The sequence below is a fragment of the Synechococcus sp. PCC 7336 genome (assembly GCF_000332275.1).
Classification (GTDB): Bacteria; Cyanobacteriota; Cyanobacteriia; order Thermostichales; family PCC-7336; genus PCC-7336.
In genome coordinates this window covers 860,855-1,085,910 of sequence record NZ_CM001776.1, presented here as the reverse complement: position 1 = coordinate 1,085,910, position 225,056 = coordinate 860,855, and the positions used below count along the sequence as shown (strand labels likewise).

Below are 225,056 nucleotides of genomic sequence, written 5' to 3'. Positions count from 1 at the left end.
ATTTTTCCCTGCTCCATGACGTAGGAAGACACTTTGCGATCGCCCGTTTCCAGCCCTCTATAAGCCGTATTGACAAACCCAAAGCCTGTCGAATAATAGAGCGCCGCCTGTCGGGCATTCCCCACATAAAATTCGAGATGGTCAAATCCGAGCATGGGGCAAAAGTCGTGCATGGAAAACCTCCTCTCCCTCAGCTTTGCGAGCTGTCAGGACGTGTTGCGGAGCGTTCCGAGTTCGTCAAAAACACTTCGCACGCAAGAATACTGTAGGACTCCGAGCCTTAAGGGGAAAATGGCGATCGCAAACTAATAAGCCCTTTATCCGATTCTAAATTTTCTGTCATGCATCGACAAGCATTGAAGCTTAACCGATAAGCTTGGTATAGAATCATTAATTAACTCGCACACTTAACAAATTGCTACCGAGTCGTGCCCTTAGGGAGGCGAGGTGCCCGAGAACGCTGTTCAACTTTCACCGACGCTGAGAAACTCAGAGTTCCTCAGGCAGCTAGACCGTAAGGACCGACAGATCCTTCATTTGCTGCAGGAGAGCGGTCGGCTGAGTCGTGCTGAATTGGCTCGTCAGGTCAATCTTTCCGCTCCTGGCTTGCAGAAACGCTTGAACAAGCTAGAGGGCAATGGTTGCATCGATCGCTACGTTGCCCTCGTCAATCGCGAGGCGTTGGGGCTGGATGTGTTGTGTTTTGCCCAGGTGACTCTGGCTCGCCACCAACCGCAATGCGTAGCTCAGTTTTGCGATCGCGTTCGGGAGCTGCCTGAAGTTTTAGAGTGCCACCACCTCAGCGGCGAATTCGATTACCTGTTGAAAGTGGTGGTGGCCAATCACCGGCATCTGGCCCAATTCTTGTCTGTACAGATCGCCCAAATTCCAGGCGTGGACCGAATTCGCACCAGCATCGTCCTCGACGAAATCAAAGTATCCACCTCTTTGCCATTGGACTCGATCTGAGGAGTGACCAGGCGCATTTGGGAGGCAAGAGCGCCAATGCTTGCATCCGTCAAGACACTGCTATCGTCTGTTGTGGACTATGCCGGACTGTTTCCACCCGCTCAGCTCGACCTGCAGCAGGCAATGGACAACTACGCTCGATATCGCAGATCGGAGCATTGCTGGATGTTGGGTCGGTTTGTGTTGCCAATCTCTCGGTTGCAGGACTTTGAAGACCGTTTGTCTGCCTTGGGGAAAATCGGTCCGATCGCGCTCAGTGGAATTGTCTCTAAAGATTGGGAGCTAGACCTAGAACGAATTCAGTCGGGCGATCGCCGCGATCGATGGGGCCTCGCCGCGCTAGAGTTTCCTCCCCTGCTCAAACCCGCAGACATACAAAGTATGCTGCCTCGCTTGCCGAAGGGCATTGAGGCATTCTTCGAAATTCCCTGCAGCGATAACCTAGATGCCTACATATCTGTATTGCAAGGGTCTGTATTGCAAGGGACCGGTGCGGCAGCCAAACTGCGGCTGGGGGGGGTGAACCGCGAAGCATTTCCAAGTGCGAAACAGGTCTGTCAGGTTGTGCTCGCCTGCGCCGCAGCCGGAGTGCCGTTCAAGGCTACTGCCGGACTCCACCATCCCTTGCCAGCCCAGCATGCTTTGCCCGACGGCAGTTTGGTCGCCATGCACGGCTTCCTCAATCTTGCCATCTCGGCAGCACTGGCTTGCGGGCACGAGGTCACCGCAGCAGAAGCGCGAGCCATCTTGCACGAAGTCTCCATCGATCGCTTCCACTTCTCGAACGAGTGGCTGAGCTGGGGCGATCGCCCTCTCGCCCTCTCGCAAGTGGGAGAGGCCCGCCAGCGATTGTTCCGGTCCTTCGGCTCCTGCTCGTTTGAAGAACCAGTTGAAGACCTTAAGGAGCTGAAACTATTATGAACCGTCCGCTCGATCGCACCCACGATCCAAACCTGCGCAGTTGGGTGACCTCGGCCAATCAGCCCGACACCAATTTCCCCATTCAGAACTTGCCGTTTGGGGTTTTTCACAGGCGTAGGAGCGCTGAACCCTCGCGGATTGGGGTGGCGATCGGCGACTCCATTCTGGACTTGGCTGCTTGTGGGAAGGTGGGGCTGCTTGAGGGGTTGCCCGAGCCATTGCAGGCTGCTTGTGTCGCACCGACGTTGAATCCTTTGATGGCGTTGGGGAGTTGGGCCTCGTCAGCTTTGCGCGATCGACTGAGCGAGCTGCTGCGCTGGGACGAACGGCAGTCTCCTCCAGAAGCGAACATTCTCGTGGCGATCGCTGAAGCGGAACTGTTACTGCCCGCCCACATCGGCGACTACACAGACTTCTACGCCTCCATTTTCCACGCCACAAACGTTGGCAAACTCTTCCGCCCCGACAATCCACTCCTGCCCAATTACAAACACATGCCGATCGCCTATCACGGGCGAGCCTCCTCCATTGTCCCCAGCGGCAGACCCGTCAAGCGCCCCCAGGGCCAGCGGAAACCTCCCGACGATCCCGCGCCTAGTTTCGCACCGTCTCAACTGTTGGACTTCGAGATAGAAGTGGGATGTTTCATTGGGGCTGGCAACGAATTGGGAGAGGCGATCGCGATTGAGGAGGCCGAGCGACATCTCTTCGGCCTTTGCCTGCTCAATGACTGGTCGGCACGAGATATCCAAGCCTGGGAATATCGCCCCCTCGGTCCCTTTCTCGCCAAAAGCTTTGCAACGACAATCTCCCCTTGGGTGGTGACTTTAGAAGCACTGGCTCCCTTCCGCTGTCCGGCCTTTTCTCGCCCCGAGACAGATCCGCAGCCACTGCCCTACCTCTGCTCGGAAGAGAATGCCAGTTGGGGAGGGATCGAGCTCGCCGTTGAGGTGCTGCTCCGTTCGACCCAGATGCGAGCCGCAGGAATCGAAACCATACCATTGAGCCGCGCCTCATTTGCCCAGATGTATTGGACCGTCGCCCAGATGCTGACCCACCACACCAGCAACGGCTGCAATCTGCGCTCGGGGGACCTGCTCGCCAGCGGTACCATTTCCGGCGAGGCTGAAGGGACGCAAGGGTCGCTGCTGGAGATGACTCGACGGGGCGATCGGGCGATCGCGCTGCCTTCAGGCGAGCAGCGCACCTTTCTCGAAGATGGCGACGAGGTCATTTTGCGCGGATATTGCGAGAAAGAAGGCTATGCCCGCATAGGGTTTGGAGACTGCCGGGGTACGGTTGTTTAAACCTCTTATATCTACCTGAAGAATCGAAAGCAGGAATAAGACGACCTGAAGCTAAGCAGAGGTTATGTCACCTAATTACCTTGTAAGGAGGGTAGGTGAAGCGAGTCCACCTAATTAATCGGTAGGCTTTGGCCCAGGTTTCTGCCGAAGTTGAGATTAAATTGCTTGCAAAAACAATTTTCTGTGGCGATCGCAATTTATTTTCAGTTGTCTAGGCTACAGATATGCGTCATGCATAGCCACTATCGTCGGGCTCAATGGTTCGGGCAACATATCTGTCGAGCCGATCGGGATATCAACGAGGAATGTCCATGAAACGCAGGTCTTTAATTCGCACAGGAGTATTGACCGCAGGGACCGCAGCCGCACTCGCTGCCTGTGGGAGCCAGTCCACCAGTACCAGTTCTGGGCCAGCAATACAGACGGACACTGCTCCAAATATCAAGTGGCGTATGGCCTCTAGCTATACCCCGAGTTTAGACACGGTCTACGGCGGCAGTGAATTTTTTATAGAGCGGGTCAAACAGCTAACAGACGGTCGCTTTGAAATGACGTTATATGCAGCCGGAGAGATTGTGCCCGGTCTGGAGGTTTTAGATGCCGTGCAGCAAGGAACCGTCCATGCCGGACATACCAATTCCTATTACTATCGCGGCAAGAATGCAGCACTAGCCTTCGATACAGCCGTTCCATTCGGGTTTAGCTATCGCCAGCAAAATGCTTGGCTCTATGAAGGGGGCGGATTAGAACTCGTGAACGAATTACTGTCTGATTTCAACATCATTAGTTTTCCCGGTGGCAATACCGGTACCCAAATGGGGGGATGGTGGAATAAAGAAGTCAATAGTGCTGCCGACCTGCAAGGAATCAACATGCGCATCCCCGGACTGGGGGGGGTTGTGATGGAACGCCTCGGCGTGAACGTCCAAAACTTGGCGGGTGGAGAGATTTTTCAGGCTTTACAGTTGGGCACCATTGATGCGGCTGAATTTGTGGGGCCTTATGACGATGAAAAGCTAGGGTTAGACAAAGCTGCTCGCATTTATTACTATCCCGGCTGGTGGGAGCCTGCTTCTCAATATTCCTTCTACTTCAACATCGATGAATGGAATAAGTTGCCAGATACGTACCAGTACGCTCTAGAGAGTGCAGCTGCAGAAACCCACGCCAACATCATGGCTCGTTACGATGCGAGAAATCCCGGCGCGATCGCGAGCTTGCTCGATCGAGGTGTAGAGTTAAAGCGGTTCTCGAATAATCTGATGGCGGCTAGCCGTAGGGCAGCCTTTGAAGTCTATGAAGAGCTGGCTGCTGATGATGCCACTTACAACAAGGTTTATAGCGCTTGGAAGGAGTTTCGAGAAAATTCGAACCGTTGGTTTGCTGCCTCCGAGCTGGGCTACACCGACTTTGCCTTTAGCGAAGACAGCTAAACGCGATCGCGGAGCGGCCAATCAACTAGAACAATCCAAAACTATCGCTTTGGGTTGGGAGGATGAATGCAGTTTTTGCTAAAGCTATCTCGCTGGATCGATCGATTGAGCGAGGCGATGGGATGGCTCACCTTAGGACTCACGCTAGTCATGGTATTGGTTGGCTCCTATAACGCTATTGCCCGCTATCTGGGCCGATTTCTCCAAGTCAACTTGAGTTCCAACTTGTATATTGAAGCGCAGTGGTACTTGTTTAGCCTGATTTTTTTGCTGGGTGCTAGTTACGTACTCGAGCAAAATGCCCACGTACGGGTGGATATTCTCTACAATCGTTTATCTCCAAAGGGTAAAGTCTGGGTGAATTTAATAGGGTCAATCTTTCTGTTACTGCCACTTTGTTTTGTCATTCTGGGCTACTCACTGCCATCGGTGATTAATTCCTGGCAGATTTGGGAGCAATCTTCCGACCCAAGCGGGTTACCCCGCTATCCAATTAAGTCAGTCATTATTGTGGCTTTTGTGTTTTTGGCCTTGCAGGGTTGCTCGGAAATCATCAAAAACATTGCCATCCTCCTCGGCACAGAAACCCAAGAATCCGAGGTATCTCAGTGAGCGAGTGGTTGGGGATACTAATGTTTGGGGGAGCTCTGCTGCTGATTTTTTCAGGCTATCCAGTGGCCTTTTCGCTCGGAGGAGCAGGATTAATCTTCGCTTTAATTGGCGGGTTGTTGGGGGAGTTCGATTGGATTTTGCTCTCCGCACTACCCCAGCGATTGTTTGGCATCATGGGGAATTTTGTCCTGTTGGCCATTCCGTATTTCATCCTGATGGGCACTCTGCTCCAGTGCTCGGGCTTGGCTGAAGATCTGCTAGAAACCTTTGGTATTTTGTTTGGCCGTTTGCGGGGCGGGCTAGCCATTGGGGTGATTTTGGTGGGTACGTTGCTGGCGGCTGCGACTGGAGTGGTTGGGGCGACGGTAGTGGCAATGGGGATGATTTCTTTGCCGATCATGCTGCGCTACGGTTACAGTCCGTCATTGGCCTCAGGTGTCGTGGCGGCCTCGGGGACTTTAGGACAGGTGATTCCTCCCAGCGTGGTACTGATTGTGTTGGGAGATCAGCTCGGGGTTTCGGTGGGCGATCTGTTTTTAGGTTCGCTGTTGCCTGGGTTGGCGATGGCTGGGCTGTATCTGTTGTATGTGGTCGGGGTGGCAATTTTTCAGCCCCGCCAAGTGCCAGCATTGCCCCCAGAGGTGACTGATATGTCTAAGGCCCAGCTTGCTAAACGGGTCGTGTTAGTGATGCTGCCCCCCCTGCTGTTAATTGCGATCGTTCTGGGCAGCATTTTTGCCGGTTTGGCTACCCCTACCGAAGCGGGTTCTCTGGGCGTTCTGGGTGCTTTGGTCTTGGCTGCTCTGAATCGACGGCTGACCATTAAAGCGCTGTTGCAGTCCCTGCGCTCGACGGTTGTGTTAACCACGATGGTGATGGTGCTGCTGGTGGGGGCGACTCTTTTCAGTTTGGTGTTTCGAGGTCTTGGGGGAGATGTCCTAGTAGAAAGCGCTTTTGCCAACATTCCGGGTGGGGCGCTGAGTTTTTTGATCTCTGTCAATCTACTGGTGTTTATTCTGGGGTTTTTCCTGGACTACTTTGAGATTGTTTTTATCTTGGTACCTCTGGTGCTGCCGGTGGTGCAAAGTTTTGGCGGCACTGACCTGATGCCCCTAACTGGTACGGAGCTGCTGGTGTGGTTCGGAGTCATGATGGGAGCCAATCTGCAAACCTCTTTTTTGACACCTCCTTTCGGATTTTCGCTGTTTTATTTGCGAGGGGTAGCACCGGATAGCATTCAGACAACACAGATTTATACAGGGGTTATTCCTTTTATTGCGATTCAACTGGTTGCGCTGCTTTTGTTGATTCGTTTTCCTACTTTGGTCACCTGGGCGATGAATATCTAGGCAGGCATGGCTCAACTGCAGTCGCTGTTAGCGCACTCCCAGCCATTTGTGGGTTTGCAAGCTCAACCGCCATTCTGGATGTGCCAATACATAGGCGATCGCCAGTGCCTCACTCTCGGGGGTTTGCCACTCTGGCTGCAGATATTTCACCACGCGGTCAGACACTTGACTTGCTTGCCGTTCGGCCCAGTCTAAGTCAGCAGACTCAGCCACCACCAGCTTGAGTTCCTGCGCCCGTTCGTAAACCGATGGGTGGGGGGGAGCATTGGGTTTGGGCGAGAGGGTTACCCAGTCGAATTGGCCGCTGATGGGGCGAGCGCCGCTGGTTTCGAGGTGGACGCGAATGTGGTGAGATCGCAGAGCTCGGGTGAGGGGGGCCAGATCGTGGAGGGTGGGTTCTCCCCCCGTCACGATCGCGATCGCGGGATGGGCCGCCACGGTGGCTTCCACTAATTCAGCAACGGTGTAGCGGGGATGCTTGGCAGCATTCCAAGAGTCTTTTGTATCGCAGAACCAGCAGCCCACATCGCAGCCAGCCAAGCGAATAAAAAATGCACTCGTGCCCGTCCAGGCGCCTTCCCCCTGAATGGAGGAAAACGTTTCGACCACCGGATAGGCGATCGCCTTTTCCGCCTGAAGATCCCCTAGCGAGTCTTGCCCGAATGCACTAGCTGCAATTGCAGCGTTCTCAATGGTTTTCATATCTCTATCGTAAATTCTTCTGCGATCGCAATGGCCATTCGACAGGCATCGTTCGTTTGCCCCCCTAACATTGTGACTTGACTGTGCTGCGCGGACAGCCGTTGGGGAGGGTTTGCGACGGCAGATCGGATTGAGTCGGGATTGCAATTGGGGGGGGCGGCTGAGGGGGACGCTCGATTTCAGGCGCGGTTTGGCTGGGTCGGTCGATGGGGGGCTCGATGTCGGGGGGAGGGTTGTCGGGACGGCTAAATTCGGGAATCTCGAGGGTGGGGGGCTCGTCAAAAATGGCAATTTGCTGGCGATCGCAAGCCCCTTGGCTCATGAGAATCTCTCGCTCCATCTGCAAGGTCTCTCGGGCGGCGGGCGATTCTGCCGCTAGCAGGTTGTCGTGACTGAGGTGCAAGCCCGTCAGCAGAGGGCCGTTTTCTACCGCACTGCAGCGATCGAAGCGAGCGATCGCCAACACCTGCCCGTCAGATACGAGGGCCACTTCGCCCGGTTGAAGAGTGCCGATTGCGTTGCGATCGCGATCGAGCAGTTGAGCCACACTGGTGAAATTCAGAAAGAGGGTGCTCGCGACGCCATCCACTTCCCGCGAGTTGGCCATGACCAAACTGCCCTGCACTCCGGCGATCGCCGATGGCGTGACAATCTCTGCCCCGCCCGCTCCCGGCGGCGTAATCATCACCATCACCCCCTTATCCAAGACGAACTGTCGCTCGCTCGGCATAAACTGAAACCGAGAATTCTGCCCGACGCGCACCAGCGAAGCATCGTCAAAGATCATTTGAGCCAGCGATGTTTGTCCGGTGTAGAGCAAGTCGTCGGGGATAAGGACATCAGCCACGGCAGCGGCTTTGGCAGGGTTTTGCTGCAGTTCCACCATGACGGAATTCACGACGCGATCGACGGTGGCTTCCTTCAACGGGTTGGCTGCGCGTGCAATGCTCGCCCACGCCAGCAGGAACATCGCCGCTAGACCGAACCGCGATTTGAGGGCGCAGCGGGGAAATGTAGCAAACGTCACGGGATAGATCCTCCGCAAGACCGTACCGGTCGAACGCAACCGATATTCCTACTGTATTCGTTTTACCAGCTCGGTCTGTGACGGCGATCGCTGTGGCAACGGGGTCAGCTAGCCTGTGCATTTGACATCGAACCAGCCCCTCACCCCCGGCCCCTCTCCCCTCGCGAAGCGTGGCGTCAGCCGTAAGTTTGGGAGAGGGGAGAAGCAGGTCTACTCCTTCACAGTCTCTATCTCGCTCGCCTCTGTCTCGCTCGCCTCCAGCTTATTCGGAATCGAGCCACACCCCCCGGGGACCGTCCTCCGCGTCCTCTCTCCCCCCCAAGCACAGACGTAATAATGGATTTCCTCCGATAAGGTTGCCCCCGTAAAATTGGCCCCCTTCACAAGCGCCCCCGTACACTCCCCCGTCTTAAAATTGCGTTTCTCCCCCCGCCGGTAAGGGCTTGCCGTCTTAGCATTGCGCACGAACAAATTGGCTTCGCCCACATCCGCCCCCGTCAAATTGACCCGCATCAAATTCGTCATGACCAAATTGGCATAGGACAAATCGCTGCCGCGCAAATCCGCATCGCTGAGATTGATATCGCTCAGGTCGATGCCCCGCAAGTCTGTGTAGGACAGATCCGTTCCCGCCAAGATAGCTCCTAAATCCACTACGCGAACGCCTTTGACGCGATCGCGCAAATACCAACCCTTGCCATCCAAAATCGGCCGTCCCAAATGCCCATCCCGCTTGAGCGGGCTCAACAAATTTGAAACCGAGAGAAAGCGCAGCACCCGCGCCTTATTCGCCGGGTCTGCCCCTCGCAAAATCGCCGCCGTCCGCCCCGCCGCGATCGCCCGCTCCAGCGGCCAATCCTCCAACAGCCCCTCATCGTTCAGCACCAGATCCGAAATCCCTTGGAAATAGGCATCAATGGTCTGTTGCTGCGTAATCCGGTTCTGCTGGCTAGTCAGTTGCACCGACGTACGCACCTGCTGCCACGCCACCCACAAGGCCACAACCGCGATCGCAATTTGGCCCACCGCTCCGAGAGCACTCCAATTCACCTCCTCCGACCAGCGATTGATTCTCCCCAACACCCCCGCAAACTGCAACAGCGCCCCTACCCCCACAAACAGCAGCAGCCAACAGAACAGCAACTCGATGCGCTGTCCAAAAATCGAACTCAGAAACGCCCGCCTCAGCGGCGGAAAAATAATCGGCACCGACAGCACAATCAGAGCGATCGCCCCCATCAGCCCCAACCAGGCCCACTCCAGTGCCCCTCCTAGCAACAGCACGGCCAGAGCCACGAGTAACCCCCCCTGCCAGCGGCGATCGTTCACCAGAGACGCCGATGGATCGCGATCGCGGCGAGATCGACGGGACCGAGTTTCCGCCGCCAATGCATCGGCAGTCAGGCCAGTTGGATCGAAAGGCAATTGCGAACGGTCGGAATCAGGCAGCATTGCCGTGCAACAGTGGGTTTTCTCTACCCTACTTCTGCCGTGTGGCAGATGGCAGGGAAAATTGGCTCGAAAGATCGGCAATTACTTGCCAGTCTTCCCCAGACAAGCTCAGGGGTTGCCAGCGAACCCCCAAACAATCGCTAGCCGCATGGGTCAGAGTCGCGATCGCGCGGTCTATCTCTACTGGATTGGACAACACCTCATTCACCCCCACCACCCCCTGACTGGAACCGGGCAACACCCGCTCCCACAATTCGCGATCGGGCTGTAACAAAATCGTGCCGTGCTGCAACACCACCTGTCGCCGCCACACCTGCGCACTTCCCACCAGCTTGCGACCCCGCCAACACAAATCTGCCGCCGTCGCCGTCCGAAAGCAACTCGCCTCCCCCACATACCCCCGTCCCCCCTCGCCAAAGCTCACCTCCACCCCCAAATCCAGCAACCCCCGCCGCAAAAACTGACAGAGCCGCTCGTAAGCTCGACGCCGATGAGTCCCCAACCCATCGGCCACAATGCCATAAGTCAAATCCCCCAACTCCCCCGTCGCCTGATGCAACACCGCCCGCCCCCCCGTAGGCCGCCGCACCACATCCAGTTCCCCGACCCCTTTCGGCAGCGAACTCAACTTCTGATGAAACCCCAGGGACAGCGTCGGAGCCGCCCACTGATAAAACCGCAAAACCGGCCCCTCCATTTCCCCCATCTCAACCCGATCGAGCAACCAGCGGTCAATCGCCATCTGCACCGCCCCCGATCGCCGACAAAAGGGAAGCAACCACCCCAATTTCACAAAAACTACCTATTGCTCAAAAAACAGCCCAAAAGCTTACAACGCAGACTGCTTTAGTTCGATACCTGCATGGCCCTCACCCCCGGCCCCTCTCCCCAGGGAGAGGGGAGCAACAGCCGGACGGACAATCGCAGCGCAACTGCGGCAACATCTCAAAGCAGCACACAGGGGCGAGAAGAACCCTCAAATCAAGCCAACAGTCTCCCAGCCTCTCGCCCCGCCAACCCCAACCCCACCCCCCATCGGAGGGGTCCAGGGGAAGCGGGCCGTCCCCTGGTCGGGGGGGTGTGGGGGGAGTCGACACTCCCCCCACGACCTAGGGCTTTTAGCCAAGATCTCCCAACAACGACTAAGCCCCATACTCCGCAATCAAAACCTCGTCATAATAATCCGCCATCGTCGCCACAATCGTAATCACCCGAGCAACCTCCCCCACCGAAGTATCCTCCAACGATCGCGTCGCACAAACCACCACCCGATCGTCCCAAACCGCAAACTGAGCCTCCGAAGTCTCCAACCAATTCTTCCGCAACAAATCCATCGCTAGTGCCGCATCATCCTTACTGGGCAGAGCTAACACAGGCGACCAGACCGTAAACGTATCGGTCTCTGTCTCCCCCGTCAGATGCACAAAAACATTCACCGTCCCATACTTAAACGTCCAAAAATGCCCCTCATCCTCGCGACGTTCGTAAGCAGCCTCCCCCTCATCCTTCAAAGCCGAAATCGCAGTCGCGATCGTATCCTCGTAAGATATTGCACCAGTACCAGCAGACTCCAACTGGTCACCAGACTCAACAGCAATCGACTCGGTATCAGCCATGAGATCCCCTCACCTCTAAACTCACCTTCACTATACCGCCCGCCTTAAACCCCCAAGCAGACCGTCAATGCAGCTCCGCAGACAACTCCCATCCCCCTGCAGCAATCGGAATCCCGCGATCGGAGACAAAATCCAGAAACGCCCGACTCACATCACTGGCAAACAGAGGCTCGTTATAGGTAGAAGCCACATAAGCTTTTGCCGTCAACTGAATCGAATCGGAATTTTGCGAGAGATAGATTTGCATCGGTTTGGAAGGATCGAAATAGGCCGAAGACTGAATCGCATCCCAAACAGCATCCTCAGCCTGTTGCCGTTGCTCGGCAGTCACAAAGGGCGCCAAATAGAACTCTATGACACACAACGAAGAGCGCTTGCCAGCATTCGCAGAACTCAACACCTCACTCCATAACGAGAGAGTGGGAATACTAATTAGATCGTCATTGAGGGTTTGTAAGGTCACAAAAAACGTGCCTAAATCGAGCACCTTACCTTCAAACCCAGCCAGAGAAACCCGATCGCCAAGCGTAAACGGCTGCTTGAACGCCACCAACGTTTTAAACGCCAATCCCCCCAAAAATGCCTTCATGAGATCGGTACCCGTAAAGGCCAACCACAGAATTAACGAAATAAAGATAACGGCCAAGCCCACTCGCCCCCCCTCTCCAGATGAGTTGAGGGGATCGAAGTAGTACAAGATAAACGGGACAATAACAACTGTAATTAGCAAAATAGAGCTTTGCACAACTGCACTAACTCGGCGATCGATCAGCCGTTGAAAGCGCAGCGCCAGCGTCCCCTCAGACAACTTTCGATCGCGACGTTTTTGGGCGATCGCGCGATGCCGCCAAAACGTCACCAACGGATAAATCATTTGCCCGACAATGACAATTGTTAAATAGAGAATGACATAAGGATTTAAGACAGCCTCAACCATATCTTCCATTGAATCTAATCCTCACTGGGCAATACATCTTCAAGAAGAGCCAGTAGATCTAGTCCTACCGTTTCTCGTACGCAATAGATCGCGATCGGCAAGGATGCCTCATCAATTTTGAACGTCGCCTCAGACGGCCTAGTCCCATAAACATCTTGACAGGCCACCACAACCCCAGAGTTGAGAAACCCCGCCAGCGTTCTCGGCCCCAAATCGTAATTCAACCCCAGATCGGCAGAAATCTGCGAAAGCATCGAAGGTCCACTGACCAATAAAGACGCCAAAACGCGACGCTCGTCCCGGGATGACGGACGAATAACGATGTCCCTAACCCATCGGTACCGCTCTAAATCGGCCCCACTCTCGCGACCAAAATTGCCAAACAGCTCGAACTGCTCGATCGCCCGCAAGCTTTTCAACCAGCCCGCCCGCGCGCGCACAAACTCCCGATTATTTGCCGAACAATCGAGCAACAGATCGAAGTTCTTAGCGCCCTTCAAAAACGCATAGGCAAACACATCGATCTGGCAGTTGAGTTCGGTGGGATAGTTAGGCAGATCGAGGGGAGACAGCAGCCCCCCCACAAACCGTTTGATGGGCTCAATGCCTGCAGTACTTTTCCGAAACAATCGATCTAAAGCCAAAATCTCTATATCGGCATCTGCCCGATCGCCCTTTTTCTCCAGCAAAATCTCTTGCAAATGGCGATCGTAAGTCCCATTCCGAGCAGCTCTCTCCACAGCCATTTGGTGCAAGTGGGTAGAAAGGATTTTGCAGGGGGACCCTGCCAATTCGCGCTTGGCTGTTGCAGAAACGTGCTGGGGTTGGTAATCCTCCCAGCCCGAAACGAGCTTCGTTTTTAGCCTCATAGCCCACCTGGTTCACCTACCGGATTAGCCCTGTCGAGCTGCAAAACTTCGACTACCGAGCCCGATCGCCTCAGTATCGGACACAGTCGGCCAAATCTGGGGCGATCGCAATTGTTCTTGCCAAGGCTTAGCGCTTCTCATTAGAACTACGATCGCCGTCACACTTTCTCAACCTGGCTGAGGGACTGTCCGCAACGGCGACAAAACAGGGCATCGGCCTCGTGAAAGGCCAGACCGCAGTGGGTGCAGGCCGCCTCAACCGGAGCGCGAGATTTAGCCAGACGCTGAATTAAATCTCCGATCTGCCAGGGAATCAGCGCAATGCCCGTCAAAATCATCAACACCGTGAACAGACGCCCGCCCCCCGAAACTGGAGTCATATCTCCAAACCCCACTGTGGTCATGGTAACCACCGAGAAATAAAACGCATCTAAAAACGTGCGAAATACAGTCGGGTTAGCGGCATGTTCCATCTCGTAGATCGAGCCGGAATAGACAAAGACGATCGCAAACAAGGTGAAAATAATCCGGCCAATAATGAGCTTGTCAGTGCGGCGATCGCCCCCCGGCCAAGGATTGCTATCCACAAATCGGACCAGCCGCAAAATCCGAAATCCCTCCACCAACCGCACAAACCGAACAAATCGCACATCCAACAGACCGAGCCACAAAGGGGCGATCGCTAACAAGTCGATAACCGAATAGAAGCTACACAGATAGCGAACCTTCGACTTTGCCGCCAAAAATCGCAGCCCGTATTCCACTGTAAACACCGCCAAAATGGCCGTATCGGCCAAATCTAGCCCCTGCTGCACAGCCTCGGGCAGAGGATAAGTTTCTGCCACAAATAGAGCCGAGAATGCCAGCACAAATAGGGCCATCATTCCATTGATGACTTTGCCCGTCTGGGATTCGAGTGGGTCGAGGGCGATCGCCAGCCGTTGCTGCCAATTCATGGAATGCGAGCGAACCTGGAGGCGCAATAAATTGACAAGGTAAAGTATACTTTTTGTCGAAGCCACTCAGATTCTACCAAGAGCATCTCTCGATTCAACGGAGTAGTCCATTAAGTGAGGGGCTCAAGCGTTCGTAGAGTTGTTGAGGGCTTCCTCTTCCGGGTCTAATGTTAGGGCTTGGGGATCGAGCCCAGAAATATCGAGAGCTTCCTCTCGTGAAAAGCCCCTCTGCAGTAACTTCTCGAAAACTGCACGAGCATTGTCCTGCTTGCCTTCAGCAAAGACTTCCTTGTAAACCCGAGTATCTTCAAGCTTGGCAAAGCCCAACATTTGTGCAACCTCCTGCTTGGAAAGTGAGGGAAACCGTTCAATCGCCATTTCTTCAATTAACTTGATTATCTCCTCTTGAAGGTTGGAATCGTCAATTTCCTGACGAACCGAGCGAACCACCTGAGCAAACCGTTCCTCCGCTTCCCGGGACGGCTCGATCGCCAGTCGAGCGATGGCAGCTCCCAAGGGTAAATTATCCAGAGCCAACTCATCTAAGTAGATGGGTTGAATTCTGCCGCTATCGAAGAGCTCTTGAAATGGGAGGGTGTCACTGTTAGCTAATTGCCGATTGGGCCAAATGACTGCGGCTTTCCAATCGCTGACTTCTGGATGGAGATAAAGGTAGAGCGAGATTTCGCTGAATAGGCGACGATGCAGGAGATCGTCCTTTTGAAATTGAACTTCCGTTACAATCGTCGGTAGCCTCGAGCTGGGATCGCGCGGTCGAAAAATACCATCGATGCGGAAAGCCTTGTTTTTAATCTCGACTTGAAACCGCTCTTTGACCTCAACCGAATCAAATACATAGTCCGCTGCACACTCGGGTTGACCGAGCAACTGCAAGAAACTGTCGGGATATTTGGCAAACAGTTTATAGAAAAATGAATCACTCTTCAAAATATAGGTATGTTAGCTCTAGCGAAACTTTTGCTGCTATTGTGGCGCGAATCGGTCGGGGCACAGCACCAAGCCTCCTCTCTAGAACGAATCTATCGCCGCCGCAAGCGCTGCAGGCGCGACGTGGCATCAGACACGGCCAAGCGCAGTTTTGCATCGGTTTGAGCTCTGTGCGCAATTTGCTGGAATAGCTCGGGGGACAAGTCGTAGGAAGCCAAAATGGGTGCAGCACCGGCCTCGAATGTCGCTTCGATCTGGCGGCGCTCTTCAGAGGTCTGGGCTGTCTCTAGAGCAGCATCTGCAGTTGCCCTCAAGGATTGAAACTCTAGTAAAACCGTCGCAAAGCGAGTAATCTCCCCGGGGCTAAACTCGTCCTCGGCAACAGCCGCTGTCTCAGCAGCGGACGCATTATCGTCGGACCGAGCTGCACTGGCAGACTGAGTTTCAGAGAGACGTGCTGGCCTGGAGGCCGGAGTCGTTTTCGCAGGCGCGGACTCGGCATTTGGGGAGGGTTCTGCGGTGGCACTTCTAGCTTCGGAGGTGCGGCGAAGCATAAAGGCAAAGCCGTTGCCCAGAGCGAGGGCAGTGGTGGCTAAGGCCACGATCGCCAAGGCCACTAAAACCGACCACTGCCAGTTCCAACCGCCGCGAGGATGGAGCCGATGCCGCCGGGGACCGGGAACCGAGTGCGCCACCTGGGGATATTCTGCGGCAAAGCGCTCGGCCAATTGGCGATCGTAGGTGGCGCGGGCTTTGGCGTTGCTCAGCACCAGATAGGCTTCCCGCAGGAGTCCGTACTCCCGTCGGGCGAGTTCTTGCAGAGCAAAAGGTAAATTGTCGGGTAGTTTATCGGGATGTAGCTCGCGAGCCAACCGCCGATAGGCCGTTTTGATCTCGTCGAGGTTAGCGTTGAGTGGCACCCCTAAGCGTTCGTAATGCGTGTCGGCAGGCATACCCGCGCCTCTCTTCGATCCAGCACTCCTCCTAGGATAGGCGCTGCATCCAGAAGTGGGCGATCGCGATGACAATCAGTTACAAGCGATCGCGATTCGCAGTCCCGGGATCGGCGTCTGCTTCGCAGGCTTGTTCGCAAAGTGTCTCCAGAGTAGAAAGGGGATGCTGGTGTCCTCGATCGCGTAAGCAACAGAACTATTACCCTTTTGAGGGGACGAGCGATCGCATCGTCACTCCCCACCTCTTTCTCCGGCTGGCTTCGTACTGTAGCCTAGATAAGCTACCGCGCCCGCTCGGACAGCACCGATCGCACTCTCTCCCCGAACCCTTATGTTGCCAATTCCCGCCCCCGCCAACCCCCTGCAATATCGCGCGCTCGGCTTTGTCAAAGGCCAGCTCGTACCCGCCCAAGGTTACGCTCAGGCCACCCTAGTTACCGAAGACGGTAGCGAACATCCCGCCACCCCCGCACGGGTAGAGCTACTGGAAAAATTCAATCATTGCGTCGAAACCGAGCGTTCCTACTGGTTTTACGTCCATCCCCAACCCCGTGGCGATGTGATGGGCTTCGGCATCGTCAAAATTGCCACCGATCCGGCACAAGAACCAGAAGACGGTTTTTTACCTGCCCCCGAAGAGGCCGAGGCGGGCTTCAACCTGCGCGGCAATGTTAGCGCCCAAGGAGACAAGTTAGTAGTCTCCATCCACCGCAAACCCAGCGGCCCCCGCACATTTCCGCCCCTGAAGATCCCGATCGAGGGCTTTTTAGCCGGTGTTGAAGAGGAGCAGTTTTGGGATTTGTGGGCCGAGCCAGAAGGGCAATCCCTCGTACTGGTGGACGGCCAGAAGGTGAGTTAGGGCTGCTCTGGGGCCGGGGGTGAGGGCAATGCAGAGCCATCGAACTCAGGTTGTGCTGGTCACCGGACCGTCCCGTTCGGGCAAAAGTGCCTTTGCCGAACGTCTGGCAGTAGAAACCAATCGCCCCGTCACCTACATCGCAACCGCCCGCACGAATCCCGACGATCGCGAATGGCAAGCGCGCATCGAGCAACATCGCCAAACTCGCCCTCAAACCTGGACAACCCTCGAAATTCCGCTGCAGTTACCGCAGGCGATCGCCACGGCCCCGGCAGGGGCCACATACTTGGTGGATTCCCTCGGCTCTTGGGCAGCAAACTGGATTGAATGCGAACCGGATCTTTGGGATCGCCAAGTGGAGCAGCTCTCGGACGCTCTGCAGCACTGTAGAGCAGATGTAATTTTGGTGGCCGAGGAAGTGGGCTGGGGGGTAGTGCCCGCCTACGAATTGGGGCGGCGGTTTCGCGATCGCCTCGGTTTACTCTGCCAGCGGGTGGGGGCACTGTCAGATGCGGTGTATTTGGTGGCAGCGGGATACGCGATCGATCTAGTGCAGATGGGTCGGTCGGCGAGCGGCGATCCAGTGGGGGACAAGACAGAGCCCCAGAGTTTCTAACGGGCAGAGATTGTTAAATCTAGGGAGAATCGATCGCGTTTCTGGAGAGGAGTGATAGAATCTGGCCCGCAGACTCGATCTGTGCTTCAGAATACTTTTATAACGCGCTCGATATGAAACGCCGACATCTATTAGGGGCAACCGCCATAGGGGCAGCCAGCACTGCCGCACTTGCCGCCTGCTCTTCTCAACCCACGACCTCCAGTTCCGTTGCTGCCGATAGCAGCCTGCCCAGAGTGCGCTGGCGCATGGCCACCAGTTGGCCGAAGTCGTTAGACACGATTTACGGCGGGGCCACGACGGTTTGCGATCGCGTTGCCGCCATGACCGGCGATCGGTTTACGATTACGCCATTTGCTGCGGGTGAAATTGTGCCGGGACTGCAGGTGCTCGACGCGGTCCAGGAGGGCACGATCGAATGCGGCCATACGGCTGACTACTATTACGTGGGCAAAAACCCGGCCTTTGCCTTCGGCACGGCAGTGCCCTTCGGGCTGACGGCCCAGCAGCAGAACGCTTGGCTCTACCGCGGCGGCGGCTTGGAAGCCATGCAGAAAATTTATTCTGACTTCAATATCGCCGCTTTCCCGGCGGGGAACACGGGCACTCAGATGGGGGGCTGGTTCAAGCGGGAAATTAATACTGCAGAAGATTTGCAGGGGCTGAAGATGCGCATTCCCGGTATTGGCGGGGAGGTGATGAGGCGGTTGGGGGTTTTGGTTCAAGTGTTGCCGGGGGGAGAGATTTTCTTGTCGCTGGAGCGGGGGGCAATCGATGCGGCTGAATGGGTGGGGCCTTATGACGATGAAAAGTTGGGGCTCAACGATGCGGCTCCCTTCTATTACTTTCCCGGCTGGTGGGAGGCCGGTCCCACATTAGATGTGATGGTGAATTTAGATGCCTGGAATGGGTTGCCGCAGATCTATCGAGAGATCTTTAAGACGGCTGCCTTCGAGGCCAATATGGATATGTTGGCCAAGTATGACGCCCTCAACGGGGCAGCCCTGAAGCGTTTGGTGGCAGGAGGCACTCAACTGCGCACCTACAGCCCGGAGATTATGACCACTGCCCGACAGGCAGCAACCGACTTTTTGGAGGAGAAAGCTACTGAAGATGCGGGTTTTAGAGAGATTTACGAGCAGTGGAAAGCGTTTCGCGAGCAGATCTATGGCTGGCATCGCACCAACGAATTGAGCTTTTCTAGCTTTGCGTTTGGCTCTTGAGGACTGGGGCGATCGCCTGTCACTCCAGCCTATTTTTCTGTCTGGACGGCGACTCGGTAGAGTAGAGGGGGAAAGAAAAGCAGGCGAGGCGATCGCGTCTAGTCTCTAGATGAGGAAAGTCCGGGCTCCCAGAAGAACGCACCGCTGGAGAAACTTCCAGTGCGGGCGACCGCGAGGATAGTGCCACAGAAACATACCGCCGATGGCGATCGATCGCTCTTGGAGTGGGCGATCGCACAGGTAAGGGTGCAAAGGTGGGGCGCGAGCTTAATGTAAGAGCCCACCAGCAATGTCGAGAGGCATTGGCTCGGTAAACCCCGGTGGGGAGCAAGGCCGCAGCAGCAGGAATACGGCTGTTCTTCGCCCCTGTCTGTTGGATCGTGGGTTTCGAGAGAACTCGACGGTTGAAGCGAGCCGCAAGAGGTGGTCAGCAATGGCCATCCCAGATAGATGATTGCCGCTGCAGCAGGTCTGCAGTAACAGAACCCGGCTTATGTCCGGCTTTTCTTTCCCTCGCCGATCTGGCGATCGCCAGATCCTCCCCGAGATCGGTAGTCCTGAAGCGTTCTAACGGGTGCATGAGTTCGACAACACTTCCGATAACCCTCGGTATTATTGGGGGCGGACAATTGGGCCGCATGATGGCGATCGCCGCCCAGCAAATGGGGATCGGCGTTTCTGTCTTGCACCCCAGTGCCGATTGTTCTGCCGCTCCGGTGAGCGATGTCTGTGTGGGGGATTGGACGAAACGGGAGGATTTGCTGGGCTGGGCTGAGGCGGTCGATGTGATTACGCTCGAACACGAGTTTGTGGCGGCGGCAGATTTGGACGAGTTGGTGCGGCGGGGGACGCCGGTTTGGCCGCAAGGGCGAAGCTTGGAGTGCGTTCAGGATAAGTGGTTGCAGCGATCGCACTTGCAGGCGGCGGGGTTGCCGGTGCCGCAGTTTAGAGCGGTGGATAGCTGGGCCGATGTGCAACTGGCGGTGGCGGAGTTAGGACTGCCGCTGGTGCTGAAGACGCGGCGAATGGGGTATGACGGGCACGGAACGGCGATCGCTCGGTCGCACCAGGAGCTCGAATCCATTTGGGCTCGGTTTTGTCCGCCAGATATGGAGCCTTTAGGGCAACTGTTGGCGGAAGAGTTTGTGCCATTCGAACAGGAATTGGCGGTGATGGCGATCCGGCGGCGGAATGGCGATTGCCGCAGCTATCCGGTGGCGACGACGGTGCAGAAGAATTATGTTTGCGATTATACGATTGCCCCTGCGGCGATTCCCCGAGCAGTGGGTGAGAAGGCGCAAGAGATAGCGATCGCTGCTGTCAGGGCGATCGAGTCTGTCGGCGCGATCGGTGTCGAGCTATTTCTGACAAAATCGGGCGATGTTTTAGTCAACGAATTGGCCCCTCGTCCCCACAATTCCGGCCATTACACGTTGAATGGCTGTGCCACCAATCAATTCGAGCAACACGTTCGGGCAGTGTTGGATTTACCGTTAGGTTCGACGGAATTGTTGGTGCCTGCTGTTGCGATGGCGAATATTTTTGGGACTCGGCAGGGGGCTAATGTCAGCCTGCCACTGGATGCTGCTTTAGTGCCTGCAGGGGTCTATTTGCATTGGTACGGCAAATCAGCCGAGCGCCCCGGTCGGAAGATGGGGCATTTGAATGCGATCGCCTCTTCCATTGACCGCGCGCGCGATGCTGCGATCGAGGCTCGCGACGCGCTGTCGAGGTGGCGATCCAGAGATAACGAGAACGCGGGGGATGCTTAACTGCGGCTCGCAGCCACTGTCCTTTGCTGCTGTGGAGTCCCTTTGCGGGCGTAAGCCTGCCAAGATAAATCGAGCAGGCCATCTAGTATTGCTGCCGCAACCATCGAGCCTCCTTTTCCATCCGTGGTGCAGATGTGGGGAACTCCCAATTCTGCCAGTGTCTGCCGCGAGGCGTTGGTATCGCCAAAACAGGGAGGAGCCGCCACGACCAAAGCTGGATCGACTTCCTTTTCGACGATCAGTTCCACCAGCCCCACCTGTGCTGAGGCTGACTGACCGATGACGTAGATTGCTTCTGGATAGCGACGGGCAAGCGTTTCCAATCCCCAGGCAGTGTCAGATTTACTGCGCTGGGGACGAGTGATGGCGTCGGTACCGCAATAGACGGGATTGGCAAAGGTGTTCTGAATGGTACGGATAATCCCCACTTGCACCATGGGGCAATCCACCACGAGCGTCGTGCGGGCAGCTAAGGCTGCCGCGCCCGAGGCAAGGGCGTTGTCGGAAAAATGAATGGAATGCAGATAGTCAAAATCAGCCGTGGCGTAGATGGCACGGCGAACCACTTCGTATTCGGCAGGGGCAAGATCGTGCTGCCCGACCTGCCGATCGATTTCAGCCAAGTTTTCTGCGTCGCTAGTGTGCCACTCCATCTGTCATGGCCCCTTTTTGCCATAAACTGCCGATTCGAGCGATCGCCTGCTCTGAGGAAGCAGGTAATTGTCGGTCTAGCTGCCAGCTTTCCCACAAGAGGGTGAGAAGTTCCGCTATGGGAAAAAAGTCGAGCGAGCGAGCCACTGCGAGAACTTTTGCAAGCGCCTTCAGATCGGTTGCGACAGTAAGACGGGAACCGGTTCCCCTGCCGCAATGCAGGTTTGACCGATGGCCAAGATCGCCAGTGCGTTGGTGCCTGCCAAGTTAACTAGGTTGCCAGAGCCATGCTCGTTGGCTGGGGCAAACCGCAACTGGCCGTCCTCCACCCGAACATTACCCCAAAGATAAGTCTCTCGCTTGCCCCCAGCTCGCAACTCTGCTGTGGCGATCGCCCTTGGGAAACTGGGAGACCACGGCGGCAATTCTCCCTGTAGCTTGCGCAATAAGGGCTTTACGAATCGCCAGAAACACACCATCGCCGATACGGGATTTCCGGGCAGCCCGCAATAGAGCACCTGCGGGCCGGGGGGAAAGGCTGACTCGAAGGTGGCAAAAGTAAATGGCTTACCCGGTTTAATCGCCACTTTGCGGATGTGGATGGTAGCCCCCAACTCTGCCAGAACCTCCTCAACCAGGTCGTAATCCCCCACCGATACGCCTCCGCTAGACAAAATCAGATCGGTGCAGGTGAGGGCTTGGGCGATGGTCCGCTTCAGCTTGGCTTTACCGCCAGAGATTTGGCCTGCTGTTGTATCTCGCACAATCCCCAAACATTGAGGCAGCCCCCCCGCCGCCTGAACTAACGCCTCCAATCCCGGTTGATTGGAGTCCACAATTTGACCGGGACCGGGTTTTTGGTCGGCCCGCACCAGTTCGTCTCCGGTGGAAAAAAGGGTCACCCGAGGACGTCGGTAGACTCTGACATTCAGTTGCCGCACGGCAGCCAACAGTGCCACTTCTGGAGCTGCCAACCGTTGCCCTTTACGCACCAGCACATCCCCCACTCGGCAAAACTGTCCGGCGGAACGCACAAATTTGCCCAGCGAGTAGGGCTCCAGGATACGAACGGAGCACTCGTCGAGACGTTCGGTATCCTCTTGCATCACAACGGTGTCCGCCCCTGGAGGCAGTTGCGATCCGGTGAATATGCGTACCGCCCGACCGGGCTGTAGCGGTTCGGTGGTGACGGTACCGGCAGGTAGGGTGGCGGAAACTGCCAATTGGCAGGGGATGGTGGCAATGTCTGCGTGGCGGACGGCATAGCCATCCATGCTAGAGGTATTGGCGGCTGGGAAGTCTTGCGGGCTGAGTAAGTCGCGGGCCAAGATGCGATCGCGAGCAGCGGCTAAAGGCACCCATTCGGGGCCGAGGGGTTGGGCGCAATCCAGCACCAATTGTGCGGCGGTGAGGACGGGCATCAGCTCGGGAGTAGAGGCGTTCACAACACTATTTTTGAGGGGGTGATAGCAGCGTAGCAGCAAGGCTCGCGGCACCACCAATGCACCGTTTAGCGCGGCACAGTCGAGTGTCAATACAGGGCGTGGTTCCAACGTAGATATATTCGCTTAATTCTCTTGCGCGAACGCCAAGAATAGATGTCTGGTGGTTTTCAGCGGTCTCTTTTAGGATGGGGTCGTGTGTTTTGGGATGGGGATCGAAGTGCTGTGTTTCAACTTGGCAGACTAATTGCGACTGGAGTTGGGCTGGGACTGGCTTTGGCGCTACAACCCATAGCGATCGCCTCTCCCAACTCCAGCCTCCTACAAGCGAGCACTGGCGATCGCTGGGTGGCACAGGTTCCCAACTCATCCCCCGACTCAAACTCTTCTCAGGCCCTACAGGCTGAAATTCGCGCCATCCGTCAGGAAATTATCCAGCTCCTAACCCGGTTGGAAGCCCTCGAAACACAGGTGGCAGAAACGGGAACATCTGCTGCCGCTAATGCTTCTGGAGGCGATGTTCCCACAACGGCAGCCCCGCCGCCAGCAGACAGCGATCTAGACTCGTTCTCCCCCGTCAACTCATTTAACGACCCCACTGCACCGCAAATCCGCTTGGGAACTCAAACCATTAGCTTGCCGGGAGACGTTCTATTTGACTTCAACCAATCTGCCATCAAGCCCGAGGCGGCGAGCCTGCTCGAACAGGTGGTGGGTATTCTGGCTGCCATGCCCTTTGCCCACATCCAGGTGGCAGGGCATACCGATAATATTGGCGACCCCGACTACAACCTCGTTCTATCCGTCGAGCGGGCGACTTCGGTGCAGGAATTTCTCAAACAGCGTCTGCCCGATGCAGGACAGGGCTACCGCTGGACAACCACCGGCCACGGTGCTGCATCGCCCGTGGCAGACAACGGGACAGAAACCGGACGGCAGCGCAATCGTCGGGTTGACTTAATTGTCTCGCCGCAATAGCAACAGCCTATCCAGTTGCGATCGCCCCCAACGCGGCGCAGCAATCCAATAGGTATGATGATTGGAGTTTTGCCGTCTTCGTCAGAGGACGCCGTGAGGTGGTGCCATGTGTGGAATCGTTGGCTATGTCGGTCGTCAAGCAGCAGCCAATATCTTGGTTGAAGGGCTGCGCAAACTGGAATATCGCGGTTACGATTCAGCCGGAATTGCCCTGATTGAAGACTCCACCCTCTTCCGCGTGCGGGCAAAAGGCAAGCTCTGCAATATGGAGGCCAAGCTCCTCCAGCCAGACATGCCCGCCGCCATCTGCACCGCTTCGCTCGGCTTGGGCCACACCCGCTGGGCCACCCACGGCAAACCCGAAGAATACAACGCCCATCCCCACACCAGCCAATCGGGCCGCATTGCCGCCATCCAAAACGGCATTGTGGAAAACTATCGCAGCTTGCGCCAGCAGCTCGGGGCAAGGGGACACAACTTTGTCACAGAGACAGACACGGAGGTGGTGCCTCACCTAGTGGAGGAAATGCTCGCCCAGGGGGTCTCCCTGCTGGAAGCCACCCGCATGGCGGTGCAGCAGCTGGAAGGCTCTTACGCGATCGCGATCGCCAGTGCCGACCATCCCGACGAACTGATCGTAGCGCGCCAACAATGCCCGCTGGTGCTAGGGTATGGCGAAGGGGAATCCTTCTTTGCCTCCGATACCCCCGCGTTGATTCAATACACCAACCGCGCGATCGCCCTCGAAAATGGCGAGCTCGCCAAACTCACCCCCAACGGCATCGAGATCTATTCTTTTAGCGGCGAAGCTCGTCCTCGCAAACCACAAGTCCTGGCTTGGAATCCCGTCATGGTGGAAAAACAAGGCTTCCGCCACTACATGCTCAAAGAAATCCACGAGCAGCCCGCCACCCTCCGCGCTGGCCTGCAGGATCGCCTCACCGAGCATCCCGAGCAACCGATCGACCTCAACCTACCGCCCAGCCTTTTCCAAGACACCCAGCGGGTGGAAATTGTGGCCTGCGGCACCAGTTGGCACGCGGCCCTGGTGGGCAAATATTTGCTGGAACAGTTGGCCGGTCTGCCGACCAATGTGCAATACGCCTCCGAATATCGTTATTCGCCGCCCCCCCTGCAGCCCAATACCCTCACCATCGGCGTTACCCAGTCCGGCGAAACGGCAGATACCCTGTCTGCCTTGACTTTGGCGGCTGAGCGATCGCAGTCAGACCCCAGCCAACATCTCTTGGGCATTACCAACCGTGCCGATAGTTCGTTGGGTCGGCTAGTGCCCAACATTTTAGAGCTGCAGGCGGGAATTGAGATTGGCGTAGCCGCGACGAAAACCTTTACGGCACAGTTGCTGGCCTTCTACCTATTGGCCCTCGAATTTACTAGCGATCGGAGATTGATGAAACCCGCAGCGATCGCCGAGATTGTCGCACAGTTGCGGGAGTTGCCCGCCCATTTGGAAAGTGTTCTCACCACTCAGGCGGAGGCGATCGAGGCGCTGGCCCATCGGTTTATCGAAACTCAAGATTTTATCTACATCGGTCGGGGGATTAACTACCCGATCGCCTTGGAAGGAGCCCTGAAGCTGAAGGAGATTAGTTACATCCACGCCGAGGGTTATCCGGCGGGAGAAATGAAGCACGGGCCGATCGCCTTGCTCGATCCGAAGGTACCCGTAGTGGCGATCGCCATGCCCGGTCCGCTGTACGAAAAAGTGATTTCCAATGCGCAAGAGGCGAAAGCCCGCGATGCGCTTTTGATTGGCGTGGTCAGCCAAGGGGATGAAGTGGCGGCAGAAACCTTCGATGTGACGCTGCCCGTTCCCCATGTGCCGGAATTGCTGTCGCCGTTAGTGTCCAACATTCCGCTCCAACTTTTGGCCTACTACATAGCAGCTCTGCGCGGGTTGGATGTGGATCAGCCCCGCAATCTGGCTAAGTCGGTGACAGTGGAGTAGCGACCTCTCATGTTTAGAGAAGATCGAGCCCTTAGAGTCACTTATGCTCAAAGACATCACTGCAGTCAACCCTAAAAAAGGTTATCAACTATACCTAAAGTTCGAGGATGGCCGTGAAGGGATCGTTGACATCAGTCAACTCATCCAATTCACTGGGATTTTTGCCCCTCTCAAAGATCCAGCCTATTTCCAAACCGTTCGACTCCATCCAGAATGGGGGACTATTTATTGGGACAATGACGCGGATCTAGATCCCGATGTGCTCTATTCCGCAACTAGCCGGAGAACCGATTCCTAAATACCAGACTGTCGAAAATCTCACGTAGCGATCGCACGACTATCTAACAATCGCAAGATTAAGAGACCACCTGCAGTCTCCCTTACAACCTGAGTTCGATAGCTCTGCATGGCCCTCACCCCCAGCCCCTCTCCCCAGGGAGAGGGGAGAAACAGCCGCCAAGCTTGGCTAGATTTTATTCCTCTGGCCCAAAGTTATGGTTGATGCCACGCTTAGCGGTAGCGTAGGGGTAAGGGACAGACTCTGGTCGAACTGACGTCTTACAAAGGTGACAAAATGGGTACATGCCTATTCGACAAATGGCAAGCTGTTATTGAAGCTGTAGAATGAAGCCAAGAGACTCTCACAAGTCCCCCACTGGTGGGGGATTTAGGGGGCCGAGTGCAACACCTAGAACTCTCTAGATCTCAATGTGGATGTGGCTGAGATCGAACATAGCCTATTATGAAAAGCACCGCTCCTAGCAATCGAGTCAGGCTCGAAAAAGTTGTTTCTGAAACCCAGCCTGTTGCAATGTTAAGGCAAGAGCCTGCCGAATTATCAGAACGCCTGCCTCTCGATTTTCAAGCCGGATATGACGATTTAGATCGCTTGGTTTTTGCTGTGTTGCCCGTGGGCGATCGCCAAGTTGTGCTGGTTCGTCACAACAATGCTCCCGAACCTGGAACTCTCATTTGTGTTGCTCCGGATGAGGCTGAGGTTGAAACAATATTATTGGAGTCCGCTCAGACACTGAAGCTTAGTTACCCTGACAGCTTTACATGGGTTCACCCTAACTTTGAGAGGCTCGTAAGACAGGGGGTGTCAGTACGGAAATGATGCTTGCGATCGCCGAACCAACGGAGCACTAAGCCCTAGATGTGACATTTTGAGAAACTGTTCTTAAAATCGGTTTCACTCGACTCAAGTGCATGTTCACTTTCATCGCCTGACTATCTTTACCCTCCGGGAAAAGAGAGGAGCTGAACTCTTCAATATATTTCTCTAAATCCTCAATAGTGCAGGATTTGTGAGTGCCTCCCATCCATTTATGAAAATCTAGATGGATATCACCAGCGATCGCAATCATGTTCTCTTCCATCTCAGCCAACTGTGGATAAGTTTTCTGACTGTAAATGTGATGTACTTCTAAATCAAATTTTTCAATGTTCTGTCTGCGCCCAGTGAGCTGACACTGCTTTCTTGCTCTACTTCGCACTCGCTCCATGGCTTTTTGGATCCTAATTTTCCCTTCTAACTCATATTTTTCTATTGAAACTAAAGCCTTAGGAGCATACTCTGAAACAACCTTTGCCCACTCTCTACGATGCTTTTGAGAAAGCCTAGCCCCAAGCTGCTTACCAACTGAGGCGATACCAGATCGACTTAAATATTTCTTTGCTCGTTCATTTTCAAAAAAGTCAATGTCTACCTGTAGAGGCTCAATCTCTGTGTTTTCAGAACGCTGAATTTCAACAAAGGTTCTGTTTAGAATATCCTGCCGTCTACCTAAACCTAAAATTTCTCGACAAGCTCTCGGCCCGAGAAAAGCTTTGTTATTGATAAAGACGAGTTGTCCGTCTAAACTTCCAACGGATTGTACCCGTTTCTGAACCATCAATCCTTTTAGGCGGCGATCGCGCCTTAGAAGCCAGCGCTTAAAACGTTGCAGTAAGGGCCGCTCTTCTTGAGCCTGTTCGAGATATTGACAGATTTCTACAGCTCCTTCAGGGCTAAACCTCCTCGCTCCGAAAGCTCCCCACTCAAAATGCTCTCCTTCGACAAGCTCCCAATTGTCACTAGGATCTGAATCGAAAAAGTTACAAATATCATCTAATTTTTCTGGACTAATTTCTAAGGCGATTGATAGTTCTTTTTGGGAAATATTACATTTAGTCATGGCAAATAAACTCTATTTATATGCAACTAATAGGCAGCTAACAGGCTGTCTCGCATCACCTTCAACTTTTGAAATACCTCTGAATTCCCACCAACATCAGGATGATATTGTTTGGCTAGCCTATTGAAGGCAGCCTTAACATCATCGGCAATAGCTGTTTTGGGGTCTAGCTGAAAAACTTTCCAAGGCAAAAAGTTTCGCAGTACATCAACACCATTGATTGATGTACTGCCAATTGCATCGCGCTCACTTTCCGGCAATCCCACAAATCTTCGATAAACCTCAAGCCAAGCTTTCTTCGTATTCATTTTAAGGTTTCGATCTTGTACGAATAACTGGAAGTTGCCATCTTTCTTGAGCTGTTGATAAGAAGTGCAATCGAATGCAGCAATCACCGCCTCCTTCAGCTCTCCCATACTTGGCTCGACAACCGGAAATACTCCGCCATTCACAAACTCAGCGAAGCCTAGCAAGACTTCTTCACTATAATCGTGCTCTTTTGTCAGTTCGCGAATCTGTGCTCGAACTTGATTGATATTAGGTCTTTTTTTGCGCTTCGTTCCAGTCTTCTTACCAGACTTAGATCTATTTGCCATATCCTTACTCAAAATGACGCACAGGCTTTGACTTAATTCTATAACTCTGTATGCTCCAATTTAAGTCAAGACATAAAAAATCTGTCTTCTAGCCTAGCCGCTTGTAAAATTATCGGGATGACAGGATTCGAACCTGCGACCCTCTGCTCCCAAAGCAGATGCGCTACCAAGCTGCGCTACATCCCGCGACGCCCTCTTATACTACCCCGATCGCCCCCCTAACGACGAGCGATCGCCATTCGCCAGCCCGTCCCAAACGCCCGATCCGTCACCCGCAACCCCGGCGCAGCCTGAGACCGCTTAAACTCCGCCCGCTTCACCAAGCCCAACACCCGCTCCACCACCTGCGCCTCAAACCCCTGCCCGACAATCTCCTCCGCCCCCCAATGCAACTCCACATGCAGCCTTAAAATCTCATCCAACACCTCATAGGGCGGCAAACTATCAGAATCCTGCTGATCGGGCTTCAGCTCCGCCGACGGCGGCTTCTCAATCGTCGCCACCGGAATCACCTCCCCCTGCCGATTCATCCAGCGAGCCAACTCGTACACCTGCGTCTTCGGCACATCCGAAATCACCGCCAATCCCCCCGACATATCCCCATAAATCGTGCAATACCCCACCGCCAACTCCGACTTATTCCCCGTCGTCAGCAACAGGCGGCCAAACTTATTCGACAGCGCCATCAACAAATTGCCCCGAATGCGCGACTGCAGGTTCTCCTCAGCCACCCCCGGCTCCATGCCCGCAAACACCCCCGCCAGCGATCGCTCGAAAGCCGCCATCATCGGCTCAATCGGAATCGTCTGCGTCTCAATCCCCAAATTCTTTTCCAGCGCCTCGGCATCCTCAATACTGCCGCGACTGCTATAGGGGGAGGGCATCAACACCCCCAAAACATTGTCCGCACCGAGAGCGGCAACAGCGATCGCCGCCGTCACCGCCGAATCAATCCCCCCCGATAGCCCCAGCAGAACCCGCTCGAACCCACACTTGCGCACATAATCCCGCGTTCCCAACACCAACGCCCCATACAGCTCCTCCGCCCGCTCCGAGGGCCAAACCGCGATCGGTTCCGACATCTGTGCTAAATCTGCCAGCACCACATCCGGTTTAAATGCCGCCCCGCTGGCAAAGAGCGTGCCATCGCGATCGAACGCACAACTCGCCCCGTCAAACACCAAATCGTCATTCCCCCCCACCTGATTCACATACAACAGCGGCAGACGGTGCTTGCGCGCCATCGACCCCATCATCTTCACCCGCACATCCTGCTTGCCCGCACTAAACGGAGACGCTGACAGATTAATCAACACATCAGTCTCCGCCTGCGCCATCTCCGCCACCGGATCGATCGCATAACGGCGGTGCTGCCAAAAATCGCGATCGTTCCAAATGTCCTCGCAAATAGTCAGCCCGATTTTCAGTCCCCGGTATTCGATCGCATTGAGCTGCTGGGTCGGCTCGAAATACCGATCTTCGTCAAACACGTCATAAGTGGGTAGCAGACGCTTGTGAAACACCTGCTTCACCTGCCCCCCCTCCAACCAAGCCGCACTGTTATACAGCGGACGCCCCTCAGGCTTGGGATTGCGCTCCACCGTCCCCACAATCGCCGGACAACGGTCGACAAGCGATCGCGCTAACTCCTCTAAAGCCACAGCAGCCCGCCGCACAAACCCCTCCTGCAACAACAAATCTCGCGGCGGATAGCCCAGCAAGGCCAACTCTGAAGTGACCGCCAACTCCGCCCCCATCTGTGTAGCCCGCGCTACCCCCATGCGAATCAGTTCGGCATTTCCCGCCAAATCCCCCACGATGGGATTGAGTTGAAGCAACGCGATTTTCATGGCACAGTCAGGCAGTGCGACAGTCAGACCGCTTTTACCTTAACGAATTGCGACCCACAGGACACCAGCCCATTGACCTCCCATACCTACCTGTTTCCCCCCACCCTGAAGGGAATTTTGCGCAAGCGCTACAAACGCTTTTTGGCCGATATCGAACTGGAGTCAGGGGATATTGTCACTGCCCACTGCCCCAACACTGGCCCCATGACCGGAGTGTGCGATATTGGCGCACCCGTTCTGCTGTCCCAGAGCGACAACCCCAAGCGCAAACTCAAATACACCTGGGAGGCTATTGCGATCGGCAACACTTGGGTGGGGGTGAATACCGCTGCTCCCAATCGGATTGTGCAGCAAGGCTTAGAAGAAAGCTGGTTTTCCCAGTTGAATGGGTTTGCAAAGCTGCGTCGAGAGGCCCCCTACGGCAGCCAAAAGAGCAAAATTGATTTTCTCCTTACCTATCCCGATGACTCCCTCGCCTATGTGGAAGTGAAAAACACCACTTGGTGTCGAGGCAAGCGGGCGCTCTTTCCCGATACCGTGACGACGCGCGGTCAAAAACACCTACAAGAGCTGATGGAAATGGTGGAGCGAGGGCATCGGGCCGCGATGCTGTATTTCATTCATCGGGGCGATTGCGACGAGTTTGCACCGGGGGATGATAAAGATCCCGAGTACGGACAACTGCTGCGTCAGGCGGTTAAAGCAGGAGTCGAGATCCTGCCCTATCGCTTCGCAGTTTCTCCCGAGGGGGTGCAGTGTGTGGGGCAAGCGCAATGGATTTTGTAATGTGAAGTATTTGGGTAATGTGAAGTGTCTGGAGTGGGTTGAGCGTTGCGATCGATCCATCGAATATGATGACTGATGTCGTAAAGGAATTTGCTTCCATCGCGACCGCAACTGCAGCGACGGGCGATCGCCGATCGGCTCTCTCGCCAGTGCAGGGGTTCGAATAACGGAGTGGCCGAACTGATGGGGAAATTAACGGGCCGAATTATCGGAATTTTGCTGGTAGTAGCCGCTGCAGCTTATGTGGTGTTCGAGCGGCCGATTCAACTGGGATTGGACTTGAAGGGGGGCACGCAACTGACCTTGCAGGCAACTCCTACCGAGCAGGTGAGCGAGATTACACCGGATGTGATGGTGGGTCTCGAAAGCGTTCTGGAGCAACGCATTAATGGCTTGGGGGTGGCTGAAGCGGTGTTACAAATTAGCGGTGAAGATCGCTTGTTCGTGCAATTGCCCGGTGTGGAAGATCCCGATCGCGCCATCGACATTTTGGGCGACACCGCTCAACTGGAATTCCGCCGCCAGCTCGTCGGCACTACGATTCCCTTCGACCCCCAGACAGGCGAGCCCCTAGAACGGCTGGAAAATCCCGACGAGGTGTTCGAGCGCACAGAGCTCACGGGAGCTCAGTTAACCAATGCGATCGCCACCCCCACCAGCAACCGAGCCAATCCCTCTTGGCAAGTGGAGCTAGAATTCGATACGGAAGGGGCGACATTATTTGCCGAGCTCACTCAAGAGTTGGCGGGAACGGGACGATCCCTCGGCATCTTTCTCGACGAAACCTTAATTAGTGCCCCTTCCGTCGGTCCCGAATTTGCCCAGACGGGCATTATTGGCGGGCGGGCGGTGATTTCCAGCAGTCGTTTCGATGTCGATCGTGCCACCGACTTGGCTACCAAACTGCGGGCGGGTGCTCTGCCCGTACCCGTCAACGTGATTGAAAACCGCACGGTGGGGGCCACTTTGGGAGCTGCCAGCGTACGGCGCAGCCTCATTGCCGGTTTGGGTGGTTTGGCCCTCACCTTTGGCTATATGTTGGTCTACTATCAACTGCCGGGATTGATGGCCAGCTTGGCGCTGTTGATTTATGCCCTGATTACCTTTGCCACCTTTCAGCTTTTGGGGGTGACTCTGACGCTGCCGGGAATTGCAGGATTTATCCTCAGTATCGGCATCGCCGTAGATGCCAACGTGCTGATCTTCGAGCGCACCCGCGAAGAATTGCGCAATGGCAAGTCAGTCTACAAGTCGGTGGAAGAAGGATTTAGCCGAGCCTTAGCCAGCATTCTCGATAGTAATGTGACCACCTTGATTGCTTGCCTCGTGCTCTTTTGGCTGGGGGTGGGGCTCGTGAAAGGCTTTGCCCTAACGCTGGCGATCGGGATTCTGGTCAGCTTCTTTACGGCTCTCACCTGCACCCGCACGCTGTTGCTAGTCCTCCTGTCCCAGAGCAGCTTGCGCAAACCAGAAATATTTGGTATTGAGCCGGAGATCGCGAAATGATTGATGTTGTCGGACGCAGTAAAACTTGGTTTAGCCTATCGGCACTTGTCATTCTGGCAGGGTTTGCGGCAATGGCGGTAAGTTGGACTCAGCTGGGAACGCCGCTGCGGTTGGGATTGGACTTTACGGGCGGTACGCTGCTGCAATTGGAATTCGAGCAGCCAGTCTCCACGCAGGCGATTCGGGAGGTGCTCGCCCGAGACGATCTGGGCAGCAGCATTATTCAGTTGGATCGCGACACGTCCCGCACGGCGGTGATTCGGACGCCACCCCTAGAGGAAGCGGTGCGTTTGGCGGTGGAAGCACAGATGTCGGCAGAGGTGGGACCCTTCCGCCGCGATCGGGTGGAAACGATTGGCCCGACGATCGGCAAGACGCTGCTGCGCACGGGGCTATTGGCCATTGTGGTGGCATTTGCGGCGATTGTGGTTTACGTCAGCTTTCGCTTCCAGTTTGATTATGCGGTGTTTGCGATCGCCGCTCTGATGCACGATGTCCTCATCGTTGCCGGCATCTTTGCCATGCTCGGCTTAACCTTGGGGGTAGAAGTAGACCAGCTATTTGTGGTGTCGATTCTCACTATTATTGGCTTTTCCGTCAACGACACCGTCGTGATTTACGATCGCATTCGCGAAAACAGCCGCCGCCTGCTCAGTCGCAAAACCCGCTTCCCCGACGTGGTGAATATCTCCGTCAATCAAACCTTTGCCCGTTCCATCAACACCTCCCTCACCTCCATGCTGGCGCTGCTCGCCATCTTCCTGTTCGGCGGCCCCACCCTGCGATATTTCTCCCTAGCCCTGCTAATCGGCTTTGCTTGGGGAACTTACTCCAGTATTTTCGTTGCCAGCACGCTGTTAGCTTGGTGGCGCGAGCGCAATCCCGGCAGTGGTACGCCGAAGGTCCGCGAGGAACTGCCGGAGTCCGGGATAGTTTAGGCGGTAGCATCGATCGGGGTACGCGCTTTCAGGGCATACTTGCCTCGCGTCTATTTCTGAAAATTGTACCTATTGCTACATTTGAGGGAAAGCTAGCGCTACTGAAGAGACCTTCGATGGCTGGAGGGAAAGAGGCAAGTGTTATCGTCTGAGGCTAAACAACTCTTTCGGCTAGTGGAGCGGGTGCGTTGGGCGATTGTAGGCTTGTTTTGGCTGGCGATCGGCCTACCCTCCCTGTGGAGCCTGCGGGTGGAGGTTGGCCGGTTGTTGGAGTTTTTTACCTGGGGAGGGTTGAAGTACTCTCTGATTTTTCGGCCTTGGCCTGCGTTTGGGCTGGTGATCTGCATTGGCATTACCCTCTCGACGCTGCTGTGGCAGAGTTATTACGAGCTGTTTGGCTTGTCGTCTCGCACCCGTCGAGAGTTAGAGCAGCAGGTGGCGGTGGTGCGTCAAGAGGGGCCGAGTCACTTTCTCTGGCGCTGGATTTTTGAGCCCTCGGGCAAGATGGGCCGCGATTGACTGAGATGTCTGAAGAAGTTTAAGTTGAGGAAATTAAAGCTAGCTGACTCTGTCTATGACGACTATTGGGATGAAGTCTTGGGCTTGGCTGCGATGAAATAACTGCTACTCAGTTTAGGGTATCCACGAGCCAGCGGATGAGGGTGCTGTCGTCTTCGATCTGCGATCGCTCCAAAGCCTCTTCCACTAACGTCATGGTTAATCCTGGCAGAACTCCAGACACTTGAATCTGTCCACTGCGGCCTGCGGCGATCGCGAACGCAACCACCTGCTTGTCCGCCACATTCACGACCCAATATTCCGAAACGCCCAAACGTTCGTAGAGCAGTCGCTTTGCACCTAAATCATCCTGAAAGGAACTCGCTCCAAGCTCAATCGCTAGAGTGGGTGGCCCAAACAGGTCTACATCAATGGGCGAATTATTTTGAGGGGGCAGTTTGAAGTCAGCCCCAACGTAGATGGCAACATCGGGCTGGCAACCGCGCACCCCTGTTTTATAGAAGCTGCAATTGATGAATTTAGCGATGCGAATATTGCGAAAGGTGGCAAATAAGCCAACGACATCTATCGCTACTGAGTTTTGTCGCCCGTGCCCAGCACCCAAAGGAGCCATCTCAATTCTCATATAGCCATTGTCAAAATATCCTCTACCTTCTTCGTACCGAGGCTCATCCATCGTGACGATAAACTCTTCCCAGGTAGCCTTAACCCAGGTGTCCGTCTGTATTCTGCGGGTCGTAGAACGCGCCATATCGGCAAATGCCAGCGGAGTGGGGTGAAGCGGTTGTCTCGAGCTTGATTCTAGTTTAATCAGAGGGGTTGCCATCGACCTAAAATGGGTGCGTCAACGCACTGACCCTTATCCCCCACATGCCCGATCCCGCTGACTATCCTCAATTGCCCGACGATTTTGCTGGTGCTCTCGCACAAGCCGTGGCAGGCTCAAAAGCAGCTCTAGCGGCTGGCTACAAGCGCCTGCAAGTGGACATTCTCGCCCCCGACCTCAAACCGGACTCATTAGCCTATCCCTTCCACACCCTGTTCGAACAACCCTTTGCCTTTGTGTTTGCCGATGCAGGGGCTGCGGCTTTAGCCCGACACCAATGGCAACAGCCCGACTGGATTGCATGCGATGTTAACAGTGCGATGCAGCTCGATCGCGATGTGGCCCTGATTTTTTCAATGCCATCTTTGGTGGAGATCGAGGCGGTGGAGCAGTTGTGCAACGATCGCAATAGCGCCATCAGCACGAACAAAGCCAAAGATGTCCCGACAATCGCCATCAATCCGCAGTTGCAGGATACCGGCACAGCTGGGGTGGGACTATCGGGACGGCGGTTGCGCACTCGCTTTCTCAACACCCTCGAACCTTGCTACTACCTGCAATCTTTCGGACAGGGGGCTCTGTTACGGGTTTATCCCCATCCTTGGACGGTGTGGCAACTGACGGATGGCGAGAGTTACGAGTTGCTGGAGGTAGTCAGTTCCAAGCCTTCTGGCGAGCAGTTGGCGCAGATATTTGCGGCCGATAAGGCAGAGAGTTTGTGGGGCGGAATCAGACGATTTATGCGAGCATTGCAGAATTGATCGCCCCACTCCCCTCCGAAACACACTGCAATATTCCCCCAACCGATAAGGCCAGCAACGACAATGAAGAGGCGATCGCCTCTTCCAACCCCCTATGCCCCCCTTCAGCAACGTCTTCTACGAAATCGCTGCCGTTCTGAGCGTCGCGACTGGTGCAGGCGCATTGGCCCTGTGGCTGCGCCAGCCCCTCCCGATCGCCTTCATCGCGGTCGGCTTTGCGCTCGGTCCCGCCGGTATGGGGTGGATTGGCGATAGCGAGCAGGTGGAGTTTTTCGCCGAACTGGGGGTTACTCTCCTGCTCTTCGTAGTCGGCCTCAAGCTCGATCCCCACGAAATTCGTGCCGTCGGCCCCGTGGCGATCGCGGTTGGCATCGGGCAGATTGTCCTCACCGGCAGTCTCAGTTTCTGGATTGGTTTGGGGTTTGGGTTCTCGGCAGTCAAAGCCTTTTACGTGGCGATCGCCCTCACCTTTTCCAGCACCATCATCACCGTCAAATTGCTCTCCGACAAACGCGAGATCGATGCATTGCACGGGCGGATTGCCTTGGGCGTCCTGATTGTGCAGGATATTGCCGTTGTGCTGGTGATGATTGGTCTGACCGCCCTCAGTGGTGAAGACGGTTCCGCAAGCTTTGGCCTCGCCCTGTTGGTCGTGGCTTTAAAGGGTCTCGGTTTTTTGGGTGTCCTCGCCGCGATCGCCCGCTATCTCTTGCCTTCCCTGCTCCACAGCGTCGCGAGATCGCCCGAACTCTTGGCCCTCTGCGGCATTTCGGCGGCAATCGCCTTAGCTGCAGAAGCAGATGCTTTGGGGTTCAGCAAAGAAGTGGGAGCATTTTTAGCCGGGGTGGCGATCGCCTCTACCCCCTATCGAGTTCCCATGTCCTCTCGCCTGGTCAACCTGCGCGACTTTCTATTACTCTTCTTTTTCCTCAACCTCGGCCTCCACATTCACTTGGAATCCCTCGGCGCAGAGCTATTGCCAGCCTTAGTGTTTTCGGGTTTCGTGCTGTTGGGCAAACCCTTGATGGTGTTAGTGCTGATGGGGTTGATGAAGTATCGCAAATATACCAGTGCCCTGACCGGTTTATCCCTCAGCCAAATCAGCGAATTTTCCCTTATCCTGGCAGCATTGGGGGTGAGTTTGGGTCACATCGACAACGAGACGTTGGGGTTGCTCACGCTGGTGGCACTGATTACCATGACCCTCTCGACTTACCTGATTCTCTACTCCCACGAGCTGTATCCGCGCATTTCCCACTGGCTGGACCTGTTCGAACGACAAATTGCCCATCACGAGCAGCACGATCGCAATAGCTCCGATGCTGCGGTGGCGGATGTGGATGCGATTGTGTTTGGACTGGGGCGATATGGGGGCAGTGTCGTGGAGAATTTGCGCTCCGAGGGCTTCACCGTCTTGGGGGTAGATTTCGATCCAGAGGTGGTGACGTTCTGGCGCAGCCAGGGGTTGTGGACATTGTATGGGGATGCAGACGATCCCGAGTTGGCGGCGCTGATGCCGCTGAAAGAGGCGAAATGGGTGGTGAGCACCGTCCCCAATTGCAATGTGGGGCTGGCGTTGTTGCACACCCTCCAACACCAGCGCTATCGGGGGCAGGTGGTGCTGACCAGCCACACGCGACGGGACGAAGAAATTTTGTTGGGGGCGGGGGCCGATCGGGTTTTATTGCCCTTTCGAGATGCAGCAAAAGAGGCTGCCCGCAGGATAGTCGCCGATCGCTCGCTTGAGGTGCGAGATAGTCCTGTCAATTAGCACTGTCCTTGATGCTTAGTATGGTAGAGATAGACCTTGCTAGCCAAGATTCATTCCCACTTCGCATGACTTCCCCAACTCCAATCGCTCCACCTTCCTGCTCGGAAACTGCTTCACCCAACTGGCAAATAGAGTTGCTTTACGACGGCGAGTGTCCGCTATGCCTGCGGGAGGTGCATTTCTTGCGCCAGAAAGATGCAGGGCGGGGCATCGTGTCGTTTGTGGATATTGCCGATTTGGCTTACGACCCCGAGCAGCATGGCGGTATTGATTTCGAGACAGCCATGGGCCGCATTCACGCGCTGCTGCCCGATGGCTCGGTGATTCGGGATGTGGAAGTGTTTCGACGGGTGTATGCAGCGTTGGGGATGGGATGGGTGTATGCCGCGACGAAGTGGCCGCTTGTCGGGCCTTTGGTGGATAGGATATACGACATTTGGGCGCACAAGCGATTGGCGATCGCGGGGCGACCGGATTTGGAGACAGTTGTGGCCGATCGCCAGCGGCGTCTGGAGGACTGTGGAAACGGCGATCGCTGCAAAGTTCCTTCAACCTAAACCTCTTCAGCGGTTGCCAGTCTTGTCAAAATCTGCTTTTCTTCCATCTCGCGTCACAGCAACATCACAAAACGAGATCTGCGGCACCTCGCAGGAAACAAGGTGCAGCGGAGGAGTCTCTGCCTCCTACCGCTCCGCAATAATAGGAGAGCATGCAGATCTCTCTGGGGCACAATAGCGCCGGAGTGCGGGTCTCCGATGAGGACAACGAACTAAATGACACGACCGGAACCCAAATCGGTCAAGGCTGTATCGGGGATCGCCCCTGAAGGCGAGGACCCGCAAGAGACCGAAACCAGTCCAGCAGCCCCACAAAACACTGTGGCGATCGTGCCCGTACTGAACGAAAGCGCCACCATTGGCCGCGTGGTGGAAGACTTGCGATCGCAGGGAATTCAACACATTCGCGTTATCGATAATGGCAGTAGCGACGATAGCGCCCAGAAAGCAGCGGCTGCAGGGGCAGAGGTGCTATTCGAGCCGATCGCCGGATACGGGCGTGCCTGTTGGCGGGGATTGCAAGATCTCGGAGCCGAGATCGAGTGGGTATTGTTTTGCGATGGGGATGGCAGTGACGATTTGAGCCAGCTTCCCCTGCTCTTCGCACAAGGCGATCGCGCCGACTTCATTTTGGGCAATCGTCAGGCAACGGCAGCGGGTAGAGCCACCCTGACTCCAGTACAAACCTTTGGTAACGGCTTGGCCACCACCCTAATCCGCTGGGGCTGGGGATTTCAATATCGCGATTTAGGACCGCTGCGATTGCTGCGGCGAGCGGCATTGGAGCGTCTGCAACTGAACGATCGCGGCTTTGGCTGGACCTTAGAAATGCAGGTGCGCGCCGTTGAGGAAAACCTGCGCATTTGCGAGTTGCCGGTCAACTATCGACCTCGCCAAGGGGGAAAGTCCAAAATCTCTGGCTCGCTGCGAGGGGCTTTTCGAGCGGGATCGGCCATTTTAGGAAACTTGGGGCGGCTGTATTGGAGCCGCTCCGAACGCAATCCCCGTGAAAATTCGAATGCGTTCCCAGCGCACCTGCGGTTGTGGTTGGCGGCGCTCTTGTTGGTAGTGGGTGCCGTGGCGATCGCCCCTCACGGCAATTTGCTGGAACCTGGTGTGGGAGTGGTGCCTCAATTTTGGTGGGGGGTAGGGCTGATGGGGGTGGGATTCGGACTGTCCTGGACGATTCCCAAACTGGATTGGCGCTGGTTTTGGGGCGTGACGATCGCCACTCGTTTGATTTTGCTGGGGATGGCTCCCGGTGACGACGTCTGGCGCTATCTATGGGAAGGATTTATTCAAACGCAGGGATTTAATCCCTATCAATATGCCCCCAACGCGATCGAGCTGGAAGCACTGAGATTTGATTGGTGGCCCTGGATCAATCATCCCCACGTCTCAGCCTTGTATCCGCCTGTCGTGCAATGGGGATTTCACGCCCTAGCTGCCATTCAGCCATCTGTATTGCTGTTCAAACTGGGATTTGTGGCCGCCGATCTGATCGTGTGTGGCTTGCTCTATCGCTGGTTTAGCGGTCTCAATGCAGTTCTCTATGCCTGGAATCCGCTGGTTATTTACTCGTTTGCGGGGGGAGCCCATTACGATAGCTGGTTTATCCTGCCCCTCGTGCTGGCTTGGGGAATTGCCGATCGCGGCAGTGGCCTCAACCGCTGGCTGGGCAGTGCTTTGTGTGTCGGCATCGCGATCGCGGTTAAATGGGTTTCCCTACCGCTGTTGGGCTTTTTGGCTTGGCGAGCTGGACGCGATCGCCATTTACCCTTTGGAATTCTAGTTGGGGCAATCGGTCTATTGCCGCTGGCGATCGCCTCTCTCTCCTACTGTCTCGACGGCACCTGTCCGATTAGCCCTGCAGATTCTGATTTTTTGACCTACGGACGCAGTGCCGAGGCGGTACCCTATCTGGTGTGGGCGATCTGGCCGTTCCAGTGGAAAACCAATTGGCTGCTGGTCGCCCCCCTGGCTGCCATCATCGCGATCTCGATTGTGCGATCGCGCCACCTGCTCGGCTTTGCCGAGCGCTATTTCATCGCGCTGCTCTTTCTGTCCCCCATCATTCACGCTTGGTACTTTACCTGGCTGCTACCCTTTGCTGCCGCCACCCGCAACTGGGGAGCCCGCTTGGTGAGCATCTCGGCCTTCATCTACTTCGTGCTGCCCCACCGGCAAGCCCTAGGCGACACCGATTGGTGGATGACCGAAACAGAGCGTTTGCTGTTGTGGCTGCCGTTTGCGGCGGGGTGTTTGTGGAGTGGCTGGGTTGGCCGAAGGCGATCGCCAATCTGAACGAAACTTTCTAGAGCTCTCAAACAAATCTCAGGCTCTAAAAGTTTTATTCTCAGACTTTAAAGGTTCTATAAGGAGTGTGAAGTTTGTGCCGATGAGCCCCACCCATCATGATTCACCTCCGAAACCACTGGCCACTTGCTGCTGCTGCAGCCCTCCTTCTCGCTAGCTGTGGCGGCTTGAACGCCCAAACAGATCGCTCTACGCCGACAGAGGTCGCTGTCTCTAGCAGCAGCGCCGGTCGCATTCGCACTGAAGTCTATGCAGATGTCTTATCTGACTACGTCCACCCAGAGAGTACATTCGTGGACTACGAGGCGTTGCAGGCTAACCGCGCGCAGCTCGATACTTATATTGACGACCTAGCCGCCCTCGATGAAGCGACCTATGAATCGTGGAGTGAAGCAGAACAGATTGCCTACTGGGTTAATGCCTACAATGCCATCACGCTAAAATCCATCATCGATCAAACCCCCATCAAACCCAGCATCAAAGACATCATTGGCGTCTGGCGCATTCGCCGCCACGCGATCTTTGGCGGTAACAAAACCCTGAATAATATCGAGCACGACGTCCTGCGGGTAGACTTCGACGAGCCTCGTATCCACGCTGCTTTGGTGTGTGCGGCAGTGAGCTGCCCCCCCTTGCGTACCGAACCCTTTACAGGTGAAAACCTCGACGCTCAGCTCGACGATCAAGTGGAGCAATGGTTGGCGAAGGAGGACGGCCTGCGGATCGATCGCGAAGAAGGTGTGGTCTATCTCTCCAAAATCTTTGACTGGTTTACCGTTGACTGGGTGCCCAGCTACGGCTTAGACGAGGGTGACAATCGCTTTACCGGTAATGACAAGGAACGAGCTGTGCTCAACTTCGTTGCCGGTTACGTGAACGAGAGCGATCGCGAGTTTCTCGAAGCAGGCGATTACCGCATCCAATACTTCGACTACGATTGGTCCCTTAACATCCAGTCCTAAATGCTATTTCTAGCGGGTTTAGCCCTCAAATAAGCGTTCCACAACTCCTGCTGGCTGAGTGAAGTCGAAACTAGACTTCCCAGCCAGCATCCCCTTTCGCCCTCGGCGATACTTTGCGAACGGCTCTGCTGGTATTTGATGGGTATTTCCACAAGCTAGAGCGTATCGGGATCGATTCCCTTTTGCCGGAGTTTGTCCAGCAGTTGTTCGCGTAACTGTCGTTCCTGCTCGGCGCGCTGGCTCTCCTGCTCGGCGACCTCTGCAGGTGACGTCAGTCGATTCCCCTCTCGGTCGTACCAATACAGCCACTCTCTGGTGCAATTTCGGTAAGTGCCCAACTCTCTGCCCAAGCCCAAGCCAATCTCGGGCAACCAAACAGGGTCCCCCTCCAGCAAGACGTAGCGATCGCCTTCGAGTCGGTAAATCTCTAGGGGCTGACGCCGTTTGCGAGAACAGTAAACGGGATTGTAGATCGCGTAGTACAACACTCCGATACTGGCGTAGTCTGCCATCTTGGAGCCGTACTCTTGCCCGTAGCTGCGAGAGACGTATTCCACCACCAGAATGGGGAGTGCGCCTTCATGCCAGACCACATAGCTCTGTCTGCCGTCCGAGCGATCGAACTGTTCCACCCCCAGACTCAAGAAGCCATCCGGGACAATAGCAGGTGTATTGAGCTTGTAATAGACGGCTAAGTTGATGCCCCAGAACCAATCGCTGCGATCGCGCCAGTGCCAAGCGAGGAGATCGCCCAAGAGGCTGGCGACGAGCGTTTGCAATTCGCTATCCACAGGGGCAAAGTCAGTTTCGGGCAGTTCGTCTTGGGTGGGGAGGTGTTGGCGGGGTTTGAACTGGACCATCAGTTCTGCTCCAATTGAGCTCACTCTATCGTAGCGTTGGCTGCAGTGTCGCTAATGGCGACTTGGACCGACCGACCAGCCCCAGCAGCTTCACGACAGCCACTTGCCTCGAACCTGAGTTCATATTGGTCGCAAAGTTTCCAATCAGATGATTTCCCAATAGTTGGGAAGCAGGCGACATCTCTAAGTTTTGTCGTAGACGCTTCATAAAACTTTAAGGCACAATAGGTATGTCTGTGTATTGCACCTTCCCCTATGATTGCCGTCAACCCTGTCGCGACTCCCGCCTACACCACTGAAAATTGGCGCAAGGGCTACGCTTCTCTCAAACAAGAACGGGACTATTGGATTGATGACATTGATGGCAGCTTGCCGACAGAACTGGTTGGCACTCTATTTCGCAACGGGCCGGGGGGCTTAGATATCAGCGGACAGGACTACGGTCATCCGTTTGATGGAGACGGCGCGATCTGTGCCATTACTTTCTGCGGCGACAAAGCCCACTTTCGCAATCGCTACGTCAGAACCCCCGAATTTTTAGCTGAGCAACAGGCGGGGCGCATCCTCTACCGCAGCGTCTTCGGCACCCAACGCGCTGGTGGCTTTTGGAATAACTGGTTCGATTTCAACTTCAAAAATCCCGCCAACACCAATGTCGTTTATCAAGGGGGCAAACTCCTGGCTCTGTGGGAAGCGGATGTTCCCTACCGCCTCGATCCCGCCACGCTAGAAACCCTCGGCAAAGAAGATTTCAACGGCGTGCTCTCAAAAGGGCAAGCTTTTACCGCGCATCCTCGCATCGATCCCGAGACAGGCGATCTGATTGCGTTTGGTGTCGATCCCGGCCCCACCTCAACGCTATATTTCTATCGGGTCGATCCAGACGGCAAGCTAGCCGAAGTCACCTCCCACAAAATCCCCGGCTTCTGTTTTTTGCACGACTTTGCCCTCACCCCCAACTACCGCATCTTCTTCCAAAACCCCGTCTCTTTTAACCCCATCCCCGTGGCTCTGGGCCTGCGCCCCCCCGCTGCCTGTATCGAGTTAGATCCCAAAGCCAACACCCGTATTATTGCGTTCGATCGCCAAGGCAAGCCCCGCACCTTCACCACCGATCCGGGCTTTATCTTCCATCACGCCAATGCCTATGAAGAGGGCGATCGCATTATTGTCGATTCCCTTTGCTACGACGATTACATGTCCCTCGAACCGGGCAGCGACTATCGCGAGGTGGTGTTTGAGGAGATTCCCTACGCTCGCTTGGTGCGTTACGAGCTGGACTTGCAAGCTGGCACCGCCAGCCACGAGGCGATCGTCGATCGCCCCTGCGAGTTTCCCGCCCTCAACCCCGCTTGCGTGGGTCGCAAGCAGCGCTACACTTACGTCGGCACCACCCACGCGGCGGGGCCCAACGCTCCGTTGCAGGCGGTGATGAAGGTGGATATGGAGACGCGATCGCAACAGATCCACAGCTTTGCTCCGCGCGGATATTTGGGGGGCGATCCGGTGTTTGTGCCGCGTCTGGGGGGAGAGACGGAAGATGATGGGTGGATTGTGGTGCTAGTGTTCGATGCGGTGAAGGAGCGATCGGATGTGGTCATTCTGGATGCCCGCAATCTCGAGGGAAAACCGGTTGCGGTGCTACACCTAAAGCATCACATTCCCTATGGTTTGCACGGCAACTTCACCCCTGAAGTGTTTGTGCGCTAATTCAATTTTGGGGCGTTTGGGCAACACTGGAGGGGGCGAGATTGCGATCGTGCCTTCGCTGGTTTGTCTAGATCTGCCATGCGCAAGATTATTCACATCGATTTGGAGCTACAGTTTTGATAGCGATCTAGGATTGCCTCCATCCTCTGCTTCAGCGATATGAGTTCAAACCGCCAAGATTTCGATAACCCTTGGAAGGTTATTTTAGAGGTCTATTTTGACAAGTGTTTGGCCTTTTTCTTTCCCGAGATTCACGCCGAGATTGATTGGAGTCGAGGTTACGAATGTCTGAATACCGAACTCCAGCAAATCGACCGCACCTCAGAATTGGGCAAGCGCTGGGCGGACAAGCTAGCTAAAGTCTGGCGCAAAGAGGGTAGCGAAGCCTTTGTCATCATTCATGCTGAGGTGCAAGGTCAGCCAGAGACCGTTTTTGGGGCACGCATGTATACCTACTACTATCGCTTGGGGGACAAATTCAAGGCCCCAATCGTCAGTGTGGCAATTTTGAGTGATGAGCGGCCCAGTTGGCGACCCAATGGATTTGAAACAGGTCTGTGGGGCTGCGAGATGAGTTTTCGGTTTCCAATGGTGAAGCTGTTAGACTACGAGCAACGCTGGGAGGAACTGGAAGCCAGTCAGAATGTATTTGCCACGGTCGTGATGGCGCATCTGAAGGCGCAGGCAACGCGGGGTCAGCCAAGCGAGCGCAAGGTTTGGAAATGGAGTTTGACGCGGCGGTTGTACGAGCGAGGTTACAAGCGTGAAGAAATCATCAATCTCTATCGATTTATCGATTGGGTAATGCAATTGCCCGAGGAATTGGAGCTAGAATTCCAGACAGAGTTGGAGCAATGGGAGCAGGAGGGTCGGATGCCTTATCTCAGCACGATTGAACGAATGGCACGTCAGGCAGGACGCGAAGAGGGACGCGAAGAGGGCGAACGAGCGCTGATTTTGCGCCAGCTCGCACGGCGATTCGGGGCAATGTCTGTGCAGCGCCAAATTCGTATAGAAGCACTGGCACTGCCTCAATTGGAAGAGCTGGGGGAAGTGCTATTGGATTTCCAGAGTGGGGAAGAGCTGGATCGTTGGTTGGATGAATGCGGTGTGTGAAGGCGATCGCCTCTGGGCTTGTGTCTGATGCATTGAGAGGCGAGATCGCTTTTTGATGATGTTGAGTTGAATTATAAAGATTTTTGTTTTTGTCGATCTGAGTACTGCGAAAATGTTGCACTCAGCCCCCTACATCCCCCACTAGTGGGGGGCTTTTGAGAGATTTTCTGTTTCGTTCTATCGTCTCAGTAACAGCGATCTCGTGCCTCATTTTCAACTTCAGCTAGCTCTATGGCCAAGTCCCCCAGAATGGGAGATTTAGGGGCTTCTGTTTGGGTCCCATTCATGCGATCGCTAGACAATAGAGATCGGGCGGGCCATCCTAGGGGCAAGGCGATCGGCGTTATTTCTGTCTGTACGAGCAAACTGCGGAGGAACTCATAGCAAGTGTTTCCCTCAAAGCTGTCGTTGACGCAATAGATCTCCCCAGTAACGAGTGGGTCTCCTACCTGAATCCCGCTACTGCCGAGATTGTCACCATCACCGATGAAGATCGGAACCTGCTCGACCATAGCGACGATTTGGAAGATCTGCAGGATTGGGAGCGCGAGCTCTTGCCAAAACTGCGGGAGGTCGCTGAATCCGAGAACTATCTAGTGTTGCCGGATCGGTTTGAGCTCCACGAGTGAGCCATGATGGAGCGCTTCTGCTATGAGGTTGAAGATCCCGAGCGTAGAGTAGAACTGCTCGATGTCATTCAAGGTAGAGGCGCGTTTAATCGCTTTCGACGGACAACTCAACGGTTCGAGCTCCAAGCAGCTTGGTATCGCTTTCGCGATCGAGCACTCGAACAGATTGCGAAGGAGTGGCTAGAACTCCACCAGATTCCCTACCAGTAGGATATCCGGCCCCCACTTTGCAAGTGAATGGCGTGCTGGCAAGTGTAAGTTTTCTTGAAATCGATGCTTTATATTTTGTCAAGATTCGACGTTTGGATAGCTGCTGCAAAGCCTTATAAATGGAAGGATACTCTATATTCAACGCACTCCATCTCGGGAGATTGCCATGTATTCTCGCCAGTCTCTGCAGGCGAAAGAATTCTCTCAGTCAGCAGCGATCCCGGCACAGAACCCCTTAGCGTCGAGACCCTTTGCTCCTCAGCCCCAGCCCGAACCGATCGCCGAACCGACGCAAACTCTAGAAAAAATACAGGTGCAGTTAGAGCGAGCTGAGCACTCGATGCATAGCGCAGCCAACATGAAGAGCGCTCCCAGCAAGGCTGTCTCCCCTCAACCGCTGCAGATGAAGCTGGCGATCGGCTTACCTGGGAACCCATACGAACAGGCAGCAGACCGGACTGCCCGACAGGTCGTGAGGCTACACGCGCCCGAACCCCTGTCAATAAGGATAGGAGAGCCGGTGCAGCGGGCAGAGAGGCCGGAAGACAATGATGAGTTGAGGAGGAAACCAGAAATCAGCTTGATTCAACGGGTGGATCTGCCGGAAGACGATGATGAGTTGAGGAGGAAACCTCTGATTCAGCGAAAAATTGGGCTGGGGAGCATGGCTGCTACACCCGATCTGGAGCGATCGATTCACCGCGAGCGAGGCCGAGGGGAGCTCCTCTCGGACACCATTCGACAGCCAATGGAGCAGGCGTTTGGGGCTGATTTTAGTGGGGTGAGGATTCATGCAGATGGGCGATCGGACCAATTGAATCAATCGATGCAGGCAAGGGCTTTTACAACGGGGCAGGATGTCTTCTTTCGGCAGGGAGACTATCAGCCCGAGAATAGAGGTGGACAGGAGTTGATTGCACACGAGCTGACTCATGTGGTACAGCAAAATAGAAATCTTGGTGAGAAACGTAATTCAAATAACATATCTAAATCGACTTACGCTCGAGCAACGGACTTCCATTATTCAGGCCAACACTTGCAGCGTAAAATTGAATTAGATTTTAGCAAGATACCCAAAGAAAGTCTGTCTACTGTAAAGGAAATTGTGAGAACTGCCTATCAATATATTATGAGTACAAAAACAGGAAAAACAGTTTGGGAAGACATCAAAAAATCTCCACATACCATTCAGGTCCAAGTAAGGGCAGACGATTTTGCTCCCACTACCTTCTCTGTATTTGACCTGTTCGGACCCGACAAAGGCGAAGAGGAAATTAAAGAATTTCTGGGCGTCACAAGCAATCTGTTTGTCCGCTGGAATGTAATGGACTTGCTTGTGCTGGACCCAGAGGAAAAAACGAATCTAATACCGAAATCAGGTCCTGCCAATCAATCTGTGGCAAATGCTCTCGTTCACGAACTCGGACATGCAAGACAACTCCTGCACCCAGAAATGGTTGGCCACGCTATGAAGTGGAGAAAGGGCGAACGCGATGCCTTAAAAGAGGATAATCGCGAACTGGCAAACAAATACAACCTTCTGATAGAACTCCACAACCTGCTCAATCATGAAATTCCTTTTTCGATCGAGACGGGAGAACCCGTTCGTGTGAAATACCAAGGGGGAGGCAAGCAACTAACCTTGTCTGAGGCATTAGAGGACGCGAAAGCGCGACTGAAACCCATCAAAAAACAAAGCAACTTACCGTGGGAAAATGCCTTTGATTATGTGGAAAAACGAATTTCTGAATTAGAAATGGAAGTCATTAAAATCGAATTAGACTCTCAAGACTATACCATTCCAGAACATATAGACCTGGAAGAACTAGAAAAAGAATTTGAATCTCTGGCTGAGGAACTACTGGAAATGAAAGATGAAGCACCCTCCTATCTGGAAACAATCGCAAAACCTTATAGGGTAGAGTAGCCGATCTGATAGATAACGATCCCATTCTTCCCGGCTTCACCTCCCCTGTTTGCAGAGTTGTAGAGGAAAAATCCCCCTCGGACAGCCAGATGTTTTGCGATCGCCATTTCTTGGACTACAGTGAATGTAACAGAACGTTAACGATTGGCGGCAGGGTGAATTTGACAGCTCCATCCCCCCCATCATCGATCTTCCAGCCCTCCATCCAGAGCGACTGGCTGCAGGTCGAGCCTGTTTGGCAGGCCAACACCCTCGATTTGCAACATAAAAAGTTCATCCCCCCCCTCTCCCCCAGTTGGCGGCTCCTGCTGCTCAACGACGGCTATACCACCCGTAACCTCAGCCTCCTGACAGGCAGCGACATCGCCGCCGAACTCATCGATACCCGCACCATCGACCCCGATCGCGATCGTGCCCCCGCAGCCATCGCCCTGCTCGATCGCCCCTCCATCCGCCGCCAAGTGTGGCTCACCTCTGCCAGCGGCGATCGCCTTGTCTACGGCGTCTCTTGGTGGAATCCCCACCACCTGCGCGACTATCTCCACCATCCCGACCAGCCGATCGGACGCAACCTCAGTCATCGCCGCATCGAACTCTTCCGCGAACTGCACGGTCTCTACCTCGGTCACTCCGAAACCCTGACCCAAGCCTTCCGAACCGAAGGCCCTTTTTGGGGCCGCCACTACATTCTCTGGCACCAGCAACAGCCCATCACCCTCATCGCTGAAGTCTTTTCCAACAGCCTCACCCGCCAGCTCGGCCCCAGCCAAGCCGCCGCCAACCCAACCGAACATCCCTGCCAAGCAGATGGCGGTATCGATCGAATCGCCACTTAAGATAGGGGCTGGAGCTCGGGGGTAGAGGTGATGAATCAACGGAATCCGGCGATCGCGGTGGCCACTCTGGCGGCGGGCAAAGGCACTCGAATGCGATCGCAGCTGCCGAAGGTGCTGCACAAGTTGGGGGCGCTCACCTTGGTGGAGCGGACCCTCGATACCGCCCAACACCTCTCCCCCGATCGCTGCTTTGCGATTGTGGGGTATGCCCGCGAGCGGGTGCGCGAAACCCTCGCCGATCGCGAGATTGAGTTTGTCGAACAGACGGAGCAACTGGGGACGGGTCACGCCGTGCAGCAGTTGTTGCCCTATCTAGAGGGATTTCAAGGGGATTTGCTGGTTTTAAATGCCGACGTTCCCCTGCTGCGCGAATCCACTCTGCAAACGCTGGTTCGAGCGCACCGCACCAAACAAGCCGCCGCCACGTTACTGACCGCTCAAGTCACCGATCCGAGCGGCTACGGGCGAGTCATCTGCGGTGTCGATGCTGCGGTCAAAGAAATTGTCGAAGATCGCGACTGCACCCCCGCCCAACTGAGTCACAAACGCATCAATGGCGGCATCTACTGCTTCCATTGGCCCGATCTAGCCAAAGTCCTGCCCCAACTCAGCTCCAACAATTCACAGCAGGAATATTATCTGACCGATGCCATTGCCATGCTGCCCTCCGCATACGCCGTTGACGTGCCGGATGCACAAGAGTTGCAGGGCATTAACGATCGCCTGCAATTGGCCCAAGCCTACACAGCCTTACAGCAGCGCATCAAAGAAGACTGGATGCGGGCGGGGGTCACCTTTGTCGATCCCAATAGCACCACCGTGGCCGATACGGTCCAGTTGGAGCCCGATTGCATTATCGAGCCTCAAACCCACCTGCGCGGCAGCACGATCGTGCGCACGGGCTGCCAGATCGGTCCCAATTGCCTGATTGAAAACAGCAGCATCGGTGCCAACAGCCGCGTGCTGTACTCGGCGATCGCCGATTCCCAGATTGGCGAAGGCGTCACCATCGGACCGTTTGCCCACTTGCGGGACAATGTCGTGGTGGGCGATCGCTGTCGCATTGGCAACTTTGTCGAGGTCAAACAGACCGCCATCGGTCCCGATAGCAACGCGGCCCACTTGAGTTATCTGGGGGATGCCAGCCTCGGTCGTCAGGTCAATATCGGAGCGGGCACCATCACGGCCAACTTTGATGGCAAAGAGAAACATCCCACCATTATTGGCGATCGCAGCAAAACCGGCTCTAATTCCGTCCTCGTCGCCCCCATCGAAATCGGCGCAGATGTCACGATTGCGGCAGGGTCCACCCTGACAGAGTCGGTCCCGGATGATTGCTTGGCGATCGCGCGATCGCGTCAAACCGTCAAACAGGATTGGCGTCCCCGCTCCAAAGAGACATGAGTTCAAGTCCTGGGCAAGGGGGGACTCAAAAGCTTATATTTGATAGCCACATTTAGATCGCCCTAACCTCTTCCCCAACCTTTAGGGAAGAGGCACGAAACTCCTTCCTACTCAACTCTTACTCCCCTCTCCCTAGGGAGAGGGGCTGGGGGTGAGGGCCAGATCTACAACAATATTCATGAGAATTCGTCTTAAGCATTTTTTCCATCAGAATTGACCGTTCGGAGAACCTCCAAGTATTCGGCCAGTTGTTTGAGTGAGGCAGCGGTTAGAGCTGTATCGAGTAACTCCTCTAGCTGCACTACGGTCAGCTCCTGAAGTTGAGTCTGAAATGGATGCGGAATCGGGCCAAACCGACGTTCCATTAAACGCAGTAGCATACGGAGCGCTTCTTGTTGTCGCCCCTGTTCGAGCCCCTGTTCGAGCCCCTGTTCGAGCCCTTGTTCGAGCCCTTGTTCGAGCCCTTGTTCGAGCCCTTGTTCGAGCCCTTGTTCGAGCCCTTGTTCGAGCCCTCGTTCGAGCCCCTGTTCGAGCCCTTGTTCGAGCCCTTTGGCCAGACCGATTCTTTCCACACTGCTGATGTAAGGCATCCTCTGCTCCCGCTCGTAAGCTTGAATCTCCTCCCAAACCTCTTGCTCCAACTCCTCCGGCAATGCCATCACCCAATCGATGAAGTGAAAGAGCTGGATGATATCCTCGCGCTCGTAGCCCCGTTCGTACAGCCGCCGAATCAACCGCAGTTTCCACTGCAGGCGATCGCGCTCGTCCCCACGAGTGGCCTGCGCCTGCAGGTGAGCCATCGCAATGGTTGCAAACGGATTGCTGCTGGCCTCCAATTCGGCCCAGCGCTGCTTGTAGCCTAGCAACTTTGCTGTGAGAAAGCGGAATTCCAGGCGACAGCCCAAGACCTCGCGCACAAACTCGCTGGGCTGCCAGTTGGGACTGGTGTCGCAGAGGATGGCTAAACTCGCCACGGGGCGACCGTAGCGCTCGGCAATGCGGGTGTTGTAGATATACATGCGCTCGGGGAAAGAGTCATCTCTCTGGCCCTGCACTTCCACATGAATGAGAATCCACAGGTCCCGTCCGTCGAGCAGCCAAACCCGCACCAGTTTGTCCGCATAACGACGGCCCAATTCGGCATCGCGGGCGATCTGCTGGAGCTCTTTGTCGAGAAACTCGTAGGGACGCGACCAGTCGATTTGGGCCTGAGCGGCGGGGAAGAAGAGCCGGAGACAGGGCTCAAAATAGAGCTCCAGCATCTCCTTCCAGGGGGTATCGAAGTCTGCTCGGGGTGAGGTCATGTCTCGGGCGAACCACAACGTCTGACTCACTCTAGAGTACCGCTAGGGTAAGGTCGAGGCTGCTGATGGGCTCTCGCAATCTGCCAGCGGCGATCGCGAACTGCACTGACAGAGCTCGATCGCCCGGTAACTTCTGAGCTGGAAATTGCCTTAGCTCGCCACTATCTCTACTTGATTGCGCAGAAACTCGGTATTGACGCCAGACTCGCGAATCGTGGCCACCATCCCCGTCCGAGCCATCTCGCGAATGCCATACCCCGACAACATCTTGCCAATCGCCACCATCTTGCCGGGATCGCCCGTCACCTCCAACGTCAGCGACTCTTCCGACACATCCACAATCCGGGCGCGGAACATTTCGGCCAAATCCATAATCTCTCGCCGCGTCGCGGCAGTAGAGTTCACCTTGACCAACATCAATTCCCGCTGCACGCAGGGAATATGGGTCATGTCCTGCACCTTCAGCACATCAATCAGCTTATAGAGCTGCTTCGTAAATTGCTCCACATCGTTTTCCGTACCGGAGACCACCATAATGATGCGAGAAATCCCTGGCTTTTCAGTCTCCCCCACTGTCAAGTTGTGAATGTTGAACCCCCGTCGGGCAAACATGCCTGCGATGCGGCTCAAAACGCCCGGTTGGTCTTGCACGAGGGCAGAAAGAGTATGCTGGATAATCTGCATGGCAACCGGCACCGAAATATGGCAGGACAGAGGGAGATGTGACAGGAAAGTGGGAGCGAATCGAGGTCAGTCAGCTCGATGCATCCCTTTAAAAACTCGCCTCCGAATGATACACTTAGGGGCTGTTGTTCTCAAGTTTGAAACGCCCCATGCCCCAGATCAAGTCTGCCATCAAGCGAGTTCAGATCGCCGAACGCAATCGGCTGTACAACAAATCCTACAAGTCTGCCATTCATACCCTGACCAAAAAAGTCTTTGCAGCGGCTGACGCTTTGGCAGCGGGTGAAGCATCGGTAGAGCAGTTGGATACGGCCATGTCTGCCGCAGTCAGCAAAATTGATAAAGCAGCTTGTAAGGGGGTGCTGCACCGGAATACGGCAAACCGCCGCAAAGCCCGCCTGTCTCGGGTTTATAAGGCAGCCACCGGTCAAACCGCACCGGCTAACTAGACCCACTCCTCCGATATCCTTAGCTGTTCGAGAGCTCTCTTGACGTTCACTGCACCCAACCCCTCCCACTCAGCCACCGAGCGCGAACCAGAGGTAGCGGCGATCGATTTAGTCGATAGTCACGTTCACCTCAACTTCGATCGGTTTGAAGCGGATTTAGCTGAAGTCGCGCGCCGCTGGCGCGCCGCTGGCGTGCGTCAGTTGGTGCATTCCTGCTGCAGCCCAGCCGAATTCCCGCAGTTGCAGGCGGTGGCCGATACCTACCCAGAAGTGTTTCTGGCGGTTGGCCTCCACCCTTTAGATGTGGGCGGCTGGCAACCCGAGTTAGCTGCGCAAATCCGCTCCCTGGCCACCTCCGACCCTCGGGTTGTGGCGATCGGCGAGACCGGCTTAGATTTCTATAAAGCAGATAACATCGAGATTCAAATGGCGGCGTTTCGAGCGCAGATTGCGATCGCCCAACAGCTCGATCTGCCCCTCATCATCCACTGTCGCGATGCCGCCGCTGCCGCGCGAGACCTCTTGAGGCAAACGCAAGGCACCCTGCGGGGGGTCATGCACTGCTGGGGGGGCAGCCCCACAGAAACCCAGTGGTTTGTGGATCTTGGCATGTACATTAGCTTCAGTGGTATCCTGACATTTAAGAACGCTCGTACAGTACGCGATTCAGCCGCAATCGTTCCCCGCGATCGCCTGCTAATCGAAACGGACTGTCCGTTCCTCGCTCCCGTTCCCTATCGCGGCAAGCGCAACGAACCCGCCTATGTGGCCAGCGTGGCTAGCACACTCGCCGATATTCAAGCCCTGCCCTTGCCGCAGTTGGCCAGCCAAACTTCGGCCAATGCCCGCCGTTTGTTTCGGTTGCCCAACCCCACCCAGCTCCAACAACCCGAGCGGGGTTTTGCCACTGTCTAGCCGCTTCACGAGACGCTGGGCAGGGTTTTTTATGTTTGATTGACATTGGTACCGCCAATTTCTACAATTGGAGGTCTGATGTCGGCGCGACCTTTCTGAGAGACGCATGAATAGTTTGACAGCTGCGACTTCCGCTAATACCCTGCCAGACCTGGTGGAGATTCAGCGGAAGAGTTTTTTATGGTTTTTGGGCGAAGGATTTGAAGAAGAACTACTCAGCTTTTCCCCAATTATCGACTATACCGGCAAACTAGAACTACATTTTTTGCCCGAATACAAACCGGGCGATCCCTCCAAGGGCTACAAGATTCATCCTCCCCGCTACGATGCCGAAGAAGCCAAGCGCAGGGATGCCACCTATCAAGCTCAAATCCGCGTCCCCACTCGCCTGATCAATAAAGAAACGGGCGAGATCAAAGATATGGATGTCTTCATCGGGGATCTGCCCCTAATGACCGATCGCGGTACGTTTATCATCAATGGTGCCGAACGGGTGATCGTCAACCAAATTGTCCGCAGCCCGGGTGTCTATTACAAAGAAGAAGTCGATAAAAACGGTCGCCGTACCTATAATGCCAGCCTGATCCCCAACCGGGGTGCTTGGCTGAAATTCGAGACTGACAAGAACGACTTAGTCTGGGTGCGGATCGACAAAACCCGCAAGTTGTCCGCTGCCGTTTTGCTCAAGGCCCTGGGTCTGAGTGACGCCGAAATTAACGACGGGTTGCGCCACCCCGAATACATTCAAAAAACAGTTGAAAAAGAAGGGCAATTTAGCGAAGAAGAAGCCCTGATGGAGCTATATCGCAAGCTCCGTCCCGGCGAGCCGCCGACGGTAGCAGGCGGTCAGCAACTGCTAGAATCTCGTTTCTTCGATCCCCGCCGCTACGATCTCGGTCGCGTCGGTCGCTACAAACTCAATCGCAAGCTCAACCTCAGCACTCCAGAAAATATTCGGGTGTTGACCACCACCGATATTCTGTCGGCGATCGACTACTTGATTAACCTAGAATTCGACATCGGCCAAACCGACGATATCGACCACTTGGGCAATCGCCGCATCCGTTCGGTGGGAGAGCTGCTGCAGAACCAAGTGCGTGTGGGCCTCAATCGCCTAGAACGGATTATTCGCGAGCGCATGACGGTCTCCGAGTCCGAGAGCTTGACGCCAGCGTCGCTGGTCAACCCCAAACCATTGGTGGCTGCCATTAAAGAGTTCTTCGGCTCCAGTCAGCTCTCTCAGTTCATGGACCAGACCAACCCACTGGCCGAGTTGACCCACAAGCGCCGCCTGTCGGCCCTCGGCCCCGGCGGTCTCAGCCGCGAGCGGGCGGGTTTCGCGGTGCGCGACATCCACCCCAGCCACTACGGTCGCATCTGCCCGATTGAAACCCCCGAAGGCCCTAACGCTGGCTTGATTGGTTCGCTGGCCACCCACGCCCGCATTAACCAATACGGCTTTATCGAGAGCCCCTACTGGCCGGTGGAAGGTGGCGTGGTGCAGAAGGAGCAGCGGCCGATTTATCTCACTGCTGATGAAGAAGACGAATATCGGGTTGCTCCTGGAGATATTCCTCTGGATGAAGACAACCGCATTCTGGGCGAACTGGTGCCCGTCCGCTACCGTCAGGAATTCGGCACTGCCCACCCCGACGAAGTTCACTACGTTCAGGTTTCGCCAGTCCAGGTGATTTCGGTCGGGACCTCTCTGATTCCCTTCCTGGAGCACGACGACGCCAACCGCGCCCTCATGGGGGCAAACATGCAGCGTCAGGCGGTGCCCCTGCTCAAGCCCGAGCGACCGTTGGTGGGTACTGGCGTCGAAGCCCAAGCCGCCCGCGACTCCGGCATGGTGGTGGTCTGCCGTTCCAATGGCGTGGTCACCCGCGTCACCTCCCAGGAGGTGATCGTGCAAGCCGATGCGGGCAACGGTCCCGTTGAATATACGCTGCAGAAATACCAGCGCTCCAACCAGGACACTTGCTTGAACCAGCGACCGATTGTGGAAGTGGGCGATCGCGTCGTGGCCGGTCAAGTGCTGGCTGACGGTTCCGCCACCGAAGGGGGCGAGCTCGCCCTCGGTCAAAACATCCTCGTCGCCTACATGCCTTGGGAAGGCTACAACTACGAAGACGCCATCTTGCTCAGCGAGCGCTTGGTTTTCGACGACGTGTTTACCTCCGTTCACGTCGAGAAATTTGAAATTGAAGCGCGCCAAACTAAACTCGGCCCCGAGGAAATCACCCGCGAAATTCCCAATGTCGGTGAAGACTCCCTGCGCAACCTCGACGAACAAGGGATTGTGCGGGTCGGTGCTTGGGTCACGTCCGGCGACATTTTGGTGGGTAAAGTCACCCCCAAAGGGGAATCCGATCAGCCCCCTGAAGAAAAATTGCTGCGGGCTATCTTTGGGGAAAAGGCTCGGGACGTGCGAGATAACTCTTTGCGGGTTCCCAACGGCGAGAAAGGGCGTGTGGTGGACGTGCGCGTGTTCACCCGCGAGCAAGGGGACGAACTACCCCCCGGCGCCAATATGGTGGTGCGGGTTTTCATTGCCCTGAAGCGCAAGATTCAGGTGGGAGATAAAATTGCCGGTCGCCACGGCAATAAGGGCATCATCTCCCGCATTCTGCCCTGCGAAGACATGCCTTACTTACCCGACGGAACCCCAGTCGACATCGTTCTCAATCCGCTGGGGGTGCCCTCCCGCATGAATGTGGGCCAAGTGTTCGAATGCTTGCTCGGTTGGGCGGCTGACAACCTCGGCGTCCGGTTCAAGCTGATGCCGTTTGACGAGATGCACGGCGAGGAAGCCTCGCGGGCAACGGTGCGGGCCAAGTTGGAGGAAGCGCGAGAGAAAACCAACAAAGACTGGATCTATACCGATAGCGGCCCCCATGCCGGAAAAATGACCGTATATGACGGTCGCACGGGCGAGTTGTTCGATCAGCCAGTGACAGTTGGTCGGGCCTACATTCTCAAGCTAGTACACCTAGTAGACGAGAAAATCCACGCTCGCTCCACGGGTCCGTACTCGCTCGTGACCCAGCAGCCCTTGGGGGGCAAGGCACAGCAGGGCGGTCAGCGGTTTGGCGAGATGGAGGTGTGGGCCTTAGAAGCCTTTGGCGCGGCCTATACCTTGCAAGAGCTGCTGACGGTCAAGTCGGACGATATGATTGGCCGCAACGAGGCGTTAAATGCGATCGTCAAAGGCCAGCCGATTCCGCGTCCCGGAACGCCCGAATCGTTCAAGGTGTTGATGCGAGAGCTGCAGTCTCTGGGGTTGGATGTGTCTGTTTATAAGGTGAATACCGAATTGGATGGTACCTCCACTCATACGGAAGTGGATCTGATGGCAGATTCCAGCCAGCGACGGACGCCATCGCGTCCCACCTACGAGTCAGTCACGACTGAAGACTTACAGGTTGGACCGGAGGCTCAAAAAGGAGAGACTCCCGCTGCGGCAGCTCGGCTACCCGTTGAGGCTGCTGTCAGCGAGGAGAACCCCCCTGAAGCAGTCGAAGCACCTTTGCCTGCTGAAGTAGCAGTCGCTGTCGCTGAAGACCCAGAATAACCGATACCTCCGCTGGCTGACGGCGCGATCGCCCCGAGGCGAGACCTACGAGCCAGCGGTTCAACAGACACGCCGTCCCGCGACCTTTCGAGAAACCACCATGACCAAACTCGAGCAGCGCTTTGATTACGTCAAGATCGGTCTAGCATCGCCCGATCGGATTATGGAATGGGGTCAGCGCACTCTGCCCAACGGTACCATTGTCGGCGAAGTCACCAAGCCCGAAACGATTAACTACCGTACCCTCAAGCCCGAAATGGATGGCTTGTTTTGCGAGCGCATCTTCGGTCCGGCCAAAGACTGGGAATGTCACTGCGGCAAATACAAGCGGGTGCGACATCGCGGTATTGTTTGCGAGCGCTGCGGCGTTGAAGTAACCGAATCCCGGGTGCGGCGCCACCGCATGGGGTACATCGATCTCGCCGCCCCTGTCACCCACGTTTGGTACCTCAAAGGGATTCCCAGCCACATTGCCACCCTCTTAGATATGCCCCTGCGGGATGTGGAACAGGTAGTTTATTTCAATGCCTATGTGGTGATCGATCCCGGTAACGCCGAGAACCTCACCTACAAGCAACTGCTCAGCGAAGATCAATTCATCGAAATTGAAGATCAGCTGTACGAGGAGGGATCGGAGCTGCAGTTGCCCCCCGACTGGGCTGCGATCGGGGCCGAAGCCATCCAGAGACTGCTGATGGATATTGAGATGGAGGATGAGGCGGAAAGTTTGCGGGAAGGCATTGCCACCTCTCGGGGCCAAAAGCGGGCTCGCCTGATCAAGCGGCTGCGGGTGCTGGACAATTTTATTGCCACCGAATCTCGTCCCGAGTGGATGATTTTAGAAGCCATTCCCGTGATTCCCCCCGACCTGCGCCCGATGGTGCAGTTGGATGGCGGTCGCTTTGCCACCTCCGACCTGAACGATCTCTACCGGCGCGTGATCAATCGCAATAACCGCTTGGCTCGCCTGCAAGAAATCATGGCTCCTGAAATCATCGTGCGCAACGAAAAGCGGATGCTGCAGGAGGCCGTGGACGCTCTGATTGATAACGGTCGTCGCGGTCGCACGGTGGTGGGAGCCAATAACCGTCCATTGAAGTCCCTCTCGGACATCATTGAAGGGAAGCAGGGTCGCTTCCGCCAAAACCTGTTGGGCAAACGGGTGGACTACTCCGGTCGTTCCGTGATTGTGGTGGGGCCGAAGCTGAAGATGCACCAGTGCGGTTTGCCCAAAGAAATGGCGATCGAGCTGTTCCAGCCGTTTGTGATTCACAAATTGATCAAGCGCGGCGTCGTGAACAATATCAAAGCCGCCAAAAAAATGATTGTCACCAACGACTCAGCCATTTGGGATGTGCTGGAAGAGGTGATTGACGGTCACCCGGTTCTGCTCAACCGCGCTCCTACGCTCCACCGTTTGGGGATTCAAGCATTTGAACCTATCTTGGTAGAAGGTCGAGCGATTCAACTGCACCCCCTCGTCTGTCCGGCCTTTAATGCTGACTTTGACGGCGACCAAATGGCCGTTCACGTCCCCCTCTCCCTAGAGGCTCAGGCGGAAGCGCGGCTGCTGATGCTGGCCTCCAATAATATTCTCTCTCCCGCTACAGGCACCCCCATTATCACCCCCAGTCAGGATATGGTTCTGGGGTGTTACTACCTGACTGCTGATAACCCCAAACGGCAGAAGGGGAAAGACAAGTACTTTTCTGACATTGAAGATGTGTTGGTGGCCTACGAGCAAGGCATTGTGGATTTGCACACCTATATTTGGGTGCGTTACGACGGCCCCGTAGAGGGCAGCAGTAATGGCAACCCTAAGGTAACCGAAGCGGAGGACGGCTCGGTATTGAAGGAATATGCCGATCTCCGCGTGCGCGAGAGTGCGGCTGGCGAATTGCTCTCCCAATACCTCCACACCACTCCCGGACGCATCATCTTCAATAAAGTGATTCAAGAGTCGCTCGCCTGAGCGATCGTCCATTCCAGTTCTCAATTCCCGTTCAGCTCTGACGATTGTCGAGTAATTGCCCGTGAGGCCCTGCTTCCATGACCGAACCCCTGCAATCCAACTCTGCCAAAAACCCCAAGCCCGCCTTCCGCAACCATAAAATCGATAAGCGCGGCCTCAAAAAATTGATTTCTTGGGCCTTTTCTGAGTACGGCACTGCCCGGACTGCCGAAATGGCCGATAAACTCAAGGCCCTCGGCTTCCGCTATGCCACTAAAGCAGGCGTCTCGATCAGTGTTGAAGACCTGCAGATTCCCCCCAAGAAAAAAGAGCTGCTGGCCCAAGCGGAAGCAGAAATTGAAAGCGCTCAAGAGCGCTACACCCGTGGCGAAATCACCGAGATCGAACGCTATCAAAAAGTCATCGATACCTGGAACCAGACGAACGATGACATCAAAAACGAGATGGTCGCGAACTTCGAGACCAACAATCCGCTCAACTCCGTTTACATGATGTCGAACTCGGGGGCGCGCGGTAACATCTCGCAGGTGCGCCAGTTGGTGGGCATGCGCGGCTTGATGGCGAATCCGCGCGGAGAGATTATTGACTTGCCGATCAAGACCAACTTCCGCGAAGGCTTAACGGTGACGGAATACATTATTTCGTCCTATGGCGCGCGCAAGGGTTTGGTGGATACTGCCCTGCGGACAGCGGACTCCGGCTATCTCACCCGCCGTCTGGTGGACGTGTCCCAAGATGTGATCGTGCGCGAGCAAGATTGCGGCACCGATCGGGGCATTGTGATGGAGTCCCTCTGGGACGCAGATAAGGCAGTGATTGAGCTGAAAGATCGGCTGGTGGGACGCACCCTAGCCCAAGATGTGGTCGATCCCCAAACGGGGGAGACGATCGCCCGACGCAACGACCCGATCGACCAAGAGCTGACGGATATCATTGTGGCGTCTGGGGTGGAACAGGTGATGGTGCGATCGCCCTTGACCTGCGAAGCCAATCGCTCCGTCTGCCGCACCTGTTACGGCTGGAGTTTAGCCCATTCCCGTCCGGTGGATATTGGCGAAGCAGTGGGCATCATTGCCGCCCAATCGATTGGGGAACCCGGTACGCAGCTCACCATGCGCACCTTCCACACGGGGGGCGTGTTTACTGGGGAAATTGCCCGTCAGATTAAGGCACCATTTGACGGCAAGGTTTCGTTTCCCAAAAACTTCCGCAGCCGCCCGCTGCGCACCCGCCACGGCGACGATGCCTTGCAGGTTGAAGTGGCCAACACTTTTACCTTGACTGGAGACGAGGGTCAGATAGAGACTATTGAAGCTACTCCAGGCTCGACAGTATTGGTGAAGGAGGGCGAGCGGGTACAGGAGGGGCAGATGATTGCCGAAGTGGCTGCTGCCGGTAAGACTGCCCGCAAGAGCACCGAAAAGGCCCAAAAAGACGTAGCCGCAGACCTGGCTGGGGAAATTCGCTTTGAAAGCTTGCCATTTGAAGAGAAAACAGACCGGCAGGGCAACACCACCTTCATGGTGCAGCGGCAAGGCATTATCTGGGTCATGTCCGGACAAGTCTATAACCTGCCCCCGGGTGCCGAGCCTGTGGTGGAGAATGGCGATCGCATTGAAGCAGGTGCCGTCATTGCCGCAACCTCTTTAATGACCGAGCATGGCGGTGTCGTGCGCTTGCCCGATCAACTGGACGGCAAGGGGGGACGCGAAGTAGAAATCATCACCGCATCGGTGGTATTAGACCAAGCTAAGGTGAGGGCCGAATCCCATCAAGGGCGCGAGCAATTTATGTTGGACACCGCCGCCGGTCAGTCCTTTTTGCTCAAGACCACCCCCGGCACCAAAGTGGGGAACAACGAAGTGGTGGCGGAACTGCAGGAAAGCGAGTACCGCACCCAGACGGGGGGATTGGTCAAGTTTGCCGGTTTGGAAGTGGCCAAGCGGGGCAAAGCCAAGCAGGGCTACGAAATCACCAAGGGAGGTACCCTGCTGTGGATTCCAGAGGAATCTCACGAAGTCAACAAAGATATCTCGCTGCTGAATGTCGAAGACGGCCAGTACGTCGAGGCAGGCACGGAAGTGGTCAAAGATATCTTCTGCCAAACCAGTGGGGTGGTGGAAGTGACCCAGAAAAACGACATTCTGCGGGAAATTACCATCAAGCCCGGTAGTTTGCACTTGATTGACAATCAGGCCGATTTGGAAATCCAGAGCGGTACGTTGGTGCAGCCGGGGCAGGAGGCAATTTCGGGAGTGGTGGCCGAGTCTTTAGCCTATCTAGAACAGCTCGAAACCACTGAAGGACCGGCAGTGTTACTGCGTCCGGTCGAAGAATTCGAGATCCCCGACGAGCCGTCCGTTCCCAGTCAGGAGTCTGTCAGCGAGGCCGGACGGGCCATCCGCTTACTGGCGGTGCAGCGAGTTCCCTTCAAAGATGGCGAGCGGATTAAGTCGATTGGCGGCGTGGAGCTATTAAAAACCCAGCTCTTGCTGGAAATCGATACCGAAGCTCCCCATCTCAAAGCGGACATCGAACTGGTGGCAGACGAAAGCGATCCCGAGCTGATGCGCCTGCAATTGGTGATTTTGGAAACTCTATTAGTGCGCCGCGATATTGATGCGGATCTGACTCAAGGTAGAACCCAAACTGGCCTGTTAGTGCAAGAGGGAGATACCATCGAGCCCGGTTCTGTGGTGGCCCGAACTGAAATTCAAGCCAAGCAGGCCGGCATTACTCGCGGTTTGAAGGGGGATGGAGAACCGGTCCGCCGCCTATTGACGATTACCGACCACGATTTCGTGCAGGTGCCGCTCTCCGAACAAACCTCCCTCACAAGCGGAGATATCGTGCGGGTGGGAGATACGATTGCCCCCGGTACGATCGCCCCTGAGTCCGGTCAGGTGATGGCGATTTCCAAAGACACTCTGACACTGAGAATTGGGCGACCCTATCTGGTGTCGGCTGGAGCCATTTTGCAGGTGGGGGATGGCGATTTGGTACAGCGGGGGGACAATTTAGCCCTACTGGTCTACGAGCGGGCTAAGACGGGAGATATCATCCAGGGTTTACCTCGAATTGAGGAGTTGTTAGAGGCTCGCAAACCGAAGGAAATGTGCGTGCTGTGTAAGAATTCTGGCGTGGTGCAACTGACGCGAGATGACGACCAGATGGATGTGAAGATTCTGGAGGAAGACGGCACCATTGCTGACTATCCGCTATTGCCCGGTCAGAATCCGATTGTGGTGGACGGTCAGCAAGTACAGGCGGGAGAGCCTCTGACCGACGGTCCGGCCAATCCCCACGATCTGTTGGATGCCTTTTTCGAGTACCACAAGAACGAATTGGGCATCGATCGGGCGGCGATGTTAGCGATTCGGGAGGTGCAGCGCTTCTTTGTGAACGAGGTGCAAAACGTCTATCGCTCTCAAGGGGTAGATATTGCCGACAAGCACATCGAAGTGGTGGTGCGCCAGATGACCTCGAAGGTGCGGGTCGATGATGGCGGCGACACCATTCTGTTGCCGGGAGAGTTGGTGGATCTGTACCAAATTCAGCAGACGAATGCCACGATGGCGATCGCCGGTATGGCTCCCGCCCAATACACACCCGTACTGTTGGGGATCACCAAAGCTAGCTTGAATACCGACAGCTTTATTTCGGCAGCCAGTTTCCAAGAAACCACGCGCGTTTTGACAGAAGCGGCAATCGAAGGGAAATCCGATTGGCTGCGGGGGCTGAAGGAGAATGTGATTATCGGTCGCCTGATTCCTGCCGGGACGGGCTTCAATACCTACACCGAAGAAACGGACGAACCCGATATTCTGCCAGATGATGCGGAGCGTCCCTATCCGTCCCCTTCCGTCGGCAATCCCATTCTGTCCGATGAGGAATTGGTGGATGATTTTACTGCGAAGGAAGCCATTTTAAAGGAACAAAAGAAGCAGGCAGAGGCTGACCTCTAGAGGACTGAACGGTTCTGCATGGCGTGAATTTGGCAACCGAATCGCCCTCACCCCCGGCCCCTCTCCCATTGGGAGAGGGGAGAAACTGCCGGAGACTCTGAATGCCGATCGCCCTAGAACCGCTAGCTGTTTTGACCGACCCATCGATGCTTCCACAAATAGCTCGAGAGCAAGTTCGCGACTGAGTGAGAGACGATCGGCACGAGTAAATTGCCCGTCAACAGTAAACTTGTCCCGAACAGAGCGCCAATAACCATCGCCCAAATACCGTAGGGCCACTGTTTCAGATCCATCAGGTGGAGGCTGCCGAAGGCGATGCTAGTGAGCGCGATCGCTAGGGGAGTCAAGCCGAAGGCTCCCAAGGCCACACCGCGAAACAATAGTTCTTCACTCACACTGGGCAGCAACCCCAGCCAAATCAAATCTGGCCAAGCCAGGGGCTGCACAATGGTGGTCATATACTGTTCGGCACAGGTGCGATAGCGGGGCCACAGCCAATAGAGCAGCCGACTCAAGCCCACGATCGCCAAACCCAAGCCCACCCCTGCCAGCAGTTCTAAAGGGTGCCAAGTTGCCGGCATCAGCTGAACTCGGCCCAACCATATCCACAGTTTGGCGATCGCCCCCAATAGCAGGGCAGTTGCACCCATTGCCACCAGCACTTGCTGGCGACTCAGAGGGGGTGTTTCAGTCTCGTTCATGGATTCGGGAGGGGCGAAGTCGCAGTAGAGTTGTAGAAATTGTAACAACCGAATGGCGATCGGTTTTCCGAGCTTGCAAGCAGCTTCAGCCCTCAGCCTTCCTCCTGAAATCGCAATTGCTGGCGTTCTACAAACGTTAGGTCTAACTCCGTGGTGTCGGGCAACTGCTGGCGCAGTAGCTCGATCGCCTGTTCCGGTCGCAGCATGGTGCCGTCATTGCGACAGCAACCGCGATAGTCGATCGTGGCCGAGTGCGGTTCGGCAGAGGCGATCGACAGTTCGTAAAGTAATTCCCGTCCGTTCACCCGATAGGGCTTGCCCGATTTAGATACTTTATCCAACCAAATCTCAGCTCGGGCGAGGATCTGCTCCACCAGAGCCTCCCAATCGACCGGTTCGCGACTGTTGACATGCAACGTGTAGTCGGCAGCAATCAATGCTTTCGTGGCCGATGGCGCTGCCAGAGGAATTTCAGCCACTTCCAATACCTCCATCTCGGAGGGCAACTGCGCTGCCAGGGCGTTACGGAATTTCTCGAGATCCCAGGTTTGGGTGAGTTCAATATCCAAGACTTCGCCGCGACTGACGTGACCGAGGGCAAGGGCACTGGCAGTGGAGATGCGAGGGGAGGGATGAAAGCCGCCGGTAAAAGCAAGCGGGAAGTTGGCGCGGCGACAGGCTCGCTCCCACAAGCGCAGCAGATCGAGGTGGCCGACAAAGCGCATGCTGCCTTGTTTGGAGAAGGTGACGCGAAAGCGCTGAACGGGTTTGGGGCGATCTTTGCCTTGCGGTTTCGGCGCAATTTCGGGGATGGGTCGTGCTGGAATAACGATATTGTGGCCGAAGTCAACGCCGCAGATGCCGCAGTGGGAGCAGCCTTCAAACGAGCAGTCGGGCACGGTGGCAGCCTCGAGGGCTCTGGCCCAATCCTGTTGGAGCCAAGCCTTATCGATGCCCGTGTCGACGTGGTCCCACGGCAGCGGATCGTCGAGGTCGTAGTGGACGGTGGGGAGTTGAGGGTGCCCTGCTTCGCCCGCCAGGATGGCGTCAGGAACTGTCTCGCGATAGGCGCGCACCCAAGCTGCATAGGCGTCGTCAATTGCTTCCCACCAACTATCCATGCCTGCCCCCTGCTGCCACGCTCGCTCGATTGTGCGGCTGAGACGGCGATCGCCTTTACCGATAAAGTCCTCCAACATGGAGAAGCGAATATCGGTGAAGTTCCCCTTCACCCCTTTCATGCGGCGAAATTGGTCTTTGAGCAATCGCTGTTTGCGTTCGATCTCGGCAGGGTCTACCCGATGCCACTGGAAGGGGGTGTGGGGTTTGGGGGTGAAGTTGGAGATAGTCACGTTCACCTTTAAGCGGCGACCGCTGGCGGGGCGACATTCCCGCTGCAACATGGCGATAGTTTCGGCAATCCCCACCACATCGATATCGGTTTCCCCAGGCAGGCCGATCATGAAATAGAGTTTGACTTTATCCCAGCCCTGCTCTGCAGCGGTTTTCACCCCCCGGACGAGATCGGCATTGGTCAGCCCTTTGTTAATCACGTCCCGCATCCGTTGGCTGCCTGCTTCGGGGGCGAAGGTGAGGGTGGGGCGACGGGTCCCTCCCATGACAGCAGCAATATGCTCGTCGAAGCGGTCGACCCGCTGGCTGGGCAGAGAGAGGTTGACGTGGGTGCGATCGAGGCGGTTGTGCAGTTCTGCTCCAACGGCGGGCAGCGAGAGGTAATCGGAGCAACTGAGGGAGGAGAGAGAAAATTCGTCGTAGCCGGAACGCTGCATGCCGGTGGCGATCGCCTCCACCACATCGTCGGGCGCGACATCGCGGGCAGGACGGGTCAACATGCCCGGTTGGCAGAAGCGGCAGCCCCGCGTACAGCCGCGTCGCACTTCTAAGCTAAGGCGATCGTGAACGGTTTCGACGTAGGGGATGGGGCCGATCGCGTAGTGGGGCATGGGGTTGGCGACGCGGCGGACAATGCGGGCCGGTACGCCATCCACGACAGGTTGGAGGGGCATGCCGTCATAAAACTGCGGCACGTAGACGCCAGGAACTTGGGCCAGATCGAGCAGTAAGTCTCGCCGACTGAGGCCGTCCCGCAGGCCCTCTTCCACCACCAAACCAATTTCGGGCAAGACCTCTTCACCGTCTCCCAGGACGAAAAAGTCAAAAAACTCGGCAAAGGGTTCGGGGTTGGAGGTGGCGGTGGGTCCGCCTGCGAAGATTAACGGGTAGGTGGCGACCGCGAATGGATTGCGCTCTTGCCAGGTTTTGGGAATCCCTGCCAGATCGAGCATTTCGAGGATATTAGTACCGCCGAGTTCGTAGGCGAGACTGAACCCGACGATATCGAATTCTTTCATATCGCGGCGGGATTCGACTGCGAATAGGGGCAGGTGGCGATCGCGCAGGCGAGCGATCAAGTCGGTACCGGGCAGGTAAGTGCGATCGCACAGTTGTCGGGGTTGGGCATTGAGGATGTTGTAGAGAATGATGTGCCCGGAGTTGGAGGCCCCCACTTCGTACAGTTCGGGATAGGTCAGGACCCACCGCACCGCAGCGCTGTCCCAATCGCGATGCGCAGCCCCAAATTCATTCCCTAAATAGCGAGCGGGGCGCAAGATCTCGGAGGTAATCAGGCGATCCAGATCGATGACTGGCATAGCGGACAAAATGGCAGGGCAACAGCAGTAGTCACTAGCCTAGCCTGTTGAGGAGTTTCGCGCTGCGGCGCGGGAGCAAAGAAATTCAGTGGAAGCCGCCCTCCGCTATGCAATCGGGCGGACGAGCTGAGAAGATAGGATTGAGAATTACAAGCTGGTAAGGGTTTCAATCGTGTGGATGAAGCGTTGTTGGGTTGTGCTAGTCGTCCTCTGTCTGTGGCTGGCAGGCGGTCCATTGCATGCTAAAGACCTCGCCAGACAGACGGCGATCTCCAAGTCTGTGGAGTTAGGCTCGCTCGAAAACTCCTTGCACTTCTTTCCCGACACCCTACATTTCAAGGCAGGCAAGCTCTACAAGCTCACCCTCAGCAACCCTAGCCCCGTCAAACATTACTTCACGTCCAAAGACTTTGCCGATGCAATCTGGACGCGCAAAGTGGATGTGTCTGGTGTCGAAGTGAAAGGCAAAATTAGCGAGTTAGAACTCAAGCCCGAGGCAGCGGCAGATTGGGTTTTTGTGCCGCTGAAAGCGGGCGCATACGATCTCAAATGCACTGTGCCCGGTCACGCGCTGGCCGGTATGACGGGCAAGCTCTTTGTTGACGAGTAGCAGTGACACCAAGGTTGACAGCGGCTGAATGGCTGCAGGCGGTGAAGCGCGATCGCATCATCGCTGTCGTCCGTGCGGATGACTTGGCACTTTCGCTCGAAATGGCCGAAGCAGCGATCGCCGCTGGACTCAAGCAAGTGGAAATCACCAGCACCTCGGCTGACTTTGTACGGGCGATCGCCTCTCTGCGAGAGCGTTATCCAGAACAAATCATTGGTACTGGAACGGTAGTGGATGCCGCTGTGGGGCGAGAGGCGATCGCTGCGGGAGCCCAATTTATCTTTAGCCCCTATTGCACCGCAGAGGTGTTAGACCTAGCACTCCAAGCAGATGTGGCGATGGTGCCGGGAGCCCTAACCCCGACTGAAATTGGCAACGCTTGGCGCGCGGGAGCGACTGCGATCAAAGTATTCCCCATTCGGGCTGTGGGGGGGGCAGAATACCTCCAGGCGCTACGGGGACCGATGGGGGAGATCCCACTGATTCCAACGGGCGGGATCTCGCGGGCAAATGCTGCATCGTTTTTGCAGTCGGGGGCGATCGCCGTTGGTTTAGCTACGGACTTATTTCCCACCTCTCTCATTCGTGCCGAGCAATGGACTGAGTTGAGCGATCGCATTCGCCGTTGGGTCGAAACGATTGTGTGACGTACTCCCGACGCCGACCGCTTAGGCGGTACGGCGCGGGCTTCTCCGCCCAGACCTTTTCGATCTGGGTTTCGCGTTTTTGAGTGAGGCGACGCCCAGCCCCACTTGCTTGATAAGCACCCCAGAATTTATATCTCGCGGCATGGATGCCCCACAGTGGGGACACTCGTGCCAGCGAATTGAGGTTGGCCTGGTCTAGCGATTGAACTCAAACGTTTTCATCGCTCGCCTCCAATCGCGCCACCCGCTCATCCATTCGGCCCAAGACAGCTTCAACGCGGTCGAATCCCGCTCGCATCTCAGTGCGTAGTTCCCCCATCTCAGTGCGCATCTCAGCGCGCAGACCCCCCATCTCGGCACGCAGTTCCGTACGCAAGCGATCGCGCTGCTCGTTTCCTGCCCTCAGTTCGGTCAGGATACTGGTCAAGATGCCGGTCGCATCAAGTTGCGTTTGCTGGCGGCCTTCTATCTCAGAGACTTTGAGTTCTAATGTTGTTACTCGGTCCTCGATGCTCATCGCTCTAATCCTGTTGTTGGCCGTGTTTGTTTCACCCTATCCTTCTCATATCGTAAGCTCGCGAATTATCCGTTCCTTCAGCTTCGACACGATCGGGAGATTTTGTCTCTGGTGCGATCGCCCACGAGAAGAGCGCGCCAGCAGACATTAGGCCAAAGGCTGCCTGCTGCTCTTTCCAATTGATTCTAGACATACCGCTCACGTCGCCCAGATTCCCATTGCCCGAAATCACATGGCCCGAAATACTGCACCGCGTGCTCGATGTCTGGCAGTGGCGTGCAGGCAAATTGGTGCTGCATTTGATTGCTGGGGGCGTAGAGCGCCAGTGGCGTCCACCCGGCGCATCCGAGCATTCTGCGAATGAAGCTCTCTTTGTAATAAGCCATGAGTAGGGGCTTATCAGGCACAGAATCGAGAAAGTCGGACTCCATGTCGTTGTCGATGAAGCAGGTGAAAAATAGACGAGCATCGCTGGCAGAGTGTCGCCTCAGCACATGCAGCAGGGCAACAAAATCCTGTGGGTTGAAGTGTGTGAAGACCGACTGCATGACAATTAGATCGTAGGGTTCGTCGCCACCAGGTAGCGTCGCATCAGCAGTCAGTGGTACGCCAGTGGGGTTGTACATGGCATTGGCGAAAGGGACGGCGAAGTATTTGAACTCGGGCCGCGAGACATTGTCGTTGAGGTACTGGATTGTCTTCGGGGGGATGTCCATACCCACATATGCTTTCACTGCAACATCGAACTGCACGAGTGCGGGTCTTGTCCGCTTTTGGTGATGCAGAGAAGGTATAGGAGAATACCAGGTGCAAACCCTCACTCTGCCAAGCCCGTGGAACTTTTACAGCATCTCCTGCCCAGCCAAACGGATGTGAGCTTGAACAGTTGGAGTATCGATCCGGCCAACCAACAGCTCGTTGTTAACCTCTGCTCGACTCAAACGGTGGCCTGTTGCCCGCTGTGTCATCGCTCCACCGATCGCATCCATAGCCACTATGAGAGAACGTTGAGGGATCTGCCATTAGTTCAATTCACGCTGACGATATTGCTCCAAGTCTGTAAGTTCTTCTGCCTCAACGAGCGTTGCCCTCGGCGTATCTTTACGGAGCGTCTGCCCGAGGTTGTCGCGCCTTGGGCCAGACGCACGACTCGCTACACGGCTCAACTGGAAGCGATGGGCTTAGCCCTCGGTGGTTCGGCAGCAGCCCGCTTGAGCCATCAGCTCGGATACGGATACAGCCGCAACACCATCTTGCGAGCCATCTCCAAATTGCCCCTACCAGTCATGGCCACGCCAAAGATATTGGGGGTGGATGATTTCGCGTTTCGCACGGGTCATCATTACGGAACGATCTTGGTCGACTTGGAGACCAACCAACCGATCGCACTACTCCCCGACCGGGCGGCTGGGACCTTAGCAGCCTGGTTGAAAGAGCATCCTGGCGTGAAGATTCTCTCGAGAGATCGCTCCAAAGCCTACAGGCGAGGCATGAGCGATGGAGCACCCGATGCCATCCAGGTAGCCGATCGCTTTCATCTGTTGCAGAATCTCGAAGAGGCTTTAGAGAAAGTCTTTAAGGGACAAACCCAGTCGCTCGAACAGGTTGAGCAGCAACAGATTCAAGCCCAACAGCCAACCGAAGCACCGACCCCCGAAGCTGCTCCGGATAGATATCGAACCCAAAGGGAAGTCAATCGGGCCATACGACTGGAGAAGTGGGAACAAACCCATGCTCTACGCAAGCAAGGCTATGCCATTAAAGACATTGCCCATCACCTCGGCATTGGCGAGCGAACGGTGTATACCTACCTGGCCGCGTCAACGTTTCCGGAATGGCAATATCCTGTGGGGCGGCGGAGAAACCCCAGTTGTTTGGATCCATACAAGGCTTACCTGTCAGAGCAATGGCAGCAAGGGCGCCAACAAACTAAACAGTTGTTTGGCGAGATCCAACAGCAAGGGTACCCGGGCAGCTATATGACCGTCGCCCGTTACACTCGGCAGTTGCGTTGCTCTCTGCCCTCCATCAAGCCCAGCCGAGAATCCCTCAATGACTTACCGGGTCGGGGACCAGCGCCATCACCCGCCACACCAGTGTCAGAGCCTTTGAGTGCCAAGCGGGCGGCTTGGCTGCTGTTGACACGGCCTGAAAACCTTACGCCTGAGGAGAAAACCCTGCTGGAAAAACTGGGCCAGCAGCCAAAGTTATCGGGGGCGATCGCTCTGGCTCAGGGGTTCATCAAACTGGTGCGCGAGCGACTGCCTGGGGAATTCGACGATTGGCTGGAGACAGCTGTGAGCAGCTCAATCAAGGCATTACGGAGTTTTGCCAAGGGTCTTCAAGAAGATTACGATGCGGTGAAAGCAGCTCTCACACTCGAGGTGAGCAATGGGCCAGTGGAGGGTCAAAACAACCGACTAAAAATGCTGAAACGGCAGATGTTTGGAAGGGCTGGGCTCGAGCTATTGGCCAAGCGCCTCATCCTAATCAGTTGATTCTTATACGAAATAAGCGCCTCATTTAGGACAGATTTAACGATCACCAAAAGCGGACAAGACCCACGAGTGCTTGAGTGAACTTCACGCCGCAGCCGTAGTCGAGCACACGCAGATTCGTCCAGTCGGGGCGATCCGTCTTTTCTGAGATCGCCCTCAGATTGTTGATCGCCGACTCAATGCTTGCTCGCTCGCCCCCCCTTAAATGCCCTCGCCGAAAGTAAGGGGGGACGTGTAGCCGGGTCTCTTGCTCGCGGAATCCTTCTACGCTGATGTCCGAAATTTTCATCGCACCCTCTCTACCCTTTGATTGCACTGAATTCTATACCGGACAACTAATGTCGTTGGTTGCGATCGCATTTCTTAAAGCCCCTCGCAGCAGGACTAATGGCCATCTCTTCAGGCTGGCATTGGGGACGGGTTGGAGGGCGATCGGCTTGGGAGGGCTCAGTATGAGCAATCCGCTATGTTTTAGGGGCCTCAGGCCTTGAGGGAAACACCATACTCTTACCAAGGCTTTCGTTCTATTGGCCTGAACCTATAGTCCGAGCCATCCCAATAGAGGGTTGTGTATGGGTGCCGGTCCGTCGGAATCGTGGGATTGCGGACTGAATCCTCGAACCGCTCCATGAAAACCTCTTTTGCGATCGCATACTTCTCTTCATACGTTGGACTTTGGACAACTCTATAAAGAGCGGTAGCTACCAGAAAAGGCAATAGGCGATAAAGAGCAGATCGGACAGAGCTCAACCTATTGCCTATGAATATCCAAGATCGTATCAATCAGCTCCAGCAATTGCGCAAGCAGGTGTACGAGAGCCTGAGGCACCGGAAAGATAGCCTGATGGATTTGTTAGATGCCCTGTGTGGGAATCAGGGTGCCAACTCGGTGGTTGAATTAAGTCTCAACCCATTATTTCGGCGGGAGTGCGCTGTATGCAGCCATCGGTGCATTGGGACAGGTGGGAGACGCACCTCCAGCGTCAGTGGAGGTGGATAAGGATACGGAGAGACCTCAAGATAGTCTCCCCAGTGCCTGGATTGAGGCAATTGCTGGAGTCGTGCCTGCCCCCGAACACCGTAACTATTGTTTATTCGGTCTAGATGTGACACCAGTGAGTCGTTGTCATGCCGTCACGATGAAAGAGCGCGAGTCAGTCTATCAGACGACGACGGTATCCGGACAGAAACCAATTACCTTGAGGCACAATTATTCGCTGCTCGCAGCTATCCCCGCATCAAAGCGAGCCGGTGCTCTGACTTGGATTGTGCCAGCGAGCGCGGTTTGCCCTTAAAGACGAAACCACCTGGCATCCCCCAGAGCGGCAAGAGAGATTCAGCATCACCACCGCTAAAGGCAAGATTCGAACCGTGACTTTGAAACTCTGGCATAACCTACTGATGAGAGGGTCGAGGGCGCAGCCGATGCATCGTCATCCCTTTGACTGGATTGCAAGTTCAGCTGAGCGATCCCACCGGAAAGCGCCTCTTCAAACCCCAATGGTTGATTGTTTTTGGTCCAGCTCGCCGACAACTTTCCCCCCAAGATTCCTATCTATCCTATGGGGAGCGCTTCAAGCTCGAACATGGCATTCGCTTTAGCAAGCAACATCTGTTGATGAACCAACTCCAAACACCGGACGTCCAACAGGAGGAAAACTGGGTTCAATTCTCCTGGCTAGCCTATGTCCAATTGTGGGTGGCCCATTGACTCGCCCACTTGCTGCCAAGGATGTGGCAGCAATACTGACCGGCCTTCAAGCAAGGACAAATCACCCCATCGGCGTTCCAGCGGGACTTCACTCGCATAATTCAGCAGATTGGCACCCCTGCGGCTGATGTCAAACTCCGAGGTAAATCCTCTGGACGTCCAGGCACAACTTTCGTCCCTCGTCCTCGACGACCGACCATCAAACGGAGTCGGGCTAGACGCAAAAAAATCAAGAAAGCCGCCTAAATAGTTTCGGTTCTGTCTCTTTGGGCATTTGCTGAAGAGCAAACGCTAGGTCGGCCTGCGGACTCTTTATTGTCCAAAGTCCAATTAGGGTTACGGATACCTGCTTCGACTCAATGACAGCATCGTATAGCAGAAGCTCTAGACGATCTCCTCCCGCCAAAGCCGCAAGCTTGGCTTCTACTTCTTTCTCAAAGAACAGATTGAGGGGGAGCCATCCTAACCCACCCAGAAGCAGGGAAAGAATCCCCACATCTAAAAACCTCACTGCCCGGAGGACGGGGGCATAGGTCGCAAGCAAAAATAACCAGCTCCGACCTAGAGCCAGATCGAGGATGGTGTTGACAGCAATTGCGCAGGCAAGCAGTAGGACACCAATCGATGCTGCGTTGAGAAGCAAACGATATCCCGAGTAACGGGCAAAGCGATATCAGGTTTTCTCGAAGTACGCTAAAAAGACAAATCCCCCCAAAAGCGGGAGGAGAAGAAGATTGTAAGGCATGGCTGACTATGCCTTTTTGGCTGCTTTGATAAACTTTTCGGTCAGTCGAATCTGCTCCCTCGCGGCTTGGCTTCCCAACAAGTCCCTGACTCGAACGTAGACAGCGCCTCTAGGGGAGACATAGATTTTGGGTTTACCGTGGCCTTCTTTCTGATGCATGGGGGTGACAAGGCTAAGTATTCTTAGCTTACCCTAAAGACCCTTGTTCCCACATTCTGCGCACTGCGTCCTCGATCGCACATAAGCAAAGTCGAAGCTCCAGCGCCTGGTGGGATGGAACCGGACGTGCAAGTGCAAGTCAATCTCGGGGTAATGCGCCTCCCATAGTTGGGCAAAGTCCCGCTCTGTCGGTGAGTCGAAAATGTTAGTCACCGCCCCCTCCACCGTTCCAACATCGGCAAGGTAGGTATCGATGCAACGGGTGCGGCACAACCATTTGGTAAATCGTTTGTAGGGGTTTAGCGATCGCCATTCATCCTGCTGTGTCAATTGCGGATCGAGCCCGCTCTTTTCACGCCATCGATCGAGTGTTTGACGTGAATCTTGACTAATGGTGGACTGAACTCAAATGTTTCAATCGCCCTGCTCCAGTCGCGCCACCCGTTCATCCATTCGACCCAGCACAGCTTCAACGCGGTCGAATCCCGCTCGCATCTCGGTGCGCAGTTCCCCCATCTCCGATTGCAGTTGCACCTGTAGGCGATCGCGCTGCTCGTTGGCTGCCCTCAGTTCGGTCAGGATACTGGTCAAGATGCCGGTCGCGTCAAGTTGCGTCTGTTGGCGGCCCTCCATCTCGGAGACTTTTCGCTCTAATGTCGTTACCCGGTCTTCAATGCTGTTGGCCATGTTTCAATTCCCCATCCTTCTCATATCGTAAGCTCGCACACAAGCCTCCCACTCTGGGTTAATCATCCTCACCCACCTCCACTTCTTCAAAAAGATCGGGGGGCACACAATCAAGCGCCTCACATAACTTCGCCAGCTTCACGAAAGACTGAACCCCACCACGATCGCGCTCCCAATTACGGATCGTCGATGGGTCAACTCCCACTAGGTCAGCTAGCTGGCGTTGGGTTAGCCCACGGGCTTCCCGCAACTCAGCGACTTTAGATACGTAAATTTCTCCCATGAATCACTTCATACAACAATCCTAGCGTCAAGTTCTCAATATTTATATTTTCGCGCTAATTATTTAGCGGCGCTAGAAATCTAGCGCTAACATGTTTTCAGTCGAGGGGCAGAGCACTACAGAGCCTCCACCAAAACAAAGGATTGGACCATGACTTATCGCGAACTCCAGCAACACCTTAGAGATGCCCGCAATGAGGGACGCACGACTATTAAGCTCAATGCTTCCACCGCAGAGCTGCAGGCCGAATACGATCGCCTGGTGCAAGAGAACGATGCCCATGTTGACGAGTTGTTGGAGGGTCGGGGAAAAGTGCCGATTCATGCCAAGCCCACTGTTTGCGATTGGCCAGTAATAGTGAACGCCCCCAAGAGCGTCAACGATACTTTCGGTCTCGCGGCCTGCTATTTAGCGATCGCCATTGTGGGGGTAGTGCTGCTGTTTGGTGTGGAGGTGCCCCTGTACGCCCGTCGGTTGTGGCGGTGGGGCGCGATGGGCTGCGGTGGGGGGCAATCTGGTCCAGTGCTGTCATGGCTGCCCCCAGCTTTTAGGACAGCTTGGAGAGGCTGGGGCTTCAGATATTATGCTGGTGGCGATCGCTACTCCGTCAGTTGCGATCGCTCAATGCCTGAATCGCACGAGCATTGCTCTCAGTGATTGTCTTAATTTCTTCGACTACCACTGTCAAACTGGCGATCGCTTCAGCGTTCTGTAAGCCAACCTGCAGGGCCATCCTCGCCATCTCGCGCATCTCGTCTAATTCTTCACGGATTTCGGGAGTCATGTCGGGCGTACTCAGTTGCTTAGAGCTTAGCTGATGGGGGCGATCGCCTGCTCTCGGGTGCGGGGGAGAAGGTAGGTATCCAGTAAAAGCGATCGCTCAAAGGTCCAACGGCGATCGCATAACGACTCGACAATCTCACGAATGGTCATTGTCCCCATGCCTCCCAGATTGCCTGTAGGGGCTGCAGCCCCTTCGAGTTGAGCGCTCGCAGGGTGAGCGTGGCAGTGGAGCACCGAACGGGCAATTTTGGCCCGGATAGGGAAAGCCCCTTCCAACTCATCCAACAACGGTTGCAACTCTGACTCTTTGGCGATCGCCGCTTCGCTTGCCCATTGCTTCAACTGAAAGCTTTATATCGTAGGTATCGGGATGACAGGATTCGAACCTGCGACCCCCTCGTCCCGAACGAGGTGCGCTACCAAGCTGCGCTACATCCCGGCTGCTGAGTCTAGCAAACCCTCGCCACCGCCATTCAATCCTACACCGCCCCCCGTCAGCGAGAAAGCGATCGCCACTCAGAGGAGTTTAAAGGCAAGCCAGCAGATCGGCATAAACAGCATTTGCAAATCTTAACAAGAGTATGTTACATTTATTTACAAAGAAAGAGATTCTCCTCAAGGAGCCCACATGGTAGTTATTGCATTGCTGTTTCTCGCCGGTTTTGTCGCGGCAATCACCCTCGGTACGCAAGCTTACTTCCGTGGCGAGCAAACCAAACCCATCCACTGGCGCAACTGGAAATCTGAAGAGTTCCACCGCTTGGCCGAATCCTTGACCGGCGTTCGGGTCAACTACGAAGATCGCGCCTCTACCCCCTACGTCCAAGCGGCTCTGAACGAAATCTTGGTTGACTAGACCAGATAACCTCTCTCCACTGGCTCGGAAGTACAACAACAGCCTTCACATTCGTCAACGTCAGTTCGGCCCCCATCCCCTAGCCCCTTCCCCCCCCTCGCGAAGCGTGGCGTCAGCCGTAATTCTGGGGGAAGGGGAACCGAACGGTAGATTGAGGGTTTCAGGCTGTTTCTCCCCTCTCCCAAACTTGGGAGAGGGGCCGGGGGTGAGGGCCATGCAGAGTCATCGAACTCAGGTTTCGTCAAATGCAGCGATGCCCCAACTGAAAACAGTTGGGGCATTTTTTTATGGCGATCGCTCTTTCGAGAGCAGGATGAATAGTTCAGAACGGAGAGGGAGGGATTCGAACCCTCGATGAAGCTTACACCCCATAACTCCTTAGCAGGGAGCCGCTTTCAACCGCTCAGCCACCTCTCCAAGGGATGCGCTCGTGGCATCGCGTGTCCAATCATAAGATATTGGGCCAGTTGCAGCAAGCTATTCGCGCATCCTGAATGAGTTCCGACGATCGTTGGACGTTAGGCTCCGGCAGCCTCTTTGGCCGCGTACATGACCTCTAGCGTGATGGCGTCAAAACCGCTATTGCGGGCAAATTTTTCGGTGTTGCGCTTCACCTTGCCCCGCACGAACCCAGGCACCCGCTTGAGTTCCTTCATAGCTGCGGCATCCCAGTCTATGCCCGAATCGGTGGTGATGGATTTGGTGATCGCATCTTTGGTGTCGTGGCCGCCAAAGATTTCTAATAGATGGTCTTCCATCCCCAACGTGAAGGAGTTGTAGATTAGATCCACAATTTGATTGGCCCCCTCATAGCCTAAGAACGGGCGATATCCCACCGGGAAGTTTTGTACGTGGATGGGGGCGGAGATAACGCCACAGGGAATGTTGAGGCGTTTGCCGACGTGGCGCTCCATTTGGGTGCCGAAGATGGCTGCGGGTTCGATGCGGGCGATCGCATCTCCCACCTTGGCATGGTCTTCTGTCATCAAAATTTCATCGCAATATTCCCCCACCTCTGCCCGGAACCAGTCTTTGTCGTAGGCGCAGTAGCTGCCCGCCAAGACGACGTGAATACCCATCTCGCGGGCGAGCACTTTCGTGATGGCGGCGGCGTGGGTGGAGTCGCCGAAGACCACGACTTTCTTGCCGGTCAGGTTCTGGCAGTCAATCGAGCGGGAGAACCAGGCGGCTTGGGAAACGTGCAGGGTTTGTTCGTCAATAAAGTCTTCGTAATTGACGTCCACACCACCGTCGTTGAGGATGGCCTGAACTTGGCGGATAAATCGGGCCGTTTCGACAACGCCGAGGGGGGTGATGTCGATGAAGGGGGTGCCAAATTCTGACTGGAGATAGGTGGCGGCTTGGGGGCCGAGTTCGCGATAGGGGACGACGTTAAACCAGGCTTGGCCCAGGTTTTTGAGATGGTGGACTGACGCGGCGTCGGGGATGACTAGGTTGACGCTGACCCCCAGATCGCCGAGGAGTTTCTTCAGTTCGGTCAGATCGTGATTGTTGTGGAAGGCCAGTTTGGAGATACCGAGGATGTTGCAGGAGGGGGTTGCGGTTTTGCCAGTGGGTAACTCGTCGTTCTTCTTGGCTTTGGCGATATAGAACTGGACGATTTGGGCCAGGGTTCGGTCGGCGGCTTGTAATTCGTTGACGCGATAGTGGTTGACGTCGGCCAGCAGGACATCGCCGTTGCAGTTCAACTGGGCGCGGGCGACAAAGTTATTTAGGTCTTCTTGCAGGATGCTGGAGGTGCAGGTGGGGGTGAGGACGATCAGGTCGGGGGCTTCTTCGCTGTCTTTGCGGGTGATGTTATTGATGACTTTATCGCCCGAACCGCGTGCTAGGACGTGGCGATCGACCACGCTGGCAGTAACGGGGGTGAAGTCCCGGTTGCGCTCCAACATGGAGCTCATGACGTTGAAGTAGTCATCTCCCAAGGGCGCGTGCATGATGCTGTGGACGTTTTTAAACGAGCTAGCCACTCGCAGCGTGCCGATATGAGCGGGGCCAGCATACATCCAATAGGCGAGTTTCATACAAGGGTTCCTTCAGATTTTTCTGAACTTCTTAGTCGGGAAATTAAGTATTTTTGCTCTCAAAATACTTATAAAAGAGAGATCGCACCGAGTAATTCTAGTCCGATTGGCCTGTTATTGCGGTGACAGGTCAACGGAGCGTAAGGCTTTGTAATGCTTGTGCCGAGTTGTGTTGAGAGATCTTAATAGGGTTGCTTTCTCTTAAGGTTTCCTCTAGATCGATCGCATTGATGGCGGGGATTCTGTCAAGCCTGAAAATGTTGGAATGTCGCTGCGCGATCGAGGGGGCCATAACCTGTCAAGATAATGCCGCGATCGCCCCTCACCTCCCCGACAATCGCCGCCGTTCTCGCCTGTTCCAGAAACCATTTCGCCGCCACTGGCGGCATTGCCAACAGCAGTTCGAAGTCTTCGCCACCATAGAGGGCAAAGTCCAACCCGCGCTCGCCAAATCCGGCTTGCAACCAAGGAGCGATCGGCAGCGCCTCGGGATCGATCGCGGCTCCTACACCACTGAGCTGACACACCTGCACGATCGCATCGGCCAAGCCATCGCTCGTATCCATTCCGGCCACGCGATCGCCTTTTGCCCAAAGCGGGGGAAAGAGTGGCAGCAAGTCCAAGCGCGGTTGGGGATATTGATGGGCGGCGATCGCCTGCTCTCGTTCCGCCTCGGCAAGATTGGGGGCGCAGTCGGGATTCAGCAAAAGCTCCAGCCCCGCCCGAGAACTGCCGTGGGGGCCTGTGGCGACGAGGAGATCGCCGGGACGGGCTGCCGCTCTGCGGACAATGCGGTTGGGCTGGACCTCACCGATGGCGGTAATAGAGAAGAAACGTTGCTGCGCTCGGCTTAAATCGCCACCCACGAGACCCGCGTTCCAGGGTTTGCAACAAGCGGTAATGCCTTCGTAGACCTGCGTCACCCATGCGGCTGGGGTTTCGGGGGGCAAGCCCACAGCGATGACGAGGCTGAGGGGAGAGGCCCCCATTGCCGCGAGATCGGACAAGTTGGCGGCGGCGGCGCGCCAACCAACGGCATGGGGAGGGGTGGTGCGATCGCTGAAATGGACGGATTCGACGAGAACGTCTGTTGTGACGACGAGTTTGCCTCGGGGGGCGGATTGAATGGCGGCATCGTCGCCGACGGTATTGGGCAGACAATAGGACTGGACGATATCGAGCAAGCCCCGTTCGCCTAATTCGCCGACCGTTTTAGCTGCGATCGCCATAGGTTGCATTACAGAAAAGGGCTAAGTTCCCGACGAGGTGCTCAACTCGTGTAATGTTCGTCCAAACGCAATGAGAGCCACCGTGAGGGGAAACGAAATCCCCACAAACCCGACAATGCTCAGAATTCGAGCCCCCCAGAATCGTATCAGTCGTTTGGTAGGGCTGCTCAAGTTTTGAGCCTCCACCACTGCTCCTGTCGAGATTGCAATGATAACCGCGCCGAGCAAGCCAAAAATAATGCTTGGAATAAACCAAAATCCAATTGTTTCGAATGTGTAAATCCGTATGAGGGGCATCACTCCAAAGCATAAAATCTCGAGAACTATCCAGGTACTCAAGCACAATTTGATATCCTTTCGTAGTGCTTGGCTGGGATCTTTCATGGGGCCAAAAGGGGCTTCGAGCCTAGTTTATCCTTCAACCTCGATTTCAGCTCGCGGAGGCGATCGCATGCCTCGCTGAGTCTGGGGAAAACCGATCGCTAGCTTACCCTACGTCAGTTCGATAGGCGTCTGGTCCCCATTCCCTAGCCCCTTCCCCCCTCGCGAAGCGTGGCGTCAGCCGTAATTCTGGGGGAAGGGGAACCGAACGGTAGATTGAGGGTTTGAGGCTATTTCTCCCCTCTCCCAAGTTTGGGAGAGGGGCTGGGGGTGAGGGCAATGCAGAGCTATCGAACTCAGGTTACCCTGAAGTATTTCTAGCCTTGCAGTGCAACTGTTGCTCTCGTGAAGCCGCGATGCGTCAACGTCCCCCGACCGGAGCCGCTCGGCCAGCAGGGGTCGCGAGACGGTTACCGCAATTCAATAATAGGTTGATTTTTCTGGAGAATCTGTGCGGTCAGCAGATCTTCAACCGTGACGCAGAGGCGACGCTGTTCGTCCACTTGAAATTGGAGCAGGAGACGATCGCTCCCCGGTTGCCCCAAGGGGTTCAGTTGAGCGATCGTGCGCTTTTCGGGCTCGTCGTTTAAAGCTTGAATGGTTTTCTCATGAGTTTGAAGGCGATCGTTCGATCGCTGTCGGGCGAGTAATTGTCCGTCCGCAAAATACACCTCCACAGTTTCATTCGATTCGCCTAATTCTCCAATCACGAGTTCCACGCTAGGTTGGTCTCTCACAGATGCGCCGAGGACCAGTTCGACGGGGTCGGGTAAGGGGTAGGGGAGTCCGGCTTGAATGAGGGGATGCCAGTCGTGGCTGTTGGTCTGATGGTTCCAATAGCGAATGCCGTAGCTGTGGTAGAGGAAATCGCGCACCTCGATGCCCCTGCCGAGCTGTAAGGCCCCTTTGGCGATCGCCTCTAGAGGCTCTCGGTCAAACACCTTCTCCGAGCCAAATTGTTCGTCCAGCCAAGCGCGAATGGCTGGAATTTTGCAGGTGCCGCCGACGGCCACAACGGCAGAGATATCTGCGCGGCTGATGCCCCGCTGTCGGGCTTGTAGCAACACCCGATCGAGGGCGGTTTCGAGGCGCTCGAACAGTTTGTTGTGGCGCAGTAAGCTATCGAGCTGCGATCGCTGGGCACTCAGTTCCACAGAACGAAAGGTCTCGTCATCGAAAAAGACCTCAGTCGCTTCTGTGTCCGTGGAAAGGGACATTTTGACTCGTTCGGCCAAGCGGGTAATGAGGCGATTGTTTTGCAGGTTATGCATTTGGCACCAAGCCTCGGCCAGCCAGCGATCGATATCAGCCCCTCCCAAGGTCTGGGCGGCCTTGGCCAGCACTTTGGCGGTGGTGGCTTGTTTTTGGTCTGTTTTGAGCAGCGAGCTGCCCCATTTGACGATCGTGCCCCAGGCCCGTCCCCCCGTCGATTTGGCGGGTTGAACTAGAGCTAGGTCTAGAGTGCCGCCGCCAAAATCGACGATCAGGAGTTTGCGGCTATCCAGCAGACTGTATTCGAGCGCGGCGGCGGTGGGTTCGTCCAATAGCTGCAGTTGTTCGATCCCCAAGCTGGAAACAGTGTGGCTGAGCCATTGGCGATAGGCTTCGAAGCTATCGACGGGAACTGTGAAGACCCAGCTGTCAGTCTCGTCCGGGCCTAGTTTGGCCTGTACAGCTCGGACAATCGCTTGCAGAAACCAGGTGCCCACTTGCTCGGGGGTAACTTCGACGCCATCCAGTTCGGGGATAAAGCCGCGCACGTCCACGCCGATGCCCCGTTTGAAATTGCGAAAGTAGCGAGGATCGCTTTTGACGTCTAAACCGCGATCGCTCGCCGCTTGCCCGACAACAACTTGTCCAGCTTTAGCGTCCTCGACATAGAGTTGGCTGGGCACGATCGGGGGATTGTTGGGGTCTTGGCGACTGAGACCGGGCAGGCTGAGGATGCGAGAGCGATCGCCATCCCAATGGGCGACAACAGTATTGCTCGTTCCGAAATCAATCGCCAGCATAGTGCTCTGTCTGAACGTTAGGGTGAGAGGCGATCGTCAGAGTGGGGAGCGATCGCGCTTTTCGCTGTAGCATCAAATCTGCCGGGAAGTCAAATTTGCCGGGAAGCCAAATTCTGCCGATCGGCGAATGGGACTTAGAAATCACTGGCACCCGCTGGCGACGAAGGGTCCAAATTGGGTAGAATCACTGTTAATAAATGTATCGACATCGAGAGGACTGCCTCTGGCAGATTTCTTCAATAAAGCTGAAGGGAACTTTCGTGCTAAAGACAGATGTTGCCGCTGCGATACTCCCAAAGCTCAGATGCATGTCGTTCCTCTGCGAGGGGCAAATTGCCCATGATCGTTCAAGTTGCTTCGCGGGCTACCATCGCACAACTCCAAACCGTTTGGCAGGAGGTCGGTCCCGACAGTTGCCCCCTGCATTACAACTTCCACATGCACACCTCCTACTCGGACGGGCAGCTCGACCCCAGTCAGATCGTGCAACAAACCCTCGATTTGGGGCTGCAAGGATTTGCCATCACCGATCACCATACTGTAGAGGGCTATCGCCAAGCTCTGCACCTCCTGCCCTCCAATGGCCCTACCCTCTGGTCGGGGATGGAAATTAACGCGGGGTTACTGGACTGCGAAGTCCACATTCTTGCCTATGGCTTCGAGCCCGACCATCCGGCGATGGTAGTTTACCAGCAAAAAGCGACCGTTACTGATGCTGCCGATTACGATGCTGCCGCCGCGATCGCTGCTATCCACAAGGCTGGCGGCTTTGCCGTGTTGGCCCATCCCTTTCGCTATCGCCGCAACGGCCAAGACTTAATTTTGGCGGCAGTGGCAAGTAGCATCGACGGTGTGGAATCCTATTACAGTTATGCCAACCCCGTTCCGTGGGTGCCCTCGCCGCGAGAAACCCAACAGTCCCTCGCGCTCGCTGCCCGCTTCGGCCTTTACTCCACCTGCGGTACCGATACCCACGGCCGCAGCCTACTAAAGCGGGTTTGAAGCTTGCCGCGCTCGAATTGTATGGGAGGTAAATCATGAATCGACCCAAATGGGTGGCTGTCCTCAGTGGCGTGCTTGCCCTGATCGTCAGTATCGGCTATCTGCTACTGGTTCAACTCTTAGATTTTCGCGGCGAATTTAAACCCGCCCCCATCGGCACCATTGCGAACGGGACTGTTGCGGTTGTTAATAGCGAATTTCGGCCCTCCGGCTGGGTAACCTGAACCTACCTTGCCGAATCCCCTCGCCATCCCCCATAGCGCCTTCGCCGCAAATGACAGCTTATGGTTCAGGTTCCCTCCGATGCTGCTGTATCTGCAGATATGCCACTCGTAGCCCTAGAAGAGGTGCTGCGGCAAATGCGCGATGTCAAGGAGGCGGACAAACTAGTACAACTGGCGGTGGGCTATCTAGTCGATACCTTCGATGCTCCGCTGGTATGGATTGCCTTTTACGATCCCCCCCAACACCAATTGCTCGGACAGGGGGGGGCAACTCTCCTCCCCGACTATCCTCTGCTCGATCGGGCAATTCCGCTCGAACCCGGCCAAGTTTTGGAGCAGGTGGTCATCGAGCAGCGGCCCGTTGTCGTCCCGGACCTGCGTCAGGAAACCCGCATGGGGGTATGGCAGCAGCAGGCTGCGCAGCTCAGTATTATCGGCTGTCTGCTCTATCCCATTCGCTACGACAAGCGCTGCCTCGGCGTCTTGATGATGGGTTCCCAACTGTGGGGGGGCGTTGCCAGTGACACGGAAAAAGCACTCCTAGGCATTCTCACCGGTCAAATTGCTTCATCGCTGCAGGCGATCGAGGAGAAATGGCGACACCGCCAGCAGAAACACGCGGATATTCCCTTGTTGGCGCTGAGCACGGCGATGCGGACGTTCGATTCCATGGACGAGCGCGTCCGGGCGGCGATCGCGCAGGTGCAGGCCTTTGTGGAAGTCAACCGGGTGTCGGTGTATTGGTACGATCGCGACGATCGCAACGAATTTATCGTCCGTTGGTCGCCCAAGATCGACGCCCCTCGCCGCAAAGGTAAAGTCCAAACTTCTGCCCAACCTTCTTTTTCCGCCCGAGATTTGGGACCCACTTATGCAGCTTTGCTAGAAGGGCAACTGGTGGTGGTGGGGGAATCGGGGCTCTCCGGTCGAGTGGCCCTCAGCGCTCAAGTGTTGAAGCAATTGCGCTGTCGCTCCCTCCTGCTCGCCCCCATTTTGTTCCAAGGGGAACTGTTGGGATTTTTATCGGTGGAATCGGATGCTGCCCGCTCTTGGGAGGAAGCCGAGAAATCGCTGGTGGTGGGGACCGCTCAGTTGATTGCGCTGGTGGCTCCGTTAGAAACGTTGGAAAAGACGATCGAGCGGATTCGCAGCGATAGTGCCCTCACCGCTCAGGTGGCTCAGTCAATTTATATCCAATCCAATTGGGAACTCGCGCTGCAGCAGACGGCAAGCCAGTTGTGCGATCGCCTGCAGGCACAAGCCTGTTTTGCGCTTCAGCTCGACCCAGCAAGCAACGGTCGGTATCGCCTGCGCCCGCTCCACAATCCCAACAATCTTTCGCTGCCGTCAGAGTTAGGAGGATTGGAGGAGCGCGATGTTGAAGATTTAGGAAAATCGGACGAGGCGATCGCAGCAGAAACTTATCCAGAAGATCTGCGCTTGCTGAGTTGGCAAGAGGAGCTGACCACCGCTGGGGTACGCTCCGTCATTGCTACCAGTACCGATAGCCTTTCGCCCTCTAGCGGGCAGACCAGCATTCCCAACGGAATTTTGGTGCTGGTACATCCCCAGCCGCGAGCTTGGAAGCGGGCAGATCGCCGCCTCGTAGAGCTCGTCGCTAAGCAAATCGGAGTGGTCCTGCAGCAGTGGCAGCTCAAAGACCGAGGCGAGGCTTTAGATAAGCTCTTCCGACAGTTACCCGCAGCTCTTCAAGCCATTGCCACCGCCGCAACTCCAGAAGAACTCTACAATGTCACCGTGCAGCAGATGGCACACCTGCTGCAGGTTCCCCTCGCCGGACTGCTGACGTGGCAGTTCTCCCAGCAGGAACAGAATCCCCAGCCGCCGAAAGCCCGCATCCAAGCGTCAGTCTCCCGAGGGGAGGACTTTACCTTAGCCGCGCGCGATCGCCCCATTGCCGTCGAACGAGATGCCTTACTGCAGTGGTGCTTGCAGTCTCCCGATCCCCTCGCCCTGAGTGTCGCTGACTTGCCTGAATCCACGCTCGAATGGCTGCAGACACCCCAGTTAGGCCAACTATTGGCGATCGCTGTCGACACGTCTGCCACCCCCTACTTGCCCAGCGCGCTGCTGTTTGTCGGGGCAAGGGCAACCCGAGGCTGGCAGGAACCCGAACGGGCCGCATTTGAATTGGTGCGATCGACCTTTGCCGATACCCTCTTCCGCTCCATCAGCTACACCTTACTGATGGAGCGGCTGTGCGATCTCACCCAGCTCAATTGGTACAAACATCGCCACCTCAATCTCTTGCAGCTCAACCTCATTAGCATGCTGCACCGCCTGCAGAAGTATCTGCCCCCCCCCGAGCAGCGCACCGATCCCAACTGGAAAAAAATCGCCGATCTAGCGCGGGGCTTTCAAGAACTGGTCGCCGATCTCAAACCGCTCAAACAGGAATATTGGAGTCCCAAACAAAAGACAGAAGAGATTTCCAGTGTTACGTTGATGCGCCGAGTGTTGCGTCGCGTCGATGTCATCGTCAAACGACAAAAATTGTGGCCCCGCGTCCACGGCGATGCTTCGATCGCCCTCAACGCCCATGCAGGCCGCTTGGAACTGGTGTTGGTGGAGGCGATCGCTTCTATTGCCACCCGCAATCGCTCGGACGGACGGTTGGATATTTGGGTGCAGGCCGAGGAGAGTTGGTTTGCTCTCTCTTTAGTGGACTCTGGCAAAGCGCTTCCCCAGGAACTGATCGACTCTTTGGATGCTGCCCGGGCTGGAGGAAGCTCGCTGGCTTGGTTGTCTCCTCTCTACGAAAATCCCTTACTACAGCAATCGCCGGGTCGAGAGCTGTATCTGTGCCAAGCAATCCTCGCCCAGATGGGGGGTAGCTTTGAAGTGTATTGTTCGGGGGATGGGCGCACCGTCACGCAAATTCGCTTGCCGGTGGCAGACAGTGGCGATACGGGCCTCAAGACGATTTCCTCTCCGTAAGCGAGATATCCCGGCTAGCTCTCCCTCGGGGAGATCGGGAGCGAGCGTAGATCCTATTCCATGTCAGTTCGACAAGTGCTTGTCCTCCATCCCCAAGCTCCATCGTAAAGCGTGGCATCAGCCGTAACTTGAGGCTCGGGGAACAGACCCAGCCAGAATTTGCGGCTGTTTCTCCCCTCTCCCTAGGGAGCTATCCATTAGGCAAAAGTAGCTGAACCATAGACAGGCACTAGCTTTGAGAAGCCAGTTGAGCCCCTTCAAGCAAATGGTGGAGTTTGGTCAGCCCTCGCCAAAGCGTCTTCAATCCAGGGTTGCCATCGCCCTTGCGAGCCAAGAAGCCTCCCAATCGAGCAATCCACAGCATTGCCTGTTGCAGAGTGGGTGGCTTTTGAGAGCGACTTTTCGGCACAAACTTGCGTCGTAACAGCCGCCATTCAGCAGGCTGTAAAACGAGCTCACAGGAGGCTTGCGGGGTGAGTCGAGCGCGGTAGGTCAGCCACATCAATCGCCAAGCTACAACGTTGTAGGTTGCCAGAGCCTTGAGCAAGCGCTCATAGCTTTGCAGTTGGAGCTGTTCGATGCCACAGCCACTTTTGAGGGTGAAGTGAAACCGCTCAATCAGCCAGCGGTAGCTATACCAGCGGATGCACTGACAGACCTGCTCGAAGCTCTCAACTGGCAAGCTGGTCAGCAGAAACCAGCGAATCGGCTGAGCGCCATCATCAGGGGGGACGGTTTCTTCCACGAAGATGGCATTGAGGCGCACGGGCTCTAAGCTCGCGGCTTTGAGGTGATGCGATGGCACCTCCAGCGTCACCGCCATCGCCCGCACCTGCAACTGGGCAATGCGGGCCGCTCGCTTGGGATTACGCTGCACTTGCAGGCTCATCGCTCCCAAGACTGGGGCTTGTTCGAGGGTGGGGATGAACTTGCCCAGCTCGTGGCTAAGTTTGCGATTGTGCCTTGCGCGGATGAGTAACTCCCTGTTGTCCGCACGGGGATGGGCAAACAGTTCGAAGATGTCTGCTTCTCGATCGCCAATATGAACCACTTGCTCTTGGCCCGCGAGCTCTCGCTCTACGGCTGCGAGAGTTGCTATCCAGCGATAGCTTTCCTTTTGCTCGATGGGAGTCACTGAGCGTTTTTCTTTCTTCCCGCGCCGCTGTTTGCGATTCCAGATGAATTGACTCAACAGACCTAAGGGTTCTCCCTCGCCGCTCACCGCAAAACAACTGTGGACTTTGATTCCCTGTTGATGGCTTTGATTGATGAAGCCCAGCCCTTCGGTCTGGGGGTGAGTGGTGAAGTCGAAATCCGTTGTGTCTTGAATGGCCAGCACCGTCTTGCCCGTGAGGGCCCGCCTGACCACTCCATCACGATGACTGTCCAGAATGCTGCTCGTGCTCACCTTCGGGTTGGCCCAAAATCGATAGGTTCCTTGGGCCACTGAGGCATTCCCACTCGCCTGAGGCACGCTCGCTGTGGGCTGCTCACTCAAGTCTGTGACGATCTGCCCCAACCGCTTTGCATGTCGCAAATCGGCGAAGTGGATCGGGTTGATTTCTTGGCTGACCCAATCTTGCATGGTTTCTCTCCCTCCGGCTACAACTGCTTCAGTCTCTACTGCAGTTTATAATCCAGTCACAGTAAGCTCTCCATCGACTTGTGCCTAATGGATAGCCCTAGGGAGAGGGGCTGGGGGTGAGGACAATGCAGGGCTATCGAACTCAGGTTACTCTGCCAGTTCTCCAGCCAAGAAGTCACTCACCTGTAATGCTGTGGGTTGTGCAGCCATCGCCCCTGCACTCGTTACAGTCAACGCCCCCACGGCACTGGCATAAGTCACAACCTGCTGCCAATCTCTGGAGCCATCTTGGGGCGATCGCGCCAGTGCCGCCACCAGTGCCGCCAAAAATCCATCCCCCGCACCTGTGGCATCCACAGTCGGTACCGCAAAGGCGGGCACAAATCCCCGCTGGGCTTCGCAACAGTAGCGGCAGCCGCGATCGCCATCCGTGACGCACACCCCGAGCGCGGGCTGCAACTGCCGCACAATTTCGCTGGGGTCATCGGAGTGGCACAGCCAGTGCCCTTCTTCAGCAGTCAGTTTGACCAGATCTGCGCAGTTGAGCAATGGGAGTATCGCAGCTTTGGCGGCATTGGGATCGGGCCAAAACGTCGGTCTCCAGTTGAGATCGACCACCACTGTCAGAGAATGCTGTTGCGCCCAAGCGATCGCCCGCGCCACTGCCGCTTTTGTCGGCGAGTAAGCCAAGCCCAAGGTTCCCAATACGAGATAGCGAGCCTGCGCAAATAGCGATGCGGGCAATGGGTCGGGCTCGAGATAGGTGTCGGCAAACTGGCGGTTGGGGCGATCGAATCCGGCAAACTGGCGATCGCCCTCTGCCGTGCGCGTGACATAAACCTGGCGGGTTGGGGCCGTGGGATGCTGCTGTAGGCCCTCCAGATTGACCCCCGACTCCGTCAAGATCTGGACAAGCTGACTGCCCAGGCGATCGCTGCCCACACAACCGACGAACCCGCTAGCCACTCCCAATTTCGCCAATGCCGTCGCCACGTTTGCCGGAGCGCCGCCAGGGTAACGAGTCCAGCCCGAAACTTGTTGCCGCGATCGCCCCACCTCATCCGCCAAGCAGTCCCACAACACCTCCCCCAAGCACAAAACAACAGGGGCGATCTCGGTGACACTCATGCCAGTTTTTCCTCCTCTCTATCCAGACTGGCTTAACGTTCGCACTGGCCATCGCCAGTCAGCCCGTGCGCGACACTCTCGAGATAGCGATGATTTTAGATTCGACTCGCAACCGATCTTTCTGGAACTAATCTGGGGCAGGCTAATCTCCAAGGAGCGGATTAAAGCTTCTCTCCGCAATGCTCGATTTCCATCTAACGTGGAGAGTAACTCAATCTGAAAGGTTTGCACACTATATGTGGTACCTATACTGACTAATACTGTCCCTCGTCGGACCTGTTTTATGGATCGCAACTTACAACAACACTTGCTGGAATTGGAACTCGATATCCTAGCCTTGGAGATCGACTTATCGTTACAATTGGTGAAATCGATTCCCCCAGCTCCGTCTCCAACTCTTGCGATCGCCCCCTCTCATCTTTGGCTCATGCAAGCTTTGCCCACTGTGTTGTTAGACGAAGCGGCTATAGAGACTCCGTCTGCCCTCTGGCCGCCACGATCTCGCTCGCAGACACTGTAACTTACCGCTGCGCGGGCTTCTCTGCCGCTCAGCTAAGTTCCACTACTTCCCAAACGCGATCGCCTCTCACCCATTACAAATCATCTATGCCCCTTGAAAACATTTCAGTCCAGCTCTTCTAGTCTCTGTTCAATGACCCGCAATGAGTACGACATCAACCTGCGCAGTCTAGTCGGAGATTACAGCCAGGACTTTCTTCAATGGCTGCTGGGCGACGCGGTTCGGGTGGAGGAGATCGTCAATCCAGTATTGACTTCTCGCGAGCGGCGAGCGGATTTTGTCGTGCGCTATTCTTCCCCCAATGGCAAGCTGGGCATTGCACATATAGAATTTCAGCGTCAGCCTCTCACGGTGATGCCGCTGCGCATGGCTGAATATTCGCTGTTTATCTTGCTCGACTATGGCAAAGCACCAACTCAGATCTTGATATTGCTGGAGGACAGCAAAGCGGCTCGGGAGATGCCCGATGTCTATGAATGCGGCGGGATTCGAGTGCAATTTCGAATCCTCAGGCTCTGGGAGCAAGATCCAGCGACGATTTTAGCCAGCGATCGCCCCGGCCTGCTGCCCTTGATACCTCTGATGGGACCGCCGAACAATCTGAAGCAGCGGCTTGAGGCTTGTGAAGCAGCCATTTCCGAGCGAGTAGAATTAAAGTCGAGGCAACAGGATTTGCTCGCGGTGGCGGTGCTGTTGAGTTCGCTCCAGCCGACGGGGCGGGATGTTATCGAAGAATTCCTCAGGAGCAGAAAAATGTTGGATTTGATGGAGTCTCCCCTATTGAAGGATTGGTTGAGCGAAGCTGAGGCTAGAGGCGAAGCTAAAGGCGAAGCTAAAGGCGAAGCTAGAGGCGAAGCTAGAGGTAAGGCAGAAGAGGGGAAGCGGATGCTTGTCCGCCTCCTATCCCATCAGTTTGGACCGCTCCCTCAAGCTGTCTCGACATCGCTACAGGCGATCGCCAATCCAGAGCGACTCGAGGAACTTCTAGATATTGCTTTAGAAGCAGAGAGCCTAGAAGATTTCCAGAAAAATCTCTGAGACTATAATTATACGTCAAATAGAATGCTCATCGGGAGAAGAATCTCCAGAGTATGGCAAGAGGGATCGCAATTACAAGTTGCTATGTTCTCGACTGCAATATCTATGCCCCTACTGAATTGAGTTGTTCGTGATTTATCTCTTGGCTGATTTCCTGACTTTCACTTGAACATTAGGCAGAACGTTCAAATCCTGACGGGCAATTACCATGCCCCTTTGCCGAAGAGGACGGCGAGGACGGTCTGCCAGAGCACCTGTAAATCGTAGATCGGCGTCCATTTCGCCTGATAGGCCAAGTCGAGATCGAGAATATCTTCAAAGTTATCGACTGAGGAGCGGCCACAGACCTGCCATTCTCCCGTCAAGCCAGGTTTGACATTCAAACGCTGCCAATGGCGATCGCCGTATTGCAGAATCTCGTCTTCCGTCGGCGGGCGAGTTCCCACCAGACTCATTTCCCCCATCAAAATATTCCAAAACTGAGGCAATTCGTCCAGACTTTTGGAGCGTAGGAAGCGGCCGACGCGAGTCACTCTAGGATCGTTGCGGTTTTTAAAAATCGGTCCGTTGGCTTCATTCTCAACCTCGCACTTGCAAGCATCTGCCCCATCTACCATCGAGCGGAACTTCAAAACTTGAAAAGGCTGTCCGTGCAAACCGTACCGCTTTTGCCTAAAGATAATAGGACCCGGACTATCTAAGCCGATCGCCACAGCGATCGGCACAAAGAGCAGCAACAAAACAATCAAGCCGACTGAAGCCCCGACAAGATCGACCATTCGCTTGAATGCCGACTTCACGGAAGCATGAGCTATATCGCCAGATAGCGATATGGCAACAGCATAGGAGTAACTTCGGGATTGATTTGAAATTGGCCCCATCGCGCTTATCCACCTTCAAATGCAATAGAAAGGAACTTTTAAGGCAACACATGCCCATCTAAGCCACGGTCCAGAGCCCGTATATCTCTCGTCAGTCACCCAATTATTTAGAACACACCCAATTATTTAGAACAATGCTTGCCAGCAGAGCGATCGCCCACCCAAGCTGGCGTTAGTTCTATACGTTTAGAAATCGATCTGCAGATCGATTTCTAAACGTATTTCGCGACGAACAGGTCAGAGTAAAACATCAATGATTTATTTCTCCAAAATTTTAGTACGAACACTAATGCTTGTAAAGCGTTTCTGGGTAAATTGGCCGACCTTAGCACATCGAACTAGGTGATTTTCGTGAGCTTTTTGGATTTGCCGACCTGTATAAGGTTAATATATTAGCCTTTTGATGCGCTGCGGAGTTCATTCCCTCAAGGTCAGTCTTGCCTCTGCTAGGGCTACCGAGTGAGGGTATTGGGGAGGATTGTCTGGAGGTTTGCCACCATCACAACCCTCCCACGCCAATGCGAACACTCCACCCCAGCTCCCGTTTGATATCCGCCTGATTGGCGACTCGAACGCTGGCAATGTCAGTTCGACAAGTGTCTGGCCCCATCCCCTAGCCCCTTCCCCCAATTCTGATGCTGCTGGCGAAATTCATATTCCGAAACATTGGCCATTTGTCTAGATGCCTGTGGCCCCCTTCCCCTAACCCCTACCCCCAACTTTGGGGACAGGGGAACAAGACCCCGTAAGGATTTTCGGCTGTTTCTCCCCTCTCCCAAGTTTGGGAGAGGGGCCGGGGGTGAGGGCCATGCAGAGTCATCGAACTCAGGTCTGGCAATGTCCCTGAAAGGAATGCGGCGCGTCCAGATTGGAAACACAATGGCTACGTCTTAACTGGATACCGCTTAACTGGATACCGCTTAACTGGATACCGCAAATCCAGAGGGCCGACACCCTATCCAGACGGCTCCATACAGACTGAAGAGGAACAGAAACAAGAGTCCGCTAGGCCACGATCGAGCCGCGATCGCATACCCTCCAAACCCAAGCGGCAACAGCCACAGCAAGACTGTGAGCCCTCGAATTAAAGGAGACATCGGTGCGAGTGAAAAGCGCGCATCCATGCTCCAATCTCTCTAGGAGCGGGACAAGCGGCGAATGTCAGAATTGAGCGAAGCAGTGCTGAAGCCGCCCTGTTGCTTGCAGACTGCCGAGCGCAAGCGCAGATTCTCGCTGGCAAACCAAATCCGTTCTTGCAATGAGGTCTCTTTGTCGATTGTAATCAGGGTAAGCGCTTCGTCGCTGCCGAGAGAGTAAGTGCCCCGTACAGAAGATTGTCGATCGCCATTCAATTGGTATACCAGCTTGCCCTGTCTGGGATTATCGCGATCGGGCAGGAGGATGAGAAGGTTGCGTTCGGTGCGTTCGACAGTTTCTTGCCCCAGGCGCCCCCTCCAGGTAGTGCTGAGACCGCCCAAGGCAATCGCAGGATTGAGGCCGTGCTGCTCGCAGGCAGCAATCGCCTCGGGAGCATCGGCCCTCACCCATTCGATCTCGAGGGTGGATTGACCACTTTCGTAGCGACGAAAGGCCACTTGATGGCTCGTCTGTTGCGACATCCATTCACCAACACTCTGGTGCAAAAATGCTTCAATATCGAGCGATTGCAGAATTCCCATCTTATCTCGACACCCGATCTCCCATCCCAATAGCCTATAGATTTTAACTCAGCTTCGACCTCCTTCTCAGCGAGCCCGATCGTGGATACCCCTGCCATTTTGACCAGCACCCGCAACCCTTGGATAAGGCAGTTGCGCCAACTCCACTGGGCCAAAGGGCGACGGGAACAGGCTGTCTTTTTGGCGGAGGGGACCCATTTATTGCAAGAGGCGATCGCCACCCAATGGCCGATCGACGCCGTCTGTTTTACGCCCCAGTGGTCGGAGCGCCACCCTCATTTGAAGGCACAAATCCCGGCGGGAGTCAGGCAGCAGTTGGTGGGAGACGCGGTGTTGGCGGCGATCGCCACCACCCAAACCCCCGATGGCGTCGTCGCCCTTTGCCAACATCGCGCCATCGCCAAGCCTGCGATCCCGAGCTTGGGGTTGGCCCTCGCCAGCCTGCAAGATCCCGGCAATTTGGGGATGTCGATCCGAACGGCAGTGGCGGCAGGTGCGGATGGTCTTTGGCTGAGTTCGGATAGTGTCGATCCAGAGCATCCCAAGGTATTGAGGGCATCTGCCGGTCAGTGGTTTCGCCAGCCCCCCGAGATTGTCCACTTGCCCAGTTGGCTGAATACCTGTCAGGGAGAGGGAGTACAGTTGTTGGCGGCGGCAGCAGAGACGGCCACTCGCACGGCTGTCTCGTTTTGGCAATTAGATTTGACGCAACCGACGCTGTTTTTATTGGGGAATGAAGGGGCTGGGTTGTCGGACGAGCTGTTGGCGATCGCAGATGCGGCGGTTGACATTCCGATGGCGGCCGGAGTGGAGTCTCTCAATGTGGGGGTGGCTGGGGCGCTGTTGCTGTACGAGGCCAAACGGCAGAGAATGTCTCGGGACCGCTCAATACATCGATCGAATAGCCCCGCTCGGGAGTGACGCGGGGGCTGTCAGTGAAGTATGCGTTATATTCAGTTACATGAATATAAGTTAAGCAGTATTGCCTTCTCGCAGCCATGCAAGTCGTTCCCAACTTTGCCGATCTAGCCTCTCATTCATTCGAAGAAAACGCTTACAAAGCCATCCAGTGGAGTAAGAACTACTTCGGAGTCTTGCACAAGTTAACCTCCTCGCGCGCCAGCCGCTTCCTCGCAGACGTCACCGAGTTACCGCAGCAATTTTTAGGCGGACAAGCCTCTTCCTCTCCACAGAAGGCTGCCGCAAAGGTGAGTGACTCCACACTCCAGTTGGTACGGCAGCGTTACGAACAACTTTTAGCGGTAGACTATCGAGATGCAGAGGCGGGCTATTATCCCAAATCGCTGCTGTTCGATCTCCCTTGGCTCGACTTTGCCCGCACTTACCCCCTAGTCTGGCTCGATCTCCTCTCTATCCGCGATCGCATCAGCCGCAAGCAACACCAAGAGTTCTCTCCCGACATCGATACTGAAGGTTACCCTCAGTACTACCTGCAAAACTTCCACCACCAAACCGACGGGTATCTCAGCGATCGCTCGGCAGAGCTATACGATCTGCAAGTGGAATTACTCTTCGGCGGCAGTGCCGACGCCATGCGTCGCCGCATCATTCGTCCCATTGTCGAAATCGCAGGCACGAAACCTGACAAATTTACCCGCATCCTCGATCTGGCCTGCGGCACCGGTCGCACCCTGCGCATGTTGCGTGCTGCCTTCCCCTCTGCTCAACTGTTCGGCACCGACCTCTCTCCGGCCTACTTGCGCAAAGCCAATCAGCTCTTGAGCGAACGTCCCGGCGAATTGCCCCAACTGCTGCAAGCGAACGCAGAAGCCTTGCCCTACGCCGACGCCACTTTCGATCTCGTCACCAGTGTCTTTCTATTCCACGAACTTCCCGGCAATGCTCGCCAAAACGCTCTTAACGAAACCAGTCGCGTCCTCAAACCGGGGGGTACGATCGCTATCTGTGACTCTATCCAACTGGGAGACTCCCCCGAACTGCTGGAATCGATGGAAAACTTTGCCAGCACCTTCCACGAGCCCTACTATCGCGACTATATTCGCGACGATTTAGGCGATCGCCTGCAGGCGGCTAACTGCGAGGTGTTAAATGTTAGCACCCACTTTGTGAGTCGTTATACCCTAGCTCGCAAGTTAGCCTAGAGGTCCGAAAACTATTTTCCACATGATTGAATCCGAGCCGATCGCCCTCTACAGCAGCAGCAATGCCCTTTGTTTGGCTGGTCCTCAAGACACCAACCTCAAGCTAATCGGTCGCCGCACGGGGGCACAACTGGCTCTACGCGGAGATGCCTTGTGGGTGACTGCCACTGCAGTGCAGCGCGATCGAGTCCGGGCCTTGGTGGAGCTGCTCAAACCTCTGTGGGAACAGGGTAGTGCGGTGACTGAGGTGGATGTCGAAACGGCTCTAACAGCTCTCAATACCCACCAAGAAGATCGCTATCGCGATTCCCAAAACCAAGTCTTGGCGGTCAATCGAAAAGGGGAATCGATCCGCCCCAAGACCCCTCGCCAGCAAAAGTATGTACGGGCGATCGCCTCCCACGATCTCACCTTCGGCCTCGGTCCGGCAGGGACGGGGAAGACTTACTTGGCCGCGGTCATGGCCATTCAGGCATTGAAGGATCGCCAATACGATCGCCTGATTTTGACCCGACCGGCACTCGAAGCTGGCGAAAAGCTCGGCTTTTTGCCGGGGGATTTGCAAGCCAAAATCAACCCTTACCTGCGCCCCCTCTACGACGCGCTTTACGAGTTCATCGAGCCCGAAAAAGTTGCTCAATTCATGGAGCAGGGCACCATCGAAATTGCCCCGTTGGCCTACATGCGCGGGCGCACCCTCAGCAACGCTTTCATCATCCTGGACGAAGCCCAAAACACCACCCCCGCACAAATGAAAATGGTGCTCACCCGCATCGGCTTTCAATCTCGCATGGTGGTAACGGGGGATCTCTCTCAAACGGACCTAGGAGCCCATCAACTGTCGGGGCTCTCGGTCACAACCCGGATTTTGCAGGGGGTAGAGGGAATTGCCACCTGCACGTTCGATCGGCAGGATGTGGTTAGACATCCACTCGTGCGTCGGATCGTGTCAGCTTACGAACAATACGAAGCGGCCGCCAAAGTTCCGCCCCAGCGCAAGGGGGTTGGTGCTCGGGCCTGACCCATCAGTGCTACTCAGGATCGGATGAGGCGCGGCCATTTGCTTGCTGGGGCCAAAAATGCTGCGCGATGACGTTTAACTTCGAGCAGTGCCAATAATCGATGTGGGATTGAATTAAACCGCGCTCGTTCACCTCTAGCTCGCTCCAACCGGCGATCGCAATACGCGGCTTCCAGGGCAACGGCGTCGTCCAGCTCAGTATCCAGCGAGTCACAATCCGATCGCTTGCAGCCTCGATCGCCTGTAAATCCAATTGCGGCTGCTGAAACCACCGTTCGATAAAGGCAATATTGCGCCGATAGGGCTCTAGCCCCCGAAATTCATTCAGGGGGTCTTTGAAGTAGACATCCTCGGCATAAATATCGAACGTTTGCTCCTGCGGGAAACGCCGATAATCCTGTTCGAGAATATCGATCAGTGATGCTGTATCCATTGCTAAAATTGGCTCCACACTATTATTCGAGAGAAGTCTTACGATCGGCAAGCAGGGTCTTCAGTTCTTCTAGCAGTAAAGTCAGCGAGATCGCATCGATCGCCCGATCGCCCTCCCCGCAATCCAGCTTGTCGTCCAAGCACTTTGAAAATTAAACCCACCCGTCACGCCATCGATATCCAACACTTCGCCAGCAAAATACAAGCCCGCACAACAGCGACTTTCCATCGTTTTAAAATCCACCCGATCGAGCTCCACACCGCCGCAGGTGACAAATTCTTCCTTAAAGTTGCTCTTCCCCCGAATCTCAAATTGACTCTGGGTAAGCGCCTGGGCCAGTCGATTGAGCATCTTGTTCGATAGATCTGCCCAGCGGCGATCGGCTGGAATTCCTGCCGCGATCGCGATCGCCTGCCACAACCGCTTCGGCAAGCCAAAACAGGGACGGGAGGCGATCGCCCGTTTGGCAGCCTCTAGCTTCAGCGCTCGCAACTGCTGCCGCACTTCCTCCCCATTCCATTGGGGCAGCCAATGAATCGAGAGCTGCGCTCGATAGTGACTGTCGTGCAGTGCCCGCGCCCCCCAAGCGGACAACTTCAGCACTGCCGGTCCACTCACCCCCCAATGGGTCACGAGTAACGGCCCCGACTGCTCCAGCTTGGTTTTGTTAGCCATTTGGAGCTTGAGGTTAACCTCGGGAACAGACACACCCGCCAACCCCTGCAGGCGATCGTCCCGGATATTGAAGGTAAACAGCGACGGCACGGGCGGCACAATGCGATGGCCCAAGCTGCGGGCTATTCTATGGCCTTGAGGACTGCTGCCGGTGGCTAACAACAGGCGATCGCACTCCAACACCTCCCCCGATTGCAAGTGAACGTCAAATAGTGGCGTATCTGTACCTCGGCGAGCCACCTTCACCACAGGCGACCCCGTCCGCATTTCCACACCTGCGCGACGAGCCGATTGCACGAGACAATCCACGATGGTGCCAGAATCATCCGTCACCGGAAACATGCGTCCGTCTGCTTCAGTTTTGAGTTGCACCCCCCGCTGTTGAAACCAAGCCACCGTATCGCGCGGCTGGAATTGATTGAGGGGACCGAGCAGAGCCTTGTGGCCGCGCGGGTAATGTTTGACCAGTCGGGCCGGATCGAAGCAAGCGTGAGTGACATTGCAGCGTCCGCCACCGGAAATGCGCACTTTGGCCAGCACTTGACGACCCGCTTCCAGCAGCGTGACCCGGGTGTGGGGACGGGCAGCGGCGATCGCGCCAAAAAAGCCTGCGGCCCCTCCGCCAATGGCGATCGCTCTGAGGGGTTTAGGTACAGTCATGCAGGTGGCGAGAACGGGAGGTTAAGACGCAACACTGTAAGCGGGAACGGTGGGGTCGCAGCTGAGGCAGCCATCTACGAGTGTGCCATCGAATGGGCGGCCAGATTCCGCCAGAAGAGCGCAGGCCTCCTCGACATGCAAGGGGCGGGCAAAGTAATAGCCTTGCGCGAGATCGCACTGAAAGGCTTGCAGTCGATCGCGCTGCTCGACCGTTTCCACCCCTTCTGCCAATACTTCCATCCCCAAACTATGGGCGAGGGTCACGATCGCTTGCACGATCGCGTTATCGCCATGCCGCTCGCCCATTTGGCGGACAAAAGATTTGTCAATCTTGAGGGTGTCGATCGGAAAAGCATGCAAGCACTGTAGGGATGACTGCCCAATGCCAAAATCATCGATATGCAAGCCGACCCCTAAAGATTTTAATTGACCGAGTACCGCTGCGGCCTTGTCTAAATTTTCGGCAATGGCAGTTTCGGTAATTTCTAAATTTAAGCAGTGAGCCGGCAATCCCGTTTGAATGAGGATGCTCGCCACTCGCTCGGTGAGGTCGGGGCTGGACAACTGCCTGCGCGACACATTAACGCTGATAGCCAATCCTTCAAAAGCGGGAGATTGCTGTTGCCAAGCCCGCAGTTGTCGGCAGGCTTCGCGCAGGACCCAATCGCCAATCGGAAAAATCAGCCCGGTTTCTTCAGCGAATGAAATGAACTCCAGGGGAGCAATCGAATCGCGCGTGGGGTGCTGCCAGCGGATCAGCGCTTCGAACCCGATGACGTAGTTCCCGCTCAGGTTCAAGATTGGCTGATAGAGCAGATAAAACTGGTTGCAGGCGATCGCCTGTTGCAGGTCAGTTTCGAGCTGAAGCTGATGTTGTGCCTCCAGGTGCATCTCGCGATCGAAGGCGACAAACTGTGCTTTGCCCAGTGCTTTAGCTCGGTACATGGCCGTATCGGCATTGCGGAGCAGGCTCTCGACATCCTGAGAGTCGGGCGAATTCAAGGCAATGCCAATACTGCAGTTGATGTAAATCGGATGTCGATCGATATAAAACGGTTGCTTCAGCACCTGATTGATGCGGTTGGCAAGGGTTGTGGCGGCGATCGGAGTCCGGTCGATATTTTCTAGCAGAATGGCATATTCGTCCCCACCCATGCGGGCCAAGATATCCCCCGGACGCAGCAACGCTTCTAGCCTTTGGCTAATGGCGACCAGCAGTTGGTCTCCCACCCAATGGCCCAAACTATCGTTGACCAGTTTGAATCGATCGAAATCTAGAAATAAGAGGGCAAGGCGGTAGTCGGGGTTCTGCCGAGTTCTGTCTAGAGCCCGATCGAGCTGATCGAGGAACAACCGTCGGTTGGGCAACCCGGTCAAGTCATCGTACAGAATGCGGTGCCGACTCAGATCGGTGAGCGAACCCGCGATTCGATAGGCTTTGCCCTCGGCATCCCGCACTGCCAATCCCCGGCTCAGGCACCAAGTATAGGTTCCCGATTGGTGTCGGATGCGGTACTCAATTTGCAACGAAGGGGTTTGGCCGCGCAGGTGGGCCTCAAAGGCGGTCTGAAACCGGTCGCAGTCTTCTGGATGGATGTGATTGAACCAGGCTTCAGGACTGTCGGGCAATTCCGTCTCGCCATATCCCAGAATCGATTTCCAGCGGGGCGAATAATATATGGTTTGCGCTTGCAAGTCCCAATCCCAGAGACCGTCGTGGGAGCCTTGCGCCGCTAGAGCGTATCGTTCTTCGCTGCGTTTCAAGGCCGATGAGGTGCGCGCCCGATCGACCGCATAGCGAATCGAGCGTTCCAACTGGGCCGTGTCGATGGTCCCCTTGACGAGATAGTCGGCAGCACCGACTTGCATCGCCATTAAGTCTGTCTGGCGATCGTTCTGGCCGGTCAGCAAAATCGCGGGCATCCGATCGCCCTGGGAGACGATGTCCCGCAAGAGCTCGATACCGCTGTTGGGACCGATGTGATAGTCCAACAGACAGAGATCGTAGGTGCGATGCTGCAAAACTGACCGAGCTTCTGCTGTCGAACTGACCCAATCCAGTTGAAAATCTGTATCCTGGATATCCTCCAGCAAGTCGCGCACTAGCACGAAATCATCTTCATCATCTTCCACCAGCAGAACGGTTAGTGATTCCTTTACGGTCATTGCAAATCTTATCCTTCCGTTCGATCGAGCTGGGCGGGGATGGCAGGGGCGAGTGGGGGCTGTGCGAACAGAAGAACGGTCACGAGAAGGGATCGCTCAACGGCTGTCGCATGGGCAGGGTAAGGGTGAAGGTCGCGCCTCGATTGGGCTGGCTGCGGGCGGAGATCGTACCGCTGTGGCGTTCGACAATTTTGCGGCAGACCGCCAGACCGATTCCAGTCCCGGGATAGTGACTGCGACCGTGCAGGCGCTGAAACATCTCGAATATGCGTTCTCGATACTGTTCGTCAAAGCCAATACCGTTGTCCTCCACCCAGATGCGGCAGATGTCTCTACCGGCCTCTTCCCCTTGAGATTCGACCGCTACGATTTCGCTTTTGACTGCGATCTCGGGGGGCTGCCCCGGCTGGCTAAATTTCAGGGCATTGCCAATCAGGTTTTGAAACAGTTGGCGCATCTGGAAGGGCTCGGCCTCAATGTCGGGCAATGGGCCGACTTCGACGGTTGCGTCGGTTTGTTGAATGCACTCTTCTAGGTTGGAGAGCACTGCCTTGACAATGTCTTCCAGGCTGACGAGGGCGAACGGTTGAGCGTTGGTGGTGACCTGAGAACAGGCGAGTAGGTCTTGAATCAAAGTTTGCATGCGTTGGGAGGCTTCCTGCATGCGGTTCAGATAATCTCGACCGCGCTCGCCCAACTCAGAGCTGAACTTCCTGTGGAGGCGATCGCCGAACGCCTGAATTTTGCGCAGCGGTTCCTGCAGATCGTGGGACGCCACCGAGGCAAACTGCTCCAATTCCTGGTTGGAACGCTTTAATTCACTCGCTTGGCGGGCTAAGAGATCTGCTACGAGTTTGCGATCGGTAATGTCCGTCAGCGAGCCTGCCATCCGCTCGGGCTCACCCGACTCGGCCCGGACCGCCACCCCTCGGCAGAGCACCCACCGGTAGCTGCCATGTTTGTGCCGAATCCGATATTCGCTTTCAAATTGGTCGGTTTGCCCCTCTTGGTGCGCGGCGATCGCCGACTTGACCCGCTCGATGTCTTGAGGGTGAACCCGCTGGAACCACTCCTCGGGCCGATCGCCAATTTCGTCATCCCCATAGCCCAGAAGCGATTTTCCGCGAGGAGACAAATAGAGTTCTCCAGATCGTAAATTCCAGTCCCAGACGCCGTCATTGGCACCGCGCACAGACAGTGCGTAACGTTCTTCACTCTCTTGCAAAGCCCGCTGGGAGTGTTCCAGTCGATCCAGGCTCTGGTTAATGGTTCCCGCCAGACTAGCCAGTTCGTCGCGGCCCGACAGCAACAGCCGCTGGTCTAACCTCGCTGTGGTGCCAATTTCGCTCACCCCTTGGCTGAGACAGGTCAGTCGGGCCAAAACCAATTTTTCGAGCAGCAGTAGGGCCACGCCGCAAAGCACTAGACCGATACATAGGGTCGACCAAAAGTAATAGGTCAAGCTCGCCCGCCCTCGTTCGTAAATGCGACGGGGGGTTTGGGCACTCAACATCAGGGCCGGTTGCCCACTCAAATCTCGCATCGAGGCATAGCTGGCAATGGTACTCCCGTCGAGAATCTGGACGGCAACACCCTCATTCTCTGCATCCATTGCAGCAGCGATCGCCTGGGGATTGGGTGCCAGCCCAGGGGTGTAGTACCGATGTAGGCTGACCGGCAGTTCTGTCATCTCACTCACCTCCGAGACGGCTGCACTGTCGAGCCAGCGACCCACAATGAAGGCCCCGCGAACGGGACCGTCGTAATTGCTCGTCAGTACCGGTTGAGACGCCACCAGCATGAGTCCCTCCGAGAGGGGGAGGATGCCCACGTGGCTGCTGTTGGCATCGGGGTGAACGAATAGAGGATGGCCAACTGCGGCCAGTTGAATCAGCTCTGGCGGTGGCGGGACACGGGTTTCAGCCTCTAGGTCGAAGCCTGCGGCGATCGGTAACTCACCCGAACGGTTGGCAACTATCAGGACATTCAGTTCGCCGTCGATAAAGGTAGAATCGACCACATTCGACTGCATGTAGGCGGGGTTGCCAGATTCGACAAAGTCATAGGTGTCATCCCAAGCCGCATAGTCTCGACTGAACCCGTCCAATTGTGCGAGTTTGGTATCGAGCGCATTTTGTATCCGCGCGGCATCTACCCGAGCTTTATCAACCTCAAGCTGAACGTAGCTATCGAGTAGGATAAAGCGAGCAATGGCAAATTGACCGAGAAAGATGATGCCAAAAGCTGTGCCGACAATCGACAGCACCTTAACCCTCAAACCCAGCGACGGCCGTTGTTGGGCTACTGGTATTTGCTCATGCTTGTTCGAGCTGTCTTCACGGGTGAAGCTTTTATTATTTCTGGAAAATAATAGCTGCATGAATGTTGGTGTGATGGAGGCGGCCACGATCTAGCTCATCCCACTGGCTCTGTCAAACACCGCATTTGTTCCCGCAAATCCGCCAGCGGGGAACTTGTGAGAGGTCTGGCGGGGTCGAGTCAATTACGAGTTGATATCGCACTCAAGTGAGTTATCGAGAATGTCGCAGATGCCATCGAAAGCAGCGTTTCACCACTCAGACTGATGGATGGGGAACTTTAGATCTATGCCATTAGGATACCCAACCACTGTAAAGATGGATCGAGTTTTAAATCAAGTTCTTGTGAAGTTAAACTCTGCTGTAAAGATTTGGCTGAGTACAATGCGATTGCATCTCCTTGCTGGAATATGACTGGTAAGAGTCAAGCATTCGATTGCAAGGTCTATAGCATTCAATAGAGATGAGATGGCATTTTACGCCCAGCCATCTTGGTTTCAAAACTGATTTAAAGATGAAAAAAAGAAGTCGTTTCAAATTCATTTAAACGACCGCGAATTCTATAATCTGCGCATAAAATTCGAGCTACCCCCCCACGAGCGGCCTTGTGAGAGGACGCTCGCGAGCAACCGACAAATTCCGAGTGGGCAGTTGGTTAAATGGCAATCGGTGCAAAAATGGCGAGTACCAACAGAACTGCCAATAGAGCGATCGCCCATTGAATTGCTACATAGGCCGAACGATCGGCTGTTGGAAATGTCCTCATGGCGATATCCTCCCAGTCATCGCGCTTCCCCCACTTTTATTATCGTTGGAGGCTTAGAGAGCGAGCGAGACGTTCTGTAAAGTCTCGCGATCGCCGCAATACGGCAGAATCCTAATGGTGTGTCTGGTGCCTCGCAATGTTCGCCTCCGATCGCTCCTATCTGCTGAACCAGATTCGCATCGTCGATCCGGCGGGCGTTGGCGATCGCCTTGGCGATGTCTGGATTGCCGGGGGAGTGCTGCGCGCCATTGAAGATTCGCTCCAGGTTCCCGAGGGCACAGACATCGTGGACGGGAGAGATTGGGCGATCGGGCCGGGACTGGTGGATCTCTATGCCCAGTCGGGGGAACCGGGATTCGAGCAGCGAGAAACAGTGGAGTCGTTGGGCAAAGCGGCGATCGCCGGAGGATTTACGCAAGTGGCCCTCTTGCCGACAACCCATCCCGTGGCGGACGATCCCGCTCAATTAGAGGCAATTCGACAACAGGCGCGCCCCGGTCACACTCCCCACTGGCATCCTTTGGCCGCAATCACCCGAGCAGCCCGAGGGGAAACCATGACCGAGCTGGCAGAATTGGCAGCCAGTGGGGCGGCTGGATTTTGTGACGGTCGGCCAATTGACTCGGTGCCGCTGCTGCGAAGGCTGTTGGAATACGTGCAGCCCTTAGGCAAACCACTGTTGTTGTGGCCGCAGGAGCGATCGCTGGCGGGCGGAGCCATGTTAGAGGGGGAATGGTCGGTGCGATTGGGGTTAAAAGGGATTCCGTCAGTGGCAGAATCGATCGCGGTGGCCACCGCGATCGAATTGGTGCGCTACACCCACACCCCCATTCATCTAATGCGTCTCACCCAGGCGCGCAGTCTGGAACTGGTCGAATCCGCCCGCGCCGCTGGCTTGCCCGTCACCGCCAGCACCTCCTGGATGCACCTACTGCTGTGCGATCGCGATGTCGAATTGTTCCACTACCATCCTGCCTTGCACCTGCACGCCCCTTTGGGCACCGCTACCGATCGCCAAGCCCTCATCGATGCTGTCAGAGCGGGGACGCTGAGCGCGATCGCCACCGACCACACCCCCTATACCTTTGAGGAAAAAACCGTCTCGTTTGCAGAGTCTCCTCCAGGCGCGATCGGCTTGGAATTGGCCTTGCCGATGTTGTGGCAGCAGTTGGTGGAGACCGATCGTCTCTCGGCGACGGAGCTGTGGTCGGCGCTCTCTGTGGGTCCGGCAAAAGTCTTACAAGCGATCGCGCCCAAACTCGATCTGGGACAGCCCGCCAACTGTACGATTTTGGCTCCCTACAAAACTTGGACCTGCGATCGCCAGTCGATGCACACGCTCTCAGCCGCCACCCCCTGGTGGGGCCAAACTGTAACGGGCAAGGTCTTGGGGTGTTGGCTCGACGGTCGGTGGCAAAGCAGCGATCGCCTCTGAGGTTTCTCGGGATCGAGCGTTGGGGGGCAGCGATTCCAGTAAGGGGAAAATCCACGGTGCGGGCACAATGTTTGAGGCGCGATCGAGCAGATTGGCGGTGGGATCGATGAGAAATTGCGGGGGGCGACCGTTAAGGGAAACCTGCACGCGGGCGTAAATCTCCACTTCGGGAACCCCCGCCTCTGCCAGCAGATCGCCCAGATGGCGGGCAAATTGAGCGATCGCATAGGGCCGCTGCAGCATCCTGACATACTGCCAGGGGCGCAGGATCTCGCGCGGATCGATCTCGTTCCCCACTTGTGTGGCGGGATTGAAGGCATAAAACACCGCCGAGCCGCGCTTGTCCCGCAACTTCATGCGCCAAGCAAATCGCTGACCTTCCTCCGTCCAATTAGCATCGCCGGGAATGAAGTAGTGTCTCAGGGGCAGCCATAGCTGCACGAGTACCCACAGCGGCAGCAGTGCGATAACCCATTGACGGGTCGGCGTCCATGTCCATTGCAAGAGAGGATCGGGTTGTGAAGCATTGACTGGCAAGGCCAAGTCCTCCCGATCGCCTGCAAAACCCAACTGTTCTGCCAATGCCAGAGTCGCGAGACCGGTACCGATCGCCCCCACTGCAACGAGCACGATATCCTGCTTTCCACTCCACCCCAGCACGGCCCCCATCCCCAACAGGGCTCCAACGGCAAATGCAAACCGGCTGAGGGCCGATCCTCGCAAGTGAGTCCATAAGACCTTGGGCCAATCGGGGGGAAAGAATAGGGTGGTCGCGGCGATCGCCAGCCAGGGAAAGACGCCAATGTCAAACAGGCGCGCATTGGTGAAATGAAACATCAGCAGCGCCAAAAACATCAGCGGGCGGGTTTTTCGATACAGCAGTAACGGCACTGCAGCGAGGTCGATCGCCAGTCCGCTATAGCTGAGTAGGTCCGCCAGCCAAGAGCGATCGAACCATTGCCCCACGAGGGGGAAATCTTGACGTTCGGACAGCCACAACTGCATCGGTTGTCCCTGCAGCCAGTCGCTGTTGAGTTTGGCGATGCCTCCGAAGCAATAGGGCAAGCCCACCTGAAAGCGCAGCAGCCACAGACACCATGCGGGGATGCTGGAGCTGGCAATTTTGGGGGTCAGAGTGCGATCGATGGCCCAACTGCGATGGGCCGGAATAAAGATCAGCAGGCAGCTCAGCAAGGCAATCAAATAAAAGTGGTTTTGGTAATAGACAGCTTCCGACAGGAAGACAAAGGTAAAGCCCAGACAAAAGAGAATGCTGCTCCAGCGGTAGAACAAACCCGCAGCCAAGCAAAGGGCAAGAGCCGCTAAGGCATAGAAGTGGAAGAGCATGCCGATCCCCGTCCAAGGGGCCAGCCAGCCCAGCCACTCATAGGAAAAGTGAAAGCTCGGCTCAATCCACAGCTCGCGGACCCAACCGAGGCGGAGATAGCGCAGTGTCTCCCAGGCCATCAAACCGCCAAAGGCCACTCGGAAGGCAACAATGCTAGCAATATCGACGGGTTGAAACAGGAAGCCCCAGATCGCCCCAGGCCAACGCACAATCTCTGGCCCGAATGAAGCATTAATACATATAAATTTATAAAACTTCACAATTCTGTTACCATAAGTAGAAATAGCTATAGCCCGTAAGCTGCCGTGATGTGATTCCGCGTTCGCGGTTTTCGCTGTCCGCGAAATCTGGAGGAGTGGAATGTTTAACCGACTCGCTCAGCAACACCGTCAATTCAATCGCGATCTGATTATGAGCTTGCAGGCTTTGGCGATCGTGTTGGAGCGGCGCGGCTATATGGCTTCCTGCTACACAAGCGGCGATGATTGCGAGAGCGCATCGTTTATGGTGAGTGAGCAAGAGGGCCATCTGGTTCGGGTTTTAGTCTCCGAATGCGCCACCACTTGGACGGAGATGCAGGGCGATCGCGAGATCGTGAAGCTAGAAGGCGGTGCGGCGATCGAGCAGTTGCAGGAACTGGTTGACCTACTTAAAGAGCTGACTATTGCTGCCAAACCAGAAATCGTGGAAGTTTAGTCGTGCCCTAACGCAGATTTACACTTTCAGTCAAGCCTCAAATCCTCAAACCCACAAACCTTTAGCAATGGAGCTTTTGTGAGAGCTGCCCTCTAGAGCATTTTCCAGGTTGGTGGTATACCTTCTGTACCGAAGGAGATTGGAGATTCTAGGTTTGAAAATTAGAGCGTACGTTGTCCACCTGAAAATTGCTCTATTGGAGTCGGTTGACGGAACTCGCAGTGGGAACTTGCCGAAACAAATCTGGCGATCGCCAGCGGTCACGTTAAGATGTATTAAGTAAATGTCTAAAGGGTTGGTATGGCTGCCGCACCTGTCGAACTCTCTCCAGGCCGTCTGTCAGACCGCCGTCACCTGAGGTTATTACCCCCCTCAAACCCCACCGATATTGAGGAGTGGTTAGACGCTCCCCCCGATGTTCCCTACAATCCCGACACGATCGCAGATCGCTATCGCGGGCAGTACTGGAAAATAGCCCGCCGCATTGTTTCAGTCGTGCTGCCGTTCTTGTGGCTGTGGATTCAGTCCCGCTGCGATCGCTTGCTCGGACGCGAACCAGAACGCCGCTCCCACTATGCCATCCGCCTGCGAGAAATTCTGACCGAGCTCGGCCCTGCATATATCAAAATTGGCCAAGCCCTGTCCACCCGACCCGATTTAGTCTCTCCGGTTTTTTTAGAAGAGCTCACGAAACTGCAAGACCAGTTGCCCCCCTTTTCTAATGCGGTAGCCTACCAACTGATTGAAGAACAACTGGGCGCTAAACCCGACGAGATTTTTCAACGCCTCTCCTCCAATCCCATTGCTGCAGCCAGCTTGGGACAGGTCTACAAGGCCTATCTCAGAAGTAACGGCGCAGCGGTTGCCATCAAAGTGCAGCGACCCGACCTCGTCGATCGCATCTCCATCGATCTTTATATTGTCCGCATCTTGGCCCGCTGGGCCCGGGATAATATCGCGCGCATCAAAAGCGACCTAGTCGCGATCGTGGACGAGTTTGCCTCCAAACTCTACGAAGAGATGGATTACCAGAAAGAAGGGCGCAACGCTGAAAAATTCCGCCGCCTCTACTCCCATCCCTCCATCTACGTTCCTAAAATCCACTGGGTTTATACCCGACGTAAAGTCATGACGATGGAGTGGATTGACGGGATCAAGTTGACCGAGCTCGACAAGATTGCCAAGCAAGGATTAGACAGTCGTCAGTTGATCGAAACGGGGGTGAACTGCTCGTTGCGTCAGTTGCTAGAGAACGGCTTTTTCCATGCCGATCCCCATCCCGGCAATCTCTTGGCAATGGCGGATGGCCGTTTGGCCTATCTCGACTTCGGCATGATGAGCAACGTCCAGCCCCATCAGCGCTACGGCTTGATCAATGCGATCGTGCATCTGGTCAATCGTGACTTTGAAGGGTTAGCCCACGACTATGTGGAATTGGGCTTTCTCACCCCTGACACCGATCTATCCCCCATCATTCCGGCTCTATCAGAGGTGTTTGCCAGTGCAATGGGGGCCAGTGTGAGCGAGCTCAACTTCAAGAGCATCACCGACCAACTGTCTTCCGTAATGTACGAATACCCGTTTCGGGTGCCAGCTTATTACGCCCTGATTATCCGATCGCTGCTCACCTTGGAAGGCATCGCCATCGGCATCGACCCCGACTTTAAAGTCCTCAATGTAGCCTATCCTTACATTGCCAATCGTCTCTTGGCAGACGACGCCCCAGCCCTGCGCGAGTCGCTGCAAAATATCCTCTTCAGCGATGGCGAATTTCGCTGGAACCGTCTAGAGAATTTGCTTCGCAATGCCAGCAGCAGCGAAGACTACGATTTTGAGGATGCCGCCACTCGGGCACTCGACTTTCTCTTTTCCGAGCGGGGGGAATTCATTCGAGACCAAATTACCGAAGTGGTATTTTCAGCCCACAACAACGGCAGTCACAGCCTGGAGCGATTGCAGCGACTGTGGGATATCTTGCAGCAAGATGAGAGTTTCGAGCCCCTCAAATTCTTACCCGTTGTCGGTCGAGCCGCTCTGCGCCCCGAGGCCCGAGAGTTGGGCGGACAACTGGTGTCCCGTTGGGTACAGCGATCGGCAGCTCGTACCATTCGCGCCTGGTTGTTGCCGGATGCCGAGCCCGTTCGTTCCACTTGGCGACCTGCTTCGACAGCGAGCGGGAGTCGAGCGCATCGCTAAGGTTAGTTACAGGATTTAACGTTTGGGATTCGGATAAATCTGCCGTGATATGTTGTCAGGAGTGTCTGTCTTTTTAGGATGCCTTCATGACCGCAGCATATCTTCAACCCTATATGGTGATGGCAATTGGTTTGGTTCTGCCTGCTATTTCCATCGTGGCCCTGTTTTTGTGGATTGAGAACGAGCCCGCTTGAGCGCGGCTTCCAGTTGAATCTCATGCCCCTATAAATTTCAAAGCCGCTCATTTTACTCTGAGCGGCTTTAAGCTAGGTGACTGCGATCTACTGAGAACAGTGCCCGGCGATCGCTGGCGGAACTAACTTGCGGGTGTCGATCGAGCTAGCGGTATCAGAGACCGGAACCAACGCCGACATAAGCGCCGTAGAAGAACAAACCGAGAACGGCAATAGCGCCCATCCCAGCAATGGTTCCAACAATCCAAATTGGGATGCGAGGTTGACCTGTCATGATTGTCTCTCCGTAAAACGCGAACATAAAGTTTTTTAATTCAAAAAGTAGCTGGAAAACAGCAGTGCGGTGGTGAACACCAACAGCAGCCCTAAGTATAAGGACGTGCGGTTGAGTTCTACGGGTTGAGAATTGGGGTTCTTATCTGGTTGAGTGCCGTCAGCCATTTAGACCTACCTTTGAATAAACTGCATTGAAGCGATCGCACCGACGAAAAACACGGTGGGAATCGCCAAAGTGTGAATGGCCAGCCAGCGCACCGTAAATACGGGATAATAGACTGGCTCGTCAATGTTGGAAGAATTCATCAAACAACCCTGAACGACAATTACAAGCTTGCAAACTGGATGGCCTTACTTCTGGTATTCGGGAATTTGCTCGACAGCATTGTAGCGATCCTGCAGGATCGGCAATTCCTGGCGGGCAGACGTGAAGTACTCGTCCGGGCGAGGGGTGCCAAACACATCGTAAGCTAGACCAGTGCTGACAAACAGCCAACCCGCAATAAACAAAACGGGGATAGTTAGGGTATGAATCACCCAATAACGAACGCTAGTCACAATTTCGCCGAAAGGCCGTTCGCCTGTAGTACCTGCCATCGCAACTCTCCTTTTTGACGCCAGCAGCTCAAATTATTAATCCTATGATAAGGATTATGACACGCTTGCTACAACTTTTATCGGCAGCTCCTCTGACTTAGCTGGCGAGTTGCACGGCGTATCCTCATATCGAGCAGGCAATGGAGGCGATCGCGCGCGCGGCACGTCCCCTATCGTCAGGCTTAGCGTAAGTTAACAATTTTGACCTCAACTCTAAAGATTTACAAACCTTCCAGCCCCGAGTGCTGTTTTAGGTAGGGCTTGTCAAATGAAATTTTTTTTCACGTTGGCTGTCTGTCGTGCAGGGAGCTATTCGGGGTGCTAAAATTTCGATCTGGAGGTAGGGACTGACCCCCCTCAGTTTCTGCCTCCTCCCTTCTGCCTCCTCTCAAGGTTTGTACCCCTGCCAAAACTGTCATCCCAGTGAGGCTCCATTCTGCGCTGCTCCCACTCAGTTGTTCGGTAATCGGTCAATTGTCATCAAGTTGAGCTGAGGTGGCCGCTTTGAGTGGGGCTTTTTAGCGATAAATTCCCCCTTCAAGGTTCGGTTAACCCTCTTTAAAGCTCTGTTAAATTTAAAGATCTGTTAAAAGATCTGTTAGCCTGAAGTGGCGATCGCACTCGAGCGGGGCATGATAATTCAATCCTGGGGCTCAGATAGGCGGGTGTGGTATATGGGTTGTGCCCTAGCCTTCCAAGCTAGAGAACCGGGTTCGAGTCCCGGCACCCGCTTCGCAAAATCAGGTTGCCACCTTGCAAAACGAGTACTGCTCGATTGTTTGAATTGAATTGAGCGACTGCGATCGCCGCAATTTCCTCCACCTCCAGCCCTTGTCAGAAGCCTTCCCTCGCTAAGCGCTGCTCGAATTGATGCCAGAGAATGCTGCGTTCGAGGTATTGGGGCGATCGGGGAGTATAGGGTGCGCGCAGGCGAGAAATCGCCTCAATCGTTGTTCCTTCAGGCAATACGGGGATATCTAGATCGGCAGCAGTCGGTCGCATTAACGAGCTGGAATATCCCTTATAAACCAACACTTCATCTCGCTCGGCCTCGATTGTAGCTTCCACCAGCAAGACTTCCTGAGGGTGGGCGAGACTGTATAGTTCCAAGCGAGCGATCGGTAAAGAGGTCACAATATCTCCTTCCACTTGCCAAACGATGAATAAACGATTGGTGAAAATTATCGGTCGCAAAAGCCTCTGCCAGGGTTCCTCAACAACGCCAATAAAGCACCTACAACTGCCCCCTCGCCACACCCCAAAAACTTCAGAATCCAGCGGCTTCCCAGCTCCCATTGCAGGTTAGATACGCAATCGACATTCTCATATTTTCCGTAGATCCATTAGGATTCATTTATATTTGCATCAAGATCTTTACATCTTTCAGCATTATTATCCGTGCATCCATAGGTTTATGGGATAAACTTTACTCATGAAGTCGCGATTGTCACTGCTTCGTCGATTTGTTATAGATATTGCCCGCTCGATGCTCCTATCAAAGGATGAATACTTCACCCTTGGAACAGAACATTGATGTGGTTCGGATATCTGTCTCAGAAGGCAGCTCCGTGCGTTTTTTGTACGATCCCGCCGATTGATACTGTGCCTTAGGGTTCATTCATGGCGACAAACTCAGTTCGACTTCGACTTGCAGGTACATCCAGATTCGACCCATCGGTAAATAGTGAGGCTTGAAAAGCACTCCAGCAATTGCACGGTGGATTTACGGATTTTACCTGTATATACTGATATAAGTTCACAAAGTCGAGATGGCATTGTGAAGATAGTGCGGAGAGGATGGCGCGAAAGTGTAAAGTTTTCATGAAAAGCTGGACTCTATCGCACATTTATCTTCACCTTAATGACGAAAGAGGTTGGCACTGCAGGCTATTTTAAGGCTCTGCTAAAGCCGTCTCTCACACGCGATGCGAGGTTGGATTATGAGTATTGTTTCAATTCGGCAAGCGCCAGAATGGCGAGAGGTCTGTCAGTGGGCGGAAGAGCGCTTCCACTCCCGTACCTTCGCTAAAGACGAGCGCATTCCCACTCGACCCGGTTTAGTCTACCTAGTTCAGCAGGGGATGGTGCGCGTGGTAAGTATTACCCCCGAACGGCGGGAAGTGTTTGTGGGCTTTCACTTCGGGGGCTCTCCCTTTGAAGTGATCTCCACAGAGCAGTTTCAGATCCAGGCATTTAGCCATACCGATTTCACCACGGTCATGTGGTTCTACTGGGAGGACCTGCAAGAGTGGCCCCGCTTGTACCAAAGCGTTCAAGCTGCATTCCGCCAGCAGTTACAGCGCAAGTTGTTGTGGTTGGGAAACTTGGGTCAACGTCGCGCGATCGATCGTCTCAAAGGTTTCCTCACCCTCTTATTGGAAGAGTACGGCGAGCCTTCTCCCCACGGTCTGGTGCTGCCTTGGACCTTAACGCACTCCCAAATTGGGGATGCAATTGGAGCAACTCGAGTCACGGTCACTCGCTCTTTGGGCACCTTACGGACTCGCGGCTTTGTGAAAGTACTGGATCAAAATCAATTGTGCTTGCCAAACACCAGTGTGGCAGTCCAGCAGGAAGGATTTGACGGTCCGTCTGGGTACGAACTCGCACAACCCGGACATAATTAAGTTCGAGCAAAGCGAAGTGTTGACCCACTTCTTCACCACGATGGCGCGTAAAGCCCTTATTTGCGCGTCATTTTTGATTGCGCGTCGCCGAATTCAAGCCGTACAGGGGTTGCGGCAGATTTAATTGATGGGTCGGCAAGTGCTGAAAAGGGTGTCTGCTAGCTAGTAGGGTTGACCGTAAAGGTAAAATCTTCACAAAATATAACCAACTGTTATCGATGTATTAACAATGCCGAATAATATCTCCTCAAGAGCCATTTCTATTGCTATAAAAGACTTAGCGTTACTTCAAACTTATGTTGCAGGACTACAGACTCATTCGCCATTATCAGTCCATCACTGATTCCATGGTGGATCTGTGGCAGCGCGGCTATCGCATGGATGACTTGCGGCTCGTGATGGACGGCTATTTGATGGCTTTGCGAACGCTGGCGGTGTTTGAGGGGTTCGAGATGCGTCGATTGGAAGAGGAAGTGATTCGCTTCTTGCACGATCCGGCAAGTTTCGAGTTACCTCTGCCAGAAACTGAAGTCATGCCCCGTTATTAGCCTCGCTATCAGGATTTGCTTGCCCCGCCTTACCCTGTGAGAGAGTGGTAGGGATAGTGCATGCGTCTACCTACAGTAGTTTGGGCGGTGTTGTTAGAGAAGGGTTCCAGCGATCATCCCTGCCAATAGTACGAAGCCGATCGCGACATTTTGCCGAAACACTTGCGGAAATAGAGATTTAGGGGGCTGGCGTTGGTGCAGCCTTTTTGTTTGCCAGCCCCAAGCGGCAACACACAGTCCTAGTGCCGCGTAAAAGCTGGCGTGTAGCTGCATCGTCAAGCCCACGCAGACTAAAAAGATCGCCGTGCCCAAAAAGAAGAATCCGACTGCGGTGGGGGTCAGCGGGCCGAAAAAGCGGGCACTGGAGAGAATGCCAACGCGCTCGTCGTCGCTGCGATCGGACATGGCGTAGACTGTATCGAATCCGAGTGTCCACAGCACAGTAGCTCCCCAGAGGAAGAGCGTGGCAGGCTCCCAAATGGGGCAATCGGGCAATTGTCCGGCAACAGCGGTCCAGCTAATCAGAACGGCAAATCCCCAGGCGATCGCCAACACCAGCTGCGGGACTGGAAAGATGCGCTTCGCCCCCGGATATAAGGCGATCGCCGGTACGGCAGCAACGCACAAGGCAAAGGTGACGGGATTGAGAAACGTTGCCAGAACGAAGGCACAGATTAGAGAGATAGTTCCGACTACTGCTGCAACTCCGAGGGACAGTTTTTGGGAAGCGAGCGGACGGTCTTTGGTGCGGTCTACTAACGGATCGAGATTGCGATCCCAGATATCGTTGATGACACAGCCTGCTGCACTGGTCGCGAGGGTTCCCACCACCACCACTGCAATCAGTAAGGGGGGAGGGGTTCCTCGACCCGCTAGAAAGGCTCCCCACAGGGCTGGCACCATGAGAATCAGGCGTCCTGCGGGCTTATCCCAGCGCAAGAGCTGCACGATCGCAAGCAAGGAGTTCATGGCAGTCCCGTTGAATTTTGGCAGTTTTGGCGGTTTGGGGTAGGGGGCAACGTGAGTTCGACAAGGGACTGGCCCCCATCCCCTAACCCCTTCCCCCAAAATTGGGGTAAGGGGAATAGAACGGTAGATTGCGGGTTTGAGGCTGCTGCTCCCCTCTCCCAAGCTTGGGAGAGGGGCCGGGGGTGAGGGCAATGCAGAGTCATCGAACTCAGGTGACGCACGATAAATTTTGCCGAACTTAGTCTAACTGAGCGGCGGAGATAGAAAAGCTGGTTAAAAAACCCAGGATAGTGGCGAGTGAAACCATACCGCCTCCCAATTCATAAGCTTCTGGCATCATGGTGCTGGCCAGCATGGCAAGGACGGCACCGCCCGAGAAAGATTGAATCAGAGCGACGGTTGCATCGGGGGTATAGGCTTGCAGCAGACTGCCGCCTAGGGCACACAGCCCCGATAAGAGGATCTGACTGCCCCACAGAGTTAGTACTCGCCGCACGCTATAGCCAGACTGACGCATGCTAATGGAACTGGTCAGAGACTCGGGCAAGTTGGAGATAAAAACGGCGAGCAAAAAGGCAGTGCCCACCTCCGGCGAATGGGCGGTCATGCCGATCGCGACGGCTTCGGGAATGTTATCTAGCATCGTGCCCACAAAAATCGCCAGCGGTGCAGAAGCGGCGGACAGGGAGGCGGCTAGACTTTGTTCTTCGGCCGGGGACAGGTCCAACTCGATACTGTCGATCGCCTGACGCCGCCAAGCGGCCAAATTTTCTTCGGCTCGGACGCGGGAGGTATTGGTCGATCGCAACCGCTGAGCCAAAACGCGACTGAGGGAACTGGCCAGATGGGGGGATTTGGCCAGCAACTCGTCAAAGTGGCTGCGGTCCAGCCGGTAGACCGTCATGTCGGAGCAGGCGACCAAACTGGCGGAGCGCGGCTCTCCAGTCAGTAGGGCCATTTCCCCAAACACTTCGCCGGGGCCTAAATGGGCGATCGATCGCTGGTTCACCCGCACATCGGCCTCCCCATCCACAATCATCCCCAACCAATCCCCTTCATCTCCTTCGTTAAATAAAACCTCGTCGGCATCGAGCTGCAGCTGCTCCACGGCCCCGACAATGGCTTGAGCCTCGGCGGGGGGAATGCCCCTGAGAGCCTTGATTTTGGAGAGGTCTAAGAGAACCGATTCGGCCTCCTGCTGGCGGCGGCGGAAGAGAAAGCGGCGGCGGTTGGCGGGATGGCGCAGAAAGCCCCCCAATTTGTCGATGTATTGAGTTGCAGCAGTAAACAAGCCGCCGCCACAAAAAAAACCGAAAAAGAGCGGCCAGAGGCCGTGGCTTTGGTAAGCAGGCAGGGCAATTTCAAAGGCGATCGCCGAAATCAAGGTGCCGCTGCCAAAGGCCATAATGGCTGCCGATACGGCGCGGCGAGGTTGCCACACCAGGCCCAACAGCGATCCGACCAACAAGCTGGAAGCAGCTAACAATCCCTGCAGGAGGGCGATCGCGGGCATAGTAGGCTCGACCATCTCGGCACAATGCAGTTTATCTTACCTTTAGCCTGCTCCCGCTGCGCTCTATGCGGGCAGAGCCCGCTATGCTATTACCGTTCGCCCTAGAAGTCTGTCGCACCAAAACCCAAGCCCTCACAAGGCATGATGTCAGAGCTTCTTACCGACAAACCACGACTGGTATGAGCAAACCATCTCCCCCCACCTGCTGGATCGTCGCAGGCCCCAACGGAGCAGGCAAAACCACCTTCGCACTTCAATATCTACCCACTGTCGCTAACTGCCGCAACTTCGTCAACGCCGACCTCATAGCCGCCGGACTTTCCCCCCTAACCCCCGAAACCGAACTACTCGCTGCAAGCCGACTATTCATCAAAGAAATTCAACACCGCATCCGAGCCCGACAAGACTTCGCCTTTGAAACCACCCTCTCGGGCCGCACCCACCTCAAAACAATTGCCCGTCTGCACGCAGGCGGCTGGCAAGTAGAACTCATCTACTTGGCACTCCCTAACGTAGAAATGTCAAAATTGCGAGTAGTGGAACGGGTTGCCCACGGCGGACACAATGTCCCATTGTCAGACATAGAACGTCGATTTCCCCGCAGCCTACGCAACCTGCTCGTTGAGTTTAGCGTTGCTGCCGACCGCACCCGATGCTTCATGAATGAAGGCAATTCTCCCCGGCTAGTCTTCGACCAGCAAGGTCAGACCCGCGAAATCGTAAATCCAGAACTGTTTAGCCACCTCGCGCAACAGGTCAACCCATGACAACTATTCGCCCCGAGACTCAGCAAATGTTGGACTGCCTGCAAAAAGTTGCCGCAGAAACCCTCGAGCGAAAACGACGGCTAGGGCATTACGCTATTATCTGGCGCGATGGCAAAGCTGTAGCAATTGGCGAAGATGCCCCCGATAACCTAAAAGCTTAAGGAAGGCGAGCGCGGCCACGACAGACTCGATCGTTTATCCTTTAGCCCGCTCCCGCTGCGATCTATGCGATCTATAGGGGCAGAGCCCCACCAGTCGGTATGCTATAACCGTTCGCCTTCAAACGAAATTCATGACTGCTGCAGCCTCTCCCTCCGCCACCGGTCTGCCGCCCATTCGCTTTGGCACGGATGGCTGGCGGGCCGAGATCGCCGACGCCTTTACGTATCCGCAAGTGAAACGGGTGGCGCAAGCGAGTGCTCGAATTTTGACCCAGACCTATGCGGGTAACGGCATTGCGGTGGGCTACGACAATCGCTTTTTATCCGAACACTTTGCCCGAGCGGCTGCCGAAGCGATCGCCGCCATCGGCATTCCAGTGAAGCTATCCTCCCAAGCAACTCCAACCCCCGCATTGAGTTGGACTGTCCATCAGTTGGGTTTGCAGGGTGCTTTGGTCGTTACGGCTAGTCATAACCCGCCCGAATATTCTGGAATCAAGCTCAAAGGGGCGTTTGGTGGCTCGGTCTCGGCGGATATCACTCGCCAGGTGGAGGAGTTGCTCGCCGATTTGCCAGTGGCGGTGGAATCCACTGCTCCCGTTGCAATTGAGGATTTCGATCCTTGGCCGATGTATCTAGGGCAGTTGAGTCAGCAGGTGGACTTAGACGCGATCCGTCAGTCCTCGGTCAAAATCTGGATCGATGCGATGCATGGCTCGGCGGCGGGAGGAATGACTCGCTTGTTGGGCGATCGCGTACGAGAAATACGCGGCGATCGCGATCCCCTATTTGGCGGCATGTCCCCCGAGCCGCTGCCGCCGCAGTTGGCAACAACGATGGAGGCGATCGCGGCCGATCCCGCCCCGCTCAAAGTGGGACTGGTGTTTGACGGAGATGGCGATCGCATTGCGGCGATAGACGGCAAGGGGAAATTTCTCAGTCCTCAAATTGCAATCCCCATTCTGATCCAGCATCTTGCCGAGCGGCGCGGTTACAGCGGGGAGTTGGTCAAAACCGTGAGCGGCTCGGAGCTCTTTGCCAAAGTGGCCGCCCTCTACGATATTCCCGTCACCGAAACGCCGATTGGATTTAAGTACTTGGCCGATCGAATGTTAGCCACAGATGTGCTGCTGGGCGGGGAAGAGTCTGGGGGCATTGGCTTTACGGGCCACATTCCCGAGCGGGATGGCATGCTGTCAGCCCTGTATCTACTGGAGGCGATCGCCGCCACCGAAAGGGATCTGAGCGATCTCTACCGCGATCTGCAGGAACGCACCGGCTATACCTCCTATTACAATCGCCGCGATCTGCACCTGCCAGACAAGTCAAAGCAAGAGAAGTTAATGCGATCGCTGGATGAAACTCCTCCCCAGGCGATCGAAGGTAGGCAGGTGCAAGCCCATTTAACCCAAGACGGGCACAAATTTGTCTTGGAAGATGGCAGTTGGTTGATGATTCGGGCCAGCGGCACCGAGCCTGTTTTGCGCTTGTACTGCGAAGCATTGAGCCCCGAAGCTGTGGAAGCCTTACTGGATTGGGCGGAGAATTGGGCCAATCGGGCATAGGGCTCTAGAACAGTTGCAGGGATGATGGGGGCGATCGATCTAAATCTGCCAGCAAACCTTGCATTACATTGAAAATAAACTCACTCACTGAAGCTGCAATGACCGCCACAACCCTCAGCCCCGAAGCAATTCTCGATGTCTTGCGCCCAGTTTGCGATCCCGAGCTGCGCAAGAGCTTGGTGGAGCTGAACATGATTCGCAACGTGACGGTAGAGGGGCAGAATGTCGCCTTTACCCTCGTGCTGACGACACCAGCTTGCCCCCTGCGGGAATTCATCGTGGACGAGTGCAAAGATGCCATTCGCACTCTGGGGCCGGTGGACGCAATTGATGTGGAGGTGACGGCAGAGACGCCGCAATCGGTGGGGCTGCCCGATCGCCAGGGGATAGACGGCGTACGCAATATTATTGCTGTGGCCAGCGGCAAAGGGGGGGTGGGCAAGAGTACGGTATCTGCCAATTTGGCAGTGGCGCTGGCTCAAACGGGGGCGCGAGTGGGCATTCTCGATGCCGACATTTACGGTCCCAATATGCCGCTGATGTTGGGGGTGCAGGGACAGCCAGTGGAGGTGGAGAAAACCCCTCAAGGGCAAGAGCGCTTGCATCCAGTTGAGGCCCACGGGGTCAAGCTCGTGTCCATGAGCTTTTTAATCGATCGCGATCAGCCGGTGATTTGGCGCGGCCCCATGCTGAACGGCATCATTCGTCGCTTTTTGTACGACGCGGTCTGGGGGGAATTAGATTATCTAATTGTGGATATGCCGCCGGGCACGGGAGATGCTCAACTGACCTTAGCCCAAGCGGTTCCGATTGCCGGTGCCGTCATCGTGACCACCCCCCAAACCGTTGCCCTGCACGATGCCCGCAAGGGCCTCAAAATGTTCGAGCAATTGGGGGTGCCCATCATCGGCATCGTGGAAAATATGAGCTACTTTATCCCCCCCGATCGACCGGATGTGCGCTACGACCTGTTTGGTTCGGGGGGCGGCGAGAAAACGGCTGGCGAACTGAATGTGCCGCTGCTGGGGACCGTTCCGCTGGAGATAGCCCTGCGGGAACAGAGCGATCGCGGTCTACCGATCGCCGTCTCCAATCCCGATTCCGCTTCCGCCTTGGCCCTGACCCAAATTGCCAAAACAGTGGCGGGCAAGGTATCCGTCCTCGCCCTGCAGCCTCAGCCGATGACGTAGAGAATGGGCTGACGCTAGGCGATCGCCACCAACAGAACCGTTGCAAAGGCGTAGTCGCGATCGTGGGTAAAGCTCACCTGCCAAGCCACCTGCTCGGCCTGGAAGCCAAACTGGTGCAACACCTCCATTCCCCGCCCGTGCAATTGGATGGAGGGCGCCCCCGATTGAGCCCGACAGATTTCCACATCGGTATAGCCCACACCTCTCCAGCCCGTTCCCATTGCTTTGACAGCAGCTTCCTTCGCCGCCCACCGCCCAGCCAGACGGTGGAGGGTGTGGGCATCCGAGCGCAAGCAGTAATCCCGTTCTGCCGAAGTATAGACTTTTGCTAAAAAGCGATCGCCAAATCGCTCCCATGCTTGTTGGATTCGAGGCACATAGACAATATCGGTTCCAAGCCGCATAAAGGGGAGAGACTTGGCTGCGAGTTCCATCAATTCACCCAAACAATTACGACGCGATCTGACTGAATCGTTCGGCTCAAAAATAAAGGCGATTGAAGGTATTACTGCCGAGACTTTGCCTTATCTAACCTTAGCGGACGGCCCATAAAATCGGTCCCATTTGCTGTTTCAATCGCTTCGTCTTCTTGAGCGGAGCTGGCGAGATTGACAAAGGCTATACCCCGTCCCCTTCCAGTCTCGCGATCGATGGGAATACTGACAGATGTAACTTCCCATTTCTGACTAAAAAACCCAGTTAGGTCTTCGGCTGTGGCAGTATAATTCAAGTTACCCACAAATATGGTCATAAACTGTCTAGAGACATGTCTAGTGCGAGTTGCATAAATGGCAATAAAGAGCTACGTAAATACAAATATCGGTATATTGAATTTCTTACTTTTATCATGGCGGCTGCGCCTTCCTGAGGAACGTAACGGGATATGAAGGGGTTTGTGCCCTTATGTTTACACTGCTTAAACAGCCTTCAAATCCTTTAGGTAAGGTTCTCAATCGCGGCAAAATTTTGACAAATTTCTGATTTTAGACCAGTCTCTTCCCGAGGAAAAGAGGCTTCTTTCCTAGCTCGTATGGCTGCGCGATCTGCCGCTAGAATCCGATTGAGATTGACTCGTTGCTCGTTGAAGCGTGGGAGGTGGCAGTGCAGCTATCAGAGATTGCAAGGCGTCTGGGGTGTGATTGCGAAGGCTCGGGGGAGATCGAGATTCGAGGTGTTGCAGCTCTAGAGGCAGCCCGAGCGGGGGATCTCAGCTTTGTCAGTGAAGCCAAGTATTTGCCCTTACTCAAACAAACTCGGGCCAGTGCTGTCCTTGTGGCCCTCGATAGCCCCGTGCCTGCAGAGCTGGCGGTGGTGCGATCGCCCAATCCTCGCCTGGACTTTGCCCGCGCGATCGAGTGGTTTTACCGCCCCTACCAGGCTGCGGCAGGCGTTCACCCCAGTGCTGTTGTTGCCCCCGATGTGGAGTTAGGGGCCGAGGTAGCCATTGGGGCCAATGCGGCGATCATGTCCGGCGTTAAGCTAGGCGATCGCACCCAGATCCATGCCAATGTCACCCTTTATCCCGGTGTAGAGATTGGCAGCGACTGCGTCTTGCTGGCCAACTGCGTCTTGCACGAGCGCACCCAATTGGGCGATCGCTGTATCATCCACAGCGGCGCCAGTATTGGCGACGATGGGTTTGGCTACGTGCCCCAAGCGGATGGCAGTTGGTACCGGATGCTACAAGCGGGACGGGTGGTCTTGGAAGACGGCGTGGAAGTGGGTGCAAACGCGGCGATCGACCGTCCGGCAGTGGGGGAAACTCGCATTGGTGCAGGCACTAAAATTGACAATCTGGTGCAGTTGGGGCATGGCGTGACGATTGGAGCCCATACCTTGCTGTGCGCTCAAGTGGGCATTGCGGGCGGAACGAGGTTGGGTCGAAATGTCTTGCTAGCCGGACAGGTGGGACTGGCGGACCATATCGAATTGGGCGATCGCGTCATCGCTGCCGCCCAAACTGGCATTTCCACCGACGTGCCCTCGGATACAGTTGTGGGTGGCTATCCCCACCAAGCAGCGCGCGATTGGAAACGCACAGTAGCCGTACAGCGGAAACTGCCGGATTTGGCTGCATCCGTTCGCAAACTTCAGAAGCGCTTGCAGGCGATCGAGGATAAACTCGGTGCGACAAAATTATCTTCAGATTAGAGTAGCGATCGCGATTGGTTGCGCAGCAACGGAAGACAATTGACGCCGGACGCAACCCCCTGCCATTCAGCAACGATGGGGGATGTCCAGTCAATTCAGATATGGGTCGGGCAATTCGGGGTGGTGAGGCAGATATGCGCTGGATATGGATAGGAACGGTTGGCGTTGGCTTGGCCGCAGTTGCAGGACTACTGGGGTGGGGGGCATCGCCAACGCCGTGGGTGCGATCGGCAGAGTTCCCACCGGCAGAGCAACCGACGGTAGAGCGACTGGTGTCTCCGCCAAGTGTCTCGGCAGAGGACTTGCCCCCCGTCTCGCCAGCATATCGAGCTGCGGTCAATCGGTTTCTCGATCGCCTGCAGGCTCGCGGTTTCGATCGCACCTGGCAGGGGGTGCTGTTTGTGGATGCTCGCGGGCGCGAACTGGCGGTTCATCAACCGACTCTGATGTTGCCTGCCGCTTCAGTGACCAAATTGGCCACCTCCCTAGCGGCACTGGAGACGTGGGAGCCCAACCATCGGTTTACGACCAAAATTTATGCCACCGGGGAGCTGCGAGAGGATGTTTTGTACGGCGACCTGATTGTGGCGGGGGATGGCGATCCCTATTTTGTTTGGGAAGACAGCTTTGAGCTGGGATCGCAAATTGGCGCGTTGGGCATTCGCCACATCGCGGGCGATTTTCAGGTGGTGACCCCCTTCTACATGAACTTTTATCCCAATCTGTCCACCTCCGCCGAGCTCTTGCGCTGGGGCATGCACGAGTCGCTCTGGCCCCTGGAAGCGCGCCATCAGTTTCAGCAATGGGCCAGCGATCGCGCCAATGTTCGCGCTCCTGCAGTCAGCTTCTCTGGGGGAATTCAGACGCTTGCGGCCCTGCCCCCAGAAGCCCAGCCGCTATTCGAGCATCCCTCGCGATCGCTGACGGAAATTCTCAAAGCCCTCAACACCTACAGCAATAACGTTATGGCCGATATGTTAGCCAATCGTTTGGGGGGCATCTCGGTGCTATCGGACAAAGTGAGCCCCTACCTGCCCGCCCGCGAAATGCAGGTGGTGACTGCCTCCGGCTTGGGACGGGACAATCGCTTTTCTGCCAGAGCTGTTGTGGCCATCTTGCAGGCCCTGGACGAGAGAGCGGCAGCGGGTGGCTTAAGCCTGCACGATTGGCTGCCGGTCTCCGGGATCGATCCCGGTACCCTCTCCAACCGCAATGTTCCCCACGGTATTGCTGCGAAAACCGGCACCCTCAACAGCGTCACCACATTGGCGGGGACGCTGCCAGACGGCACCTATTTTGTCCTGCTCAACCAGGGCTGGGATATCTACGCAGTGCGCCAACTGCAGAGCCAGTTGTTGCGGGAAATGTTACAAGTGTCTGTAGATTTGAATTCCCCACAGGCCCATGCAAGCCCTTAAGCAGGCGATCGATCGCATTCTCAGTTTCGCTATTTTTGCCGCGTTAGCCAGCTTTGCCTGGTTTGCCGTTGCTGTCGCTGGGGCGTTTGCAGGGATGTCGTTGGGATACGACCTGTGGATGCAGTTGTGGCAACCTCTGTTTCAGCCCATCCTCGGGCTGATTATGGCGGGGGCCTTAGCTAGCGGTGCTTGGAGCTGGATGCGGAAACAACGCGATCGGTTTTCGCAATAGCGATCTATTGATGACACTAAAAGCTCTCGGGGTGCGGATATTCGCACCCTAGGCTTAGCCTCGATCCGGTTGAACTGGCTAGCGGGGGTGAGCTACCATTAGCACTCGGAGCAGGAGAGTGCTAATCGGGACGATCTGTGTCGTCACCAGTACTGTCCAGCCCGGTAAACCAGAACTGAAACCCAAGAGGAACACCTGCTAGTATGGCTAGTCTGAGTTTGTCTGCCTCCACCCTCAAACCCCTCGGCGATCGCGTTTTACTCAAAGTCGCCCCCCAAGAGGAAAAGACGGCTGGAGGCATCCTGCTGCCCGATGCGGCGAAAGAGAAGCCCCAAGTGGGTGAAGTTGTCGCTGTCGGCCCCGGCAGCTTCAACGATAAAGGCGATCGCGTTCCCCCAGAAGTCGCCGTGGGCAGCAAAGTGCTCTATAGCAAATATGCTGGAACCGAACTCAAGTTGGCAGATACCGAGCACATTCTGCTGGCGGCAAAAGATATTTTGGCAGTTGTGGAATAAATCCCTACCCCATTCAAACCGCGATTCTTCGGCCGAATGGCTGTCTCTGCTGACAGCTCGACATTCCCCATCGATACCACAGGACATTACTCATGCCTAAACAAGTAGTTTTTGACGAATCCGCACGCAGAGCACTGGAAAAAGGCGTCAATCAACTGGCCGATGTCGTCCGCATTACCCTCGGACCCAAAGGCCGCAATGTCGTGCTCGAAAAGCAATTCGGTGCGCCTCAAATCGTCAATGATGGCGTCACCATCGCCAAAGAGATCGAGCTGGAAAACGCACTGGAAAACACTGGCGCTCAGCTCATCCGCGAAGTTGCCTCTAAAACCAACGACGTTGCCGGTGACGGCACCACCACCGCCACTGTCTTGGCCCAAGCCATGATCCGCGAAGGTCTGAAAAATGTTGCAGCGGGAGCCAATCCGGTGAGCCTGCGTCGGGGCATTGACAAAACCGTCACGGCTATGGTCGAGGGCATTCGCACTCTGGCCAAGCCCGTCGAAGAATCGAAAACCATTGCCGAAGTCGCTACCGTTTCTGCCGGTAACGATGAAGAAATTGGCCAGATGATTGCCAAAGCGATGGATGCCGTCGGTCGCGATGGGGTGATTACGGTTGAAGAGTCCAAATCCCTCGATACCGAACTGGAAGTGGTGGAAGGGATGCAGTTCGATCGCGGCTATATCTCCCCTTACTTCATCACCGATTCCGAGCGCATGGTGACTGAGTTTGAGGATGCCCTGCTGCTGATCGCCGATAAAAAAATCTCCAATATCCAAGAGCTCGTGCCAGTGTTGGAGAAAGTAGCTCGTGCTGGCAAGCCTCTGCTGGTGATTGCGGAAGATCTTGAAGGGGAAGCACTGGCGACTCTCGTCGTCAATCGCTTGCGGGGCGTGCTCAATATTGCAGCGGTCAAGGCTCCTGGTTTTGGCGATCGCCGCAAAGCCATGCTGCAGGATATCGCGGTCCTGACCGGCGGCCAGCTCATTTCTGAAGAAATTGGCCTCAAGCTGGAAAGTACCGATCTCGACATGCTCGGTTCCGCCCGCAAAATCAGCATTAGCAAAGACACCACCACCATTGTGGCTGGCGGAGATACTTCGGCTGATGTCGAGAAGCGCGTCGCTCAACTGCGCCAGCAGTTGGAAGAAACCGATTCCGATTACGACAAAGAAAAGCTGCAGGAGCGGATCGCCCGCCTGTCAGGCGGTGTAGCCGTAATTAAGGTGGGGGCAGCCACCGAAACCGAGCTCAAGGATCGCAAGCTGCGCATCGAAGATGCTCTCAATGCCACCAAAGCTGCGGTTGAAGAAGGCATTGTTCCCGGCGGCGGAACCACGCTGCTGCACCTGAGCAAGCAAGTGGACGAAGTGAAAGGCTCTTTGAGTGAAGAAGAGCAAATCGGTGCCGATATCGTCGGTCGGGCGATCGAAGCCCCCGTGCGCCAAATCGCCGAAAATGCCGGTTTGGAAGGCTCTGTGATCGCTCAGAAAGTGCGGGAGCAGGCCGCCAGCATTGGCTATGACGTGGTGCAATCCGCCTATGTCGATATGATTGCTAACGGCATTGTCGATCCCGCTAAAGTAGTCCGCTCGGCTTTGCAAAACGCAGCCTCGATCGCGGGCATGGTGCTCACCACCGAGGCTTTGGTGGTGGATAAGCCCGAGCCCAAATCTGCGGGTGCTGACGCTGCCGCCGGTATGGGCGGCATGGGCGGTATGGGCGGCATGGGCGGCATGGGCGGTATGGGCATGATGTAAATCGGCCTGACGGGTACGAGCTGCGCACGAGCCGTTCTCCTCGGTCTTGCCGGTTGAGCGGCTGCCCGCCAGATGGTACATAACCGCCGAAATCGCTAGCGATTTCGGCGGTTGTCTCGTGCCGCTGACACACCCGCGCGATCGCAGCAGCCCGGAATGAAACTGGATGATAGGATACGGATTGCTAGAGAAGGCCGATGCCCGAGCGATGGCGATCGCGTCCCCCTCCCAAAAGTTTTTGTTGAAGCGTTCACATAACGGTTGGAGTTTCGTATGCGTTTGCTAGAGTCCTGTCGCGAGGCAGCCAATAGATCCCGTTCTCACTTGTCAGTCACTCCCCTTCGCCACATGGCGATCGCGATCGCCGCTGCCACTGTCAGTTTGGGCTGGAGCACGTCGGCAGCGCAGGTACTGGCAGATGTCGAACCCCCTTCCGCCTCGCCAGTCTTATTCGCTCAAGCGGAAGAAATTCCCGATCCCCAACAATTTCGTGCCCTCGAACAAGCTGGCAGTAACCTCAGTTTCCGACGGGCGGAGCTGTTGTTAGAGCAGGCCAACACCGCCACAGACGCGCAGAATTTTGCTAGAGCAGCAGAGCTGCTAGAGGAGACATTTAACGCCTTTAATACCCGCTCCAACTACTACCAAGAGCTGTCCCGCAGCTTTGCCGGTATCGACAATCGCATTTCCGATTCTCTCAGGGGCTTAGCTCGCGAGGCAGCCCAGTCGCGGGATGAAGTGGCATTTGAATTGGCCATTGTTTATCGTGCCGATAACAAAGCCGAAGAAGCCGTGGCCCAGCTCGTACAAGTCATCTCCAGTCAAGGCCCCACCCGCGACTTGGGGGTACGGGCCTACAATCAATTATTCGAACTGGGCTTTGTGGATACCCCCTACGACAATCCCTTTAGCAGCCCCAACTAAGCTGTCGAGCCCTGCCAATTCATAAGGCTTCACACCGTTGGTGAAAGCCCGAATGGTAATCTCCAATGTGCTGCGCCCACTCCTCCGTGCAGCACATTTTGTCTACCCCATTTCAATCCCCATGGTCAATCCCGCCCCCCCAGACTCTGCCGATCGCGTCACCGCCCGAGTGCAACAACTTTACGATCGCTTTCCCTTCCCCGGCGAGCCGATTGCGGGGGGCGAACCTCCAGGCTTTAACTGGCGCTGGAGTTGGCCCCAAGCCTATTCCTTTTGCACGGGGGGCTATCCCTATCCAAAAAAACCGCGCATTCTGGATGCGGGCTGCGGCTCTGGCTGCGGCACCGAATACATCGCTCACCAGAATCCCGAGGCCGAAAAATGGGCCATTGACCTGAGTGCCAATGCCCTAGCGATCGCCCGAGAGCGCTGCCACAAGTCCGGGTCTCCCCCGGTCGAATTCCGCCACCTCAGTCTCTACGATGTAGAGCAAATTCCCGGCAGCTTTGATTTCATTAACTGTGTCGGCGTCCTGCACCACTTGCCCGACCCCACTGCTGGTCTCAAAGCACTGGCAGACAAGTTGGCGACCGGCGGCATTATGCACGTCTTTGTCTACGGCGAGCTGGGCCGCTGGGAAATTCGCCTGATGCAGCAAGCCCTGCGACTGTTGGTGGCAGGGGATGAGTCCGCCAACATGGAGACGGTGGAGCAACTGCAAGCCGGCTTGCAGGCCGGACGCCAACTCTTCGAGATCCTGCCCGAGAACAACCGCATCGTCTCTCAAGAGAAAGCACGCTGGGCGGGCGAGAATCGAGCGGATGAAAACTTTGCCGACATGTACCTCCACCCTCAAGAGGTGGACTATAACTGCAATAGTCTGTTTGCCTGGATCGAAACCTCCGGTTTGGAGTTCGTCCGCTTTTCTAATCCCCAATTTTGGAATCTCGATCGCCTGCTGGGCGATCGCCCCGAATTACTCGCCCGAGCCCAACAGCTCGATCGCCAGCAGCAATACCGCTTAGTGGAACTGCTGGATCCCGTCAATGCCCATTATGAGTTTTATCTCGCCAAGCCCCCCCTACCGAAGTTCGACTGGACGGCAGAGAACTCGAAAGCGGCGATCGCCCACCGCAGTCCCTGTCTCTGGTATTGGCCCGGTACGACACTGCTCAACTACAATTTCGAATCGGTCCAACTTTCCGAGTCAGCCTACGCTTTTCTGCAAGCGGCAGACGGCCAGCGCACTGTAGCCGAGCTCCGTGCCGCACTCGACGAACCTCCCACGGCAGAAGAGTTAATGCAACTGTGGCGATCGCAAGTGCTGCTGCTTGAAGCTATTTGAAGCAAACGCTAAGATGACAGTCTTTTTTGACACGAAACTTTACTCAATGTGTAGTTTAGGAATTCTTTTGATTCGGACGTAGACCGCTCCCGCTTGATGATAAACTCCTATTGAAGCGTTAACGCCAATCTCGCGCTACTAGGCCACACAAGGGATTGAGCCGATTGCTCATCTGGTTTCAGCGATGAAAATCGGAGATTGCGATCGTTTGAGGCATCATCGCTCGACATTTGCAGTAAGCATAAATACTTATTGTGATATGTTAAGTAGCGGTCGCCGTGCTCTTCTGGCACGAGTTGACCGTTGCATCGCAACGGGGTCGGCTGCTCTAGAGTCATTTGTTTTCTCTCGGGCAAATCCGAAATCTCATCTCCGAAATCTCATCAAAGTAGGTCTGAGTGGATATATGAGTCACTCTGAATCTATCGAGGCTGAGCCCGAACTGATATCTGCGGATGCCAGTTCGACCGAGTCTCCTTCCGAAACGGCACCGCCACTCGATCGGATGCAAGCGGGGGGAGAATACAGCCAACTTACCCAGCAACTGCTAGTCACGACGTTGGCTTGCAGTATTGTTATCGCCCTATCCATTGCTTGGATTTACCCATTCAATATAGTCGCGAATTACGGGCTGGGTGCTGTCTTTGGCTTAGTTTATTTTCGGATGTTGGCTAAAGGCGTGGCTCGGTTGGGGCCGTCAAATCGAAGGTTGGGGGGTCCCAATCGCCTCGTATTGTTCGCTGCCCTAATTGTTGTTGCCACTCGCGTAGAATCCCTTGAGGTTTTACCCATCTTCTTTGGGTTCATGACCTACAAAGCGGCCTTATTTGTGTATGCAATTCAAACGCTGGTCCCGTCTCGGAAGTCCGATATTCCATGATTGACTTTGTCCTCCAATCCCAGCTCTTGCCCTTTGCCGAACTCGAAGTGGGCTACCATCTCTACTGGCAACTGGGAAGCTATACGATCCACGGTCAGGTCTTGATCGGCAGTTGGATTGCGATCGCTATCATCCTCGGCTTAGTGTTCTGGGGTACCCGCAGCATCGAGCGCGTTCCGACCGGACCGCAAAACTTTTTGGAATACACCCTAGAGTTCGTTCAAGGGTTAGCGAAATCCCAAATTGGGGAAAAAGAATATCGGGCTTGGGTGCCCTATGTCGGCACGCTCTTCCTGTTCATCTTTGTCTCCAACTGGATGGGTAACCTCTTCCCCTGGAAGTTTATTACTCTGCCGGAAGGCGAACTTGCTTCCCCCACCAACGACATCAACACCACATTGGGTTTGGCCTTGTTGACGAGCGTGACCTACTTTTACGCCGGAATTCGTAAAAAAGGCTTCGGATATTTCAAAAAGTATATCGAACCCACCCCAATTCTGCTGCCCATTAACATCCTGGAAGATCTGACCAAGCCCCTTTCCCTCAGCTTCCGCCTGTTCGGAAATATTCTGGCTGAGGAATTGGTTATCGCTGTGATTGTTTTGCTGGTACCTCTCTTCATTCCGGTACCTCTGATGATTCTCTTCCTGTTTACGGGGGCCATTCAAGCTTTGATTTTTGCGACCCTGAGTGCCAACTATATCGGGGAAGCTTTGGAGGGACACGGTGGAGAACACCACGACTAGATGAGACTGTCGCGATCGACTTGGCGTTCTCTCATCCATTCCCCCGACAAGTTTGTTAGTGCTCTCTGCTAACAATTCCGACCACGTTACATTAACCTATCAGCGCTCGCGCGCAATTGAAGGTAAGGAGACCATTAATGGATTCACTGACTGCTGCTGCTTCCGTTCTCGCTGCTGCTCTCGCAATTGGTATTGGTGCTATTGGCCCCGGTATCGGTCAAGGTACTGCAGCCGGCAGTGCTGTAGAAGGGATTGCTCGCCAACCTGAAGCAGAGGACAAGATTCGCGGCACCCTGCTGATCAGCTTGGCTTTTATGGAAGCACTGACCATTTACGGCTTGGTTGTGGCTCTGGTTCTATTGTTTGCCAACCCCTTTGCTTAGATTTCGCCCTATCCGGTACCCAGAGGCTGGGCCTCGGCCGATCGTCTCTGGGTGCCCTTTCCCTAGCAACTTTAGTGCCCTCGAAAAACATGATTCACTGGTCTTTAATCGTTGCAACTGAAGCGGTCGAACAGGAAGCCAGTCTGTTTGGATTCGACGCCACACTCCCGATTATTGTGGCCGAGTTCTTACTGCTGATGGCGGTTTTGAAAGTAACCTTCTTCGGCCCTCTGACAGACGCAATCGACGAACGCAACGATTACGTGCGCGACACGGCAGCGGATGCGAAAGTAAAGCTGGCGGAATCTCAGTCTTTGGCCGAGAAATACAAACAGGAAGCTGCCCGAGCTCGATTGGCAGCCCAATCCCTGATCTCGGATGCAGAAGCCGAAGCGACTGCACTGCGCAATCAACAAGTGCTTGCCGCCCAGCAAGAAGCCCAAGCCAGAGTGCAAGAAGCTCGGCAGGCGATTGAAGCCGAGAAGAATGCTGCACTAGAAGTCTTAGAAGCTCAGGTGACTGACTTGAGCAGTCAGGTGACTGAAAAGTTGTTAGGTGCCGCATAAGTAAATAGGAGACTTGAGGATGCTGCTTGCGTCATCTACTGGATTTGGGTTGGAATTCGATATTCTCGACAGCAATATCATTAATATTGCTATTATCTTGGGCCTGCTAATTTATCTGGGTCGAACCACGATCTCAAATATTTTGACCGAGCGCAGGTCTGCCGTTGTCAAGGCGATTGAAGAGTCAGAGCAGGCCAAAAAGCAAGCACTGGCAGAGCTCAATCAACAAAAGCAAAATCTTGCCATGGCTCAGCAAAAGGGAGAAACCATCCTGGAGCAAGCGAAAGAAACGGCTGCTGCCTTGCGTGCCGAGATTCTCGGCAAGGTGGATGGCGACATCGAAAAGCTCAGGGCTGCTGCCGATAAAGAAATTGCTGCCGAACGCGATCGCGTCATTGCCCAACTGCGCCGCCAAGTGGTGAAACAAGCCCTCGAAGAGGTCGAGCGCGAATTACCGAGCCGCTTGACCGACGACGCTCAGTCCCGCTTGATCGACAGCAGTATTCAGTTATTGGGAGGACAGTAAGATGTCTGGCAATATTGCCCAACAAATTGCCGCGCCCTATTCCGAAGCCATGCTCTCCATCGCTAAGGAACAAAACCTCGTGAACGAGTTTGGCGAAGACGCTCGCGGCATCCTCTCTGTGCTCGATGCCAGTTCCGAGCTAGAAGCGTTCTTGGGAAATCCTCTGGTTCCGACTGACAACAAGAAATCCCTGTTACAACAAGCATTCGAAGGTAAGGTGCAGCCATTCGTGCTGAATATCCTCAACCTGTTGGCCGATCGCCGCCGCATTTTCTTTCTGCGCCAGGTCTGCGATGGCTATCTAGCGCTGCAGCGCAAGCTACAGAAAATCGCCTTGGCTGAAGTGACCTCTGCAACCGAGCTGAGTGATGCTCAAAAACAGTCCGTCATCGAGCGCGTCAGGCAGATTTCCCAAGCGGAAGGCGTAGAGCTGCAGGCAAAGGTGGACCCCGAACTGATTGGGGGCGTCATTATCCGCGTTGGCTCTCAGGTGATTGATGCCAGTTTGCGCGGTCAGTTGCGCCGCTTGGCCTACCAGCTTTCTTAACTATATTTCTCACACATTTCTAACTGTGTTGACCCCTAACTATGTTGACCCCTAGCTCTTGAAGAGGACATTATGGCTACGATTCGCCCCGACGAGATCAGCAGCATTATTAAGCAGCAGATCGAGCAGTACAACCAAGAAGTTCAAGTCTCCAATGTCGGTACCGTGCTGCAAGTCGGCGACGGCATCGCCCGCATCTACGGCCTCGACAAAGCTATGGCCAGCGAATTGCTGGAATTTGAAGACGGCACCGTCGGCATCGCCCTCAACCTAGAAGAGGATAATGTGGGCGCAGTACTGATGGGAGCTGGTCGCAGCATCCAAGAAGGGAGTTCCGTTAAGTCTACGGGCAAGATTGCTCAGATTCCGGTCGGTCCCGAATTGATTGGCCGCGTGGTCGATCCCCTCTGCCGCGTCATTGATGGCAAGCCCGAGCCCAACTGTTCTGCCAGCCGCCTCCTGGAATCTCCTGCCCCCGGCATCATTGCGCGGAAATCGGTCTGCGAGCCCCTGCAAACGGGAATTACCGCAATCGACTCCATGATTCCCATCGGTCGCGGCCAGCGGGAGTTGATTATTGGCGATCGCCAGACGGGCAAGACCACCGTGGCGGTGGATACTATCCTCAATCAGGCTGGCGAAGACGTGATTTGCGTCTACGTGGCGATCGGCCAGAAGGCCTCTACGGTTGCGCAGGTGGTGGGCATTCTGGAAGATAAGGGCGCGATGGACTACACCATTGTGGTGGACGCTAATGCCAATGCCCCTGCAGCACTGCAGTTCTTGGCTCCTTACACGGGTGCGGCGATCGCCGAACACTTCATGTACGAAGGCAAGCACACCCTGGTGATTTACGACGACCTGTCCAAACAGGCTGTGGCCTACCGTCAAATGTCTTTGCTACTGCGCCGTCCCCCCGGTCGCGAAGCCTACCCCGGCGACGTTTTCTACATCCATTCCCGTCTGTTGGAGCGTGCCGCTAAGTTGAGCGACGAATTGGGTGCCGGTTCGATGACGGCTCTGCCGATCATCGAAACCCAAGCGGGTGACGTGTCCGCTTACATTCCCACCAACGTAATTTCGATTACCGACGGCCAAATCTTTTTGGAAGCCGACCTATTCAACGCCGGACTGCGTCCCGCGATCGACGCCGGTATTTCGGTCAGTCGGGTAGGCTCTTCCGCTCAAACCAAAGCGATGAAGAAGGTGGCTGGCAAGATTCGCTTGGAGTTGGCTCAATTCCGCGAATTGGAAGCCTTCTCTCAATTTGCCTCCGATCTAGATGCCGCTACCCAAGCTCAGTTGGCTCGCGGTCAGCGACTGCGGGAAATTCTCAAGCAGCCCCAGTACTCTCCGCTGTCTGTGTCCGAGCAAGTTGCCGTCATCTATGCCGGTACCAATGGCTATCTGGACGATATTGAATTGAGCGATGTGGTCGACTTCAAACAGGGGTTGATTTCATATCTGTCCACCAGTCAGCCCAAGTTTGGCGAAGTCATTGCTTCAGAGAAGAAGCTGACTGACGAAGCAAAGGAACTGCTCGAACAGGCCATTACCGATTACAAGCAGGCTTTCTCTGCCGAAAAGGCTGCTTAACCCTCCAATCATTCAACCGCCTAATTTGTTACCTATCAGGAAGACCTGTCATGTCGAATCTGAAGGCTATTCGCGATCGCATTAAGTCTGTCAAAAACACTCGCAAGATCACCGAAGCAATGCGGTTGGTGGCTGCGGCTAAGGTGAGGCGGGCACAAGAGCAGGTGAATGCATCTCGTCCGTTTGCCGATCGATTGGCACAGGTCTTCTTCCGCTTGCAGACGCGCTTGGAAATGGAGGATGTGGAGCTGCCCCTGCTGGAGCAGCGCCCTGTCAAGAAGGTGGGTCTGTTGGTGGTGTCGGGCGATCGCGGTTTGTGCGGTGCCTACAACATCAACGTCCTCAAGAAAACCGAGCAGCGGGCTGCGGAGTTGGCGGATGAGGGGATTGAGTGCGAGTACTTTTTAGTCGGTCGCAAGGCCGTGCAGTATTTCAAGCGTCGCGGTGTTACTCCGGCTAAAACCTTCATCGGCCTAGAGCAGATCCCGATCGCTTCTGAAGCGGGTGACATTGCCGATTCGCTGATGGCGGCATTTGTTGCGGGCAAGATCGATCGAGTCGAGTTGATTTACACTCGCTTTGTCTCGCTCATTAGCTCTCGCCCTGTCTTACAGACGCTATTGCCGATGTCTGTCGAGGTGTTGCAAAACCAGCAGGATGAAGTGTTCAGGATGTTGGTTCGTCAGGGGAAATTTACCGTCGAGCGCGATATTGTTGATGTTGACCTGTCCCCCGCCCCTCAGGACACGATCTTCGAACAGGCTCCGACACAGATTTTGGATGCTCTCTTGCCTCTTTACACCGAAAGCCAGCTTTTGCGGGCGTTGCAGGAGTCGGCAGCGAGTGAATTGGCCTGTCGGATGACGGCCATGAACAATGCCAGCGATAATGCTAAAGAGCTCATTTCAACGCTTAATTTGAGCTATAACAAGGCTCGTCAAGCGAGTATTACCCAGGAGATTCTGGAGGTTGTGGGCGGCGCGAATATGTAATTTGTGCTTGCTCCGATCTGCTCGGGAGTTCGAGTTCTCTCCAGACAGCGTTTGGATCTCTGCCGGTGGGATGTCGGCAAGAAGCCCGATCCGATCGACAGACATTCCGAGCTGAATTGACATCAGCACGGAAATAGATTCTGCTGGGGGCTGTGGTGCCGATCGCTGGTCGAGCCAAGTTTGAGCTGTGGGGGCTACTCGGACTCGGATCCCGAAGGGCGATCGATTGATATCTCGATCGCATTACAATCATCATATTAAGCATCAGTTTAGGCAGCGATTATGGCACAGATGTCTTCATCCGAGACAACTAGAACAACTCTATCGCTACCCTCAGAGTTAATAGAAGCAACTGACAGAGCTATCCGCGCAGGCAAAGCGCGCAGCCGTAATGAGCTCGTTGCTCGAGCCCTACGGCACGAGTTGGCTATTCTCAAACAAGAGCAGATTGATGCTGAATTTGCCGCGATGGCAGAAGATTTGGACTATCGAGAAGAATGTCTGGAAATGTGCGAAGAGTTTGCAGTGGCTGACTGGGAAGCCTTCAAGTTGAATGAACGGTCGTGAAACGAGGCGAAGTCTTCAACGCGCGACTCGACCCTACAGAAGGCTCGGAACAGGCTGGAACCCGGCCCATTATTATCGTGAGTCGAGATGCAATTTCTAATGAGGTAATACGACAACTCAACCGAGCACTAGCAATTGCTTTGGACTTGCTCGAGTAGAGCTGTTCTTCATTTTGGTTTTAGAGATTGGACTCCATCAGATACAGATCTCCGGCTGCGCTAGGGTTGATGGAGTTTGTTTCGGGGCGGCGATGCCGATCGCTGGCTGAGCCAAGTTTGAGCTGCGTGGGCTACTTGTTTTTCTAGGCAGCGATGCCCCATTGGAGGCGATACCGCCGTTACCCACAAGAACAGCGGCAGATTTGACTTGTTCGATTGCGTTTTCCAGGGCGTCTTGCCAGGGCGGCCGGGAATGGGTTCTCGCTGGGCACCGGCAACGAGCCTTGCCTGTCATGGCGAGACTTGGGAAAACTACAGACATCTCTCGCAAATTCCGCCACAATTTCTCGCTCGCCCATGACTCAGCCCACCCTCTCAAACATCTCAGCGGCGATCGCCCCCACCTCCCCCGTCTTCATCGTCGGAGCCCCCCGCAGCGGCAGTAGCCTGCTCTACCGCATCCTGCAACGCCATTCCCACTTCCACCTACAAAACCACCTCGACAAAGCCGGCATCGAACTCACCGAAACCAAAATCTTCGACTCCCCCTATCAGTCCTACGCCGCCGACCCCGGCAGCACGAGCCAATTCATGCTCGACAACGACAACTGCTACCGCGCCTTTCGCACCGCCACCGCCCCCATCCAGAAGTTTCATGCCAGTATTCCCGCCAAACAGCTCTACCAAAAGATCGCCCGCCGCACCCACTTCCATCGCGGCGCAGTCTGGAAAGCGCTCAAAAACGATCGCCTCGTGCATGCCTACTTTTACTACGCCCAACAAGCTCGGAGAGCCGATCGCTTAGTGGAAAAAACCCCCACCCACATCTATCGCCTACCCGAAATGCGCGCCAGCTTTCCCAGGGCCAAATATCTGTTCATCCACCGCCACCCCATCGACGTTTTCACCTCCTATCGCCGTCGCCTCAAAAACTCCCTCGACTTAGGCATTGAAAGCGATCGCCTCAGTTGGCTGCAAATTTCCCCCAGCCGCTTCTCCCGCAACTACGCCTCCTACATGCGGCTAGCCCTCAAAGCCCAGCAGACCGATCCCCAAAACTTCAAGATGGTGCGCTACGACGACCTAGTGGCCGATCCCCCCGGCACCCTGACCGGCGTGTTTGACTTTATCGGCGAAGACTTCGAGCCGCAATGCATACCCGATGACGACACCCGCAACGATGCCAGCGCTAAAGTCAACCCGCTGCGCAAAACCTTGCTCAGCAAAATTGAGGCCACAACCAAACAGTGGCAAGACTACATTTCGGACCGGGAAGTGGCGGCGATCGAGCGCCAGCTAGCCCGCACGATGGCCTCCACCCATTACCACAGCTATTTACCTGCTACATAACCCCTCACTGAAACCCAACCGCCTGCGATCGCCATGATTATCAGCCACCAACACCGCTACGTTTTCATCGCCCTGCCCCACACCGCCTCCACCAGCATCAGCCAAGAGCTCAAAGAGCACTACGACGGCGAAAACATTCTGTTCAAACATTCCACCTACCGAGACTTTTTAAAGCTGGCCAGTGCCGACCAACGGCAATACTTTGCCTTCTCCAGCATCCGCAACCCCATCGACGAAGTCACCACCCGCTATTTCAAATACAAAACCAACCACGGCGGCCAATTCACCAACCCATCCCAGTTCAAACCAAACGGCGGCTGGATGACCCGCACCCACCGATCGCAATTCGCCTTCGTACAGGCGGGCGCAGATTTTTCCACCTTCTTCCAACGCTACTACCGCCTGCCCTACGACAATTGGAGCAGCCTCAACCACCGACAGCTCGATAGCGTCATTCGCTACGAGTCGCTACAAGAGGACTTCTCGGCAGTACTCGATCGCCTCGGACTCCAACAGGTGCGCCCCATTCCAGTGGGCAATAAAACGCGAGAAAAGCAAAGCAATCCCTTTATCTACTTCTCGCCCGAGGCGCGATCGCGCGCTAAGTGGGTGTTCGGTCCCTTCATGCAGCGATGGGGCTACGAGTTCCCAGCAGATTGGCAGGATATTCCGGTGCCTCCCGCCAGCGAAGTCGCCTATCGAGTCGCCAGCATCCCCCGGCAGTTGTATTGGCGCTATTGGAAACGCCAGCGGGGACAGGGGCCGCGCTGGCTCGCCAAACCGGCCCAACCAGCAGCCGTCAAAGAGGAGGTGCGGGGGTGACGGTCCGAGTCAGTATCTGCATTGCCACCTATCGGCGTCCCAGCCAATTGGCCTTGCTGTTGCAAGCGCTGAATCAGCTTCAGTTTGAGGCGATCGCCCCCCCCGAGCTCGACATTATCGTGGTGGATAACGATGCTGCAGGCTCGGCCCGATCGGTTTGCGAGCCCCTCCAAGCCACATCGAGCTGGCCCCTGCACTACGCGCTCGAACCCCAGCGCGGGATTTCCTACGCCCGCAATCGAGCCATCGCTCAGGTGGCTGCCGAGACCGACTTTTTAGCCTTTATCGATGACGACGAAGTCCCCGATCCGGTCTGGCTAGAAGCACTGCTGACCGCGCAAAGCCGTCACGACGCAGATGTTGTCTGGGGGCCTGTCATCCCGATCTTGAACGATCCTGCAACGCCGCACTGGGCGATCGCGGGGAATTTTTTCCAACCGCGCTCGTTTGCCAATGGCGCTCGCCTAGAGTTTGCCTCCACCAACAATATCCTCATCCGGGCGGCGATCGTACGAGAAATGGGTCCAGCCCCCTTCGATCGCCGCTTTGCCCTCACGGGCGGAGAAGATACTCACTTTTTTATGCGCATCCATCGAGCCGGTCACGCGATTGTCTGGGCCTCAGAGGCGATCGTGCGCGAGTCGGTTCCCGCCAGCCGCACCACGGTGAAATGGATTCTGCAGCGGGGCTTTCGCTCTTGGGGCTCCCACAGCTTGTGCGAACGGGAACTCAAGCCCGGATGGGGCGTGCAGCCGATCCGGTTTGCCAAGGGGCTGGGCCTGATCGGCATGGGGGTGGCGCTGCTGCCGACGGCGATCGCGGGTAAACCCGCCTTAGTGCGATCGCTCTTGCAGATTGCTCGCGGGCTCGGCACCCTCTCCGGTTTAGTCGGTTACTCGTTTGCAGAATATGGCGATCGGCAGGGCCAGCCGTGACGAGCCGTTCAAACGCACCTGTGGAACAGCACCACTCGCTTCGACAAATTGTAAAGCTAAACAAACTCGTGTAGAAAAATAAACTAAAATATCTCGTAAAAATCCCCTTGTCGAGGTGTGGGTAGTATGGATAGTCCCACCGATCGCAATCAGTTGCTCGCACAATACAAAGCCGGACAGCGAGACTTTAGCCGCATTGCCCTCAGTCAAGTCGATCTCAGCCACATTGATGTGAGCGAAGCCGACTTCAGCGGCTCTGACTTAACCCATGCCAACTTCACCGCTGCCATTCTGAACAACGTTAGCTTGCGGGGTGCTTGTCTAGACCGCGCCCTGCTAGACGAGGCGAGTCTGCCCGAGGCCGATCTGCAGGGGGCCGAGTTGGCATGCACCCAGCTTGAAGGGGCCGATCTGGCCGGTGCCAACTTGAGTAGAACGAATGCGAGCGGGGCCAATCTCGCGGCCAGCAGCCTGTGCGGGGCCAATCTGGGACAAGTGTCTTTGGTCGAGGCCAACCTGACCGACGCCGATCTGGCCCGCGCCAACCTAGAGCAAGCCAATCTCGCGCAGGCCAACCTCAGTGGGGCCAATTTAGTCGGGGTCAAGCTGGACCAGTCCTGCCTGGAGGGGGCACTCTATAGCGAAGCCACCCGCTTCCCCGAACACTTCGATCCGGTGGCAGCGGGAATGCAACCCATTGACCAACGTTCGGAATTGGCCGATCGGGCGATCGAGCAATACCGATTGGGTCAGCGAGATTTTAACCGCATCGACCTCAGTCGGGCTCAACTGCGGGGGGTTGACTTGAGCGAAGCAGATTTGAGCGGTGCCGATCTGACAAAGACGAACCTTACTTCTGCCAACCTCAGTCAAGTCCTGTTCAGAGGGGCCAGCCTCAACGATGCCATTCTCACAGAGGCAAATTTGACTCGAGCGGATCTGCGGGGGGCAGAGTTAGAAAATGCCCAGCTCGCGAACGCCAACCTTGCAGGCGTCAACTTGGCTAGAGCAGAATTAAGTGCCGCCAATCTAGCGGGTGCCCAATTGCAGAGGGCAAATCTAGAGCAAGCCTGCTTGGCGGGGGCCGATTTTGCGGGGGCCGATCTCAGCGATGCCAATCTCGCCCAAACCAACCTGAACCGAGTCAATTTCGAACGAGCCAATTTGTGCGGTGCCGATCTGCAGGGTACGAACCTCATTCTTGCCCGACTCGCAGGGGCTATTTACAGCCCAGACACGCGCTTTCCCCTGTTGTTCGAACCGTCAGTCAGAGGGATGCAAGTCTCGGGCGATCGCCGTTTGTCCGAAACCATTCCGGTCGAGGCGAATGGATCTCAGTCCGTACAAGCGCGATCGCAGAGTTCTCGATCGCAGCACACTGCTGCCCTCGCACCGACCCTCAACGGCGGCAGCGCGCACTTACTCGCCAAAGTCAATCCCTCCAATATTTCCAGGCGGGAGCATCAAACGGTTTCCATCCCGATCGCCGAACCTGTCCCGTCGATGTTGAACTTGGCCTTTAGTATTGATACCTCGACGTTAATGGCTCTACTGGCTGGAGAATCTTGGGAAGAGGCCAGTACCGAGACTGTCAAGTTGTTACTGGCCTGTTGCCGACAGGAACGCAGCAAATTGGACGAGCGGGCGATCGCCACCATCCCCGAGGAAGCCATTCAAACGATCGATCGCTTGTGGAGCAAGATGTCGCGGGGCAAATTTGGGTTCGCAGCTCAACTGGCAGTGCTGGACGAGTTAAGGGCTCGAAACCCCTTTGACGGATTTGAAACCCTCTGCAATCTATTTTTGGCACGAGTTCGCTGGAAACTGGTGAGCTATAGAACTTCGTATGTGGCTAAAGTCGAACGTGGCGACGGCTGGGTCAAGGGTCAATTCCCCGTCTACTTCAAACACTTCGTCACTAAAAAGTCGTTTGGGTTTGCTTATGCGATCGACTACGAGGCGCTCAACCGGTTTTGGGCGCGTCTCAAACACTGTCTATCCGAGACAGAGCCGTAGGTAGCGCTCGGATTTGACCGATAGAAGCATCCAGTGATGCAGGCACAATCCCCCCAGCTCGACCCTTTGCCCCGGATGGCGATCGATGTTTCACACCCTCCCTGCTGAAGAATTACTGGAGCAATACCGTCTGGGAAAACGCGACTTTAGCCGCATCGACCTCAGTCGATCTCAATTGAAACAGGTCGATCTGAGCGAAGCCAATTTTAGTGGTGCAAATCTAACCCATACCAAGTTTGAAGGGGTGAAGCTGAGTCGAGCGATTTTCCGAGGTGCACATCTCGGGCGGGCAACCTTTACGGCGGCGGATCTCGCCAGTGCAGATTTGCGCGGGGCCGATTTAGAACAGATGCAACTGCAGGCTAGCTGTCTGACTGACGCCAATTTGGTTCGGGCAAATCTGAACCAAGCCGATCTCTCCTCCAGCAGCCTGTGCGGCACCAATTTAAAGCAAGCGTTTTTAAGCAGAGCCGATCTGACCGATGCAAATTTGCAACAGACTAATCTGACGCTAGCCAACTTGAGCCTCGCCAACCTGGTGGGGGCAGATCTGAGTGCAGCGAAGCTCGAACAAACGATTTTTAGCGATGCTCTCTACAGTGACGCCACCCGCTTTCCCGATCGCTTCGATCCGGTGAGAGCAGGCATGAAACAGGCTAAACCCCAGGCCAATGAAGGCGATCGCCTGCTGGAGAGCTATCGCTTGGGGGAACGTAACTTTAAACGAATTTGCTTGAAAAGAGTCTTTCTCGGCCCAGTCGATTTAAGCGGGGCTGACTTGAGTGGAGCCGAACTGACTAAAGTGGATTGCCGGGGGGCTAACCTCACCCGCGCCATTCTCAAAGGGGCTAATTTGGGCTATGCCACCCTGCTGGGAAGCAACCTGACTAAAGTGGATTTACGAGGTGCGAACTTAAGTCACATTCAACTCAAGCGGGCTCGACTCGCGGGTGCCAACTTGGGTCGAGCGAACTTTAGAGGAGCCAACCTGGCCCATGCAATATTGTGCGGTGCCCAGTTAGAGCAGACCTCTCTGATTGGCGTCAATCTCTCCCATGCCGACCTGCAAAATGCCCAGCTAACGCAGGCCAACCTGACGCAAGCCAACCTGACGCAGGCCAATCTCAACGGTGCAGATCTGAGTACCGCCAACCTGGAGGGAGCGCTGCTCGATCGCGCCCTCTACAATACAGCCACCCGCTTGCCAGCGCGGTTCGATCCGGTTGGTGCGGGCATGAAAGCGAGCGACACTGCCGTCAGGCAGGCTGTCACTCCGCCTGTTGGCTCATCTGTTGTGCCTCCTCCGCTCAAATCCCCTCAGGTCGAGCGAGATCGGGCCACCCATGCCAGATCGAAGCAGCCTGCGATCGCCAGCTCGCCCTTCCTACTTGCCTCGATCGCACTTGCCTCAACCGTGCTGGCGGGGGGAAGCTATGCCGCCTATCAAATCTACCGACAGACTTCGGCACCCTCCAGCGAGCGGGGGCCTGCGATCGCCTCAACTGGCTCATCCGTCAACACTCTTAACGAGCTGACCTCCACCATCGCCACTTTCCCCAGCAGTCAATCCTCCGATCCGCGCTTTGTCCGCGCTGCAGAACACTACCGGACGGGCGAGCTGGATGAGGCGATCGCGCTCTTGGCCTCGATTCCAGACAGCAGTGGCGACGCCGATCTAGCCCGCAGCACCATCGAGATCTGGCAGTGGAAATGGGACTCCGATCGCAACTACGTTCGCGCCGCGCAACAGGAACTCGACAGCCAAAACTGGCAGGCGGCGATCGTGGCAGTAGAGATTATTTCCAACGAGTTCTGGAAGGCGCAGGCGTTACCCATTGTGGATGAAGCCCACTATCAAATAGCCCTCGCCGCGCTCGAGGGCGGCGATCTGCAAACAGCGACGTTAAGCGCCACTAAGATTGCCGATGCCACCCGACAGCAGGAACTCTTGACCGAGATTGCCAACCGTCAGGCGGGTCGGCAACAGAACGCGTTACTCTAGCAAAATGGCGCGCAATCTCTACCCGGCGATCGAGCCCTATAACGCTGGCAAACTGCAGGTATCTGACATGCACCGCATTTACTTTGAAGAATGCGGCAATCCCAACGGCAAGCCCGCAGTCTTTTTGCACGGCGGTCCCGGTGGGGGCAGTCTGCCCAAATATCGTCAGTACTTCAATCCCGAACTGTGGCGAATTGTGTTGTTCGATCAGCGGGGCTGCGGCAAAAGTACCCCCCATGCCGAACTGACCGACAACACCACTTGGGACTTGGTGGCGGATATCGAAACCCTGCGCCAGCATCTCGGCATCGAACAATGGACGGTGTTTGGAGGCAGTTGGGGCAGTACGTTGGCACTCACCTATGCGGAGAGTCATCCCGATCGCTGTTGCGGCCTGATTTTGCGGGGCATTTTTATGCTGCGGCAACAGGAAATCCGCTGGTTTTATCAGGAGGGCACCAACCATATTTTTCCAGAGGCGTGGGAGGACTATCTCAAACCGATTCCGCTGGAGGAGCGGGAGGATTTGGTAGCAGCCTATTACAAACGACTGACGAGTGTCGATCCCGAGGTGCGGCAGGAGGCCGCGCGGGCTTGGTCGATTTGGGAGGGCAGCACCAGCAAGCTGTATCCCGATGCCAATGTGGCAGCTCAGTTTGGGCGCGATGGCTTTGCGGATGCGTTTGCGCGGATTGAGTGCCACTATTTTGTCAACCAGGGCTTTTTCGATCGCGAGGATTGGTTGTTCCAGAACATCGATCGAATTCGCCAGATTCCGGGGGTTATCGTGCAGGGTCGGTACGATGTGGTCTGCCCGACGATAACGGCTTGGGAACTGCACAAGGCTTGGCCGGAAGCAGAGTTTATTGTGGTGCCGGATGCGGGGCATTCGGTGTCGGAACCGGGGATTTTGTCTGCTTTAGTGGAGGCGACAGATCGGTTTGCCGGATTGCCCTTCACCCCTTAAAACTCACCGCCATCGTCCTGCAGCCCGGGGGGTTGCCCAAACCGATCGCCCTCAAAGCTGCGATGGCCTCCTCCCCGCCGCCGATCTCTGCCCCGATGCTGGGAAAGGCGATCGCTCAGCAGAGTGCGCTGTTCGGGGGTGAGCAGTTCGCGAATCGCCAAGAGATTTTCGAAATAGAGCGTCGCCATTTCCTGGCGAAGGGTTTGAACGCGATCGAATTGGGGGCGGATATCTTCCACGGGAGCCGTGCCCGCAAGCAGCCCTTGCAACGTTTCTCGCTCGGCCTGCAGTTCCGCTCGGCGATCGAGAAAATCAGCACGGGCATCCTGCCAAATTGCTCGGATTTGTTGCCGTTGCTCGGGGGCGAGATCGAGTTCTTCCAACAGCGGCATGCGGGCACCGTCGAACTGGGGTTGGGCGCGCACTGACGCTGGACTGACTGCGAACGGGAGGGCAGTGGCACTCAGAAGGACGGCGATCGCCGCCCGACGACGCCATCGAGGTTTGGAGGAATGGGGAAGTCTTTGCATCGTTCCAGACAAAATTACAGTTCGTTCAAAATTACAGATCGTTGAAGAAAGCGGAATCATCCTCTTGCAGCCAGTCATCGAAGGGATCGGCTTCGATGGTGGTACTGGCGCTCCAACTGGAGATGAGATAGTTCTCGAGCTCCTCCAGTTCGGCGGTGGTGAGGGAGGGACGAGGCCACAGCCAACCGGCCAAAATGGCAGCAGCGACTACAGGCGGAATCGCCCATCGCCAGCGCCGCCAGCGGCTGCGAGGCGAATGGGGATGCAGCACCGCCCGTGCCAAGATCTCGTCCCTGAGGGCGGGATCGGCAGGGGGAGGATCGGGGCAATATTGCCGCAGAAAGTTAACTAGCTTTTGCTCCTCGTCAGGCGGAACTGTCATAGTTCAACTCCTTGCTGCTCTAGGTAGCGCTTCATGGCGGTACGGGCGTGGTGCAGGCGAGATTTGACGGTACCGACCGGAATGCCCAAAATGTCCGCCACCTCTTTTTGAGGCACATCCTCTAAGTCGTGCAGCACCAACACGCTGCGATGCTCCAGACTCAGTTGAGCCAATCCCTTCTGAACGACATCTCGATAGTGCAGGCGATCGATCCCTCGCTCGCGGGTAGCGGCTTGCCCGAAGGTTGCCACATCGCGGAGCGCAGATTGCTCTCGCGATCGCGTGCGAGCCAATTGCTTGCGGCGATCGGAGGCCACATTCCAGGCAATGCGGTACAGCCAAGTGGAGAATTTGGCATTGTGCCGAAACTTAGGCAGTCCTTTCCAGGCCCGCAGAAACACCTCCTGCACCAAGTCGTCAAGCTGCGTTGCACCGCACAGTTGAAACAGGGTGGAGCGAACTGGCTGCTGAAAGCGATCGTAGAGAATCGCAAAGCTTTGGGGATTTCCTTGCAAGCAGGCTTGTACCAGTTGGCGTTCTGAGTCGGACGCTGCGCTCAAAGTGGCTGCTCCTCACCTACACGCTACTTTCGACTGCAAGTCACTCGAAAAGGTTCGCGAGTTGATTCGAAGTGACTATTGACATAGATGCTAGAAGCCTGCTCTGCCCCATCGCTCGCCTAACCCACAGGCAATGCGTTTGCACTCGAGATGAGGCGTTGGGTTGGAATCATAAGACCATCCCTCCCGAGGGAACTGATGATTTGGCTCTATGGCTTTTAACAAATTTCATTTCCCCTTTGAAGTCTCCATCAAATTCAACACCTACTGGAATCCAGTCGAGATGGCGATAGAAGCCGTAAGCTCTCAAGTTGGGATCGTTGCCCGTAACCAACCAAATCTCTTCAATACCCTTCGATCTCAACCAGTTTTCAGCTGCTTCCATTAGGGCACGTCCAGCTCCTCGGCCTTCAAAAGCAGGAAGGACAAATATACCAAATATCGTTTTTTCTGTAGCATTGGCAATTGAGAAACCAATCGATCGCTCTCCAATCTCAGCAATCCACGCACAACAGTCTGTTGCTAGCATTTCGGCAACTGACTCTGGTGTAATACCGAGTTCAGCAATCTCTTCGCGAGATTGATAATTTTCTACAACGCTAGTTCTGATTTCAAAGAGAGTATCGATATCGGCCCATTCCGCTACTCGAACATTCATGCCGTTACCCGTCACTCCACAAACTATCTCTAAATCATAACCGATCGACCTTCGGTGGTTGGCGTGTATGGGTATTATTATGCAGCGCTCGATCTCTGGTTTTTATCATAGCGATACGATTGCACTTTACTAAGGTCAATCTGCGTAGATGCTACCAATCACCCATCATCATTTACCACAATATCGAAGTGCAATACATCTTCTCGCACGCCAAGTTTAGTGTATAGCTCAATAGCAGGCTCATCACCGATATCGGCCTGAACGAAAATGACATAGACCCCTCGTTATGTGCCAATACTTTTAAGCTCCTGAATGAGCGCTGTCGCTATACCTTCACGACGGTGTGCAGCCGAAACGGCCAAATCGTAGATATAGATTTCACTGCGTTCTTGCTCGAATTTTTGTAGTTCGTACGCCGCGAGACCGCCCACCACCTCGCCGTGCTTTAACGCAGCAAGGGCAATAACGGCCTTGAGCCTAGCGGTGCTAGATAACCTCTCAACGAAGAGCAATAGTTTAGCCAAGCATCCGTTGCAGCGAGTGGTGTACGCCCGGCATGGGCGTGAACTCATGGGGTGAAAGTCCCCTGTCGGAGAACCAGAGTCCAAATGCTCGAAAGTCATGGGAGCCGAGAGACAACAACGACTAGCTTAAGGCAAGGGTGTTTCCGCGAGGAAATGTCTGAAGGAAGCCAGCAGCAAAACTGCGAGCCGACGAACAGAAACGTCATAGAAGGCCGAGATTCTTGGGGCGAGTTGGCACCACACAACGAAGCCCTCTGGTTCAAAGGACACGGTAAATGGCGCGGTTGTGCAGGGACAGTTCACGTTCTTATCCGGGCAGGTCTGTCCGAGGGCAGTCAGGGAATCTATGGGAGTCGGACTGAGGTCCATCGCGAAAGAGATGGGGAAACCACCGGACCCTACGGAGACTCAGACAGCACGACTGTTGGCAACAGCAGCCGCATTGGGCAGAAGTCAGCAGAGGTCATAGTAGCTGCTGTCGCAGTGAAGGACCGAACAGTGTCGCATAAGGAGGAGCCATGACGAACTCAGGCGTGTCAATGAACCCGAGCGGGGGAGATACGGACTGGCGTTACGGCATACAGCCAGCCTTAGGCTTGAACCTGATGGGTCGAGTTGTGGAGAGCGCCAATGTCCGACAGGCATGGCAGCGTGTGAAGTCCAACCAAGGCGCACCCGGCAGTGACGGGATGAGCTTAGAGGACTTCCCCGCCTACGCCCGAAAGCATTGGCCCACAATCAGCCAATCCCTATTGGAGGGCACGTATCAACCTGCTCCCGTGCGCCGGGTGGTCATCCCCAAGCCGGGAGGCAGAGGAGACAGATTGCTAGGGGTGCCTTGTGTTCTAGACCGGTTCATCCAGCAAGCTGTCTTGCAAGTGCTAACGCCGATGTTCGACCCTGAGTTTTCGGAATCGAGCTTCGGCAGCCGACCCAAGCGCTCTGCCCACGGAGCCATTGCACAGGTAAAAGACCACAGGAAAGCGGGACATCGTATCGCGGTTGACCTGGATTTGGAGAAATTCTTCGCTACAGTGCAGCACGATGTATTGATGGCTCGCGTATCGCGGCAGGTGCATGACAAAGTGCTCCTGCGGCTGCTCGGTCGATACCTGCGGGCAGGCGTCATGGTGGACGGCCTCGTCCAGGCAACGGCATTGGGGACGCCGCAAGGGTCTCCGTTATCGCCTTTGCTCGCCAACATCCTGTTGGACGATCTCGAGCGAGAACTGGAGAAACGAGGTCACCGCTTTGTCCGCTATATGGACGACCTGGTCATTCTGGTCAAAAGTATCCGGGCAGGTCAGCGAGTGATGGCAAGTATCAGCCGATATCTGACCCAAACGTTAAAGCTGCGGGTCAATCGGCAGAAATCTCAGGTGGTCAGTGTCCAAGCATTGGAGGAGCTCGGATTCAGCTTCCGAGGGATGCGGGTGTATTGGTCGCAGAAAGCCTTTGATGACTTCAAACATCGACTGCGTGGACTCACCTCCCGCAGTTGGGGTCTCAATGGAAGAACGCCTGACTCGGTTAAACCAGTACTTGCGAGGATGGATGGGCTACTTTGGCATCTCGCAATACTACCAACCGATTCCAGAGTTAGACGGATGGTTGAGGAGGCGGGTTCGGATGTGCTACTGGAAACAGTGGCGACGAGCGCGCACTCGCATTCGTAATCTTCTGGAGTTGGGTACGTCTAAGCGTCAGGCAATTTTGACCGGCCTTAGCCGTAAAGGTTATTGGCGCTTGTCAAGAACGCTGGCGACGCACAGTGGGATGACTAATGAGTGGCTAAAAGAGCAGGGATTGCTATCAATTCGCGACCTTTGGATGAAAGCCCAAGGGTATGCGAAATAGCCTCAATTCATGTTTGCTCCGCGATATTGAACCGCCCTGTGCGGACCCGCTTGCAGGGCGGTGTGGGAGGGGGGAGTTAAACACTTCTCCCTATCCCGATTTTGCTGCGCTCTTTTCACCTCCCTGTTTCATGTACTCACGCGATACACGGTGTACGAGGCTTGAAGAAACATAGAACAACGTGAAGCCAATGAGAGGATGCAGCACCTCTAAGTGAAGCGAAGTTTTCAGATGGATACTGCAAAACTGAAGTCCCAGCAGCACCGGTAGACTGACAGCAAGCGATCGAACTCTGTTTGAGAATGGAGCCATTAATGCTCCTGCCAACAATATCAGCGATAGTCCGCCATACCCTCGCACGAGCCACACATGAATAGTCCACCAGGCAGGATCGCTAAAGTAGGCAACGCCAACCGTTAATACCTGAGCAATTAAGCAAACGTTAAAAACGATGGAAATCACATAGAAACTAATCTTTACCCGATTTGAAACGGTGATATCGCGATCTTTCTCCAAAGCTGTAATCATGATTAGCTTGCTGTTTTTGCGAGTTTTAAGCTGGACAGTTTCTGCATGTATAACATTGCTTTATTAACGATTTCAGGGCCTGCTTTTTCGGGAGAACCTGTATCAAAGGGTGGGGCGGGATCGTACTCCAGTAATAATTGAACGATCTTGGCGGTTTCCTCATCGTAAAGGATGCTCGCGATCGTCAAACCAAAATCAATCCCTGCTGTCACACCGCCACCCGTGATACGATTGCGATCGACCACGACACGCTCAGTCCCCACCTCAACGCCTGGATGTGTCATGAGTTGTTGGCGCATTCCCCAGTGGGTCGCTGCTCGGTACCCCTTGAGCAGACCCGCTTTCGCCAGAAACTCCGATCCGCCACACACAGAAGTGACAAACTTTGCCGTGCTGCCCTGTTTGCGGAAAAACTCCAGCACTTCTGGATCGTCTCCCACGGCTTGTTGTTCTAAACCGCCGCCGACACAAATCACGTCCAGGGGTGGGCAATCTGTAAAGGTGGTATCCGGCACAATCGACAATCCGTCATCGCAGACAATGGGGTCTAGCGCTTTCCAGATGCGATGTAGTGTGACATTGGGGAGGGCGCTAAAAACTTGATGGGGGCCGACTATATCCAGTGAGGTCATGCCAGGATAAAAAACCAAGCCAATAACGTATTTTTGTGGGTCGGTCATGAATTAATTTCCTTTGGGTGACTGCATTGAATCTCCTCTTATACTAGAAGCGGCGATCAGCCCGGCATAGTCCTCGATCGGGTACTCTTTTCACCATGACTATTTCCTTGAGCCCATTATTTGAAGAAATCCACCGGGCAACGGATGAAGATAACTTGCGATCGCGCCTTGCGCCCAAGCTTGGGGAATACTTTGCTGCCAAGCGATCGGGAATATTTTTCTTCGACCAACTTTTGGAAGATCTAAGGTTTCAACCCGTTCTCAACCTTGCCCTGTCTCTGGAGCATAATCCAGTAGCGCGTTACGTCGCAGAACGCCACACTCCCGTCCATGAGAGATTGGTGACGGTACCCAAGGCTTGGAAGTTAATCTGTCCTCGTCCGGATCATTGGCATGTGATGGCAGGACCGATCGTCAGTCGTGGTCAATTAATTGGGACTGTAGGTTTCACTCGCGAACAGTCAATGCCTGCCTTCAATACACAAAATCTAGCCGATTTGAGCGCTGTCTGTTTACACTTGTCTGATTGGGTTTCAACAGTGCGTTCACGAAGTGTTTCCGAAGGAAAATCTCAACACCCATCATTCAAGGCAGATTGCTTGACGCCTCGTGAATTACAAATTGCTGAATTAGTCGCCTTGGGACGAACCAATGCAGAAATTGGGACTGAACTTTGGATTACCGAGAATTCTGTGAAGCAAGCTCTGAAGCGAATGTTCCGTAAGCTTGAGGTTTCGTCTCGTGCCGAAATGGTTGCGCAACTTTCAGCAACAAAATACCATGTGCTAAGTTTGAAATTGCCAAACCCCGATCGTTAGCTTTTCGCTTACACTCTCACCGATCAATCAGCGGCATAACGGTTGCATCACCGGCGGGAAGAAGATGTAAACGAAGCGAAACATTCTTAGTCCGTCCGGTGCATGCAAGAGTTAGGCGATTGATTTAGTGGAAAAAAAGACGGGACAATTATGAATCAGCTTCGCTCACTCATTACTGCGTTCATTCGATAGTTTAGAGGTGCCGTCATCCTGATTCAAAATATCTAGGTACTCTGTATAGATATACACTTTATTCCTGGGTTTACCTGTTGCCTCGGTCACGATACCAAGTTTTTGAAGATCGTCGATAGCACGTTTAACAGTTGGCTTCGTTGTTCCACAGGCTTCTGCAGTTTCAGGAATCCGGATTGCGATCCTTTTCTTTAAGTAATCGTAGACTGTCAAGTTTGACTGCACTGCAACTGACTGGTAAATCGAGCCTTTCCGCGACTGCTCTACTACTTTCCGATCTCGCTCAAAGAGGGCCATTAGAGCACGGATCTTATCTGTAGCTTGATTGGCAGTGACGGTAACACCTTCAAGGAAAAATACAAGCCACTCTTCCCAATTTCCTTGGGTTCTTACGTCTTGAAGAAGACTATAATACTTGTCACGGTGCTTTTTAAAATGAAGGCTCACATAAAGCCACGGCCTTTCCAATACTCCTTCTGCAACAAGCATAAGTGCTATGAGCATACGACCTACTCGACCATTGCCGTCAAGAAAGGGGTGAATTGTCTCAAATTGCGCGTGTGCAAGCCCTACCTTGAGCAAAACAGGATACTCCGTAGAATGGAGAAATTTTTCGAACGCACTGAGTATGTCTGGTAACTCATGGGGGGGAGGTGGCACAAACATGGCATCACTGGGTTTACTTCCCCCAATCCAGTTCTGGGAACGTCTGAACTCTCCAGGTGCCTTTCGATCGCCACGAGTGCCACGGACAAGTCGTTCATGAGACTCGCGAATCAGGCGTAAGCTGAGCGGCAGCGTCGAAAGGCGATCAATGCCATAGCCCAATGCACCGATGTAATTGGAAACCTCTTGAACATCTTCCAATACAACTCCCGGCATTGACTGATTCTCATGCAGAAGCAAATCAGCAATGGATGACTGAGTTCCCTCAATCTGGCTTGACAGCACAGCTTCCTTCCGGATGTAACTGTATAGAAGTTCTTCTGGCCCTGGTAGTAGTCGCCCAATCCCATCAAGTCGCCCTAAGGCCAACCCGGCAGCTTCAAGCTGTCGCTGAAGCGCTGAGTCTACCGTAATTGCTGGAACAGGTGGTAAAGGCGCAGGAATAAAGGCCTCATAAGAAGTTTCACCACTGCCCTGCCACACCCACTGCCCTGCCCGTTCTGCTTTCTTAGTAAAGGATGGCATACTTACAGAATTCTTAGTAAAGCAAACTAGGCTTTACTTTACTAGAGATCGTTAAAACAAGTAAAGCCAAAATGCAAAAAATATTTGAATCGAGGGTGCTGTTTGCAGAAGCATTTCACACAAAAGTCAGCCTAACGTCCTTGAGCTCAGCGGTGCTAGATAATCTCTCAACAAAGAGCGACAGTTTTGCTAAGCATCCGTTGCAGCGAATGGTTAGGTTTGATGGCCAACTTGCAATAGCTAGACCAATTAGGGCGATCGCAGGTTAGCACCTCCCAATTTCACCCACAAAATTTAAGCTCAGCAGAAACCTAACGGTGGTGCTCAGAGGCGCGAAAGACAATCTAAAATTCAAGCAGGCAACGTATGAATTGAGCATCCCTTGTAGTACAGGGTTAAGCATTAGCCTGATGTGAGCTATTATGTTGGCTAACGGTTTGCTCCCACTTGGCTGTGAATTCCTCGGCCTGTTGAGAAAATAGCTGCATCTTAGCTTCCGCAGCTTCGGCTAATGAAACGACTTCCTCTAGCTTAGATTGACCAACAGTGCTTTGTTCTACTTGTGTCATGATAGCTTGCTCAAGCGACGAACAGAATTCTCTACCAACATTTTAGCCTCTAATGTCACTCCAAGTAAGGCTGCTAACTCCTCACCAGCGTCTTGAAGTCGTTCTGCTTCTAGGTTTGCTTCGGAAATTGTTTTTACCGTTGTCTGAATTCGCCCTCTATAGTTTTCTGCAAAAAACGAGACATTGTTGAAAATTGCAAATAATCGAGTGAGTTCGGTACTATCTGGAGTTGCTCGAAGTTTTTCCCAGGTGATTTTCAGACCATGTTGGGCAATCTGCTGAACTTGGTCAAGTTCCTGAGTAAGCTGGGCAATCAGGGCATCAAGTGCTTCTGGAGTAGACATTGAAAGAGAGTTGCTGGTTAGATCTTGCCCAGAATCTTATCAGCCCATGTCCCAATTCCCAGCCGAGATGCAAAACTTGTAAGGCTGGAAGTCACTTTGGCATCCCTAGGGCTAACGGCCTTGAGCTCGGCGGTGATAGATCGACTCTTAAAAGAGAATCGATAGTTTTGACAAGAATCTGCTGCAGGAGTGCTTAGAGTTGATGGCCGACTTAAAACAGATAATCCAATTATGGTGCGATCGCAGCCTAGCACCTCCCCATTTCACCCAAAAATCTTAAGGTCAAGTGAATGGTTAGGTTTGATGGCCGACTTGCAACAGCCAAGCCCATTATGGCGATCGCAGGCTAGCACCTCCCAGTTTTACCCACAAAATTTAAGGACAGTAGAAACCTAACGTTCCGGTTGAGCGGCTGTTAGGAAACTTTGCAACATCACCAAGATCTCTCGGCAGTCCGTTCCAACCGGGTTGTTATGCCGCGACTCATTGCAAGATGTGTAGTCCGTGAACTACACCACCTTCTGAATCAAATCTAGGTTCAATGATAGGGAAAAATCTATTATCCCCCTTTTCAAAATGCCTAAAAACAGCGTATGCAATCAAGTCAGCAAGTTGAATCAGTCTTGATGCTTTTGAATCTAAAAAGAGAGGTACTTCTGAAAAGTTCCTTATCACACCCCAGGTGTATCCAATCGTCCTAAAATCAGTTGCCAAGGATTGAATTGTTGTCTCATAAGTGGATTTATCAAAGATGATGATTCCTCTGTGCGTGTTGCCGTTCCTATGCAATCTCATTAAATACTTATCAAATCTACTGGCTAACTGCTCAAATGCAGCCTCAACGGGGTCTTTTGGATATACCGCAGATTTCTTGATCACGCTTGCAAACAATCGATTGCTGGGATGAGATTGTAGAAAAACTTTTAGGGCATCTTCAATCGCTTGATGCCGATCTTCTTTAGGATGACTCCTCCATCGCCCTCTTCCTCCGAATATTGGGCTACCATGTAACTCAACTGCTGCTGGATCAGCAGGATCAAACCTAGCTGCAATTTGGTCAAGCTGGTTAGCAATCCAATATCCTTGTCGCTCAAATACACAAAACCCAGCTAGCACGAAATACTGTTGATTTGGGTCGTGGGTTGTACCAGACTCATCTACGTACAGTAGATACATGCTGCTTCATATCCCTTTAAAAGCAAAATCAGTCAAGGGAAGACCATGCTCCCACGATCCGAAAAGGTCAGATCTCTTGACTGTGCCCGTAATTATATCACTTGCTCCACACATTGCCTACTTCATCTGAGGCTCCTCCTAAGATACCGTTTAGGTGACAATCCTACAAATGACTCAGCGGCATAATGGCCTTGAGTCTAGCGGTGCTAGATTAACTATCAACACAAGATCGACAGTTTAGCCAAGCATCCGCTGCGGCGAGTGGTTAGGTTTGATGGCCAACTTGCGGTAGCTAAACTCATTAGGGCGATCGCAGGCTAGCACCTCCCAACTTTACCAACAAAACTTAAGGACAGCAGAAACCTAACGGCCTTGAGGTTAGCGGTGCTAGATAACCTCTCAACGAAGAGCAATAGTTTTGCCAAGCATCCGCTGCGGCGAATGGTTAGGTTTGATGGCCCACTTGCGGTAGCTAAACCCATTAGGGCGATCGCAGGTTAGCACCTCCCAATTTCACCCACAAAATTTAAGCTAAGCAGAAACCTAACGTCCTTGAGGTCAGCGGTGCTAGAGAGACTCTCAACGAAGAGCGACAGTTTAGCCAAGCATCCGTTGCAGCGAGTAGTTAGGTTTGATGGCCAACTTGCGGTAGCTAAACCCATTAGGGCGATCGCAGGTTAGCACCTCCTAATTTCACCCACAAAACTTAAGGAAAACAGAAACCTAACGTTCCTGGTCAGCGGTTGTCGAGATCTTTACATCCTATCCAAGCAACCTTAGTCAATCCGCTGCACCAGGGTTGTTAGGCGACATCAGTACAGCGTATTCTGAACCATGTTTTCCCACATTTTATCTCGTTGAAGCTCCTGGCCGTGAAGAATTACGATTCCAAAGGTATCGTCAACAACTCGTCGGCCCCTATCGTAAACATGGGCATGAATTCCTTTTTATTGAGGACGGTTTGCTGTCCATAGGACAGCTGGCGTAGATGCCCATAATTCAAACTTTAAACCAGTGTATTCATCAAGATTAACAGCTCTGTCAGGAATGATGTAAGTATTGCTGTTACTGAACTGATCATGCAGGGGTTTTAGGGGGGTAGAGACAATTGGCTCAGGACTCCAAATGCTGTCGTTACCACAATTACCGCAGAAATGCTTTTTGTGCGGTTTTCTAGCAAAATCGCCTAAGTCTAAATGTGGGTAACCACATTTCTTACAAGTAACACATGACATTTCCCGTTCCTCCTCCAGTGAACGGACAAACTCGAATGCTGCAGGCGGTGTAACTTGTATCTTTGTAATTTCTGGATTAGCAAAGAGTCCCATATTTTCGTTGTAGGAGCACACGATTGCATCAAAGTCTCTGTCTATAAGCTTGTTCGACTCTTCTTGGAATCGCTTATGGACATGAATTTTAGGAGCTCTTTTCTCGATATCTTCGGTGGAAAGTGCTGGGGGAAGTGAACACCAAATACCAATTTCCTCAAAATTCTTGAACTCGATCTCTAGAGGGTTAACGACATAGCTCATCTTTGTAAGATGATTACTGCAAAAGACTTCTCCTGACTCGGATGTAGCCGCGTAGTCAGCCTTAACCCCCCAATGTATCTGATGGGTCTTGCAATACCAGCGCTTCGCCCCATTTCGAAATTTGCCTGCGGGGATAATTTGACAAGGGAGTACAGCATCATCACCTGATTTTCCCTCAAACATGCCGAAGGCTTCTTCAGAACTAACCGCAATATTGCCGATTGTCCTACCTGGTGCCCAACAAACGGCATCGGCCGCGCTGTAGCCGTCGTGAGAAAAAGCTATATCTTCTTCGTCACCAATTTTTCGCAGAAATTCCTTCTTCGCCATGCCAGTACCCTTGTTTGACCACTCGCATTCCCAGACTTCGACTTTCTGCGTTTCTTTATTAATCCTTCTAGAGTAAAACATTACAGATTCCGATACTGATTTTGTCCGCGAACTGTCCAACGTAATAGTAGGAAAAGCGATATTTACACTAATAACTTTATCTTATCTTCTACACTAGAAGTCTTAGAATATTGGAAGGCCACTCAAATAATTCCCTCAATCACTTTCTTTTTCTCTTAGATTTATTTGAATTGCCTTTCCGAGCTTTTTCTAAATATCCTTCGATGTTCATGACTTTATCAATAAACTCTTGAACGGCAAAATCTGAATAATAGTGAATAACAGGATCTTTGTTTTTATAATGATATTTATTATTGCTATTTTTCCATTTAAGTTTGGCAGCAACAGAACGGAAGCAGTGACTGTTAATTTCAGGCTTTGTAGTTATCTTATTACGGGCAACCAGTTTATCTGCTAGGACATTGATTGAATAATGTTCATAAAGTCTCCTGTTGATTTCGTTTATTGCGGCGCTTTCTTTGAAGGGATGTGTTTTGTCACGGTCTGTTGGTTTTTCAAGGATAATTGCCTTTTTTAGTCCTTCAATTCCCTCTTCCGCTCTTGCCAGAGTGATCATATTACCTTGCTCATCGTTTCGAGCAAAAACAAGTCTTACATTGAGGGGTATAGCGAACTGAATGTCATCCGTATTTGTAGCTTCTTCCGTTAAGTCAGCAATTAAGCTAGAAACTTCATTTCCAATTTCTTGACCGTAATTACTATGCAATGCGGCAATGGAGGGCTGTCTTAAATCTCCAACAAGCGAAAGCATCCCCGAATGTGTAGATGAAATAAAAGGGAGTTCAGTAAATTCTTGAAATCTAGTCGAATAGTTCAAAACACCAGACTGAAAAACCCTGGACATTATGCCTTGCACTTCAGGCATTAGAAGATGAACAGCTTGATCTCGATAAAATGCAACTCGTTCAATATTCTTTCTAACCAGATTGTCTGTTTTGTAGAGTTTATCTAGGCAATCTCGGAGTGAAATAGTTTCTCGAATTCCTTTAGTATTTCGACTTTTTCTAAAAACTGCTTCTTCGCCTTTTTCTTCTATCAAGATAGCTTTCAAGAGTTGTTCCCAAGCGGTACAGAAACAAAGGACAAAGCCATCCATTCTATTTTCCAGAGAAGGCCTATTATAAAGCTCTAGGGCTAACAGCATATTATCTCTGGATTTCTTGAGTAATGCTTTTGCCAACCTTGACTTACAATTGTGTCCTAAGCCTCTTCTGTGCTTACTTTGTGAAAGCAGTTGTGTAAATGTTTGAACAGAAAGGTCTATAGAATTAGAGGCTTCAAAATATCCATCCTTAACTTCACTCAGAAAATCTGAAAGTTGACCTTTATTCCAATATGTTAAGAAAGTTGACTTTTGCCATCCAGTCGTTTCAAGAATTTCTTCCTCAGAGATGGTATCACCACCTAGCTCCTTCTTTTGTAGGAGTTCCAGCAGATTTTCGTGGGAGCGAGCCACTTTCATGAAAGCCTTAGAAAGTAGTTAGTTTAAACGGTTCTAATCTACAGCAACTTCAAATGGCAACCCTAATGAGCATGGCATTTTCTAGAAGTAGACTTTCAGATGATTCCAGCCCGTTAGCTCAGAGTCGCCTAACGTCCTTGAGGTTAGCGGTGCTAGATCAACTCTCAACGAAGAGCAATAGTTTAGCCAAGCATCCGCTGCGGCGAATTATGGGGAGACGAGCCACGCAGGGGTCAGATAGACTCGATGTCAGGCTCGGAGGGAGAGGGTGACGACTGTGCGGTGACTGGCAGTAAGATGCCTATAACCATAGCGATCGCACTCTCTCCTTAATCCCTTACTTTCTACTAACGAATCCTCAGGGCAAGGATACACTGAATCCTTCCATAATCTTTTCGCCAGAGGCAAGGGTTCCGAGCTGGCTCTATTGTGACATCAACAAGGAAAGATGGACATGGATATCATCAATTCTTTGCAAAATGCTTCGCCAGCAGGCCCCACAGAAGCAGCCTACATTGGTATTGACTGGTCTGACCGTAAACACGACATCTGCTTATATGATGTCGAACAACAAACTCACGAATTCTGTATTATTGAGCATCGGCCAGAAACGATTAACGAATGGGTAGAGGGATTACGAAAACGTTATGGTGGTAGTCGCATCGCAATCTGTACAGAACAAAAGTGCGGTCCTCTCATCTATGCCTTATGTAAATATGACTTTCTAGTGCTCTATCCTGTCAATCCCAGAACCGTCGCTAAGTACCGACAAGCCTTTAAGCCCAGTCGTGCCAAAGACGATCCAACAGATGCAGCCCTGCTGGTAGAACTACTGAGCAAACATCGCGAACATCTCCATGTTTGGGAACCCCAGAGTACTGAGTTAAGAAAGCTAACCCAACTTGTGGAAAGTCGCCGCAAGCTAGTGGGTGACAAAGTCAGATTGAGCAATCGAATCATTGCGACATTAAAGAATTATTATCCTCAAGTGTTGGAGTGGTTTGAAGATAAGGACACCCAGGTCTTTTGTGAATTCTTGTTAGAGCACCCAACCCTCAAAGCCGCACAGGCAGCTAGTTCAGAGGAATTAATCAAATTCTTTCATATGCACAATGTCGTTCGTAAGGCAGCAATCAATCGACGCTTGGAGCAAATCAAAGATAGTACACCGCTTACAGAGGATAAGAGTGTGATTGAGACAATGGAGTTACTGATGAGAACATGGGTGCAACAGTTAAAAATGTTACTGCTGAGTATTCAGTCATTCGATCGAGAAATTGAGAAGATATTCACTACTCACCCTGATTCCGATCTATTTTCATCCTTCCCAGGTGCTGGTCCCCACTTAGCTCCCCGCCTATTAGTTGCCTTTGGAGAAGATCGTAGCCGCTACACATCAGCTCAGGAGATATTATGTTATTCTGGCATTTCTCCAGTCAAGGAAAAGAGTGGCAAGAAGGAATGGATTCATTGGCGCTGGAGTTGCCCAACCTTTTTGAGACAGACGTTTGTTGAATGGGCAAATCATTCTCGGCATTATTCATTTTGGGCGAGTGAGTTTTACGATCGCCAAAAGCAGATTGGAAAAACACATCAGATGGCTATTCGTGCCTTGGCATTTAAATGGATTCGTATCGTATATCGATGCTGGCAAGATCGTCAGCCTTATGACGAAGCCAAATACTTGATGGTTCTCAAAAGGAAAGGCTCTCCATTAGTAAAAAATATTGCGACTGAGGCAGCTTAAGTTATAGTCAACCATTTCACTTAAGCTGTCTACAGACTATCGAGAAAAAGTAATTAAATCCAAAAAATGTCGCAATAATCGGCAAAAAGTCGAGTACGAAAAATAGTTGATAGAATCTAGAGACAAGCCAAAGTCTGAGCCAATTAGACAATATCTTTTAGTCGTATCTTGACTTCGTACGCCTCAGGGCCTATGGTTAGGTTTGATGGCCAACTTGCGGTAGCTAAACCCATTAGGGCGATCGCAGGTTAGCACCTCCCAATTGTACCCACAAAACTTAAGGACAGCAGAAACCTAACTATACTTAGGGCTCTACTTGCAGACTAAGCCGCAGACCTTTTTTGAACCTTAAGTCATTACAGTCCTCGCCTAGACAGCACACTAGAAGAGTAGCACTCAGATAATTAAGTGACAACACTGGGCAAAATGCAAATACAGAAACCAGTATAAAAGTAGCTGTAGTCTTTGCCAGACAAGCATCCCAGCCACTTTGCTACTTTAAATTGGGCAGTACTTAGGCTGCATATGCACTTGTACACACTGAAAATGGAATCTTATGCGGCCCACCATAGATGAATCAACCAAGCCCAGAAAACTGCTCGATCGCGTGCGAGATGCACTGCGCACCAAGCACTATGCCTATCGCACGGAAGAAAGTTACGTTCAATGGATCCGCCGCTTTATTCTCTTCCACAATAAACGTCATCCCAATGAGATGGGAGAAGCTGAGGTAGAAGCCTTCCTCACCCACTTGGCAGTACAAGGCAATGTGGCAGCCTCTACCCCAACATCAAGCCCTCAGTGCCTTACTCTTCCTCTATCGATATGTCCTGAAGCAGCCCCTTGCAGAATCCATTGAAGCAGTCAGAGCAAAGCAATCCAAGCATTTGCCGACGGTTTTGACAGTAGACGAAGTTCAACGCTTGTTGCAATTTTTGGAGGGCACTCATCAGCTACTGGCCAAGCTGCTATACGGCTCGGGAATTCGAGGTAAAGAGGGACTACGCCTGCGGGTCAAAGATATCGATTTTGGCCAATCTCAAATTATTGTGCGGGATGCCAAGGGGAATCGCGATCGCATCACTATACTTCCCCAAAGCATCACCGCACTCTTGCAAGCCCATTTGGTCCAAGTCAAGCAATTACACCAGGACGATCTCGCCCAGGGTTATGGGACTGTATACCTACCCTATGCTCTAGCCCGCAAATACCCCAAAGCCGAAAGGGCATGGATTTGGCAATATGTTTTCCCTGCAAAACGGCGGAGTGCCAATCCTCGCAGTGGCAACATAAGGCGGCATCATTTAGATGACGGCTTCCTGCAGCGATCGCTCAAAAAAGCAGCTCAACAAGCCCAAATCTCAAAGAAGGTAAGCTGCCATACCCTACGCCATAGCTTTGCAACCCATCTGCTGCAAAACGGCTATGACATTCGGAGTATTCAGGAATTACTGGGACACAAAGACGTAAAAACAACCATGATTTATACTCATGTCCTCAACCGTGGCGCTATGGGAATCCGTAGCCCCTTGGATTTATAAAACTCCAAAACAATCAATGGCGAGTGTGCCTTGAAATGGATTGCGATTTAGATGTGACAGAAGATGCAGTCGGAGAACAACTCAACGAGGAAGTGGCTGTTTTGGTCAATCAAGCCGACGAAGAGAAATAGATGTATGAGTCCCTCTCGCGCATGGCTGTATTAAGACTGTGCCGGGGGTGGCGGACTGGCGATCGATCGCTCCTCTGCCACTTCGGCCTCTTCCAGTGTCTCGTTCTCCTCTACCGCAGCAGGAGCGACAATTTCGATCTGAACCCGATCGAGTCGCGGGCCATCTACCCCCACAACGGTAAAAATCAGATTGTTGTACACAAACGTTTCGCCAATTTTGGGGATTTTCTGCATGTGATAAATTAAAAAGCCTCCCAGAGTTTGGTAATCGTCCTGCAGGGGCAATTCGAGGGATAACTCCTCATTCACTTCATCCAGATCCACCTGGGCTTGCACTAAGATGCGGCTGTCGCTCACGCGCTGAAACTCGGGTTCTTGCTGACCGTCTCCATCATCGGAGATGCGTCCCACAATTTCTTCCACCAAATCCCGCACGGTAATTAAACCGGCAGTGCCGCCAAACTCGTCCACCACCATGACCAGCGGCAGCCGTTGCTCCTGCATTTCTGACAGGAGTTCTCCCACCCGCTTGTTTTCGTGCTCGAAGTGGGCGCTTTTAACAAAGGGGGCGATCGCGCTGTCGAGGCTGCATTCTTCCCGGCCTAAGGCCCCCACCACATCTTTCACCTGGACAGTGCCTTGAATGGTATCGAGGGATTCTTCCATGACGGGATAGCGGGAGTGGTTGGACTCGGCCACCTCTGCCAGTAAGTCCCGCACTGTAGCGCCCTGGGCGATCGCATCGATACTGGTGCGCGGGGTCATCACTTCACTGGCCACCGTGTCTCCAAACTCGAACACGTTCGCCAATAGCTCCCGTTCTTCTTCTTCCAAGCTACCGGATTCGCCTGACGAGGCAATCAATAGCTGTAACTCTTCGGAGGTCACGGCATCGTAGAGGGTGGCGGAGTCAGGAACTGGAATGCGGCACAGTTTGAGCAGCAAGTCAGAGGACCAGTCCAGCAGGCTGATGAGGGGCAGTAACAGCAACTTAGTCCAACTGCTGAGTTTAATCAGTTGCAGGGCGGTGGGTTCGGAATAAATAATGGCGAGGGTTTTAGGAATTAACTCGCCAAGCAGCACTTGCAGATAGGTGAGGAGCGAAAAGGTGAGCAGTACAGCGATCGCACCAGCGTTGACTGAGGGGCGCTCGAGCCAGCCGCCAAGCCCGGGAATGGCTAGGATGCCTATCTGCATTAGGGGCGCCACCTGCATTGCCCCAATCCAGCCCAAAGCCAAGCTAGAGATGGTGATACACAGTTGCGTCGTGGAGAGAAACTGACGGAGCTGTTCTTGTTCTTGCTGAATTAACAGAGCGTTGGCATCTCCTTGACTCGCTAACTGAGCGATGCGGGAGCGGCGAACGGAGACAATGGAAAACTCGGCAGCCACAAAAAATGCGTTCACCAGCAGTAGGAGTACCACCCACAAGAGACGAATCAGAATGTCGGCCTCGCTGGTTGTACTGGCGGTTTCGGCAGCAACTGCTGCCAGCCATGATGGAGGTTCACCCATCGGGGGGATTGTGGAAAAAACGATTGAGTATTGAGATGCATTCTAACCCAGCGGCTGCTGAGTGCTATGGGGAAAGTGACGGCTCGGACGATCGGCGATCGCCTCAAAGCACCGCCAAACTGATGCCCAACTGCTGCAAGCCAGTCGCGATCGCCCAGGCATCGGTCAAGAGTAGCAATAGGGTACATCCCAACAGTGCGATATACATCCACGGCTGCGCCAATGCCCGCACAGTCGAGGTATCGATTTCTGTGTTTTCCCGCACGCTTGCGAGGAATTGCTGAAAGCCCACAATTCGCATCGGCAGCAGATAGGCTCGGCCAGACTTGCTGACAAAATAGTAGATGAGACCCCCTTGGCCCGTCGTGCGAAAAGACAGATCGCGAATGTCAGACCAGGGTAGCGACCAGCCCTTGCGCAGCCACCGAATCCAGACGGGATAGGTCACGCCAACCTCGCGATCGCTGCTTTCCACCCGTTCGCTCAATACTCCAACCAGAACCACTAATCCGATCGCGATACCGACGGCCAAGCCCAGCGGCGGCACGGGCGCTCCCGTTACTTCAGCCAAGATCGGTAGAGGAATCGTCAGGGCTAAATACAGCGCGAGTAGTGTGAATCGAATCAGCGGCGAAATCTGAAAAACCCTCGCGGTCGATATTGGGGTCGAGGTGGCTGGCATTGCAAGATCCAAAATGAGCGGACTTATACCCTCAGGATAAAATCTCTGGGGCCAGACACTCCACCGCGATCGCTCGGTCGGTGCGGGGATGGTTAAACGATAGGCGACAGGCGTGCAGGTGATAGCCACCATCCCCCGGCAGGGGAACTTTATCCGTCGAGGTGGGGGGGATGGGTTTTGGGACACCCCCGATCGCATATAGCGGATCGCCCAAAAGCGGATAGCCGACTGAAGCCAGATGAATGCGGATTTGGTGGGGGCGGCCCGTCAAGATCGCCACCTCTACCAGGGTGGCATCGGAACGCCGCTCTAGCACTTGACAATCACTGCGGGCAAATTTACCGGTTTCAGTCGCAGCGTAAAGATATCCCAGCAAGGGATGGCGAACTTTACCGATTGTCGTTTCGATCGCACAGCGATCGGGCAGATCGCCAGGACCGATTAAGGCTCGATAGAGCTTATGGATTTGGCGATCGCGCATTTGGCGACTCAAATCGGCTTTAGCCAGAGGCGATCGCGCCAACAAGACTAACCCCGAAGTGCCGCGACCCAATCGATGCACGGGGACAGGCGGGGCTTGCGGATATCGAACTTCGAGCTGCTTCAGCAGCGTATGGTCTAGAAATCCTCCTCCCGGCAGTACGGGCAGTCCTGCAGGCTTTGCCACCACCAATAAATCGGGGTCTTCGTAGCGTATGTCAAACCCGAGGGGAACTTCGGGCTCTTGCCAGGGGGGGCGGCGATAGGCCAGATGTTGGCCGACTCGAAGGAGGGTAGCGGCGGTGGCGGGGCGATTGTCGAGCCAGATCTGACCTGCCTCAATCCGGGCGAGCCATTCTGTCTGGCTGGAATGTCGATGCTGTTGGGTGTAGTAGGCCAAGACGGTTTGACCGGCAGCACAGCGATCGACCTGTTCTCGATAAATCCAGCCCCGATTCATGACTGAATCGGCCAATGCATCCCAACCCCCAATCCTTCGAGCTGTCTACTCTGGCAAGCTTAAGGCTTCACCCAAACTCCATGCTATGACATCCATGGGAGATCGGGACCAATTGGCCGAACAGCTCCAATCGCCCTCCACGGACCTCGCCCCTCAAGCTAGGCAAGCAAAGCAAAACTATGGCGACTATTGACAACTGCCTGTGTTATTCTCAGATGAGAATACTTCTTAATAAGAAGCCGTTGGTTTAGCTGCCAACATTTGGGGTCAATGTCTTTACGAGAAAAACTATGAATGCATTTAGCCAGGAGACCCAGTCATGTTGCACAGAGCAAAGGTTTGGCTCGCCGCTGGAGCGCTAGCGTTAGCGGGTTTTGGTACGCTCGCCCCTTCTACGGCCTCGTCAGTTGCTGTTGCAGACAATGAAGTCGCTACCTCTACGATCCGCGATTTTCGCCCTGCTATGGGTGGGTCAGAATTGACTCCGATCTCAGTTGAACGTGGCGGTAGCGCCATAGAAGGATCTTCCCAGCCGATCGAGATCGAGAGCAGGCTCGCGGGTTACTCGGCGGGCTGGCAATTCGTGTCGGGCATTGCCTTTTTTGCTCTAGCGGTCAATGCCTCGTTGATGAGTGTGTATTTCTTGCGAGAAGAATAAGGGTTCGGAGGCGATCGCAAGCAATACAGCGATCGCCCTTTGTTGCGCCTGCCGAAATGATTGACTAATGGTGGTTGAAGATATTGCCATATCCCAGAATGTCTAAATCGACGCGGGTGGGAATGTGTTCGAAGCAGCGTTGGGCTACGTCCCAGCGTTCTTCTCGTTCGAGCATGCGGATCAGGCGATCGCGAGCGGGAATGAGGTAGCGAACGTCGTTGGCGGCGTACTGGAGTTGCGCTTCGGTGAGTTCGTAGACGGCTCCCCAATCGGAGGATTGCGAGGTTTTGTCGAGTTCGGCGCCTAACAGCTCTTTCACTAAATCTTTGAGGCCGTGGCGATCGGTGTAGGTGCGAGCGAGTTTGCTGGCAATTTTAGTGCAGAAGAGGGGTTGGGTTTGGATGCCGAGATGGTATTTCAGGGCAGTGACGTCGAAGCGGGCAAAGTGGAAGATCTTTTCCACCGACTCGGCTTCCATTAACATTTTTAAATTGGGGGCGGAGGACGTGCCTCGCTCGAGGCGAACGACGACGATGTGCTCGCTGCTGTCGCAAAGTTGCACGGTACAGAGGCGATCGCGTTGAGGTAACAATCCCATTGTTTCGGTGTCTATGGCTAAGACAGGCTCGGTCGAGTAGGACTCCAGAATGTCTGTCGAAATATCGTTATCGCAAATTTGAAAGTCTGGCAAACCCACGACGGCAGCTCCAAAGGTTCCCTCTTACTATTCCATACCTGCAGGGCAGTGGGGTGGATATCTTGCCGCGATCGCCTTCGAGCAATTCGGGTGTTCGAGCTAACATTTCAGACATTCTCAACCGTTACATCAATACTCGCATCCGCTCCTGAAGGACTGGGATCGTCCAACTGAGAGGTGTGCAGCTCTGCAGGAGATTGCCGTTGCTCGCGATAGTTAGCAAAGTCTGTTTGCACGCGATCGTACAGGTCTCGGCTCCCTCCTTTGAGGCAAATCACTTCATACAGTTCTGTCTCGGAGCTGCGCCCCCGCAGTTGGTGGCGACCGCGCGATCGCACCTCGATCGCCTCCTTCACCAGCTCGTAAACTGATTCAGTTACGAGTAAATCGGTCCCGAGGGTTTTGGTCAGGGACTCCACTCGGCTGGCCACATTCACGGCATCTCCAATCGCCGTATATTCCAGCCGCTGCGGCGAACCAATATTGCCTGCCACCACCTCGCCAAAGTTAATCCCAATGCCGTTAAACATGAGCGGCTTGCCTTGCTGCTGCCACTCCTGACGCAATTGCTCCAATGCTTTGCGCATGGCGAGGGCAGCTTTGATGGCATTGAGGGCATCCTGCTGGGGGCCAACGCTGATGGGGAAGCCAAATTCGGCCATGACGGCATCGCCGATAAATTTATCGACGCAACCCTGTTGCTGGGTGATGGCCTCCACCATCGTGCCCAAATAGCGATTCAGTTGCGGAACCAATAGGTCGGGCGGCAGTTGGTTGGAGATGGTGGTAAACCCGCGAATATCGGAAAACAGGACCGCAACATTGAGGTTGCGGCCTTTGAGCATCTGCTGAAAGTCGTCCTTTTGGCTGACGATCTCGGCGGCGATCGGGGCAGATACATAGCGTTCGAGGGTGCGGCGCAGGCGCAGGCGGTTGGTGCGCTCGGCGATCGCGCAATTCACACCATCGAATAGGCCAATGCCCGACACGATTGCCCCCGCCCAGACCGTCACGGGCACCACCCACCCCGCTAGAAAGAGGAGGTAAGCGATCCCTCCCCAAAGCGTTACCACCCCTGCCGTCGACAGCACAATCTTGGTGGTAGTGGTCCAGCGGGTCACCAACCAACCGCCCCCACACCCAAGCCCAATCAACACAAGAAATTGCCATGACTTGGGCAGGACTCGCAAACCCCGATCTTCGAGCAAAGTAGCCAGATTATTGGCTTGAATTTCGGGACCGGACATGGAGTCCCAGGGGGTGAGGTGATGGTCTTGCAAAATGTCGGCAGTTGCCCCTACAATGACGATTTTGTCGCGAAAGATGGCACCGTCTTGCAAATTTTTCCGACGCACTTCGGGGACGAGCAGATCTAGATAGGAATAGATCGGAAAGGTATTGGGCTGGCCGTAATAATAAATCCACTCTCCTCGGTTGGGGATAGCGTCCAAACCACTCGCGATCGCTGCTGCTTCGGAGAGAGAGGGGAGTCGAGAGGAGCGACCGAGCAAAGGACAGTTGTAGGGATGAATTCTAGCCAGTTCGTAAACAGCGGTGTCCGATTCTTTCTTCACGTTGATAAATCCGACGGCAAGATCGGGATTGTCTTGCCAGAAATGGGGCATCACAGTTTGTTGCAGCAGCAGTTGTCCCCTGTCCAAGCGATTTTCACATTGAGCTGACAGAACGACGCGATCGCTGTACTTAGATAAGGCTCGGGCAAAAGCAAGATCGGCTTCTGTATCGGTACTGGGGAGACTAAATAAGATGTCGAACACAACCACTCTTGCACCCGCCTCCATCAGTAACTCCAACGCTTGAGCGTGGACGCTGCGGGGCCAGGGCCAGACTCCGATCTCTGCCAGTAGAGGATTTTCTGCAATATCCTCCTCAAAAATGACTGGTTCCATCGAAGCGTTATCAATACTGAGGATGACGATGGAGTTAGGGGGAGGGGTGTACCCCCGCATGCGGGTGAAGAGGGTTTGTACCCCCAGTTCCATGTTGGGCAGCGGATTGGCAGAGCGAAACGATCGGACTGCTCTGGCAACGGCAGGAGACACGCGCAACCGCAGGAGGCCCTCGTCTCCCAACTGCTGAATCAACCAGACTCCCGCAATGCCGAAGGTTAACCCGCCGATGATAGCGAGCTGCCGGCGCAGGCGCGTGGGCGGCAAGAGTCTAAAAATGTTGAGGCGGGCAAAGGGGGGGAGCAGTCTGTGCATGAGATCGTTTGCTATCTATCCCTGTTTTATCCGGTTACGATCGCCTTCACCTCTACTTCGGGCCGCCCGAACGGATAATTTCCACCAAGAGCCAAACGCCTAAAACACTGGCCGCAATAAACAGAGCATTGCCAACCCAAAACAGGTGACTGGTGGGGTCGGGGGTCGCGATCGTAGCAGCTCCAATAATCAGAGCTCCCACCACAATACTGAAGGACAGGCGGTTGGCCGAGTCATCGAGACTTTTGCGCAGGGGATCGAGCTCCCTCAAGCTGAGATTCCACTGCAATGTGTCATTGGCGAATCGTTCTAAGATTAATCCGAACTGATAAGGAGATTGCAGCGAGAGCGCGCGAATATCTAGCAGTGCCCTCAGCGCAGTTGTCAGAGGGCGATTGCCCAGCACTTGTTCTTGCAGCAGATCGGTGGCCAGCGGTCGAATTTCTGCCACCACATCAAACTCTGGGTCTAGCGATCGACCCACCCCTTCTAGATTGGCGAGGGCCTTCGCACAGAGTCCCAAATTCCCCGGTACGCGAATCTGATTTTTGCGCGCCGCTTCCAGCACTTCGTAAAAGAGCTGCCCGAAATTGAGCTGTGCCAGACTGACGCCAGCATAGCGGCGGAGCAGGCGCGTCAAGTCGTTTTGCAAAGACACCAACCGAATCGGGGTCTCGGGAGGGGAAAGTTTGAGAATGAGTCGGGCACAGCGTTGGGAATCGAGGGTGGAGATGGCCAGCAGCAGTTCCACCAAAATGTCTTGGGTGCGGGGATCGAGGTTGCCCACCATGCCGCAATCGAGTAGGGCGATCTGTCCCCCCTGCAGATAAAACAGATTGCCGGGATGGGGATCGGCATGGAAGAAACCATCCAGGCAAATTTGCTGAAAGAAGGCCCGCAGCAGCAAACGGGCGATCGCTTTCCGCTCTTTTTGTACTGCTTCTGGTTTGCCAGACATCTCGGCTGACAGCAGCGACGTTCCCTCCAGCCATTCCAACACCAACACTTTGTCGGTGGTGACCTCCCAAATCACTTCGGGAATCGCCAGTCTTTCCCCCTCAAACCAGCGACTGTCGGCCAAGTTTTGACGCAGTCGATCGGTGTGTTTTGCCTCTTGTGTAAAGTTGAGTTCTGCCTGCAGAGACTCGGCGAATTCATTCGCTAATTCGACGATGTCGTAGGTACGACCGAATTCGGTCGAGGCAACCAAGTCAGCCGCCAATTTAATCAGCTCAATATCTCGCGCAACGAGCCGATCGAGGTCGGGGCGCTGAATTTTAACCGCCACTTCTCGACCTCTGGCAAGCGTGGCGCGGTGAATTTGGGCAATCGAGCCTGCCGCGACGGGCTCGCGGTCGATCGCGGTAAAGATCTCCTCTAGCTCGCGATCGGCAAATTGCTCTTCGAGCAGCATTTCCACCTGCACCCACGCTACCGGTGGAACGTTGGCCTGTAGGTCGGAAAGAGCATCGATGTAGGCGGCGGGCAAGAGGTCGGGACGGGTGCTGAGCAGTTGGCCCAGCTTGACGTAAACTGGCCCCAGCTCTACCAAAATATTGCGTAACACCGCTGGAGGAGGCAGAACGGGTTCTCCGGCCTTGCGACCGGTGAGCAACTGTCGCATGTAACCCCAGCCGTTGCGAAGCACGACCTCGACGATTTCCCTTTGACGGGAAGTGATGCGGGCAAAGCGAGATAGCACGAAGTCTCCTACGGGCAATGGTGCCAAATAGCGATCTGTACCAGACTAGCGCCCATAGCTGCTAGAGTCTGCGATCGCGCTAAGCAAAGGGCATCTCTTATTTCTGGGCGATCGCGTCTTCCTTGCTCGTCATGGATTGCCCCTGCTCTTTCGCATCGAGATTGTTTGCAGACTTTCAGCCTACTGATGAAGTAGGCAGCTCGCAAACTTGTGCTTGACTTAGAGCGCGCTCTAATTTCTAGGCTAGGGATATGGCAGAGGAACTCACCATTCAGCAAGTTGCGGAGGCAGCCGGACTGAGCGTTCACACACTGCGCTATTACGAGCGCTGCAATCTGATTGCGCCCATCAGTCGGCTGGCCAACGGCCATCGACGCTACCCCTATATCTGTCGGGGAAAATCCACGCCGACAATCTGTCGCTCCCGATTGACAAAGATCAGCAAATTCTCAGTCACATTCTCAAACTCCAATGTGACGAATACGATGTCGAGTTCAGATGTTTGTCGTACTTCTGAAGACAGTCGTTGCTGGAACGGACCGACGATCGCCTGCAGGCGATCCCATTTTTCCTGCAGATCTTCCGGCAGCAATTCCCCCTTTAGCACCGGGTGTAGGTCTCGACGGGCCTCGACAAACTCGCTGGCAGCGAGTGCATCGACCATCTGCTCGGCGATCTCCATCGCCGTCTGGGTGCGTAACGGCGGGAAATCTAAGCCCACAATCTGTTGCTGGCGATCGAACACCATTAATAAATCGCCAGCCGCATGTTCAAATTCCAACTCAATCGCGACAAAATCGGTGTTGACAGCCCATTCGTATCGAGACTGACCCCGCCGAGCAAACGGCCCCGCTGTCTCCAAAATCTCCTGCCATTCCTGCTCGATGGTTGCTTCCGTAAATTGTTCCCTCAGCGACTCAGCAATGAACCCCCGCACGCGGGCAAAATTGCCCTGATTGAGAGCGTCGATAAACTCTTCTGCTCTCTCCTCCAGAACTTGTGCTCGGACAGCAATATCTGCCGATAATTCGCTGGACTCGGTTGCACTACTCTCTTGGGCTAGGACTGGTAAAGGGGCGATCGCCCCTGCAAAAAATCCTGCGAGGGCGATCGCGACTCCGAACCCTTTTTGCTGCGCCATTTTGGTATCTCCGTTGTCCTAAATGTATTTCGTTAAATATGCATATTTACTCAGACAGCCTCACAGCTGCGTCTAGATCGGCTTGAGTAAACGATCGTGTTAATGCATACTCAAAATCCCCGCTGCTTGACGGCAACAAGAGTTCCGCGAGAAAAGACTCGTGTTCGCTCGACCCGTTGATATACGTTTCGAAAAAGGTTGTCGCCATCCATTGCATTGTAGGTTGGGCCAGTTCCGGATCGGGACCGATCAGTTGCTTGGGAAGTTCGACAATGGCATCTTCACTGCCTGTTAAAAAGGTAAAGTGGGTCCCATTTTCGATAAAAACCAAGTATCGTTCTTCGGTCTCCAACCAAGTGAAAGGAACGATTTGCTCGTCAACTGCGGGCGTCACGAAGTCATGGGAACTTGCCACCATCATGATGGGTACCTGCAGCTGACTCATGCCGCGAGGGCCGAAGAGCGAGCTACTGACTGGGTTGACAGCTAAAACAGCGGCGACGCGATCGTCGCGCAAGTTGCCATCTGACTGGGGCAATTCCTGCAGTTGACATTGCAATAAAAGTGACAAATTGAACGGCAGAATTTCTTTTTCAGCGTCTTGGCAACTTTGCATTAGGTAATCGAAATCGAGTTGGGCCCCGCCAGCAGCCAAAACGGTATACCCGCCCAAAGATTGGCCGAAAATTCCCACGCGATCGGTACGCAATCTCCCCTGCCAAGTGGGGAGCTCAGCAATCTTTTGCTCGAGATCGTCTAGCAGAGCCGTGATGTCGTTGGGTCGTTGTACAAAGAGTTTGGGATTGGGTTGCTCGGCGAAACCATTGATATATTGTTGGAATCGAAGTGCGTCTGTATCGGGATGTTCGATCGCCGCAACTGCAAAGCCATGGGAGGCGAGGTGTTCTGCCAGATAGGCAAAGGTGGCACGGCTGGAGGCAACGCCGTGGGAGATAACAATGAGTGGCGCAGGCACATCGAGGCCCTGCGGCAAGTAGACATCAGCAGTCACTAATTCTTGGAAGCCCCGTTTGGGATTATTAAACGCAATCTCCCTCTTTTCCCAGGTCAGCGTTCCGGGATCTCCGGGGGCAGTGAAGTTCGGCGGTAACTGGTCTGGGGATGGAGCGATCGCCTTCTGCTGAATTGCAGCAAAGATGTTGTCGCTGTCAATAATGATTTTCTTGAGGTCTTCAGCCGCTTCCAACGCGACGTTTAAATCGATCCGCACCTGACTCAGGGGATATTTTTGGATGAAGTTCATAATGGTTAGCCCCGTGTCATCAGTAGCGGCCAAAACCAATGAAGCTCGTAGAGCTTTAAACAGGGCTTCATCGTCTAGCCCGCCCCAAAACATCACCAGCAGGCGTCGCAACAAAGATTCTCCAGCGGGATCTCTGACAAAAGTTGTGATGACATTGGGCTCAACTGCAAGAGGTCGCTGCAATACGGTACGCAGAATAGCTTGCTCTTCTTCAGTCAGGCGGTTGGCATACCACTGCAAACTGCGGGGAATCTCGCCGGTTGTGACGAAGGTGTCTAAATCTTCTACCGAGATCGATCGCTGCGCGACACGATATCTAATGCTGATTTCCTCAGCTGACTGTGCCGGAAAACTGATGAGTGAGGTCGAGAGTAGCACGCAACCGAGAACCCCTAGAGAGAGAAACCAGTTGGCAGTGTATCTTTGGATTCCTCGCATCACAACTTCCTTTGAAATCGTTGTATGAATCGTTGTATGAATGCCGCGATCTCGAACACCTCGCAAAATTCTATCAGCTTTATCAGCTATGTCTGTCTTCTCCATACCCTCAGGATTTCCTCTCAATGCAAGTCGACACTTGACAGCCAGTCACCTTCAAAACCAGCTGGTTAGCCGCTGCAAACAATTTCTCTATCTATAATTATCGAGAAGGCTCGCCGCGAGAAAACTTAAAGTGATTGGTACGAAAGGTAACGCGCACTCCAGCCAGCCAACCCTGTTTCCAGGCCAATTTGGCCGCGCCTTAATGCCGATCGCTGCCCTAGTCGTACTGGCGGCCTGTGGCGGTGGCGGTAGTGGTCCGCAGGCCGATCGGGCGGTGCCGGTGGACATTGAGCCAGTGCGAGAAGCCCTTGTGCGAGATAGCACAGTGTATCTCGCCAACATCGTGTCTGAGGAATTTGCCACCATTAGCCCGCGCGTGTCGGGCAATCTCAGCGCCGTCTACGTTCGCTTGGGGGATGAGGTCTCAGCAAGAGACCCACTCATGCAAATCGATGCTGGTGTCTCTCGGGCCGAACTCGATGCTGCACGGTCTACCGTAGTTGCCAGAGAGCAGGCGATGCGTCGCCAGGAAGCAGCACTGGAACGCGCCCTGGCCCAACAACGTAGTGCTGAGGCCGAGGTCGAGCTGCGCCAGGTCGAATTCGAGCGCAATACTTTTTTGCAAACAGAAGGAGTGGTTTCGCAGCAAGCTCTGGACGAGGCGAGTCGCAACATTCGTCAGGCGGAAGCAGATGTGGCTGCTCAGGTAGAAGCCGTGCGGGAATCGCAAGTGGCGATCGCCGAGATGCGGGCCCAGGCAGAAGAAGCAGAAGCTTCGGCCCAAGCGAGTGCCTCTCAGCTCGAATTTTTTACGATTCGCGCTCCTTTTAGCGGCACCATCGGTGAAGTTCCGGTCAAAGTGGGCGATTTTGTCCAGACCAGTACAGTGCTGACTACACTGACGCAGGATCGGGCACTGGAAGTGGAAATTCGCATTCCACTCGAACGCGCACCGCAAATTGCTTCGGGGTTGCCGGTGGATTTTTTGAGCGAGACCGACGAGACCATTGGAACCAGCGAAATTTCCTTTATCGACCCAAGGGTGGACAATGAAACCCAGTCCATCTTGGTGAAGGCCATTTACGAAAATTTGGACGGCAGGTTGCGCAATAGCCAATTTGTCCGCGCTCGCGTCATTTGGAGCGAGTCGCCGGGGCTGTTGGTCCCGACTTCAGCTATTTCGCGCATTGGCGGTCAGAGTTTTGTGTTTGTCGCGTCACCTGCAGGGGTCGAGTCTGGCGAAGCGGAGCCTGTCGAGAACGCCGACGAAGTGATTGCAGTACAAACTCCCATCCAACTAGGAGCCATTCAGGGACAAAGCTATCACGTTAAAGATGGCTTAAACCCAGGCGATCGCATTGTCACCAGCGGCATTCTCAAACTGCGTAACAACACACCCATCACCCAACTGTCTGAAGCAGAGGCTGAGAACTCTGCCGAGGCTGCATCCTAATTTCAGTTACAAACTGCAAGCCATCAATCGAGCCAAAAACGAATTCACCATTTTGGCTCCGTAGGGCGACTTCCACCAGGCAGCAGGGAAGCAGCCCGAGGGGGCATCGAGACTAAAAGTCCAGGTGTCGTAGGTGTCTCCCTGCCATTGTCCGTTGACGCACCAGCCCAGTCGTTCGCCAAGTTGGCGCAGTAAGTCCATATCGTCTTCGCGGGTGGAATCGAGAGAGCCGCCCACACCGCGATAAGTCGCAAGCTGGACGCTAAATCCAAACCGCCCACCACTGGCGATCGACCAGAGTTGGTCGATCGCCAGCAATTCGCCACAGGGAAATGTTGCAATGTCTTCAGGCGCGAGGGAGTCTCGATCGTGGCCGGCAATTTCTAATAACACCCGAGCCGTTTCGCGATCGGCTTCCTTCCAGTCGCCAGCGGTCAGACAATCGCGCAGCCGCCCGAAGCGGTAGACATCGGCCACCATGGCCATTTTTCCTTCCAGCTTGGCAACGCGATCGCTTAATTGGGCCACCAGTGCTGCTAGATCGGTATCAGACACAGCTTTCCTTCTCCCTCGAACTGAGTTGTTAGCTAGTTACTCCGGCGGATCGCCATTCTTTTCGAAGCTGTCATCGTCGAGCTGCCATCTCTAAAGCTGGCAAGACAGAACCGGAATCCATTCTATTTAGGATGAAGTCTTTACCTTTGCCCCCAACTGCGAACGGAAGCGACGCAAGTGTTCGGATAGGGTCAGACTATAAATCATGCCGGGAGGCGTAGGCGGTAGCGTGCGCTGATACGACCGACAAATCCATTCGCAATCATCTAGCTTAAAGCGATGGAAGACATCGGCATAGAGACCGTAGTCCTCCACTAAGCGGTTCAGCTCTTCCTGATAGACGATCAATTGGGCGTCGCTGCCGTCGAGGGTCTCGGTGAAGGTGCGCAGCAGAGCGCAAACGATGGGGAACTGACCGCGATTGATATCTCGCATACTGACTTGCAGTTCGATGTTTTCGCGATCTTTGTAAACTGGCATGGTTTTTGCTTACCTCAACAGCTTGTCAGGATGGCCGATCCTCCGAAGCGATCGCGACCCTCTGGAGAATCGCGATCGCCAGAACCTAGACTGAGGATTTGTCTTCTCTATCTGCAGTGAATGACTGGCTAGATGCTCCGTTTCCAGAGGCGTGGGGGGGGGTGGAGGCGAGTTCGCGATCGCCCGAGTGGGGCAAGAGCGATCGCAGCCAGCCTGTAATGTCCCCCTTGCCATTCTTCGGGCGATCGCTCGGCGGTGCGGGTTGGCCGCCGGAGAACGATTGGGCCAACTGTTTAATCACAATATAGAGAATGGGGGCAAAGAACAGACTCAACACCGTCGCCACCAACATGCCGCCGAATACCGCCGTTCCCAACGACCAGCGACTCACCGACCCGGCCCCAGATGCGGTCAGCAGCGGCAAAAAGCCCACCAGGGTAGAAAATGCCGTCATCAAAATCGGTCGGAACCTCAGCTCGCCAGCTCGCAATGCCGCTTGGGGGATGCTCAGTCCCTTGGCGACTTCCTGGTTGGCAAAGTCCACAATCAAAATTGTATTTTTACTGGCCAGGGCAATCAGCATCACCAGACCCACCTGGCAGTAAATGTCATTGGTGATATTGGTACCCAATAGGTTGGCTCGCAGCCAAACTGCCACGAGAGCACCCAGTATTGCGAGGGGCACTGTCAGCAGAATAATGATTGGATCGACGTAGCTTTCGTATTGGGCCGCCAGCACCAAAAAGACGACGATAATGCCCAGCAGAAAGACGTAGACCACCAATCCTCCAGCTCTGACTTCCTCTAAAGCCGTCGTCGTCCACTCAAACGTAACGCCAGGGATGGTGGCTCGCTCGAATGTTTCCTCCATAGCCTGAATTGCCTGCCCGGAGCTCTTGCCGGCAGCGGGACTGCCCTGCAGCTTGATGGAGCGAAACAGGTTGTAGTGGTTGATGGATTGAGGACCGACAATCGCTTCTCTCCGCACCAAATTGTCGAGCGGAACGAGCGATCCGGTGGTGGAACGAACGTAGAGCTGGTCGATATCGGCGGGATCGGAGCGAAACTCAGACTCTGCCTGAACGTAAACCCGATACTGGCGCTGACCTAAGGTAAATTGATTGACAAAGGCCGATCCCAAATAGATTTGCAGCGTCGAGAAAATATCGTCGACGTTGACATTCAAAGCTTTGGCACGCTCGCGATCGACTTCTACCAAAAACTGAGGAGTATTGGCCGAATATTGCGTAAACACACCGGACAAATTTGGATTGCCATCGTTGGCCACATCAATCACATCTCGGGCAACCCCGAGGAATTCCTGTGACGTCAAGGTGCCAGTGCGATCCTGCAGTTGGAATTCGAAGCCCCCCGTGCTACTCAACCCCGGCACTGGAGGCGCATTGACCGCCAATACAATGCCATCGGTAATCTCTGACAGTCTGCCATTGAGGCGATCGAGCAAGGCGAACGCAGACTGTTGGGGTTGTTTGCGTTCGCTCCAGTCTTTGAGCGTGATAAATCCCGTAATTTGATTGGAGCCGCGACCGTCAAAGCCAAAGCCGCTAAGCCCAGAAAAGGTAGCAACTTCGGGAAAATCTTGGGTGACCTCGTAAATTTGGCTCGCCAGATTGCGGGTGTAGTCTAGCGATACTCCTTCTGGGGCGCGACCGACTACAAGCACATACCCCTGATCTTCTTCGGGAATAAAGCCCGTCGGCACAATTTGGTACATCCAGACCATCAGCGCCAAACCGCCCACAAAAGCAACCATTACGAGTGCCTTGGCGCGGTTCAAATTGCCCATTAGCCCCCGATAGCGATCGATAATCCAGCTAAACCCTCGGTTGAACCTGTCAAACAAACGACCCAACAGTCCGCTACCGTTGGTTTCTTGATTGGCCTGCAGTAATAGCGCCGACATGGTGGGCGAAAACGTGAGGGCGTTAAAGGTGGAAAAGAGAATCGCGAAGACAATAGTGAGGGCAAATTGGCGGTAAACAATCCCAGTAGAACCGGGCAGGAGAGAGACGGGGATAAAGACAGCCATCAACACCAGAGACGTGGCGACGATCGCCCCGGTCAGTTCTTTCATGGCGTCCATCGCAGCTTGACGCGGCCGCATCCCTTGGGAAATTTTGACAGAGACAGCTTCAACCACCACAATGCCGTCATCCACCACGAGGCCAGTCGCCAAAATAAAGGCAAACAGGGTCAGCGTGTTGGCTGAGAAACCCACCGCGAACAACATGGCGCAGGCTCCCAGCAAAGCCACCGGAATCGCCACAGCCGGAATGAGCGTCGTCCGCCAATCTTGCAAAAACACAAAGATCGCCAGAACGACCAGCACGATCGCCTGAACCAGGTTGGAAATCACCTCCGCCAGAGACACCTCGACAAATTTAGTGGTGTCGTAAGCCAGGGTACCTTGCACCCCAGAAGGAAAAGCTTGAGATAATTCTTCCATCTTGGCTTTGACGGCTTGTGCCACTGCCAGGGCGTTACTGCCCGGTAATTGATAGACGGCAAAAAAGACGGCAGGGCGATCGTTGAAGTCTACGGCGATTTGGTAATCTTCTGCCCCGAGTTCGGCTCGGCCCACGTCCCTTAGCTTAACCAGATTGCCCGCCTCCCCTGTGGCAATCACGAGGTTCTCGAACTCCTCTTGCGATTCCAGTCGCCCTCGCGCCCGCAAGCTAATTTGAAACTCTTGACCCTGAGGCGAGGGGGGCAACCCCACTTGTCCCGCACTCACCTGAATGTTTTGCTCTTGTAGGGCCGCCACGACATCTTGCGCCGCCAGACCCCGGCCAGCCATCTTATTGGGGTCGAGCCACAGCCGCATGGCGTACTTGCGTTCGCCTAAAATATCAGCCCTACCCACACCCGGTATGCGACGGATTTCATCTAAGACAAATAGATCGAGGTAGTTACTGACAAATGTCTCGTCGAATTGGTCGGTTTCGGGATAGAAGGCATAGGCCAGGAGAATATTTGTAGACGCAGCCTGAACGGTAATTCCCGTTTGCAACACTTCGCTCGGCAGGTCGGACTGGGCCGTCGAAACCTTATTTTGCACGTCTACTGTGGCTAAATCCTTATCCCGCGAAGGCTCGAAGGTGACGACGATTTGGCTGGTGCCGTCGTTGTTACTCTGCGAGGAAATATAGCGCATCCCTTCGACGCCGTTAATCTCGCGTTCGAGCGGAGTGGTGACGGTAGTTTCTACCGTTTGGGCATCAGCACCAATAAAGAGTGAATCGACAGTGATTTGGGGTGGCGCAATTTCAGGCAGTTGTTGAATGGGCAAAAACAGCAGTCCGACCGCACCCAGTAACACGATTAAGATCGAGCAGACCGTGGTCAGCACGGGACGCTTGATAAAAGCGTTAACGAACAAAATCATGGTCGGGCTTCAAGTAACAGCACGCCACCCCCTTTGGGGATAGCGCCATAGTAGCTCGGTTGCCGCAACAGGTCTGGTTCGCCAACCAACAAATTTACAGCAATTGTCATGTGCCTCGACCCTTTCTGGAGAGGGGGTCATCGATCGGCCTAAAGGTGCATAGCCCTCAATTCACTCAGAAGGGTCTCGATTTTCCGAACTGGCGCGATCGCTGGCTTCGCGGGCTGTGTAGAGCCCGACGAGACGAGCAATAAATATAGCCGGAAAGATTTGACCGACGATCGCTTCCAGGGCGGCGAGCAGCATTGAAACTGGCTGGACGGGCGCAATATCTCCATACCCCAACGTGGTGAGTGTGACGTAGCTGAAATAAAACATGCCGCTGCGCGCCGACTCCTGCGTTTCCGGCAAGGCAAACGCCAAAGGGTCAAAGATTAGGATGAGTTGGTAAATTGTTGCCCACATCAATCCAATCGTGAGATAGACCGAAATCCCTCCCACTAGCGTGTCAATAGTGACGGTCTTATCTCGAAAGATTTTTGCCACGAATAGGAGAATGACCAGCAGGAAAAACGCGATTGTGCTCAGATCGTTGACAACTTGTAAGATTGTTTCGATGGGAGTCTGCAGCTCAGCCAAAGCGATCGCGGTTCCACTGACAACCCCGGTTGCGCCTAACAGAAGAAAGGTTCGAAACAGGCGCTTGCCCACGTTGAAGGTGCGGATGACTTGCAAAATCGTTCCAAGCAAGATGTAAGCTAGCAGGAACTCGCCCCAAAAGCCGATGCGCAATATCAGTGGGGCAGCCAGAAATAAAAACAAGAAAGCAAACAGCAGTTGCAGGTACTTATCTTCAGCGCGCTCACGCCAGCGAAAGGGAAACACAATCGCGATCGCTCCTAACTAGATTTATTAAGAGCTATAACAGGAAATTGTCAGGATTGACTATTTAAGCTTAAGAACATCTCAATCTGCAGTCGGGGCAGGAGCAGGCAGTGAAATCAGCTTCTGGGTATCCTTACCCAAGCATGAGAAGCGATGTTATCTAGGAAGTCCACAATAATGAAAAAATTGTTCTGGCCATTGCGAGCCCATTTCTGACGGTAGCAGGGTGTACGGTGGAGCAGCAAGTCCTCCAGAAAGCATCCATTACAGAGGAACAGAAAGATTCAGAAAATCAACGTATTACATTCGCGGGCGGTTTGATTGAGATCCAATTCCCACTTGGATGATTTAACACTGATGAGGGCCATTCCGACGATATCCAGTACCTCTCAGAAAGACGGCGTATGAATACTGGCGTATTCTTGTACAAGTCAGAAGATTTAGCGGCAGATTCAAATCTCAGTATGTTTTTGAGGCGCATATTGATGATTTAGAATCCAAACGGGATAACTTCACTGTTATCGAGCAAGAAGAAGCAGAGAATCTTGAAGCCAAGATAATTACAACGGTTGTCTATTCGGGTGAAAAAGATGGGGCGAGAAATTACCGAAATTCCGTCGCAGTGCTCCGCCCATAGCCGCAGGCTTGGGGGGTGGTGAAGCGGCGGGCGACAGCAGTAGCCTGGAACATCCCCGAGATGCGGCTGGAGTCAGTGTCAATCCAGTTGAAGCCGCTGTAGTACGTGAGATTTTTAACAGCTATGTTCAACCAGGTATGAGTTTGGCACAACTCAGTAAACATCTCTATGGCTTGGGTATTTGTTCTCCACGCGGCAAGCAGGCTTGGACCAGTTGACGTTAAGTGAGAACTCTTCAGAGTTCTTCAAATTGTGACTGTAGGGGGCGAGCTACCCACTGGTGAGCCCGAGCCCGAATGAATTTGAATACACTGAGATTGTGGAGGCCAGCCGCAATGGTTAGCGTTTTGTCTCAGCCGTCAAACATTCACGCCGATCGGTGGAGGAAGGGGAGTTGGGCTGAGTTTGACGCTTTGGTCGATAGCCCTGCATTGGCAGGGAGCCGATTTGATTGCGATCGCGGTCAGATGAGGATATAGCGGTCGTATCCAGGAGTTTCGAGTGCTGCCAAGATTGAAGCTCTCTGTGGTGGAACGGGCTTTGAAACGCAGTCAGACTGAGGATGACGGTGCGAACCACTGGTTACTGAAGACGTTTGCCGCTGGAGGCAAGAGCTGATGGCGATTCAACTAGATGAGGCAAGGCTGGCGCAACTCGCCGAGCACGGCGTGACATTGCCTCCCACGCAAGACGAGCTGCCCTATGACGATGGAGTGCCGATGGAAACCCCTCGCCATGCCGCTCAAATGCACCTGCTGATCGAGCCGTTGCGGTTGTCTTGGCGCGATCGCGACGAGGGGTTTGTGGGGGGGAATATGTTTGTGTATTACAGCTTGGAGCAGGTGCGCGATCGCGATTTTAAGGGGCCAGATTTTTTTGCGGTGTTGGGGGTGCCGAAGCGAGAGCGCAAGAGTTGGGTGGTGTGGGAAGAAGGTAAGGGACCGGATGTGGTGATTGAACTGTTGTCGGCGAGTACGGCGGGGCGGGATAAGACGGAGAAGAAGGCAATCTATCGCGATCGCCTGCGGGTACCGGAGTATTTTTGGTTCGATCCCTTTGGAGGAGAGTTGGCAGGGTTTTCGCTGACTCAGGAGAGATATGTACCGATCGCAGTGGGGGAGGGCGATCGCTTGGTTTCGGAGGTGTTGGGGCTGGCGTTGGTGCGCTGGCACGGGGTGTTTGAGGAGATTGAGGCGGATTGGCTGCGGTGGGCGACTTTGGCGGGGGAGGTGCTGCCGTTTGAGGGGGAGTTGGCGGAGCAGGCGAGGCAGCAGGCGGAGGTTGAGAGGCAACAGGCGGAGCAGGCGAGGCAGCAGGCGGAGGTTGAGAGGCAGCGAGCAGAAGTTGAGCGGCAGCGGGCGGAGGTTGAGAAGCAGCGGGCGGAGATTGAGCGGCAGCGGGCGGAGCGATTGGCAGAACGGTTGCGGGCGTTGGGGGTTGACCCGGATGAAGCCTAGGTTCTGGGGCGATCGATCGCCAAAACTAGTTCGCGGTAATGCCCCACAGTTGAGGTTTTCACCCGTTGAATTTATAAAAACAGAGAATCGCATCGTTTATGTCTACAACGCAAGTCACAGACAGAATCAGAACTGCAAAAGGTAAATCTGACGTTGTCGTGTCTCTAAAGTCAGTGCAAGAACTGGTTGCTCCATTCCAGACGTATGCAGACATTGTTAATTTTGCCGCGTCTATTGGCTTGAAGCATATGGAGTGCCGACCAATCGCTGAAGGAGGAATATGCTAGCGCAGGTTTTGAACCCTTAACAGAATCTCTTAAGGGCTCTGTAGATCCACAAGATTCTCTCTTGCTATTCCTGTCAAATTCTTGCCAGAAAAATGTCGATCTTCCCAATGACTTCGACTTGAATCAATTACTGTCGAATTGGAATGTATGCAAATCATTTCAGTTCGTAACAGAAATATCTTCGAAGAATTTCAATCGGAAAAACTGATAAGATATTGCAGATAAACTCGTAGAAGGTCAATTTACTTTGAAGCTAGTGATGACATTACTGATTCGAGATGGACTCGACTATATTCGAGAGAATCTTGATTTCCATCTAGCAAGAGGAGTCGATTATGTTGTCGTCATTGATAATGGGTCGGTGGATGGGAGTAGAGATATCTTAACAGAATATGAAAAGCTAGGTTTAGTAACTGTTATTGACGAGCCAAGCCGAATTTTTTCCCAATCAGAGTGGATGACTCGTGCAGCATTTGTTGCAAAGGATGATTTTGGGGCTGACTGGATATTAAACAATGATACAGATGAGTTTTGGTATCCCCCGGACGGAAATCTACAAAGCTGTTTGAGGCACCAGACAGCCTCTATGCTGTTCTGTCAAAGGTATAACATGCTCTTTCCCTACGATCGTCCCGACAATCGCCATTGGTCGCAGAAAAATATCTATCGAGTTCAAAAGCATTTCCCTGTGCCTCAATTGTCCGATATCTATACAGAACCACTACAAAACATTTATTTCTATCTAGCCCTGCCGCCAAAAGTAATGGTACGTGCAGAGAATATACGGAGCATTCACATGGGGAATCATACAGCAACTTTTTCAGGATCGTCATTCTCGATTCAGTCTGAGATTAAGATTTACCATTTCCCTGTCATATCTGCCAAGCAGCTTCAACAAAAGATTACTCAGGGTGGCAAGGCAATTTTGCAAAATCAGCAGCTATCAGAAAGGATGTGCTGGCACTGGCGGAGATGGTATCGAAAGTTGATTGAAGCAGGCGTTAGCAGTGTGATGTCCGAAGCACTACCATCATCAGAAAGGCTTCAACAAGATATTAAAGAGAACGTCGTTGTGGAAGATAGAACCTTGCAGGCGATCTTTAGTTCTTCGTAGTTCACTAGGGCATATCATTAGTTAAGCCAGACAATGGAAGTGGCTAAATAAATTGTTCTGAGGAAGTTACGAGCGATTTTGTTGTAACGAGTAGCAATCGCTCGATATTGCTTGGGCTTGGCAGAAAAGTTCTCAATCAGGTGGCGAGTGGGCGTGGTTCAGAAGTGGGCAATTTAGGGTGACAAAATAAGCGAAAATGCCCCCCCTTCATGATGGCTGTGGGGAGCGCTCGCAAACTGACGTCAAGGTGTGATTTTAGGCTGGATTGCGTCGAAAGCGCTCAAATCCTAACAGCTCCAGCCAATGAGAATGCGGTTGCCCCGTCATCAGTTCGGCTGGACTTTTGCCCACCCGCTCGGGACACTGGCTGCGCATAAATGTCCGATGGTTAAGGAAGAACCTCAGCAGCTCCGCCCGCTCCGCAAACGCCCCCACCAACTGAGTCAGCGCTTCCCCAGCTACCGCCATCTGCTGGGAACGGGGCATCCCCATCAACGTCCGCTCCAGACGACCGAGCAACTCACTCACCGACATCTCTTCCGGCAGGCGAACGGCTTCGTCCAACTGCGCGAACAAATCCAACGCCAACTGCCGCCCTTCCATCTCCCCCTCCTACAACCGCAGGGGACAGGGATGAATCGGGCATTCCGCCTCTCCCCGCTCGAACGTGCGAGCAAACCCCGCTAACGACTCCCCACACACCTCCGAAAACTGCTCCATCGGACGAGTAAGCGAGCTACAACAGCCTCAAGGCTGCCCCAATGGACAGAGAGGAAGCGGCTGCACACTACCGGCAGTCGATCGGCGGGGATTTCTGATGATGCACTACTCGACCACTTATGCCAGTAATTCCAAGCCATGCTTCTCCACAATGGCTAGGAGGCGCAGGGCAGGACCACCCGGCTTCTTCACCCCCCTTTCCCAATCGGAAACCAAGTTCTTAGAAACGTTAAGATACTTCGCAAACACGGGCTGTGACACATTTTCCCGTTCCCTTAAGCTGCGAATATCCTCTCCTGTCAAAATTGGGGCCGGTTCGAGACACATTTCATCAAACTGACGCATGGTGGTTTGAGGTATGGCCCTCGCCTCATGTAACGCCTCCATAGTTTCATGGATGGCTGCAAATGCATCCGAACGGTACTGTTTATCTTCCTCGCCGATCGTCATGGTTCTATCTCCATTAATCCGCCCGTTGCTATCAAGGTCTCTATCTGTTCATCCGACAGTGCTAAAAGCTCTTGTGCTGCCTTTTTGAAAGCCTCGAATTCATCCTTGGTGAGATTATCGCGGCTACTCTTGGCAGAGCCGCAAACGAAAAATGCTCGACTGTTTTTGCGGAAAACGATAATCGTCCGATATCCCCCGACTTCCCCTGTCCAGACCGTGCAATGCGTTGCTCGAGCGGCCCGCCTCCTAGATCGGCATCAATGAGCCCCCTCTCTGCGCGGGAAACGGCATCTATTAAGACGCTTTTCTGGATGCCTTGTCGCCGTGAAAACCGCTGAAACCAAGCGTTTCGAAAAATACGGATTGTCATACCTCGCGTTCAGGCATCACACTTAGTATTACATATGAAGCAATAGTTGGAGAGCGAGAAAACGCGGGGGAGATTGCTCACTCTGTTGTTTGGCCCCATGCCGAGATACGTGTAAAAATCTGCAGAATAGGCATCAACGCCTTACTAGGCATGGGGCCTTCCACTCATTGCCTATATCTTAAAAGAATAGTAGAATTTGCTTGGAACCTATAATGGTTTTCCTTTTTGACATACGAGCAGCTAGTGAAAATAGGAATTTAAAATATGGCTTTAGATCAACTCGAGGCATTTTTAAAGAAAATGCAGTCTGAACCTGCACTTAAAAATGAGGTACTCGCAACATCAACTGCAGATGATGTTGCGCGAATAGCACTAAAGCTTGGTTTTGAATTTTCAGGTGATGAATTATTAAGAATGTCAGGTAAGAAAGTTGGCAGGGTTACTGTCAGAAAAAATGATCTTCCTGGAGAGTACAATTAAATGCTTTTTGAATATGAATATGGGGTTTAAATAGTTTTCGGGTCACCCCCAGGCTTAGGTCTATTCTTTACCCACAAGTCGCAGGAGCCTCTCTAGCAGAGGGTTGTGAGCAGATCGATTTCCAGGTTGAGGCAATATCATGCAACCGCCGCAGTCCTCGCCAAATGGTCTTAACGCCAGGTTCTCCATCATGACCTCCGGGGTACTCCCGCCAGAACGCAGAGCGTTTGGCGGTGAGGGGGATAGGATAGTTAAACGCAGGGCGGCTGGACTACCGCTTTCTGGCTGTGGAGGCTTATCCGCTGGGATGCCTGTGAAACAGCAACTCTCATTCGTGAGTCTGAGAAGCTCCCGCTAGACCCGTAGGGTTAGCGGTGAGAGTAGTCACAGCCAACAACCGACTCCCCAAGCGACAAAACATCTCTTAGGATGAGTAAGTCCGCTCAAACGCTTCACAATATGGCTATCAAGCGCAGCTCCATGGTGCGAGCAATTCCCGAAGAAGTCGAGGGCAGCCTAGAGGCCCAAGCTAACGACCCCTTTATGCCCACCTACATCTACGAAACAGATGGAGAGGTGCTGGACGTCCGGGACGATTACGCGCTGGTGAAATTTGGCTCCGTCCCCACACCCGCAGTATGGCTGAGTCTCGGCCAGCTCGAGGAAGTGTAGTTTGGGTCGCCATCATGACCTCCGGGGTACTCCCGCTAGAACGCAGAGCGTTTGGCGGTGAGGGGGATAGGATAGTTAGACGCAGGGCGGTTGGACTACCGCTCTCTGGCTGTGGAGGCTTATCCGCTGGGATGCCTGTGAAACAGCAACTCTCATTCGTGAGTCTGAGAAGCTCCCGCTAGACCCGTAGGGTTAGCGGTGAGAGTAGTCACAGAACTTGCGTCTGGTTGGGGAGAACTGATTCCCGTTCAAAGTCATACGGCTGCATCGCAGCTTAAAAGCTTCTGAGAACCAGTGATGCTCCTTGTGACGGTATGTTAAGACAGTAGCGCGAAAGCTTTTTCAAACCAGTCCGAGCCAACGAGCGCTCCGGCCATTTCGCAGACAGCCGGAGCAGCACTCATCCGGCTAAATCGGACGATCGGGTTCCAAGGTGCAGAGGTTCGAGACTGTGACACTCAAGCAAAATTCTTGGCGACAGTGGGGCTTGCTGCTGGCAGCGGTGACGCTGCTCGCAGCCTGTGGCGGACCGCCTCGGGGTGGGGGACCGCCGCCCACAACAGTGGGGGTCGCGCCGGTTGAAACCGCTACCATTCGCGATAGCTCAATCTTTATTGCCAGCTTGGGGGCCAGCGAGTTTACGGCCCTGAGGCCGCAGGTCAGCGGTCGCATCACCCAAGTCTCCGCCCAATTGGGCGATCGCGTTTCTGCCGGAGAGCCCATCCTGCAAATCGATCCCGCCCGCCAACAGGCCGCAGTGGATAGTCGCACTGCGGCGATCGCCTCCGCCCGGGCCGCCCTCGACAGCGCCCGCGCCACCTTTGCCGCCAGCCAAGCCCGCTTAGACGAACTCCAGGCCGAGGTGGAACTGGCGCGGGGACGCCTGGAGAGCAATCGAGGTCTGGCAGAATCGGGGGCCATTTCCCGAGATGCGTTTAATGAAAGCGATCGCAATTTGCGCCAAGCAGAAGCCGCCGTTCGCAGCCAGGAGCAAACGATTCGAGCCCAACAGGCCGATATTGCCGAGGCCGAACGGGATTTGGAAGAAGCGCGAGCGGATGCGAGCGAGCAGCAGGTCGTGCTCGGCAACTACCTCGTGCGAGCGCCGTTTTCTGGCCTGGTGGGCAACGTCGCGGTAAAGCCGGGGGATTACGTTACGCCCGACACGACCCTGACCACCCTCAGTCAAAGCGATTCCCTCGAAGTGTCCCTCAATATTCCGCTGGAGCGAGTGGCGGAGGTGGAGATTGGCACGCCGGTCGAATTGCTCGATGGCCGTAACGGGATTGTCGGCAGCAGCGAAATCTCGTTTATTTCGCCCCAAGCCGATGTCACCACTCAATCGGTCTTGGTGAAGGCAGTATTTGACAACCAGCAGGGGCTGTTACGCACCGAGCAATTGGTGCGCACTCGGGTGATTTGGAGCGAGCGACCCAGTCTTATCGTTCCCGTCACCGCCGTGACTTGGTTGGGGGGACAGGGGTTTGTCTTTTTGGCACAACCTCAGGCCGATGGCTCGGATGGGATGCCCAGCTATGTTGCCACGCAACAACCCGTGCAGTTAGGCCAACTGCAGGACAACGCCTACGAGGTGCTGTCGGGGTTAACGGGGGACGAACAGTTGGTGGTGACCGGCGTTCAAAAAATCTTCAATCTCGCCCCCATCGTTCCCGAAGCAGACACCGTAGGTGAATTACCCACAGACCCCGATCGCCCCTCCAGCTAACTTTTTCGAGTCACCGGCTACCCCCAGGAGCTCGCCTCATGTTTTCAGCCACCTTTATTCGGCGACCGGTTCTCGCCACCGTTTGCTCGCTCCTGATTGTGTTAGTGGGGGCTGTGTCCGCAAGCCTGTTGCCGGTGGACTATTACCCTACGGTTTCCCCCCCCACCATTTCGGTGACCTCCAACTACACGGGGGCCAGTGCCGAGGTGGTGGAAACGGCCACCACCAATATTTTGGAGCGGGCCATTAATGGGACAGAGGGGATGCGCTACATTTCCTCCACCAGTTCCAGCGACGGCACCAGTCAGCTATTGGTGACATTCCAGCAGGGGCGCAATTTGGATGCGGCGGCGATCGACGTGCAGCGGCGCATCGAACAGGTGGAAAGCCAGTTGCCCGAGCAGGTGCTGCAAACGGGGGTGACGGTTGCGAAAGCCGATAACAGTGCGTTCGTGCAGTTTATTAATTTTTCGGCTCCCGGCGGCGAATACGATCGCCTCTTCATCAGCAATTACGCCGACCTGTTCGTGCGGGACGTGTTGCGCCGCATTGATGGCGTCAGTGACGTGCGCATCTTTGGCGAGCGTCGTTACGCCATGCGCATCTGGCTCGACCCCCTCGAGCTGGCCAGTCGCGGCTTGACGGCAGAGGATGTGGTGGAGGCGGTTGAAGACCAAAACGTGCAGGTGGCGGCAGGGGCAGTGGGTCAGTCTCCGTCCCCCGAAGAGCAACTGTTTCAATTCAGCGTGCGGGCGCGGGGACGCTTGCAAACCTCAGAAGAATTTGGCGATATCGTGCTCTTGACGGGGTCGGATGGCTCGTTGGTGCGGGTGCGGGATGTGGGTCGGGTGGAGTTGGGGGCACAGTCCTACGACACTGCCTTTACGGTGAATGGCAAGGAAGCGGTGGGGATGGGCATCACCAAGCTCAATTCCGCCAATACGTTGGCCGTCACCCAGCAAGTTCGGCAGACCATGGCGGAACTCGCCGATGATTTCCCCCCCGGCTTGACCTACCAAATTCCCTACGACACCTCGAAATTCGTCAATCAATCCATCCTCGAAATTATTTTCACCCTGCTGCAGGCCATCTTTTGGGTGGTGCTGGTCATCTTTGTGTTTTTACAAGAATGGCGAGCCACTCTGATTCCCGCTATTACCATCCCCGTGTCGCTGGTGGGCACGTTTGCCTTTATGCAGGTGATGGGCTTTTCGATTAATACCCTCACCCTGTTCGGGCTGACGCTGGCAACGGGTCTGGTGGTGGATGACGCGATCGTGGTGGTGGAGAATATTACCTCCAAAGTGGAGCAGGGGCTCTCGCCGGTGGAGGCATCGCTGACGGCGATGCAGGAGATTTTTGGGGCGGTAATTGCCACGACGTTAGTGCTATTTGCCGTGTTTATTCCGGTCGCCTTTTTCCCCGGTACCAGCGGCCAAATTTACCGCCAATTTGCCCTCACGATCGCCTTCTCGGTCGGGCTGTCCACCTTCAACGCGCTGACCCTGTCCCCGGCCCTCGCTGCTCTGTTCAGCCGTCCGGCTAGCGAGACGCAACACCCTATTTTTCGGACCATTTCGGGCATTATCGATCGCCTGCGCCAAACCTACCGCCACCTGCTCAACTGGGTGGCCCAGTTCAAAACGGGCATGGTGGTGGCGTTTGTCGCCCTAACGGTGGCGACGGCTTGGCTGTATCGAGCGGTGCCGACCGGATTTCTACCCACTGAAGATCAGGGGTATTTCATCAATATCGTGCAGGGGCCTCCCGGCACTTCCCTCAACTACACGCAGCAGATTCTCGACGAAGCGGTGGATGCTCTGCAAGAGGTGCCCGAAGTCGAAAGTACGGTGGCAATCGGCGGCTTTAGTTTTGCTGGAAATTCCCCTACGGGCGGTCTGATTTTTGTGCCGCTCAAACCCTGGAGCGAACGAGCCAAACCTTGGCAATCGGCCACCGCCTTGGTGGGTCAGATGCGAGGTCGTCTGCTCGGCGGCATTAGTGAAGGTTTGGTGATTCCGATCGATCCGCCTGCCATTCGCGGTTTGGGCACTGGCGGCGGCTTCGACCTGCAGTTACAAGGGCGATCGCAGACTGATTTCAACACCTTATCTGAGACGGCTGGAGGGTTTTTCGGACAGGGGATGTCGAGGCCAGAAATTTCTGTCAACCCTCCCACCTTCTCCGCCAACACCCCCCAGTTGCTGGTGACCGTCGATCGCGATAAGGCCCAGCTTTTGGGGGTAGAACTCCCCGATATTTTCGATACCCTGCAAACGCTGCTGGGCAGCAATTACGTCAACGATTTCGATGCCTTTAACCGCAGCTATCGCGTCTACGTGCAAGTGGACCAACAATATCGCACCAATCCCGAAGACATCGGCCAGTTTTACGTGCGATCGCAAACCACCGACAGCATCATCCCGCTAGACAGCTTGGTGACGGTGGAAACGGTGACGGGGCCGCCGATTATCAATCACTACAACCTGTTTCGCTCGGTGCAAGTGAGTGGCAGTGCCAATCCGGGCTTTGGCTCCGGTCAGGCGATCGCGGTTATGGAAGACTTAGCCTCGCAGTTGATGCCTCCGGGGATCGGGTTCGAGTGGACGGGGGTTTCGTTAGAGCAACTGGAATCGGGGGGACAGTCAGCACTGCTCTTTCTGCTGGGTCTGGTGTTCGTTTTTCTATTCCTGGCGGCGCAATACGAGAGCTTTGTCGATCCCTTCATTGTGATGCTGTCGGTGCCACTGGCGATCTTGGGGGCGCTGCTGTTTGTGCTGGCTCGCGGTTTGACCAACGATATTTTCTGCCAGGTGGGGCTGGTGATGCTGATCGGTCTGGCGAGTAAAAACTCCATTTTAATTGTGGAGTTTGCCAATCAATTGCGGCAGCAGGGGCACTCGATCGCCGCCGCCGCCCTCGATGCGGCCGAAGCTCGCTTTCGGGCGATTTTGATGACGGCGTTTAGTTTCATCTTGGGGGTCATGCCCCTCGTGTTGGCCTCTGGGGCTGGGGCGGGCAGTCGGCGATCGCTGGGCACGGCAGTGTTTGGGGGCATGTTGGTGTCTACCCTGTTGAGCCTGTTGGTAGTGCCCGTGCTCTACATTGTGATTCGCACCCTCGAAGAGCGCTTGCGCCACTGGGGGAAACCGGCGATCGCAGCAGCCTCACCCAGTTCGACCCAGGGACATTCTCCGGTCAGCTCTAATGGACTTACCTCCCCATCCCGCAACGGGAACGCTTCTGGAGAATCCGATCCAGCCTCTTCTCCTAGCGAACGGGAAACTTCTGCCTTCTGAGGTATAGGGTCACTGGGGCATAAGAGAACTACATCGAGGCGACACAGGAGAGCATTTCGACGAATCCGCCCCTACAATAAAGACGCATCCGTTGCAAATCTTTATCTATGTCGGCAAACTCCCTACCTCCCGCCCTCGAAAAATTAGTCAAACGCTTTGCCCGCGCTACCAGTAATAAGAAGCGCTACGAACAGTTGTTGTGGTTGGCCAATCAGCTAGAGGAGCAGCCTGCCTCAGCCAAAGTGCCCGAGAACAAAGTGTCCGGTTGTGTATCCAACGTCTATATCGCAGCCTCTCTAGAAGAGGGCAAGCTCAGGTTCAGCGGGGATTCCGACTCGCAATTGACCAAGGGATTGGTGGCTTTCTTAATTCGCGGCCTCGATGGGCTGACACCGGCAGAAATTGCCCCGATCGAGCCCGATTTCATACAAGACACCGGCCTACAAGTCAGCCTCACCCCCTCGCGGGCCAACGGCTTCATCAACATTTTCAAAACCATGCAGCAAAAAGCTGCCGAGCTGCTATCGAGTTCTCCTGCCGCCTAACTCAGTGTTCTGCTGGCCGATCGCCTCTTACCCCATCCCCACCTGCCCTTCGTGCCCTCTCCCCTCCCCGTCACCTTGACGATCGGATTGTCCGGTAGTGGCAAGTCCAGTTTGATTGCCCATCTCTGCCGCCAAATCTCCGGTCCGATTGCCGCGATCGGCAGTGGAGATGAAAGGACGCCGCAGGCTTGCATTTGCTGCAGTGGCTCCGAGCTGTTACACGCCCAGTTGACCCAGCGGCTGGCCGAACATCTGGAACAGCCTTACAAGCGCTTGTTTATCGAAGGCAGCGATGCTACCGATCCAGTCCCTGTCATGCGCGCCATTCGCCATCGCTTTGCCGCAACGCCCCTGTTTCTCAGCGAGATCGTGACGGCGATCGACGTTACCCAGTTCCCTCCCGATCGCGCCCCCACTTGGCTGGTCACAAATCACATCTTTTTTGCCGATCGGATTGCCCTCACCCACTGCGATCGCGCCACTGTCGAGCAAATCCGCGCTTGTCAGGCAACCATTCAATCGGTAAAAGGCGTTCCGATGGTGCGAGTCTCTCCCGACTTGCCTGCAGAGGAGTTGTTGAGGAATATGGGCGATCGCCCTACCGAACAATAATTCTTTTGATTGAATGCGAAGCTGTGCAAAGGAAAGTAAAGTCTTTTCAGTTTGTTTGGACTTCAATCTGCTCGAAGTCTCAGCTCTGAAGTTACAGAATGTTTCGACTTACAAAATTTTGTAAACCCAAGGCGATCGCAAGTGACGATCGCAGCGACTGCCGAGCTTGAAGTTGATGGGTTTAGCGAGCCCGCGCGAACTCAGGCAGATCTTCCACATTTTGGCGGAGTAAATTTGGAACTGAGGCATCCCTCCCTGCAACAGCAAATTCTGAGATTTACATTGCAGCACAATACGATTTGGCGATCGCCGTCCCAATCTGAGGTGAGATTGATAACTTGTGGGTGTCGCGATTAACACGACTTATGACCCATAAACTTCTTTCTCGCAGTTCCAAATTCGTCGCTGTGCTGGGTGGAGTGGCCTTAACAGCTTTAGCTGTACCCTTCTCTTCAGTACGTGCATTAGAGCTGAGTGATGGCACTACGGCCTTCGAGCACAATCCCCTCATCGCCAGTTCGTCGCAGCGTTCGATCGGTATGCGCGAGCGCTATCGCTTTACCATCACCGTGCCGGAAGATGCTGGCGAATCTCTCAAAACCATCTCCTTCCGGCCTGTAGCCGGCGCCTCTGAAATGCTCTTCTACAGCAATTCTGCAGTAGTTGAAGTGGGGGGCGAAGAGGTGGCAGCCGAGATCGCGAGTAATGAAACGGATGGCCTGACACTACTGGAGGTTGCCTTAACCGAAGCTGCAGCCCCTGGCAGTCTCGTCACGGTCGAGTTAGAGGGTCCCCGCATTACTCGGGGCGGTCCCAGCATGATCGGCGTGTTTGCCAGTGCCGATGCTGAGAATCCAGCTCCCTACTTCATGGGCTGCATGTGGACTTTGCCTGCAAACTAATGTCCTGTCTAGCCTTCTGAGTTCAAAGTCCTCCGACATAGCCGGAGGACTTTGACGTCGCATAATTCCGCTATTTGATTGGTGTATGTTTTGTTCTGTTTGATTACTCGCTCTGATGCAGCAATCGGGTGATGTAGCTTCGATAGAATTGAAATTCATTTAACTGTCGCATCTCAAACGAATCTTGTATAGATTTATCGACAGGCAAATTGATAGAGAGCTCCTCACGAATACTTCCAGGGCGAGATCTCATGACATAGATGCGCTGAGATAGAAATATTGCTTCCTCAACATCATGAGTAATCATTAAAATAGTAATACCTGTTTGTAGCCAGACTCTCATCAGGAACTTTTGCATGGCCTCTTTCGTTTGCACATCTAGAGCGCCAAAAGGTTCATCTAAGAGTAAGATCTTAGGCTCACAAGCCAAAGCGCGAGCAATAGCGACTCTCTGCTTCATTCCTCCTGATAACTCTTTAGGATAGCTCTGGGAAAACCCCGAAAGTTCTACTACGCTCAGGTAATAACCAACTTTCTGCCGCAATTGCTGACGGGGTGTTCCTTGTAGATCGAGTCCAAAGCCAACGTTCTGAGCAACTGTCATCCACGGATATAAGGTATACTGCTGAAAAACCATCCCTCTATCAGCTCCAGGCGCTGATACTGGGTACCCGTCTACCTGAATCTCGCCATCTGAAGGAGTATCCAGCCCAGCAATCAGACGTAACAGTGTAGATTTGCCACAGCCGGAAGCTCCAACCATGCAGATCAGTTCTCCTCGCTTGACATGAATGTTGATATCTTGGAGAGCTGTGATTTTACCTTGACGGGTAGAAAAGCGTTTACTTAACCCAGAAATAGTCAAAGTCATTGCTAATAAAGCCCTTGCTGAAGCCAACCAAAGAACAGTACATCTTGAATTGTTAGTCGATGCTCCATCGACAGGTTTTGTGCTGTAGCCAACGGCAAGTCATATCAATAGAAAATCCAATTAGACCTAATACAATTAGGCAGGCAAAAATCTCATCAGTTTTAAAGAATCGTTGTGCTAATAAAATACGTTTACCTAGACCTTGCTCAGCAGCCACAAGTTCAGCCACTACCAGCAGCGACCAAGAAGTAGCAATATTTACTCGAAAGGTGTCAATGATGCTAGGTACAACATAAGGTGCAATGACTCGAAAAAGGACCTGCCGCCGTACCCCACCAAGGGTATAAGTCGTTTCAATCAGCTCCTTAGGAACAAATTTTACGGCGTCCATAATCATCAAAATATTGAAGAAAATAGTACCGATGAAAATAAGGGCGATTTTGGGTTCTTCCCCAATCCCTAAGTAGATCACAAACAGCGGAATAAAAGCCGGTGGTGGCATATACCGCAGAATACCTAAAATAGGTTCGAGCAGGGCTCGAATACTGGCAAAGGCACCCATAGCGATACCAATTGGAACAGCTACTATTGCGGCTAAGCTAAATCCTGCAAAAACGCGAATTATACTCGTGGATGTATCTTGCAATAGCAGCCCCGATGTCCAGAGAGACTTAAGTGCACTAATAACCTGTAAAGGCGATGGTAAGAATTGAGAATCGACGATTTGAAGAGATGACAAAAATCCCCAGAGAAAGAGGGGAATTGCGATAGAGAGCCCTAATAAGCGCCAGCGTAAAGAAGGAGGGATGTCTTCAGCAATACGCCAGAAAACATTACTAGAAACTCGCTTTGGAGCAGGCTTGGAATGTACAGTATAATGGGAGAAAACACTACTCATAGTAATAATTCTGGTAAGAACTGGTTGGTCGAGATGAGAGCATTCACTCACGCACTCCCATCTTTAAAAATAATTCAGACAAGCATTTAAGCATGCCTTGCATTTTCAGGCATTACTAAGGTGCAACGTAAGCCCGAACAAAAGATTTATCAAACAGCCCATCAGTGCTAGGAATCTGCTGGACAAATCCAATATCTGTAATGAATTTAGCTATTTTTTGAGCGGCAAAATTGAGATGCTTCATAGAATTTCCTGAGGAAAACGCTTCTAAGTTGTCTTGTGGGGTAAACATTTTGACACCTGATTGGAAGTTTTGAATTTCATTAGCTGAAATCCCTGCCCGCTTAGCCATAATCTCGTAGGATTTCTGTGGGTTAGAAGCAATAAATTCGAGAGTGTCATACCAAGTATTAACAATGGCTTGAACTTGCTCGGGGCGCTCATCTATCAGAGTTTGGCTCATTACGAGAAGGTCTGGAATTGCACCTGGAAAGTCCTTTGAACTTACTAGCTCTTTGCTCCCGTTCCGTTTCAAAGCTGTCTGCGTAAATGGTACCCAAGCCGCAACAGCATCTACTTGCCCCACAGCAAATGCGACAGCAGCAGCACCTGTCTCCATATTTAAGATGGTAATTTCATCACGCGAAAGCCCTTCCTCTTCTAGCGCTAAGCTGAGTAAAAAGTCGCCAACGATTCCTTCCTCTAAAGCTACTTGACGCCCCTTCAAGTCAGCAACAGAATTCACTTCTTCTGCCACAATTATTTTGTCATTTCCATCCGAGTTATCATTGACTAGAACAATAACTTCGCCGTTTCGAGCACTGGGAGCAAAAGTAATTGTCTCACTAAGGGTTTGAGAGTTTGCATCTAGCTGTCCGGCTACCATAGCTTCTAAGGAAGTCAAAGCACTCTCGAACCATTTAAGTTCAACATTGACTCCATTTGCTGTAAATAAGTCTTCCTCTTCTGCGATCGCCCATGGCAGCCACCCTATCCAATTGCTGTAGCCTAACGTAATGGGATCGCCAGCGACTGATACTGGAACATCTGACAATGCATTGGGAGTAGGGTTTGAAGTGGCGCAACTGACAACTACCATTAGGCTGCCGAAGACGAGACCTAAGCGGGTCAACCATTTGGAAATCTTCATGTGAATGTCCTTTAAATCGCGAGCAAGACTCAAGTGGCTAGAAAAACTTCAGATACCGCTGAATTTCCCAGTCAGAGACATGGTTGTGGTACTCTTCCCATTCGTTAAGCTTGTAGTCGATAAAAGCTCGATACATAGATGAACCCATGACCGTTTTGCTTAAGGGGTCAGCGGCAAATGCAGTGACGGCTTCATCCAATGTCCGTGGCAGCATTTCAATACCTCGAACCTTCAATTCATCGAGAGTGCAGTCATACATGTTTTCTGTGTGAGGTTCTCCCGGATCGAGCTGTTCTCGAATGCCTTCGAGACCTGCGGCTAGCATCATGGCTGCGCCGAGATAAAGATTGGTTGAAATATCAGCGGCGCGGCATTCGACTCGCCCACCTGCTGAAGGAATTCGCAGCATGTTAGTACGATTATTGCCGCCATAGCAGATATAGACTGGTGCCCAAGTAGAGCCAGACATTGCCCCCTGTCGCACCAGTCGCTTGTAGCTATTGACGGTAGGACAGGTGACTGCACAGATGGCTGGAGCGTGACGCAGAATTCCGGCAATAAACTGGTAGCCCAAGGTAGATAATTTGCAGCCTCTAGCATCGTTGAACTCGACAAAGAGATTTTTACCTGTTTCGAGATCTCCTAAGGACATGTTGTAGTGGGCACCGCTTCCAGTTCGATCGGCCGCTAGTTTTGGCATGAAAGAAGCAAAATAGCCGTGCTGTCGCGCAATTTCTTTCGCCATTAACCGAAAAAAGGTAAAGCGATCTGCCATTGTGAGGGCATCACTGTAATTGAAATCAATTTCAAATTGGCCTTGGGCATCCTCATGGTCAAAGGAGTAAACATCCCATCCCAACTCATTCATAGCGGTAACTAGCTGGTCAATCACAGCATAGTTATCGAGCAACGTGGGGACATCATAAGCAGCTTTAACTAGAGAATCGCGATCGCTAACTGCACTAAACCCTCCACCTTCTCGATCTTTAAGAATAAAAAACTCTGTCTCGACCCCTAAGTTGCAGATAAACCCCATCTCAGTCGCCTGCTGCACTACACGCTTGAGAATATTGCGAGAACACGATTCAAAAGGCTTTCCTTGGAGATAAAGATCGCTTGCAAACCAAGCAACCTCCCGGTTCCAGGGCAAAATAGTAGCGCTATCTCGGTCGGGATAAGCCGCTACTTCGTCATCATTAATAGATTGAGGAATACCTTCTAATGCGGCTCCAGTAAATAGCTCAGAGCCTTCCAGCATGTTATCTAGGTGCGTCAGAGGCACCATCTTTGCTTTACACATGCCATGTAAATCAACATAGCTAGCCAAAACGTATTTAACTCCTTGCTCCTTTAAACGTGCTTTAAGAGAGATACGCTCAGAAGTAGAACCAGAAACACGAGCGGGATAAGTGAGAGTCATTAGAAATCTCTTTAGTATGATAGAAGTAGATACATCTCAATCGGCATGACGGCAAAATGAGTTTGGAATTAGCAAGCCTATTAGGTCATCGGTACGCTTGGTGGCATTGTTTCCAGAGGAGTTTTTTCTACTAAAGCCTTTTTGAGCTGCTGACTGAGAGTCTCAATACAAGCGTCTAAAAGTCTTCGTCCAAATTGCGTTGTTGCATCACTCGGTTTGCCAACCCCACCATAAACACTCTCATCAGCAACAGTGTAAGAAAAAAAGCAGTGGGATGAGCGATCGGGCTCATCTTTTGCTTTTTCAGACTGCACTAAGTCTGGCCTCACCGCCATCATGACGGATGTTTCAGCGCAGTTAGCGTGGAAATTAGCTGCGTCCTGTTGATATAACTCGTTGATGTTGGAGGAGATTTCCCAGAGCGAACGAAGAGCAATTTTAAGCAATGGATATCGGTGACGGATATTTTCTAAACCACATCGTAGAGGTGCCCAGTTGGTATAGTGCCCATTGAGTATCACCAGTCGGCTGAATCCAGCGTTCACAATCCACTCAGCAATCTCTAAAACTATGGCAGAGAGAGTTTCAGGGCGAAGGGAAATAGTTCCAGGCCATTTTGAAGTATGGCCTAGGGAAACGCCATAAGCTAGAGGCGGCAGCACGGGAAAACCTGTCATGGCCGATACTCCCTCAGCCACAGCCATGACGGAAAATGTATCTACACCGACGGGAAGATGCAGAGAATGCTGTTCCGTCGCGCCTATCGGCAAGATGACTAAGTCTCGTCCGCTTTCTCGTAGAGCCGCGATTTCTTCCCAAGTCAGTTCCTCCCACAAGACAGGTCGATCCGTAGTCTGAGCAAGCTTATTCATAGTTGAAGGATGAATTTGACGACTGGACTTCTGGATACTGCGATTCCTTGTCTTGCTCAAACACAAAGAAGACAAGAGAACCAGGCATTTGGCTATATTCAATTAGCTTGAATTACAAGATGGATACAACATAGCGGATTCGACAAATCCATATTGATATATATGCTACAAAGTTAGAAATATAGACGCCTGATTAAGATTCCCTTATTTCAGAGGTAATTTATTTAATGAAATCGCAGACTTTCATGCCTGCTACAAAACGTTCCAGTTCAGCGCTTGAGCCTGATGACATCAGATCGGATCGGCAAATTATTGAATTTCTGCGAGAAGACGGACAGATGGCGGTAATAGTCATCGCTAAACACAACCATTGCTAAACGGATAGATATTCCAGAAACAACAGCACGCGATCGCGTGCAGCGCCTGATTCAAGCTGGAACTATCAAGCTGCTAGTATGGCCGATCCCAGAGAAGCTCAGCTTCTACGGGGCTCGGGCACTCGTTCTCGGTCCCGAAAGCGCAATAGATCGCAGGAGAGCGCATCGAGTCAGCCCACTGATATGATGGTGCCGGTCACTGGGTGAATGGTGGTGGGACGAAATCAGCGATCGCAATCTCGACCGGCGACCCAACCGGACTCGCCGCCCGACCCCGAGCTGAAGCTTAAAGACAGCGCCCTACCCCCTCCTCCCTGGCTGTTGAGAACCCTGTCGATCGTGGCCCTATCCTTTACGATTCTGGGGCTCGAATTCATTCTGGACGGGCTCGTGCGCGGCACTACGCTGCCCTTCAATAGCGCGCAGGTTCCCACCTATGTTCCCGGTGGCATTTTTCTCTTGCTCGGCCTGCGCAATCTGTGGAGTTGGCACAAGATGAAGCAAGCCCTCGATCGCTAACTCGCCCTCTTGATGTCTAGTCGCAAGGGGGGTCTGCCAGAATTCCAACTGGCCGAGAGACTGCTGGTGCGGCACTACGACATCGCTCAGTCTGGGTACCAGCTTGCCGAAACTTATCGCTGGATACCGCACTGAGCTTAAACTGGGCGGTGGCAGCAGACGGCATTTCCATGCCTTTGATGCTTCTGGCTGGATTCGTCAATACCTTCGCTATTTGGGCGGCGTGTCGAGTGAAGCAAAAGGCAAGTCTTTTCTTTGCCCTAGTGTTGATACTGTTTGCCGCTCAGATAGGCGTCTTCGCCGCCCGCGATTTGCTCTTGTTCTTCCTGATGTGGGAGCTGGAGTTGATTGTCGTATCGATAGACCTTACTTTTGGAAGTGGTCTTCCATGAAGCACTTTTTGCGCGCGAGCCAACTAACCGATCTGCAAAACTGTCTAGTGTATTGCCCACCTATTCATCAATCTGCCAGGGATCTTTGGCTAGATTCTCGTCCAAGATAGCCTTCGGACGCAGAACGCAGAGCAGGCGACCGAGGATCGGCAGGTCGGGCTCGGTCTCCTGCCAAACGATCCGCAATTGCTGCTTCTCCTCCACCATGAAATAGCCATCATCGCGCCAGTTGCGATCGTCGCGATCGATCGCCATTAAGAGTTCTCCCGCCAAGCGTTTATCGCTATAGCTGGGAAAATCCGCTAACTCTTCCCCATCAGCCAAGATCGCCACTACATCTGCAGCACTCATCAACACCTGCCAACCGGGCAGTGCTACCCAAGCCCCATTGCCCGAGAATTTGACCAGGCCGAATGCCCCCTCCGGTTCCACAATCGGGGCAGATTGTAAATCGGCTTTGCTCAGAGGCATGCGACCGACTACCGGCACAATCAGGGGCAATTCGTCTTCAGATTCCAATCGAAACAGAGGCAAGCGAGGGGCCGGACGGGCTTTGACTGTCGTAAAGTCGGTCAATAATTTTTCGAGCGCTTGGCGAGCGGCATCACTTGTCGCGAATTGGAGGCCGCGTGCGATGAGACGCGATCGGGCTTGCAGATCTTCCTTTTGCCGCGTCAAACGCCAACTTTGATATGCCACAGCATCGCCCGGACTGGAATCGTAACCCTCGGGAAGCTGCTTGAGGCGAGCGTAGTCTTTGATTGCTTTAACTGCGTCGCGGGTTTGTTCGAACTCGAGATTGTGTTTGAGGGCGAGTTCGGCAGCAGCAGCGCGATCGCCCTGGGCCAGCAATCTTAATTCGTACAAGACATCGCTACCCCGAATGCCAAAATGGTCGAGCACAGAGGCAGGAGCAGCTTCAGCTTCGATGGATCGAAAGACTTGAGCGGCGACAATGATTTGATTTTGCTGGATGGGCTCGAAGCCGGTGTCTTCAAAGATTTGTTGGGGGGAGAATTGAGCCTTTTGCAAGTGCTGGCAGGCTTCTCCCCACTCCACCCAGTTGCCTTGCTTGCGGCGCAGCTTAATGATGAGCGCTTCTGTATCGATCGCGGGATTGGTCTCGGGCATTGCAGTTTTGACAGGTTAGAAGAAGGGGGACAAGCTGCCCCTCTCTCCAATAGTAGTTGAGCGATCGCCCCAGCTCTTGTCTGCGATCCCGATTAGCTGTCAAATAATTTTGGACAGCTCTAAGTCAGCAGACTAAAGGCAATCAGTATTAGCAAAGCCGTTGAGAGGCCCACGATCGCTCTGATTTGTTCCGTAGACATAAGACCGACCTTCTGCTCCAGTTGGGATTGCAAGCCTGCAGGGACCCGCACTTCAGATGGGTGTGCAGTGTAGACACCCTAATGTGCCCACTCGATTTAGGAATCCTGCGATCGCTTCCAAACGCTGCCGGGTTCTACGAGCGCATGGGAGCCCGACAAGTGGGTCAGCTCGACAATCAGCCCAGAATTCTGCCTGTTTTCGAGATCGCGTTATAGATCCGCCGCGCGATCGCGATATGCCACACTCAAACTACTGCTGTCGCGATCGCTCGCCATGTTAGCCAAACGCATTCTGCCCTGCCTAGACGTTAATGCCGGTCGCGTCGTCAAGGGCATTAACTTCGTCAACCTCGTCGATGCGGGCGATCCCGTCGAACTGGCCCGCGTCTACAACGAAGCCGGAGCCGACGAACTGGTCTTCCTCGACATCACCGCCACCCACGAAGATCGCGGCATCCTCTACGACATCGTCCGGCACACCGCCGAACAAGTCTTTATCCCTCTCACCGTCGGCGGGGGCGTCCGCACAGTTGAGAATATCCGAGACCTGCTGCGAGCTGGAGCCGATAAAGTCAGCATCAACTCCGCCGCAGTCCGCACCCCCGAGCTCGTCAGCGAAGCCAGTACGTTATTCGGCCAACAGTGCATTGTGGTAGCGATCGATGCCCGCCGCAAAACAGGGGCAGACGAAGCTGGCTGGGAAGTCTACGTGCGAGGCGGTCGCGAGGCCACAGGGTTAGATGCGATCGCCTGGGCCAAAGAGATGGCCGCCCGAGGCGCAGGCGAAATTCTGCTCACCAGCATGGACGCCGACGGCACCCAAGCAGGCTACGATCTCGAGCTCACCCGCCAAGTGGCCGACTCAGTTGAAATTCCCGTCATCGCTTCGGGGGGGGCAGGTAACACCACCCACATCCGCGCAGCCCTCACCGAGGGCAAAGCCGAAGCTGCCCTCCTGGCATCTCTACTCCACTTCGGCCAACTATCCGTCCGACAAATCAAAGACGACTTGGCCGCCCATCAAATTCCCGTACGCTTTTAGAGGACTACTTCAGCACTGCCCCCTGGCGCTTGGCATGTTGGCGAAAGTAACCATCCAGTTTTGCCTTGCGCAAGTCAGTCCCTTTCAGCAGCGTATATCGCTGCGGTTCCTCTGAATTGAGATGGGAGAGTCCCAAGCGATCGCCCGTAAACCTCCAAACATACCAACCGGATAAAATCCCGGCAAACAATCCGGCTGCTCCCACCAGCAAATAGTTGCCGGTCAGAAAGTAGATTGCAGCCCCTGCAGCCCCAACTGCCAACAGCAAGCACAACAGTCCGCCAAGCATACCAGCCAGCGTGCGCGCGCCCCCCAGCACTCGAAACGCGATCTGCTTCCAAGCGGGGGGCGCACCGGTAAATAGCACCCCTCGCAAATCCGCGCCGCGCAGATCGGCCCCCGAGAGGTTGGTACCGCACAAATTAGCATTGCGCAAACTTGCACCCGCCAAGTTTTGCTTTGCCATATTGCGATCGCGCAGATCGGCCCCTACTAAAGACGTGGAGGGAGGTTTGACCTCAGCGGTGCGGCGCCCGTTAACCTGCCCAAAACCAGTGGGAGAGTCACTGTTGTGGCCGATGGCCCCTCGCTGGCGACCATTTACCCTCACTAAGGTGGTTTTGGATACCGTTGGTTGCTCCTCGCGGTAGGGAGAAATTGGCTGAAATCCACTGTCGATCCGACGGGCCGACCAATTTTGCGAAATCGGAATGCTATTGGGCGTTTTTGTCGGTGCGGCTGAAGCGTAGGTGGCGGTTGGACGTCGAATGGCAGCAGTGTCGCCGTTGGCCTGCTGCAATGCTCGCAGCACCGCTGTTGCGCTCTCGTATCGCTCGGACATGGACGGATGTAAGAGCCGCTCTAAAATTTCGGCGAAGCGATCGCTCAGCTCCAGTGTGTCGCGCCAGGTCCAGCAGCCGTACTGGTGATCGTAAAATTTGGTCGGAGATTGCTTGGTGAGTAGATTGACGCAGGTGGCCCCCAAAGCATAGAGATCGCTGGCTGGCCCCACCGTTTGCCCCGACACCTGTTCTGGGGGAGAAAACCCGAGCGATCGAATTGCTGTCACAGAAGAGGGCATTTCTTCCATGCCCGCGATCCCCATTTGTTTAACAGCCCCAAAGTCAATCAGCACCAGCCGCTGGTCCTCTTTGCGGCGAATTAGATTGGCGGGCTTGATATCGCGATGAACGGTGTTCTTACTGTGGACGTAACTCAGGATCAGCAGCATCTCTTGCATCACCTGCCGTACTTGCTCCTCTGACATCGGTCCGTTGCGGTGCAACTCATTCGAGAGGGTGGTACCCAGAACAAATTCCTGCACGAGGTAAAAGTGACCGCCTTCTTCAAAGTAGGCAAATAGTGTGGGAATTTGAGAATGCTCCCCCAGCTTTTCCAAGACTTGGGCTTCCCGCGTGAATAATTCTTTGGAGAGCTCTGCTACCTGCTCCGACGCATCGGCAACGCGCAACTGCTTGATCACTCGCCAGGGTTGCGACGGCATATCGCGATCGCGAGCCAAAAAGGTAGTGCCAAATCCCCCCTGCCCCAGCCGCTTGTAAGCCCGATAGCGATCGCGCAGGAGTAGTTTCATGCCGCAGGTGGCGCAGTGGGTCGCCGCTCGCTCGTTCTGCGGTTGAGAGCAATTGGGATTGAGACAGTAGCAAGTTTGCATGAACAGTGATTTCTAACCAATATGCTGCCCGATCGCAAAAGTGCCGGGCAATGCCACAATCTAACTGAGGAGTTCAATGGGTCGCCCGACACGAACGATCGAGCGAGGGTCGCAATCGAGGCTTGCAATCAACGGCCACCATCGATGTCGCTCTGCTGACTGCCACCATCGCCGCCGCTGATAGACAAGGCCAGAGTTAAGGCTGTGCTGCATAGCCGCGCACCTTAGTAGTACCCCAAAAGCCTGCTGCAATTGCGATTGTAGCGAAAATTACTGGAGGCAACCTTCGCTGGCTCCGAGCAGCAGCTCCTCCACACACTCCATTTGCCGTAACGATTCCAATGTCGCTGCAACACTACAACAAGCCCCTGACTGGTACACTAAATCCTTGGACTAACAGCCGATCGGTTGACGCAACTGAACGAGGTATTTCCGCAGGGATCGCCTGAGGCGATCTCCGATTTTGCTAGAGCATCTGAGAGAGGAACAGTGGACAACACATTAGGATTGCAAATTATTGAGGTCGTCGAACAAGCGGCGATCGCCTCCGCCCAGTTGATGGGGACGGGGCTAAAAGATGAGGCTGACGAAGCTGCTGTCGAGGCAATGCGGGAGCGGTTTAACCAAATTCAAATGCGCGGTCGAATTGTGATCGGCGAAGGCACCCGCGACGAAGCTCCCATGCTCTACATTGGAGAGGAAGTCGGCATTTGTACCCAGCCCAATGCTGCCGAGTTTTGCCGACTCGAAGAACTGACCGAAATCGATATTGCCGTCGATCCCTGCGAAGGAACTAACCTCGTTGCCACCGGTCGCAACGGCTCCATGGCAGTGCTGGCCATCTCTGAAAAGGGCGGTCTACTCAATGCCCCCGACGTTTACATGCAGAAGTTGGCCGCACCGCCTCAGTGCAGAGGCAAAGTGCATATCGACTACCCTGCCGCTAAAAACTTGCAGATTATCGCTGACTGCTTGGATCGCTCGGTTGAAGAGTTAGTTGTGATCGTGATGGACCGCTCCCGCCACGACAATTTAATTGCGGACATTCGCGCAACGGGTGCTCGGGTTCGCCTGATCTCCGATGGCGATATCTCTGCAGCCCTGTCCGCTGCCTTCAGCGGTACCGGCATTCACGCTCTGATGGGAATTGGTGCTGCCCCCGAAGGGGTTATTTCTGCCGCTGCCCTGCGTTGCCTGGGTGCCCACTTCCAAGGTCGTCTGATTTACGATCCCGAGGTGGTCAAGGCTGGTACCTATCTGCCTTCGATGGAAGAAACCGAACGGGAATTGCGGGAAAAAGGCATTGAGGACTTCGATAAAGTCTACGAAGCCGAAGAACTCGCTAGTGGCAAGGAAGTGCTATTCGCGGCCTGCGGCATTACCAACGGCGATTTAATGCGCGGCGTTCGTTTATTCAAGGGTGGCATTCGCACCGAATCTCTCGTTATTTCCAGTCAGTCTAAAACCGTCCGCTTTGTGGACACCATCCACGTCAAAGAGCATCTGCCCAACTACCTACAGTTGCGCTAGAGGCATCTCTCGACGCTATCGATTCAGGCGCCTGCGGCAATCTTGCAAGAACTGACCGGTTTCCCCGTGCAAAGACAGCAGATCGTCAGATATCTGCTGTCTTTGCATCGATCCGGCCAATCGCCTCTGGAGTTGAGGGGTTGACTCGCCCCGTACGTGTAGGAGTTGCTGTGCAAAGGCAAAAATATTTCGAAATGTAAACAAAAATGAGACCTAAAACTGTAACAACTCTTCAGCCAATTCCGCCACTTCTGGGTCGATACTGTGATTAATACTCAGGTACGCTTGTTAAAAGCTGGCCTAATAAAAAAACGTTTCATGCTTTGTTATTGTCTGGGTTGAAGCCTCCACTCTACTCTGCGCTCTCTACTCATCAAGATGTCGAACGCATCGATTTTAGGTAGAGCGTCGTTTGGGGTGGCTGCGCGGTTGCAATTGTGTTAAGTACAGCCGATGGCCAAGACATCTGTTCTCAGGGAGGAAATAGGGAAAGATATGTTCATTGCTGTTGTCGGTTTGAGCCACCGCACTGCCCCAGTTGAAATTCGAGAACAACTCAGTATCCCCGAATCCCAGGTTGAAGAGGCGATCGCCACACTCTGCGGCTATCCCCATATTGAAGAGGCCACCATCCTGAGCACTTGCAATCGCCTGGAAGTCTATATCGTGACCGGCGATATGGAGAGTGGCGTTCGAGAGTCGATGCAGTTCTTGGCGGAATTCAAGCAACTCAATTTGGCCAAGATCCGCCCCCACTTATTCACTTTGCTCTACCAAGACGCCATCATGCATCTGATGCGGGTGGCTGGCGGTCTAGATAGCCTCGTGCTGGGCGAAGGTCAAATTTTGGCTCAGGTGAAAACCGCCCAGCGGGTGGGGCAAAGCAGTAAGGGCATGGGTCGCATTCTCAATCGCTTGTTTAAGTCTGCAATTACAGCCGGTAAGCGGGTGCGCACCGACACAGATATCGGTACTGGTGCGGTCAGCATTAGCTCGGCAGCTGTGGAACTGATGCAAGCCAAGCAAGGCAGTCTTATCGACCTCAATATTGCTGTGGTAGGTGCAGGCAAGATGTGCCGCCTGCTGCTGACCCATTTGATTGCCAAGAAAGCCAACCGTATTACCGTCATCAACCGATCGCTGGAGAAGGCTCAAAAGCTCGTCTCCCATTACGATGTCGAGATGGCGGTAGAGCCGATTGAAGCGCTGCTCGAGTGTGTCGCCCGAGCCGATCTGGTCTTTACTGGCACGGGGGCAACCGAGCCCTTGTTATACAGAGAGTGCCTACAGCCCTTGTTGGATGGCGATCGCCTCATTTCGATGGTAGATATCTCGGTACCGCGCAATATTGCTGCAGATGTCGAGGAATTGCCCAACGTTCACTGCTATAACGTGGACGATCTGTCCGTCGTAGTCGAAGAGAACCGCGCCTATCGTCTCAAAATGGCAGAAAAAGCCGAGGCGATGTTGGAGGAGGAGGTCGACACCTTCTACGAGTGGTGGCGATCGCTGGAGACCGTGCCTACGATCAGTAGCTTGCGCGATAAAGTGGAGACTATCCGGGCGCAGGAGATGGAGAAAGCTCTGTCTCGCTTGGGCTCAGAGTTTGCTGAAAAGCATTTAGAAGTGATTGACGCCCTCACTCGCGGCATTGTCAACAAAATCCTGCACGACCCGATGGTGCAACTGCGAGCGCAGCGAGACATTGAAGCCCGCCGCGCTGCGATGCGCTCGCTGCAGGTTCTGTTTAATTTGGAATCGCAAAAGCAATTCCGACCGCAGGAGCGCTCTTAGGCTCGATCTCGGCTATCTGGCGGGCTGAATCTGAGAACGACGATCTCGTGCTTTACAAAATGATTTATTGTTTTAATATTCGAGCGGGCGATCGCAGGCATCGCCACTGATTGAGCAATGCTGTTTTGATAATTTTTAGCTGTCTGAAGGAGAACCATGTTTCGCGTATTGGCACCGTTTAAGAAGATCGCCACCTGGCTATTAGCGAGCGTCTTTGCCCTATTGGCCGGTTTCAGCTTCTCTCCCGCGCTAGCCGTCACCTTCTCCCCAGAAGATCGCACGGTTCAGTACAACGCCACTGAAACCAAAACCTATACCGAGGCGGAGTTAGATAAAGGTCGAACTCTGTTCAACCCCACCTGCGGCCACTGCCATATTGCTGGCGCGACCTATACCAATCCAGATATCGCTCTGAGTTTGGACGATCTAGCAAACGCTACCCCCCGCCGCGACACCGTTGAGGGCATTGTGGATTACGTCAAGAACCCCACCACCTACGACGGGCAGGAGTCATTAGCAGAATTCCATCCCAATCTCGATATGGACGATGTCTATATTGAGATGCGCGGCTTGACGGAATCCGATGTGGAACTCATTGCCGCTCACATCCTGCAGCAGGCAAAAGTGATTCCCGGCTGGGGTAAGTCTAAGAACGTCGCCCACGACTCTTCTTGGGGGCGACTCAAGGAGTAACGTCCTATCCTCGCGTCAGTCAAGGTTTATGAAAACTGTTGCCGCCTTCTTTTTAGCTATTGTCCTGCTGCTGCAGTGTGCAGCGCAGGCGGTGGCCAAACTCGATAACTATGTTGTTCACTATCTCCACGTCCGCGACCCCATTCAGTTGCCGCTGGATGCGCAAGGGACAATGGTGACTGTGACAGCAGAGGAGTTAAGCGACGGCAAGCGGCTGTTCGAGAGCAATTGCATCAATTGTCATGTGGGGGGGGCAACGTTGCCCAATCCGACCGTGACTCTATCGATGGATGATTTAGCTGGGGCGAATCCCCCCAGGACGAACCTGACAGCCTTGATGGAGTTCCAGCGGGAACCGATCGCCTATGACGGTTCTGAGGAAAGCTTTGAGTGCCGCAAGGTACCTGACGCCTGGATGGACGACATTACCCTTCTGAAGTTAGAAGCGTTTATCCTCAAGGCTGCTGAGGTTGCCCCCGGTTGGGGACCCAACATTTTGGACATGCCTCCTTTGTAGACTCCTTTGGGGCTAATTGATTGAGAGGGCGCGGCGATCGCCGAGCTTTTTTTAACGTCAGTTCGACAGGGGCTGGGGCTGGGGGCCAGACAGAGCCATCGACCTCAGGTTTTTTTACGGGCGAGCTCGGTCGGATAATCTCCAGACCTCGCAATGCTCGCCAACTAAAGCAAAAATTCTTCAATGGCAGCGGCTACACCATCGCGCTCGATCGCCGGAGCCACCCAATTGGCATGGGCCTGCACGTCTGCAGGGGCATTACCCATCGCCACCGCCGTACCGGCATAACCCAGCATTTCAATATCGTTGTGGCTATCCCCCACCACCATCACCCGCTCGGCCTGCAATCCCAGTAGATCCTCTGCCATATATTTCACAGCGATCCCTTTGTTAACCCCCGGATGAGCGGCTTCAAAGAAGGTGGGGACCGATTTGGTGAGATACAACTCTGTGGGTGAAAAGCGATCGCGCATCTGTGCCAACAACTCGTCAATCTTCTCAGTATTCCGAGTCATGCCGAGAATTTTGGTGGGCGGGGCGGTCAGAGAGTCTGTGTCGAGGTTAGCCAAATAGTTCAAGCGAACGCGGGACCGTTCGGCATACCAATCGCTGAGGGGGTTGGCTTGCCGAATATACAACTCGTCATCGATGTAGAGGTGGATGGCATCGAGGGAATGTTGCTCTAGCTGGGCTAACAGGGTTCGAGCCATCTCTAAAGGCAAATGGTGGTGGTGGTGGACTCTACCGTCGCGGGGATCTTTGAGCAGCGCCCCTTGATAGGCCGCTAAAGGCATGTCGGAGTCAATCTTGCGATAGAAGCGTTCTGCCGATTGGTACATGCGCCCAGTGGCGATCGCCACTCGAATGCCTTTGGATTTCACCGCCTCAATTGCATTGAGTACTGGTTCGGAGACTTCGTTGCTGTCCCCGGCGATCGTGCCGTCAATATCGAGCACCAATAGACCAATATCTCGACCCATGCCTGTCCCCACTCCCGCGCTTGCCAAGGCAAACGCATGCAAACTTCTCCATGCTAAAAGCTTGCGACCCAAACGCATAGCATCCCCCAGACTCGTCTTCAGCTAGGCCCCGTGCAGCCTGAAAGAAACGGGGTAGGATTACCGCAGCGCTGCATCCAGACTTTAACGACATGCATCTCTCCCCCCAAGAAAAAGACAAGCTGTTAATTTATCTCGCCGGTCAACTGGCTCGAGATCGGCGCGATCGCGGTCTCAAACTCAACTATCCCGAATCGGTCGCTCTACTGAGCTCGGCGGTTTTAGAAGGGGCTCGCGACGGCAAGTCAGTGGCCACCCTGATGAGTGAGGGGTTGGCGATCTTGTCGCGGGAGGACGTGATGCCGGGAGTCCCGGAAATGATTCCAGAAATTCAAGTGGAAGCGACGTTCCCAGACGGCACGAAATTAGTCACCTTGCACCACCCCATCCGTTGATTTCCCGCTGTTGCGATCGATATCTCGGCCAAGTTGTATTTGCTGGATGAATGCATTTCCCCTCGGGGGCTATACCGATTGACGATAGAATGCTGGAACGAATCGACAGCCTCCTCAGAAAGAATCGCTGTCATTCGCCAATTGCCTCAATCTCCCGCTTCACTGCGCGTCGATGGAGTAACCTGCGATCGCGTCAAGGTGCAGTAGGAAAAATTTGTTTGAACGGCTTCCCAAAGCTGCAGCTAGAACTTCGATCGTACCTATCTCACTCGACAACTTGTGAACTGGCCCCATTCCGATTCAACCCCCTCCACTTCTCAACTCAGGTTGGCAGCTCAGCAAGGTCAATTCCTCGTGACAGCAGAAGTTGCCCCCCCCAAAGGAGGCGATCCGAGCCATATGCTGGTTCGGGCAAAGGCTCTCAAGGGTCGGGTTCATGCCGTCAATGTGACCGATTCCAGTCGGGCAATGGCTCGTATGAGCCCCCTAGCGGCGGCGGCACTGATTCAACAGGCGGGGGTGGAAGCGGTGATGCAACTGGCCTGTCGCGATCGCAATCGTATCGCCCTACAGGGGGACTTAATGGGGGCAGCGGCATTCGGGATTCCGAATGTACTGGCCCTGACTGGCGATCCGGTAAAACTGGGGGACTGCCGAGATGCGCGACAGGTATCCGAACTCGAAGCGGTCCGATTGCTGGGGCTAATTGGCAAGCTCAATCGCGGTGTTGACTGCAACGAAAAACCGCTACCTGACGGTCCCGTTTCTTTATTTCCGGGGGCAGCCGTCGATCCGCAGCATCCCAATTTCAGTAGCTTGCAGCGCCGCTGCGATCGCAAGGTACAGGCTGGGGCCGAGTTCTTTCAAAGCCAGCTGATTACGGATTTCGAACGCCTGCAACTGTTTGTGGAAAAAATCGCCAACCCTTTAGGCAAACCCGTTCTGGTGGGAATTTTTTTGCTCAAATCGGCTAAAAATGCCCGTTTTATCAACAAGTACCTGCCGGGGGTCAAAATCCCAGATGCTACCATCGCTCGTCTCGAAAAGGCTGCCGATCCGTTAATGGAGGGGGTAGCGATCGCCGCCGAGCAGGTGAAGTTGGCTCGTCAACTGTGCCGAGGTGTTCATCTAATGGCAGTCAAGGCGGAGCACCTCATCCCGAAAATTCTCGACTGCGCCGGAATTGCTCCCCTGTAGGCAAACGATGCAGAGCTGCCATCAGCCCGAGTTCTGCGGGAGAGATGCGAGCGCAGATTTGCCGATCTTTGGGGTGGTTGTTGCTTGTCAATAGAGAAAGCACTGATTTCCAGTCTCGACAAAACCTGAAATCGATCTACCCGAAATAGGGAAAAAATATTAAGATCTGGTCTAAGGCAATAAATCCGACCTCAACCACTGATAGTACCCACAACGAGGCCAAACTGTGACTGTAGCTGTTGAAAGTCCCAAGCAGACCGTAACCCATAAGGGGTTTATCTTGTGGTTCACCGGTCTTTCGGGATCGGGCAAATCAACGGTCTCGATGCCCGTTGCCCGGGCTTTGAAAGAGGCCGGATGTAAGGTAGAGGTGTTGGATGGCGACATCGTCCGCACAAATCTCAGTAAGGGCTTGGGCTTTAGCAAAGAGGATCGAGATACCAACATCCGACGTATTGGCTTTGTCGGTGGTTTGCTCTCTCGAAACGGCGTGATTGCGATTACAGCAGCCATTTCCCCTTACCGCGAAACCCGCGACGATATTCGGGCAGAAACGACCAATTTCATCGAGATTTTTGTGGATTGTCCGATTGAAGAATGTGCCCGCCGCGACGTGAAGGGTTTATATGCAAAGGCATATGCTGGCGAGATCGAGAATTTTACAGGCGTAAGCGATCCCTACGAGCCTCCTGTCAATCCCGAGATTGTACTGAGTACCCGCGAAGAGCTCGTAGAAGAGTCGGTGCATAAAGTTTTGACTTATTTGGTCGATCGGGGATATGTTTCCCATATGCCCTAAAAAAGGTTGAGTGCTTCGGCGACGTTCCTCCCATTTCCCTGCTTAAGTCCTACCGGCCCCGCTCGAGCGGGGCTTTTTGTGGGCGAGGGAAATCCCAGCGCTCTCAATTTAAATGGGCAGTGGAGCTGCGATCGCTAGCAGCAATTGGCCAAGTTTCACTTTGACCGCCCACAATCACCCGCTCGATATCGACATATTCCAAGCTGAGCCGCTGAACTGCATTGAGCAACACATCCAAAGCTAACGCATCCGCTGTGCCTAAATCGAACCAGCAGCGCCCCCAATTCCCTTCATATTCCATCGAGCCCATATTGTGCATTAGCGAGGGCAGGCGATCGCCTTCGGTATCGTATTCCATATGGCTAATCTCTAACCCCGCCTCCTGCACCTGCAGGGTGCTGGCGTTGTATCCCCCCAACATTCCCACCGTGTACCAAGACTCCAAGACCTGTTCTAGGTATTGCTTATCCATTTCCAATGGTGCTTGTGGAAATTCGAACCAAATCCACAGATCCGACCAATTGCATTCCCGAAATTCAACTTGCATAAACGATTTACGTCTCGATATGAATGATACAACTCGATCGCCGATGCGATCGTCAATAGCACTGCAGGGCTCAAGATTCTCCAGCCATCACCACCGCACCAAAATCCGCTAGTAATCCCGCATTATTGCGCAAAACGCACAATAAGTTTAGGCGGTTGGTCCGCACCGCAGGATCTTTATCCATCACCAAGACCTCATCAAAAAAGGCTGCGACTGCTGGAGCGGCCTCCAACAGCGCCTGCACCAGAATGGTGTAGTTTTGTTCGCGGACTGCCGTTTGTCCCCGCGCATAGATTGATTGGCTAGCTGCGAAGAGATTTTTTTCTGCTGGTTCCTGCAAGCGCGACGCATCCACTGCTGCTGCCGGATCGAGTACTTCTGCCGCTAAATCGCCTTTCTCTGCCAAACGGGCGGTGCGGTTAACGGTGGGATAGAGCAGCTCTAGCGTACCCCCTCGGCGCAGTTGCTGCAGGTACTGCGCCCGTTGCAGCGTGCCCTGCAAGTCTTGCAGCGATCGCCGTACCTTCTCGGGGTTAGTCGGCTCGACCACTGCATCAATCAAGTCGTAATCGAGACCAAAGTCTTCCTGCAGAAGCGTTTGCACCCGCTGCCCAAAGAATTCGAGCAAGATATTGAAGGTTGCGGGGGGGTCGCTGGCAAAGGTAGATGTCGCCTCGACGAACAGCGCCAATAGATCGATCTCGAGATCGGCCTGCCACGCAATTGAGAGAATGCTGTTGGCGGCGCGACGCAACGCAAACCGATCGCTCGACCCGCTCGGAATCTTGCCGATGCTAAACAAGCCCACCAAACTGTCGATCCGATCGGCCAGCCCCACCACCTGACCCGCAAGGGCGATCGGCAGGCGATCGCCTGCCCCCAAAGGCCAATAATGCTGCTCGATCCCGTCCGCCACTGCAGCAGACTCCCCCCCCTGCAATGCGTAATCGCGACCGATGACCCCTTGCATTTCGGGGAACTCGTACACCATCTGGGTAACTAAATCTGCCTTACACAAATGGGCCGCGCGCAAGACATCCGCTGTGTCGCCTCGATTCAATTGGAGCTGCCGTGCAATCCAGCCGCTAATCTGCTCGATGCGCTTCACCTTGGCCAGCACAGACCCCAGTGACTGTTCGAAGGTAACTTGCTCCAGTCGATCGACAAAGGCATCTAACGGTTGTTTGCGATCTTCGTTATAGAAAAATCGCCCGTCTTCCAATCGGGCTCGAATGACTCGACCGTTCCCGGCAGCAATTTCCTCCGCTTGGGCGGGATCGCCATTCGAAATGGTAATAAAGTACGGCACCAGTTCTGCGGGCCGATCTGCCGGATGCAGGGAGAAATATCGCTGGTGTTCCACCATCACACTTTTGATGACTGGCACCGGCAATTCTAGGAATTCCTCTTCAAACGAGCCCAATACCGCAGTCGGCCATTCCACCAAATCGGTTACTTCTTCCAAGAGGTCTGCAGGCATAGAAGCCACACTGTTGGCCGTTTCTGCCACGGCCTGCACCTGCGCCACAATGGATGCCTGTCGCTGCTCCCGATCGACCTGCACGAAACCTGACTTGAGGGTTTCTACATAGGCTTCGGGACTGGCGATGTCTAGTGGCTCGGGATGAAGAACCCGGTGGGCTTGGCTGGTGCGGCCGGAGCTGACAGCTTCGATTTCGAGCGGGAGGACGCGATCGCCCCACAGCGCCACCAACCATCGAATCGGACGGGGAAAGCGAAACTCGCCGTTGCCCCATCGCATCGCTCGCTTGGCCTCCAATCCGGCAATCCACTGAGGGACCAACTGCTGCAGGAGTTCGGGCGTGGACTTCCCCTCAATATATTTGGTGGCAAAGACAAATTTGCCTTTTTTACCCACTTCTCGCAATGCGATCGCATCGAGATCGATCGCCTGCTTGCGGGCAAATCCCAAGAGGGCTTGGGTGGGTTTGCCATCGTTGTAGGCAATGCTCGCGGGTGGACCCTTAATCTCTTCAGCGCGATCGGGTTGGCGCTCGGGCAGGTCGGACAGGTAAACGGCTAACCGACGTGGCGTTCCGTACACCTGCACTCGACCCGCTGCTAAATTGACCTCAGCCAAGCTAGCAGCAATCTTCTCTCTCCACTGCGCGATCGCGCTGCGAACAAAACTAGCCGGAAGTTCTTCCGTTCCGACCTCTAATAGAAAGGAAACCATAGACGCGATCGCCCCGAGGTTTGCCCAAACGACAAAAAACTGCCTCCCCAGTCTATCAGCCTGCAGCCTCCCCGTACTTCGCAGATGCGGGCGGCGGCATTCCTGCTGGGGAACCCCTACAATCCTTGGTGATCGGGTACTCCCGTCCGATCGGTTCAAAGAGGTTTAGGCGTGAACGAAAGTCGTTACGAATTCAATGCTGCCGAAAGTCAAACGCTGCGAAAACTGGCCCAGGCAATGCATTATCTCAGCCTTGCGTTGATCGTGCTCGGAATCGCCATCTTGACTAGCGGCACGGCCTCAGCGCTTCGGTTTCGCGTCTTCACTCCGTTTCTAGCTAGCAGCTTGCAAGCATTCATCCCAATCTTGTTTGGTATTTGGACGGGAGAAGCTGCCAAATCCTTTCAGCAAATTGTGACGACTGAAGGACACGACATCGACAATTTAATGATGGGCCTAAAAGAGCTGCACAAGTTGTTTTCACTGCAATTTGGCTTGCTGTTGGTGGTGTTGGCCATGGTGTTAGTGACGGCGATCGCCTCCTCGATTGCCCAGTCATAGTTTGTTCGTTGCCAGAATAGGATCCCGTTCTGTCCGGTCAATATCCCAGCGATCGCAGCCCTCCAGAGCGAATCCAGCCAGTCTAGCGCCCATTTTGTGAGAAATCCCAGTACAGTAATAGTCCTACGAAGATCGAGAGGACACCCGAGCCATGCAAGTGTTGGTGGTGGGATCTGGCGGGCGCGAACATGCTCTGGTGTGGAAGCTGGCCCAATCCAAAACCGTGACGAAACTCTATTGCGCTCCTGGCAACGCTGGTATTGCCCGAGAACCCAAATGTCAATTGCTGCCCCTGTCGGTCAGCGATATTGATGGACTCGTGCGGTTTGCGACTGTTCAAAACATTGGCCTCGCAGTCATCGGCCCAGAAGTTCCTTTAGTAGCTGGAATTGCCGATCGGTTTCTCGCTGCCGGTCTCGAGGTCTTCGGTCCCAGCCAAGCTGGCGCGCAGTTGGAAGGCAGCAAAGCTTGGGCTAAAGACCTAATGCTAGAGGCTGGCGTTCCGACGGCTAGGGGCAGCGTTTTTGAGGACGAGCCCTCGGCGATCGCCTATTTAGAATCCCAATCCGCCCCTATTGTGGTGAAGGCAGACGGCTTGGCGGCGGGGAAAGGGGTGACAGTGGCCCAAACGCGCGAGGAGGCGATCGCTGCCGTTCGATCTCTGTTTGCCGGTAGCCTCGGGGCTGCAGGCAGCCCCGTGGTGATTGAAGATTGTTTGATGGGTCAAGAGGCTTCAGTGCTGGCGTTTACTGATGGCAAACGGATCCTGCCCATGATTGCGGCTCAGGATCACAAGCCGGTGGGAGAAGGGGATACCGGTCCCAATACAGGGGGAATGGGGGCTTATGCCCCCACGCCCGTGGTGTCTTCAGAGGTGATGGAACGGGTGCGATTGCAGGTGCTCGAGCCGGTGTTGGCAGCATTGCGCGATCGCGGCATTACCTACAAAGGCATTTTGTATGCGGGCTTGATGATATCTCCCGAGGGGGAGCCATCTGTCATCGAATTCAACTGCCGGTTTGGCGACCCCGAAACGCAGGTGGTTTTGCCCTTACTCAAATCCGATTTGGCGGAAGTGATGTTGGCCTGTGTTGAGGAAAGGCTGGATGAAGTGCGGTTAGAGTGGCACGACGGCTATGCCGCTTGTGTCGTGATGGCGTCGGGGGGATATCCGCAGGCTTATGAGAAAGGAAAGGCGATCGCCGGTTTAGAGGCCGCAACGGCCACTGGCGCGCAAGTGTTTCATGCCGGGACTGCCAGTAGCGGGAAAACGGGTGCGATTGTGACTGATGGCGGGCGCGTATTGGGGGTGGCTGGACGGGGAGAAACCTTGCAGGCCGCCCTCGAATTAGCCTATAGAGCTGTGCGCGAGATTCGCTTTGAAGGAGCTTATTTCCGCTCGGATATTGGGTTTAGAGTGCTGTCCTAACTCGATTCTGCTGTATCTGAGGTTGAGTGACGAAGCCTTTTTTCCAACTTTTCCTCCCATTTCGGATCGCTTGGATCTATGCCGATCGTTCGCCCCGTCAAATTGGAACGATCGAGACAAGACTCATCGAATCATAGTTGGCTAGTGTCATGGCTCGTAACCTCCTTTAGGTTTAATCTCAAAGTCAAGACCTTCTCCAGCATTGAATGAAGAATACAGTATGCCAAACTGCGATCGCCCAAACAGCGGACCGTTACCAGTCCGCTGTTTCGGTTAGCTGTCAGTGGGATTAAAGCGCAGATGTTGTAGCTAAGTCCTTAGCCTGCTGCTCGACAATAACCGTATCGACAATACCGTAGTCCTTGGCTTCCTCCGCCGACAGGTAGAAATCTCGCTCCACATCCCGCTCGACCTTCTCCAAGGGTTGTTTGGTGTGCTTGGCCAGAATGCTGTTGAGACGTGTTTTCACCCGCAGCACTTCCTTCGCCTGAATCGCCAAATCGGATGCCTGTCCGCGCATGCCCCCCCCCGAAGGTTGGTGGATCATAATGCGGGAGTTAGGCAAGGCCACTCGCTTACCTTCTGCACCCGCCGCCAGCAAAAACGCCCCCATCGACGCCGCCAAACCGACGCACACCGTCGCCACATCCGACTTAATGTGCTGCATCGTGTCGTAAATCGCCAAGCCAGCCGTGACCGAGCCGCCGGGGGAGTTAATGTACATCAAGATATCTTTACCGGCGTCGCTGGAATCCATATACAGCATCTGGGCCACGACAGCATTAGCGGTCATATCGTCGATCTCTTCGCCGATAAAAATAATCCGCTCTAGCAGCAGGCGGCTGTAGATACTAATCCACTCTGTATAGGCTTGCCCCGGAATGCGATAGGGGACTTTAGGTTCGCCAATGGGCATGACTCAATACCTTTGTGGTTGCGACAACGATTCGTTAGACAATCTGGGTTCGAAATCAAGAACGCGCAAAACGCAAGCCGAAGCGAGCGTTCAGTGGCTGGCATCGCTAGCCAGCGATGCCAGCCACTGGCGCGGGCAGATCTTTGGCACTGCTCAACACCGTATCGATCAGACCGTAATCCTTGGCTTCTGCGGGGGTCATGTAGAAAAAGCGATCGATATCCTTTGCAATCCGTTCGACAGATTGCCCCGTCGTCGTCGCCAATTTATTCAGCATCATGTGCTTGATCGTCACCAACTCCTCAGTCTTAATCTGAATGTCGGTAGCTTGGCCGCGAGTGCCGCCAAACGGTTGGTGCATCATAATGCTGGCGTTGGGCAGACTGGCACGCAAGCCCTTTGTCCCCGAGGCCAAAAGCATCGCAGCCATACCGTAAGCCTTGCCAATGCAAATGGTGTGGACGGGGGGAGCGATATAGTTCATCGTGTCGGCGATCGCAAAAGCGGCGGTGTCGTAGCCGTAAGTCCCGGTCGAGCTGATGTACATATAAATGGGCTTGGACCGGTCGTCGTACTGCAAATACAGCAGTTGAGCAATAATCAGCTTCGGCACATTAATGGCAATATCTGCCTGTTGAACGAGGGGAAGACCCAAATAAACAATCCGCTCGTTGAGCAGTAGGGATGGTAGATCGGGGGGGGGAGTTCGAATGGGGGAACTGCCCGCGTAATAGGCCGCTTGCATGGCTTGGAGCGAGGGAAGAACGTTCATAAATCTCCGCAGCTGCAAAAATTAATTGCTTTCAACAATAGCCAACCTTGGGGATGAACCCAGTTGTTGGCGAGGGAAGGGATTTAGCTTGGCATGGGAGCGTCAGGATCGAGCCTAACGCCCCCCTCAACCTAGCCTTCAGCCCCCTGTGAAACGAGCACGCGATCTTCACCCGATTCTTCGTCATTCATAATCACTTTGGGCTTGTCATCCTCATCCAGGTCGAGAGTAGCCGAATTGCCTTCGACGATCTTCCCGGAAAGGATTTGTTCGGCCAGAATATCTTCCATCAACCGCTGAATGGAACGACGTAACGGTCGAGCGCCGTAACTGGGGTTATAGCCCTCTGTCACAATCAAGTCTTTGAACCGATCGGTCACCGTCAGAGCAATATTCCTTTCAGCCACGCGATCGAACACTTCCTTGAGCAGGATATCGGCGATCTCCTTGACCTCGTCCTTCGTCAACTGGCGGAAGACGATAACCTCGTCCAAACGATTGAGGAATTCGGGGCGGAAGTACTGCTTCAGCTCCTCGTTCACCAAAGAGCGAATGCGATTGTAGTTGGCATCGTCCTCGTCGGTGTTGAATTCGAAGCCCAACGAACCGCCACCTTTTTCGATCACCTTCGAACCAATGTTGGAGGTCATGACCAACAGGGTGTTTTTAAAGTCCACCGTGCGCCCTTTGGCGTCAGTGAGGCGACCGTCTTCGAGAATTTGCAGCAGCATGTTGAAGACATCGGGGTGCGCCTTCTCGATTTCGTCGAACAGGACGACGGTGTAGGGACGGCGGCGAACCGCTTCGGTCAACTGACCGCCCTCGTTGTACCCCACATAGCCAGGAGGAGAGCCAATCAGCTTGGAGGCAGTGTGGCGCTCCATAAACTCCGACATGTCTAGACGGATCATGGCATCTTCGGAGCCGAAGAAGTAAGCGGCTAATGCCTTAGTCAGCTCGGTTTTACCGACACCCGTGGGACCGGAGAAGATAAAGCTGGCAATGGGACGATTGGGGTCTTTGAGGCCGACGCGAGCGCGGCGGATGGCCCGAGAAATCGCGCGCACCGCTTCGTCCTGACCGATGATGCGGTTGTGGAGGGTGCCTTCCATTTCCAAGAGGCGCTTGGACTCGGTCTCGGTCAGCTTAGAAACCGGTACCCCCGTCCAGGAACTGACCACATGGGCAATATCCTCTTCATCCACATTGGGAATTTCTTCCCGATCGGCCATTTCAGCCCGCTTGGCAGCAGCGATCGCGCGGATCTCCTGCTTGATTTCCATCTCGCGATCGCGCAGTTCGCCCGCTTTATCGAAGTCCTGCCCCCGAACTGCATCATCTTTATCTTTGAGCAGTTGCCGCAATTCTTCATCCAATTCCCTGGCCGCCGGAGGCAATTGGGAATTGATCAGGCGCACGCGGGAGGAAGCTTCGTCAATCAGGTCGATCGCCTTGTCGGGCAAGAAGCGATCGGAAATGTAGCGATCGGATAGCTTGGCAGCAGCATCCAAGGCGTTATCGGTGATTTTGAGCTTGTGGTGCTCTTCGTAACGCTCCCGCAGCCCAAACAGAATTTCGATGGTTTCCGATACCGACGGTTCGCCCACCAACACCGGTTGGAAGCGGCGTTCTAAAGCGGCATCCCGCTCGATGTGCTTGCGGTACTCGTCCAATGTGGTGGCACCGATGCACTGCAACTCGCCGCGAGCCAGAGCGGGCTTGAGGATATTGGCAGCATCGATCGCCCCTTCAGCCGCCCCCGCCCCAATCAGGGTATGGACTTCGTCAATCACCAGAATGATGTTTCCGGCAGAGCGAATCTCATCCATGATCTTCTTGAGCCGCTCTTCAAACTCCCCCCGATACTTCGTGCCGGCCACCAACAGACCGATATCGAGGGTGACAACCCGCTTTTCGCCGAGAATATCTGGAATATCCCCTTGAATCACCCGTTGGGCCAAGCCTTCGGCGATCGCGGTTTTGCCGACACCGGGCTCTCCAATCAAGACCGGATTATTTTTGGTGCGGCGACCGAGAATCTGAATCACTCGCTCGATTTCTTTTTGGCGACCCACCACGGGGTCGAGCTTGCCATCATTCGCCAGTTGCGTCAGATTCGTGCCAAATTCATCCAGGGTTGGGGTCTTGGTGCGCCCTGACGATCCCGTAGACGAGACCTCGGCAGTCTCGCCCAACATCCGAATCACTTGGGTGCGAACTTTAGACAGATCGACGCCCAAGTTCTCCAAGACGCGGGCGGCCACACCCTCTCCTTCGCGAATCAGCCCCAACAGGAGATGTTCGGTGCCGATATAGTTGTGGCCTAGCTGACGGGCCTCTTCCAGCGATAGCTCTAAAACCCGCTTGGCCCGAGGCGTGAATGGAATTTCGACCGCGACAAATCCAGAGCCGCGCCCAATAATTTTCTCCACCTCAATGCGGGCATCTTTTAAATTGACACCCATCGATTTCAGGACTTTGGCGGCAACCCCCGTGCCTTCGCCAATCAAGCCCAATAAGATCTGCTCGGTTCCGACAAAGTTATGCCCGAGTCGCCGAGCTTCTTCCTGGGCCAACATGATGACCTTAATAGCTTTCTCTGTAAAGCGTTCGAACATACTCGCGATCCCCTTACCTGCAAGCGGCTGGTAAAGTCGATCGTAACACAGCTTTCCAGCCAAACCGAGGACGGTTAACCGTCCTCAGCTCGACAGATGCTGAGGGTTTAACGCGCCTGGAAGGATTCGAACCTCCGACACCGTGGTCCGTAGCCACGTGCTCTAGTCCACTGAGCTACAGGCGCTCGCTATAGGCAACTCCACCCAAAGGATGGGAATTGAAGGGGCCTTCCAAATCTTGCCGCAGAATGGTGTTTTTCGAGAACAACCTTATTTTAAGGGAAGATTTTGGCAGAGAACTCACCCTTCGAGGAGCGAGCGAATCGTATTGTAACACACCCGTTTTGGCATAGAGAAAAATATCTCAAGGCTTTATCTAGACGGGACTGGAGTGGATTCTCCCAACAGCAAAGCGGGGATCGCTCAACGGCAGCAAGCCAGTGCGATCGCCATTCAACTGAGAGGGCAACCTGCAATACTGGAAAAGCAGGTCATTACAGTTTTTTTGCGGACTCTATGTATACCATCGAACTCACGATCAAAGGCAGCTCGGCCATTCTGGCAGTGCAGCGCAAAGAGGAGCAGGACGCCGAGAAGGTCTATCGTCAGGTGGTCGATGCGATCGCGCAGGGAAAATCGGGAATCTTAGAATTGAGCTGCGAGCGCACTGAGAAGAAGGCGACTGTTTTAATAGAGCAGATAGCTGCCGTACAACTAACGCCGAAAACGTCCAAAACGGGGGCGACCGGCAGCCGCGCCGGATTCTTCGCACAGCTCGAAGATAAATAAACCAAGGATTCCGCCAGTTCCGAGTATTGCAGCTCCATCTCATGCCTTGCTGGGTTAGGTGGACTGCAGCCTCTCTGCGTCGGGCAGCAGGCAGGCGGTTTCTGCCAAACTGAAACCGGCCCACTCGATCTGCCAATCTGATTGGGCTAGTAACGCTTCATTCCCCGCTTTAGCGATCGATCGCCAACTGCTTATGGATGCATCATGCCTGCCCGAGTCACCCACTCGCCCCTATGCCATTGATATTGTCGATCTGACTTACGCTTGGCCCCAGCACGACCCTATATTGAAGAACCTTTGCCTGCAGGTGCCGCGCGGCGAGCTCTGGATGCTGTTAGGAGCCAATGGCAGCGGTAAGTCTACGCTATTGCAGTTGATGAGCGGACTATTGGAGATTCCCGAGGGTAGCTCGATTCAGCTCGATCGCCCACTCGGCTACGTGTTTCAAAACCCCGATCGACAGTTGGTCATGCCAACCGTAGGAGCCGATGTGGCGTTTGGCTTGGCGGGGGAAGCCCTTTCACAGATTGCCATTCGTCAGCGGGTGGGGGCCGCACTCGATAGTGTGGGCTTGCTCCATTTGATGCGTCGACCCATTTATGCCCTCAGCGGAGGGCAAAAACACCGGGTGGCGATCGCGGGGGCGCTAGCCCGCCGCAGCCGCTTGCTCCTGCTCGACGAGCCGACCGCTTTACTCGATCCCGACAGTCAGCGCGACCTCATTCGCCAGGTTCGCCAGCTCGTGGATACGCAGGGTCTCTCTGCTTTGTGGATTACCCATCGTTTGGAGGAACTGGATTGGGCTGATGGTGCCATCCTGCTGGCCAATGGCGCGATCGCCGAACGGGGACGACCGACTGTTTTGAAGGACCATTTGTCTCAACTTCTGTCTGCATAATCCGATACATACTAAGAGGCTACATAGGCAATGTTTCAGGTGCGACAAACAAAAACAATTTAACTGGCAATGGATGTTGATGTGGAATTTTGATGCCTTAACGAAAAGTTCACATTTAGATGTCACTCTATATTTTTAGAGGAGCTGATTGATTCCTAACTCCTATGTCTATGTCTGTAAGGTTTCGGACTCTCTCTCTAGGGGGCGGGGGAGGGAGGATCGGGAAATATCCTGAAATCCTCCAACTTGCAGGTGGTATCTCCGTGGATTCACTGATATACGCATCTTGGATAGCTGATTATATTATTTGCATTCACTTAGCATTTGCAAATGAATATTTAATCCAGTTGGTTCTGAGTCGGTAGCGACCGGGCTAACTTAACGCGACATCGAAGTCTAGCAGCCATTGCTGAGTTCTCGGGCTTTAACGGGTCTTTTGAACTACCCGCAATGGGGCTGCATTGAACCGAGTTCCGCCGTCGGTAATCTCGCGTATAGCTTCCTGTTTGGAAGTTTGTACGGCAACTGATGAAGGTAGGTTGTTGGGTTTGCCATGAAGACGTCATGACTTAGATATACAGGTGCTACACACGGGTCCGGGGATGTCATTTGCCTTGCGGCCTCGCCCTCAAACTACCGTTCCGCGAAGGATGAAATCTAATGGTAAATGCCCCTGCAAATCTGGTATCCGGTGCCCCCGGACAAGTGAGTAGCTTGCCAAAGCGCAAAGCAAGAGGCAGGGTGAGCTCCCGCGATAGCGAGCTGAAGGCGAAAACGATCGAGCTTTTGCAGCAATACAATAAGACCCGCTCTGCGACTGTTCGCAATCGCCTGGTGGAAATGAATCTGGGTCTAGTTCGCAAAGAGGCCCATCACTGGAAACATCAGTGCCAAGAGAATTATGACGATCTGATGCAGATTGGCTGTATTGGCTTGATTCAGGCGATCGAACGGTTTGACCTGTCTCGGGGCTTGGCCTTTAGCTCCTTTGCAATGCCCTATATTCGCGGCGAGATTCAACACTACTTGCGCGACAAGAGCCCCACAGTGCGCATTCCCCGCCGTTGGTCGGCACTGCTGCACCGCAGTAAGAAAGTGGTGGCTCAATTGCGTCAGGAGCTCGGTCGGTCTCCATTCGAGTCGGAAGTGCGGGAAGCGATGGAACTGACCCCCGATGAATGGCAGCAGTTCCAAGTGGCGAAGCAAAATCAGTCTACCCTCAGTCTCGATGCCCCCGTGCGTCAATCTGACAGCGAGGGCAGCTCGCTCGGAGATATTGTTCCCGATGCCCGCTACCAGAGCTTCCAATTGGCCCAGGAGGATCAGCTTCGCTTGCGTCAAGCCATGTCGCAGTTGGAAGAGCGAACCTGCAAAATTTTAGAGTTTGTCTTCCTCTACGATCTCACTCAGAAAGAGACAGCCGTGCGGTTGAATATCAGTGCTGTAACGGTGTCTCGCCAAGTCAAGAAAGGATTAAGCCAACTGGCTCAGTTGCTCGGGCAAGATGAGGACGCGAGTTAAGTTAAGGTAAGGCTGACTTGCACTTTAGCTCAGATTGATTTCTACAACTCAGTTTTCAGACAGCGACTTCGACCCTATTATCGAAGTCGCTGTTTTTTGTTTGCTTCTTCAAACAACTAGCTGAGAGCAAAGGCTCGGCAGGACTGGCTTAGCGGTCTAGCTGTGTAAAGCGGTAAAGAACGACTCCCGTATCAAAATCATTCTCGCTCGCAGCATAGCCCCGCAGCTCTAGTTCGAGAAAGGCGGCTTCAATATCGTCAAATTCTGCTTCTTCGAGTGCCGCGATCGCCTCAGTGACCGTTAACACTCCCTGCCGTTTTGCGGCGAGCTGTAGGATGCGCCGCATCAAGGCTTCTCCCTTCAACGGAACTGGCTTGGGTGCAGGAGGTTGTAGGTTAGAAGGTTGCAGACTGGCATATAGGCCCCGCTGTCGCAAGTTGAAATCGTTTACCATATCTGGGATGAGAAAGAGGTCGATGAATTGGCCGAGGCCGAACAAGCCGAGGGTGAGAAGCCAAACGATCCCCGTCACATATTTACCGGCATAGATGCGGTGGATGCCGCATAAGCCAAAAAAGCTCAAGCACCACAGTCCGTAGGCCGTACCTACCCCTTTCTGCGGAATGACAGTCTTAGGAGGACCACTAGGCGTCCAGTTCATCGGGCATCCTCAACAGCAGCATATATTCGCCTCGATATCTACTCTATCCGGCTGGGCAGGGCTGACCGTCACGAATGGGTGAGAAAGGCTACGGTTTCCACATGGGATGTTTGGGGAAAGAAATCCGCGGCTCGCAGGCAGCTGAGGGTGTAAGAACCGCGCTCGACCAGTAGATCGAGATCCCGGGCTAGGGTGGCGGGGTTGCAGCTTACATAAACAATTCGTTGAGGGGGTCGGTACAGCAGAGCTTCAATGGCGCGGCGATCGCAGCCTTTGCGAGGGGGATCGAGCAAGACTAGATCGGCGAGGGGCAGGGTAGATAAGAGAGACTCGACGGTACCTTCGAGGAACTCGACGTTAGCGATCGCATTGAGCTGTGCATTGGTTCGGGCCAACCGCACGGCAGTGGGTGCAACCTCAATACCGATTGCCTGTTTGACCCGTTGTGCCAGCGGTAATGTGAAGGTGCCAATGCCGCAATAGGCGTCTACGAGGGTTTCATTTCCCTGTAGATCGAGTTGTTCGACGATCCAGGTTAAAAGCCGTTCGGCTTGTTCGGCGTAAACCTGAAAGAAGGATGTGCTGTCGATCGCCAATGTCAGACCGGCAAATTGGTCTTGGATTTCTGCTCGACCGGCAATGCAAGTGGTGTTGGAACCGAAGATGGCATTAGTGCGTTTGGGGTTGAGGTTGAGGCAGATCCCTGCCATCTGGGGAATGTGATCGAGCCAGATGGTGGCTAGGTTTTGTAAATCAGGGAGTTTGTCGGTTGTAGAGACGAGGGTCAATAGGATTTGGCCAGTACGGCGACCGATGCGCAGGCTGAGGTGACGCAGTTTGCCGCGATGGGTGCGTTCGTTGTAAGGCTGCCATCCGGTGGCTTGTAAATCTGCTTTAACCCTTTGTAGAACTGCGTCGAGGCGCTCGTCTTGGACGGGGCATTGATTGAGGTTGACTAGTCGGTGGCTGCCTCGCCGGTAGTAGCCAACTTTGAGGGGAGAAGTGGTGCCGGAGGTGATGGGATAGGTAACTTTGTTGCGATAGCGGAAGGGGGAGGGGGCAGGTAGGATGGGGACGATTTCGGGTAGGTCTAGGTGGCCGATGCGGACGATCGCGTCTCGGACAAATTGCTCTTTTGCCTCTAATTGCGCTCCATAGTCTACCGGTTGCCACTGACAGCCGCCACATTTATCGGCCACGATACAGGTGGGCCGAATGCGTTGGGGAGAGTTCTGCAGGATTTGGCGAACGGTGCCGAAGGCGTGAGAGGGCTTGACCCGCACCAGGCGCACGAGAATTTTATCTCCCGGTACGGTGTTGGGGACGAAGACGGCGCGACCATCGAGATGGCCGATGCCGTCACCGCGATTGGTCAGGGCGGTAATGGTCAGAGGGGCAGTGGTGCCTTGGGCCCATGTGGGATCGATGGTGGCTGAATCTGTCATAACTCCAATCCTATCGGACGGTGCCATCGGTAGCGGATTGTCCTGTGGGACTGGCAGCTCGAATTCTGATGGGTAGAGTGGGGACAAGCTTTGGAGCACTCGTCTTTAAAACTTCGCATATAGTAACTACAATGTAACTACTATTCTGCCCGAAAGTGGGAAGCAAAATTATGGTTGCCAGCATCCGATCGCGCCTGATCTCCATTGGTAACTCCCAAGGGTTCCGAGTCCCTAAGCCATTGCTAGAGCAGGCGGGGATTGCTGGGGATGTAGAGATTGGCGTTCGAGATGGGCGCATCGTAATTCAGTCTGCACGCAAGGCCCGCGAAGGATGGGATGAAGCCTTTGCCTTGATGGCAGCCAACGGCGACGATCGGTTACTCGATAGTCACGATGGCAGTCTGTCGGACTGGGATGAAACGGAATGGGAATGGTAGTCAAACGATTTGAGGTGTATCTAGTCAATCTCGACCCCACTGTTGGCAGCGAAATTCGGAAAACGCGCCCCTGTCTGGCCATCTCTCCCAATGAGGCCAATCGCCACCTTCGAACGGCAATTGTAGCTCCCATGACCACTGGCGGTAAGACCTATCCCACTCGCATTCCCTGCCAGTTCAACGGGAAAAACGGTTTTATTGTTTTGGACCAAATCCGCACGGTCGATCGGTCACGATTAATCCGCTGTCAGGGCAGCATTAGCCTCGCAGAGCAGGAGGCAGTTCTGGCAAAGTTGGCAGAACTATTCGCGGATTGAAACCCACTTACTTGTCCTACCACTGAAGATTGCGAACTGCCCTTCAATGACAGCGGACTGTCAGTCAGCAATGTATCTAAATCGTAAAGCCGCCGGTTCTCTACCTCATACACCAACGCCATGAATCAAACCCAACATTCCCGCCCGCACCGCCAGAAGAAGGGCAAATCCTTACCCCCTAACGCCATCATCGGTCTCGGCAAGTTCGTGTGGACCGCGATGTGGAAAACCATGATGTCGAGCTTGGCCCCCTCCGATCGCAAGGGCGCATTTGTACGAGCCCCCAGCCAATTTCGCGCTGTTATCGAGAACTCAGCAGGTCATCCCTTTCCTCCAGCCGCCGGTCGATATCGCCTTTACGTCGGCTCCAGTTGTCCTTGGGCGCACCGAACCTTATTGGTCAGGGCGCTGAAAGGCTTAGAGGACACGATTGCGGTGACAATCGCCGCTGCCGATGCCAGCCGAGGAGGATGGGCCTTGTCTGACGATCCCGAGGGATGCCGGTCGCTGGCAGAGCTGTATCAGTTGGCGGAACGGGGCTATAGCGGACGCTGCACGGTGCCGGTGTTGTGGGATTGCGAGCAAAAGGCGATCGTCAATAACGAGAGCTCGGAGATTATCGAGATCTTGAATGCAGCCTTTAATGACTTTGCCGATCGCCCCGATTTGGATCTCTATCCCGAAGCGTTAAGAGAGGATTGCGATCGCTGGAACGAGCGCATTTATGACACAGTCAATAACGGCGTATATCGCTGCGGGTTTGCCCAAACTCAAGCGGCTTACGACACTGCCTGCAGCGAATTATTTGAGACTTTGGAGGCGATCGAGCTCGCCCTCTCCAAGCAGCGATACTTATGCGGCGATCGCCTCACCTTGGCTGACGTGCGCTTGTTCACGACCTCGATCCGCTTCGATGTGGTGTACCACGGTCTGTTCAAATGCAATCGCAAGCGCATTCGAGATTATCTTCATCTGTGGGGATATGTCCGCGAACTCTATCAGTTACCGGGCATTGCAGAAACCTGCGATTTTGAGGCTTTCAATCGAGACTATTACGGTGCCCTATTTCCGTTAAATCCAGGCGGAATCATCCCTATCGGTCCCGCGTTGGACGATTTACTTCAACCCCACGGTCGGGATGCAATGCCGTCTATGTCTTCATTTAATTTGAGAAAATGATTTTATAGTCTTTCTAAGGTTATCTCTAATGGAAAGAGGAAGAACTGATTTCAGATCTTTTTGAATCAAAGTAGATCCTCGCACCGTTCTGGCAATTAACGGTAGAGGGCGC

Annotated in this window: 220 protein-coding genes, 5 tRNA genes, 1 other RNA gene and 6 pseudogenes (2 of these 232 running past the window's edge); 124 read left to right on the top strand and 108 right to left on the bottom strand. The window is 54.3% G+C overall.

The window, feature by feature from the left end; genetic code table 11:
* Nucleotides 1-173, bottom strand: the 5' end (the start) of a protein-coding gene (hppD, locus tag SYN7336_RS05335; protein ID WP_017324895.1) for a 4-hydroxyphenylpyruvate dioxygenase. The gene continues 916 nt to the left of window position 1, outside the view; the window shows 173 of its 1,089 coding nt (coding positions 1-173); its start codon is at nucleotides 171-173; its stop codon lies off the left edge, out of view.
* A gap of 274 nt (nucleotides 174-447) precedes the next feature.
* Here hppD and SYN7336_RS05330 point away from each other — a divergent pair, with 274 nt between their 5' ends.
* The 6 genes from SYN7336_RS05330 (at nucleotide 448) to SYN7336_RS05305 (ending at nucleotide 6,591) form a co-directional block, all read left to right on the top strand.
* On the top strand, nucleotides 448-969 hold the full coding sequence (locus SYN7336_RS05330; RefSeq protein WP_051039767.1) for an Lrp/AsnC family transcriptional regulator: 522 nt from the start codon (nucleotides 448-450) through the stop codon (nucleotides 967-969).
* Nucleotides 970-1,005: 36 nt separating this feature from the next.
* Entirely contained in the window at nucleotides 1,006-1,890 is an 885-nt protein-coding gene (locus tag SYN7336_RS05325) for a hypothetical protein (protein ID WP_026100715.1), read from the top strand.
* A complete protein-coding gene (fahA, locus tag SYN7336_RS05320) occupies nucleotides 1,887-3,197 on the top strand; it encodes a fumarylacetoacetase (protein WP_017324892.1) in 1,311 nt (436 codons plus the stop codon). The genes SYN7336_RS05325 and fahA overlap by 4 nt, the downstream gene beginning before the upstream one ends.
* 311 nt (nucleotides 3,198-3,508) lie before the next feature.
* On the top strand, nucleotides 3,509-4,630 hold the full coding sequence (locus SYN7336_RS05315; RefSeq protein ID WP_026100714.1) for a TRAP transporter substrate-binding protein: 1,122 nt from the start codon (nucleotides 3,509-3,511) through the stop codon (nucleotides 4,628-4,630).
* 66 nt (nucleotides 4,631-4,696) lie between these two features.
* Complete coding sequence (locus SYN7336_RS05310; protein ID WP_017324890.1) at nucleotides 4,697-5,242, top strand: TRAP transporter small permease subunit; 546 nt, start codon at nucleotides 4,697-4,699, stop codon at nucleotides 5,240-5,242.
* Between the two features lie 20 nt (nucleotides 5,243-5,262).
* Entirely contained in the window at nucleotides 5,263-6,591 is a 1,329-nt protein-coding gene (locus SYN7336_RS05305) for a TRAP transporter large permease subunit (RefSeq protein WP_017324889.1), read from the top strand.
* Between the two features lie 27 nt (nucleotides 6,592-6,618).
* Here the strand turns inward: SYN7336_RS05305 and SYN7336_RS05300 are convergent, their stop codons facing one another.
* From SYN7336_RS05300 to SYN7336_RS27710, 10 genes are all read right to left on the bottom strand, one after another.
* Complete coding sequence (locus SYN7336_RS05300; protein WP_017324888.1) at nucleotides 6,619-7,293, bottom strand: 7-carboxy-7-deazaguanine synthase QueE; 675 nt, start codon at nucleotides 7,291-7,293, stop codon at nucleotides 6,619-6,621.
* 64 nt (nucleotides 7,294-7,357) lie between these two features.
* A complete protein-coding gene (locus SYN7336_RS05295) occupies nucleotides 7,358-8,320 on the bottom strand; it encodes a FecR domain-containing protein (RefSeq protein WP_017324887.1) in 963 nt (320 codons plus the stop codon).
* Between the two features lie 210 nt (nucleotides 8,321-8,530).
* Complete coding sequence (locus SYN7336_RS24550) at nucleotides 8,531-9,772, bottom strand: pentapeptide repeat-containing protein (protein ID WP_017324886.1); 1,242 nt, start codon at nucleotides 9,770-9,772, stop codon at nucleotides 8,531-8,533.
* Nucleotides 9,773-9,800: 28 nt separating this feature from the next.
* Nucleotides 9,801-10,565, bottom strand: a complete 765-nt coding sequence (locus SYN7336_RS05285; protein ID WP_026100711.1) for a biotin/lipoate A/B protein ligase family protein — start codon at nucleotides 10,563-10,565, stop codon at nucleotides 9,801-9,803.
* A gap of 349 nt (nucleotides 10,566-10,914) precedes the next feature.
* Nucleotides 10,915-11,388: a YbjN domain-containing protein gene (locus SYN7336_RS05280; RefSeq protein WP_017324884.1), complete on the bottom strand. Its 474-nt coding sequence runs from the start codon at nucleotides 11,386-11,388 to the stop codon at nucleotides 10,915-10,917.
* Between the two features lie 64 nt (nucleotides 11,389-11,452).
* A complete protein-coding gene (locus SYN7336_RS05275; protein ID WP_017324883.1) occupies nucleotides 11,453-12,334 on the bottom strand; it encodes a mechanosensitive ion channel domain-containing protein in 882 nt (293 codons plus the stop codon).
* A 5-nt stretch (nucleotides 12,335-12,339) separates the two neighbouring features.
* Entirely contained in the window at nucleotides 12,340-13,194 is an 855-nt protein-coding gene (locus SYN7336_RS05270) for a hypothetical protein (protein ID WP_017324882.1), read from the bottom strand.
* 158 nt (nucleotides 13,195-13,352) lie between these two features.
* On the bottom strand, nucleotides 13,353-14,150 hold the full coding sequence (locus tag SYN7336_RS05260; protein ID WP_017324880.1) for an ion transporter: 798 nt from the start codon (nucleotides 14,148-14,150) through the stop codon (nucleotides 13,353-13,355).
* Nucleotides 14,151-14,273: 123 nt separating this feature from the next.
* Nucleotides 14,274-15,098, bottom strand: coding sequence for an Rpn family recombination-promoting nuclease/putative transposase (locus SYN7336_RS24545; protein ID WP_017324879.1), 825 nt, complete (start codon nucleotides 15,096-15,098; stop codon nucleotides 14,274-14,276).
* Between the two features lie 92 nt (nucleotides 15,099-15,190).
* Nucleotides 15,191-16,051, bottom strand: coding sequence for a DnaJ domain-containing protein (locus SYN7336_RS27710; protein ID WP_017324878.1), 861 nt, complete (start codon nucleotides 16,049-16,051; stop codon nucleotides 15,191-15,193).
* A gap of 331 nt (nucleotides 16,052-16,382) precedes the next feature.
* Between SYN7336_RS27710 and SYN7336_RS05240 the strand changes: the two genes are divergently transcribed.
* From SYN7336_RS05240 to SYN7336_RS24535, 5 genes are all read left to right on the top strand, one after another.
* Nucleotides 16,383-16,910 carry a hypothetical protein gene (locus SYN7336_RS05240; protein WP_017324876.1) on the top strand — a complete coding sequence of 176 codons (528 nt, stop codon included), beginning with the start codon at nucleotides 16,383-16,385 and terminating at the stop codon, nucleotides 16,908-16,910.
* A 28-nt stretch (nucleotides 16,911-16,938) separates the two neighbouring features.
* Nucleotides 16,939-17,526, top strand: coding sequence for a bifunctional adenosylcobinamide kinase/adenosylcobinamide-phosphate guanylyltransferase (cobU, locus tag SYN7336_RS05235; protein WP_038025737.1), 588 nt, complete (start codon nucleotides 16,939-16,941; stop codon nucleotides 17,524-17,526).
* Between the two features lie 113 nt (nucleotides 17,527-17,639).
* The gene (locus tag SYN7336_RS05230; protein ID WP_017324874.1) at nucleotides 17,640-18,749 is read left to right on the top strand and encodes a TRAP transporter substrate-binding protein; all 1,110 of its coding nucleotides are present in this window, start codon (nucleotides 17,640-17,642) and stop codon (nucleotides 18,747-18,749) included.
* A gap of 76 nt (nucleotides 18,750-18,825) precedes the next feature.
* Nucleotides 18,826-19,258, top strand: an RNA gene (gene rnpB, locus SYN7336_RS28480) — RNase P RNA component class A.
* A gap of 69 nt (nucleotides 19,259-19,327) precedes the next feature.
* The gene (locus SYN7336_RS24535; protein WP_017324873.1) at nucleotides 19,328-20,521 is read left to right on the top strand and encodes a 5-(carboxyamino)imidazole ribonucleotide synthase; all 1,194 of its coding nucleotides are present in this window, start codon (nucleotides 19,328-19,330) and stop codon (nucleotides 20,519-20,521) included.
* Here SYN7336_RS24535 and SYN7336_RS05220 read toward each other — a convergent pair.
* Genes SYN7336_RS05220 through glp form a run of 3 tightly spaced genes read right to left on the bottom strand, consistent with a single transcriptional unit; the run spans nucleotide 20,518 to nucleotide 22,707 of the window.
* The gene (locus SYN7336_RS05220) at nucleotides 20,518-21,174 is read right to left on the bottom strand and encodes a precorrin-8X methylmutase (RefSeq protein ID WP_017324872.1); all 657 of its coding nucleotides are present in this window, start codon (nucleotides 21,172-21,174) and stop codon (nucleotides 20,518-20,520) included. The genes SYN7336_RS24535 and SYN7336_RS05220 overlap by 4 nt on opposite strands.
* Nucleotides 21,158-21,319: a hypothetical protein gene (locus SYN7336_RS30530; protein WP_017324871.1), complete on the bottom strand. Its 162-nt coding sequence runs from the start codon at nucleotides 21,317-21,319 to the stop codon at nucleotides 21,158-21,160. Before SYN7336_RS30530 ends, SYN7336_RS05220 begins: the two co-directional genes overlap by 17 nt.
* 23 nt (nucleotides 21,320-21,342) lie before the next feature.
* Entirely contained in the window at nucleotides 21,343-22,707 is a 1,365-nt protein-coding gene (glp, locus tag SYN7336_RS05210; protein WP_227498603.1) for a gephyrin-like molybdotransferase Glp, read from the bottom strand.
* A 132-nt stretch (nucleotides 22,708-22,839) separates the two neighbouring features.
* On the opposite strand from glp, the gene SYN7336_RS05205 reads away from it, so the two are divergent.
* The 3 genes from SYN7336_RS05205 to SYN7336_RS05195 all read left to right on the top strand — a co-directional run bounded on the left by SYN7336_RS05205 (nucleotide 22,840) and on the right by SYN7336_RS05195 (nucleotide 25,859).
* A complete protein-coding gene (locus SYN7336_RS05205) occupies nucleotides 22,840-23,592 on the top strand; it encodes an OmpA family protein (RefSeq protein WP_162139083.1) in 753 nt (250 codons plus the stop codon).
* 106 nt (nucleotides 23,593-23,698) lie between these two features.
* Nucleotides 23,699-25,561 carry a glutamine--fructose-6-phosphate transaminase (isomerizing) gene (gene glmS, locus SYN7336_RS05200; RefSeq protein ID WP_017324868.1) on the top strand — a complete coding sequence of 621 codons (1,863 nt, stop codon included), beginning with the start codon at nucleotides 23,699-23,701 and terminating at the stop codon, nucleotides 25,559-25,561.
* A 43-nt stretch (nucleotides 25,562-25,604) separates the two neighbouring features.
* Complete coding sequence (locus SYN7336_RS05195; RefSeq protein WP_017324867.1) at nucleotides 25,605-25,859, top strand: DUF2442 domain-containing protein; 255 nt, start codon at nucleotides 25,605-25,607, stop codon at nucleotides 25,857-25,859.
* A gap of 847 nt (nucleotides 25,860-26,706) precedes the next feature.
* On the opposite strand, the gene SYN7336_RS05185 is transcribed toward SYN7336_RS05195, so the two are convergent.
* From SYN7336_RS05185 to SYN7336_RS05170, 4 genes are all read right to left on the bottom strand, one after another.
* Nucleotides 26,707-27,738: a hypothetical protein gene (locus tag SYN7336_RS05185; RefSeq protein WP_017324865.1), complete on the bottom strand. Its 1,032-nt coding sequence runs from the start codon at nucleotides 27,736-27,738 to the stop codon at nucleotides 26,707-26,709.
* 26 nt (nucleotides 27,739-27,764) lie between these two features.
* Nucleotides 27,765-28,334 carry a J domain-containing protein gene (locus SYN7336_RS05180; RefSeq protein ID WP_017324864.1) on the bottom strand — a complete coding sequence of 190 codons (570 nt, stop codon included), beginning with the start codon at nucleotides 28,332-28,334 and terminating at the stop codon, nucleotides 27,765-27,767.
* A gap of 112 nt (nucleotides 28,335-28,446) precedes the next feature.
* Nucleotides 28,447-28,520: transfer RNA gene (locus tag SYN7336_RS05175), tRNA-Pro, on the bottom strand.
* A gap of 32 nt (nucleotides 28,521-28,552) precedes the next feature.
* A complete protein-coding gene (locus tag SYN7336_RS05170) occupies nucleotides 28,553-30,184 on the bottom strand; it encodes an NAD+ synthase (protein ID WP_017324863.1) in 1,632 nt (543 codons plus the stop codon).
* A gap of 72 nt (nucleotides 30,185-30,256) precedes the next feature.
* Between SYN7336_RS05170 and sfsA the strand changes: the two genes are divergently transcribed.
* From sfsA to SYN7336_RS05145, 4 genes are all read left to right on the top strand, one after another.
* Nucleotides 30,257-30,970: a DNA/RNA nuclease SfsA gene (gene sfsA, locus SYN7336_RS05165; protein WP_017324862.1), complete on the top strand. Its 714-nt coding sequence runs from the start codon at nucleotides 30,257-30,259 to the stop codon at nucleotides 30,968-30,970.
* A 183-nt stretch (nucleotides 30,971-31,153) separates the two neighbouring features.
* Nucleotides 31,154-32,476 carry a protein translocase subunit SecD gene (gene secD / locus SYN7336_RS05155; RefSeq protein WP_026100707.1) on the top strand — a complete coding sequence of 441 codons (1,323 nt, stop codon included), beginning with the start codon at nucleotides 31,154-31,156 and terminating at the stop codon, nucleotides 32,474-32,476.
* Nucleotides 32,473-33,414: a protein translocase subunit SecF gene (secF, locus tag SYN7336_RS05150; RefSeq protein ID WP_017324859.1), complete on the top strand. Its 942-nt coding sequence runs from the start codon at nucleotides 32,473-32,475 to the stop codon at nucleotides 33,412-33,414. The genes secD and secF overlap by 4 nt, the downstream gene beginning before the upstream one ends.
* 138 nt (nucleotides 33,415-33,552) lie before the next feature.
* On the top strand, nucleotides 33,553-33,933 hold the full coding sequence (locus tag SYN7336_RS05145; protein ID WP_051039766.1) for a hypothetical protein: 381 nt from the start codon (nucleotides 33,553-33,555) through the stop codon (nucleotides 33,931-33,933).
* Nucleotides 33,934-34,042: 109 nt separating this feature from the next.
* Here SYN7336_RS05145 and SYN7336_RS05140 read toward each other — a convergent pair whose 3' ends face one another.
* Nucleotides 34,043-34,684, bottom strand: coding sequence for a Uma2 family endonuclease (locus tag SYN7336_RS05140; protein ID WP_026100705.1), 642 nt, complete (start codon nucleotides 34,682-34,684; stop codon nucleotides 34,043-34,045).
* A 119-nt stretch (nucleotides 34,685-34,803) separates the two neighbouring features.
* Here SYN7336_RS05140 and SYN7336_RS05135 point away from each other — a divergent pair, with 119 nt between their 5' ends.
* From SYN7336_RS05135 to SYN7336_RS05115, 5 genes are all read left to right on the top strand, one after another.
* Nucleotides 34,804-35,520: a DUF1995 family protein gene (locus tag SYN7336_RS05135; RefSeq protein WP_017324856.1), complete on the top strand. Its 717-nt coding sequence runs from the start codon at nucleotides 34,804-34,806 to the stop codon at nucleotides 35,518-35,520.
* Between the two features lie 94 nt (nucleotides 35,521-35,614).
* On the top strand, nucleotides 35,615-37,291 hold the full coding sequence (locus tag SYN7336_RS05130; protein ID WP_017324855.1) for a cation:proton antiporter: 1,677 nt from the start codon (nucleotides 35,615-35,617) through the stop codon (nucleotides 37,289-37,291).
* 65 nt (nucleotides 37,292-37,356) lie between these two features.
* Nucleotides 37,357-37,848, top strand: a complete 492-nt coding sequence (locus SYN7336_RS05125; protein WP_026100703.1) for a thiol-disulfide oxidoreductase DCC family protein — start codon at nucleotides 37,357-37,359, stop codon at nucleotides 37,846-37,848.
* Between the two features lie 216 nt (nucleotides 37,849-38,064).
* Nucleotides 38,065-40,152: a glycosyltransferase family 2 protein gene (locus SYN7336_RS05120; protein WP_017324853.1), complete on the top strand. Its 2,088-nt coding sequence runs from the start codon at nucleotides 38,065-38,067 to the stop codon at nucleotides 40,150-40,152.
* A gap of 110 nt (nucleotides 40,153-40,262) precedes the next feature.
* The gene (locus tag SYN7336_RS05115) at nucleotides 40,263-41,126 is read left to right on the top strand and encodes a DUF547 domain-containing protein (RefSeq protein WP_017324852.1); all 864 of its coding nucleotides are present in this window, start codon (nucleotides 40,263-40,265) and stop codon (nucleotides 41,124-41,126) included.
* A 155-nt stretch (nucleotides 41,127-41,281) separates the two neighbouring features.
* On the opposite strand, the gene SYN7336_RS05110 is transcribed toward SYN7336_RS05115, so the two are convergent.
* Nucleotides 41,282-41,986, bottom strand: a complete 705-nt coding sequence (locus tag SYN7336_RS05110; RefSeq protein ID WP_026100702.1) for a Uma2 family endonuclease — start codon at nucleotides 41,984-41,986, stop codon at nucleotides 41,282-41,284.
* 255 nt (nucleotides 41,987-42,241) lie between these two features.
* Here SYN7336_RS05110 and SYN7336_RS05105 point away from each other — a divergent pair, with 255 nt between their 5' ends.
* Nucleotides 42,242-43,696, top strand: coding sequence for a carotenoid oxygenase family protein (locus SYN7336_RS05105; protein ID WP_017324850.1), 1,455 nt, complete (start codon nucleotides 42,242-42,244; stop codon nucleotides 43,694-43,696).
* A gap of 159 nt (nucleotides 43,697-43,855) precedes the next feature.
* Nucleotides 43,856-44,812, top strand: a complete 957-nt coding sequence (locus tag SYN7336_RS05100; protein WP_017324849.1) for a DUF4351 domain-containing protein — start codon at nucleotides 43,856-43,858, stop codon at nucleotides 44,810-44,812.
* A 185-nt stretch (nucleotides 44,813-44,997) separates the two neighbouring features.
* On the opposite strand, the gene SYN7336_RS29510 is transcribed toward SYN7336_RS05100, so the two are convergent.
* Nucleotides 44,998-45,324, bottom strand: a complete 327-nt coding sequence (locus tag SYN7336_RS29510) for a hypothetical protein (protein WP_017324848.1) — start codon at nucleotides 45,322-45,324, stop codon at nucleotides 44,998-45,000.
* Between the two features lie 120 nt (nucleotides 45,325-45,444).
* Here SYN7336_RS29510 and SYN7336_RS29505 point away from each other — a divergent pair, with 120 nt between their 5' ends.
* The 4 genes from SYN7336_RS29505 to glmU all read left to right on the top strand — a co-directional run bounded on the left by SYN7336_RS29505 (nucleotide 45,445) and on the right by glmU (nucleotide 49,818).
* Nucleotides 45,445-45,651 carry a UPF0158 family protein gene (locus SYN7336_RS29505; protein ID WP_083885649.1) on the top strand — a complete coding sequence of 69 codons (207 nt, stop codon included), beginning with the start codon at nucleotides 45,445-45,447 and terminating at the stop codon, nucleotides 45,649-45,651.
* 166 nt (nucleotides 45,652-45,817) lie between these two features.
* Entirely contained in the window at nucleotides 45,818-47,578 is a 1,761-nt protein-coding gene (locus tag SYN7336_RS27695) for a DUF4157 domain-containing protein (RefSeq protein ID WP_017324845.1), read from the top strand.
* Between the two features lie 161 nt (nucleotides 47,579-47,739).
* Complete coding sequence (locus SYN7336_RS24520) at nucleotides 47,740-48,414, top strand: chorismate lyase (RefSeq protein WP_071590862.1); 675 nt, start codon at nucleotides 47,740-47,742, stop codon at nucleotides 48,412-48,414.
* Between the two features lie 30 nt (nucleotides 48,415-48,444).
* A complete protein-coding gene (gene glmU, locus SYN7336_RS05075; protein WP_017324843.1) occupies nucleotides 48,445-49,818 on the top strand; it encodes a bifunctional UDP-N-acetylglucosamine diphosphorylase/glucosamine-1-phosphate N-acetyltransferase GlmU in 1,374 nt (457 codons plus the stop codon).
* A 191-nt stretch (nucleotides 49,819-50,009) separates the two neighbouring features.
* Here the strand turns inward: glmU and SYN7336_RS05070 are convergent, their stop codons facing one another.
* Complete coding sequence (locus tag SYN7336_RS05070; RefSeq protein ID WP_017324842.1) at nucleotides 50,010-51,122, bottom strand: DUF4351 domain-containing protein; 1,113 nt, start codon at nucleotides 51,120-51,122, stop codon at nucleotides 50,010-50,012.
* Nucleotides 51,123-51,272: 150 nt separating this feature from the next.
* Complete coding sequence (ilvN, locus tag SYN7336_RS05065; RefSeq protein ID WP_026100701.1) at nucleotides 51,273-51,797, bottom strand: acetolactate synthase small subunit; 525 nt, start codon at nucleotides 51,795-51,797, stop codon at nucleotides 51,273-51,275.
* A 158-nt stretch (nucleotides 51,798-51,955) separates the two neighbouring features.
* Between ilvN and rpsT the strand changes: the two genes are divergently transcribed.
* The 5 genes from rpsT (at nucleotide 51,956) to SYN7336_RS05040 (ending at nucleotide 62,681) form a co-directional block, all read left to right on the top strand.
* The gene (gene rpsT / locus SYN7336_RS05060) at nucleotides 51,956-52,255 is read left to right on the top strand and encodes a 30S ribosomal protein S20 (protein WP_017324840.1); all 300 of its coding nucleotides are present in this window, start codon (nucleotides 51,956-51,958) and stop codon (nucleotides 52,253-52,255) included.
* A 102-nt stretch (nucleotides 52,256-52,357) separates the two neighbouring features.
* Nucleotides 52,358-53,170: a TatD family hydrolase gene (locus SYN7336_RS05055; RefSeq protein ID WP_026100700.1), complete on the top strand. Its 813-nt coding sequence runs from the start codon at nucleotides 52,358-52,360 to the stop codon at nucleotides 53,168-53,170.
* Nucleotides 53,171-53,276: 106 nt separating this feature from the next.
* Entirely contained in the window at nucleotides 53,277-56,744 is a 3,468-nt protein-coding gene (gene rpoB / locus SYN7336_RS05050; RefSeq protein ID WP_017324838.1) for a DNA-directed RNA polymerase subunit beta, read from the top strand.
* A 100-nt stretch (nucleotides 56,745-56,844) separates the two neighbouring features.
* Nucleotides 56,845-58,716, top strand: a complete 1,872-nt coding sequence (locus SYN7336_RS05045; protein WP_017324837.1) for a DNA-directed RNA polymerase subunit gamma — start codon at nucleotides 56,845-56,847, stop codon at nucleotides 58,714-58,716.
* 77 nt (nucleotides 58,717-58,793) lie between these two features.
* Nucleotides 58,794-62,681, top strand: a complete 3,888-nt coding sequence (locus SYN7336_RS05040; protein ID WP_017324836.1) for a DNA-directed RNA polymerase subunit beta' — start codon at nucleotides 58,794-58,796, stop codon at nucleotides 62,679-62,681.
* Between the two features lie 122 nt (nucleotides 62,682-62,803).
* On the opposite strand, the gene SYN7336_RS05035 is transcribed toward SYN7336_RS05040, so the two are convergent.
* Entirely contained in the window at nucleotides 62,804-63,382 is a 579-nt protein-coding gene (locus SYN7336_RS05035; protein WP_026100699.1) for a CPBP family intramembrane glutamic endopeptidase, read from the bottom strand.
* 92 nt (nucleotides 63,383-63,474) lie between these two features.
* Nucleotides 63,475-66,054 (bottom strand): TIGR03960 family B12-binding radical SAM protein, encoded by a 2,580-nt coding sequence (locus SYN7336_RS05030; protein ID WP_017324834.1) that lies wholly within the window; start codon nucleotides 66,052-66,054, stop codon nucleotides 63,475-63,477.
* A gap of 178 nt (nucleotides 66,055-66,232) precedes the next feature.
* Here SYN7336_RS05030 and SYN7336_RS05025 point away from each other — a divergent pair, with 178 nt between their 5' ends.
* Both SYN7336_RS05025 and SYN7336_RS05020 read left to right on the top strand, forming a co-directional pair.
* Nucleotides 66,233-66,664 (top strand): hypothetical protein, encoded by a 432-nt coding sequence (locus SYN7336_RS05025; protein ID WP_017324833.1) that lies wholly within the window; start codon nucleotides 66,233-66,235, stop codon nucleotides 66,662-66,664.
* A gap of 2 nt (nucleotides 66,665-66,666) precedes the next feature.
* Nucleotides 66,667-67,311: a bifunctional 4-hydroxy-2-oxoglutarate aldolase/2-dehydro-3-deoxy-phosphogluconate aldolase gene (locus SYN7336_RS05020; RefSeq protein ID WP_227498602.1), complete on the top strand. Its 645-nt coding sequence runs from the start codon at nucleotides 66,667-66,669 to the stop codon at nucleotides 67,309-67,311.
* A 208-nt stretch (nucleotides 67,312-67,519) separates the two neighbouring features.
* On the opposite strand, the gene SYN7336_RS05015 is transcribed toward SYN7336_RS05020, so the two are convergent.
* Genes SYN7336_RS05015 through SYN7336_RS05010 form a run of 3 tightly spaced genes read right to left on the bottom strand, consistent with a single transcriptional unit; the run spans nucleotide 67,520 to nucleotide 68,562 of the window.
* Nucleotides 67,520-67,828 carry a hypothetical protein gene (locus tag SYN7336_RS05015; protein ID WP_017324831.1) on the bottom strand — a complete coding sequence of 103 codons (309 nt, stop codon included), beginning with the start codon at nucleotides 67,826-67,828 and terminating at the stop codon, nucleotides 67,520-67,522.
* Nucleotides 67,829-67,859: 31 nt separating this feature from the next.
* Nucleotides 67,860-68,021, bottom strand: a complete 162-nt coding sequence (locus SYN7336_RS30525; protein ID WP_156820033.1) for a hypothetical protein — start codon at nucleotides 68,019-68,021, stop codon at nucleotides 67,860-67,862.
* Nucleotides 68,014-68,562, bottom strand: a complete 549-nt coding sequence (locus SYN7336_RS05010; protein WP_162139082.1) for a class I SAM-dependent methyltransferase — start codon at nucleotides 68,560-68,562, stop codon at nucleotides 68,014-68,016. Before SYN7336_RS05010 ends, SYN7336_RS30525 begins: the two co-directional genes overlap by 8 nt.
* A gap of 99 nt (nucleotides 68,563-68,661) precedes the next feature.
* Between SYN7336_RS05010 and SYN7336_RS05005 the strand changes: the two genes are divergently transcribed.
* Entirely contained in the window at nucleotides 68,662-70,326 is a 1,665-nt protein-coding gene (locus SYN7336_RS05005; RefSeq protein WP_017324316.1) for an ISL3 family transposase, read from the top strand.
* A gap of 43 nt (nucleotides 70,327-70,369) precedes the next feature.
* On the opposite strand, the gene SYN7336_RS05000 is transcribed toward SYN7336_RS05005, so the two are convergent.
* On the bottom strand, nucleotides 70,370-70,615 hold the full coding sequence (locus tag SYN7336_RS05000) for a hypothetical protein (protein ID WP_017324829.1): 246 nt from the start codon (nucleotides 70,613-70,615) through the stop codon (nucleotides 70,370-70,372).
* Nucleotides 70,616-71,288: 673 nt separating this feature from the next.
* Here SYN7336_RS05000 and SYN7336_RS30520 point away from each other — a divergent pair.
* The gene (locus SYN7336_RS30520) at nucleotides 71,289-71,621 is read left to right on the top strand and encodes a hypothetical protein (protein ID WP_156820032.1); all 333 of its coding nucleotides are present in this window, start codon (nucleotides 71,289-71,291) and stop codon (nucleotides 71,619-71,621) included.
* 155 nt (nucleotides 71,622-71,776) lie between these two features.
* A complete protein-coding gene (locus SYN7336_RS04995) occupies nucleotides 71,777-72,037 on the top strand; it encodes a hypothetical protein (RefSeq protein ID WP_156820031.1) in 261 nt (86 codons plus the stop codon).
* A 937-nt stretch (nucleotides 72,038-72,974) separates the two neighbouring features.
* Here the strand turns inward: SYN7336_RS04995 and SYN7336_RS04980 are convergent.
* The 3 genes from SYN7336_RS04980 to SYN7336_RS04970 all read right to left on the bottom strand — a co-directional run bounded on the left by SYN7336_RS04980 (nucleotide 72,975) and on the right by SYN7336_RS04970 (nucleotide 73,911).
* Complete coding sequence (locus SYN7336_RS04980; RefSeq protein ID WP_017324825.1) at nucleotides 72,975-73,271, bottom strand: hypothetical protein; 297 nt, start codon at nucleotides 73,269-73,271, stop codon at nucleotides 72,975-72,977.
* Nucleotides 73,272-73,355: 84 nt separating this feature from the next.
* Nucleotides 73,356-73,628, bottom strand: a complete 273-nt coding sequence (locus tag SYN7336_RS04975; protein WP_017324824.1) for a hypothetical protein — start codon at nucleotides 73,626-73,628, stop codon at nucleotides 73,356-73,358.
* Between the two features lie 58 nt (nucleotides 73,629-73,686).
* Nucleotides 73,687-73,911, bottom strand: a complete 225-nt coding sequence (locus tag SYN7336_RS04970; RefSeq protein ID WP_017324823.1) for a helix-turn-helix domain-containing protein — start codon at nucleotides 73,909-73,911, stop codon at nucleotides 73,687-73,689.
* 150 nt (nucleotides 73,912-74,061) lie between these two features.
* On the opposite strand from SYN7336_RS04970, the gene SYN7336_RS04965 reads away from it, so the two are divergent.
* Complete coding sequence (locus SYN7336_RS04965) at nucleotides 74,062-74,568, top strand: hypothetical protein (RefSeq protein WP_017324822.1); 507 nt, start codon at nucleotides 74,062-74,064, stop codon at nucleotides 74,566-74,568.
* Here the strand turns inward: SYN7336_RS04965 and SYN7336_RS31655 are convergent.
* The 3 genes from SYN7336_RS31655 to SYN7336_RS04955 form a co-directional block, all read right to left on the bottom strand.
* Entirely contained in the window at nucleotides 74,519-74,695 is a 177-nt protein-coding gene (locus SYN7336_RS31655; RefSeq protein ID WP_173399670.1) for a hypothetical protein, read from the bottom strand. The genes SYN7336_RS04965 and SYN7336_RS31655 overlap by 50 nt on opposite strands.
* Before the next feature lie 26 nt (nucleotides 74,696-74,721).
* On the bottom strand, nucleotides 74,722-75,036 hold the full coding sequence (locus tag SYN7336_RS04960) for a hypothetical protein (RefSeq protein WP_017324821.1): 315 nt from the start codon (nucleotides 75,034-75,036) through the stop codon (nucleotides 74,722-74,724).
* A gap of 23 nt (nucleotides 75,037-75,059) precedes the next feature.
* Nucleotides 75,060-75,133: transfer RNA gene (locus SYN7336_RS04955), tRNA-Pro, on the bottom strand.
* A gap of 189 nt (nucleotides 75,134-75,322) precedes the next feature.
* Here SYN7336_RS04955 and SYN7336_RS04950 point away from each other — a divergent pair.
* Complete coding sequence (locus SYN7336_RS04950; protein ID WP_017324820.1) at nucleotides 75,323-75,550, top strand: photosystem II protein, Psb35-related; 228 nt, start codon at nucleotides 75,323-75,325, stop codon at nucleotides 75,548-75,550.
* Between the two features lie 60 nt (nucleotides 75,551-75,610).
* On the opposite strand, the gene SYN7336_RS30515 is transcribed toward SYN7336_RS04950, so the two are convergent.
* The 6 genes from SYN7336_RS30515 to SYN7336_RS30510 all read right to left on the bottom strand — a co-directional run bounded on the left by SYN7336_RS30515 (nucleotide 75,611) and on the right by SYN7336_RS30510 (nucleotide 81,368).
* On the bottom strand, nucleotides 75,611-75,766 hold the full coding sequence (locus SYN7336_RS30515; protein WP_156820030.1) for a hypothetical protein: 156 nt from the start codon (nucleotides 75,764-75,766) through the stop codon (nucleotides 75,611-75,613).
* Nucleotides 75,767-75,878: 112 nt separating this feature from the next.
* Nucleotides 75,879-75,967 (bottom strand) — tRNA-Ser (locus SYN7336_RS04945).
* Between the two features lie 101 nt (nucleotides 75,968-76,068).
* Nucleotides 76,069-77,595: a ferredoxin:protochlorophyllide reductase (ATP-dependent) subunit B gene (gene bchB, locus SYN7336_RS04940; RefSeq protein ID WP_017324819.1), complete on the bottom strand. Its 1,527-nt coding sequence runs from the start codon at nucleotides 77,593-77,595 to the stop codon at nucleotides 76,069-76,071.
* Between the two features lie 245 nt (nucleotides 77,596-77,840).
* Nucleotides 77,841-78,818 carry a thiamine-phosphate kinase gene (gene thiL / locus SYN7336_RS04935; RefSeq protein WP_369791878.1) on the bottom strand — a complete coding sequence of 326 codons (978 nt, stop codon included), beginning with the start codon at nucleotides 78,816-78,818 and terminating at the stop codon, nucleotides 77,841-77,843.
* A gap of 797 nt (nucleotides 78,819-79,615) precedes the next feature.
* Nucleotides 79,616-81,217, bottom strand: coding sequence for an Hsp70 family protein (locus SYN7336_RS04925; protein ID WP_017324816.1), 1,602 nt, complete (start codon nucleotides 81,215-81,217; stop codon nucleotides 79,616-79,618).
* Nucleotides 81,204-81,368: a hypothetical protein gene (locus tag SYN7336_RS30510; protein WP_156820029.1), complete on the bottom strand. Its 165-nt coding sequence runs from the start codon at nucleotides 81,366-81,368 to the stop codon at nucleotides 81,204-81,206. Before SYN7336_RS30510 ends, SYN7336_RS04925 begins: the two co-directional genes overlap by 14 nt.
* A 188-nt stretch (nucleotides 81,369-81,556) precedes the next feature.
* Between SYN7336_RS30510 and SYN7336_RS04915 the strand changes: the two genes are divergently transcribed.
* From SYN7336_RS04915 to SYN7336_RS04905, 3 genes are read left to right on the top strand one after another with little or no spacing between them, the layout of a single operon-like run.
* Complete coding sequence (locus SYN7336_RS04915; RefSeq protein ID WP_071590743.1) at nucleotides 81,557-82,219, top strand: PHP domain-containing protein; 663 nt, start codon at nucleotides 81,557-81,559, stop codon at nucleotides 82,217-82,219.
* Between the two features lie 35 nt (nucleotides 82,220-82,254).
* Nucleotides 82,255-82,443: a hypothetical protein gene (locus tag SYN7336_RS04910; RefSeq protein WP_017324813.1), complete on the top strand. Its 189-nt coding sequence runs from the start codon at nucleotides 82,255-82,257 to the stop codon at nucleotides 82,441-82,443.
* Nucleotides 82,444-82,503: 60 nt separating this feature from the next.
* Nucleotides 82,504-85,401 (top strand): GAF domain-containing protein, encoded by a 2,898-nt coding sequence (locus tag SYN7336_RS04905; RefSeq protein ID WP_017324812.1) that lies wholly within the window; start codon nucleotides 82,504-82,506, stop codon nucleotides 85,399-85,401.
* 229 nt (nucleotides 85,402-85,630) lie between these two features.
* Here SYN7336_RS04905 and SYN7336_RS04900 read toward each other — a convergent pair whose 3' ends face one another.
* Nucleotides 85,631-86,986: an IS4 family transposase gene (locus tag SYN7336_RS04900; protein ID WP_017324427.1), complete on the bottom strand. Its 1,356-nt coding sequence runs from the start codon at nucleotides 86,984-86,986 to the stop codon at nucleotides 85,631-85,633.
* A gap of 147 nt (nucleotides 86,987-87,133) precedes the next feature.
* Complete coding sequence (locus tag SYN7336_RS04895; RefSeq protein WP_017324811.1) at nucleotides 87,134-88,114, bottom strand: carbohydrate kinase; 981 nt, start codon at nucleotides 88,112-88,114, stop codon at nucleotides 87,134-87,136.
* A 99-nt stretch (nucleotides 88,115-88,213) separates the two neighbouring features.
* On the opposite strand from SYN7336_RS04895, the gene SYN7336_RS32925 reads away from it, so the two are divergent.
* From SYN7336_RS32925 to SYN7336_RS04885, 3 genes are all read left to right on the top strand, one after another.
* Nucleotides 88,214-88,279 (top strand): pentapeptide repeat-containing protein, encoded by a 66-nt coding sequence (locus tag SYN7336_RS32925; protein ID WP_156820336.1) that lies wholly within the window; start codon nucleotides 88,214-88,216, stop codon nucleotides 88,277-88,279.
* A 118-nt stretch (nucleotides 88,280-88,397) separates the two neighbouring features.
* A complete protein-coding gene (locus SYN7336_RS04890) occupies nucleotides 88,398-88,634 on the top strand; it encodes a hypothetical protein (protein ID WP_017324810.1) in 237 nt (78 codons plus the stop codon).
* 132 nt (nucleotides 88,635-88,766) lie between these two features.
* The gene (locus SYN7336_RS04885; protein WP_017324809.1) at nucleotides 88,767-89,672 is read left to right on the top strand and encodes a hypothetical protein; all 906 of its coding nucleotides are present in this window, start codon (nucleotides 88,767-88,769) and stop codon (nucleotides 89,670-89,672) included.
* 203 nt (nucleotides 89,673-89,875) lie between these two features.
* On the opposite strand, the gene SYN7336_RS24515 is transcribed toward SYN7336_RS04885, so the two are convergent.
* Entirely contained in the window at nucleotides 89,876-90,451 is a 576-nt protein-coding gene (locus SYN7336_RS24515; protein ID WP_017324808.1) for a sugar transferase, read from the bottom strand.
* A 592-nt stretch (nucleotides 90,452-91,043) separates the two neighbouring features.
* Here SYN7336_RS24515 and SYN7336_RS30500 point away from each other — a divergent pair.
* Entirely contained in the window at nucleotides 91,044-91,235 is a 192-nt protein-coding gene (locus tag SYN7336_RS30500; protein ID WP_156820028.1) for a hypothetical protein, read from the top strand.
* 238 nt (nucleotides 91,236-91,473) lie between these two features.
* On the opposite strand, the gene SYN7336_RS30495 is transcribed toward SYN7336_RS30500, so the two are convergent.
* Together SYN7336_RS30495 and SYN7336_RS24510 are read right to left on the bottom strand one after the other, a co-directional pair.
* On the bottom strand, nucleotides 91,474-91,677 hold the full coding sequence (locus tag SYN7336_RS30495; protein WP_156820027.1) for a hypothetical protein: 204 nt from the start codon (nucleotides 91,675-91,677) through the stop codon (nucleotides 91,474-91,476).
* Between the two features lie 12 nt (nucleotides 91,678-91,689).
* Entirely contained in the window at nucleotides 91,690-92,232 is a 543-nt protein-coding gene (locus SYN7336_RS24510) for a phycobiliprotein lyase (RefSeq protein WP_017324807.1), read from the bottom strand.
* An 81-nt stretch (nucleotides 92,233-92,313) separates the two neighbouring features.
* Here SYN7336_RS24510 and SYN7336_RS04870 point away from each other — a divergent pair, with 81 nt between their 5' ends.
* The 3 genes from SYN7336_RS04870 to SYN7336_RS04860 all read left to right on the top strand — a co-directional run bounded on the left by SYN7336_RS04870 (nucleotide 92,314) and on the right by SYN7336_RS04860 (nucleotide 95,376).
* Complete coding sequence (locus SYN7336_RS04870) at nucleotides 92,314-93,153, top strand: RNA methyltransferase (RefSeq protein ID WP_017324806.1); 840 nt, start codon at nucleotides 92,314-92,316, stop codon at nucleotides 93,151-93,153.
* A 77-nt stretch (nucleotides 93,154-93,230) separates the two neighbouring features.
* Nucleotides 93,231-94,355, top strand: a complete 1,125-nt coding sequence (locus SYN7336_RS04865; RefSeq protein WP_017324805.1) for a class I SAM-dependent methyltransferase — start codon at nucleotides 93,231-93,233, stop codon at nucleotides 94,353-94,355.
* Between the two features lie 22 nt (nucleotides 94,356-94,377).
* Nucleotides 94,378-95,376, top strand: coding sequence for a PhoH family protein (locus SYN7336_RS04860; RefSeq protein ID WP_017324804.1), 999 nt, complete (start codon nucleotides 94,378-94,380; stop codon nucleotides 95,374-95,376).
* A 10-nt stretch (nucleotides 95,377-95,386) separates the two neighbouring features.
* Here the strand turns inward: SYN7336_RS04860 and SYN7336_RS04855 are convergent, their stop codons facing one another.
* From SYN7336_RS04855 to SYN7336_RS04840, 4 genes are all read right to left on the bottom strand, one after another.
* Nucleotides 95,387-95,809, bottom strand: coding sequence for a DUF2358 domain-containing protein (locus tag SYN7336_RS04855; RefSeq protein ID WP_017324803.1), 423 nt, complete (start codon nucleotides 95,807-95,809; stop codon nucleotides 95,387-95,389).
* 81 nt (nucleotides 95,810-95,890) lie between these two features.
* Nucleotides 95,891-97,144: an NAD(P)/FAD-dependent oxidoreductase gene (locus SYN7336_RS04850; RefSeq protein WP_017324802.1), complete on the bottom strand. Its 1,254-nt coding sequence runs from the start codon at nucleotides 97,142-97,144 to the stop codon at nucleotides 95,891-95,893.
* A 21-nt stretch (nucleotides 97,145-97,165) separates the two neighbouring features.
* Nucleotides 97,166-99,310 carry a bifunctional diguanylate cyclase/phosphodiesterase gene (locus SYN7336_RS24505; RefSeq protein WP_017324801.1) on the bottom strand — a complete coding sequence of 715 codons (2,145 nt, stop codon included), beginning with the start codon at nucleotides 99,308-99,310 and terminating at the stop codon, nucleotides 97,166-97,168.
* A gap of 79 nt (nucleotides 99,311-99,389) precedes the next feature.
* On the bottom strand, nucleotides 99,390-101,576 hold the full coding sequence (locus SYN7336_RS04840; protein ID WP_202951140.1) for a CHASE4 domain-containing protein: 2,187 nt from the start codon (nucleotides 101,574-101,576) through the stop codon (nucleotides 99,390-99,392).
* A gap of 954 nt (nucleotides 101,577-102,530) precedes the next feature.
* Between SYN7336_RS04840 and SYN7336_RS04830 the strand changes: the two genes are divergently transcribed.
* Nucleotides 102,531-103,829, top strand: a complete 1,299-nt coding sequence (locus SYN7336_RS04830) for a dihydroorotase (RefSeq protein ID WP_017324798.1) — start codon at nucleotides 102,531-102,533, stop codon at nucleotides 103,827-103,829.
* Here the strand turns inward: SYN7336_RS04830 and SYN7336_RS27690 are convergent.
* A complete protein-coding gene (locus SYN7336_RS27690) occupies nucleotides 103,737-105,386 on the bottom strand; it encodes an HTTM domain-containing protein (RefSeq protein ID WP_017324797.1) in 1,650 nt (549 codons plus the stop codon). The two genes, SYN7336_RS04830 and SYN7336_RS27690, sit on opposite strands and share 93 nt — an antisense overlap.
* Nucleotides 105,387-105,537: 151 nt before the next feature.
* Between SYN7336_RS27690 and SYN7336_RS04820 the strand changes: the two genes are divergently transcribed.
* The 3 genes from SYN7336_RS04820 to SYN7336_RS30490 all read left to right on the top strand — a co-directional run bounded on the left by SYN7336_RS04820 (nucleotide 105,538) and on the right by SYN7336_RS30490 (nucleotide 108,263).
* Nucleotides 105,538-105,873, top strand: a complete 336-nt coding sequence (locus tag SYN7336_RS04820; RefSeq protein ID WP_017324796.1) for a DUF1815 family protein — start codon at nucleotides 105,538-105,540, stop codon at nucleotides 105,871-105,873.
* A gap of 300 nt (nucleotides 105,874-106,173) precedes the next feature.
* Complete coding sequence (locus tag SYN7336_RS04815; RefSeq protein ID WP_017324795.1) at nucleotides 106,174-108,069, top strand: AarF/ABC1/UbiB kinase family protein; 1,896 nt, start codon at nucleotides 106,174-106,176, stop codon at nucleotides 108,067-108,069.
* A gap of 86 nt (nucleotides 108,070-108,155) precedes the next feature.
* Nucleotides 108,156-108,263, top strand: a complete 108-nt coding sequence (locus SYN7336_RS30490) for a photosystem I reaction center subunit VIII (RefSeq protein WP_017324794.1) — start codon at nucleotides 108,156-108,158, stop codon at nucleotides 108,261-108,263.
* Between the two features lie 154 nt (nucleotides 108,264-108,417).
* Here SYN7336_RS30490 and SYN7336_RS28650 read toward each other — a convergent pair whose 3' ends face one another.
* The 4 genes from SYN7336_RS28650 to psbE are packed head-to-tail and all read right to left on the bottom strand — an operon-like array spanning nucleotide 108,418 to nucleotide 109,136.
* Nucleotides 108,418-108,537, bottom strand: a complete 120-nt coding sequence (locus tag SYN7336_RS28650; RefSeq protein WP_071590861.1) for a photosystem II reaction center protein J — start codon at nucleotides 108,535-108,537, stop codon at nucleotides 108,418-108,420.
* A 35-nt stretch (nucleotides 108,538-108,572) separates the two neighbouring features.
* Nucleotides 108,573-108,704 carry a photosystem II reaction center protein L gene (locus SYN7336_RS04800; RefSeq protein ID WP_017324792.1) on the bottom strand — a complete coding sequence of 44 codons (132 nt, stop codon included), beginning with the start codon at nucleotides 108,702-108,704 and terminating at the stop codon, nucleotides 108,573-108,575.
* Between the two features lie 6 nt (nucleotides 108,705-108,710).
* On the bottom strand, nucleotides 108,711-108,845 hold the full coding sequence (gene psbF / locus SYN7336_RS04795; protein ID WP_017324791.1) for a cytochrome b559 subunit beta: 135 nt from the start codon (nucleotides 108,843-108,845) through the stop codon (nucleotides 108,711-108,713).
* 45 nt (nucleotides 108,846-108,890) lie between these two features.
* Complete coding sequence (psbE, locus tag SYN7336_RS04790; RefSeq protein ID WP_017324790.1) at nucleotides 108,891-109,136, bottom strand: cytochrome b559 subunit alpha; 246 nt, start codon at nucleotides 109,134-109,136, stop codon at nucleotides 108,891-108,893.
* Nucleotides 109,137-109,797: 661 nt separating this feature from the next.
* Here psbE and SYN7336_RS04785 point away from each other — a divergent pair.
* Nucleotides 109,798-109,868: transfer RNA gene (locus tag SYN7336_RS04785), tRNA-Gly, on the top strand.
* 102 nt (nucleotides 109,869-109,970) lie between these two features.
* Here SYN7336_RS04785 and SYN7336_RS32920 read toward each other — a convergent pair.
* Complete coding sequence (locus tag SYN7336_RS32920) at nucleotides 109,971-110,432, bottom strand: hypothetical protein (RefSeq protein WP_017324789.1); 462 nt, start codon at nucleotides 110,430-110,432, stop codon at nucleotides 109,971-109,973.
* A gap of 644 nt (nucleotides 110,433-111,076) precedes the next feature.
* Between SYN7336_RS32920 and SYN7336_RS04775 the strand changes: the two genes are divergently transcribed.
* Both SYN7336_RS04775 and SYN7336_RS04770 read left to right on the top strand, forming a co-directional pair.
* Entirely contained in the window at nucleotides 111,077-111,763 is a 687-nt protein-coding gene (locus SYN7336_RS04775) for a Crp/Fnr family transcriptional regulator (protein WP_017324788.1), read from the top strand.
* Between the two features lie 296 nt (nucleotides 111,764-112,059).
* Entirely contained in the window at nucleotides 112,060-112,311 is a 252-nt protein-coding gene (locus SYN7336_RS04770; protein WP_017324787.1) for a DUF6761 family protein, read from the top strand.
* A 93-nt stretch (nucleotides 112,312-112,404) separates the two neighbouring features.
* Here SYN7336_RS04770 and SYN7336_RS04765 read toward each other — a convergent pair whose 3' ends face one another.
* Nucleotides 112,405-113,280: a 4-hydroxybenzoate solanesyltransferase gene (locus SYN7336_RS04765; RefSeq protein ID WP_017324786.1), complete on the bottom strand. Its 876-nt coding sequence runs from the start codon at nucleotides 113,278-113,280 to the stop codon at nucleotides 112,405-112,407.
* A gap of 238 nt (nucleotides 113,281-113,518) precedes the next feature.
* Complete coding sequence (locus SYN7336_RS04760; protein ID WP_227498601.1) at nucleotides 113,519-114,808, bottom strand: cyclic nucleotide-binding domain-containing protein; 1,290 nt, start codon at nucleotides 114,806-114,808, stop codon at nucleotides 113,519-113,521.
* A gap of 50 nt (nucleotides 114,809-114,858) precedes the next feature.
* Here SYN7336_RS04760 and SYN7336_RS04755 point away from each other — a divergent pair, with 50 nt between their 5' ends.
* From SYN7336_RS04755 to SYN7336_RS04740, 4 genes are all read left to right on the top strand, one after another.
* Nucleotides 114,859-115,560: a zeta toxin family protein gene (locus SYN7336_RS04755; protein WP_369791872.1), complete on the top strand. Its 702-nt coding sequence runs from the start codon at nucleotides 114,859-114,861 to the stop codon at nucleotides 115,558-115,560.
* Nucleotides 115,557-115,721 carry a hypothetical protein gene (locus tag SYN7336_RS31650; protein ID WP_017324783.1) on the top strand — a complete coding sequence of 55 codons (165 nt, stop codon included), beginning with the start codon at nucleotides 115,557-115,559 and terminating at the stop codon, nucleotides 115,719-115,721. Before SYN7336_RS04755 ends, SYN7336_RS31650 begins: the two co-directional genes overlap by 4 nt.
* Nucleotides 115,722-115,852: 131 nt before the next feature.
* Nucleotides 115,853-117,286 (top strand): phosphoglucomutase/phosphomannomutase family protein, encoded by a 1,434-nt coding sequence (locus SYN7336_RS04745; protein WP_017324782.1) that lies wholly within the window; start codon nucleotides 115,853-115,855, stop codon nucleotides 117,284-117,286.
* A gap of 98 nt (nucleotides 117,287-117,384) precedes the next feature.
* Nucleotides 117,385-118,476 carry an Mrp/NBP35 family ATP-binding protein gene (locus SYN7336_RS04740; RefSeq protein ID WP_017324781.1) on the top strand — a complete coding sequence of 364 codons (1,092 nt, stop codon included), beginning with the start codon at nucleotides 117,385-117,387 and terminating at the stop codon, nucleotides 118,474-118,476.
* A gap of 14 nt (nucleotides 118,477-118,490) precedes the next feature.
* Here the strand turns inward: SYN7336_RS04740 and acpS are convergent, their stop codons facing one another.
* A complete protein-coding gene (gene acpS / locus SYN7336_RS04735) occupies nucleotides 118,491-118,910 on the bottom strand; it encodes a holo-ACP synthase (RefSeq protein WP_017324780.1) in 420 nt (139 codons plus the stop codon).
* A 71-nt stretch (nucleotides 118,911-118,981) separates the two neighbouring features.
* The gene (locus SYN7336_RS04730) at nucleotides 118,982-119,227 is read right to left on the bottom strand and encodes a hypothetical protein (protein ID WP_017324779.1); all 246 of its coding nucleotides are present in this window, start codon (nucleotides 119,225-119,227) and stop codon (nucleotides 118,982-118,984) included.
* A gap of 323 nt (nucleotides 119,228-119,550) precedes the next feature.
* Between SYN7336_RS04730 and lpxD the strand changes: the two genes are divergently transcribed.
* The 23 genes from lpxD (at nucleotide 119,551) to pip (ending at nucleotide 141,877) form a co-directional block, all read left to right on the top strand.
* On the top strand, nucleotides 119,551-120,627 hold the full coding sequence (gene lpxD / locus SYN7336_RS04725; RefSeq protein WP_017324778.1) for a UDP-3-O-(3-hydroxymyristoyl)glucosamine N-acyltransferase: 1,077 nt from the start codon (nucleotides 119,551-119,553) through the stop codon (nucleotides 120,625-120,627).
* 14 nt (nucleotides 120,628-120,641) lie between these two features.
* Nucleotides 120,642-122,045 carry a D-alanyl-D-alanine carboxypeptidase gene (locus SYN7336_RS24495; protein ID WP_017324777.1) on the top strand — a complete coding sequence of 468 codons (1,404 nt, stop codon included), beginning with the start codon at nucleotides 120,642-120,644 and terminating at the stop codon, nucleotides 122,043-122,045.
* Entirely contained in the window at nucleotides 122,032-122,277 is a 246-nt protein-coding gene (locus SYN7336_RS04715) for a hypothetical protein (RefSeq protein ID WP_017324776.1), read from the top strand. Before SYN7336_RS24495 ends, SYN7336_RS04715 begins: the two co-directional genes overlap by 14 nt.
* Before the next feature lie 203 nt (nucleotides 122,278-122,480).
* Complete coding sequence (groES, locus tag SYN7336_RS04710) at nucleotides 122,481-122,792, top strand: co-chaperone GroES (RefSeq protein ID WP_017324775.1); 312 nt, start codon at nucleotides 122,481-122,483, stop codon at nucleotides 122,790-122,792.
* Between the two features lie 92 nt (nucleotides 122,793-122,884).
* Nucleotides 122,885-124,555: a chaperonin GroEL gene (gene groL / locus SYN7336_RS04705; RefSeq protein WP_017324774.1), complete on the top strand. Its 1,671-nt coding sequence runs from the start codon at nucleotides 122,885-122,887 to the stop codon at nucleotides 124,553-124,555.
* A 273-nt stretch (nucleotides 124,556-124,828) separates the two neighbouring features.
* Nucleotides 124,829-125,479 carry a hypothetical protein gene (locus SYN7336_RS24490; RefSeq protein ID WP_156820026.1) on the top strand — a complete coding sequence of 217 codons (651 nt, stop codon included), beginning with the start codon at nucleotides 124,829-124,831 and terminating at the stop codon, nucleotides 125,477-125,479.
* A 121-nt stretch (nucleotides 125,480-125,600) separates the two neighbouring features.
* Nucleotides 125,601-126,824 carry a class I SAM-dependent methyltransferase gene (locus tag SYN7336_RS04695; RefSeq protein ID WP_017324772.1) on the top strand — a complete coding sequence of 408 codons (1,224 nt, stop codon included), beginning with the start codon at nucleotides 125,601-125,603 and terminating at the stop codon, nucleotides 126,822-126,824.
* Nucleotides 126,825-127,230: 406 nt separating this feature from the next.
* Entirely contained in the window at nucleotides 127,231-127,704 is a 474-nt protein-coding gene (locus SYN7336_RS24485) for an ATP synthase subunit I (RefSeq protein ID WP_017324771.1), read from the top strand.
* Nucleotides 127,701-128,450 (top strand): F0F1 ATP synthase subunit A, encoded by a 750-nt coding sequence (gene atpB / locus SYN7336_RS04685; RefSeq protein WP_017324770.1) that lies wholly within the window; start codon nucleotides 127,701-127,703, stop codon nucleotides 128,448-128,450. Before SYN7336_RS24485 ends, atpB begins: the two co-directional genes overlap by 4 nt.
* A gap of 137 nt (nucleotides 128,451-128,587) precedes the next feature.
* Nucleotides 128,588-128,833, top strand: coding sequence for an ATP synthase F0 subunit C (gene atpE, locus SYN7336_RS04680; RefSeq protein ID WP_017324769.1), 246 nt, complete (start codon nucleotides 128,588-128,590; stop codon nucleotides 128,831-128,833).
* Nucleotides 128,834-128,922: 89 nt separating this feature from the next.
* Nucleotides 128,923-129,399, top strand: coding sequence for a F0F1 ATP synthase subunit B' (locus tag SYN7336_RS04675; protein WP_026100695.1), 477 nt, complete (start codon nucleotides 128,923-128,925; stop codon nucleotides 129,397-129,399).
* A 19-nt stretch (nucleotides 129,400-129,418) separates the two neighbouring features.
* Nucleotides 129,419-129,925 (top strand): F0F1 ATP synthase subunit B, encoded by a 507-nt coding sequence (locus SYN7336_RS04670; protein ID WP_017324767.1) that lies wholly within the window; start codon nucleotides 129,419-129,421, stop codon nucleotides 129,923-129,925.
* A 1-nt stretch (nucleotide 129,926) separates the two neighbouring features.
* Complete coding sequence (gene atpH / locus SYN7336_RS04665; RefSeq protein ID WP_017324766.1) at nucleotides 129,927-130,472, top strand: ATP synthase F1 subunit delta; 546 nt, start codon at nucleotides 129,927-129,929, stop codon at nucleotides 130,470-130,472.
* Between the two features lie 72 nt (nucleotides 130,473-130,544).
* Nucleotides 130,545-132,068, top strand: coding sequence for a F0F1 ATP synthase subunit alpha (gene atpA / locus SYN7336_RS04660; protein ID WP_017324765.1), 1,524 nt, complete (start codon nucleotides 130,545-130,547; stop codon nucleotides 132,066-132,068).
* 50 nt (nucleotides 132,069-132,118) lie between these two features.
* Complete coding sequence (locus tag SYN7336_RS04655; RefSeq protein ID WP_017324764.1) at nucleotides 132,119-133,060, top strand: F0F1 ATP synthase subunit gamma; 942 nt, start codon at nucleotides 132,119-132,121, stop codon at nucleotides 133,058-133,060.
* Between the two features lie 282 nt (nucleotides 133,061-133,342).
* Nucleotides 133,343-133,627, top strand: coding sequence for a ribbon-helix-helix domain-containing protein (locus tag SYN7336_RS04650; RefSeq protein ID WP_227498600.1), 285 nt, complete (start codon nucleotides 133,343-133,345; stop codon nucleotides 133,625-133,627).
* Nucleotides 133,624-133,785 carry a type II toxin-antitoxin system PemK/MazF family toxin gene (locus SYN7336_RS31960; RefSeq protein ID WP_017324762.1) on the top strand — a complete coding sequence of 54 codons (162 nt, stop codon included), beginning with the start codon at nucleotides 133,624-133,626 and terminating at the stop codon, nucleotides 133,783-133,785. The genes SYN7336_RS04650 and SYN7336_RS31960 overlap by 4 nt, the downstream gene beginning before the upstream one ends.
* A 357-nt stretch (nucleotides 133,786-134,142) precedes the next feature.
* Nucleotides 134,143-135,135 (top strand): sulfotransferase, encoded by a 993-nt coding sequence (locus SYN7336_RS04640; RefSeq protein ID WP_017324761.1) that lies wholly within the window; start codon nucleotides 134,143-134,145, stop codon nucleotides 135,133-135,135.
* A 33-nt stretch (nucleotides 135,136-135,168) separates the two neighbouring features.
* Nucleotides 135,169-135,957 (top strand): sulfotransferase family 2 domain-containing protein, encoded by a 789-nt coding sequence (locus SYN7336_RS31955; protein ID WP_017324760.1) that lies wholly within the window; start codon nucleotides 135,169-135,171, stop codon nucleotides 135,955-135,957.
* Nucleotides 135,864-136,892, top strand: coding sequence for a glycosyltransferase family 2 protein (locus SYN7336_RS04630; protein ID WP_202951139.1), 1,029 nt, complete (start codon nucleotides 135,864-135,866; stop codon nucleotides 136,890-136,892). The genes SYN7336_RS31955 and SYN7336_RS04630 overlap by 94 nt, the downstream gene beginning before the upstream one ends.
* Before the next feature lie 126 nt (nucleotides 136,893-137,018).
* Nucleotides 137,019-138,908, top strand: coding sequence for a pentapeptide repeat-containing protein (locus tag SYN7336_RS04625; protein ID WP_017324758.1), 1,890 nt, complete (start codon nucleotides 137,019-137,021; stop codon nucleotides 138,906-138,908).
* An 85-nt stretch (nucleotides 138,909-138,993) separates the two neighbouring features.
* A complete protein-coding gene (locus tag SYN7336_RS27685; protein WP_017324757.1) occupies nucleotides 138,994-140,910 on the top strand; it encodes a pentapeptide repeat-containing protein in 1,917 nt (638 codons plus the stop codon).
* A 4-nt stretch (nucleotides 140,911-140,914) separates the two neighbouring features.
* Complete coding sequence (gene pip, locus SYN7336_RS04615; RefSeq protein WP_017324756.1) at nucleotides 140,915-141,877, top strand: prolyl aminopeptidase; 963 nt, start codon at nucleotides 140,915-140,917, stop codon at nucleotides 141,875-141,877.
* Here pip and SYN7336_RS24475 read toward each other — a convergent pair.
* From SYN7336_RS24475 to SYN7336_RS32915, 5 genes and pseudogenes are all read right to left on the bottom strand, one after another.
* On the bottom strand, nucleotides 141,874-142,407 hold the full coding sequence (locus tag SYN7336_RS24475) for a Spy/CpxP family protein refolding chaperone (RefSeq protein ID WP_071590741.1): 534 nt from the start codon (nucleotides 142,405-142,407) through the stop codon (nucleotides 141,874-141,876). The genes pip and SYN7336_RS24475 overlap by 4 nt on opposite strands.
* Nucleotides 142,408-142,438: 31 nt before the next feature.
* Entirely contained in the window at nucleotides 142,439-142,789 is a 351-nt protein-coding gene (locus SYN7336_RS04605; protein ID WP_017324754.1) for a hypothetical protein, read from the bottom strand.
* Nucleotides 142,786-143,349, bottom strand: a complete 564-nt coding sequence (locus SYN7336_RS04600; protein WP_017324753.1) for a sigma-70 family RNA polymerase sigma factor — start codon at nucleotides 143,347-143,349, stop codon at nucleotides 142,786-142,788. The genes SYN7336_RS04605 and SYN7336_RS04600 overlap by 4 nt, the downstream gene beginning before the upstream one ends.
* 169 nt (nucleotides 143,350-143,518) lie before the next feature.
* Nucleotides 143,519-144,022, bottom strand: a complete 504-nt coding sequence (locus SYN7336_RS04595; RefSeq protein WP_227498599.1) for a GNAT family N-acetyltransferase — start codon at nucleotides 144,020-144,022, stop codon at nucleotides 143,519-143,521.
* A 143-nt stretch (nucleotides 144,023-144,165) separates the two neighbouring features.
* A pseudogene (locus SYN7336_RS32915) lies at nucleotides 144,166-144,579 on the bottom strand (GNAT family N-acetyltransferase).
* A gap of 470 nt (nucleotides 144,580-145,049) precedes the next feature.
* On the opposite strand from SYN7336_RS32915, the pseudogene ltrA reads away from it, so the two are divergent.
* A pseudogene (gene ltrA, locus SYN7336_RS24465) lies at nucleotides 145,050-145,982 on the top strand (group II intron reverse transcriptase/maturase); the annotation flags it as partial.
* A gap of 7 nt (nucleotides 145,983-145,989) precedes the next feature.
* Nucleotides 145,990-146,388 (top strand): group II intron maturase-specific domain-containing protein, encoded by a 399-nt coding sequence (locus tag SYN7336_RS32910; RefSeq protein WP_227498598.1) that lies wholly within the window; start codon nucleotides 145,990-145,992, stop codon nucleotides 146,386-146,388.
* Nucleotides 146,389-146,478: 90 nt separating this feature from the next.
* Here SYN7336_RS32910 and SYN7336_RS04575 read toward each other — a convergent pair whose 3' ends face one another.
* Nucleotides 146,479-146,916 carry a DUF6220 domain-containing protein gene (locus tag SYN7336_RS04575; protein ID WP_017324749.1) on the bottom strand — a complete coding sequence of 146 codons (438 nt, stop codon included), beginning with the start codon at nucleotides 146,914-146,916 and terminating at the stop codon, nucleotides 146,479-146,481.
* Nucleotides 146,917-146,918: 2 nt separating this feature from the next.
* Entirely contained in the window at nucleotides 146,919-147,596 is a 678-nt protein-coding gene (locus SYN7336_RS04570) for a DJ-1/PfpI family protein (protein WP_017324748.1), read from the bottom strand.
* Between the two features lie 95 nt (nucleotides 147,597-147,691).
* Between SYN7336_RS04570 and SYN7336_RS04565 the strand changes: the two genes are divergently transcribed.
* Entirely contained in the window at nucleotides 147,692-148,414 is a 723-nt protein-coding gene (locus SYN7336_RS04565; RefSeq protein ID WP_017324747.1) for a LuxR C-terminal-related transcriptional regulator, read from the top strand.
* A gap of 165 nt (nucleotides 148,415-148,579) precedes the next feature.
* Here the strand turns inward: SYN7336_RS04565 and SYN7336_RS04560 are convergent, their stop codons facing one another.
* The 6 genes from SYN7336_RS04560 to SYN7336_RS04530 form a co-directional block, all read right to left on the bottom strand.
* Entirely contained in the window at nucleotides 148,580-149,797 is a 1,218-nt protein-coding gene (locus SYN7336_RS04560) for a Fic family protein (RefSeq protein ID WP_017324746.1), read from the bottom strand.
* 395 nt (nucleotides 149,798-150,192) lie between these two features.
* Nucleotides 150,193-150,366, bottom strand: a complete 174-nt coding sequence (locus SYN7336_RS31645) for a hypothetical protein (RefSeq protein ID WP_017324744.1) — start codon at nucleotides 150,364-150,366, stop codon at nucleotides 150,193-150,195.
* Nucleotides 150,363-150,710 carry a hypothetical protein gene (locus tag SYN7336_RS04545; protein WP_017324743.1) on the bottom strand — a complete coding sequence of 116 codons (348 nt, stop codon included), beginning with the start codon at nucleotides 150,708-150,710 and terminating at the stop codon, nucleotides 150,363-150,365. The genes SYN7336_RS31645 and SYN7336_RS04545 overlap by 4 nt, the downstream gene beginning before the upstream one ends.
* Before the next feature lie 483 nt (nucleotides 150,711-151,193).
* Nucleotides 151,194-151,886 (bottom strand): DUF3800 domain-containing protein, encoded by a 693-nt coding sequence (locus SYN7336_RS32155; protein WP_026100691.1) that lies wholly within the window; start codon nucleotides 151,884-151,886, stop codon nucleotides 151,194-151,196.
* A 947-nt stretch (nucleotides 151,887-152,833) separates the two neighbouring features.
* Nucleotides 152,834-153,748: a hypothetical protein gene (locus SYN7336_RS24455; protein WP_202951138.1), complete on the bottom strand. Its 915-nt coding sequence runs from the start codon at nucleotides 153,746-153,748 to the stop codon at nucleotides 152,834-152,836.
* 220 nt (nucleotides 153,749-153,968) lie between these two features.
* On the bottom strand, nucleotides 153,969-155,291 hold the full coding sequence (locus SYN7336_RS04530; protein ID WP_017324739.1) for a DUF3644 domain-containing protein: 1,323 nt from the start codon (nucleotides 155,289-155,291) through the stop codon (nucleotides 153,969-153,971).
* 454 nt (nucleotides 155,292-155,745) lie between these two features.
* Between SYN7336_RS04530 and SYN7336_RS04525 the strand changes: the two genes are divergently transcribed.
* On the top strand, nucleotides 155,746-157,038 hold the full coding sequence (locus SYN7336_RS04525; RefSeq protein ID WP_051039760.1) for an IS110 family transposase: 1,293 nt from the start codon (nucleotides 155,746-155,748) through the stop codon (nucleotides 157,036-157,038).
* A 556-nt stretch (nucleotides 157,039-157,594) separates the two neighbouring features.
* Nucleotides 157,595-158,579, top strand: a pseudogene (locus SYN7336_RS24450) (integron integrase).
* Nucleotides 158,580-158,740: 161 nt separating this feature from the next.
* Here the strand turns inward: SYN7336_RS24450 and SYN7336_RS04510 are convergent.
* From SYN7336_RS04510 to SYN7336_RS04500, 3 genes are all read right to left on the bottom strand, one after another.
* Complete coding sequence (locus tag SYN7336_RS04510; RefSeq protein WP_017324734.1) at nucleotides 158,741-160,225, bottom strand: hemolysin family protein; 1,485 nt, start codon at nucleotides 160,223-160,225, stop codon at nucleotides 158,741-158,743.
* 103 nt (nucleotides 160,226-160,328) lie between these two features.
* Nucleotides 160,329-160,907 carry a hypothetical protein gene (locus SYN7336_RS04505; RefSeq protein WP_017324733.1) on the bottom strand — a complete coding sequence of 193 codons (579 nt, stop codon included), beginning with the start codon at nucleotides 160,905-160,907 and terminating at the stop codon, nucleotides 160,329-160,331.
* A gap of 31 nt (nucleotides 160,908-160,938) precedes the next feature.
* Nucleotides 160,939-161,847, bottom strand: a complete 909-nt coding sequence (locus SYN7336_RS04500; protein ID WP_017324732.1) for an RluA family pseudouridine synthase — start codon at nucleotides 161,845-161,847, stop codon at nucleotides 160,939-160,941.
* Between the two features lie 319 nt (nucleotides 161,848-162,166).
* Here SYN7336_RS04500 and SYN7336_RS04490 point away from each other — a divergent pair, with 319 nt between their 5' ends.
* Nucleotides 162,167-162,505: a hypothetical protein gene (locus SYN7336_RS04490; RefSeq protein ID WP_017324730.1), complete on the top strand. Its 339-nt coding sequence runs from the start codon at nucleotides 162,167-162,169 to the stop codon at nucleotides 162,503-162,505.
* Nucleotides 162,506-162,569: 64 nt separating this feature from the next.
* Here SYN7336_RS04490 and SYN7336_RS04485 read toward each other — a convergent pair whose 3' ends face one another.
* The 3 genes from SYN7336_RS04485 to SYN7336_RS04475 form a co-directional block, all read right to left on the bottom strand.
* Nucleotides 162,570-163,202, bottom strand: a complete 633-nt coding sequence (locus SYN7336_RS04485) for a ribonuclease H-like domain-containing protein (RefSeq protein ID WP_017324729.1) — start codon at nucleotides 163,200-163,202, stop codon at nucleotides 162,570-162,572.
* A 107-nt stretch (nucleotides 163,203-163,309) separates the two neighbouring features.
* Nucleotides 163,310-165,427, bottom strand: a complete 2,118-nt coding sequence (locus tag SYN7336_RS24445; RefSeq protein ID WP_017324728.1) for a CHASE2 domain-containing protein — start codon at nucleotides 165,425-165,427, stop codon at nucleotides 163,310-163,312.
* A gap of 52 nt (nucleotides 165,428-165,479) precedes the next feature.
* On the bottom strand, nucleotides 165,480-167,129 hold the full coding sequence (locus SYN7336_RS04475; protein ID WP_017324727.1) for an AarF/ABC1/UbiB kinase family protein: 1,650 nt from the start codon (nucleotides 167,127-167,129) through the stop codon (nucleotides 165,480-165,482).
* A 251-nt stretch (nucleotides 167,130-167,380) separates the two neighbouring features.
* Between SYN7336_RS04475 and SYN7336_RS28635 the strand changes: the two are divergent.
* Nucleotides 167,381-167,497: pseudogene (locus SYN7336_RS28635) on the top strand (MerR family DNA-binding transcriptional regulator); the annotation flags it as partial.
* A 14-nt stretch (nucleotides 167,498-167,511) separates the two neighbouring features.
* On the opposite strand, the gene SYN7336_RS04470 reads toward SYN7336_RS28635, so the two are convergent.
* Nucleotides 167,512-168,270, bottom strand: a complete 759-nt coding sequence (locus SYN7336_RS04470; protein ID WP_017324726.1) for a DUF3887 domain-containing protein — start codon at nucleotides 168,268-168,270, stop codon at nucleotides 167,512-167,514.
* Between the two features lie 46 nt (nucleotides 168,271-168,316).
* Entirely contained in the window at nucleotides 168,317-169,972 is a 1,656-nt protein-coding gene (locus tag SYN7336_RS24440) for an alpha/beta hydrolase (RefSeq protein ID WP_051039758.1), read from the bottom strand.
* Between the two features lie 235 nt (nucleotides 169,973-170,207).
* Here SYN7336_RS24440 and SYN7336_RS24435 point away from each other — a divergent pair, with 235 nt between their 5' ends.
* The gene (locus SYN7336_RS24435) at nucleotides 170,208-171,530 is read left to right on the top strand and encodes an efflux RND transporter periplasmic adaptor subunit (RefSeq protein WP_017324724.1); all 1,323 of its coding nucleotides are present in this window, start codon (nucleotides 170,208-170,210) and stop codon (nucleotides 171,528-171,530) included.
* 6 nt (nucleotides 171,531-171,536) lie between these two features.
* Here SYN7336_RS24435 and SYN7336_RS04455 read toward each other — a convergent pair whose 3' ends face one another.
* The 5 genes from SYN7336_RS04455 to SYN7336_RS32615 form a co-directional block, all read right to left on the bottom strand.
* Nucleotides 171,537-172,085, bottom strand: coding sequence for a GUN4 domain-containing protein (locus tag SYN7336_RS04455; RefSeq protein ID WP_017324723.1), 549 nt, complete (start codon nucleotides 172,083-172,085; stop codon nucleotides 171,537-171,539).
* Between the two features lie 126 nt (nucleotides 172,086-172,211).
* Nucleotides 172,212-172,565 (bottom strand): hypothetical protein, encoded by a 354-nt coding sequence (locus SYN7336_RS04450; RefSeq protein WP_017324722.1) that lies wholly within the window; start codon nucleotides 172,563-172,565, stop codon nucleotides 172,212-172,214.
* A gap of 85 nt (nucleotides 172,566-172,650) precedes the next feature.
* The gene (locus SYN7336_RS04440; RefSeq protein ID WP_017324720.1) at nucleotides 172,651-175,971 is read right to left on the bottom strand and encodes an efflux RND transporter permease subunit; all 3,321 of its coding nucleotides are present in this window, start codon (nucleotides 175,969-175,971) and stop codon (nucleotides 172,651-172,653) included.
* Nucleotides 175,972-176,142: 171 nt separating this feature from the next.
* Entirely contained in the window at nucleotides 176,143-176,856 is a 714-nt protein-coding gene (locus tag SYN7336_RS27680; RefSeq protein WP_017324718.1) for a potassium channel family protein, read from the bottom strand.
* 603 nt (nucleotides 176,857-177,459) lie between these two features.
* Nucleotides 177,460-177,657: a hypothetical protein gene (locus SYN7336_RS32615; RefSeq protein ID WP_017324716.1), complete on the bottom strand. Its 198-nt coding sequence runs from the start codon at nucleotides 177,655-177,657 to the stop codon at nucleotides 177,460-177,462.
* Here SYN7336_RS32615 and SYN7336_RS32905 point away from each other — a divergent pair.
* From SYN7336_RS32905 to SYN7336_RS27675, 4 genes are all read left to right on the top strand, one after another.
* Nucleotides 177,631-177,711, top strand: a complete 81-nt coding sequence (locus SYN7336_RS32905) for a hypothetical protein (RefSeq protein ID WP_369791877.1) — start codon at nucleotides 177,631-177,633, stop codon at nucleotides 177,709-177,711. The genes SYN7336_RS32615 and SYN7336_RS32905 overlap by 27 nt on opposite strands.
* 117 nt (nucleotides 177,712-177,828) lie before the next feature.
* Nucleotides 177,829-177,972: a hypothetical protein gene (locus tag SYN7336_RS30480; RefSeq protein ID WP_156820024.1), complete on the top strand. Its 144-nt coding sequence runs from the start codon at nucleotides 177,829-177,831 to the stop codon at nucleotides 177,970-177,972.
* Nucleotides 177,973-178,110: 138 nt separating this feature from the next.
* Nucleotides 178,111-178,950 carry a Uma2 family endonuclease gene (locus SYN7336_RS04415; RefSeq protein WP_017324715.1) on the top strand — a complete coding sequence of 280 codons (840 nt, stop codon included), beginning with the start codon at nucleotides 178,111-178,113 and terminating at the stop codon, nucleotides 178,948-178,950.
* Between the two features lie 546 nt (nucleotides 178,951-179,496).
* Entirely contained in the window at nucleotides 179,497-180,351 is an 855-nt protein-coding gene (locus tag SYN7336_RS27675; protein ID WP_017324714.1) for a glycosyltransferase family 2 protein, read from the top strand.
* A 17-nt stretch (nucleotides 180,352-180,368) separates the two neighbouring features.
* On the opposite strand, the pseudogene SYN7336_RS30475 reads toward SYN7336_RS27675, so the two are convergent.
* The 4 genes and pseudogenes from SYN7336_RS30475 to SYN7336_RS32900 form a co-directional block, all read right to left on the bottom strand.
* A pseudogene (locus SYN7336_RS30475) lies at nucleotides 180,369-180,494 on the bottom strand (IS5/IS1182 family transposase); the annotation flags it as partial.
* 112 nt (nucleotides 180,495-180,606) lie between these two features.
* Nucleotides 180,607-180,954 (bottom strand): hypothetical protein, encoded by a 348-nt coding sequence (locus tag SYN7336_RS04405; protein ID WP_017324713.1) that lies wholly within the window; start codon nucleotides 180,952-180,954, stop codon nucleotides 180,607-180,609.
* 234 nt (nucleotides 180,955-181,188) lie between these two features.
* Complete coding sequence (locus tag SYN7336_RS04400; RefSeq protein WP_017324712.1) at nucleotides 181,189-181,521, bottom strand: DNA-binding transcriptional regulator; 333 nt, start codon at nucleotides 181,519-181,521, stop codon at nucleotides 181,189-181,191.
* A pseudogene (locus SYN7336_RS32900) lies at nucleotides 181,518-181,891 on the bottom strand (type II toxin-antitoxin system RelE/ParE family toxin). The gene SYN7336_RS04400 and the pseudogene SYN7336_RS32900 overlap by 4 nt, the downstream one beginning before the upstream one ends.
* A 264-nt stretch (nucleotides 181,892-182,155) precedes the next feature.
* Between SYN7336_RS32900 and SYN7336_RS04395 the strand changes: the two are divergent.
* The 6 genes from SYN7336_RS04395 (at nucleotide 182,156) to SYN7336_RS04370 (ending at nucleotide 189,225) form a co-directional block, all read left to right on the top strand.
* On the top strand, nucleotides 182,156-182,371 hold the full coding sequence (locus SYN7336_RS04395) for a Nif11-like leader peptide family natural product precursor (protein ID WP_017324711.1): 216 nt from the start codon (nucleotides 182,156-182,158) through the stop codon (nucleotides 182,369-182,371).
* A 459-nt stretch (nucleotides 182,372-182,830) separates the two neighbouring features.
* Nucleotides 182,831-183,043, top strand: a complete 213-nt coding sequence (gene ndhO / locus SYN7336_RS04390) for an NAD(P)H-quinone oxidoreductase subunit O (RefSeq protein WP_017324710.1) — start codon at nucleotides 182,831-182,833, stop codon at nucleotides 183,041-183,043.
* A 451-nt stretch (nucleotides 183,044-183,494) separates the two neighbouring features.
* Nucleotides 183,495-184,769 (top strand): efflux RND transporter periplasmic adaptor subunit, encoded by a 1,275-nt coding sequence (locus SYN7336_RS24420; protein ID WP_017324709.1) that lies wholly within the window; start codon nucleotides 183,495-183,497, stop codon nucleotides 184,767-184,769.
* Between the two features lie 38 nt (nucleotides 184,770-184,807).
* Nucleotides 184,808-188,068: an efflux RND transporter permease subunit gene (locus SYN7336_RS04380; RefSeq protein WP_017324708.1), complete on the top strand. Its 3,261-nt coding sequence runs from the start codon at nucleotides 184,808-184,810 to the stop codon at nucleotides 188,066-188,068.
* A gap of 107 nt (nucleotides 188,069-188,175) precedes the next feature.
* The gene (locus SYN7336_RS04375; protein WP_017324707.1) at nucleotides 188,176-188,613 is read left to right on the top strand and encodes a SufE family protein; all 438 of its coding nucleotides are present in this window, start codon (nucleotides 188,176-188,178) and stop codon (nucleotides 188,611-188,613) included.
* A 51-nt stretch (nucleotides 188,614-188,664) separates the two neighbouring features.
* Nucleotides 188,665-189,225, top strand: a complete 561-nt coding sequence (locus SYN7336_RS04370) for a GTP-binding protein (RefSeq protein ID WP_017324706.1) — start codon at nucleotides 188,665-188,667, stop codon at nucleotides 189,223-189,225.
* Nucleotides 189,226-189,333: 108 nt separating this feature from the next.
* Here SYN7336_RS04370 and SYN7336_RS04365 read toward each other — a convergent pair whose 3' ends face one another.
* The gene (locus SYN7336_RS04365) at nucleotides 189,334-189,585 is read right to left on the bottom strand and encodes a hypothetical protein (protein ID WP_156820023.1); all 252 of its coding nucleotides are present in this window, start codon (nucleotides 189,583-189,585) and stop codon (nucleotides 189,334-189,336) included.
* A 5-nt stretch (nucleotides 189,586-189,590) separates the two neighbouring features.
* Here SYN7336_RS04365 and SYN7336_RS04360 point away from each other — a divergent pair, with 5 nt between their 5' ends.
* Nucleotides 189,591-190,127: a DUF2808 domain-containing protein gene (locus tag SYN7336_RS04360; protein WP_017324704.1), complete on the top strand. Its 537-nt coding sequence runs from the start codon at nucleotides 189,591-189,593 to the stop codon at nucleotides 190,125-190,127.
* A 103-nt stretch (nucleotides 190,128-190,230) separates the two neighbouring features.
* Here the strand turns inward: SYN7336_RS04360 and SYN7336_RS04355 are convergent, their stop codons facing one another.
* The 5 genes from SYN7336_RS04355 to SYN7336_RS04335 all read right to left on the bottom strand — a co-directional run bounded on the left by SYN7336_RS04355 (nucleotide 190,231) and on the right by SYN7336_RS04335 (nucleotide 195,338).
* Nucleotides 190,231-190,998, bottom strand: coding sequence for an ABC transporter ATP-binding protein (locus tag SYN7336_RS04355; RefSeq protein WP_026100688.1), 768 nt, complete (start codon nucleotides 190,996-190,998; stop codon nucleotides 190,231-190,233).
* 52 nt (nucleotides 190,999-191,050) lie between these two features.
* Nucleotides 191,051-191,896, bottom strand: a complete 846-nt coding sequence (locus tag SYN7336_RS04350) for an ABC transporter permease (RefSeq protein ID WP_026100687.1) — start codon at nucleotides 191,894-191,896, stop codon at nucleotides 191,051-191,053.
* Nucleotides 191,897-192,011: 115 nt separating this feature from the next.
* Entirely contained in the window at nucleotides 192,012-193,046 is a 1,035-nt protein-coding gene (locus tag SYN7336_RS04345; RefSeq protein WP_017324701.1) for an ABC transporter substrate-binding protein, read from the bottom strand.
* A 37-nt stretch (nucleotides 193,047-193,083) separates the two neighbouring features.
* The gene (gene glnT / locus SYN7336_RS04340) at nucleotides 193,084-194,466 is read right to left on the bottom strand and encodes a type III glutamate--ammonia ligase (protein ID WP_051039754.1); all 1,383 of its coding nucleotides are present in this window, start codon (nucleotides 194,464-194,466) and stop codon (nucleotides 193,084-193,086) included.
* 80 nt (nucleotides 194,467-194,546) lie between these two features.
* Entirely contained in the window at nucleotides 194,547-195,338 is a 792-nt protein-coding gene (locus SYN7336_RS04335) for a creatininase family protein (RefSeq protein ID WP_017324699.1), read from the bottom strand.
* Nucleotides 195,339-195,928: 590 nt separating this feature from the next.
* Here SYN7336_RS04335 and SYN7336_RS04330 point away from each other — a divergent pair.
* From SYN7336_RS04330 to SYN7336_RS04320, 3 genes are read left to right on the top strand one after another with little or no spacing between them, the layout of a single operon-like run.
* Nucleotides 195,929-196,234: a hypothetical protein gene (locus SYN7336_RS04330; RefSeq protein ID WP_156820022.1), complete on the top strand. Its 306-nt coding sequence runs from the start codon at nucleotides 195,929-195,931 to the stop codon at nucleotides 196,232-196,234.
* Between the two features lie 12 nt (nucleotides 196,235-196,246).
* Nucleotides 196,247-196,369, top strand: coding sequence for a hypothetical protein (locus SYN7336_RS32610; RefSeq protein ID WP_017324697.1), 123 nt, complete (start codon nucleotides 196,247-196,249; stop codon nucleotides 196,367-196,369).
* A gap of 14 nt (nucleotides 196,370-196,383) precedes the next feature.
* Nucleotides 196,384-196,626, top strand: coding sequence for a hypothetical protein (locus SYN7336_RS04320; RefSeq protein WP_017324696.1), 243 nt, complete (start codon nucleotides 196,384-196,386; stop codon nucleotides 196,624-196,626).
* A 60-nt stretch (nucleotides 196,627-196,686) separates the two neighbouring features.
* On the opposite strand, the gene SYN7336_RS04315 is transcribed toward SYN7336_RS04320, so the two are convergent.
* On the bottom strand, nucleotides 196,687-197,757 hold the full coding sequence (locus SYN7336_RS04315) for a RuBisCO accumulation factor 1 (protein ID WP_017324695.1): 1,071 nt from the start codon (nucleotides 197,755-197,757) through the stop codon (nucleotides 196,687-196,689).
* Between the two features lie 281 nt (nucleotides 197,758-198,038).
* Here SYN7336_RS04315 and SYN7336_RS32605 point away from each other — a divergent pair, with 281 nt between their 5' ends.
* Nucleotides 198,039-198,173 (top strand): hypothetical protein, encoded by a 135-nt coding sequence (locus SYN7336_RS32605; RefSeq protein ID WP_255346704.1) that lies wholly within the window; start codon nucleotides 198,039-198,041, stop codon nucleotides 198,171-198,173.
* 58 nt (nucleotides 198,174-198,231) lie between these two features.
* The gene (hisF, locus tag SYN7336_RS04310) at nucleotides 198,232-198,999 is read left to right on the top strand and encodes an imidazole glycerol phosphate synthase subunit HisF (RefSeq protein WP_017324694.1); all 768 of its coding nucleotides are present in this window, start codon (nucleotides 198,232-198,234) and stop codon (nucleotides 198,997-198,999) included.
* 4 nt (nucleotides 199,000-199,003) lie between these two features.
* Here the strand turns inward: hisF and SYN7336_RS04305 are convergent, their stop codons facing one another.
* A complete protein-coding gene (locus SYN7336_RS04305) occupies nucleotides 199,004-200,674 on the bottom strand; it encodes a serine/threonine-protein kinase (RefSeq protein WP_017324693.1) in 1,671 nt (556 codons plus the stop codon).
* A gap of 489 nt (nucleotides 200,675-201,163) precedes the next feature.
* On the opposite strand from SYN7336_RS04305, the gene glpX reads away from it, so the two are divergent.
* The 4 genes from glpX to psbV2 all read left to right on the top strand — a co-directional run bounded on the left by glpX (nucleotide 201,164) and on the right by psbV2 (nucleotide 205,208).
* A complete protein-coding gene (gene glpX, locus SYN7336_RS04300; RefSeq protein ID WP_017324692.1) occupies nucleotides 201,164-202,204 on the top strand; it encodes a class II fructose-bisphosphatase in 1,041 nt (346 codons plus the stop codon).
* A 495-nt stretch (nucleotides 202,205-202,699) separates the two neighbouring features.
* Nucleotides 202,700-203,998, top strand: a complete 1,299-nt coding sequence (locus SYN7336_RS04295; RefSeq protein ID WP_017324691.1) for a glutamyl-tRNA reductase — start codon at nucleotides 202,700-202,702, stop codon at nucleotides 203,996-203,998.
* Between the two features lie 156 nt (nucleotides 203,999-204,154).
* A complete protein-coding gene (gene psbV, locus SYN7336_RS04285) occupies nucleotides 204,155-204,691 on the top strand; it encodes a hypothetical protein (RefSeq protein ID WP_017324689.1) in 537 nt (178 codons plus the stop codon).
* 28 nt (nucleotides 204,692-204,719) lie between these two features.
* Entirely contained in the window at nucleotides 204,720-205,208 is a 489-nt protein-coding gene (psbV2, locus tag SYN7336_RS04280; protein WP_017324688.1) for a photosystem II cytochrome PsbV2, read from the top strand.
* 164 nt (nucleotides 205,209-205,372) lie between these two features.
* Here psbV2 and SYN7336_RS04275 read toward each other — a convergent pair whose 3' ends face one another.
* Nucleotides 205,373-206,266 (bottom strand): Cof-type HAD-IIB family hydrolase, encoded by an 894-nt coding sequence (locus SYN7336_RS04275; RefSeq protein ID WP_227498597.1) that lies wholly within the window; start codon nucleotides 206,264-206,266, stop codon nucleotides 205,373-205,375.
* 92 nt (nucleotides 206,267-206,358) lie between these two features.
* Between SYN7336_RS04275 and SYN7336_RS04270 the strand changes: the two genes are divergently transcribed.
* The 3 genes from SYN7336_RS04270 (at nucleotide 206,359) to cysC (ending at nucleotide 208,657) form a co-directional block, all read left to right on the top strand.
* Complete coding sequence (locus SYN7336_RS04270) at nucleotides 206,359-206,661, top strand: urease subunit gamma (RefSeq protein ID WP_017324686.1); 303 nt, start codon at nucleotides 206,359-206,361, stop codon at nucleotides 206,659-206,661.
* A 279-nt stretch (nucleotides 206,662-206,940) separates the two neighbouring features.
* Nucleotides 206,941-207,858, top strand: a complete 918-nt coding sequence (locus tag SYN7336_RS04265) for a methylenetetrahydrofolate reductase (protein WP_017324685.1) — start codon at nucleotides 206,941-206,943, stop codon at nucleotides 207,856-207,858.
* Nucleotides 207,859-208,084: 226 nt separating this feature from the next.
* The gene (cysC, locus tag SYN7336_RS04260; protein ID WP_051039752.1) at nucleotides 208,085-208,657 is read left to right on the top strand and encodes an adenylyl-sulfate kinase; all 573 of its coding nucleotides are present in this window, start codon (nucleotides 208,085-208,087) and stop codon (nucleotides 208,655-208,657) included.
* Nucleotides 208,658-208,760: 103 nt separating this feature from the next.
* Here cysC and SYN7336_RS04255 read toward each other — a convergent pair whose 3' ends face one another.
* Nucleotides 208,761-209,204, bottom strand: a complete 444-nt coding sequence (locus SYN7336_RS04255; RefSeq protein WP_017324683.1) for a DUF3531 family protein — start codon at nucleotides 209,202-209,204, stop codon at nucleotides 208,761-208,763.
* A 70-nt stretch (nucleotides 209,205-209,274) separates the two neighbouring features.
* On the bottom strand, nucleotides 209,275-211,401 hold the full coding sequence (gene glyS, locus SYN7336_RS04250; protein ID WP_017324682.1) for a glycine--tRNA ligase subunit beta: 2,127 nt from the start codon (nucleotides 211,399-211,401) through the stop codon (nucleotides 209,275-209,277).
* Nucleotides 211,402-211,572: 171 nt separating this feature from the next.
* Between glyS and SYN7336_RS04245 the strand changes: the two genes are divergently transcribed.
* Together SYN7336_RS04245 and purD are read left to right on the top strand one after the other, a co-directional pair.
* Entirely contained in the window at nucleotides 211,573-211,962 is a 390-nt protein-coding gene (locus SYN7336_RS04245; RefSeq protein WP_017324681.1) for a hypothetical protein, read from the top strand.
* A 151-nt stretch (nucleotides 211,963-212,113) separates the two neighbouring features.
* Nucleotides 212,114-213,391 (top strand): phosphoribosylamine--glycine ligase, encoded by a 1,278-nt coding sequence (gene purD / locus SYN7336_RS04240; RefSeq protein ID WP_017324680.1) that lies wholly within the window; start codon nucleotides 212,114-212,116, stop codon nucleotides 213,389-213,391.
* Between the two features lie 289 nt (nucleotides 213,392-213,680).
* Here purD and SYN7336_RS04235 read toward each other — a convergent pair whose 3' ends face one another.
* The 4 genes from SYN7336_RS04235 to SYN7336_RS04220 form a co-directional block, all read right to left on the bottom strand.
* Nucleotides 213,681-214,307, bottom strand: a complete 627-nt coding sequence (locus tag SYN7336_RS04235; protein WP_017324679.1) for an ATP-dependent Clp protease proteolytic subunit — start codon at nucleotides 214,305-214,307, stop codon at nucleotides 213,681-213,683.
* 106 nt (nucleotides 214,308-214,413) lie between these two features.
* Nucleotides 214,414-215,079 (bottom strand): ATP-dependent Clp protease proteolytic subunit, encoded by a 666-nt coding sequence (locus SYN7336_RS04230; RefSeq protein WP_017324678.1) that lies wholly within the window; start codon nucleotides 215,077-215,079, stop codon nucleotides 214,414-214,416.
* 131 nt (nucleotides 215,080-215,210) lie between these two features.
* Entirely contained in the window at nucleotides 215,211-217,697 is a 2,487-nt protein-coding gene (locus SYN7336_RS04225; protein ID WP_017324677.1) for an ATP-dependent Clp protease ATP-binding subunit, read from the bottom strand.
* A 111-nt stretch (nucleotides 217,698-217,808) separates the two neighbouring features.
* Nucleotides 217,809-217,882: transfer RNA gene (locus SYN7336_RS04220), tRNA-Arg, on the bottom strand.
* Between the two features lie 331 nt (nucleotides 217,883-218,213).
* On the opposite strand from SYN7336_RS04220, the gene SYN7336_RS04215 reads away from it, so the two are divergent.
* The 3 genes from SYN7336_RS04215 (at nucleotide 218,214) to SYN7336_RS04205 (ending at nucleotide 220,905) form a co-directional block, all read left to right on the top strand.
* A complete protein-coding gene (locus SYN7336_RS04215) occupies nucleotides 218,214-218,486 on the top strand; it encodes a hypothetical protein (RefSeq protein ID WP_017324676.1) in 273 nt (90 codons plus the stop codon).
* A gap of 193 nt (nucleotides 218,487-218,679) precedes the next feature.
* The gene (locus SYN7336_RS04210; RefSeq protein WP_051039890.1) at nucleotides 218,680-219,384 is read left to right on the top strand and encodes an energy-coupling factor ABC transporter ATP-binding protein; all 705 of its coding nucleotides are present in this window, start codon (nucleotides 218,680-218,682) and stop codon (nucleotides 219,382-219,384) included.
* 660 nt (nucleotides 219,385-220,044) lie between these two features.
* The gene (locus tag SYN7336_RS04205; protein WP_017324674.1) at nucleotides 220,045-220,905 is read left to right on the top strand and encodes an RNA polymerase sigma factor SigF; all 861 of its coding nucleotides are present in this window, start codon (nucleotides 220,045-220,047) and stop codon (nucleotides 220,903-220,905) included.
* A 148-nt stretch (nucleotides 220,906-221,053) separates the two neighbouring features.
* On the opposite strand, the gene SYN7336_RS04200 is transcribed toward SYN7336_RS04205, so the two are convergent.
* Together SYN7336_RS04200 and rlmD are read right to left on the bottom strand one after the other, a co-directional pair.
* Nucleotides 221,054-221,566 (bottom strand): NINE protein, encoded by a 513-nt coding sequence (locus tag SYN7336_RS04200; RefSeq protein WP_017324673.1) that lies wholly within the window; start codon nucleotides 221,564-221,566, stop codon nucleotides 221,054-221,056.
* 68 nt (nucleotides 221,567-221,634) lie between these two features.
* A complete protein-coding gene (gene rlmD / locus SYN7336_RS04195) occupies nucleotides 221,635-223,011 on the bottom strand; it encodes a 23S rRNA (uracil(1939)-C(5))-methyltransferase RlmD (RefSeq protein ID WP_017324672.1) in 1,377 nt (458 codons plus the stop codon).
* A gap of 170 nt (nucleotides 223,012-223,181) precedes the next feature.
* On the opposite strand from rlmD, the gene SYN7336_RS04190 reads away from it, so the two are divergent.
* From SYN7336_RS04190 to SYN7336_RS04180, 3 genes are all read left to right on the top strand, one after another.
* Nucleotides 223,182-223,448: an AbrB/MazE/SpoVT family DNA-binding domain-containing protein gene (locus SYN7336_RS04190; protein WP_017324671.1), complete on the top strand. Its 267-nt coding sequence runs from the start codon at nucleotides 223,182-223,184 to the stop codon at nucleotides 223,446-223,448.
* Nucleotides 223,442-223,765: a type II toxin-antitoxin system PemK/MazF family toxin gene (locus SYN7336_RS04185; protein WP_017324670.1), complete on the top strand. Its 324-nt coding sequence runs from the start codon at nucleotides 223,442-223,444 to the stop codon at nucleotides 223,763-223,765. The genes SYN7336_RS04190 and SYN7336_RS04185 overlap by 7 nt, the downstream gene beginning before the upstream one ends.
* A gap of 120 nt (nucleotides 223,766-223,885) precedes the next feature.
* Nucleotides 223,886-224,944: a glutathione S-transferase family protein gene (locus tag SYN7336_RS04180; protein ID WP_017324669.1), complete on the top strand. Its 1,059-nt coding sequence runs from the start codon at nucleotides 223,886-223,888 to the stop codon at nucleotides 224,942-224,944.
* Here SYN7336_RS04180 and SYN7336_RS04175 read toward each other — a convergent pair.
* Nucleotides 224,924-225,056, bottom strand: partial view of a sulfotransferase gene (locus tag SYN7336_RS04175; RefSeq protein WP_071590739.1) — the 3' end only. 860 nt of this gene lie beyond the right edge of the window; the window shows 133 of its 993 coding nt (coding positions 861-993); its start codon lies beyond the right edge, outside the window; the stop codon is at nucleotides 224,924-224,926. The two genes, SYN7336_RS04180 and SYN7336_RS04175, sit on opposite strands and share 21 nt — an antisense overlap.

What these genes read in the sequence shown, in the direction of transcription:
- SYN7336_RS05325 (WP_026100715.1), top strand. Translation starts at nt 1,006, where the DNA reads ATGCTTGCATCCGTCAAGACACTGCTATCGTCTGTTGTGGACTATGCC.
- fahA (WP_017324892.1), top strand. Translation starts at nt 1,887, where the DNA reads ATGAACCGTCCGCTCGATCGCACCCACGATCCAAACCTGCGCAGTTGG.
- SYN7336_RS05315 (WP_026100714.1), top strand. Translation starts at nt 3,509, where the DNA reads ATGAAACGCAGGTCTTTAATTCGCACAGGAGTATTGACCGCAGGGACC.
- SYN7336_RS05310 (WP_017324890.1), top strand. Translation starts at nt 4,697, where the DNA reads ATGCAGTTTTTGCTAAAGCTATCTCGCTGGATCGATCGATTGAGCGAG.
- SYN7336_RS05305 (WP_017324889.1), top strand. Translation starts at nt 5,263, where the DNA reads ATGTTTGGGGGAGCTCTGCTGCTGATTTTTTCAGGCTATCCAGTGGCC.
- SYN7336_RS05300 (WP_017324888.1), bottom strand. Translation starts at nt 7,293, where the DNA reads ATGAAAACCATTGAGAACGCTGCAATTGCAGCTAGTGCATTCGGGCAA.
- SYN7336_RS24550 (WP_017324886.1), bottom strand. Translation starts at nt 9,772, where the DNA reads ATGCTGCCTGATTCCGACCGTTCGCAATTGCCTTTCGATCCAACTGGC.
- SYN7336_RS05280 (WP_017324884.1), bottom strand. Translation starts at nt 11,388, where the DNA reads ATGGCTGATACCGAGTCGATTGCTGTTGAGTCTGGTGACCAGTTGGAG.
- SYN7336_RS05275 (WP_017324883.1), bottom strand. Translation starts at nt 12,334, where the DNA reads ATGGAAGATATGGTTGAGGCTGTCTTAAATCCTTATGTCATTCTCTAT.
- SYN7336_RS05270 (WP_017324882.1), bottom strand. Translation starts at nt 13,194, where the DNA reads ATGAGGCTAAAAACGAAGCTCGTTTCGGGCTGGGAGGATTACCAACCC.
- SYN7336_RS05260 (WP_017324880.1), bottom strand. Translation starts at nt 14,150, where the DNA reads ATGAATTGGCAGCAACGGCTGGCGATCGCCCTCGACCCACTCGAATCC.
- SYN7336_RS27710 (WP_017324878.1), bottom strand. Translation starts at nt 16,051, where the DNA reads ATGCCTGCCGACACGCATTACGAACGCTTAGGGGTGCCACTCAACGCT.
- SYN7336_RS05240 (WP_017324876.1), top strand. Translation starts at nt 16,383, where the DNA reads ATGTTGCCAATTCCCGCCCCCGCCAACCCCCTGCAATATCGCGCGCTC.
- cobU (WP_038025737.1), top strand. Translation starts at nt 16,939, where the DNA reads ATGCAGAGCCATCGAACTCAGGTTGTGCTGGTCACCGGACCGTCCCGT.
- SYN7336_RS05230 (WP_017324874.1), top strand. Translation starts at nt 17,640, where the DNA reads ATGAAACGCCGACATCTATTAGGGGCAACCGCCATAGGGGCAGCCAGC.
- SYN7336_RS24535 (WP_017324873.1), top strand. Translation starts at nt 19,328, where the DNA reads ATGAGTTCGACAACACTTCCGATAACCCTCGGTATTATTGGGGGCGGA.
- SYN7336_RS05220 (WP_017324872.1), bottom strand. Translation starts at nt 21,174, where the DNA reads ATGGAGTGGCACACTAGCGACGCAGAAAACTTGGCTGAAATCGATCGG.
- glmS (WP_017324868.1), top strand. Translation starts at nt 23,699, where the DNA reads ATGTGTGGAATCGTTGGCTATGTCGGTCGTCAAGCAGCAGCCAATATC.
- SYN7336_RS05195 (WP_017324867.1), top strand. Translation starts at nt 25,605, where the DNA reads ATGCTCAAAGACATCACTGCAGTCAACCCTAAAAAAGGTTATCAACTA.
- SYN7336_RS05185 (WP_017324865.1), bottom strand. Translation starts at nt 27,738, where the DNA reads ATGACTAAATGTAATATTTCCCAAAAAGAACTATCAATCGCCTTAGAA.
- SYN7336_RS05180 (WP_017324864.1), bottom strand. Translation starts at nt 28,334, where the DNA reads ATGGCAAATAGATCTAAGTCTGGTAAGAAGACTGGAACGAAGCGCAAA.
- SYN7336_RS05170 (WP_017324863.1), bottom strand. Translation starts at nt 30,184, where the DNA reads ATGAAAATCGCGTTGCTTCAACTCAATCCCATCGTGGGGGATTTGGCG.
- secD (WP_026100707.1), top strand. Translation starts at nt 31,154, where the DNA reads ATGGGGAAATTAACGGGCCGAATTATCGGAATTTTGCTGGTAGTAGCC.
- secF (WP_017324859.1), top strand. Translation starts at nt 32,473, where the DNA reads ATGATTGATGTTGTCGGACGCAGTAAAACTTGGTTTAGCCTATCGGCA.
- SYN7336_RS05140 (WP_026100705.1), bottom strand. Translation starts at nt 34,684, where the DNA reads ATGGCGCGTTCTACGACCCGCAGAATACAGACGGACACCTGGGTTAAG.
- SYN7336_RS05135 (WP_017324856.1), top strand. Translation starts at nt 34,804, where the DNA reads ATGCCCGATCCCGCTGACTATCCTCAATTGCCCGACGATTTTGCTGGT.
- SYN7336_RS05130 (WP_017324855.1), top strand. Translation starts at nt 35,615, where the DNA reads ATGCCCCCCTTCAGCAACGTCTTCTACGAAATCGCTGCCGTTCTGAGC.
- SYN7336_RS05125 (WP_026100703.1), top strand. Translation starts at nt 37,357, where the DNA reads ATGACTTCCCCAACTCCAATCGCTCCACCTTCCTGCTCGGAAACTGCT.
- SYN7336_RS05120 (WP_017324853.1), top strand. Translation starts at nt 38,065, where the DNA reads ATGACACGACCGGAACCCAAATCGGTCAAGGCTGTATCGGGGATCGCC.
- SYN7336_RS05115 (WP_017324852.1), top strand. Translation starts at nt 40,263, where the DNA reads ATGATTCACCTCCGAAACCACTGGCCACTTGCTGCTGCTGCAGCCCTC.
- SYN7336_RS05110 (WP_026100702.1), bottom strand. Translation starts at nt 41,986, where the DNA reads ATGGTCCAGTTCAAACCCCGCCAACACCTCCCCACCCAAGACGAACTG.
- SYN7336_RS05105 (WP_017324850.1), top strand. Translation starts at nt 42,242, where the DNA reads ATGATTGCCGTCAACCCTGTCGCGACTCCCGCCTACACCACTGAAAAT.
- SYN7336_RS05100 (WP_017324849.1), top strand. Translation starts at nt 43,856, where the DNA reads ATGAGTTCAAACCGCCAAGATTTCGATAACCCTTGGAAGGTTATTTTA.
- SYN7336_RS29510 (WP_017324848.1), bottom strand. Translation starts at nt 45,324, where the DNA reads ATGGTCGAGCAGGTTCCGATCTTCATCGGTGATGGTGACAATCTCGGC.
- SYN7336_RS29505 (WP_083885649.1), top strand. Translation starts at nt 45,445, where the DNA reads ATGATGGAGCGCTTCTGCTATGAGGTTGAAGATCCCGAGCGTAGAGTA.
- SYN7336_RS27695 (WP_017324845.1), top strand. Translation starts at nt 45,818, where the DNA reads ATGTATTCTCGCCAGTCTCTGCAGGCGAAAGAATTCTCTCAGTCAGCA.
- glmU (WP_017324843.1), top strand. Translation starts at nt 48,445, where the DNA reads ATGAATCAACGGAATCCGGCGATCGCGGTGGCCACTCTGGCGGCGGGC.
- SYN7336_RS05070 (WP_017324842.1), bottom strand. Translation starts at nt 51,122, where the DNA reads ATGACCTCACCCCGAGCAGACTTCGATACCCCCTGGAAGGAGATGCTG.
- rpsT (WP_017324840.1), top strand. Translation starts at nt 51,956, where the DNA reads ATGCCCCAGATCAAGTCTGCCATCAAGCGAGTTCAGATCGCCGAACGC.
- rpoB (WP_017324838.1), top strand. Translation starts at nt 53,277, where the DNA reads ATGAATAGTTTGACAGCTGCGACTTCCGCTAATACCCTGCCAGACCTG.
- SYN7336_RS05045 (WP_017324837.1), top strand. Translation starts at nt 56,845, where the DNA reads ATGACCAAACTCGAGCAGCGCTTTGATTACGTCAAGATCGGTCTAGCA.
- SYN7336_RS05040 (WP_017324836.1), top strand. Translation starts at nt 58,794, where the DNA reads ATGACCGAACCCCTGCAATCCAACTCTGCCAAAAACCCCAAGCCCGCC.
- SYN7336_RS05035 (WP_026100699.1), bottom strand. Translation starts at nt 63,382, where the DNA reads ATGAACGAGACTGAAACACCCCCTCTGAGTCGCCAGCAAGTGCTGGTG.
- SYN7336_RS05030 (WP_017324834.1), bottom strand. Translation starts at nt 66,054, where the DNA reads ATGCCAGTCATCGATCTGGATCGCCTGATTACCTCCGAGATCTTGCGC.
- SYN7336_RS05025 (WP_017324833.1), top strand. Translation starts at nt 66,233, where the DNA reads ATGAAGCGTTGTTGGGTTGTGCTAGTCGTCCTCTGTCTGTGGCTGGCA.
- SYN7336_RS05015 (WP_017324831.1), bottom strand. Translation starts at nt 67,828, where the DNA reads ATGAGCATCGAGGACCGAGTAACAACATTAGAACTCAAAGTCTCTGAG.
- SYN7336_RS30525 (WP_156820033.1), bottom strand. Translation starts at nt 68,021, where the DNA reads ATGTCTAGAATCAATTGGAAAGAGCAGCAGGCAGCCTTTGGCCTAATG.
- SYN7336_RS05000 (WP_017324829.1), bottom strand. Translation starts at nt 70,615, where the DNA reads ATGAAAATTTCGGACATCAGCGTAGAAGGATTCCGCGAGCAAGAGACC.
- SYN7336_RS04975 (WP_017324824.1), bottom strand. Translation starts at nt 73,628, where the DNA reads ATGGCCAACAGCATTGAAGACCGGGTAACGACATTAGAGCGAAAAGTC.
- SYN7336_RS04970 (WP_017324823.1), bottom strand. Translation starts at nt 73,911, where the DNA reads ATGGGAGAAATTTACGTATCTAAAGTCGCTGAGTTGCGGGAAGCCCGT.
- SYN7336_RS04965 (WP_017324822.1), top strand. Translation starts at nt 74,062, where the DNA reads ATGACTTATCGCGAACTCCAGCAACACCTTAGAGATGCCCGCAATGAG.
- SYN7336_RS31655 (WP_173399670.1), bottom strand. Translation starts at nt 74,695, where the DNA reads ATGACTCCCGAAATCCGTGAAGAATTAGACGAGATGCGCGAGATGGCG.
- SYN7336_RS04950 (WP_017324820.1), top strand. Translation starts at nt 75,323, where the DNA reads ATGGTAGTTATTGCATTGCTGTTTCTCGCCGGTTTTGTCGCGGCAATC.
- SYN7336_RS30515 (WP_156820030.1), bottom strand. Translation starts at nt 75,766, where the DNA reads ATGGCCCTCACCCCCGGCCCCTCTCCCAAGTTTGGGAGAGGGGAGAAA.
- bchB (WP_017324819.1), bottom strand. Translation starts at nt 77,595, where the DNA reads ATGAAACTCGCCTATTGGATGTATGCTGGCCCCGCTCATATCGGCACG.
- SYN7336_RS04925 (WP_017324816.1), bottom strand. Translation starts at nt 81,217, where the DNA reads ATGCTGGCGATTGATTTCGGAACGAGCAATACTGTTGTCGCCCATTGG.
- SYN7336_RS04915 (WP_071590743.1), top strand. Translation starts at nt 81,557, where the DNA reads ATGATCGTTCAAGTTGCTTCGCGGGCTACCATCGCACAACTCCAAACC.
- SYN7336_RS04910 (WP_017324813.1), top strand. Translation starts at nt 82,255, where the DNA reads ATGAATCGACCCAAATGGGTGGCTGTCCTCAGTGGCGTGCTTGCCCTG.
- SYN7336_RS04905 (WP_017324812.1), top strand. Translation starts at nt 82,504, where the DNA reads ATGGTTCAGGTTCCCTCCGATGCTGCTGTATCTGCAGATATGCCACTC.
- SYN7336_RS04900 (WP_017324427.1), bottom strand. Translation starts at nt 86,986, where the DNA reads ATGCAAGATTGGGTCAGCCAAGAAATCAACCCGATCCACTTCGCCGAT.
- SYN7336_RS04895 (WP_017324811.1), bottom strand. Translation starts at nt 88,114, where the DNA reads ATGAGTGTCACCGAGATCGCCCCTGTTGTTTTGTGCTTGGGGGAGGTG.
- SYN7336_RS04890 (WP_017324810.1), top strand. Translation starts at nt 88,398, where the DNA reads ATGGATCGCAACTTACAACAACACTTGCTGGAATTGGAACTCGATATC.
- SYN7336_RS04885 (WP_017324809.1), top strand. Translation starts at nt 88,767, where the DNA reads ATGACCCGCAATGAGTACGACATCAACCTGCGCAGTCTAGTCGGAGAT.
- SYN7336_RS24515 (WP_017324808.1), bottom strand. Translation starts at nt 90,451, where the DNA reads ATGGTCGATCTTGTCGGGGCTTCAGTCGGCTTGATTGTTTTGTTGCTG.
- SYN7336_RS30495 (WP_156820027.1), bottom strand. Translation starts at nt 91,677, where the DNA reads ATGGATGCGCGCTTTTCACTCGCACCGATGTCTCCTTTAATTCGAGGG.
- SYN7336_RS24510 (WP_017324807.1), bottom strand. Translation starts at nt 92,232, where the DNA reads ATGGGAATTCTGCAATCGCTCGATATTGAAGCATTTTTGCACCAGAGT.
- SYN7336_RS04865 (WP_017324805.1), top strand. Translation starts at nt 93,231, where the DNA reads ATGCAAGTCGTTCCCAACTTTGCCGATCTAGCCTCTCATTCATTCGAA.
- SYN7336_RS04860 (WP_017324804.1), top strand. Translation starts at nt 94,378, where the DNA reads ATGATTGAATCCGAGCCGATCGCCCTCTACAGCAGCAGCAATGCCCTT.
- SYN7336_RS04855 (WP_017324803.1), bottom strand. Translation starts at nt 95,809, where the DNA reads ATGGATACAGCATCACTGATCGATATTCTCGAACAGGATTATCGGCGT.
- SYN7336_RS04850 (WP_017324802.1), bottom strand. Translation starts at nt 97,144, where the DNA reads ATGACTGTACCTAAACCCCTCAGAGCGATCGCCATTGGCGGAGGGGCC.
- SYN7336_RS24505 (WP_017324801.1), bottom strand. Translation starts at nt 99,310, where the DNA reads ATGACCGTAAAGGAATCACTAACCGTTCTGCTGGTGGAAGATGATGAA.
- SYN7336_RS04830 (WP_017324798.1), top strand. Translation starts at nt 102,531, where the DNA reads ATGTTCGCCTCCGATCGCTCCTATCTGCTGAACCAGATTCGCATCGTC.
- SYN7336_RS04820 (WP_017324796.1), top strand. Translation starts at nt 105,538, where the DNA reads ATGTTTAACCGACTCGCTCAGCAACACCGTCAATTCAATCGCGATCTG.
- SYN7336_RS04815 (WP_017324795.1), top strand. Translation starts at nt 106,174, where the DNA reads ATGGCTGCCGCACCTGTCGAACTCTCTCCAGGCCGTCTGTCAGACCGC.
- SYN7336_RS30490 (WP_017324794.1), top strand. Translation starts at nt 108,156, where the DNA reads ATGACCGCAGCATATCTTCAACCCTATATGGTGATGGCAATTGGTTTG.
- SYN7336_RS28650 (WP_071590861.1), bottom strand. Translation starts at nt 108,537, where the DNA reads ATGACAGGTCAACCTCGCATCCCAATTTGGATTGTTGGAACCATTGCT.
- SYN7336_RS04800 (WP_017324792.1), bottom strand. Translation starts at nt 108,704, where the DNA reads ATGGCTGACGGCACTCAACCAGATAAGAACCCCAATTCTCAACCCGTA.
- psbF (WP_017324791.1), bottom strand. Translation starts at nt 108,845, where the DNA reads ATGAATTCTTCCAACATTGACGAGCCAGTCTATTATCCCGTATTTACG.
- psbE (WP_017324790.1), bottom strand. Translation starts at nt 109,136, where the DNA reads ATGGCAGGTACTACAGGCGAACGGCCTTTCGGCGAAATTGTGACTAGC.
- SYN7336_RS32920 (WP_017324789.1), bottom strand. Translation starts at nt 110,432, where the DNA reads ATGGGAGCTGGGAAGCCGCTGGATTCTGAAGTTTTTGGGGTGTGGCGA.
- SYN7336_RS04775 (WP_017324788.1), top strand. Translation starts at nt 111,077, where the DNA reads ATGAGTATTGTTTCAATTCGGCAAGCGCCAGAATGGCGAGAGGTCTGT.
- SYN7336_RS04770 (WP_017324787.1), top strand. Translation starts at nt 112,060, where the DNA reads ATGTTGCAGGACTACAGACTCATTCGCCATTATCAGTCCATCACTGAT.
- SYN7336_RS04765 (WP_017324786.1), bottom strand. Translation starts at nt 113,280, where the DNA reads ATGAACTCCTTGCTTGCGATCGTGCAGCTCTTGCGCTGGGATAAGCCC.
- SYN7336_RS04760 (WP_227498601.1), bottom strand. Translation starts at nt 114,808, where the DNA reads ATGGTCGAGCCTACTATGCCCGCGATCGCCCTCCTGCAGGGATTGTTA.
- SYN7336_RS04755 (WP_369791872.1), top strand. Translation starts at nt 114,859, where the DNA reads ATGCGGGCAGAGCCCGCTATGCTATTACCGTTCGCCCTAGAAGTCTGT.
- SYN7336_RS31650 (WP_017324783.1), top strand. Translation starts at nt 115,557, where the DNA reads ATGACAACTATTCGCCCCGAGACTCAGCAAATGTTGGACTGCCTGCAA.
- SYN7336_RS04745 (WP_017324782.1), top strand. Translation starts at nt 115,853, where the DNA reads ATGACTGCTGCAGCCTCTCCCTCCGCCACCGGTCTGCCGCCCATTCGC.
- SYN7336_RS04740 (WP_017324781.1), top strand. Translation starts at nt 117,385, where the DNA reads ATGACCGCCACAACCCTCAGCCCCGAAGCAATTCTCGATGTCTTGCGC.
- acpS (WP_017324780.1), bottom strand. Translation starts at nt 118,910, where the DNA reads ATGGAACTCGCAGCCAAGTCTCTCCCCTTTATGCGGCTTGGAACCGAT.
- SYN7336_RS04730 (WP_017324779.1), bottom strand. Translation starts at nt 119,227, where the DNA reads ATGACCATATTTGTGGGTAACTTGAATTATACTGCCACAGCCGAAGAC.
- SYN7336_RS04715 (WP_017324776.1), top strand. Translation starts at nt 122,032, where the DNA reads ATGCAAGCCCTTAAGCAGGCGATCGATCGCATTCTCAGTTTCGCTATT.
- groES (WP_017324775.1), top strand. Translation starts at nt 122,481, where the DNA reads ATGGCTAGTCTGAGTTTGTCTGCCTCCACCCTCAAACCCCTCGGCGAT.
- groL (WP_017324774.1), top strand. Translation starts at nt 122,885, where the DNA reads ATGCCTAAACAAGTAGTTTTTGACGAATCCGCACGCAGAGCACTGGAA.
- SYN7336_RS24490 (WP_156820026.1), top strand. Translation starts at nt 124,829, where the DNA reads ATGCGTTTGCTAGAGTCCTGTCGCGAGGCAGCCAATAGATCCCGTTCT.
- SYN7336_RS04695 (WP_017324772.1), top strand. Translation starts at nt 125,601, where the DNA reads ATGGTCAATCCCGCCCCCCCAGACTCTGCCGATCGCGTCACCGCCCGA.
- SYN7336_RS24485 (WP_017324771.1), top strand. Translation starts at nt 127,231, where the DNA reads ATGAGTCACTCTGAATCTATCGAGGCTGAGCCCGAACTGATATCTGCG.
- atpB (WP_017324770.1), top strand. Translation starts at nt 127,701, where the DNA reads ATGATTGACTTTGTCCTCCAATCCCAGCTCTTGCCCTTTGCCGAACTC.
- atpE (WP_017324769.1), top strand. Translation starts at nt 128,588, where the DNA reads ATGGATTCACTGACTGCTGCTGCTTCCGTTCTCGCTGCTGCTCTCGCA.
- SYN7336_RS04675 (WP_026100695.1), top strand. Translation starts at nt 128,923, where the DNA reads ATGATTCACTGGTCTTTAATCGTTGCAACTGAAGCGGTCGAACAGGAA.
- SYN7336_RS04670 (WP_017324767.1), top strand. Translation starts at nt 129,419, where the DNA reads ATGCTGCTTGCGTCATCTACTGGATTTGGGTTGGAATTCGATATTCTC.
- atpH (WP_017324766.1), top strand. Translation starts at nt 129,927, where the DNA reads ATGTCTGGCAATATTGCCCAACAAATTGCCGCGCCCTATTCCGAAGCC.
- atpA (WP_017324765.1), top strand. Translation starts at nt 130,545, where the DNA reads ATGGCTACGATTCGCCCCGACGAGATCAGCAGCATTATTAAGCAGCAG.
- SYN7336_RS04655 (WP_017324764.1), top strand. Translation starts at nt 132,119, where the DNA reads ATGTCGAATCTGAAGGCTATTCGCGATCGCATTAAGTCTGTCAAAAAC.
- SYN7336_RS04650 (WP_227498600.1), top strand. Translation starts at nt 133,343, where the DNA reads ATGGCACAGATGTCTTCATCCGAGACAACTAGAACAACTCTATCGCTA.
- SYN7336_RS04640 (WP_017324761.1), top strand. Translation starts at nt 134,143, where the DNA reads ATGACTCAGCCCACCCTCTCAAACATCTCAGCGGCGATCGCCCCCACC.
- SYN7336_RS31955 (WP_017324760.1), top strand. Translation starts at nt 135,169, where the DNA reads ATGATTATCAGCCACCAACACCGCTACGTTTTCATCGCCCTGCCCCAC.
- SYN7336_RS04625 (WP_017324758.1), top strand. Translation starts at nt 137,019, where the DNA reads ATGGATAGTCCCACCGATCGCAATCAGTTGCTCGCACAATACAAAGCC.
- SYN7336_RS27685 (WP_017324757.1), top strand. Translation starts at nt 138,994, where the DNA reads ATGTTTCACACCCTCCCTGCTGAAGAATTACTGGAGCAATACCGTCTG.
- pip (WP_017324756.1), top strand. Translation starts at nt 140,915, where the DNA reads ATGGCGCGCAATCTCTACCCGGCGATCGAGCCCTATAACGCTGGCAAA.
- SYN7336_RS24475 (WP_071590741.1), bottom strand. Translation starts at nt 142,407, where the DNA reads ATGCAAAGACTTCCCCATTCCTCCAAACCTCGATGGCGTCGTCGGGCG.
- SYN7336_RS04605 (WP_017324754.1), bottom strand. Translation starts at nt 142,789, where the DNA reads ATGACAGTTCCGCCTGACGAGGAGCAAAAGCTAGTTAACTTTCTGCGG.
- SYN7336_RS32910 (WP_227498598.1), top strand. Translation starts at nt 145,990, where the DNA reads ATGACTTCAAACATCGACTGCGTGGACTCACCTCCCGCAGTTGGGGTC.
- SYN7336_RS04575 (WP_017324749.1), bottom strand. Translation starts at nt 146,916, where the DNA reads ATGATTACAGCTTTGGAGAAAGATCGCGATATCACCGTTTCAAATCGG.
- SYN7336_RS04570 (WP_017324748.1), bottom strand. Translation starts at nt 147,596, where the DNA reads ATGACCGACCCACAAAAATACGTTATTGGCTTGGTTTTTTATCCTGGC.
- SYN7336_RS04565 (WP_017324747.1), top strand. Translation starts at nt 147,692, where the DNA reads ATGACTATTTCCTTGAGCCCATTATTTGAAGAAATCCACCGGGCAACG.
- SYN7336_RS04560 (WP_017324746.1), bottom strand. Translation starts at nt 149,797, where the DNA reads ATGCCATCCTTTACTAAGAAAGCAGAACGGGCAGGGCAGTGGGTGTGG.
- SYN7336_RS31645 (WP_017324744.1), bottom strand. Translation starts at nt 150,366, where the DNA reads ATGACACAAGTAGAACAAAGCACTGTTGGTCAATCTAAGCTAGAGGAA.
- SYN7336_RS04545 (WP_017324743.1), bottom strand. Translation starts at nt 150,710, where the DNA reads ATGTCTACTCCAGAAGCACTTGATGCCCTGATTGCCCAGCTTACTCAG.
- SYN7336_RS32155 (WP_026100691.1), bottom strand. Translation starts at nt 151,886, where the DNA reads ATGTATCTACTGTACGTAGATGAGTCTGGTACAACCCACGACCCAAAT.
- SYN7336_RS24455 (WP_202951138.1), bottom strand. Translation starts at nt 153,748, where the DNA reads ATGGCGAAGAAGGAATTTCTGCGAAAAATTGGTGACGAAGAAGATATA.
- SYN7336_RS04530 (WP_017324739.1), bottom strand. Translation starts at nt 155,291, where the DNA reads ATGAAAGTGGCTCGCTCCCACGAAAATCTGCTGGAACTCCTACAAAAG.
- SYN7336_RS04525 (WP_051039760.1), top strand. Translation starts at nt 155,746, where the DNA reads ATGGATATCATCAATTCTTTGCAAAATGCTTCGCCAGCAGGCCCCACA.
- SYN7336_RS04510 (WP_017324734.1), bottom strand. Translation starts at nt 160,225, where the DNA reads ATGGGTGAACCTCCATCATGGCTGGCAGCAGTTGCTGCCGAAACCGCC.
- SYN7336_RS04505 (WP_017324733.1), bottom strand. Translation starts at nt 160,907, where the DNA reads ATGCCAGCCACCTCGACCCCAATATCGACCGCGAGGGTTTTTCAGATT.
- SYN7336_RS04500 (WP_017324732.1), bottom strand. Translation starts at nt 161,847, where the DNA reads ATGAATCGGGGCTGGATTTATCGAGAACAGGTCGATCGCTGTGCTGCC.
- SYN7336_RS04490 (WP_017324730.1), top strand. Translation starts at nt 162,167, where the DNA reads ATGTTGCACAGAGCAAAGGTTTGGCTCGCCGCTGGAGCGCTAGCGTTA.
- SYN7336_RS24445 (WP_017324728.1), bottom strand. Translation starts at nt 165,427, where the DNA reads ATGCACAGACTGCTCCCCCCCTTTGCCCGCCTCAACATTTTTAGACTC.
- SYN7336_RS04470 (WP_017324726.1), bottom strand. Translation starts at nt 168,270, where the DNA reads ATGGCGCAGCAAAAAGGGTTCGGAGTCGCGATCGCCCTCGCAGGATTT.
- SYN7336_RS24440 (WP_051039758.1), bottom strand. Translation starts at nt 169,972, where the DNA reads ATGCGAGGAATCCAAAGATACACTGCCAACTGGTTTCTCTCTCTAGGG.
- SYN7336_RS04450 (WP_017324722.1), bottom strand. Translation starts at nt 172,565, where the DNA reads ATGCCAGTTTACAAAGATCGCGAAAACATCGAACTGCAAGTCAGTATG.
- SYN7336_RS04440 (WP_017324720.1), bottom strand. Translation starts at nt 175,971, where the DNA reads ATGATTTTGTTCGTTAACGCTTTTATCAAGCGTCCCGTGCTGACCACG.
- SYN7336_RS32905 (WP_369791877.1), top strand. Translation starts at nt 177,631, where the DNA reads ATGAGTTTGGCACAACTCAGTAAACATCTCTATGGCTTGGGTATTTGT.
- SYN7336_RS32615 (WP_017324716.1), bottom strand. Translation starts at nt 177,657, where the DNA reads ATGTTTACTGAGTTGTGCCAAACTCATACCTGGTTGAACATAGCTGTT.
- SYN7336_RS30480 (WP_156820024.1), top strand. Translation starts at nt 177,829, where the DNA reads ATGGTTAGCGTTTTGTCTCAGCCGTCAAACATTCACGCCGATCGGTGG.
- SYN7336_RS04415 (WP_017324715.1), top strand. Translation starts at nt 178,111, where the DNA reads ATGGCGATTCAACTAGATGAGGCAAGGCTGGCGCAACTCGCCGAGCAC.
- SYN7336_RS27675 (WP_017324714.1), top strand. Translation starts at nt 179,497, where the DNA reads ATGACATTACTGATTCGAGATGGACTCGACTATATTCGAGAGAATCTT.
- SYN7336_RS04405 (WP_017324713.1), bottom strand. Translation starts at nt 180,954, where the DNA reads ATGGAAGGGCGGCAGTTGGCGTTGGATTTGTTCGCGCAGTTGGACGAA.
- SYN7336_RS04400 (WP_017324712.1), bottom strand. Translation starts at nt 181,521, where the DNA reads ATGACGATCGGCGAGGAAGATAAACAGTACCGTTCGGATGCATTTGCA.
- SYN7336_RS04395 (WP_017324711.1), top strand. Translation starts at nt 182,156, where the DNA reads ATGGCTTTAGATCAACTCGAGGCATTTTTAAAGAAAATGCAGTCTGAA.
- ndhO (WP_017324710.1), top strand. Translation starts at nt 182,831, where the DNA reads ATGGCTATCAAGCGCAGCTCCATGGTGCGAGCAATTCCCGAAGAAGTC.
- SYN7336_RS04380 (WP_017324708.1), top strand. Translation starts at nt 184,808, where the DNA reads ATGTTTTCAGCCACCTTTATTCGGCGACCGGTTCTCGCCACCGTTTGC.
- SYN7336_RS04375 (WP_017324707.1), top strand. Translation starts at nt 188,176, where the DNA reads ATGTCGGCAAACTCCCTACCTCCCGCCCTCGAAAAATTAGTCAAACGC.
- SYN7336_RS04360 (WP_017324704.1), top strand. Translation starts at nt 189,591, where the DNA reads ATGACCCATAAACTTCTTTCTCGCAGTTCCAAATTCGTCGCTGTGCTG.
- SYN7336_RS04355 (WP_026100688.1), bottom strand. Translation starts at nt 190,998, where the DNA reads ATGACTTTGACTATTTCTGGGTTAAGTAAACGCTTTTCTACCCGTCAA.
- SYN7336_RS04350 (WP_026100687.1), bottom strand. Translation starts at nt 191,896, where the DNA reads ATGAGTAGTGTTTTCTCCCATTATACTGTACATTCCAAGCCTGCTCCA.
- SYN7336_RS04345 (WP_017324701.1), bottom strand. Translation starts at nt 193,046, where the DNA reads ATGAAGATTTCCAAATGGTTGACCCGCTTAGGTCTCGTCTTCGGCAGC.
- glnT (WP_051039754.1), bottom strand. Translation starts at nt 194,466, where the DNA reads ATGACTCTCACTTATCCCGCTCGTGTTTCTGGTTCTACTTCTGAGCGT.
- SYN7336_RS04335 (WP_017324699.1), bottom strand. Translation starts at nt 195,338, where the DNA reads ATGAATAAGCTTGCTCAGACTACGGATCGACCTGTCTTGTGGGAGGAA.
- SYN7336_RS32610 (WP_017324697.1), top strand. Translation starts at nt 196,247, where the DNA reads ATGTCTAGTCGCAAGGGGGGTCTGCCAGAATTCCAACTGGCCGAGAGA.
- SYN7336_RS04315 (WP_017324695.1), bottom strand. Translation starts at nt 197,757, where the DNA reads ATGCCCGAGACCAATCCCGCGATCGATACAGAAGCGCTCATCATTAAG.
- SYN7336_RS32605 (WP_255346704.1), top strand. Translation starts at nt 198,039, where the DNA reads ATGTGCCCACTCGATTTAGGAATCCTGCGATCGCTTCCAAACGCTGCC.
- hisF (WP_017324694.1), top strand. Translation starts at nt 198,232, where the DNA reads ATGTTAGCCAAACGCATTCTGCCCTGCCTAGACGTTAATGCCGGTCGC.
- SYN7336_RS04305 (WP_017324693.1), bottom strand. Translation starts at nt 200,674, where the DNA reads ATGCAAACTTGCTACTGTCTCAATCCCAATTGCTCTCAACCGCAGAAC.
- SYN7336_RS04295 (WP_017324691.1), top strand. Translation starts at nt 202,700, where the DNA reads ATGTTCATTGCTGTTGTCGGTTTGAGCCACCGCACTGCCCCAGTTGAA.
- psbV (WP_017324689.1), top strand. Translation starts at nt 204,155, where the DNA reads ATGTTTCGCGTATTGGCACCGTTTAAGAAGATCGCCACCTGGCTATTA.
- psbV2 (WP_017324688.1), top strand. Translation starts at nt 204,720, where the DNA reads ATGAAAACTGTTGCCGCCTTCTTTTTAGCTATTGTCCTGCTGCTGCAG.
- SYN7336_RS04275 (WP_227498597.1), bottom strand. Translation starts at nt 206,266, where the DNA reads ATGCGTTTGGGTCGCAAGCTTTTAGCATGGAGAAGTTTGCATGCGTTT.
- SYN7336_RS04270 (WP_017324686.1), top strand. Translation starts at nt 206,359, where the DNA reads ATGCATCTCTCCCCCCAAGAAAAAGACAAGCTGTTAATTTATCTCGCC.
- SYN7336_RS04255 (WP_017324683.1), bottom strand. Translation starts at nt 209,204, where the DNA reads ATGCAAGTTGAATTTCGGGAATGCAATTGGTCGGATCTGTGGATTTGG.
- glyS (WP_017324682.1), bottom strand. Translation starts at nt 211,401, where the DNA reads ATGGTTTCCTTTCTATTAGAGGTCGGAACGGAAGAACTTCCGGCTAGT.
- purD (WP_017324680.1), top strand. Translation starts at nt 212,114, where the DNA reads ATGCAAGTGTTGGTGGTGGGATCTGGCGGGCGCGAACATGCTCTGGTG.
- SYN7336_RS04235 (WP_017324679.1), bottom strand. Translation starts at nt 214,307, where the DNA reads ATGCCCATTGGCGAACCTAAAGTCCCCTATCGCATTCCGGGGCAAGCC.
- SYN7336_RS04230 (WP_017324678.1), bottom strand. Translation starts at nt 215,079, where the DNA reads ATGAACGTTCTTCCCTCGCTCCAAGCCATGCAAGCGGCCTATTACGCG.
- SYN7336_RS04225 (WP_017324677.1), bottom strand. Translation starts at nt 217,697, where the DNA reads ATGTTCGAACGCTTTACAGAGAAAGCTATTAAGGTCATCATGTTGGCC.
- SYN7336_RS04215 (WP_017324676.1), top strand. Translation starts at nt 218,214, where the DNA reads ATGTATACCATCGAACTCACGATCAAAGGCAGCTCGGCCATTCTGGCA.
- SYN7336_RS04210 (WP_051039890.1), top strand. Translation starts at nt 218,680, where the DNA reads ATGGATGCATCATGCCTGCCCGAGTCACCCACTCGCCCCTATGCCATT.
- SYN7336_RS04205 (WP_017324674.1), top strand. Translation starts at nt 220,045, where the DNA reads ATGGTAAATGCCCCTGCAAATCTGGTATCCGGTGCCCCCGGACAAGTG.
- SYN7336_RS04200 (WP_017324673.1), bottom strand. Translation starts at nt 221,566, where the DNA reads ATGAACTGGACGCCTAGTGGTCCTCCTAAGACTGTCATTCCGCAGAAA.
- rlmD (WP_017324672.1), bottom strand. Translation starts at nt 223,011, where the DNA reads ATGACAGATTCAGCCACCATCGATCCCACATGGGCCCAAGGCACCACT.
- SYN7336_RS04190 (WP_017324671.1), top strand. Translation starts at nt 223,182, where the DNA reads ATGGTTGCCAGCATCCGATCGCGCCTGATCTCCATTGGTAACTCCCAA.
- SYN7336_RS04185 (WP_017324670.1), top strand. Translation starts at nt 223,442, where the DNA reads ATGGTAGTCAAACGATTTGAGGTGTATCTAGTCAATCTCGACCCCACT.
- SYN7336_RS04180 (WP_017324669.1), top strand. Translation starts at nt 223,886, where the DNA reads ATGAATCAAACCCAACATTCCCGCCCGCACCGCCAGAAGAAGGGCAAA.